The following is a 230,686-nucleotide window of genomic DNA, read 5'->3' on the forward strand; positions in this document are numbered from 1 at the left end:
CTCTTTAAAGGAAAACATATTTTTAATTGATAATCAATCAGTTCTAAATTCTTGCTATTTAAATTTCTTATTGATATTCTATTTGAAAGTAGGATACCGAATTTTATCTCTTTTTTGTTTTTAATTTCCTTTTCAACTGTACTTATTTTACAGCTCTAATTAATTATAGGAAGTAAATAGTAAAAATCATTAATTCCCACAGACAAATTTGCTGCTATAATTGTATTTGAAGAATATAGATTATAGTATTATCCTAAATTACTTTTTTATTTATAGGTTTTTTCTTATTATTTTTTCTTAATTTTATTAGATTATCAATAATGAATCCTTACTTGCCTTCATTTATTATTGAGAAATATTTTGTATTCATATTACTACAAACTTGTTAGATTCCGCCAAAATGAAACCATTCAGTTTAATTGCTTACGTTCTTATTAGTATTACTTTATTAGTAAGTTCGTGTGCTAATGATGACAGTTCACCTCCTATAGATAATTTTGATCGTGCCAAAATGGATCTTTTATTTTCCACTCTGGAAGAAAGAGATTTAACCATGGGAGCTGCATCCATTTTTAAAAATGGCAAAGAAATCTATCAAAAATCTTTTGGTATGGCAGACCTTGCTAATACTATTGCCATAAATTCGCAAACCAAGTTTAAAATTGGATCCATCACAAAAACCTTTACAGCTGCAATGATTATGCAGTTGGTGGAGGAAGGCAAATTAACCTTAAACACCCTTCTTAGTGATTACTATCCAGAGATGCCCAATTCATCAGTTATAACTACTGAAAATCTATTGAGGCATAGAAGCGGTCTTTTCAATTATACAGATGATCCAGATTTATTAAACTGGGGAACACAACCAATTACAGAAACAGAATTTATAGAGCGCTTTACACAATATGGAACTATACATGAGCCAAATGTTTTTTCTACCTATTCCAATACTAATTATGTGATTTTAGGATTTCTTATAGAAAAAATTGATGGAAAAACTTATTCAGAAGCTTTGAAGGATCGAATTACAGATCCTATTAACCTTACTAATACTTATTACTTCGGAGAAACTATCAATACTTCTAACAACGAGTGTTTATCTTATGGTTATTGGAATGACACTTGGAATCTTGCACCTCAGATTCATGCAAGTGTTTCAGCGGGATCTGGTTCTATTATGAGTACTCCTACAGATTTAAATATCTTTTATAATGCCCTTTTTCATGGTGGTATTGTATCTCTGTCTTCTCTTGATGAGATGACTAAATCAATTAGTAATATAGTGTGCATTGGTTTATTTCCAAACGTTATACGTATTGTAAAACCTGATTTTGGTCATTATGGAGCTATTGATGGTTTCAATTCCGTAACTGCCTATTTTCCTGAAGAAGATCTCTGTATGTCTTATATATCTAGTGGAATAAATTTTCAAAACTCTACTGATCTTGAGAAATTTAACTTACCGTATGCCCCATTTGATATCTATTTTGGCTATAACTATACTATTCCATTAGAATGATCTTAAACCAAGACTAATTATTAGTTGCCATTTGTAAACTTCCCTCCCTCATTTAAACATTAATTACTAAAAACTCTAACAAAATGAAACAATTCAATTTAATTACTTCCTTCCTTATTAGTATTACTTTATTACTAAGTTCATGCGCTAATGATGACAACTCAACCCCTAAAGATGATTTTGACCGTGCAAAAATGGATCTTTTATTCTCAACTCTTGAGGATAAAGGTTTTTTGATGGGAGCTAGTATATCTATTTCTAAAAATAACAGAGAGGTATATCAAAGATCTATTGGTCTGGCAGAATTTGATAATACGATTCCCATAAGTTCACAAACCAAGTTTAAAATTGGATCTATGACAGAAACCTTTACAGCTTGCATGATCTTGCAGTTGGTGGAGGAAGGTAAATTAGCCCTAAATACACCACTTAGCAATTACTACCCAGAAATGCCTAATTCATCAACCATAACTATTGAATACCTCCTGAGACATAGGAGTGGTCTCGTTAATTATGTCTATGATCCTGATTTTTCAAACTGGGGAACACAAGCAATCACTGAAGCTGAATTTATAGAGCGTTTTATAGAATATGGAACTAGTACTGAGCCATATACCGTATTTGAGTATTCCAATACTAACTATGTGCTTTTAGGGTTTATAATAGAAAAAATTGATGGAAAATCGTATGCAGACGCTTTAGAAGATAGAATAACCAATCGTATTAACCTGTCTAATACCTATTATTATGGAGAGACCATTAATACTACTAACAATGAGGCTTTATCTTATGATTATTGGAATGACACTTGGAATCCATCACCTCAATTTCATGCCAGTGTTTGGGGTGGAGCCGGAGCTATTATGAGCACTCCAACAGATTTAAATACTTTTTATGAGGCGCTGTTTGAAGATAAGATTATAACGGAAGCTTCCCTAAGTGAAATGACTAAAAATATTGATTGGAGCGCTGGTATGGGAATATTTTCGGGAATGACGATATCAGGAAAGCCCTTTATTGTGAATTTTGGGGACATAGACAATTTTTCATCTATAACATTCTATTTTCCGGAAGAAGATGTATGTATGTCTTATATAACCAACGGGTTAAATTTTCAGAGGTTTGATGAATTTTTAGAATTTAATATACCAATTGCTTTTATAGATATTTATTTTGGAGAAGATTATACGATTCCAATTGGGGAATAGATAATGATACCTTATTGATCTTTTTAGAAATCCTCATCTTATTATTCATTTTTATTCTTCTTACTGGGAGATGTATTTAAATGATAGGACGCGGATTTTTAAATTATAAAGAAACTGTATAAAGTTCAAAAACAAACCAAAAGGAATCTTTTAAAAAATCTATAAATTTGATTTTAAAGTATGTGGATAACAATAGCAAAATACAGTATTATCTTATTTGGAATGTTCTTAATTTATGCAGGTTTACTAATGCTTTTTGCTCCTAAAAAGGCAAGGCAAGTTCTTAGAAAAGCTGGGAGTACCAACTTGATTAATTATGCTGAAATAACCATTAGAATGCTTCCGGCAATAGGTCTTATTTTATACGCTTCCCTTTCTAAATTTCCAGAGGTGTTTAAAATAGTGGGATGGTTTATGTTAGGAACTTCTTTGGTATTGTATTTTGTTCCCAGAAAGCTTCATCATGGGTACGCATTAAAATGCGCCGAAATACTTAAACCGAAATACTTTCAATATATTTCACCCTTATCATTTCTGTTTGGGAGCTTTTTCATTTACAGTGTCCTTTAGTCAATAAAAAGATCCTTTTCCATGTTTTATAACATATGTACTAATTGATGAGTAAAAAATAATCCGATGATTTACAGAGAAAGATCATAGGGTTAGCGCATAGTTGTTTGGGTTTAATTATATTAGAAAATCACTGTTTTAAGGTTTATAGTTTCTACTTTGACCTATCAGAAGACTTCAGCTTTTCTCGCATATAATTAAAACTGTCTTCTACATTATTAAATAAATCTGCTTCTGGCACAAGATCTGGTATAATATCAACCGCTTTTAACATATCGCAGGGTTGTTCTTGTAAACCAACAAGAATCACCTCTATATTTTGCTGCTTAAGATCCAGAATAATATCTTCAAGGGCATACAATCCAGATTGGTCTATATAGGGAACCCTATCCATTCTAAAGATAATAGCTTTTACGTCTTCTGAATGAGATTTCACTTTATCTTTAAAATAGGATGTAAAACCAAAAAATAAAGAACCATATAAATGTTTAATAATTACTTTATCCTTGTATTTTTCATAGAATTCCAGTTCATCCTGCCAAGGTTTAGAGCCATCTATATCAGATATAGCACCTACTTCCAATCCTTTTTCACTCAAATCACCAGATTTTTTCATGAATAATAAGCAGGCAAGCGCTACACCAATGCCTACCGCCATTATAAGACTTCCAAAGGTGGTTATTAACAATACAATTATAAGGACAACAGCATCTGCTCTTGGTACTTTTATTAAGTGTTTTAATCCTTTAAAATCCACAATTTTAAAACCAATGGGGATTAACAAACCTGCGAGCACACAAAGAGGTATATGCGCCGCCAATTGCCCCAATCCTAATAACACACCCAATAAGAACAGTCCATGTAAAGCTCCTGAAAGACGCGTTCTCCCTCCTGCATTAATGTTTACTACGGTTCCCTTGGTAGCACCTGCGCCTGGAATTCCTCCAATAACTGCCGCTATCATATTTCCAATACCTTGACCTATAAGTTCTCTATTACTATTGTGTTTGGTTTTAGTCATATTATCTGCTATAACAGAAGTCAATAAAGAATCTATACTTCCTAATACTGCTAGTACTAATCCATACTCCAGAACAAGTCTGTAGGCACTCGCATCAACAGTCATAATATTAGAAATTTTAATGCTGGGCAGGCCAGAAGGAATCTCTCCAATAACCGGAACATTCATTTTTGCAAAAAAAGCAATTAGAGAAGCAATAATAAGTGCCATTAATGCACTGGGAATTACTTTGGTAATTTTAGGGAATAGATAATACACTATTACGGTTATTCCGCCAAGTATTAAGGCTTCTGTGTTAAAATCACTAAAAAGGCGTAGAATATCTTGTAAAACGGCTACGGTAGATTTAGGAGCACTAAGTCCAGCAAAAGGAAACAATTGCAAAATAACAATAATCAATCCCACACCACTCATAAAACCTGATACTACAGGATAGGGAAAGTACTTTACATAGCTTGCGATATTTAAGAAACCAAAAACAACCTGAAACAGACCTCCAGCAAGAAAAGTAAGTAAAATAATTCCCATGGCATTCTCTAGGCTTCCTGAAATTTCTATTGCAGCTGCAATTAAAGCCGCTGAAACAACAGTCATAGGCCCTGTAGGACCACTAGCCTGTGTGGCTGTACCACCAAATAAAGCAGCAAAAATACCAATGGCAATAGCACCATATAAACCAGCGGTAGCTCCCATACCAGATTGTACACCAAATGCTAGTGCCAAGGGTAAAGCAACTACACCAGCCACCAACCCTCCCATGATATCACCTTTCAGGTATTTAAAATTGTAAATATTTGTCATACTTTTTATTTAGCAATAATTAAAACACTTTAAAAATATTACTTTTTTAGACTTGTTTGGGTTTTTTGTTTATTGGATTTTCTTAAGCCAGTATCGCATATCTGTTTCCTTGTGAATCAAATCACGCAGGTCTGAAATAGCCACTCGTTGCTGTTCCATAGTATCACGATGTCTTATAGTAACCGTTTGGTCTTCTAAAGTCTGATGGTCTACTGTAATACAAAAAGGTGTGCCTGCAGCATCTTGTCTTCTATATCTTCTACCCACTGCATCTTTTTCATCGTATTGTACTTTGAAATCCCACTTTAGGTCTTCAATAATTTCTTTGGCTACCTCAGGTAACCCATCTCTTTTGATTAATGGTAACACCGCAGCTTTAGTAGGAGCTAATACTGCGGGAATTTTTAATACCGTGCGTTGTGAGCCATCTTTTAAAGTTTCATCGGTCAAGGAGTTTGAAAAGATTGCTAAAAACATTCTATCCAGTCCTATAGAAGTTTCTAAAACATAAGGTGTGTAACTTTCATTAATTTCATGGTCAAAGTATTGTAATTTTTTACCAGAGAATTCTTCGTGACGTTTCAAATCAAAGTCTGTTCTAGAGTGAATTCCTTCAAGTTCTTTAAAGCCAAATGGAAAACGAAATTCAATATCTGTTGCTGCATCTGCATAATGAGCGAGTTTTTCATGATCGTGAAAGCGGTAATTTTCTGTACCCATTCCCAATGATAAATGCCATTTCAAACGATTCTCTTTCCAGTAGTCAAACCATTCCATTTGGGTGCCTGGTTTGATGAAGAATTGCATTTCCATCTGCTCAAATTCGCGCATTCTAAAAATGAATTGTCTTGCGACAATTTCATTTCTAAAGGCTTTCCCAGTTTGTGCAATTCCAAATGGGATTTTCATACGTCCGGTTTTTTGGACATTCAGAAAGTTTACAAAGATTCCTTGTGCCGTTTCAGGTCTTAAATACAAATCCATTGCACTATCTGCGGAGGCTCCCAGCTTAGTTCCAAACATCAAGTTAAACTGCTTCACATCTGTCCAGTTACGACTTCCTGTTTCGGGATCTGCTATTTCTAGTTCTTCTATAAGTGCTTTAACGTCGGCCAGATTTTCTTTCTCAAGAGATTGTCCTAGCCTTTTCAAAATGGAATCTATTTTTTCAGTATAACCCACAACTCTAGGGTTGGTAGTAATGAATTGCTCTTTGTCAAAACTATCTCCAAATCGCTTTGCTGCTTTCGCTACTTCTTTTTCAATTTTAGTTTCAATTTTGGCGGTATAATCTTCTACCAAAACGTCTGCTCTATATCTTTTTTTAGAATCTTTATTATCTATTAATGGATCATTAAAAGCATCTACATGTCCAGAAGCTTTCCAAGTAGTTGGATGCATAAAAATAGCAGCGTCAATGCCTACAATATTATCATGCATCTGCACCATTGCTTTCCACCAATACTCTCGGATATTTTTTTTTAATTCTGCTCCGTTCTGTGCATAGTCATATACAGCACTAAGTCCATCATAAATTTCACTGGAAGGAAAAATATAGCCATACTCTTTTGCGTGTGATATAACTTTCTTGAAGTGTTCGTCTTGCTTTGCCATGGCGCAAAAATATACTTTTTGCCTGAACTGTTTAACTATTTTAATTCAAAAGTAGAATTCGCTAGCAATTTTTCTTCGAAGAAGAGATTTACATTATATAAGCCTGGAACTGTTTTTTCTTTTGGAGCAATAATAAAATCACAAAAATCAATTGGTTTATCTGCTACATCCAAGGTTAATATTTTACTATAGCTCAGCACTTCATCATTAAAACGCACCATCTTTCTTTCTCCAAGAACATTATTTTTAGGGTCAATTATCTGTAAGTAAATTTCTTGCTTTATATCTTTTAATAATTTATTGGGAAGCACTGTAAAGCAAACTCTTAATCTATCTGCTTTAGAGGCTCTGCTAGTTTCTAGCATCCTATCTTTAGACCTAAACTTGAAGGCTTTTCCTGTGAGCTTATATATGGTAACAATAGATCCAGATGAGATTTTATTTGCGAGCTTCGTGCTAATCGTTAATAACGAATCCCGGTCACTGCTCAATATGGAGTTTGTATCTTTTAAAGACTCTGAATAGTTACTAAGTTCCCTTATTTTCAGTCTAGTGCTATCTATTTCCAATTCTAAAAGTCTATTTTGATAAGATATGGAATCTATCATTTCACGATAGCGTTTATTTTCTTTTCTGAGGATAGCCAATTGTCTGTGATAGTGCTGTAATAATTTATAATCTACTTCCATCAAATTAATGGAATCTAACAATCCAGCTATTCTTCTCCTATTGGTTTTAATTTCATCTAAAACAACTCCTTTAGTTTCATACATCTCATCAAAGCTTTCCTGCATCTGACGAAGATCCTGAATAATCATATCCTTTTCGTTGGAGAGGAAAGAGGCCTTTTTTCCGCTTTCTTGATAATTTAAGTAAGTCACGAAGACTAGCGTACCAATCGCAACAAATAATACTATAAGAATTATTTTTTGAGCCTGCTCTTTGCTGTTACGCATTTTTTTTTAATTAGATTTGAGAAACACTTATATTGAATATGTCATTCAACGCTGTAAATATACTAAATGATATTGAAAATCTATTTTTTCCAGAGGTGTGTTTAGCATGCATGGAAAAGCTGGTAGCGAATGAAAAAACAATATGTATAGCTTGTAGGCACAATTTGCCGCTAACTCATTTTCATAATTACAAAGGGAATCCTGTAGAACAAATACTTTATGGACGATTTAAACTAGAAAATGCCACAGCATTTTTATATTATAGAGAAGCAGGTTCTGTTAGGAATCTTATACATAATCTTAAATATAAACATCAGGAACAAATAGGTGATATGTTAGGAGTTTGGATGGGATATGAGCTTTCAAAAATAGAAAATTATAAAAAAATTGACGCTGTAATACCGGTCCCTTTACATCATAAACGTTTAAAGAAACGAGGGTATAATCAGGTAGCGCAATTTGGTAAACAATTAGCAGTAGCATTAGATGCCAATTACATAGATAATGTACTTTATAGAACCGTAAATTCACGAACTCAAACTTTAAAAAACCGATTAAAGCGATGGGAGCATATAGAGACTATTTTTGCCATTAAAAATCAGCATATTCTCAAAAATAAACATTTGCTAATTGTAGATGATATAATTACTACTGGGGCCACTATAGAAGCTTGTGCTAATTCTCTTAAAGTGATACAAGGCATAAAGCTTAGCATTGCTACGATGGCAATTACGGAGTAATTTTCCAGTTCGCCAAAATAGTCGTTATTTTGTTTTATAATTGATACTAGTAAATGAAAAGAATAGTAAACGCTGGAATTTGTATCATTCTGATAATTTTACTTATGAACTGCGCAAGAAGAGGGAATCCTACAGGTGGACCAAAAGACGAGACGCCCCCTGTTCTTCTTAAAGCATCTCCAGATTTGAATAGTACTAATTTTAAGAGTAAAAAAATAAGACTTTCTTTTGACGAATATGTAAAATTGAAAGATCTTCAAAAGCAGTTGATAGTTTCTCCTCCTTCTAAACTAATGCCAGAAATTAGACCACAAGGAAGTGCTTCAAAAAGTATAGATATTATAATTAAAGACACACTCAAAGAAAATACTACGTACGTATTTAATTTCGGACAAAGTATAGTGGATAATAATGAGGAGAATTCATATCCATTTTTTAAGTACGTCTTTTCTACCGGAAATGAGATTGATTCACTTTCTATTTCAGGAATTATTACAGATGCAGTTAAAAAGGATGCTGAAAAATTTGTGTCTGTAATGCTTTATGAAGTAGATTCTACATTTACAGATAGCATTATTTATAAAAATCCTCCAAATTATATCACAAACACCTTAGACAGCACAGCCAATTTTGAACTTACCAATTTAAAAGAAGGGTCTTATATGCTAATTGCTATGAAGGATGTTAGTAGCAATAATTTATTTGACCAATTTTCAGACAAGATTGCTTTTGTTAAAAATATCGTTACTATACCAAGCGATTCATTCTATACGCTGAATCTTTTTAAAGAAATTCCAAACTTTAGAGCAACCAAACCCAAATTAGTATCTAAAAACCGAATATTATTTGGTTACAATGGAATTGCAGATTCTATGAAAATTGAAATGCTTTCTGAAGTTCCAGAAGATTTTAGGTCTCTTATTCTAAAAGAACCTGAAAAAGATACTTTAAACTTTTGGTTTACTCCTTTTGAAACAGACTCTCTTAATTTTCTGGTAACTAATAAAAAAGTACTGGACACTTTTACTGTAAAAATTAAAGATCTCTATCGCGATTCTTTAAAAATTAATCCGGTTGAAAGACAATTACAATTTGATAAACCGTTTGAAATTACCAGTAATATTCCTATTACAAATTCTGATAAACAGAAAATTAAATTAATTGATGGAGATTCTACCGAAATAGCATTTACAACAGAATTAGATAAGCTCAAAAACAAACTTAAGCTGTTTTGGAATATTGGGCCTGGTAAACGATACTTACTCACCTTATACCCGGAAGCAATTACAGATTTTTATGGAAATAAAAATGATACGCTGAGCTATGGTTTGTCTTCGAAGAATTATTCGGAATTGGGAAACATAAGCCTTCAATTGAGAAATGTAAAAAGCTATCCTTTAATTATTCAACTCACCAATGATAAAGGGGTTGTAATCAAAGAGCAATTTACAGAACAACCCAAAGAAAGTTATGATTTTAAAAATCTTAACCCTGGAGAGTACTTCATCAGAGTAATTTTTGATGCTAATGGAAATAGAATGTATGATACTGGAAATTATTTACTCAAGATACAACCAGAACGAATTGTTTATTATCCAGAATCAGTAGAACTCAGGGAAAACTGGGAATTGAAACAAGAATTTATTTTAGAATAAATTCATCACGGTCTTCCAAAAATCTTAGTTTTTGTCTTTTTGAATAGATGTCTTTTTTAGATAAGGTAATCGTTGCTATTGCATCTGTTTCCATAAAAAGTTTTCTGTCACCTAATACATCATATACAGATGAATGACCCACATAGTTATGTCCATTTTCATCTTCTCCAATTCTATTAACACCAACACAAACTGCCATGTTTTCAATAGCTCTTGCTTTTAATAAAGCATCCCATGCATTTATGCGAGGTTCCGGCCAGTTGGCAACATATATTAACAGATCATAATTAGAGGTATTTCTTGACCAAACTGGAAATCTCAAATCATAGCATATGAGAGGGCAAATCTTCCAATTTTTATACTCAATTATTTCAAGGGTAGTTCCAGCCTCATATATTTTATCTTCACCTGCTAAAGTAAAAGTATGTTTTTTGTCATAATGCAAAATAGTTCCTTTGGGCGAAACAAAAAGCAACCTATTGTAGAAATTCTTTCCCTCACGAATAACAATACTTCCAATCATGGCCGCATTTTTATGAGAAGCCATTTCCCGCATCCATTTTATAGTTTCACCATCCATAGAATCAGCCACTTGAGAAGGCTCCATAGTAAAGCCACTTGTGAACATTTCTGGTAGAATAATCAAATCGCTTTCAACTTCCATCTCATTTATTTTTTTAGAAAGTTGTGCCAAATTAGCCTTCCGGTCATGCCAGAATAGTGAAGTTTGCACGAGAGAAATAGTAAGTTTTTCAGAATCCATAAAGAGTTAATTTACACTTCTAATAATTCTGAAATCTCAGAAAGCCCTTGCATTTGAGCATGCATAAGGGCTGTATTTCCCTTAGAATCAGTGATACTTTTATCAGCACCATGCGTCAATAAAAGATGTATTAACTCTCTTTGTGCAAAGGTAACTGCAAAAATAAGTGCAGTAGTTCCATTAGAATTTTGTTCATTGACATTCGCTCCTTTTTCTATGAGTTTATGGGCCATTTCTTTATAACCTTTAAAGCAAACCCCCATTAAAGCGGTATTTCCAGAGGCATCTTTTCCGTTTATAGGGGTGCCATTATCTAAGAGCACATCTACAACTTCATGATGATTGTAATAAGTAGCTAAAATAAGCGGTGTTGAACCGCGACTATCTTTGGCTTCTTTAAGATCTGGTTGTTCTTTCAGTAGTGCTTTTAAGGTAGCAGTATCTCCCTCTCTAATTGCGGTAAACAATGGTTCCATTAGAATTTTTTAAATGGTTAAAAAGCCATTTCAGACTTCACCCGAATTTACTAAATAAATCTTATTTCCAGATATAAATCCGATTTGTTTTTTTAGTTAAACAAGACTCTAAATAAAAAGCACATGGGGGACACCATGTGCTTTTCTATGTATTTAAGATTATGTAAAAACTATTACTGAATGTTGGTTCCACCGCATACTCTATAATCTTCTCCTGCAATAATGGAATTACAAAATAAGCTAGCAATAGAATCTGTGGTAAGTCCTCCTTTCAAGGATTCGGAAGATTGTTTATTTAACTCGGCAATAGCTATTTTTTTTAACTGTAATGTTTTTAAAGACTTTGTTTTCATAAAATTTATTTTTGGATTTTTTTTCTTAAAACATATGGCAACCTATACCTCCTGCTGCACGAGGTACCGAATTACAAGATACATTAGTAGCGCTTGATCCTCCTTTTAAAATAGAAGCCATGTTATTTTCCAGGTTAATAATTTTTGATTTGTTTAATGATAATTTTTTAAAGCTTTTTTGTTTCATAATAATTCAGAATTTCTGTTTTTCAAATATTAAAATAAATACTTACAACTAATATAACATCTAATTCTGTAAATGCTTGTGTTTTTAGCTTTCAATTTTTATCGAACACCCGGGGAAAAATCTTCGGGTGCATTTTGCGGTTGATTCACAGTACCATTTGCTCCAGTATCATTATAGATATCCCACTCTTGAAATGAATAGCTCACATTTCCTTTGACAACTGTTAGTTTGCGATAGGCTCTGCCATCTTCAAATTCATGATTAGTGCCAGAACCATCTTCCCCGATGATACCAAAAATATCAATAATCTCGTTTTGACTATTTAGGAGTACTAAATTATCATCACCATTGGAATCTGCAGGACTATTACTAGAAGCCGCCACGTCTGGAATGAAGCCATATACTGCTTCAAATACAGTTGCATTAGGGGAGATAATAAATGTTTCTCCTCCCTTGATACGATATCCAGACAAATCAATCTGTGAGCTTACCTCTATATTTTCATTGGTATATCTGAGAAGCTTCCATCCATCTAATAATACGTCTACCTCTCCAGCATTAAATAATTCTACAAACCGTGCATCTGCATTGTTATTTGGATCTGCTAATTCTGATATGAAGACTTCATTGGAATCATTTATATAACAAAGTTGATAGGGGTCTAGAGATTCAAAATCTGAAGTACTACGAATGCGTAAAACAGGATTGCCATTTGTACTCAAAATACCTTTAATGGTTCCATTAGTTTCCGGTACTGAATTGTTATAGAAAGAGGCATCAGTATCTATTAAAACTGGAAGAATGTTTTCGCAATCTGTAATAGAGATAGTTTCTGTGAATATGTCTGGGGCTATGGTAAATTGTACATTGTTAAAAGCGACAAGTCTGCTTTGATAGGCTAGATTGGCTACATCAGTCATATCAAGAAGAATAGGCAGAGGGGGTGTGCCTCCATTCACTGTAATTATATGTGAAGTTCTAAGATTGTCTATTAGTAAAAGACCGCTATCAGATTTTAATAGACCATTCCAAACAACAATCTCAACTTCTGCATAAAGCGGGATTTGATGTTCTGCATTAAATAAAATGGTTATACCCGCTTCATTATCTTGTATAACGAGTTCTGTATTTTTAAAATTACGATTACTGGAATCTGAAATTACCGTTCCTTTAATTTTAAGGTTTTCGATGATTTGAACAGTATCATTTTGAAATTGAGACTTTAAAGTATTAATACTGGTCAAAGAAGAATTTTCAAACACATTACAACGCGCTGCATTCAAATCAATAAGATCATCCATATCTCTTATTCTCAACAAATAGTTATTATTCTGAAAACTTAGAATACCTTGAACGATTCCATTTCCAGAAGGAATTAAGACATCTTTAAAAGAGGCTGTTTTCAGCGTACTTATCTCAAGTAGGTTTCCATTACAATCATTCAGAGGTTGTTTAGTGGTAGTATTATTTTCTACAAATGAAGAAGAAGGGTATAAAAATTGTAAATCGCTTAACCCTATTAATTTACCTATATCTTCGGGTTTTAAATTAGAGAGTTCAATTAAAGATGGTGCTACATTAACTCTGGTTTCCTGCAAAAATAAGAATTGATAAAGCTCCTCCTCCTCCAATCCTGTAAACTCACCTTCTTTTAAAACGCCAAGTTGCAGTTCACCTTCTAGATTATCAATCCAAAGTCCTTCACAGTTCACTATAACCACTCTGTTAATTTCAAATCCATTTTCTAAAAGTTTGGAGCTGTTAATTTTAATTTTAATCCCCGCAGTACTGTCTTGTAGGTAGATTTCTTTAAAAAAATTCCCAGTATCATCGGATGCTGTAATTACTCCTTCAATTACTACAGGTTCTTTTATCTGAAGAGGTTGATCTACATAGCTTTTTTTTAAATCTTCAAAGCTCGTATTGGGTGCAGGAGGGATACACTCAAAAGAACTACCATCACATCTGGAATCATTAAAACTAATATCTGTTGTGTCTCTTATTACAATACTATAGCTTCCTGAACCAAATCCTAAAATACCAGTAATAGTGCCTTTTCCAGTGGGTAATTGCTCAGCTTGAAAATCTGCGAAACCACTATTTATTAAATCAATCTTATTTTGGGAACAATCTTGTATAATTCTTTTACTGGTCTCTCCCTGATTCGCATAACTTTTGCAAAGATCTGTAGGAGCTATTTCTGTATTTTCAATGCTTACCAGCATATTAATCATGTCTTCTTGAATTTGATCTAAACTTATTTCAAGCGGACTCATCTCAGCAAGAGAGTCGCAACTAACTAAAATATGTTTTTCTACTAAGTTTGCTGGAAGTCTTCCAACAGATAGTACCCCACCAGCAGTTGTAAACAATCCTCCAAGTTTATAGGTTTCTTGACTTTTACCCAAGTGAAGCCCCTTTAACCTTATAAAAACTCGGGCACCAATCTCATACCTAAGATGGTAATCTCTTAAATCAATATCTATCTGAAAAGCTTCTGTTGGATTTTCTTTTTTGTCTTGAAAATGAAGTGTTCCAAAAAAATTCCCAGCTTTGTCTGAAGAGGTAATATATCCTTCGATTATTAGATCCTCTTGAATTTGTATAATTTCACCTTCAAAAAGCTGTTTGATCTTTTGATAGGTTGTGTTAGCAGTAATTTCAGTATTCAAACAGCTATTTGGTGCATTAAAATCATCATTTTTAACGCATTTAGACAAAAGACAAATGCATAAAATAACTATTATCCTAAAAAATTTAAGCAATAGATGTTTCATTTTAAAAATTAATAGCAAGGTTTAAAAAATAGGTTCTTCCAGGACCGTACCAATGTTTTGATCCAAATGAGGGATTTCCTCTAGCCAAATCTGCTTTTAATCTGCCAAAATTCCCATTGCGACTTTGTTCAAAGCCACCGGTTCTGTAGGTAAGGTCAAAAAGGTTATTGATACTTAGAAAAGCACTTATATATAGCTCTTTTACAAGCCATGATTTACCCGCTACCAGATTTAGTAAATAAATATCCTCTAAAATTTCTTGTTTCAGGATGCTTGCTACTGCTTCTTGATTAGCTTCTGGAAAAGGTATATTTGTTTCTGGATTAATGAGAAAACTTTGGGTTCTGGTAATTTTGGAAATATCCGTGAAATTACGGGTTAAGTAATTTGCTGTAACACCCAACCACCAATATTTAGGACTTCTATATTCAATACCAAAAGCAACTGCCGTTTGCGGTCCGGTTGCTAGCCGGTAATCTTTTAAAGCAGCAGTACCTAAGTTTAAGCTTCCTTGGCTACTAATAATCTCTTCCTCATCTCCAGATGGATCAAAATTGATAGTAAGATTTGCATCGTTTGCATATCTGTGATCACCTATGCCAAAAGCAGCGGTTAATTTTACATCTGAAGATAACTGCTGTTCCAACCCCAGTTCAATCCCTAGATATTTATGCCCTGATCCAGTAATTACTTCCTGCACAAAATCATTACCAACACCAGACTCAACATAGAAAAAATTAATATCTGTTATATTATTAATGAGTGTGTAATACGAGGTAAATCTTCCTTTTAAATCTTTCCATCTTAAAAAATAATTGAACTCCAGAGTCTTCAATTCTTCTTCACTAATATTTGGAACGATTTCATTATTCTCCCTTGGATTGATAAAAACATTCTGTAATACTGGTGGTCTTATTTGAAAACTTCCATTTACAGAGAAAACATGACGTCCTGTGTATCTAAAAGTGATGCCGCCTTTAATACCAAAATTAGAAAAATTTACCTTTTCACTATTTCCCAAAGAATTTTCTGGAAAACGCTCGTTTAAGAATAATCCTTCTCTCTCATATTGTACAGTTTCCCATCTTCCGGAAATAAAACCATCCCATTTATTTGAAGTGAAACGAAGCTGAGAAAATAAGGATGCTTTCATTGCATTCATTTCATAATTATAGCCAAAAGCAGCGCCTTCTGTTTTTCTGAATTCTCCATTTACATCATTGCGTGTGTTTGAAAATGTATCTATATCTTCATGAAAATCAGAACCTAACAAGTCATTTATCTCTGCATAATTAGCAGAGTTCAGTTGTTGATATGTCGCGCCTGCATCTATTTTAAATTGATTATTTAGGCGATAGTTTATAAGAGTATTTAGGGTTAATTGTTTATCATCTGTATGATCCTGCTGAATGAGATAAGCACTTTTTCCTTCTAAGGAAATAGCCGTATTAGCCAAATAAATAGATGGCCAACTTATTTGTGGATTTTCTAGAAAGCCTCCACGTGCTAATGCAGCATTCTCAAAATTTGGAGTCCTTTGATTGATATAATAGCTGGGGAGATATCTATAGTAAACAGGATCTGGATTTGGTGCATTAAAATAACTTAACCGATTTCGTCCAAACTGCCCAAATTGATAAGCGGCTCCCACATTCAATTTTAAATTATTATGGTTCAGGTAATAATTAAACATTACAATGGGTTCACTAATTATACGTGTTCTTGCATTTCTGATGTCTTTATTTTGAGTTCCCCAATTGGGGTTATAGGTTCTACCCACTAAATTGAAAACTTCCCGTGTTAATGGAGCAGACTGACCTCTCCGGTTAGAGGAAAGGATACCAGTAAGTGCAATAGCTTGTTTGCTATTTATTTGGTATTCTAGCCCCATAAAAGCAGCATAACTATCGTATAAAGTACCGTCTATAAAACCTTCTTTAGCCCATCTTCTGGAAGCAGATATGGTATAAGACACACCATTCTTTTTTTGACCTGAGTTGTAAGTGGCCATTACTCTTCCCGTGTAGGTACGGTTTGAATAGGAAGAAGAGATTCGAAATCCAGCTCTAAAAGTTGATGGTCTCATATTGATATTTGTGAGCCCTAAAATTCTACCAAAACCAATTTCAGAAGGTGCAAGACCATAGGTGTAATCTTGATTACGAGTGATATCGTTTAACCCTCCCCAATTATTCCATTGCGCTCTGCCATTAAACATTTTATTCATTGCTATACCATTTATAGCCACCATACCTTCTTTCCAGTCATATCCACGAAGCCTATAAAATGCTTGACTAAAATCAAAAGCAGCCCTATTTAAAAATACGTCTCTTGAAGCCTGTAAAAGTGCATAATTTCCATCAGAGCCACCCTCTTCTAAAAGATCATCAGAAGTAAGGTTAATAACTTGATTTGTCTGTTGCAATAGCAAGTCTTTTTCAAGGGTAATTTCTTTTAGCACTAGAGTTTTTCCCGGAACTTTAATTACTGTAAGGGTTTTTAGTTTATAGGACTCTGAAGCTACTTGCAAATTATGATTTCCTGAAGGAACGTTTTTCAGATAAAATTCCCCATTCAGGTTTGTAATAGCTTCTATAAATAGACCTTCTAAAGTTACAACCACTCCTTCAAGAGGTTGCTTGTTTTTAAAATCAATTACCTTTCCCTTAATACCAGAATCCATTTGTGCAGTAACTTTAAAAACGAACAGTAAGTATAATACAAATATGTAGTAATAGTCTTTCAATTTTAATACTAAAAGTCGTAAAAATAAAAATTTTACTTTATTATTGTAATATTTTAGTAAGAAAAAACTTCCTTTTTATGCGATCTATTGTTTGCGTGCTATTATTAATTGGTAGCTACAACACTACAAATTCTCAAACAAATACTTATGCCGTAAGAACTGTTGCATTTTATAATGTGGAAAACCTTTTTGATACGTTAAATGATCCAAAAACTTTTGATGATTCTAGAACACCTAATGGGAAAGACAAATGGAACAAAGCTCGATACGAAAAAAAAATAGCTAATATTGCTCAAGTTATTTCAGAAATTGGAAAAGAAAAAACGCAGCAGGCTCCCGATATTATAGGACTTGCTGAGGTAGAGAACTTGAAGGTTTTGAAAGACTTAACTAACCATCCTAGTTTAGAGTTGTATCAATATAATATAATACATGCTAACTCACCAGACAGAAGAGGGATTGATGTTGCATTACTTTTTAAACAAGGAGTATTTACTCCTATAGACTATAAAAGCTATACTTTATTACTTAAAGATGAATTCAATAAAAGAATTTATACAAGAGATCAATTATTAGTTTCTGGAATGTTGGATGGAGAAATTTTTTATTTTATTGTAAATCATTGGCCTTCAAGGAGGGGTGGGGAGAATAGAAGTAAGCATAAGCGCTTAAAGGCCGCTATACTTAATAAACAAATTATTGATTCTATTCAAAAGATAGACTCTCTTGCACGTATTATAAGTATGGGTGATTTTAATGATGACCCAACAAATGCAAGCTTTAAACAAATTTTAAAAACCAAAAGTAGAAATAATAATATCCACACCTTTGATTTAATTAACCCTATGGACGCCCTATTTAAGAAAGGATACGGTTCATTGGCTTATGGAGACTCATGGAATTTATTTGATCAGTTTTATTTTTCCGCTACTTTAATCAACCCTAATCAGAAATCTTATCAATTCTGGAAAGCTAATATCTATAATCCACCATACTTAACGGTTTCAAAAGGTAAATATAAAGGATATCCATTTCGTACCTATGCTGGTGGTGCGTATACCGGAGGTTATAGTGATCATTTTCCTATTTATTTATATCTAATTAAAGCGCAATAAAAAAGGCATCCCACAGAGATGCCTTTTTTAAGAATCCACTTTATTTTTAAGCAAACCACAAGTGATAGGGTATTCTGCTGAGTATAAGGATTAATCCAATTAAATAGAACACAGCAATTTTACCAAATTTACCTTTATCGGTAGTTTGTTTTTTATGTTTAGACCAACCAATAGTAATCAATGCTATGGCTATAATATTGGTAACGGGATGTTCTACAAGTAACATTCTGGCATCTGCATTCTTCATAATCCCACCCATACCTATTTCACTCCAAAGAGCGAAACGTTCAGATACAAAATAGAGTATGAAACCAATTAACAACTGAATATGAGAAAATATAAGTCCAAATAAACTTATCCTAAGGTCTTTATTGCTAAATTTTTTATTTCCACTAAAGCCAATTAAAGCGTTTATTCCTGCTAAAACTAATACTAGTAAAGCAAGGTAAGCCCAATAAGAGTGAAGTATTCTGATTGTTTCATACATAGGTAACAAGGTTAATTAGTTCTGGCAAAAATAGTAAAATAGAATCAATTTGAACTACAGTTAAGTTTTGTAAATTAAGATAAAATAATCAACGAATCATAGGAAGTTTTCCTATTTAAAATTAGAGATACTAAGAAATATAGGTATTTTGAAGATCAGTAAAACAATATGAACTTCCAATATTTTATGGTGATAGATTGATACGGCCAAAATAAAATGGGATAGATAGTCCAACGTCTTAAAAAAACGAATAATCCTTAAAGTTACCTTGCTTAAGAAGTTTTTATTGAATTGGGAGTACTACCAAAAGCACAAGCCCATCTATACAAATTCAAAGAATAAATAAAACAAAAAAGAGGCTGTCTACAAAAACTTAGACAGCCCTTTTTGCTTATTTTCAAGTTAAGAATTGAAAATCAATCTTTATATTATGGATAGTAAGATTTAGTCCCATTATGAACTGAGTTACTGCCAATTCCACTGGCCTCCACTTTAAATTGAGAAGAATTGAAGCTTACTGAGGCAAGGGGAGTTGCTAAACCCAATGCATACTGCCCCTTACCATAGCTTCCAGTTTCTCTTAGAACTTTGCTTTCACTTTTGGCAGAACCAATATTGATATAAGCTCCATCAGCCATGTCTGTATTGCTTACATACGTTCCGGAATAATAGATGGTTATTTTAAAATACATACTACCTCTTTTAGAGCCCCATAACCAGTTAACATTCCAGGTAGTTGTTGATGATTTCCACGAAACCCGATTAGCTTCACCGCTGTCGTTATTATTTTCAGAGGTTACAATTGGTGCTGTGTCCTGCATAGTTAAACCTATCAACAGATTATCCCAAACAATTCCGTTTTCATTATAAAAAGCCATAGTTTTTAGGGTTTCTCCATTATAATTCCAAGCAAGTTCTAGTGCATTTTGCCCCACTTTAATCACTTTGGATGCATAATTGTTAAGGATTTGAATACCTTCCTGTTTCTGTGAAGCAATAATATCTCCTACGGTACTTATCTGCAATGAAGTAGGATCCATTATATTTCCATAACCAACGGTACTGTTATCTGAACTTAGAGCTTTGAAAGTTTGTTCAAGACCTTTGTTGCTTGAGAGGTTTCCTTTTACCTCAAAGCTTACAAGAGATAATGCACCATTTGTGTATTTATCAAGATTTTCTTGAGTTAAGGTTAATTGTTTGAGCACTTCAGGAGGGATATTTTTATCTTCAGTAGTTTCTAATCCATAATCGGTTACTTCAATGGAACTTTCGTTATTGAGTATTACATCCTCATCTTTAGAACAAGAGAAGAAAACACTAGCTATCAACGCTATGTATAACGTAGAAAAGAGCATTTTTTTGAACATTTTCATAATTTAAAGGTTTTAGTTTAATTATTAAATTGGTATTGTTTGATTTGCAAATCGATACGTAAAATATGGTATTTCCAATACCATACTAAGGTAGGAAAGCTATTTCCAGAAATAATAGGAGATGATTGATTGGAGGTAAATACTTACTAAATGGAAAGAAAATTAGTGCTATCTGTATTATTGAATAAATTTTCTTTCAGAGCATATTTTACGAGTTAAGTAACTGGTAAAAAAACATATTGGAGAGAACAGGAGGTGTTTCAAATCATTTTTTTAAGAAACTCTTCTTTTCTACCTCGGCTGATACTGGAACATTCACCATTACTCAATATAACCATTCCACCATCACCTTTCTTATATTCAATTACATGTTTTAAGTTGATGCAATACGAATGATGTATTCTGTAAAAATAAGATTCGGGAAGATCTTTAATCACTTCTTTAAGTGTTTTAGAAAGTAAAAATTTACGATTGTTAGTTAAGAATATCTGAGTATAATTTCCTTCTGCTTTTAAAAGAATAATTTCATCACTATGAAAAAAGAAAAGGCTTCCATTTATGGCAATTCTTATTTTCTTTGGACTTTCTTTTTGATCGTTACAAAGTTTGCGAAGATGTTTGTAAATACGTTTAAGATCCTTATTATCAAATGATTTGAGCAAAAAGTTAAAAGCTGGAATTTTTAAAACGCAAGCAGATAAATCGTCCTTTTTCATCAGAACAATAATATAAGTATCATTTTGGTATAGTTTACTCATAAATTCATTACCTAATTTGAGTGCTATTTTACTATCAATAAAAATACATTTTGGAGTAAGTATATCTATAGTTTTTTCTAGTGTATAAATGTCAATTATCAAGGTTTCTAGTTTAATGCAAGGACAGCTCTGCTTTATTTTACGCTCTAGGAGTTTAATTTCATGGCTATCTACATCAACAAGTATCGCTTTCATAAAGGATTGGTTTCTTTTTAAATCAAGAATAAAAGTAGTAAAAATACTACAAATAAATAATATATCTTTTGGCACTCTCAATTAATCTTTTTGATAAGCATTCTTATTAAATATGGATAATTGATTAAGATTATACTATTGCAATTCCTATTTTTGCTAATGATGAAATCACTTCCAAAGAAATTGATTGAAAAGATGACTACGCGTGAGCAGCAAAATAGCTTGCGAGCTTTACCAGAAGCAGTATCAGGGATTGACTTTTCATCAAATGATTACTTAGGATTCTCAATTTCTGAACAATTAAAGGAAAGAATCAATAGAAAACTAGCGGCATCAAAATTTACAAACGGTGCAACAGGATCTCGTTTACTTACTGGGAATCATACGCTTTATAATGAAGCAGAAGTAGTGATCTCTAACTTCCATAAGTCAGAAACTGCCCTTATATTTAATTCAGGTTATGATGCAAACATTGGTTTTTTCTCCTGTGTTCCTCAAAAAGGCGATATTATTTTATACGATGCCTATATTCATGCTTCCATAAGAGATGGTATTAGTATGAGCCTTGCTAAAAGCTGGAAATTTAAGCATAACAATATACAAGACCTTGAGCGTAAAATAAAACGCTCCTATAATAGTAATACTTCTATTTATGTGGTGACCGAATCTGTTTTTTCAATGGATGGAGATAGCCCGCCCTTAAAAGAAATAATTGATTGTTGCGAACAATACAATTGCTTGCTTGTAGTGGACGAGGCACATGCTTTAGGCGTAATAGGGAATGAAGGTAAAGGATTGCTAGGAGCATGGAGTCTTCAGGACAAAGTATTTGCCAGTATAGTAACATTTGGTAAAGCACTGGGAGGGCACGGTGCTGCTATCTTAGGTGCTGAAGAGTTAAAACAATATCTTGTTAATTTTGCGAGAAGCCTAATATATACAACCGGGCTACCTCCGCATTCTGTGGCTGGGATAATTGCCGGATATCAACTATTAGAACAGCATACATTACCCCTTAAAATACTTCAAGAACATATTGTATATTTTAAAGAGCAAGTAAAAAAGTATCATCTTGAAGCCTATTTTATTGCAAGTGATTCTGCCATTCACTGTGCCTTAATACCTGGAGTTAATAATGTAAAAGAAATTGCTAATCAACTGGTCATGCATGGTTATAATGTAAAACCCATTTTACCACCTACCATTCCTGCCGGTGGTGAGAGGCTTCGTTTTTGTCTACATAGTTATAATTCTAAAGAAGAAATTGCGAGTGTCTTGCAGCTGATGGCTACCTTTGTAACTCATAAGTTTAAAAATGGGTAAAACAATTTTTATTACGGGTATTTCTACTGATGTAGGTAAGACACTGGTTTCTGCCATAGTCACAGAAGCACTTCGTGCAGATTACTGGAAACCAGTTCAGGCGGGTGATCTTGACAATGCAGATGCCCATAAAGTAAAAGGTCTTATTTCAAATACATCTACTGTTATTCACCCCAATAGCTATGCTCTTTCGCATCCTATGAGTCCGCATGCAGCAGCGGAACTAGATGGAGTTACTATAGATTTAAAACATATTAAGACACCTAAAGTAAAAAAGACCTTGGTTATTGAAGGAGCAGGAGGATTGTTAGTACCTTTAAATGATCACCTTACAATTCTAGATTTAATACAACCTTCTTATAAAGTTATTGTAGTTTCAAGACATTATCTTGGTAGTATTAACCATACGCTGCTCACACTTGAGTGTTTAAAACAAAAGGGAATCACACCTTACATTATCTTTAATGGTGATGAAAATCAAGGAACAGAAAGCATCATTCAAAAAATGAGCGATGTAAAAGTGTTGGGGCGTATTGAAAATGAACCTTATTTTGATAGCAATGTGGTTTTAGAATACGCTGACCATTTTCGTAATGCCTTACAAAATTTATAAAGCGAGTTAACTACTATGAATCTTCAACAAAGAGATCAAAAACACCTCTGGCATCCATTAACGCAGCATAAATTACACCCTAACACCATTCCTGTGTTACGAGCAAAGGGTGCTGTATTGTACGGAGAAGATAATAGAGAATGGATTGATGGTATTGCTTCTTGGTACACTAGTATGTATGGTCACTGTAATGATTATATTCTTAATGAGGTAACTAAGCAAATGCATACGCTAGACCAGGTTGTTTTTAGTGGTTTTACGCATGAGCCAGCTATTAAACTATCAGAAGCGCTCATAGATATCCTTCCCCTTAACCAAGAAAAGATTTTCTTTTCCGATAATGGTTCTACTGCTACCGAGATTGGTATAAAAATGGCACTCCAATATCATTTTAATAAAGGTAATAAACGAAATACGATTATTGCTTTTGAGGAAGGTTTTCATGGAGATACTTTTGGGGCTATGTCTGTTTCCGGATTATCTGTTTATAATGGCCCTTTTGCAGAGTTTTTTATTTCTGTAGCGCGAATCCCAGTACCAAATGGCACAAATAATGCTGAGGTAATTGCGTTGTTTCAAAAACTTGTTTCCAAGGGTACGGTTGCTGGATTTATCTATGAGCCTTTGGTACAAGGTGCGGCAGCTATGAAAATGCATGATGCTAAGGGGCTTTGTGAGTTGCTGCGAATTTGTAAAGAGAATGAAATTATCTCCATAGCAGACGAGGTAATGACCGGCTTTGGTAAAACAGGAACTAATTTTGCGTCTGATCAGCTTTTAAACAAACCAGACATTATTTGTCTCTCTAAGGCTCTTACAGCAGGTCTTGTGCCTATGGCTGCTACCAGTTGTAGTCAAAAGATTTATGATGCTTTTTATAGCAATGATATGGCTAAGGGTTTTTTTCATGGTCATACGTATACTGCAAACCCATTGGCATGCACCGCAGCGCTGGCAGGAATAGAGCTCTTAAATTCACCAGAAATAATAAAGCAGCGTAAAATTATTGAGGATGCTCATAAAGAATTTGATAAACAAATCAGAAATCATCCAAAAGTAGCTGCTACTCGTCAATGCGGAATAATTTACGCCATAGATCTCAATGTGAAGATGGATCGTTATGGAGATTTAAGAGATCAACTTTTTAAATTTTTCATGGATAATGGCGTCTTTTTACGTCCGTTAGGAAATACTATTTACATTTTACCTCCTTTTGTGATAAGCAAAAATCAGTTGCAAAAAATATATGATACCATTGAATCTGCCATAGAAATGGTTATTAAATAATTTATTTTTAATAAATCAAAAGTATGGCTTAAACAAAATTAACCTTGTCTAAGCCATTTACATTTAAAGCGGTTTTATCCAAAGTAAATGCATCCATTTTTTTCTTTCACGAAGTACCAATAGAATATTCATACCGAACAGTCCTCCCGTTTGAAATAGCTCTCCTAATTCATCCGCCTCCAAGAAAAGATGAAACAGAAATATATGGAGCGTAATAGGCAGAAGAAATAAAGCTCCCACAAAACTAGTACCCTGTAATATCAATAATAAGCCGAACAATAATTCACAGATTCCAAGTAATTCCCAGAAATATCCTGTTTGCTTAGCTCCATTAATATACAGCACTTTTTGTAGGGTGTTTTTAGCCTCCGGACTTGTAAATTTCTGTGCTTTTTCTATTACCTCTATGGGTGTTGGAGAGGGTTTTTGAAATTTTTGGATTCCGCCATAAATCATCATTCCACCCAAAACTAACCGAATAATTATAAATAATACTGAAATTATTTTCATAACTAAAACTAAAAAGAGTTCACATCTAAGTTTGGTTGATATACGTAATTAAAGGTATAATACCTTCCTTTATCTACCATCACATCTGGGTTAGCAGGAGCATTTTTATAATAACTTAAAATCTCAACTTTTGCATAACGGTTATCACGTGTTCTAAAGACAAGAACTTTTCCAGCTATTGGAACAATAAGAAAGGCTTGTGCATTATATAAGTACCAGCCATTACCACTACCAGAGGGAATAGCGTATCCATTATTGCTATCTTGTATAAATAGAGAGTTGTTAACTTCTGTAATTGAAGAAAGCGTGCCATTTGCGATATACGCTGCGGCATTTCCATTTCGCATTGGTTCATCATTGGTGCCAACAGAGATTCCTCCATTTACAATTATAGTAGTACCACGAAACGCTATATCCCAGTCAGTATCACTAGTAGTAACTTGGCCTGACGAAAAATCAAATTTTGTAAAGTTCCCTGAAACGGGTTCACCTTGTCCACCCTGCTGCGGTGCATGTAGATTTTGAACTTGTCTTGACGCCACCCCCTCAAGAGATATTTCATCATCGTTATTGCTACATGCGTTGGCAAGTAAAGCCACTAGTATTAATAAAAAAAGATGTTTAATTGTTTTCATGTAAGATAAATTAAAAATTAATATTGAGTTTTCCGTAAATAATTCTTCCAGGGATATTGCTTATATTTTGAGTATCTGTAAAACCCATTACATTATCAACTCCCACTCCTATTTTGTAATGTTTAAATAAGGTTTTATTAAATGCCAGATCAAGAATGGCATACCCATCAACAAAATCATCAAAATTGTCTAGATAGCCATTGGCATTGGTGTCTAACAAGCCAAACTTACTTCTGTAAGTGGTTCTCATATTTAGATCTGCTTTCCAGCTTGGAACAGTGTAAAACAGTTTTAGGTTAGCCATGTGGCGAGATCGGTTGAAGAGTCCAAAATAGTCATCTGATGAAAGTAGAAATGAGGGAGATCCAGGATTGAGGCGGGCAAATACTTCTCCATTTTTAAAAGCTTTCTCCGCTTCCTTATCTCTTGCATATAAAAGTTGATAGCCTCCTTGTATTTTTAAATGCTTATGGGGCTTCCAGACCACATCTAATTCTAATCCTTTTGTGTATACTTCATTTATATTGAAATAGCTAAAAACGTTTTGTCCATTAGTTTTGTTAGCTACAATTCTGGTATCAATTAAATCATTAATGGTATTGCCAAAAAAATTTGTTTTAAGTGTAAGATTTTCGGTTAGATTGAAATCTACACCCATATTTATGGCAATTGAATTTTCTGGAGATAATTGATTATCAAAACTAGATAGCGGTACTAGAAGATTGGCAAGGAGACCCTGAGAGTCTAACCTTGATAATGCCTCAACAGCAGCTTCATTACCTAATACAGTATATCCAACAGTGGTATTGGTAAAGTCAAAATAAAGTTGTCTAAAGTCTGGTGCTTTAAAACCATAACCAACAGAACCTCTAATAGCAAGTTTCTCATTGATACGATATCTTAAAGCAGCTTTTGGGCTAAATTGAGAACTATATTCATTATGGCTATCAAACCGAGCACCCAGAATCAAGTTAAATTTTTCTAGGAAACGATGATCTAATTGCGCATAAATGTAAGGAGCATTGAAAACAGGCATTTCAGAAAAATCTGTTCTGTCTAGTGTTTCATGCGTAATGCCAACTCCTGTTATAATTTCTGTTTTTAATGTAGGCTTAAAGCTAATTCGATATTCGGGTCGGAGGAGTAGCTGGTTATAAAAACGATCTTCAAATCTAGTTCCATTAAGTGCATCGGTAAATTCATTAGCACGATATCCAGTGCCATAAAGTTCTAAGTACCCTTTCCATTTTTTTGAGAGCGAATGATCAAATAAAAGATGGGTATTCCATTCATTAATCTCACTTTCTCCAGATAGATTCTCAGAAACCACTAAGTCTTGAACTTGTTCAAAATAGCGTCCGGAGGCGGTAAGTTTTATTTGAGGTGAGAATTCATAGATAATCTTAGAACTAATGGTATAGTTGTTAAATGGTTCTACTGTATTTACGTTGTCATCTTTATTTAAATTGAAACCGTCACTGCTAAATCTATTTAGAAATAGATTTATTCCAAGTGCTTCTTTTTTATGATTTAATGATATGCCTAAATCATTTGTGTTGAATGTGCTGTTTCTATAATTTATAGTACCATTTAGTGGTTCTAAGGGGGTTTCTGTAATTATATTGATGACTCCACCTAGGGCTTCACTTCCATATAAGCTAGAGGATGCACCTTTTACGATTTCTATTTGTTTGATATTTCCCAAACTTATTCTGTTAAGGTCTAAAGTACCTGCAGACCTTCCAATAAGCGGAACACCGTCTATTAGAATTAAAGTGTATTGCGAGTCTAATCCCTGTAACTGTAAACCATCACCTCCTCCAAAATCAGGGATGGTAATAAGCCCTGTTTGTTCATTTAGAATATCGCTCAGCCTAAGGTTATTGGTTGCTTTAAGTTCTTGTTTTGTTAGAATTATTGCGGGTAATGGTAAAGAAGATAGTTGCCTTACCGTTCGAGTAGCAGTAACCATTACTTCGTCAAGATCTTGCCTTTGTAATGAGTCTAGCGTTTCCTGACCAAAAAGCAAATGAATAAAAAAAATGGAAAAATAAATTGATAAATTATTTTTATTTAGACTCATTCTAATTTATATTTGTGCAAATATATAATCTATTTTAATTAAATCTAAATAAGAATAATAAAAAAATCTATTCAATTAAATGTTCGTATTATGAAAACAAAAGCTATAGGTTCTGTAGTACTATTATTGTGTTCCATGACACTTATTGGACAATCAAAAAAGGAGCAAGATCAACAAGCCATAAAAAGTATGTGTGGTTGTTTTGAGGTAGGATTCAATTTTGCAGAGACTTTTAATTATTCTAAAGATTCTACCTATGTACCTTCAAAAGTGAAACATGATAAAGGGCTGGAATGGGTGCAAATAGTAGAAGATAAAGACAACAAAATTGTGATGCAGCATCTTCTTATTGTGGGAAATCCTTCAGAACCTACTGTAATCAAGCATTGGCGTCAAGATTGGCTTTATGAGAATACAAATTTCTATATGTTTTACAAGGATAATACATGGAGATTTAATGTGTTAAAAAGTGAAGATGTTCAAGGACAATGGACTCAAAAAGTATATCAGGTAGACGATAGTCCCAGATATGAGGGTACTGCTACTTGGACGCATGTAGACGGTATTAGCAGATGGAAAAACACTACTGATGCACCTCTTCCTAGAAGGGAATATACCAAAAGAAAAGACTATAATGTCACTATTAGGGGTAATGAGCATATTATTAAAAATTCTGGATGGGTACATAATCAAGATAATTTAAAGGTAATTCGTAAAAATGCAGTTGATGATATTATTCTTGCCGAAGAAAAAGGAGTCAACAACTATGTGAAAGTTGCAGATATCCGTTGTAAAGCCGCACAAGAGTGGTGGGTAGCTAATAAAGAAGCATGGGAATTAGTAAGGCAGAATTGGAATAGTGTGTTTAGTAAAAACAAGAACCTTGTTTTACAGGCAAAGGTTTCAGGTAGACCTCTATATTCCTACTTATTCGCTGACGACTTTTCAAATAGTGAAGAAGAAATTAATGAAACAATTGATAATTTCATTATTAGCAAATAAAAGCATGAATGACATTGATCTATTATATCATAATGAATTTGGGATGGCCTTCCATTGGAAAAACACGAATTCTATAAATATCCAAAAAGTACAGTTAGTATTTAGAGATACCGGACTATTGTTGAATTTTTCTCAGCTCTTATTATTTCAAGATAAGGTGAAATCTGCACTCACAAATTGTACACTTTGCGAGACCTGTAAATCTAAGTTAGATAGTAAACCTTTACTAATGGAGACTCCTTTTTCGGAATTGAGCTTTGCTGTAAGTTACCATGAACTCCATCTTGCATCGGAATTATTGGCAGGAGTTCTATTTCAAATAGAAATGAACCATGTTTTAAAAACACAAAAGATAAATTAACATAAAAGAGGTCGCTGAAGTATTTAATAGAGTTGGTGAAATTCTGTAAGTAGTTAGTCAGTTAATATATATTCCAAATACGAATCGACCTCTTCTTTTTTATTTCTATAAGATTAGACTTTAGGTTAATAAATGTTGAAAGTCCCAATGCAATATCCTAGATTTGCGTTCACCAAAAATCAAGTATTATTTTTCTTGTGAAAACTCCTGTCTCCATAACTGCTATTGGTTCACTTTCTCCTTTAGGTACATCAGAAGAAGTTATCTATACTGAATACCTTAACAATAGTCATTGTATTAAGAAACATTCATTTGGTTTTTTGGCGGCTTCACTTTCAGAGGAGTGTGAAAAGAGGGTTGCGCAGTTACAAAAAGAGGGCAATAAGTATCAAAACCTTGACAGAAGTGTTTTGTATGCCATACTGGCTGCTAGAAAAGCGGTAAAAATTGCAGGTTGGGAATCACATCACAACTTTGGAATCAATATTGGGTCTTCTAGAGGTGCAACTGCACTATTTGAATATTACCATCAAGAATTTTTAGAGAACGGCAAAGTAGCCACTTTAAGTTCACCAACTACCACCTTGGGTAATATTTCTTCTTGGGTAGCACACGATTTGCAAACGGAAGGTCCAGAAATTTCTCATTCCATTACTTGTTCTACAGCTTTGCATGCGCTTTTGAATGGGATTGTTTGGTTATCATCAGGCATGAAAGACAAGTTTCTTGTGGGAGGCAGCGAAGCAGCCCTTACTCCATTTACAATTGCTCAAATGAAGGCTCTTAAGATATATGCAAATCAAGAGACAGCATATCCCTGTCAGGCCCTAAACCTTGAGAAGGATGCTAATACCATGGTTTTGGGAGAAGGTGCTGCTATGGCGTGTCTTGAAAGTGGAAAAAAAGACCATGCGCTGGCAATTATAGAGGGCATAGGCTATGCAACGGAGCCTTTAAAGCATAATATTTCTATTTCAACAGATGCTATTTGTTTTCAAAAATCCATGAAGATGGCTTTAGGGGAGCAAAATCCAGACACAGTAGATGTGGTAGTGATGCATGCTCCAGGCACCATAAAAGGAGATATTTCAGAATTTAATGCAATTAAGAAGATTTTTTGTAACAAAGTTCCGTATTTAACTACTAATAAATGGAAGATAGGTCACACCTTTGGAGCTTCTGGAATGTTGAGTATTGAAATGGCCACGTTAATGCTACAATATCAACAATTTATAGCGGTTCCTTTTATACCCTATGAATTTCTTCCAAAAAAAATTGATAAAGTTCTTATAAACGCAGTAGGCTTTGGCGGCAATGCTGTAAGCGTTTTGCTGTCTCGTTCGTGATAACTTTAATTGCTTTGAATAAATAAAGTCGCTATATTTCTAACTTAATTATTTGCTTATGGATGCTTGGTTTTCAGGATTGGAGATTTTTGAAAAAATTTACTGGACAATTGCCGTTGCAGGTTCAGCGGTATTTATACTTATGATGCTACTCACCTTTTTAGGTGGTGGAGATGTAGGAGATAGCGGAGACGTAGATGCTGAGATTGATGGAGATAGTGGAATTGGTTTTCAATTTATAACAGTTAAAAACCTTATAGGCTTTTTTACTATTTTTGGATGGAGTGGGATAGCTTGTATAGATGCAGGACTTTCAAAAACCAGTACCGTATTAATATCTTCAATTTGTGGACTTATTATGATGGCTCTTATGGGAGCCATGTTTTACTATATGAGCAAACTTACCGCGAGTGGTACTCTTAATTATAAAAATGCTATCAATGCAGTAGGAGAAGTATACCTAACAATTGGAGCTGATCGCTCTAAAATAGGGAAAGCCCACGTACGTATACAAGGCTCGTTAAGAGAACTTGAAGCTTTAACAGATGCAAATAAAGATCTTATATCCGGTTCCGTTATTAAAGTAAAAGATGTTACAGAAAACGGAATCCTTATTGTAGAACCCTTAAATAAATAATTAAATATGCTCAAATTTTTCTCTTTTCAGGTAGGTGCATTTGGCTCTTCTTTAGCTATTATCTTTGCCATTCTATTTGTTTTTGTCTTTATAGTGATACTGCTGAGGCGCTATAAACGTTGTCCCTCAGATCGTATTCTTGTTGTGTACGGAAAAGTATCAGGCGGGGAGTCCGCCAAATGTATTCATGGTGGCGCTGCATTTATACTACCTGTTTTTCAAGATTATGAATACCTAGACTTAACACCCATTTCCATTGAAGTAAATCTACAAAATGCACTTAGTAAGCAAAATATTCGTGTGAATGTACCTTCCAGATTTACCATAGGAATCTCTACAGAGCCAGGGGTGATGCAGAATGCTGCAGAACGTCTCTTAGGCATGGGACTTCCTGATGTACAAGATTTGGCGAAAGAAATTATTTTTGGGCAATTGCGTCTGGTAGTTGCTTCTATGGATATTGAAGAAATTAACTCAGATCGGGATAAATTTTTAAACAATATTTCTCATAGTGTTGAAACTGAATTAAAGAAAGTGGGTCTTAAACTCATCAATGTTAATATTACAGATATTCATGATGAATCAGGATATATAGAAGCCTTAGGTAAGGAAGCGGCAGCACATGCAATTAATGAAGCTAGAAAATCAGTAGCTGAAAAAAATAGAGATGGTTCTATTGGTGAGGCTAATGCTGTACAGGATCAAAGAACCAAGGTAGCTGCGGCAGAAGCACAGGCTGTGGAAGGAGAAAATATTGCTAAAATTGATGAGGCAAACTCTAATTCATTAAGAAGACAGCGTGAAGCGGAAGCAGAACGAACTGCTATTGCTTCGGAGAAAGTGCAATCTGCCAAAGCATTAGAGGAAGCTTATGCAGCAGAGCAGGAAGCAGAAAAAGCAAGAGCAGAACGTGTGCGTGCTTTCCAGATAGCAGATATTGTAGTACCTGCCGAAATTGATAAACGCAAAGTAGAAATTGATGCTGAAGCGGAGGCTGAAAAAATAAGAAGACAAGCGAAGGGTGAAGCAGATGCAATTTTATTTAAGGCTCAGGCAGAAGCCCAAGGTCTTTATGAAGTATTAACCAAGCAAGCCCAAGGTTTAGATCAGATTGTGAAAGCCGCTGGGAACAATTCAAAAGATGCAGTTTTATTATTAATCGCAGACAAATTGCCAGAACTAGTAAAAACGCAGGCAGAGGCAATTAAAAATATTAAAATTGATAAAGTGACTGTTTGGGATGGAGGAGAAGGCAAAGATGGAAAAACATCTACTGCTAACTTTGTATCCGGATTGTACAAATCGGTACCACCATTGCAAGAAATGTTCAATATGGCAGGGATGAATCTACCAGAGTATTTAAAAGGTAAAGATTTGGATGCCGAAGTTTCCGAGGATGCATCAGACCAACAAGAAACTGATTCAGATAACAAATAATAAAAAATTCCGCTGTTAAAGCGGAATTTTTTTAAGTAGGTTTATAAGGTGAACCAAAATGCTTTTCCTATTTTTGAAAGATCAATAAAGCAAATAATGAGTGAAATACGACACAACTGGAGCAAAGAAGAAATTCTCGATATTTATAATAAACCGATGATGGAACTGCTTTACGAAGCGGCTACGGTTCATAGAAAATATCATGACCCTAACACAGTACAAGTCTCCACATTACTCAGTATTAAAACTGGAGGCTGTCCAGAAGATTGTGGATATTGTCCGCAAGCAGCAAGATATCATACTGATATTGAGGGCAATGATTTAATGTCTGTAAAACATGTAAAAGCGCAGGCATTACGTGCAAAAGCTTCGGGTTCTTCCAGAGTTTGTATGGGAGCTGCTTGGCGAAATGTAAAAGATGGAGAAGAATTTGATCAGGTATTGGAAATGGTTAGAACCATTAATAAACTTGAGATGGAAGTTTGTTGTACCCTCGGTATGATCACAGAGAATCAGGCACAACGTCTTGCAGAAGCCGGTTTATATGCGTACAATCACAATTTAGACACTTCAGAAGAATATTATAAAGAAGTAATCTCCACCCGTGGTTATGAAGATAGGTTGGAAACCATTAATAATGTACGCAAAACTAATGTAACAGTTTGTAGCGGTGGTATTATTGGTATGGGAGAAAAGATAGAAGACAGGGCGGGGATGTTAGTTGCTTTATCTACTTTAGATCCGCAACCAGAATCAGTTCCTATTAATGCATTAGTGGCAGTAGATGGAACTCCAATGGAAAATGAAACTCCTGTAGAAATTTGGGAAATGATTCGCATGGTAGCTACCACAAGAATTGTGATTCCTCAAACACAAGTGCGCCTTTCGGCTGGTCGTACTCAAATGAGTCGTGAAGGTCAGGCAATGTGCTTTTTTGCAGGCGCAAATTCAATTTTTGCCGGGGATAAATTGTTAACTACTCCAAATCCAGATGTGAATGAAGACATGGAAATGTTTAAAATGTTGGGCTTAAATCCACAAAAACCATTTGTTAAAAAAGCACAACCTGAAACTGTAGAAGCCAGTGATTCTAACTTGAAATCACTAGGTGAAAAACCTAAATGGACGCGTCCTGGTCATGCAATTGAGCGTAATGAAGATGCTAAGCAAAAATCAAAAGTTTTAAATACCTCAGAATAATTTTTTAGCATACTAAAACGCACCAAATAATTATTGAAAATCCTTTTTTTAACTTTAATAACTTTTAAGGTTTAAAGTAGCCTATGAATTTAAAGGAAATACCAAGGGTAAAAAACATATCTAAAAAAGAATTTAAAGAACGCTATGTAAAGTTGCAGAAGCCTCTGGTTATTGAGGGGCTTACTTCAGATTGGGAAGCTTACAGCAAATGGGATTTAGATTATATAGCTAAAATTGCTGGAGATAAAACAGTACCCCTTTATGATGATCGTCCTGTTGATTATAAAGATGGATTCAATGAACCGCATGCCCGTATGAAAATGCGTGATTATATTGAATTGCTTAAAACGCAACCTACTCAATATCGTATATTCTTATATAATCTTATGCAAGAAGTGCCGGCATTAGCAAATGATTTTAGGTGGCCAGATATAGGAATAAGACTGGTAAAACAATTACCAATGCTTTTTTTTGGAGGTGAAGACAGCAAAGTATTCATGCATTTTGATATAGATTACTCAAACATCCTTCACTTTCATTTTCATGGAAAGAAACAATGTATCATTTTAGACCCAGCTCAATCTAAATATCTTTACAAGGTGCCACATTCATTAATTTCTCGTGAAGATATAGATTTTGATAACCCAGATTATACGAAATGGCCAGCTTTAAAGAAAGCCAATGGTTATATAGCTAATTTAAATCATGGAGAAGCTCTTTATATGCCAGAGGGATATTGGCACTATATGAAATATATTACTCCGGGATTTTCAATGAGTTTGCGTTCTTTTCCTAAAAAACCAGGTAACCTAATGAAGGCAGCCTACAATGTTTTTGTGATGCGTAATTATGACAACTTGATGCGCAAATGGAAAGGACAACAGTGGATAGATTACAAAAATCAACAAGCTATTGTAAATACGCATAAAGAGTTAGGTATTAGTGGGAAGTAAATTGGTTTACTTTATCATAAACTAAATTTAATTCCCATCCCCGGTATATAAGGTAGTTTGCTAACTTTTTCTTTTTAATAAGGAGGTTAGAATCTGATAATTGATTCCATTTCTTCATACTTATAGAGTCTAAGGTATTTACATATTCTTCTGCATCAATTTCCGTAAGTGCTGCTGAAATATTAAATCTGGAAATCTCACGTTGTTTCAATTCTCTAACAATGCGATGTTTCCCCCATTTTTTGATTCTGAATTTACCTCTCGCATAGCTTCTGGCAAATCGCTCTTCATTGAGAAAATTATGTTGAATAAGATGATTGATAATATGATCTACTGCTTGAGGAATCATTTTCATCTCCTTAAGTTTAGTAGTAACTTCCTTATGACATCGATCTTGATAGGCACAAAAAGCTTCCATTTTAGCCGTAGCCTCCAAAATCGTATATGAAATAGATTTTTTCATTCAGGCAAAAATAAAAAAGGCGCTCGTAAATACGAACGCCTTTTTCTAGTTTATTCGGGTACCACTTTTGTTTTTAAAGTGATATTCAAGGTACGTGTAAGCATCTCTTGGTAATATTTTTACCCATTTTTTATGTTCTAAGAACCACTTAGAACGGATGGATGGAAATCCTTTGGTTAGGTATGCGGCGACAAATGGATGTGCGTTAAGGACAATTCCATCCTTTGCACCTTCTTTGTCTTTTAAAATCTTTTCAAGATCGGCAGTTATTCTATCGATAACGAGAATAGGAGCATCAATTTCTCCTTCTCTGCTTGCGCTGGGATCTTCCTCACGCGTTTTGATATTTCTTTCTGGCCGAACTCTTTGTCTTGTTATTTGAATAAGACCGAATTTACTAGGAGGCAGAATTTTGTGTTTTGCTCTGTCTTCTTTCATCTCAGCTCTGAGATGGTCATAAAGTTTTCTTCGGTTCTCACTGGTATTCATATCAATGAAATCTATGACAATGATTCCACCCATATCTCTTAATCTGAGTTGTCTTGCAATTTCTGATGCTGCAATCAGATTAACTTCCAGCGCTGTTCCTTCTTGCGTTTTCGCTTTGTTAGAACGGTTGCCACTATTAACGTCAATTACATGAAGTGCTTCTGTGTGTTCTATAATTAAATAGGCACCTTTACTCATGCTGACCGTTTTTCCAAACGATGTTTTAATTTGTCTTTCAATACCAAACTTCTCAAAAATTGGCACCGATGATGAATACTGTTTCACAATAGATTCTTTTTGTGGTGCAATTTCCTGCACATAATCTTTAATTTGATAATAAAGCGTTTCATCATCCACATTTATTCCTGTAAAGGAATCATTAAAAACATCTCTCAAAATTGAAGCGGCTCTGTTGAGTTCGCTTAATACTTTTGATGGATACGCTGCTTTGTGGATTTTTTTACACATTGCTGTCCAGCGGCTAAGTAAGTTTTCTAAATCTTTGTCTAGCTCTGCGACTTTTTTACCTTCTGCTACGGTTCGTATAATAACACCAAATCCTTTAGGCCTAATACTTTTAACAAGTCTTTTAAGGCGTTCTTTTTCTTCTTTAGACTCAATTTTTTGCGAAACTGAGATACGGTCTGAAAAAGGTACCAATACCAGATAACGTCCAGCTATGGAAAGCTCAGAACTAATTCTGGGACCTTTGGTGGAAATAGGTTCTTTAACGATTTGTACTAATATAGACTGATTGGATTTTAACGCATTGGTAATTACACCATCCTTGTCTATATCGTCTTCAAATGGGAAGTCTTTTAAAGAATAATCTTTTAATTTACCTGTGCTTACACGTTTAACGAATTTTAATAAAGTGGGAAGTTTGGGTCCAAGATCATGATAATGCAAAAAAGCATCTTTTTCATAACCTACATTAACAAATGCAGCATTTAAGCCTGGAACCGGTTTTCTGATTTTCGCCAGCATTATATCGCCAACGGAAAAATCATTATCATCCTGTTCTTTATGTAATTCAACTAGTTTTCCATCCCTCAGTAAGGCAAAATCGACGTCAGAGGAACCAGATCGTACAATCAGTTCTTTATTCACTCTGAATCAAATTTGTATCGATACCGTAATAACGGTAAAGATGGATTAAACAATTATTTTTCACAGGTTTTTATACCCGGCGAAACCCCTCATTAATTGGGAGGTTTCTATTTCAAGGAACGATTTTTTTAAAATAGAAAAAGTAGTTAAGCTAACTACTTTTTCTTATGACGGTTAGCTCTTCGTCTCTTTTTACGCTTGTGCGTAGCTACCTTATGTCTTTTTCTCTTTTTACCACTTGGCATATTAAAATCTTTAGATTAATTAATTATTTTACCTCAACGCTGCTCTTCACACCTTCAACAAAAACTTTGGCAGGCTTAAATGCTGGAATATTGTGCGCAGGAATTTTAATGGTTGTGTTCTTAGATATATTACGTCCTGTTTTTTCTGCTCTAGTCTTAATTATAAAGCTGCCAAAACCACGCAAGTAAACGTTATCTCCACTCTCTAATGAATTTTTCACTTCATCCATAAAGGATTCTACAGTTGCCTGTACATCTCCTTTTTCCATACCTAGTTTCTCGGAAATTTTAGCTACGATATCTGCTTTCGTCATTTTTAATTTTAGTTTGTTATATTATGTTATCTTTTAAGGGGTTGCAAATATATAAATTTATTGTCCAAAATATATATCCTAAATGATTAAAATTTAACTACATAAACATTTACTTTTGAAATTTACTTACAAATATGATTTTCAGCAAAGTAATCATCTCTTGGTACGCTATTCATAAACGAGATCTTCCCTGGAGAAAAACTAAAGATCCTTATTATATATGGCTTTCAGAAATCATGTTGCAACAGACAAGAGTTGCACAGGGGCTTCCCTACTATCTTAAGTTTGTAGAAAGGTATCCAACGGTATTTGATTTAGCAAATGCACCTGAAGATGAAGTACTTAAGCTTTGGCAGGGACTTGGGTATTATTCCAGAGCCCGAAATTTACATTATACCGCTAAAGATATAGTTACAAGATATAAAGGTGTTTTTCCAGATAATTATCATGAACTTTTACAATTAAAAGGAGTAGGTGACTACACAGCTAGTGCTATTGCATCTATTTGTTTTAATGAAGCAACTCCTGTAGTTGATGGCAATGTTTATAGGGTATTAGCCCGTTATTTTGGAATAGAATTACCTATTAATTCCACAGAAGGAGTTAAGTATTTTAAAGAGCTGGCTCAAAAATATATAGAATTTAAAGAACCGGGTACTTATAACCAGGCAATTATGGAATTTGGTGCTAACCAATGCAAGCCTCAAAGCCCTAATTGTGTCATTTGTCCATTAAATGAAAATTGCGTAGCATTAGCTTCTGGAATGATTAAAAAACTTCCGGTAAAAATTAAGAAGCTAAAAGTAAAAAAACGGTATTTTAATTATTTATTGATACACGATGGTGATTCTACATTAATTCAACAAAGGTTGTCCAAAGATATTTGGCAGCACCTATATGAGTTACCATTAATAGAATCGGATAATGAACTTGAAAAAGAAGTAATTAGAGAGCACCCAAGTTTACGTACCTTTACTAAAGGAAAAGCATTTCAACTTGATTTGTACAATCAAAAATCTCTGGTTCATAAACTATCACACCAACATATTTATACTCGTTTTTGGATCGTGGCACTGGAAGAATCTTTAGACGACGGGATTGCACTTGATAGTTTAAAAGACTATGCAGTACCCGTTTTAATTGCTAATTTTGTTGAAGAATACAGTTTCTAAAGTGTACAAATTTTAGTACATTTGATATAAACCTCTTTATAATCTATTCATGAGCGGAACATTAAATAAGGTAATGCTTATAGGGCATTTGGGAGATGATGTAAAAATGCATTATTTTGAAGGTGGAAATTCAATTGGCAGATTTCCCTTGGCAACCAATGAAAGTTATGTGAACAAACAGACAGGTGAACGTGTTACTAACACAGAATGGCATAACATTGTAGTAAGAAATAAAGCTGCTGAGATTTGTGAAAAATATTTAAATAAAGGAGATAAAATATATGTAGAAGGTAGACTAAAAACTAGACAGTGGCAAGGTGAAGATGGGAATACCAGATATAGTACCGAAATTCAGGTAACCGACTTTACATTTTTAACTACCAAAAGTGAAACCCAAAGTGGAGGGAATGCTTCTACTCCAAGTGCTGTTAAAAGTGCTAAACCTTTGGAATCCATTTCTTCCAAACCAACGCCGGAAGAGGATGATGATCTTCCTTTTTAATAAAAGTATAACTAATTAGTTGAATCTTTGGATCCTGACCCTCCCAGTTTATTGATTTTATATTTTGTAAGCTTCAACACATCCTTACTTCTTAAAGTAATATGTCTTTTTATTTTATTAATCTGCTCTGCGCTTATCTCTGGTGCGGAGGTAGCATTATTTTCATTAAACTCTTCGGATATTAATGATGATAATGGATATGCAAAATCAAAAAATGAAGCTATCTTAAGACTTTTAGAACGACCAAAAAAATTACTAGCAACTATTTTAGTCGCAAATAATTTTATTAATATTGGCATTGTTCTTTTATTTGCATCCTTTAGTGACGCTGTTTTTGGCGGGTTTTCATATTATATTTTTGACACCATAGAGCTCCGCTTTTTTCTTGAAGTAGGGGTGATCACTTTTTTAATATTACTTTTTGGAGAAATTTTACCAAAAGTATATGCCAGTCGTAATAGTGTGAAATTTGCTCATTTTATGGCAGTTCCTTTGATAATTTTGGACAAGGTTTTTAGTCCGTTAAGTTTGCCAATGAGAGCCGTAACAATTTTTTTACAGGAAAAACTGGGCAGAAAAAAATCTAATATCTCAGTAGATCAGCTTTCACAAGCCCTAGAGCTAACTTCAGCAGATGACACTACTCGTGAGGAGAAGAAAATACTTCAAGGAATTGTTTCTTTTGGAAATACAGATACCAGACAAGTAATGCGACCGCGCATAGATATTTTTGCATTGAATGAAGAAGCTGTTTTTAGTGAAGTGCTTCCCGAAATTATCAAAAACGGTTATTCCCGGATTCCTGTTTTTAAGGATAATATGGATCAGGTAACCGGTGTACTCTATGTTAAAGACTTACTCCCATATTTAGATAAGCAGAATTTTAACTGGGCAAAATTAATGAGGGCTCCATATTTTGTTCCAGAAAACAAAAAACTGGACGATTTATTAAAAGAATTTCAGGAAATGAAAAATCATCTTGCTATTGTGGTAGATGAATATGGAGGTACTTCTGGGTTGGTTACTTTAGAAGATATTATAGAAGAAATTGTAGGCGATATTAGTGATGAATTTGATGATGAGGGACTTATTTATTCAAAATTAGATGATTCTAATTATGTTTTTGAAGGAAAAACGTCTCTTAGAGATTTTTACAGAGTAATCCGTTTAGAAGATGAAAGTGGTTTTGAAGAGCATAAGGGTGAATCTGAAACTATTGCAGGTTTTGTTTTGGAAATAGCGGGAAACTTTCCAAAACCGGGAACTAAAATTATTTTTAATGAGTATGTTTTTAAAGTGGAGGTTCTAGATAAAAAGCGTATCAAACAAATTAAAGTAACTTTGCCTAAATGAGAAATAACCTAATTTTAATGATAAGCATTTTTAGCTTTATTTTAATTTTTAGTTCCTGTGAAAGTCCGGTTCCAAAACCTAATGCAATGCTGAGGTTACAATACCCCAAAGCAACTTATGAAAGTTTGCAAACCAATTGTCCATATAGTTTTAAGAAAAATAAGGAGGCTGTAATAAATGTTGATAAAAGCTGCCAGCTGAAGATAGAATATCCTTTTATGAAAGCTACTTTACATCTTACGTATCGTAAAGTTTCAAATAATATGGATAGTCTCTTGATAGATGCTCAAAAGCTTACCTATGAACATGTGATTAAAGCAGATGATATTACAGAACAACCTTTTTTAAACTCAAGTAATAAGGTTTATGGGATGCTTTATGAAATAGGAGGTAATGCGGCGTCTCAATCTCAATTTTATGCTACAGATAGCACAAAGCATTTCCTTACAGGTGCGTTGTATTTTTATGCGAAACCTAATTATGATTCTATATTACCGGCTGTAGATTACGTTAAAAACGATATGCGCGTTTTAATGGAATCTTTAAAATGGAAGAATTAATTTATACAGTGGAAAATAAAATTACTTCTTGATATAATTTATCCATTGCTATTATTTTATAAAAATTATGGACTATTTTCTGATGCTTATATAGGGTAAAAAAATGGCTATATAATAAGATCTTTAGTTTTTGAGTAAATTTTCAGCATTCTGGATGCTAGTATTTACTTTTTCTTTCATTGCTTCAACTTTTACTTCTTCTTCATTAAGCCATTCTTTCTTTTCATCATTTAAAGGCTTTCCTTTTAAAATTTCCTCATGGTCAAAACGTTCTCCAAAACCTTTCATCCAATCCATCATTGCCTTATGCGCATTTTGCAGATCTTTCATTGCCTTTTCATAGTCGGCTCCTTTAATGCTATCACCAGTTTTTGATTTAAGTTCTTCTACTAGCTTACTAATTGTACCCATTTTAGGCATTACTTCATCGTGAACCGCCATTACTTGTTGCATTTGGGTAGGTGAATCATTTTTTTTGTCATTTTCCTTTTTACAAGACACTAATGTAGTTAGCGCCACCAATAGAAGTATAAAAAATCGTTTCATGTAATTAATTTTTAATAATACAAAGATAACCTTCAATTCTGAAAAAGCCATTGCCAGATCTTTCAATAAAAAAGTTGGTTTAAAATTTGGGGTTTATTCAATTTGCCTGAGTTTGATACAAAAGAATTAGTTCTTATGTTGGATGTGTCCTTTTTCTGCAGAGTATTAGGCATTTTTTGTCATTTTTTTTGAAGCGTAAGTGAAAATTTAGGAAAACGAAGGCGGTTTTATGCTTTTCGACTAAAAATACCACATGAAATTGAAGATTCATTAATTCTTTAAAAGAAAATAGAAGTGACCTGAACTAAAAACGCTCCCGACTTCCTTCGGGATTCTTTTGTTTTCTTTGAACGAGCAAAAAATCTAAAAATGAGACTTTTAACTTAAAATAGTTTAAAGAATTTAAAATTCTTTTATATTGATTGTCTATCAAACTGATGTTCATTACTTTTTTATGTCATTTTTTCATTTACGAATATTCCTTTAAAACAACCACATATATCAATTCATGAAGAAAAACATCAAGTATAGGTTATCTTAAAACAAACTTTTTAACTAAGAGAGATTATTAATTTTGACTCATTCATATCCAACAAAACTCAATAAATAAAATGTAAATGACTAACCAAGACCTTAAAAGAGAAGTAGATGAGAGAATGGCGGAAGCTAATAAGGAAGGTTACAAAGCACTTGATTTTAGCAATCTTGGGATAACCACGGAACAGATGAATAATTTAATTTTAGGTGATTCTAAAGTAACATCAGAGGGCCTTATGGCTTTTAAGCCTGAATCATTGGATTTATCAGGAAATGATATGCAAGAATTACCTATCACTATAGGTATGCTAGATAGTTTAGAAGATTTATCGGTTTCAGATAATTCATTGAAAGAATTACCCCAGAGTATAGCCCTATTTACAAATCTTAAAGAGTTGATCTCTGAAAACAACCCTATTACATCTATTCCAGAAGCTGTAAGCGAAATGACTAGTCTTGAGGTATTGTACATGCCAAACAGCCAATTAGAAAAGCTTCCTGATCAAATTGCGCAATTACCAAATTTAAAAGAGATAAATGTAGCAGGGAGCAACATAACCGAGCTTCCAGAAGCTCTGGGTGAAATGCCTTCTTTAAGTGAGCTATCAGTACAAAATAATTTATTGGAAACGCTTCCTGAGAGTTTGGGGAATTCAGAAAGTATTCAAACTATCAATGTTTCTCAAAATGAATTAGTAAGTATACCCGATAGCTTTAGAAATCTAACTAATTTAGAATCCTTTAACTTATTGCAGAACGATTCACTTGTGCTTGAAGCAGGGAATCCTTTATTAACCTTCGACGAAGGCGTAGTGCTTTTTGAACATCCTGCATTTGAGCCTGGATATGATGAAACCGTTGTTTTACAAGAGATGTATGGAGAAAATGCAGAAGCGGTGGAATCACAGATTCAAAATTTGGATCCAAGTATTACATATCCACTAGGTAATAGCGATTTGCCTCCTGCACCAGCTAGTGAGGTGATTGAAACTTTTTTGAAGCAAATCCCATCGTTTGATGAATTTGATCGTGAATTTTATGTTCCTGCCGGAAAAGAACTAATAGATAACGCATTAGATCAAAATTCAACACTAGAAGAAAGAAATACAGCTATTTCTAACATAGCTTCTTCCTTGGGTAATTGCCCAACACCCGTAAAAAGTCTTTTGTTGCAAACAGCAATTGGTATGAATGCAAATGCAGAAGGAGAGTTGCCAGAACAGCTTAAAACAGCTATTGAAAGAGAAGCTTTCGAGGAGAAAATAGTAGCTAAACTAGGGGATGAGTTAAGAGATAATGAAAAAATTGAACAAGTTCAAGCTTTAGTAAACAGTGTATTTTTGGAGAATGCAGAGCAAAGATCTAGTAATATTGTTAAAATAGCAGGTGATCGAGCACGCATACCGTCTAAAACATCAAATATAGAATTTGGATTCAAACAAATAACGCCAGAAGCAGCCCAAAGCTTTGCTGCTTTGTGTTGTATAACGGATACTAATGACAAACCTTTACAAACCAACGATAAATATACACTAGACCCCGTTAAATATAAGGAAATAACCGAGCCTTACTTGGCTAAAATAGGAGTAGTAAGCGAAGTTGAAAATTTGGTGGGTAAATTTGAAAGTGAAATGCAAAACCTTTTACTAGATAATATGGATTTGTTAACGGATCACATGAATAATAATGATGTAAATGCATTGTTAAATACTACTCAGCAAAAAAATGATTTAAGAAAGGAGTTATATAAAGCCCCTAAAGAAGGACTTCCAAAAGTATATGATACTTTTTTGGCTCAGAAAAAATCAGAAATGAAAACGGTGTCAGAAAAATATACTCTAGCAGAAGCTAAGCCAGAACAAATTTTGCTACAATCCATAGAAAATACTCTTAATCTTAATATGTTCAAGGTAGCACAACCTACAAAAATGGCCGATACCAAAGGAAATACCGGTATTCTTAAAAAAAACAGCGTAGGCAAGGGGAGCACTCAAAAAAGAGAATCCACCAAGAAATCTGGAAAAACTTTATAGTCTAATTGACTTCTTTGGACATAAGATTTGATGTAAACCTAATACAACGTGAGTTCGACGTAAATAGGAATTAAAATTGAGTCCGAAATTGTCTTTTCTTTTGGTTTCCCACGCCGCCTGGCTGCTTCACTAAAAACAGCTACTAGTTGTTTTCTTTACGTTGGCCCCTAGACAAGCAAAGAAAATGAACATAAGTAACTTATATATAACAACTTTAATAATTCAAAGCCCCTATTTAGGATTAAAATATAAAACTGAAATTAGATAGAACTCACGCTAATACAGTTAAATTAGTGTAATTTAAAGATTTATATTGTTTATAATGGTATTAGAAAATGGTATGATATAATTGTCTCAGCGATATTAAATGGCAGATTTTTGTATTACATTTTAGGTTTTATGAACAATCAAGGCAATAAATGGTTTTACCTTTTGGCACTCTCTTTTATTTGGGGAAGTTCATTTATACTTATTAAAAAGGCATTGGTAGGTCTTTCTCCATTTCAAATGGGTGCCCTTAGAATTATTTTCACAGCTTTTTTTCTATTCGCTGTAGGTTTTAAAAGCGTTAAACAAGTTCAAAAGTCGGATTGGAAATGGATTGCCTTGACAGCTCTGGCTGGATCATTTTTACCGCCTTTCTTTTTTGCTTTTGCCCAAACGGAGATTGATAGTGCTATTGCCGCAATTCTTAATTCTTTAACTCCCCTTAATACAATTGTCACAGGGGTGTTATTATTTGGAGTGGTAAGTTTTAGAAGACAATGGTTGGGTATTATTATTGGACTTATAGGGACTTCCATTCTCATATTAAAAGGCGCAACATTTAATCCAGATCAAAATTATTGGTATAGTTTACTGGTTTTGGCTTCTTCTCTTTGTTATGCTCTCAATATAAATATGCTAAAAAAGTATCTGCAACATTTAAGTCCTTTAAGTATAGCAACCGCTAATTTCACTATAATCCTTATCCCTGCGATTGCAATACTTTACAGTACTGGTTTTTTTGAAGTCATCTTTGCTTCCAGTACCATGCAAAAATCACTTGTTTATGTAGTTTTATTATCTCTTTTTGGAACTGCTTTAGCCAAAGTGTTATTTAATAAATTAATTAGTATATCAAATCCTGTTTTTGCAGCTTCGGTAACTTATACTATGCCCATTATGGCTATTTTTTGGGGGATATTAGATGGAGAATCTCTGAGTTTTCTTCAATTGTTAGGAGGGGTGATTATTCTTGCAGGGGTTTATTTGGCAAACAGAAGCGCATAAAAAAAGCACCTTTTTAGGGTGCTTTAATTATTTTTTATGTGATACTGTTGTTATTTAAAATCTGCTTCTGAAACTCCTTCATTAACTTTTAGTTCTTTTACTTCAAAATCAATACTTTGTGGCCCAAAAGACTGGCTAAGTGTAAAAGGAAAAAGAATACCAGATACTTCCTTATAGTTTTTAATACCCAAAGCTTGTTTCATGCTTTGTCCTTGTCCTTCAACGGTAGTTACAGACTTTACCTTTAATCCAGATTCTAAATCGTAATAATTTACTTTTTTGTCTGATACTTTAATGGCATACGCTTTTTTACCATCTATATCTTCAATGCCTTCTAATTTTACATTTTCATTCGTAAGATAGATCAATTCAGGAAAGGGTACAGATTCTGCTTTCAAACCTGCTATTTGATCTGCCGGAAGTTCTCTTTTCTGCCCTTGAGCAACCATAAAACCGCCATCGCCATCAAATACCTGTTTCATCATAGACCCTCCATTCATCTTCATATCCATAGAAAACTGATTTTCCTTAGTTGTTTTCATTTCTAAATTCAATACCATCCCCTGCATAGAACCTTCTGCATTAATATATACTGAGTTCACAGCTTGTAACTTTTCTGCCCCTCCAATAGCATCTATATACTTTTGTAAAATAGTGGTTGTTGTAGTTCCCTCTGGAATACCAGCACTATAATCTGGTTTTTCGGTAGCTTTTGCATATTTATCATAATATGAAAGAGGAATCTTTTTACCATTAAAGCTAAAGTTTTCAAGTTTTTCTATGACATCGCTTCCTTTCCCAGTAACAACAATTCTAGCATTATTAGCTTTGAAATACTTCTGAGCTGCTTTTTGTACCTGCTCTGCGGTTACAGCATTTATATTTTGTAGATAAGACGTATAAAAATCCTTTGGAAGATTGTCAGTTTCAATAGCAAGAGCATATCTTGCAATAGTTTCTGGTTTTTCTAAAGCCATAATAAAGTTCCCGGTATAGTCTGCCTTAGCTAACACCAAATCTTGGGTAGAAACTTTTTGATCTCTAATTTTATTAATCTCTTCTAAAAATGCCATAACTGCACTATCAGTTACTTCATTTCTTACGCTCGCAAATGCTCTAAATCTTGCCGCATACTTATCTGAACTAAGGCGTGAATAAGCTCCATAAGTAAAACCTTTATCTTCTCTTAGATTGGAGAAAAGCATTCCTTTAGAACCACCCCCTAAGATATTGTTAGCAATTAATGCAGGAAAATAATCCTCATCTGTCTTTTTTAAATCTACCACATTCTGCACCGTTATTTCAGATTGTACAGCATTTGGCATATCAACAAAATTGAGTTGAGTATATTGAACGGGTGCTGGCTTTGAATACGATACGGTTAGGGGGCTGGCAGCTTTCCATTCGCTAAAATATTTGGTGACATTTTTTCTAAGCTCTTTATAGTCAATATCTCCAACCACCACTAAGTATGCGTTTTTAGGTACAAAGAAGTTGCTATAATGATTTTTAACATCGTTCAATTTTACATTTCCAACCGTCTCACGAGTTGTAAACTCCCCATAAGGATGTCCTTGGCCATATGCAAGAGCAGATTCTACTCTGCGAGCTGCGCTGGTAACACTTTTCTCATTAGATTTAATACTTTCTAAGAGTTTATCTTTTTCTTTTTGGAATTCTTCATCGGTGAAATTAGGATTAATAGCAGCATCTGCCATTAACTGAAGAATTCTTTCAGAATACTTGGATAAACCTCTGGCAAAACCTCCTGAAGAGTTAAAACTCATACGAGCTCCCATATAATCAACCTCTTCTTCAAAAGTGTCTTTATCTATTGTTAAAGAACCTTTCCCAAGAAGGCTCCCCATAAGACCAGAAACACCTGCTTTGGAACCTTCAGCATAAGGTGGATTATCAATAGTTAGTGTATAAGCTACACGGGGTAGTTTATGATTTTCAACCAGTAGAACTTTTAAACCATTTGGAAGCTCAAAAGTTTGTGGGTTTCCTAATTTAATTTTAGGGGCAGGACCTGCTTTTGGTTGTTTTGATCTGTCAACCTGTGCGTTAATCGTAAATGCGCACAGTATTAGTAGGGTAAATAAAATTCTTTTCATTATTTCTTACTGATTTTCTTGTTCTTTTGGAAGATACTCAAGCAACATTCTTTGATTCTTCTTCAGGTATTTATTAGCTACTTCTTTAATTTCTTCACGAGTAACTGATCTATAAATGTCAATTTCACTGTTGATTAAATTTGTATTACCATATAATAAGTAATAATTAGCAAGTGAACCGGCAATACCTTCTAATCCAGAATTTGCATTTACAAATTGATTCTCGAATTGATTTTGTAGTTTTTCAAAATCTCGTTCTGAAATAAGCGCTGTCTGTAATTTTTCAATTTCTTTGTCAATTCCTTTTACTAGATCATCCAATGAAGTCTCTCCAAGAGGAAGCGCAAATATCGCAGAAAGTCCATAATCTTCCTGACTAAAATTAAAAGCCTGTACTGCGAGTGCTTTCTTTTCTTCATCTACTAATCTCTTGTAGAGTTTAGAGCTATTACCTCCGCTTAAATAAGATGAAATCATATCTAGTATTCTAGCGTCTCTTGATTTGAATGATGGTGTTCTATACGTTACAAGTATCGCTGGAATTTGAATGTTAGCATCATAAGCTTTTACAGTAAATTCTTCTGTAATAGGTTCTTCTTTAGGGTAGTTTCTAACAATAGGCTCGCCTTTTGGAATTTCTCCAAAATAAGTTTCAATTAGTTTTTTCGCTTCCTTAGTTTTAAAATCACCGGCTATAACAAGTACTGCATTGTTAGGGATATAGAATTTTTTATTGAAAGCTAAAAATTCATCAAGTGTGGCAGCATCTAAATGCTCCATAGAACCAATAGGGCTCCATCTGTATGGATGTTTTTTGAAAAGTCCTTTTTTAAGTTCTTCAAAAATTTTACCATAGGGCCTGTTATCTACACGAAGTCTTTTCTCTTCTTTTACAACTTCGTTTTGTGTGTCTACACCCACCTGAGTAATTTCTGGATGTAACAGCCTTTCAGATTCTAACCAAAGACCAGTTTCAAGGGAGTTTGATGGAAAAACTTCGTAATAGTACGTGCGGTCATCGTTAGTTGTTGCATTATTTTTTCCACCATTAGATTTTACTATTTTATCCCATTCGCCACGTTCAATGTTTTTTGTTCCTTCAAACAAAAGATGCTCAAAGAAATGAGCAAAGCCTGTTCTTTCAGGATTTTCATCTTTAGCGCCTACATGATAAGCGATGGAGGTAACAACAAGGGGAGCAGAATTATCTTGATGAAGAATTACGTGTAATCCATTTTCAAGATCATATTCTTCAAATGATACCTGTTGAGAATTGGCATTAAATATTGCCAAAAACAGCAGAGTAAGGATTAAAAATTGTTTTTTCATTACAATGTTTTAAATTATAGTTATTGTTAATTGTGATTAATTAGACAATCAAAGGATGATTTTGTTACAAACTTCTTTGAAATCATGATTTCAAAAGTAAGTAATTAGCATTTCAAAACTTTGATCTGTCTAAAAATTAACTGTTTATTAAGGATTCGGATGGTGTTTTTTTGCTATATTATGAGGAGTGATCTGTTAACAAAAAATCAACTTTTATTATGAATGCTAAAAAAATACATATTCGTTACGGTATTATAGTAGCGATTGTTTTAATATTTTACTTTTTGTTTGTTAGATTATTTAATCTGCACGAAAATCCTTGGTTACGTTTGCTTAACGGGGGTATAGTTGCTTACGGAATTTATGCTGCTATTAGATTGAGACGTTTACTAGAAGGAAAGGAATTTAAATATTTCAACGGTTTTAAAACCGGATTGTACACAGGTTTTCTTGCTACCTTGATTTTTGTAGGTTTTATGTCTATATATATGTTTCATTTAGATCCTGAATTTCCTATACGGATTATGGATACATGGATGAAAGATTATAATCAAGGGCCAGGTATACTAATTTTTGTATTAACTATTGAAGGACTTGCTTCTTCATTAGTTCTTACACTAGCTTTTATGCAAAAATTTAAACCTAGCTGGAATACCACAAAAAAACCAATCATAGAAACCTAAGATTAAATAAAAATTACAAATTTGAGAAGCCTATTTTCACTAAAGAGATGACACCAATATTTTCTTAATTTTGAAATGTAAAACGTTTGTATTTTAAGCAAGAAGCACTATATTTGCACCCGCCTTTTTAATGGAAAGGTATAATATTTAATTAATTAGAAAGCTATGTACGCAATTGTAGAGATAGCAGGGCAGCAATTTAAAGTGCAAAAAGACCAAAAGGTTTATGTGCATCGTTTAGCTGAAGATGAAGGAAAAAAAGTCACTTTTGACAATGTTCTTTTATTGGATGATAGCGGTAACATTACCATAGGCGCCCCAGCTATAGACGGAGCTTCTGTTGAAGCTAAAGTCATTAAGCACCTGAAAGGTGACAAGGTTATTGTTTTTAAGAAGAAAAGAAGAAAAGGTTACAAAGTCAAGAATGGCCACAGACAATCTTTTAGTGAAATTACTATTGAAAACATTATCACTTCTGGAACTAAGAAGACAGCTAAAAAAGCAACTCCTAAAAAAGAAGTGAATCCAGTTCCTCAGCCAAAACCGGAAAAAGTAGCGGCTCAGAAAAAAGAGGCAAAAAAACCAGCAGCTAAGAAAGTTGCAGGAGATGATTTGAAGAAGATAGAGGGTATAGGACCAAAGATTGCTGAAATTTTCAACAATGCAGGCATCGTATCTTTTGTGGATCTAGCAGGAACTTCTATAGACAAGTTAAAAAGTATTTTAGAAGAAGCAGGTCCAAGATATGCATCTAAAGTTCCAGATACATGGCCTCAACAAGCGCAGTTGGCAGCAGATGGAAAATGGGATGAATTGGCTAAATTGCAAGATGACCTTAAAGGCGGTATAGCCAAATAAATTGTTTAACCCGTAGTTACTAGTAAGTACGTAAATTAAAATAAAATGGCACACAAGAAAGGTGTTGGTAGTTCCAAAAACGGTAGAGAATCAGAATCGAAACGCTTAGGTGTTAAGATTTTTGGTGGTCAAGCTGCCATTGCAGGAAATATCATCGTAAGACAACGTGGTACCTCTCATAACCCAGGTGAAAATGTTTATATGGGCAAAGACCATACGCTTCATGCTCAGGTTGACGGTATCGTGAAATTTCAAAAGAAAAGAAACAATAAATCATATGTATCAATAGAGCCTTTTCAGGCTTAGTGAAAATTGATTTATAAATTTATTAAAAATCCTTTGTAATTGAGTACAAAGGATTTTTCTTTTTAAGAAATTCTACTCTAGATTAGGAACTCTTTATTCATTTGATGCTTTAAGTATATCCCTGCAAATTTTTAAATGATGCTGGGTGTGTATTTTTAAAAATCGTTTAGCATCCTCTCGGTGCAATTGACCAAAATATGGATGAGTGAAATTAGAGTTCTTGGGAAGTGAATCTAAAAGTGCTAAGTTGCTTAAAGCTGTTTCCATATGTTTATCTAATATCTCTGAAGTAACCGCACCCTGAGGACGAATTTTATCTGATGATTTTGCTTGACCTCTTGGAATATGTTTTGTTGTAAATAAAATGAGCTTAGGCAGATTGAAAGCAGACTTATAATTATTGGGGTCTGAAGTTTTGACAGTTTCGTAAACAGAATTTATAGTTAAAAATATATGATCTAAATGCCAAGCAATATTAACGGAGGATACATTTGCGTTTTGTAAATGTTCTTTTGATCTTAAAGTGGTAATCTGGGATATTTCTGCCTTCATATAAGATGGGAATTTTAAGGTAGTTGGTGTAAAATAGGAAATGCAAAGATAAACTAACCCACATGTTATGATTAGAAGGAGTATCAGAAATGATTTTTTTAAAAATTTCATTAGTATTAAAATTGAAAGCGATATCCAAAGTCAGTAAAAAACCTATTTGATCAACGCGATCGATATTGCTAGTTAAACGATTGTATTTTTCTACAAAAATGTTTTATCGGTAAAGAATATTTTGCAGATTCATATAAATATGATTGTTTTTATTTTTACACTGATTACTAAATTAAATAGGTTCTCTAAAATAACGATCATTTTCTTTACTTAAGTCAAATTCTTTATTTAAGATTGAAAATTTCTAGCTATAGTGCAATTTTAATGGTTTACAGGTGTGCTAAAATTCCCTATTTTGCTTGTTAGATGGATGCTGAAAGGAGTTTATTCTGCAAAAAAGAGTGCTCTATCCAAACAATGTATGGATTTACGCTATTTGAAAAGATATTTCTTTTTAAATCATCATTTTCCTCGTATCAAGTTTCGTACGATTTCACAAAAAAACCTTGCCATAAAGACAAGGTTTTTAAAATATAGTATCAAAAATTATATTAGTATCTGTAATATTCAGGTTTGTAAGGACCTTCCACTTTAACACCAATATAACTAGCTTGTTCTTCGTTAAGTTCTTCAAGTTCTACTCCAATACGGGCAAGGTGAAGTTTAGCAACTTTCTCATCAAGGTGTTTTGGTAACATATAAACATCATTCTCATATTTATCACTGTGCTTCCAAAGTTCAATTTGAGCAAGGGTCTGATTTGTAAATGAATTACTCATTACAAAACTAGGATGTCCTGTAGCGCAGCCCAAGTTTACCAAACGCCCTTCCGCTAAGAGAATAATATCATTTCCATCAACTGTATATTTGTCAACCTGAGGCTTGATATTAACATGTGTTTTACCGTAGTTTTCTTTTAACCAAGATACGTCAATTTCATTATCAAAATGACCAATATTACAAACAATAGCTTTGTCTTTCATTTTTTGAAAATGGCGTCCTGTGACAATATCTTTATTTCCTGTGGTTGTAATAACAATATCAGCATTACCAACAACCGTATCCAGTTTTTTAACTTCAAAACCATCCATTGCTGCCTGAAGTGCACATATAGGATCTATTTCGGTAACAGTGATAATGGATCCAGCTCCTCTAAAAGATGCTGCAGTACCTTTACCTACATCTCCATATCCGCAAACAACTACACGTTTTCCGGCCAACATCGTATCTGTAGCTCGTCTAATAGCATCTACAGCACTTTCACGACAACCGTATTTATTATCAAATTTTGATTTAGTTACAGAATCGTTTACATTAATGGCAGGCATTGTTAAACTGCCATTTTTTACTCTTTCATAAAGCCTGTGTACGCCAGTAGTGGTTTCTTCAGAAAGTCCTTTGATGCCTGGAGATAATTCAGGATATCGATCTAAAACCATATTAGTAAGGTCGCCTCCATCATCAAGAATCATATTTAAAGGTTTGCGCTCTTCCCCAAAAAATAGGGTTTGTTCAATACACCAATCAAATTCTTCTTCATTCATACCTTTCCATGCATACACCGGTATACCTGCTGCAGCAATAGCAGCCGCCGCATGGTCTTGAGTTGAAAAGATATTACAAGAACTCCAGGTAACTTCTGCACCAAGAGCCACTAATGTTTCAATTAATACCGCAGTTTGAATGGTCATATGAAGGCATCCTGCAATACGGGCTCCCTTCAAAGGCTGCTCGTTCTTATATTCTTCTCGCAATGACATAAGTCCGGGCATCTCTGCCTCAGCCAATTCTATTTCTTTTCGTCCAAATTCGGCTAACGAAATATCTTTTACTTTATATGCCACGTAAGGGACTGTTTTTGTGCTCATATTTTTATATTTGTTAATCTTTAATAATTAGCAATTTACCTTTTTGCAAAGGTACACATTAACTTTAAAAATCAATGCCTCTTCACAAAACTATAAGAGTTAATAACAAAATTACAGTTTATATTTGGAATATAGAAGAAAACCTACATGAATTAAATAAAAATCTTACGATAACAAAAAATTGTGAAGACCGTATTGCTAACATGAAATCTGAAATCCATCAACGTGGATTTTTGAGTGTTAGACAATTATTGAAAGTTGCTGGATATGAACCTTATGAGCTTTTTTATGATAAGAAAGGAAAACCGCATTTGTCTGATGGAAAACATATTTCTATTACACATTCTTTTATATTTTCTGCGATTATAATCAGTGAGACAGATGAAGTAGGAATTGATATTGAATTAATAAGAGATAAGATTCAGCGTATAGGTCACAAGTTTGTTAATTATGAATACAATTATCTTAATGAAAAAGCGCTTACCCAAAAATTAAGTATTATTTGGTGTATTAAAGAAAGCTTGTATAAAGCATTCGCTACCAAAGGTGTAAGTTTCAAAGACCACATAAAAGTGCTTCCTTTTGATGTTTCCGAGGATGAAGCTATTGCGTGGGTATTATATGAAGGGAAATATGCGAAGTATAAAGCTAACTATTTTTCCATAAATGGCTATATGTGTTCTTATGCTATAAAAGTAATACCTTAGTCAACTATTACGCGGCTTATGAAAAATCAAGTTGGATTTACTTACCAGCATTTATTAGCTTCACTCAAACAGAGAGAAAAATTACTTGCTGTTTTGCTTGACCCAGAAGATTTTGTACTTGCAACGGCACAGAAATCAATAAACCAAATAAATCAATCTCCTGCAACGCATATTTTTGTAGGTGGAAGTACTGTAAAAATAGGCGCTACTTATAAATTAGTTCAACAAATAAGACCCTTAACGTCACTTCCTATTTTAATTTTTCCTAGTGATGAGCAACAGATTGCGTCTAATGCAGATGCGTTACTTTTTCTGATGCTTTTATCTGGCCGTAATCCGGAATATTTAATTGAAAAGCAGGTACGCTCTGCAGCTATTTTAAGAAAACAACCTATGGACACAATTTCTACGGGGTATATTCTCATAGATGGAGGCACTACAACTACTGTACAAAAGGTGAGTCATACAACACCCATTTCAATGAATGATTTGTCTCTTATAACAGACACAGCTTTTGCAGGTGAATTATTAGGAAATAAACTTATTTATTTAGAGGCTGGAAGTGGGGCAATGATACCAATAAACGCAAAGGTTATTGCCAGTGTTAAGAAAAGTATTTCTATACCGTTGATTGTAGGTGGAGGCATAAGATCTTTAGAAGATATTAACAGAGCTTATGATGCTGGCGCAGATATGGTGGTAATAGGTACCGCCTTCGAGAAAGACATTACATTTTTTCAAGCAATAAATCATTCAATACTACCATGAAATTATCAGTTGAGCTTACGCTGACCCCACTTCAAAATGATTTTGAAGAGCCTATAATTCACTTTATTAAACAACTTCGTAAATCTGGCTTTAAAGTGCTTGAAAACCCTATGAGTACGCAGATTTACGGAAATTACGATGAACTCATGCACTATCTTACGGCTGAAATTAAAATAATTTTTGAGAAAAGTGAAAATGTTCTCTTATATATAAAAATGGTAAAAACAGACCGAAGTAGTTATGAACGAAATTATTGATTTTTTTATCAATAGCTATAAAGAAACTACTTGGAGTTTGATTGTTTTGGAGGCTATTGCATTTATTTTTGGTATTGCCAGTGTTTTTTATGCCCAAAAAGAGAATATATGGGTCTATCCAACCGGTTTGATTGCTACTGTGATTACGGTCTATTTGTTGTATAAGGCTGAATATTTTGGTGATATGTCTATGAATTTTTATTACTCTGTAATGAGTGTTTATGGCTGGTATAATTGGGCTAGAAGAAATGGGAATACTAAGTTTGTGACAATTTCCAGCACTAACTTAAGAGAGAAAATTATAGGGTTGTTATTGTGTGTTGCCACCTTTTTGGTTACGTATGGTGTTTATAAATATTTTGGGGCAGAAATCAAAACAGAGAATTATATAGATATTTTCACTTCTGGCTTATTTTTTACTGCAATGTGGTATATGGCGACAAAGAAAATTGAAAATTGGATTTTATGGATCATAGCAGATTTGATAACGGTACCACTCTATGCTTATAGAGGTTTAGGAATGTTATCTTTGCAATATCTTATTTTTACGATTCTCGCAATTCAAGGTTATTTGGAATGGAAGAAAAGCTTAGGCAAGAGCCCAGTAATATCTTAAAAGTAGTTTTATACGGTCCTGAATCTACCGGAAAAACGACACTTTCAAGACAACTTGCAAATTATTATAATACATTATGGGTACCAGAGTATGCCCGTGAATACCTGCAAGATAAATGGGATAAAGAACAAAAAATTTGTGAACCCAATGATTTAATTCCAATAGCAATAGGCCAAATTGCAACAGAAAATAAGTTAACTAGGAAGGTGTCAGATATTTTATTTTGTGATACAGATTTACTGGAAACCAAGGTGTATTCTGAAGCGTATTATGTAGGAAATTGTAATCCTTTACTCGAAAAATATGCTTTGCAAAATAAATATGACCTTTATTTGCTTACCAATATTGATGTTCCTTGGGAGAAAGACGATTTACGGGATAAACCAGACAATAGGGAAGAGATGTTTATCTATTTTAAACAGGCACTAGATCTGTATCAGCGGCCCTACATACTTATAAAAGGAAGTAGAAAAGAACGGTTTCAAATAGCAGTTTCAATAATAGACAAATTATTAAATCAAAAGAAATGTTAACAGCAAAGGATCATGCTATATTAGTAACTAAAAATATATCTGAATCTCAAGTAAAGAGACAACTAGAGATTTTTAAAAGAGGAATACCCTTTATCTCGCTAGAAGATTCGGCTACACTTGGAAACGGTATTATTAAATGTTCAGAAGTAGAGAAGGAAAATTATATACTTCTATTTGAATCAAAAATAGCTGAACTAAGTCTTTTGAAGTTTGTACCTGCTTCAGGAGCTGCCTCTAGAATGTTTAAGGTGCTTTTTGAATTTTTAGAAGAATTTGACGCAGAAAAGCAAAGCTTAAGTGAATATATTAAGATAAATAATCTTGAATCAATCGCTATTTTCTTTCATGAGATTGAAAACCTCCCTTTTTATGATAAAGTTAAGCAAGCGTTGCAAAAAGAAGGTTTAGAATTATCAAATATAGAAGACGGGAGACAAGCGTACTCTTTTGTGGAAAAAATGCTGCTTTCTAAGGGTTTTGATTATGGAGATTTTCCAAAAGGATTGCTCCCCTTTCATAATTATAAGGAACATACTGCGAGCGCGTTTATGGAACATTTGTACGAGGCAGCGATCTATTGCACAAGCAGTCAAAAAGCAAAATTACACTTTACCATTTCTGAAGCTCATGTGGATAAATTTAGACAAGAATATGAGTACATAAAGAAAAGAGTAGAATCAGATACCGGAGTTTCCTTTGATGTTTCTTTTTCTTTTCAAAAGGGAACAACAGATACGATTGCGGTAACTCCAGAAAATAATTTTTTTAGAACTGATGAGGGAGCGCTAGTTTTTAGACCAGCAGGACATGGAGCGCTTATTGAAAATCTAAATGATCAGGATGCCGATATTATTTTTATTAAGAATATTGATAATGTGGTGGTAAATCATTTACAACCAGAAATGGCAGTTTATAAAAAAGTACTTGCAGGTAAACTTTTAGAGATTCAGCAGAAAGTATTTGAATTTTCAAAAAAATTGGATGCTACTTCGCTAAATTCAGACGAAATAGAAGAGATTATTAATTTCTTATATAAAGATTTGAATATAAGATTTACTAAAAATCTATCTGGGGTATCAATCTCAGAAAAAAAAGCATTAATTTATAAAGCTTTGAATAGACCTATTCGCGTTTGCGGGATGGTTAAAAATGTGGGAGAACCTGGTGGAGGTCCTTTTTGGGTAAGAAATAGTGAAGGAGAAGTTTCGCTTCAAATTGTAGAATCTGCCCAAATTAACAAACAAGATAAGAAACAGCACCAATTACTTCAATCTTCAACTCATTTCAATCCGGTGGATCTTGTTTGTTCAATTAAAAATTATAAAGGTGAAAAATACAATTTACCAGATTTTGTTGATACTGATCAAGGGTTTATTACAGAAAAAACATATCTAGGAAGATCACTTAAAGGATTGGAATTACCTGGTTTATGGAATGGAGCAATGGCCGGATGGAATACTATTTTTATAGAAGTACCACTAAGTACATTCAATCCCGTAAAAACCGTGATAGATCTTTTGAAGGACGCACATCAACCTAAAATATAATTCTTACACACTTGTTACACAGCTTGTTTCTTAATTATACAGTTTTTTAATAAAAATGGATAGATAGTAATTATTGTAAATTTTTTAATCTTTTGAAAATCAGATAATTAAATTCTAATTGTGTGTTTTTTAAATGCTGGAACGGTTCTTTCATAATAGTTATCAAATAAATTTAAATAACGTAAAATTTAAAATAACAATTATGAAAAAATTAGTTTTAGCAGCAGTAATAGCCTTAGGAAGTCTTTCAGTATTCGCAACTTCCAATTCAATTTCAGACGAATTTTTAAAAATTCAGTTAGTAAATGAAGAGTTTGTAGAAATTTCGATTGAAGAATTACCCCAAGCTATTAAAGATGCGTTTGCAGCAGACTTTGAAGGAGCTGAAATTGCAAAAGCATATGTTAATGAAGAGAAAAAATATAAGTTAGAAGTTACTATTGGCGAGGAAGCAACTACGTTATATGCTACCGAAGCAGGCGAATGGATAAATGAATAAATGAATAATACCTCTTTTATTAGAATTAGCATATGAAAACCACCATCTATAGGTGGTTTTTTTGTTACCCGATAATTCATAAATAAGAAGAACCTCTGTCAGTAATGTAATCTTTTCAAAATTATTTTACTTCAGTCAATACATACCGCATTCATTTATGATTTTTGATATCAATAAAGGGCTAAAGTAAATACAATGAATAAAGCTTTCAAAAGCAGATCATAAAAATATAGGTTTATCTCTGGAGAATTGAAGGAGACCGTTACTGGTTCGCTAAGTTTTCCGTATTTAAGTTCTGGATTTAAGATCAATTAAACCTATTTAGCAAGAATTAATTAGTTTGTAAACTTGTAGAGATATTAATTAGAATAGCATATTTGCCTCTGTTTAATTATTCAATATTTGCAAACTGTATATTAATTATACGATTTGATTTAATTTTATACACATACAGTATGGTTTCATTTAGTTGCAATCTAATCTTGTCTTATAAAATACTGTTTATTAGCTAGTTAAAATTATATTTTTGAACTCATTTTTTGGCATGACTATTTCATTATAGTAGAAAGTAGCAATAAAAAAACATGGTATATGAAAAAATTAGCTATAATATCAACCATTGCTTTAGGAGGTTTTGCGTCTTTTGCAACTACTCCAGTTATTTTTCACGATGGTATTGTTGAAGAAGTTTTTAATCGGGATTTTCACCATATAGAGATCAGAGATTTACCCAATTTGGTTTTAAATTATCTTTCGGAAAAGTATCCTGAAGGTGTGATTAATAAAATACATGCTAACAGTTTAAAAGAGTATAAAATAGAGTTAGTTTTAGGTGTAAAGAGCACTACGGTATTCCTGAATCAATTTGGGATTCTTCTGCATAGATAAGTGCTCTTAAAGTTAAACTTAGAAAAGGATGGTAAGAAACCATCCTTTTTTTATGGAATTTTTGATCAACGAAGATAAATTACTTACTATTTTTGTGTAAATGGAGGAAAGAAATGCCCAAAATACTGTTAATTGAGGATGATATAACGTTTTCTACAATGCTGGAGCGTTTTTTAATAAAAAACGACTTTAAAGTACAAACAGTACATACTGCAAAGGAAGGACTGAATAGAATTTCTAAAGAAAAATATGATCTCATCTTTAGTGATGTTAGATTACCAGATGATGACGGAATTAACTTATTGACTAAAATTAAAGCATTAGCTGATGATATTCCTGTGATTCTAATGACGAGCTACGCGGAGGTTTCAATGGCTGTAAGCGCCATGAAAAAAGGTGCTTTTGATTATATATCAAAACCGTTTAATCAAGATGAAGTATTAGTAGTGATTAAAAATGCATTGCATAAAAAGTCAAAGAATTTTATAACTAAAACTTCTTCTTCTAAAAATAGATCAAAAGAAACAAAAGCTTATGGAACTTCTATTAAGGGTGTTAGCAGTGCTTCTAATAAACTCAATGAATATATTAAATTAGTAGCTCCCACTGGTATGTCAGTTCTTATTACTGGAGAAAGTGGTACTGGTAAGGAAGTGGTAGCAAGAACCATTCATGAAAATAGTGGTAGAAAAAACAACCCTTTTGTGGCCGTAGATTGCGGTGCAATTCCAAAGGAAATTGCGGCAAGTGAATTTTTCGGGCATATTAAAGGTTCTTTTACAGGCGCTGTAAATGATAAAAAGGGACATTTTGAAGCAGCAAATAATGGAACTATCTTTTTAGATGAAGTTGGAAATTTATCTTACGAAAATCAAATTCAGTTGCTAAGAGCTTTGCAAGAAAGAAAGATAAAACCTATTGGGAGCAACAAAGAAATTGCTGTTGATATAAGGCTAATTACAGCTACAAATGAGAATTTATTAAAAGTGGTAAGGCAAGGAAAATTCCGGGAGGATTTATACCACAGGTTAAATGAGTTTTCAATACAAGTGCCCAGACTGTATGAACGCAAAGAAGATCTAATGATTTTTGCCGATTATTTTCTTGGAGAAGCAAATCAATTATTAGATAAAAATATTTTAGGCTTTTCAGATGAGGTAATCTTACTTTTCCAAGAATATCCATGGCCTGGTAATTTAAGAGAGCTTTCAAATGTTATTAAAAGATCTGTTTTGTTAACTCAAACAAATATTATTCAAAAATCGGTATTACCTTCAGAAATTGTAACTGGCAATATACACGAACTCACTTCTGAGGTTCGTTCTTTTTCAAAAAAGGAAAATGAGAGATTACTTATAATTAATGCGCTTGCCGAAACTGATAATAATAAATCTCAGGCAGCTAAATTGCTAAAAATAACACGCAAAACACTGTATAATAAAATCAAGGAATATCAAATTGATGCCTAATAGTATTGTTTAGTTTGTATTTGCTCAAATATAAAGTGAATAGCAGATTTTAATTCTTGATAGTGAAATTCAATCTCTTTGGCATCAAAAACCTTTATAAATTCAAAATATGCTAAATGAGGTAATACTTCTGATGCCTCGATTTGACGAAACATGGTTAACATTTTATGACTTATTTTTTGTAGGCCAATTAGATTTTTATCTTCAATATAAAGTGAGATCTCTTCTAAATTTTTTTGTGTACTTTGAATAAACGTTTCCAAGAGTTCGTCTAGTACATTTTGATCATTGTCTAAAAAAGATTTTAAAGAGTTTAGATTAAATGCTTGGTTAAGATCTGTACAATCTTTGGAAGTATAAAGTTTTACTCCTTTATGAATTCTTAAACAAGAATGAATCTCGGTCATTAGGTGTTCTGGCAAAAAGGGTTTTATAATAAAAGCTGCAAAACCAGCTTCTTGATAGTCTTTCTTTTTTAAATTTTTTCTTCCACTAACCGCAATTATAGGTTGTTGCTGATAGTTAAATATAGGATTTGACTGTAGCTTTTCGGTAAAGTGAAATCCATTCATGGAGGGAAGTTGAATATCTGTTATAATGAAATCATATTTGAGATTTGGAATTTTATTAAGAGCAGCCTTGGCAGAATCAAACGTAAATGCTTGTATACCATTTTGGTTAAGAATTTCTTTAGTTAATTCTATTAATATTTCATCATCATCAATAACAATTGCTGTTAATTCTTTTTGATTTGGGGAAAATTCTTTGTGGGTATTCAACTGTTGTTTTTCACAAAAGGTCACCGGAAAAATAAATGAAAACAAACTGCCTTTACCCTCTTTACTTTCAAGAGAAAGGCGTCCGTTTAGCAAATGAGCTAGCTTTTTTGAAATAGTAAGTCCTAGCCCAAATCCGCCATGCTTTTTTTCTATGGAAGTATCTGCCTGTGTAAATTCTTCAAAAATAAGTTGTTGTTTTTCTTTGGGAATACCAACACCCGTATCTTTTATTTCAATATGAACAAACGATTTTCCAGCTTGATTTGTTTTAAGTTTAATATTTACTTTTATAAAACCTTCTTCTGTAAATTTAAAAGCGTTTCCAATTAAGTTAGAAACTATTTGTCTAATACGAAAAGGGTCTCCAATAAGCAATGTTGGAAGCGTATTATGAACAGATATTTGCAGTATTATTGGCTTTTCTTTATAAATAGATTTTATATTTTCGGCAGTTTCATTAACAAGTTTTTCAAGATTAAAAGGAATGGATTCAATATGTATTTTTCCGGCTTCTAATTTGTTATAATCTAAGAGATCGTCAACCAATTGAGTAACAAAAGTAGCAGCACTTTTAATTCGTTCTATATAATAAGAGCCCTTAGAGTTTTGAGGAATCTTTTGCATAAGCTCTGTATAGCCCACAATAGTGCTAAGAGGAGATCTAAGGTCATGGCTAACCATGGAGATTAATTGTTCTCTACTATTTAATAGAGACTTTGTATACGTATTGGCTTTTTCAATTTGTTCTCTGTAACGCTGGTTCTTCCAAAAATCATTTAAAATTACCAGTGAAAAAATAATCACAAATACAAGACCAATTATAGCAGCAATGGTAACAATATTAATACTTCTTTTTAAAACCATTTTACGTTGCAAAGTCTTCTGGGATGAATTGTTAAGAAATTCAGTTTCAATATTAGAAAGAATCGTGCGTAATTGCTGAGTAGCAATTAAGTCGTTTTTAAGTAATTGTCTTTCTTTCACTCGCAAAGAGAAGCGCTGTCTGGATGCTTCCTCTTCAATCTTTTGAAGAATAGTACGTGAGGCAACTACAATAGAGTCCAATGTAGTTTGGTTTACGGTATTAGTTGAATCTCTGGGAATATAGCCATTTAGAATCGTAATAGTTTCTTCTAAGTTTTTACGATTCTTGTAATTTAGATTTGCGGGGTTTTCAATAAAATCATTTACCGTAAGACGCCCTAAGGTAGATTCCATATTTGCCAATCTATTAATCGCTTTTTTTATTAATTCCTGTGAAGTATCATTTATTCTAACTTCCCTTAAATCTGAAATGTTTTTTATCTTTTGATCTAGTAATATTTGTACACTATCTAATAAAGAGGTTTGAGAAGAACTTTCAACTAAAGATTTAATAGCTTCAATTTCAAGGGAGATGGAGTCATTCTTTTTTAAATAGTTAGCATAAGGTTTTGGATCTGTAGATTGTATAGCGACTCTAGCAAAACTTTCGCTTTCATACATTAATGTAAGTAACTTGCCAATTCTGAGTATTTTGTTCTTCTCTTTAGTATCGTCTATTTGGGCTTTTGTGAACGAATTAAGTTCGCCATAAATAATCCAGCCCACCACTACAACTAGCAGCGCTAGTGCTAAATAGCTAAAGAATACTTTTAGAGTTATTTTTCTTTTTGCTTCGTTCATGCGTCTATTTTACTAACCTAAAAAGTTTATTTAAAAACTGTTTTTAAAATGAATCTGTATTCGTAGTTTTGCGCCATCTCAAAGGGGTGCTGAAGCCTAAAAAATAGGTGAAAGCTGAGATCATACCCAAAGAACCTGGGCAGGTAATGCTGCCAAGGGAAGGGCCCGAAATTCGGCTTAAGACGAATTTTATCGGAGCGTTATAGTAAATACGATTAAAACGACTTGGCCGACGTTTTAATCGTAAAAAAACAAATATTAATCTTAGAATAATAACCCCTTTTATTCGTAAACTAACTTTTTACGAATGAAACGTTTATTTATTTTTTTAGTCTCTTTTTTAGCGATACAAGCTTTAGAGGCTCAGCAATTCAAACTTTACGGAGTTTTTAATGACACCTATGGATCGCCCTTACCCGGCGTGACCGTGCTACAACAAGGCACCACTAATGGAACCCAAACAGATATTGATGGGTATTACGAATTGGTATTACCAGAGGGAAATCACAGTATTGTATTTAGCTTTCTGTCTCCAAGACCACTGGTAAAACAGGTAAACATTTCAAAAGATACGCGTCTTGATATTCAATTAGGTGAAAAAGATGTATTATTAGATGAGGTATTAGTATCTGCGGTTAGAGCCAATGCACAATCACCTGTTACATTTTCAAATCTTGACAAAGAAGAATTTGCACCTAGAAATTTAGGTCAGGATATTCCTTTTATGGTTAATTTTTTGCCCTCAGTAGTAACTACCAGTGATGCAGGAGCGGGTATAGGTTATACTGGAATTAGGGTGAGAGGAAGTGATGCTACAAGAGTAAATGTCACCATAAATGGGATTCCTTACAATGATGCAGAATCTCAAGGTACTTTTTGGGTAAATCTACCAGATTTTGCTTCATCAGTAGAAAATTTGCAGTTGCAAAGAGGTGTGGGAACTTCTACAAATGGCGCTGGTGCTTTTGGAGCAAGTCTTAATCTGTTAACCGATGCTGTAACCGAAGGATCTTCTGGGGAGATATCAAACTCTTTTGGAAGTTTTAACAGCCAAAAGCATACGCTTAAATTTAATACCGGTAGAATGAATGATCATTTTGAACTGGCAGGGCGGTTATCAGTAATTAAGTCAGATGGGTATATTGACCGTGCTGCTTCAGATTTAAAATCATATTTTTTGCAAGGTTCCTATATTGATGAAAATACACTTATTAAAGCACTCATTTTTGGTGGGCAGGAAGTAACCTATCAATCATGGTTTGGAGTAGATGCCGAGACACTTAGAACCAATAGAACATTTAACCCCGCAGGACAGCAATTTGATGAAGAGGGAAATGCGATTGGTTTCTATGAAGACCAAGTGGATAATTATAAGCAAGATCATGTTCAATTGTTATGGAATGAAAAATGGAACGAGCAATGGAGTACCAATATAGCGCTACATTATACGTATGGAAGAGGTTTTTTTGAAGAGTACGTAGACGAGTGGTTTACTCAAAATATTGCTTTTGGTCCGGATGCAAATCTTGACTTTTTAGGTTTAGACCCTATAACGGTTAATGGCGAAAGCATAACGGCTACTGATAATGTGCGAAGAAGATGGTTAGATAATGATTTTTATGGAACTACTTTTTCTGTTAATTATAAAAACGACAAAACAGAGCTCATTTTTGGCGGTGCTTGGAATCGTTATATAGGAGACCATTTTGGAGAATTAATATGGGCTAGAGTTGCTGTTGACTCAGAACCCTTTGATAGACTTTATGAAAGTGTATCTTATAAAACAGACTTTAATGTATATGGTAAATTAAATTATCAGCTCACCAATAAGCTCTCATTATTTGGAGATCTTCAATTAAGATTAGTAAATTATGAAGCTAATGGAGAATTACTTGGAGGAGATCCCTTTTTAGTGGATGATAATTTTAGCTTTTTCAATCCAAAAGCAGGAATTACCTATGCTTTAAATCAAAAGAATAATTTCTATTTTTCTTACGCACGAGCCAATCGAGAACCAAATCGTTCAGACTATGAAAATGGAAGTCCAAAACCGGAACAACTGAATGATTTTGAACTGGGATGGCGTTATCTAACACCTAATGTAAAGGTTAATACCAATGTGTATTATATGCGCTATAAAGATCAACTGGTGTTAACAGGAGGTCTAGATAATTCAGGATTCCCTCTTAGAGCTAATGTTGGTGATAGCTATCGTTTAGGACTTGAAATTGATGCAGCGATTAAGATCTCTGAGAAATTATCAGTACGCCCTAACCTCGCTATAAGTAGCAACAAAAATAAAGACTTCTTTTTTCAGCGAGATGGGGTGCTTCAAAATTTAGGAGATACCAATATCTCCTTTTCGCCTAATATAATAGCGGGTAATCAGTTTACTTATATGCCAGTAGAAGATTTACAGTTCTCTTTCCTTTCTAAGTATGTTGGAGAGCAGTATATGGGTAATATTGATGCAGAAGGTTCTAAATTAGATAGTTATTTCGTTAATGACTTTAACGTGAGTTACGAGCTAAAAACTAATAATTTCTTTAAATCTATAGTTTTTAGTGTACTTGTGAATAATATTTTTGATAAGCAGTTTGTGTCAAATGGATACTTTTTCACCTTTGATGACGATTTTAGTAATCCGGGAACCATAACCACTGTAGAAGGTGCTGGTTATTATCCTCAGGCTGGAATTAACTTTCTTGCTGGAGCCACTATAAAATTCTAAAATTAATAATAGAAGAAGAGTTAATAAAACCCGTTCTTATCTATAGGAGCGGGTTTTGTTAGTTAAAAATAGTAATGATGTTACCATTAACCCGCGTTTGATAATTTAGGAGTCCATATACACGAGATTCACTATTTGGTTCACTTAACAACTGCCCCGTAAAGAGTGTGTATTCATATTCCTCACAAGAACAAATACAATTAGTGCCTCCTTTTATTGTCATAGTAGAACAACTATTAGGTGCATGATTTGGGCAACTGGCTTCCCAGGCAAGATATCCATTGTTGCCAATACCTGCTCCAGCGTTGATAACAAAAATACCTCTGGTTCCAACATTTGGGTTGCTGATGTAAACTGCATTTCCAATGGTAGTTAACCCGTTATATAAAGGTAAGTTAAGATTAATCTCAAAAGTGAAAGAAGCTTCTCTTAAAAATGGGTTTCTGTCACCAGATCTACCATTATCACAGGATAGAAATGCCAAGATTCCTAAAACCAACAAAATTTTTCTCATCACCATTCAATTTTAATGCAATTTACGACAAAAACAAACTTGAATAAAATTTTGTATATTTGAAATGAATCTTCTCGGTAGAGAGGATTTTTTGTATTTAATAAATGATGAAGTTATGAGCAACGTATCTTATTACACCGCAGAGGGTTTAAAAAAACTACGTAACGAATTAGACCAATTAAAAAGTATAGAAAGACCAAAAGCTTCACAGGCAATAGCAGAAGCAAGAGATAAAGGAGATCTTTCAGAAAATGCAGAATATGATGCTGCCAAGGAAGCACAGGGCTTACTCGAGATGAAAATCTCTAAGATGGAAGAAACGCTTTCAAATGCACGTCTTATTGATGAATCTCAATTAGATACATCTAAGGTTTTGGTTTTATCTACAGTAAAGATAAAGAACCAAACTAATGGCATGGAAATGACCTATACATTGGTTGCAGAAAGTGAAGCAGATTTAAAAGCAGGTAAAATTTCTGTTAATTCCCCTATAGGGAGAGGTCTTTTAGGAAAATCAGTAGGTGATCTGGCAGAAATTAAAGTACCCAATGGAACCCTGAATTTCGAAATATTAGAGATTACTCGGTCTTAATTTTTCTACAAAAGAATTGATCCTTTACTGTTTTTCGGTGGAGGATTTTTTATTTTTACAAAGCACTAACGCTAAATAGTAAGAAATAATGCCAAGTATATTTACAAAAATAATTGAAGGTGAAATACCCTGTTATAAAATAGCTGAAGATGAACATTTTTTGGCATTTCTTGATATAAATCCTAATGCCAAAGGTCATACATTATGTATTCCTAAAAAGGAAGTAGATAAAATATGGAACCTTGATGATGAAACCTACACCGGACTTTTAAAATTTTCCAAAAAAGTAGCACATGCTTTAGAAGAAGTAGTTCCTTGTATGCGGGTTGCAGTTGCGGTAATTGGTATAGAAGTGCCACATACACATGTCCATTTAATACCATTGAATGACATGAAAGAAATGAGCTTTCAACACAAGGTGAAAATGAGTCCGGAAGAATTCTCACTACTGGCGAAAAAAGTAAGTGAAGCGGTTAAATAATTCCTTTATAAAATAACAAAGTGATTACGGTTGCTATTAGTATTATAAATAATACTATAATAATATAGGCTGCTGATGTAAATTTTAAAGAAGCCTTTTTAGGTTTTACCATTTTATCAAAATAATCAAATACCCGTTCTATATCATCTGTCCAATTCACAGGATAGATAGTAGATTTACATTTATTACATACAATAGTTTTGGTAACATTATCTGTAACCTTCATATAAAATCTATTGCTTTTAATGAGTTGATGGAAGTAGAGTATTAAATCTTCATTAGAAAAACATTCCGGGCAATTGTTAGTTAATTTTGCTTCTTTAATTAAAATATTCTTTTCTTTAAAAGTGGCCATAGGTTATCAATTTGGGGCATTATTCAATTGTTTTTAATGTAATTTGCATAGTAGTTCCCTTGTTGATAGCAGACGAATAAACTTTTACCTTACCGTTGTGATAGTCTTCAATTATTCTACGAACCAAAGAAAGACCTAATCCCCATCCTCTCTTTTTAGAAGTAAATCCAGGGTCAAATATTTTTTGGAAATTACCTTTGGGTATTCCCTTTCCGGTATCTGAAATACGTATATGAACATAAGGTTCTTTATGTATAACCTTTAACTTCAGAGACCCTTTTCCTTTCATAGCATCAATTGCATTCACAACGAGGTTTTCTATTGTCCAACTAAATAACTGTGAATTCATCTTAACAAACACCTGTTCATCTGGCGATTCAAAATGAAATTCAATCAATTTAGAACTTCTGTCTCTTATATACGTATAGGCCTCCCTAGTTTGGTTTACAACATCTAATTTTTCTAGTATGGTCTTAGAGCCAATCTTTGAAAATCGTTCTGTAATAATGTGCAATCTTGAGATATCTTTTTCTATTTCTGTAGTGATAGATTGGTCTATGTTTTCAGTTTTTAGAATTTCTGCCCAACCCAATAACGAAGATAGAGGTGTGCCTATTTGATGCGCAGTTTCTTTTGCCATACCAGCCCAAAGTTTATTTTGTTCAGAGGCTTTAGAGGTGCGATAGAAAAAATATACTACTGCTCCAAAAAGAATAATAATTAAAAGAAGAGCTAAAGGATAATATTTTAATTTATTCAACACTTCAGAATTACCATAGTATAGCGTAGCTAGTTTATTCCCTTCGTGAGTAATTTCAATAGGACTATTTTCATAAGAGAACTGAGTAATTTTTTTTTTGATAAACAAAGAATCAGCAATTTGCCCCTCTTTAAAATTACTGATAAAGGTAAGTCCCTCAATGTTTACCAGAATCATTGGGTTAGAATTATTTGACGCTAAAATAGTGCGTTCCAATTCAATATCTGCATCTTTGGGGGCAGTAACCAATGCCTTTTGTGCAGAAGCCCAAACCTGCATTTTGGTGCGTTCTTCCTCTTTGAATTTTTGAAAAAATGCATAGGTGTTCCATAAAATCAACGATACGATAAGGAAAGATGATAAAATAAGGATACTACGAATATTCCCACTTTGGTTGTTAAAAGTCATAGATGCTAAAAGCTTATTGATCTAAATATAAGGTAAAAGCTTTAAAATTATTGTCTATGGCTTTAAATGATTTTTACACCTGTATTAGTTTGACTATTTTTGTAGCAAACAAATTTGTTTCATGCTTTCTATAGAACCTAAAGAAATTTCAACAGGCAAATTGCACGGATATTTATTGGGAGCAGTAGCACCCAGACCTATTGCTTTTGCAAGTACCATAGATGAGAATGGAATCCCTAATTTATCACCGTACAGTTTTTTTAATGTATTTAGTTCTAATCCACCCGTAATGATTTTTTCGCCTAATCGCAGGGTTCGGGATAATAGCACAAAACATACTTATGAGAATGCAAAAAAAACAGGTGAAGTAGTAATAAATGTAGTGAATTATGCCATTGTACAACAAATGTCTCTATCAAGTACAGAGTATCCTGAAGGGGTAAATGAATTTGAGAAAGCTGGTCTCACTATGTTAGCTTCAGATTTGGTTAAGCCTTTTCGTGTTGCAGAATCTCCTGTACAATTTGAGTGTAAGGTGCGTGATATTATTGAATTAGGAAATGAAGGTGGTGCAGGAAATCTTATTCTTTGTGAGATTGTAAAAATGCATATCAATGATGCTGTTTTGGATGAAAATGAGAGAATTGATCAACATAAAATTGATTTGGTAAGTAGAATGGGAGGAAATTGGTATGGTAGAGCTAATAAAGGATTATTTGAAGTTCCCAAACCATTAGCAACCTTAGGTGTTGGAGTAGATGCAATTCCAGAAAATATTAGGTTAAGCAAAGTACTTTCAGGAAACGACTTGGGAATACTTGGGAATATTGAAAAAATACCTACAGAAGAAGAAATAGAAGCATTTGTATCTGGTTCATTGGAAACTAAAGCAGTTTTAAGTTCAGGAGATCAAAACAAATTGCATCTTTGGGCAAAAGAATTAATAAATAAAAATGAAGTGCTTTCTGCTTGGAAAGTACTTTTGGCAAAACAATTATTTTAACAATGGAAGTACAGGGAAAAATTAAACTTGTTGATGAGACTAAAACATATGGTAATAATGGTTTTAGAAAACGCGAAATGGTAGTTACCACAGAAGAACAATATCCACAACACATTATGATAGAATTTGTGCAGGATAAATGTGACCTACTCAATAATTTTCAGGTAGGCCAGAATGTAAAAGTTAGTATAAATCTTAGAGGAAGAGAATGGGTGAATCCACAAGGTGAAACTAAATATTTTAACTCTATACAGGGATGGAGAATAGAAAATCTTCAGGAACAGGCTCAAGGAATACCGGAAGTGCCACCTGCGGATGCTTTTGAACCTGCTACCGATTTTAAAGAAGAGGATTACGACGATCTTCCTTTCTAGGAATTCCTTTGAAATATTCAATTTAAAGTGGCTTGCTGAAAAGAGTATACCTCAATTTCAGTAGGCCTTTTTTATTTGTAAAAATGCTTGTGAATGAATATCACTACATTAATAGAAACCTTATTTAGGAAATATCTTCCCTCTCCTTTTACAATTGCTGTACTGTTATCGCTTTTTACATTGGTAATGGCATTTTTTTTCACGGGTAATTTTGGAGACCATAATCATTTGATTACCATTTTAAAGTATTGGGAACAGGGTATTTGGAATTCAGGATTATTGGTTTTTGCTTATCAAATGATGCTTATATTGGTTCTGGGGCATATTCTTGTTTTAAGTAGGCCTATGAGTATGTTTATAAATAAATTGGTAAGTAGCATAAGCAATGCGGGTAATGCGGTTGTATTAGTAAGTTTTTCAACACTCTTGGTCTCTTTTTTTAATTGGGGGCTCGGTCTTATTTTTGGAGCAATTATGGCGCGTAAAGTGGGTGAGCATGCGCAGAAAAATGAGATTCCAATAAACTATCCCTTGATTGGAGCTTGTGGATATGTTGGATTAATGGTTTGGCACGGCGGTATTAGTGGTTCTGCTCCTTTAAAAGTAGCCGAAAAAGGTCATCTCTCGCAATTAATGCAAGGTTTAAAATCTCCTGTAGATAATCAAATACCTAAATTTATTAGTACAGGAGAGACTATTTTTAGTGTATCAAATCTTATTATATTTGTCGTTTTACTATGGCTAGTTCCCATGGTGTTTTATAGAATTAATAAGACTGTTAAACCCACTGAGATTTATCTGGAAGCGTATCAAACTAAGCATAAGAAAGAAGCAAAGGCTAGTGGGTCTGAAAAATTAGATCGTTCTCGAATTCTTTCTCTTATATTTGGAGTGCTTATATTACTCGCCTCTTTTTTTCAATACAAAGGTCAGTTAACTAATTTGACGATCACTCCTAATTTTCTTAATATTTTTATGTTAGGCCTTGGAGTCATCATGCATAGAAATTTTAATGAATTCTTAAATGCTCTAGAAGAAGCCATTAAGGGAACCTCTGGGATTCTCATTCAGTTTCCACTCTATTTTGGAATTATGGGTGTAATGAGTAGCAGTGGTATGGTAGGAGATTTATCTGCTTTTTTTGTTTCGGTAAGTAATGAGGTTACCTTGCCCATATTTACGTTCTTCAGTGCGGGTATTGTTAATATTTTTGTACCTAGTGGAGGAGGACAATGGGCTGTACAGGGCCCTATTATAATTGAGTCTGCAATGAAACTAGGCGTGCCATTGCCTAAAGCAGTAATGGCACTTGCATATGGAGATCAATTAACAAATATGTTACAACCCTTTTGGGCATTGCCATTATTAGGAATCACGAAATTAAAGGCAAAAGAAATATTACCATATACATTGCTAATTATGATGGTAGGAATGTGCGTTTATATTATAGGATTGCTAATCTTCTAAATAAAAAAGTCCCGATAGGTTATATCGGGACTTAATGTTGTGGTTTTAGGTTTGTCTTTACACAAACTCAAAAAGCAATGATGAAAATATAAAGAAGTGCAAAGACATTAACAAATTTGATCAAAAAAATTAGAAAAACAAAGAAAAAGTATTTTTTTTTAGGAATAAAGAATTGAATACCATTAATTTAAAAGAATAGTATGTTTTATCTTACGGATAAATTAGAGTTTCCTCCGGCTCAGAGTGCTTCTGAGGATGGAATTGTAGCGGTAGGAGGTGATCTTTCTCCAGAAAGATTAATACTTGCTTATAATAGTGGTATTTTTCCTTGGTTTGAAGAGGAGGATATTATTTTATGGTGGAGTCCAGATCCTAGAATGGTACTGTATCCAGAAAAATTAAAAATTTCTTCTAGCATGCGAAAAATCTTGAAGAATAATTATTTTTCAATTACGTACAATCAAAATTTCAAGGAGGTAATTCAAAATTGCGCCGCAGTAAAGAGATCTGGTCAAGCGGGCACTTGGATTACTGAAAGCATGATTAAGGGGTACACTGCCTTACATGAAATGGGATTAGCAGTATCTGTAGAAGTCTGGAAAGACAAAGAACTGGTAGGTGGGTTGTATGGTATAGATTTAGGTCACGTTTTTTGTGGAGAGAGTATGTTTAGTAAAGTTAGTAATGCCTCAAAAGCTGCCTTTATTTCATTAGTAAAAAGATTAAATGGCAAAGGCTATAAGCTTGTAGATTGTCAAGTATATACAGAGCATTTAGAGAGTTTAGGAGCCGAAGAAATTGCACGTAGTGAGTTTCTTGAAATTTTAAATGGAAAAGATCAGAGACGATAAAAATAGGAGTACAGGCTCCGTACCCTTTACAAAGTTTTCAGATCTATATTCGGTGCCGGTTTGAAACCTTAATTTGTCCGTAAGAAGCCATCCTATCTGAATGGTAAGACGGTGATCATACGCTGGTAAAGATGCTTTCGCAACACTAAGCAACGCTTCGGTGGAAATGGCAAGATATGCCTCTCCAATATCTGTTTTTTCTCCATTAAGCGCAAAATCTACTGCAAATCTATACCGAAATCGATGAATTGTTTTAAGAGTAGTAATTCTTTGTTCTGCTCTTATTCTATGTCCAAAACGTATTGCTACGGGTCTTATAGCATAATTGTATTGCTGTGTGATTCTCAATTCATTAGAGCCGCCTTCAAAACCATCTCTAAACCTATATAAAATACCACCACCAAGACTTTCATTAGCATTCACTTTCCAGTTTGAGAAATGAGAAATATCTATCTGGCGGAGTCTTAATTCTGTTTGGTCATCAGTATATATAAAACTGCGTTTGCGAATCCCAAAGTTGTGCCGATAGTTAGAGGTCACAGCATAATTGAAAGAAACTTCAGGTTCCCAATAACCTATCAGATCAGATTGTGCATATCCCAGTTGGGAAAACAATATAAAAATTAAGATCAAAAAAGAACTTTTAATACAGAATGTGGTCATAAGATGCTTGGGCAAAAGGTCTTTCCGTTAAGAATTCACCGTTTTTATTAAAAGTTAGTTCTGCCATGCCTGACTCTTTTTCCTGAAATCTCCAGATTACAATCTCATAATTAATGAAATCTGAATTCCCGTTGTTAAAAGCAATTTCAGTAAGATATATCAAATCTGTATCTTTTTTATAATAGTATTGCTTTTGCAATTTTTTAATCGTGTATTTTTTGGTGTTTTGTTTGAGATAGCTTGAAATTGTTTCTTGTACTTTATCGGGTAACTCATTGAAATTCATTTCAACTTCAATATCCTCTAAAATTCCATTTATATCAAATTCTACGCTATACTTTTTACCATGTTTTTTAAACTTGGCTTCATAACTGGTTTTGCTGCTATCCGTTTCTTTGTAAAAACGAATCCTTTTGGCATCATGAAGATATTTTTGAAGTAAGTTTTCAGCATCGGTTGGAAACTCCTTTTTAGAAATTCTTGACTCCTTTTCATACTTTTTTTGTGCCATACTTTGGCAAGTGATAAAACAGCAAATAAAAACCCATAAATACTTCATGATAATTGCTTTACTTCATTGTAACGAAAACAAGATACTTCATGATCATTTACCATGCCTGTTGCCTGCATGTGTGCATAAATTACCGTTGTTCCAACAAATTTGAATCCTCTTTTTTTAAGGTCTTTACTTAGGGTATCAGAAAGAGGGGTGTTTGCTGGGGCGTTTTTATAATCTTCAAAACTATTTTGAATGGGTTTACCATCTGTAAAATTCCAGATATATTTGCTAAAACTACCAAACTCTTCTTGTACTTTCATAAATGCTTGTGCATTGGTAATGGTGGCTTTTATCTTTAATTTATTACGAATGATTCCCGAATTTTGCATTAACTCTTCAAACTTATCTTCTGAATAGGCTGCAATTTTCTTATAATCAAAACCATCAAATGCCGCTCTAAAGTTTTCACGTTTTCTCAAAATGGTAATCCAGCTCAGTCCAGCTTGAAACGTTTCAAGAATTAAGAATTCAAATAGCGTATCATCATCATAAACGGGCACCCCCCATTCCATATCATGATAAGCTTCATAAAGTGCATCTCCTTCACACCATCCACATCTTGATTTTCCCATAATATCAAAATTAATATAATACTCTGTAAGGATTTTTATTATTTACTACTAAAATACAACTTCCGCTTAATGCAGAAATTAATTAATCTTATTTTTGAATAAATTATGAATAGTCTTATGAATCAAGCACTGGTAAAGGCATTAGAAAGTGCAAAATCATATATGGAATATAGGAATTTGGTATCACATCATGTGGTATTGGGAACATCTACTGGATTTGATCAAAGTGAAGCTTTAAGCAACTATACCATGCTTAATGATCGTAGAATGAAAAGACTTGATAAAACGGTTAAATTAGCTCCCGAAATACAGGAAAGAGTAAAAGAACATTCAAAAAATGTTACTTGGTTAGTCTTAACTGAAAGTTGGTGCGGCGATGCAGCACACACCATCCCAATTATGGAAAAAATGGCCGCTTTAAATGATCAAATAGAGCTAAAAGTGAGCTTACGGGATGAAAACGAAGATTTAATGAATCAATATCTTACCAACGGCAACAAATCAATCCCTAAGTTATTAGTAATAGATAATGCTTCAGGTGAGGTTTTGAATACTTGGGGCCCCAGGCCATCTAAAGCTACCGCCGCAGTTGAAGCGTTTAAAAATCAATTTGGTACACTTACCCCAGAATTTAAGCAAGACCTGCAACTCTGGTATAATAAAGATAAAGGCCAAAATACAGCTGAGGATCTTTCCAAATTAATGATTCTGGAATGAGTATGTTATAGAGCCTAATTGATTATCCTTTACGCCCGACTCAAATTTAGAACGCAAAGCATAAGCAATAGCGTTATCTACTAAACAACCATTAGAAGAGTTTGAACTGGATTTATTGTGTGAGGCTTCCAACACGTTTCCGTACCTATCTACTTTAATATTTATAACAATCTTACCATTCTGTTCACAGGTATAAATAGGATTTGGTAATTTGGTATGCATTCTATCTTTTAAGGAATAACTAATGGTGGTGTTTCTTCTAAAAACATTTGTAGCTTTTTTTACTTCATCAGTAGTATTATCACCTTTGGAGTCTATAGTACGTTTCTTGATTTCAGATTTAGTAGCTACAGAACCACGCCCATCAGCAGAGGTGAGCAATTCATTTTCTGATTCATTTTGGGTCTCTTCTGAGCTGTCGTTAGATTCCTTATCGCTATTTTCAGCGTCTTCAGACTCCGTATTTTTTGCCTCCTCCATCAACTCTTCCAAAGTCTTGAATTCTTTGAGTTCTTCTTCAAACTTACTTTTAGCATCTTGATTGTATGCCATATGGGTTTTGGCAATATCATCCATAGGCTTTTCTTCTTCCATTGGAATTTCTTCAAGTAATAGCTCCTCCTCATCTAGTGCCATTTCAAAAAGATATTCCGGCTCTTTAATACCACTCAACGAGATATTAAAAAGGGTAAGTGCTATTAAGCACATTATAAAAAACGTAATTATAAATGATAATTGACGATTGTTAAGACTCATTTTCCTGTAACTTTTAGGGCGTAAAAAGCCTTTAAATATAGTAAATATTTTTTTTTAGTTTAAAAGTTGCTTTTCCAAGGCTTCAGGTGTTGTAGCTTCTATAACGTTGTAAGTACCTATTTTAGTTCGTCTTAGAGAAGAAAGATGTGCGCCAGAATGTAAACTAACACCAAAATCATATGCTAAACTTCTAATATAAGTACCCTTACTACACACTACCCTAAAGTCAATTTCAGGAAGTTCAATACGCGTAATTTCAAATTCATCAATAGTAACATCACGGGTATTAATTTGTACTTCTTGCCCTTCCCGCGCATATTCATAAAGGCGTTTGCCGTCTTTCTTTAAGGCCGAAAAAACGGGAGGTTTTTGTTGTACTACTCCTATGAAATTTTTGGTTGCCTTATGAATAGCTTCTGGAGTGATATGATCAATAGGGAAAATTGCATTTATGTCTGTTTCTAAGTCATAACTAGGGGTAGTGGCCCCTAGGGTAATAGTACCTGTATATTCTTTAACCATTCCTTGCAATTCATGAATGCGTTTGGTGAATTTGCCTGTACACAAAACAAGAAGTCCGGTGGCTAAAGGATCAAGCGTGCCTGCATGTCCTACCTTAAGTTTTTTAAGCTGAAATTTTTTACGAAGTATCCATCGTACCTTATTTACCACTTGAAAAGAGCTCCATGTAAGTGGCTTGTCTATTAACAAGACCTGTCCTGTTTTAATATTTTCTTCTGTAAATTCGATATCTACTGGTTTTTTAAGAATTCAAACATAATAGCTAATACTCCCACTACCAGACAATAAATGGCAAACCAGCTTAACTTACTCTTTTTAACTAGTTGAATCATCCAGGTGCAAGCTACGAGGCCTGAAACAAATGCGGCTAAAAATCCCACCGCAATTGGCGTGATTTGCGAAGTTTCAAAAGCAAGTTCCCCCGCCATCAAAGTTTTTGCGATACTACCAAAAATAAGAGGTACCACCATGAGAAAGGAAAATCGAGCCGCTTTGGTTTTATCTATTCCCAGTAAAACGGAAGTGGAAATAGTAGCACCACTTCTCGAGATGCCTGGAAGAATAGCAATTGCCTGTGACAAACCTATAATAAAAGAGTTGTTAAAAGTGACATTTTTAGAGGTGTCTTTAGCTTTATCTGCCAGAAATAATAACAAAGCAGTGATTAAAAGCATGACACCTACCAACTGTATGTTTTCACCAAACATACTTTCTAGTTCTTTTTCAAAAAAGATTCCTACAAAAGCTGCTGGAAGCATCGAGATTAAAATTTTAACAGAGAATTGCGATTCTTCATTCCAGGTAAATTGAAACAACCCTTTAATAATTTGGAAAACTTCTTTTCTAAAAATAACCAGTGTACTTAACGCAGTAGCAAAATGTAGAATAACAGTAAAAAGAAGACTTTCTTTAGGAACGGCATTTTCACCAAGAATTGCTTTACCTAATTCCAGATGACCACTGGAAGAAACAGGTAAAAATTCAGTAAGTCCTTGAATGATTCCTAATAAAATAGCATCAATAATATCCATAATTGGTATTTAATAGCTTGGAATGCTAATTTAGGCGCCTTTGTTTTTATCAGGATTGAGTAAAATAGCATAGATCTCTATACCAAAACCAATCAGTACCAAAGTAGGAGCCAGACGGATACGTCTGAAATTAAAGATTTCTGGATTAAATACATTAGGATCTTCATGTCCGCCACCACTCATCAATAAGAAGCCAATGGCGATAAATGCAATACCAATAAACATAAAAAGATAATTCTTTCGCTTAAAAATAAACTCTCTTTGTGCTTGTACAAGTTTCTTCTGCCCCTTCTCTTTTTTTTGAGATTCCTTCTTCTTATTTGCCATCTGTCTGAGGTCTTAATAGTAATTAGTTAATAATATAAATCATCTGTGCGCAAATTTAGAAAACGTTGCGTTGCAAAAAACGTACTTATCCAAGTAATTACAATACCTAGTATAAAAATACCTGTAAAAACAAATACCAATAAAATAGGTTCTTGTAATAAATTTAAATTGTTAAAGCGTTTGTCAAAGTAATACAATACCAGTGCCATAGCTCCTAGTGCAATAATTGCACCCAACATTCCTAATTGTACACTCTTTAAAATAAAGGGTTTACGAATAAAACTTTTGGTAGCACCCACCATTTGCATGGTTTTAATGATGAAACGTTTAGAATAAATGGAAAGACGAATAGAACTGTTAATTAATAAAACAGCAATAAAGGTAAAAATACCACTAGCCAATAAAATCCAGAAGCTTACCCGTTTTACATTTTCGGTAAGCAAAGAAACAAGTGGTTTATCATAAGAAACCTCAGAAACATAATCACGCGTGGTAATCTCAGTTGCAATTTCTTCAATTTGATCTAAGTTTAAAAAATCAGCATTTAAGTGAATATCAATTGAGTTTTGAAGCGGATTGTACCCTAAATAATCCATAAAATTTTCTCCAATAGCTTCACTATGTAATTCAGCGGCCGCTTCTTTCGAAATAAATTCAGCCGTTTTAGTATATTCTGCTAGCTTAAGACTCTTGAGTAATTGATCTATTTCTACTTCTTTGGCATTGTCTTTAATAAAAATGGTGATAGCAATTTGCTCTTTAAAATGATCGGCAAGCTTTTTAGTATTTAACACTAAAATAGCCAACATTCCTAATAAAAATAGTACGAGTGCGATACTCAGTATAACTGAAAAGTAAGAGGAAATCAGTTTTCTTTTTTGATACCTTTCAAAAGATTTGCTCATAAATTGCTCAACATATTGTTTGTGTAAAAATACTAAAGTAAATTTACTTAGAAATAATAACTCTTTCATATGAAAATTGTTGTGTATGGTACAGGAGGGGTAGGAGGCTATTTTGGAGGTAAATTAGCAAAAGCAGGCTTTAATACCACTCTTATAGCAAGAGGAGAACACCTAAAGGCGATAAAAAAAAATGGGTTGTTCGTGCGAAGTATTTATGGTGATTTTCATGTGAATCCCACCTTTGCGACTTCAGATGTAAGGGAAGTAAAAAATCCGGATTTAATTTTATTAGCAACAAAAAACTGGCAAATTCCAGAAGTTTCTTTACACTTAAGAGAAATAATTCATAAAGAAACTATGGTGTTGCCACTACAAAACGGAGTGAATGCAACAGATAAATTAGTAGAAGTGTTGTCTGAAAAAAATGTGTTGGCAGGGTTATGCAGAATCATCAGTTTTATTGAAGGGCCTGGTAAAATTTGGCACAAAGCATTTCATCCACAAATATTGTTTGGAGAACTAGATAATAGTAAAACACAAAGAATTAAGAAGGTCAAAGCTATTTTTGATGCTGCCGACTTTGATAATCAAATCCCAGGAGATATTCAATTAGAACAGTGGCGAAAGTTTTTATTCATAGCAACCATTAGTGGTATTGGGAGTATTACCAGAATGGAAATAGGTGTCAATCGTGCAGACAAAGGGATACGGCAAATCATGGAAGAGACTGCACAGGAAATAAAAGCACTAGCAAACGCCAAAGGAGTTGCGCTAAGTGATACAGATATAGCTCAGACTTTTGCAGCAATTGATAAACAAGCACCTAATACTACCGCTTCAATGCAACGAGATATAATGAATGGTAAACCTTCAGAATTAGATGATTTTAACGGTTACGTAGTAAAGGAATCCAAAAAATATGGTTTAAAATCACCCGTAAATTCTTTTATTTATACTTGTTTAAAACCGATGGAAAAAATGGCAAGAAAATCGTAAAACAAGTACGTCCCGTAAAGACATAATTTGTTAGAAGACCTTCTCTATCTTAGAAGTTACTTTTGTTTAAAAGAAAAAATCTGGAACCTTCAAAACAGCTTTCAAGCTTCAGTTTGATTTCTCCGTATAGTTCACGTTCATTTGCAACAATAACACTATTTTTGCGGCTGATAGATTTAAATGCGTCGGAAATTCTTTTTTCGGGGTACAAAGTATGTAAAGATCATGAAATACAATTGCAACGAAATTGAAGCCAAATGGCAAAAATATTGGGCAGATCATCAAGTTTTTAAAGCTGAGAATAACTCTGCTAAACCCAAATATTATGTGCTAGATATGTTTCCCTATCCTTCTGGTGCAGGCCTGCATGTAGGCCATCCGCTAGGGTACATTGCAAGTGATATTTACGCTCGTTTTAAAAGACATCAAGGCTATAATGTTTTACACCCTCAAGGGTATGATTCGTTTGGGTTGCCCGCTGAACAATACGCTATTCAAACGGGGCAACATCCAGCAATTACTACAGAAACAAACATCAAAAGATACCGAGAACAGTTAGACAAAATTGGTTTTTCATTTGACTGGAGTCGTGAAGTGCGCACTTCCAACCCTGAGTATTATAAATGGACACAATGGATTTTCACAGAACTCTTTAACTCTTGGTACAATAAGACAAGCAATAAAGCAGCACCTATAGATACCTTAGTAGAATTTTTTGAAAAAGGAGGGACTTCAAAAGTAAATGCAGTTTGTGATGATGATATCAAAGATTTTTCCGCAGATGAATGGAATGCCTTTACAGCAGATGAGAAGGAGCAGGTATTGTTAAAATACAGACTCACTTATTTGGCAGAAGCCGAGGTGAACTGGTGTCCTGCATTAGGAACGGTTTTGGCAAATGATGAAATTGTAAATGGAGTTTCAGAACGCGGCGGGCATCCGGTAATCCGGAAGAAAATGACCCAATGGAGTATGCGTATTTCTGCCTATGCAGAACGATTGCTTAATGGCTTGGAGACTGTTGATTGGCCAGAGCCATTGAAGGAAAGTCAAAGAAACTGGATTGGTAGATCCCAAGGAGCATCTGTACGTTTTAAACTTGACGGATTTGAAGCGCAAATTGAAGTTTTTACTACCCGCCCAGATACCATTTTTGGAGTTACCTTTATGACATTGGCTCCAGAACATGAATTGGTTAGTAAAATTACTACCTCAGAACAAAAAGAAGCAGTAGAAACCTATGTAGAAGCTACTGCAAGGCGTAGTGAGCGAGAGCGAATGGCAGATGTGAAAACCATCTCTGGGGTATTTACAGGCGCTTATGCTATACATCCATTTACTGGAGACAAAGTACCCGTATGGATTGGAGATTATGTGTTAGCAAGCTACGGTACAGGAGCAGTGATGGCAGTGCCTTGTGGAGATCAAAGAGATTATGATTTTACGCATCATTTTGAAGGACAGCCAGGAATGCCACCTATTAAGAATATTTTTAAGGATGCAGATATTTCAGAGGAAGCTTTTGCAGACAAAGAAAATACCATTATTGCTAACTCTGATTTTCTCAACGGACTTCCCTACAAAGAGGCAGTTGCGAAGGCTATTGAAAAATTAGAAGAGATAAAGCAGGGTGAAGGTCGTATAAACTATCGGCTACGCGATGCGGTTTTTAGCCGTCAGCGGTACTGGGGAGAGCCTTTTCCTGTATATTATATAAATGGATTGCCTAAGATGATAGCATCAAAGCATTTACCCATTCGTCTACCAGAAGTAGAAAAATATTTACCTACAGAAACTGGAGAGCCTCCTTTGGGAAATGCCACCGTTTGGGCTTGGGACACCCATAAATATGAAGTAGTAAGCAATACGTTGATAGATGAAACCAAGGGTATTTACCCCTTAGAATTAAATACTATGCCCGGATGGGCGGGAAGCAGCTGGTATTTTAACCGTTATATGGACCCTCATAATACCGAAGAGTTTGCTTCACAAGAAGCTTTGAATTACTGGAAAGACGTAGACTTGTATATTGGTGGGAGCGAGCATGCAACGGGTCACTTACTATACAGCCGTTTCTGGCAGAAATTCTTGTTTGACCTAGGGTATGTGCCCAAAGCAGAATACGCTAAAAAACTCATCAATCAAGGAATGATTTTAGGGACGAGCGCATTTGTTTATAGGATTAGCGGAACCCATAGGTTTGTCTCAAAGGGATTAATAAATGAATATGAAACTGAAAGTATTCATGCAGATGTTTCTCTAATTAACGCTTCGGATGAATTAGATGTTGTAGCCTTCAAAAAGTGGCGTCCGGAATATGCAGATGCAGAATTTATTCTAGAAGATGGAAAGTATGTTGTTGGTCGTGAGGTAGAGAAAATGTCCAAATCCAAATACAATGTGGTCAATCCAGATGATATTTGTAATGAATATGGAGCAGACACCTTACGCTTGTATGAAATGTTCCTTGGCCCTTTAGAACAAGCCAAGCCGTGGAATACCGCAGGGATCACAGGCGTGTTTGGATTCCTTAAAAAATTGTGGAAGCTTTATCATGGAGGAAACGAAGGAAGTTTTTATGTTTCTGATGCCGAACCTTCCAAAGATGCATTAAAGACCTTACATAAAACCATTAAAAAAGCCATTGAAGATATTGAAGCGTTTTCATTTAATACCTCAGTAAGCTCCTTTATGATTGCGGTGAATGAATTAACTGCGCAAAAATGCAATCACAGAGCTATTCTTGAACCTTTAGCTATTGTAATTTCTCCTTATGCGCCGCATATTGCAGAAGAACTTTGGAGTAAATTGGGGCATGAAGGCAGTATTTCATTTGCTCCTTATCCAAAGTTTAATGAGCAATATCTAAAAGAAAGTACCAAAGAATATCCAATTTCTTTCAATGGGAAAATGCGATTTAAAATGGAATTATCTCTGGATTTAGATGCAAAAGCAATTGAAGAGCTAGTTATGGCAGATACGCGTACGCAAGCACAACTAAATGGTAGAGCCCCTAAGAAGGTAATTGTAGTTCATGGGAAAATTGTGAATATTGTCGGATAAGTAGTAGGTGGTTTTAAGTATTTCCTATGTTTGTAGCATTATAATTGCTGCACATTATGAAACAAATTACACTACTAACCCTAATTTTGGGAATGCTTCTTACTTTATCATGTTCCAATGATAATGGTTTTAATACGCTATCGGATGAAACACTCAACGGAAATGTCTTTGGAGAAGACTTTATAGCCTCCAATGGTAATGCAATACTTACAAGGGGAGAATTTATTGCGATCACTTTAAGTGTAAGCACCCTAAGTTGTAATGGAGCCTCTGAAGCTACTCCTTTATATGTTACTATTGCGGTGCCAGATAGAGTAGGATTTCATAAAAATGTATTGGCAATTTTCGGTAAATCTGGACATGAACCTGTAACTGAACTGGATGCTTTGGTTGAAATTATAGAAGTGAATGAAACACAGGTTGTTGGGAAAATCAGAAGCAAGAATAATAAGGATAACCGTGTTGAGGGAAGTTTTGCTGTGACAATTTGTGGCGGATAGCCATAAAAAAAGCAGGTATTATAAAACACCTGCTTTCCAATTAATATTCTTAACAATATTCTTCTTAACACTTTTTATTTTGGCATTACAACGGTGTCAATTGCATGAATTACTCCATTTGAAGCAGCAACATCAGTCATAATAATAGTAGATACATTTCCATTAGCATCTGTTAAGATAACATTCTCTCCTTTTACAGAGGCAATTAAAATTCCACCTTGTACGGTCTTAATTTCAAATTCTCCATCATTATCTTTAATTGCTTTCAATACATCTTTTGCCATTACTTTACCTGCTACTACATGATAGGTAAGAACAGCGGTTAAAGTTCCTTTAGCTTCGGGCTTTAAAAGTCCAGCTACCGTTCCTTTTGGTAATTTGTCAAATGCGGCATTTACAGGAGCAAAAACCGTAAATGGACCTTCACTGTTTAAAGTTTCTACTAAATCTGCAGCTTTTACAGCAGCAACCAATGTGCTAAAGTTTTCATTTCCAGCAGCAACCCCAACAATGGTTGGATCTGCGTTTACAACTTTATTGTTATTTTCTGTAACTGGGTTTGTGAGTCCGTTATTTGCGAAAGAAGCGGTAGCAATTAAACTAAATATTGCAATTCCGGTGAATAATCTTTTTGTAATCATTTTGTTATAGTGTTTTTAAGTTGGAGTAAAAGTACACCTCCTTTAATAGGTTCACTAATAATTTTGTTTAAACTTAAGTTAAAAAGTCTAAACAAAATCATAAATCATGATTTTGATGGAATAAGTCATAAAAAAACAACGTAAAGTAAATTACCTACGGTTTTACCGTTAAGTTTTTAGCCCTTAGGAACTAAAAACAGGTATAAATACGCATACTTTTTATATAAGAAACAACCTAAATTTGTATTGATAAATTAAATAGTGAAAGTTAAACAAAACCCCCAATACATCCTTACTTAACTTTAAACTTTTAATATACATGCAAAATTCAAGTTCAAACTTACTAAGTTACATTAGTTTATTAATGCACAATGACGAAGCCTTGCAGCGGTTCATAGTGGATCCAATTACAGATGCAGAAACCAAGTATGGTCTTACCAAGGCAGAACGCGCTGTTTTAAGACGTACAGTATCTAATCTGTCACACCATGCAATAAATGGGTTTTCTATGGAGCGTACCTTATCTTCCTATAGAAGATCTTTACGATTGTTACAGAACGTATTGCATAATACTGGAACAAAAATGGGTGTAGATGTATTATCTAATGGAGCAGTAACAGCTACCAGCCAAGTGTACCATTTGGTGATTAACTATCCCAATCTTCCTTCTGGTTCTACAACAGATTTTACTTGTGCAGATAATGCAAAAGTAGATTCATATGGCGGACCTTATTATCAGAGCCAATTTTTCCAAATTGTCTTTAACGATTCAAATCCAACTACAGTTCAGCGTTTGTTGTTAGGCGCAGCACAAGCATTTCCTAATATTATTGCTTATAATTCTGTTGTAATGGGAACACCAGCAAAACCATTTATTTCTGAAATTAGTATCAATGGCAGAACTATTAAAGCAGATATTAGCAATCCTTGTTATGATTTATCTACCAATCCAAATGCCGATAGTGTTTTTTGGTTTTACTCTATCAATGGCATGCCACAGAAAGGTTTTGCTGGAACTACTGGAAACTTAGGAGAAAGCTTTCAAGATTATGTGCTTACTAGCGGGCAAACTGTCTACTGGCAAGTGCTTGCACCAGACACTACGTATGGCTTTAAGTCTTGTAAGCCGCATACGCTTAATGAGTATGCAGCAAGTGAAAGCTACAAGAAAAAGTAAATATCAATTAATTATACAGAAAGTCCTGCTCTTATAAAGCAGGATTTTTTTATGTGATGTTTTAATTAAACTGCTTGCTCTAAATGAAAAACAGTAATCTCTGGTCGCATATTAAAGCGCACTTGCCATAAGCAACCCAGGGCTCTATTGATATAGAGGGTGCGACCATCTTCTAGAGGAATTTTCCCTGAAGAATATTTTTTATTTTTTACTGGTAACATGGGTGAAGGCAAAAAAGGGGGTTTTACCTGCCCACCATGGGTATGCCCACTGAGAATCCAACTTTTATAGCCATTCCAGACACTTAGATCACATACATCAGGGTTATGGCATAATGCAATATTAGCATGGTTTGCATTGTGTTTTTGAAGCAATGCTTCTGGCTGAAAATTAGTACCCCAATAATCGTCTATACCTATAATATGTAGGCCTTCCTTTTCTTCTTGTTCATTGCGCAATATGCGAATACCGCTTTCCTCTAAGATTTCACTAACGGTATCTGCAACTTCTGGTTGTTCCCAATCGTGTCCGTAATCATGATTTCCCAAAACACCATAAGTACCTATATTTCCAGTAACCACATGTTTCATGACGGTTTTAAGATCTTTGTATTGAGTTGCATCTTCATAATGCACAAAATCTCCTGTATAAACCACAAAGTCTGGTTTTAAAGCTTGGGCTTTTTTAAAAGAATCAATAATATAACCCCAGTCAAACCTATTGCCTACATGAATATCACTAATCTGCATTACCATTTTACCCTCTAAATGTTTTGGAAGATTTTTTACAGGCATTTTTTGATGGACAAATTCTAACCAAAAAGGTTCAACTTGCCATGCATACATTCCGGTAGCAGCTCCTAAAGCGGTAATCGCTGCCATACCTTTTACAAATTTGCGTCTTTTCATAGATGTTGTTTATGTGCAGTCTAATGCAAAACTATCATTTTCACACTAGAGTATAGACTTTAGAATAAAGTTTTAAAGGTGCATTATGTTATTTATATTTCAAAATATTGCTTTGATAGCTAGCATAGTCAATCTTAAAGAATAGGTATATAGACATCCTCAATGGAATCAGGATGATCTGGCCCAAGATATCGTTCATCTAATACTTCAAAATGAGGACGATCATCTAGAACATAGCCAGAAGTTGGAAGCCATTCTTCATAGATATATTTAGATGTTTTATGAAAATCCCTAGTAGCACCTTGATGCTCAAAAATTGCGTACAAACCTTGTGGTATTATAAAAGAATCCATGCCTTCTGGGATGAGTGAAAGATTGGTCACCTCTATTCCAGCTCGTGTAATAAATTCAGTCTGAGGAGTAAAATCTGCCATATCTAATCCTTTCGGATATACCTGTATGGAAAGGAAAGAAGTATTCTTTTTATGTTTAATTGAATTCCGCCTAGGCATAAATTGGCTCCAGATTTTTTTGGCATTGTTTTGAAGGAGACTTGTTTTTGTAGCCATGCAGACAGTTTTTTTTTCAGCGCATTTGTGGATTTTAAGAAAACACATGTTAATAGTTAAGAATTAATAAGGGAAAAGATACGTAAAGACTTTAACTAGTGAACAGCACTCTAATGATATGTTAAATTAACTACACCCCTTTATTTTTTACATATTGCATGCAAATAATTCATTTAATACTTCATTAACCCCCTTAAAAAATAATTTATTTACAAAATAAAGATGATTTTATCGCAATCACCCCTATTTTTATCGATTTTATTTGTTTGATTAAAATAGAACATAGAACTTTCTAAAATAAAACAAGAAAACTATGGTCATAGGTGTTCCAAAAGAGATCAAAAATAATGAAAGTCGTGTTGGTATAACGCCGGCAGGTGTATTTGAACTTACAAAAAGAAACCATAAAGTTCTTATTCAACAAGGAGCTGGAGAAGGAAGCGGATTCTCTGATGCCGAGTACCAACAAACAGGAGCAGAAATTGTATATAGTTTAGAAGATGTATATGCAAAGGCAGCTATGATAGTCAAGGTAAAGGAGCCGGTGGAAGAAGAATATAACCTTATTAGAGAAGGTCAGATAGTGTTTACTTATTTTCATTTTGCATCTAGCAAACTGCTAACGGAAGCAATGCTAAAAAGCAAATCTGTTTGTATTGCGTACGAGACTGTTCAGGAAAAAGATGGGAGTTTACCGCTATTAACTCCTATGTCTGAGGTGGCCTGAAGGATGGCAATTCAACAAGGGGCTAAGTATTTGGAAAAACCAATTAAGGGAAGAGGGGTGCTATTGGGCGGTGTTCCAGGAGTTGCACCAGGGAAGGTCTTAATATTAGGTGCTGGAACGGTTGGAATTCAAGCTGCAAAAATGGCGGCTGGTCTTGGGGCGCATGTCACTATTTTAGATATTAATATGAAAAGACTTCGGCACGTAAATGATATAATGCCAAGCCATGTAGTTACCGAATTTTCAAATGAATACAATATTCGTAAACATATAAAAAATCATGATCTTATTGTTGGCGGTGTACTAGTAACAGGTGGAAAAGCACCTATGCTTATCACTAAAGACATGTTAAAAGAAATGCGACCCGGAACTGTATTGGTTGATGTTGCGGTAGATCAAGGAGGATGTATGGAAACTTCAAAGCCTACTACGCATGAAGACCCTACTTTTATTATTGATGATGTAGTGCACTATTGCGTTGCCAATATGCCAGGTGCAGTACCTTATACCTCTACCATAGCACTCACCAATGTGACTTTGCCCTATGTTCTAAAGTTAGCCGATTTAGGATGGAAAGCAGCATGCCAGAAAGATCCTGTCTTGCATAAAGGACTCAATATTATAAGAGGGGAAATAGTTTATAAAGAAATAGAGGACTCTTTTCATTGGGAGGTGAATTATAATTGAAGAAATAATTAATAGCTAACTAAATCAATTACTTTTCCAGAGAAATTAAATACGGTAAATGAAGGTTTTGTATTTCCTTTGATAGTAATGGTATTTTCGAACGAACCTTTTTTTTTGGCGACAAAATCCACAGGAATTTTGAACTGATTACCCGGGGGTATCTCTCTAGCAATACTATAATCAAAATTAAGACAGCCGCAACTTCCCAATATGTTTTGGATCTGGTAGGCTTCCGTTCCTTTATTTTCTAACTGTATATCAAAAGAGACCGTATCTCCCAGGTGCAAATTTTGAAGAATAAGTGAATCATTCTTTACTATAATAATAGGTTCCTTCTGACTCATGGTTTCTTGTTTTTTACAGGATATGAACAACACAAGAAAGCAACTACACGTAACTAAAAATTTATTCAAGATGTTTGGCAATTAAATGATCTATATTATTATAAAAGTGATACCATTTATCATGTAGCCTTCCTCTATATACAATCTTTGCATCTTTATTTACAATTAGATATTGAGGAACCTTTTTAATTCCTAGAGTCTTCCATGCAGATTTATCAGCCGCAAATAAGGTCTCAAACTCATATTTTGCAACAATTTTAGATGCTGTTAACACAGAATCTCTTGGGATAGGAAGATTGAGTGTATAAAATTTGACATCTTTATTATTTGCATATTTTTTATTTAGTTTCTCATAATCGGGAAATTTCTCTATGCAACTACCACAGGAAGTAGACCAAAGATCAAGAATTAGGACTTTATCTTTTTCAAGGTTGTAAGGACTTTTATCGGATTTCAAAAGTGCCAGTTCTGGGAATTGTTGAACTTTAAAATCTTCTTCAAAAGCGAACGCAAACCAATTTTGAATAAATAGAAAATTGATAAATGTTATTAAAACTCCAATAACGATCATACCTTTATAAGGAACTCCTTTTCGATAAATAAAGTAACCTAAAATTGCATATAAAATAGCACCTAACCAGATGGGCATAGTTGCAAAGAACCCCTTTTCAAAGATATTTTTCATGGATAAAAACCCATAGATAAGAATAAAAGGTAACATTACAATGACATAAAGCCATGTTCTTGACCTGTTAAGTTTGGGTCGATTGGCTAGTAGCAAGCCTACTATGAAATAAAGTAGGCATACTAATAAGAATTGGAAAACCCAATTGACAGCACCTGAGAAAAAACAAAAAAAGAATAGAAGTATTCCTGTAGCTAAGAGGAGAAAGTTACTATTATAATTTAGTTGCATTTTTTAAGATATTTAATTGCAACGACCATCGCATGGAGAACCCCATGCAATACCGCAGCCTGTGTATGTTGATTCGCAATCGGAACTTTCGCAATCGCTAAACCAACAATAATCTTCTTTCTGACTACATTTACATTTATTGGAGGCAGGATTTCCATCCAGGTCAAGCTCTACCTCTCTTGATTCCACCATGGACTGATAGGATAATGAGGTAAATATTTCCATAAATTCTTCCCGAGTGAACGATTTTTTGGCATCTTTAAGCCATGGTTTTATATGATTTTCTTGTATTTCTTTACTTGCCAGACTTTCAAAGGCAAAAAAATCTTCAGAGAGTATATTCTTTAACGATTCTATTAAATCTAATTGTTGATTGTTTAAGGTTACTTTACGTCCGTATAGGGTAGACTCTTCAAGAATCAAATTAAACTTATCATGCCAGATAGAACGTTTTTGTGCTGGGCTAAGCATAGAAAAAGCTTGTTTTTGCGCATCTCCAGTTAGACTTAAAACCTGAGACACGTCATCTTGTAGGGTATTAACATTGTCTTTCGAACAAGAAACAAATACAATACAGAGAAGTAATAAAATTAATCGTTTCATTATCATATTTATTGGTTGGCAGGTAATGTAATAAAAACGAATGGAATAAATAAAATATTCTTTCATATTTATAAGAATATAGCTACATTCTATTTATTACGAAATAATGTGGATAGTTCAAGGTGACAAAACTGACAAAAAATCATACCGTTAAAACCTCGCTAAAGTTGGCGGGGTTTTTGCTTATATTATTGTAATTTTATACAAAACTGTAAACTATGTACGGAATAAGTCCTATGTATTGGGTAATTATAGGGGGGTTTATGCTCCTAAGTATGTTGGTGAGCCAGCGACTTAAAAGTAAATTTAAAAAATATTCAAAATTACAGCTTCGCAATGGAATGAGTGGTGCAGAGATTGCTGAGAAAATGTTGGCAGATAATGGCATCTATGACGTGAAGGTAACTTCCACGCCTGGAATGTTAACAGATCACTATAATCCTGCAAATAAAACAGTTAATTTAAGTGAAGGAGTGTATTCACAAAGGCATGCAGCAGCAGCAGCAGTAGCTGCACACGAGTGTGGTCATGCGGTGCAACATGCAAAAGGATATGAATGGCTACAAATGCGGTCTAAATTAGTACCTGTAGTTAATGTAGCTTCAGGCTTGTCTACTTGGTTAATATTTGGAGGTTTTATTTTGGGAGTAAGTTCAACTTTTGGTTATGGAGTTGCCTTAGCAGGAGTTGTACTCTTTGGTTTTGGAACCTTATTTAGCTTTATTACTTTGCCGGTTGAATACGATGCCAGTAATAGAGCGCTGGCTTGGTTGAAAGCTAAGAATATGGTAAGTCAGCAAGAATATGCAGGTGCAGAAGATTCCTTAAAGTGGGCTGCCAGAACTTATGTAGTAGCAGCCTTGGGTTCTCTAGCCACCTTATTGTACTTTGCATTAAGAGTGTTGGGTAGCCGTGACTAAAAAAGCATAAGAAATTATAATAGAAGCCCTGCACCACGTTTGCAGGGTTTTTTTATAAAGAGATTTGCCTGTCAATCTGTTGGTGCAGTGAGATAAACGTTTCTGTGCGCGAAACGCCTTCTATGGTTTGAATTTTGTGGTTAAGTAAGTTCATTAGGTGTTCATTATCCCTGCAAAGTATTTTAACTAAAACACTCCAATTACCAGTCGTATAATGACATTCTAAAACTTCTGGAATATCCTTAAGCTGTTTTACAGCTTCTGGATTACGCATTGCTTTATCCAAAAAAATGCCAATAAATGCCATTGTAGAGTACCCAAGTACTTTTGGATTAATAATAAGCTTAGACGCTGCAATTAGATTAGAGGCTTCTAGTTTGCGTAATCTTTGATGTATGGCGGCTCCTGAGATACCAATCTTACGGGCAATCTCCAAAATAGGCTTACGTGCATCTTCCATGAGGTATCTAAGAATTTCTTTATCAATACCATCAATCTCTACAATTTCGTTAGCAATTTTCATATAACTGTTTCAAATTCTAAGTAAATATACAAAAACAGCTTATATTCAATAACTTAATCTGCCACATTGTCGGGATTGTATCCTACATAAGGAACTTCTTTTTCAATAAATTCTATATCAAACTTTTTGAGTTCTTCTAAGATAGGTTTATAGATTTCCTTTGAAATAGGAATCTGTACTCCGGTATTTTTAATCTGTTTATTAAGTATTTGTAGGGTGGCAATGGCTACAGGCAAACCTACAGTTTTGGCCATTGCCGTATAAGTGCGATCCTTGCCTAAGCAAACCATACTGGCGTCTATTTGTCTTTTTTTACCTTCTAATTCAAAGCCAAATTTATGATACATAACAATCATATCTTTATCCTCATCCTGTAAGGTCCATGATGCTTCTAAAATCTTTTGAAGTACTTTAGCGGGCGTTGCATTTTTAAGCCCTACTTTTTTATCGGAATTTAAAAGGTCAAGTTCCATGAGTTTATTCCACATAATATCATCCTGATCAATTTTAAGGTAATGTCTCAGTTTGAGTTCTACAGAATCTGTAAGCGAATAGGGAAGAAATGAATTAACATAATCTCGATAAGACATGTTTTCAGACCCTTCCAATTCGTAGCTGTCATCTGTAAGCCCTAATTGCACAAACATGTTCCAGGCTTTTGAGAACCCAACCCGCCTCATGGTTCCGCGATATAATGTAAGCGCATCTTCAAGGCCGTACGCTTCCCTATATTTTAATGAGTCTCGATTGGCATACACTTCAAATTTGCCATACTTCTCAATATCAAGGAATTCTGTACGTCTAAAAAGTTTATGATAAGGAATGTATTTATAGCTACCTTCTTGAATAAATTTAGCTGCTCCGCCTTGTCCAGCAAGCACTACATTTTTTGGATTCCAAGTGAATTTGTAATTCCAAAGATTGTGATCGCTCTCTGGAGCTACCAAACCTCCTGTAAAAGATTCAAATAATAATATTTCACCGCCCTTTTCCCTTATTCTGTCTATAATCTCCATAGCACTCATATGGTCTATGCCGGGATCAACACCTATTTCATTCATAAAAATAAGTCCGCTTTTTTTTACCTCAGCATCCAATGCTTTCATTGGGTCACTTACATAAGATGCGGTAACCATGTTTTTCTTAAAAGTAAGACAGTCTTTAGCAACTTCCATATGCAGAGATGCAGGGAGCATGGAAACTACGATGTCTGCTTCTTTAATAGCATTTTGCCTTTGCTGCATATTAAAGATATCTAATTGAATTACCCGCGAATTTGGATGATTCTGCAATAAATTAATTGCATTTTCAGGATAAAGATCTCCAATGGTAATAAAGAGTTCTTCGCTTTTGCTTTTATCTAAAAAATATTGAATAAGATATGAAGTAGATTTTCCTCCTCCAATGATCAAAATATTTCGCATACTGATATTCTTCTGTAACTTTGTAATCGTTTAATTTATTCACGAATGTAGCAAATTGTTATATCTATAAAAAATATTGAATATTAAGTTATGAAAAAAACAATTTTAATCTTTGGTTCTCTGTTTGGAATGTTGGCGGTTGTTTTTGGAGCATTTGGGGCGCATGCACTAGAGAAAGTGTTAAATGAGAATGCCATTGCTACTTTTGAAACGGCTGTTAAATATCAAATGTACCATGCTTTGTTATTACTTTTTCTGGGTTCCTCAAATGTTTTTTCTCATAACACTTTAAAGCTCTTAAAGAGCTTTCTTATTTTAGGAATAGTACTTTTTTCAGGTTCTATATATTTATTGGCTACAAATACACTCACATCATTTGATTTTAAAATTATTGGTTTTATAACTCCCATAGGCGGGGGATTATTAATAGTAAGTTGGGCGCTTATGTTTTATAAGTTAATCACTACAAAGAGAGAATAAATCGATAGCGAAAACGTTTGAGTAGGTAATATTTTGTATTTTTGCGATGCAAAACTAACCTTTCAAACCATTAAAAAATGGAAAATAATATCTTAATAACGAAAACGATTTCGTTAACAAGTTATGGTATAAAAAATACGAATGTACGCTACCAATTATCAGCAGATAAGCTTCATGAAATAAGTATTGCTCATGGTATGGGCTTAGAAGCTTCTTCAGGAGCACTGGCCATTAATACAGGAGAATTTACAGGGAGATCTCCCAAAGATCGGTTTATTGTAAAAGATGCTATCACTACAGATAAGGTATGGTGGGGTACTATTAATATTCCTTTTGAACCAAGTGATTTTGACAAACTATATGATAAAGTGGTTTCTTATCTCTCTGGAAAAGAACTGTATGTAAGGGATTGTTATGCTTGCGCAGATGATAATTACAAAACCAACATAAGAGTAATAAATGAGTATCCATGGAGTAACTTATTTGTTTTCAATATGTTTTTAAGGCCTGAAAGTAAAGATTTGGAGAATTTTGATCCTGAATGGACTGTCATTAATGCGCCAGGCTTTATGGCTAATCCGGAAGAAGATGGAACGCGCCAACATAATTTTGCTATTTTGAACTTTTCAAAAAAAATAGCTTTAATAGGAGGCACGGGTTATACGGGTGAAATTAAGAAAGGAATTTTTTCGGCATTAAATTTTTTGCTTCCTGTTTATAAAAATACATTACCCATGCATTGTAGTGCAAATGTTGGGGAAGAAGGAGATACTGCCATATTTTTTGGGCTTTCGGGAACAGGTAAAACTACTTTATCAGCAGATCCTAACCGAAGATTAATTGGTGATGATGAGCATGGATGGACTGCAGAAAATACTGTTTTTAATTTTGAGGGTGGATGCTATGCTAAAGTGATTAATTTGTCTGAAGAAAGCGAACCAGAAATATATGGAGCTATTAAACGAGGCGCGTTGCTAGAGAATGTAGTTATGAATGCAAAGGGAGAAGTAGATTTTGGAAATACTTCAATCACTCAAAATACAAGAGTAAGTTATCCTATTTATCATATTGATAATATTCAAGAGCCAAGTATCGGTAAAAATCCCAAAAATATATTTTTTCTAACAGCCGATGCATTTGGAGTATTACCTCCTATTTCCAAATTAACACCAGGCCAAGCTGCATATCATTTTATATCAGGATATACTGCAAAAGTAGCGGGAACAGAAGCAGGAATAAATGAGCCAGTACCTAGTTTTTCTGCTTGTTTTGGCGCACCTTTCATGCCATTACATCCTACCCATTATGCGGAGATGTTAAGTAAAAAAATGCAAGAAGCGGGTGTTAATGTCTGGCTTATTAATACGGGATGGACTGGTGGACCTTATGGTATAGGAAAAAGAATGCAATTAAAATATACGCGTGCTATGATTACGTCAGCTATGAAAGGACAACTAGACCAGGTCAATTATGAAAATTATCATATTCACTCTGTATTTGGTGTTGCTCAACCAAGAACTTGCCCAGGTGTTCCTACTGAAGTGTTGAGTCCTAGAAAAACATGGAATAATGATAAGGGCTACTATAAGAAGGCTCAAGAGCTTGCAGATGCTTTTAAAGCGAACTTTAAAAAGTTTGAAGCGTATGCAAATAAGGAAACTTTGGAAGGAGGGCCTTTGGTGTAATTTAAAAAGTAGCGAAAATCACTTTCCATAAAAAAATGCCTGCTTCAAGCAGGCATTTTTTTATATAAACAACAATTATTTCTTATTTGCTTCCGATATGTATTTTTCTAAAGCCATAGTCATAGAAGGGGTTTCCGGAGTTGGAGCCTCTATATCTATGCGAAGTCCTGCATCGTTAGCCGCCCGAACAGTGCTGTTACCAAAAACAGCAATGCGGGTATTATTTTGTTCAAAATCTGGAAAATTTTTAAACAATGATTCAATACCTGAGGGACTAAAGAAAACTAAAATATCATAATAAACATTTCTCAGGTCAGACAGATCGCTAATCACCGTTTTGTACAAAATACCTCTCGTCCATCCTATTTTTAAATCGTCTAGTATTTTGGGCACTTCTGGTTTTAAAACATCAGAAGAAGGGAGTAGAAATTTTTCGTCTTTGTACTTCTTAATCAGTGGAGCAAGATCTTTAAAAGCCATCTTACCTACGTATATTTTACGCTTTCTATAAACTACATATTTCTGTAAATAATAAGCAACCGCTTCTGATTGGCAGAAATATTTCATAGAGTCTGGAACCTTGAATCGCATTTCTTCAGCAATTCTAAAGAAATGGTTAATTGAGTTTCGGCTAGTAAGAATAATAGCTGTATACTGTGAAAGGTCTATTTTTTGTTGCCTTACTTCTCTAGCATCAACACCTTCTACGTGAATAAAAGGTCTAAAATCAATTTTTACTTTTTGTTTTTCTATAAGCCGGATGTAAGGAGAATTTTCTACTTTAGGCTCTGGTTGGGAAACCAAAATTGTCTTCACTTTCATATAAACCTTTAGTTTAGTCCTTCGTTATTAGTAAACCCACTTATAAATAAGTAAATAGGGTGCAATTTCAAGTGCGCAAAGATACAAAATAAAATAAAACAGACGTGATTGTATTAGTTTTTGATGATTTCGTAGTGTAAGAATAAAAGAAATTAAATTTAAGACTAAGAAAAGCCCTATGGTTAAGATAGTTATAACCTCTTTATTCAAAGTGCTATAGATTATCAAAGCCAAAAATGGCAATAGAATAATAGCGATATAATTCCGGTAGCTAACTTTATGGAAATTATAATATTCAGAAAATTTTTCCAATTCAAAGATTTCGGCTAACAATTTTTCTAAATAAAATTTAAAAAGAATAAATAGGGTAAGTATTAAAATGATTACAAGTAGCGGAACGTCTAATTCTTCACCAAACAGCGCGAATGTTAACTTTATAAGAATACTAAAGATAATTACCTGATTGGAGAATAGTAAAATGTTGAACCAATTTAAATTTAATTGTTTGTCTTTACCGTAAATTTTAAGGTATTTATTTGAAAACAATAAAATCAAGAAACTTGAAAATCTAGTTTCATCTGTAATTTTAACAACGGTTATCAACAGAAAACAAATAGCTAGTAGAATTGTTTCTGTAGTATGATAATCTATATTTCGTAGTACAACTTCCAAATTTTTAGCGTATTGGAATAATGTTTCCTTGAAAACCAAAAGGAAGTAAATTTCTTTCTGAAATGCAAACTCTAAAATAAGAAGCTCTTTTCAACTTGGCTTTCTCACCCAAGAAAGCCTTAAATTTTAAAGAATCTCCTGGTAAGATATGTTGTTTTTGAAATTTTTTGGACAAGGAGATTGGTAAAGTGTCCATTCTCCCTTTTTTTTGACTAAGTGATAATCCATAAAAATAGAGGTCACTCACTGGAATAGTTTCTTTATAGGGATTAAAAACGTAAAAGTCTATGGAATCCTGTTTCGTTAGTTTTTCATCTTCTGATAATGAAAGTTTAAGTTTTCTCCAAGAGATAAAATTAGTATGAGTAACTCCTCTCCAAATTCTATTTCTATAGGTACGTGTAATTCCAAATGCAGAGTCTGCTTTCTTTCTCGTTGATAAATATACCACTTTTTGATGCCTGTAAAGATCTTCTTCGTTCCTAAGGTCATATTGATTGGGTCTAAAAGGATATCCATTTAAAGAGAATGCCTTTTTACCGGAATAGAACATATACATACTCGCTTCTGTATACGAATTTCTAAAGACAACAGGTTTAGAGTCTGCGAGATCACTTAATTCTTTTACCCACCGTTTATTGCCATGTGTTTCATATGCAATTGGGGAAAAGTGCTCATTTGAAATAGCGATGCGAATAAGGATGGTTAATACTAGTGATGCCACACTTAAAAGCTTTAGCCATTTCCGGAATTGTAAATGATCTAAAGCATAAGTAAACGTTATGATTATAAAAGGAAATAATACTAATAAGGGCCATTGCGCCTGAGTTCTGCGATTGAATGAAGAAAAAAGAAAAAAAGTAAATATTCCAATAACTGTTATAATCATCCCTCTGTCAAACAGGTTTTTGTAAGGATAACGAAATAATGCTTTAAAAATTAATGGAAACGCGATTCCAGAAATCAAAATAAAGCCAAGAAGATATTCTAGCGTAAAGACAATTTTGTATTGGCTATCTGCTCTGCCAACTAAATGGTATTTTAAAGAAACAAAGTCATTTTCATATAACCAGTAGAGATGCGGAAAATATAAAATCAAAGATAAAATGGCCGCAGCGAGAAACCTTTTATTCAAAAGTAATTTAAGATTAGAAATAAGAATAAACCCTATAAGCAAAATGGCCATGTATTTACTATACATCATTGCTGCCATGCTTATTGCAAGCAGTAATACTGATACGATACTTTTATTGGCTAAGAATTTTTTATAGGCATACCAGAAGAGTGCTGCAAAAAAGACCATAGGTGTATCTGGAACCATAAAAAAGCCATAAGCATTAAAAAGGGCGACAGATAAAATAAATAAAATGAATAGGGTATAATGTTTGTATTTTCTAGGATCTTCTATAGTTTTCCATAACAGTAAAATAGATCCCGAAAATAAAAAAGGAGCAAAAAGGCGTACTCCCAATTCACTAGAAAAAAGCGTGTTTCCAATTGCTACCAGAAGTGCTACCATTGGTGGATGGTCAAAATATCCTAGTGCCAGTTCCTGAGAAAAGTACCAATAATAAGCCTCATCCAGAATAAGTTCTGAAGACGAAGCTTGAATCAGGTTAATAATTGTAATCAAGACCAGAGAAGCGTAAAACACCTTTGGTGAATATCCTTTAATTTTATTCATTAAATGATTATAATTTGGACAAAAATACTTAAAAAGTATATCCTTACGCAGGTTAAATTGTTCTTAAACATTAGAGAATGGTTTTAAAAGTGATGGAATATATTATTTTTGCCATTCAATTATTATTGCATGCAATCAGACGGTCTTGTTATTATTCCTACTTATAACGAAATTGAAAACGTAGAAGCCATTATTAGAGCTGTGTTCTCTTTAAAAAAGGCATTTGATGTTTTGATTGTAGATGATAACTCGCCTGACGGAACAGCTGATTGTGTTTTATCTCTACAAAAAGAATTTGAAGGGCGTCTTTTCTTAGAAAAAAGAGAAGGTAAAAGCGGTTTAGGAACTGCTTATATTCACGGATTTAAATGGGCATTGTCACAAGGGTATGCATATATTTTTGAGATGGATGCTGATTTTTCACATGACCCTCAAGACTTACCAAGATTATATAATGCCTGTGCGGTAGATGGTAATGACATAGCCATTGGTTCTCGTTATGTAAAAGGAGTTAATGTAGTAAATTGGAGTCTAGACCGGATTTTACTTTCATATGGAGCTTCGTTTTATGTTAAACTAATTACGGGCATGCGAGTGCATGATCCTACCGCAGGTTTTATATGTTACAAGAAAGAAGTGATTGAAAATATTAATCTTGATAATATTCAATTTATTGGATATGCCTTTCAGATCGAGATGAAATTTAGAGCACACCTTAAAAAATATAAAATTAAAGAAGTCCCAATTATATTTAAAGATCGAACGCGAGGTACTTCAAAAATGAGCGGTTCTATTATTACAGAGGCTATTTTTGGAGTGATAAGCATGAAGTTTAAGAGTATTTTTGATAAGAAGAACTTTTAAGTTATGAGAAGAACAATAATTAAAAATGCTCGCATAGTTAACCAAAATAGTATTATTGAGGGTGATTTGCGCATTAAAGGCGTTTATATTGATAAAATTGCAACGTCAATCACTCCAGAAGAAAATGATAGCGTAATTGATGCTAAAGGTAATTATGTACTCCCCGGACTTATAGATGATCAAGTGCATTTTAGGGAACCAGGGCTAACGCATAAAGGAACAATTGCTACAGAAAGTAGGGCAGCGTTGGCCGGAGGAATTACAACCTTTATGGAACAGCCAAATACCAACCCCCAAACAACTACAATAGCCAAGCTTGAAGAGAAATATGAAATAGCAAGAAAAACATCTTTTGCCAATTATGCATTTTTGTTTGGAGGTACGAATGATAATCTGGAAGAGCTAAAAAAACTGGATAAGAATGCATGTCCAGGAGTGAAATTGTTTTTGGGTTCTTCCACAGGAAATATGTTGGTTGATAATGAAGAAGTGCTAGAAAAGATATTTAGCAATACAGATATGGTAATTTCAACGCATTGCGAAGATGAAGGCACCATAAGAGCCAATTTAGAAAAATACAAGAAACAATACGGAGACCAGATTCCAATTGAATTACATCCGGTGATTAGAAGTGCAGAGGCTTGTTACCTTTCTTCTAGTAAAGCCATTGCCCTAGCTAAGAAAACGGGGGCACGTTTACATGTATTTCATCTATCTACGGGAAAGGAGACATTTCAATTTCAAAATGATATTCCTTTAGCAGACAAAAAAATTACAGCAGAAGTATGTGTACACCATTTATGGTTTAGTGATGAAGATTACAAATCAAAAGGAACCTTTATAAAATGGAACCCTGCAGTAAAATCAGCCAAAGACCGCCAACAATTATGGGAGGCTCTTAATGATGATAGAATAGATATTCTTGCTACAGATCACGCACCGCATACGTTAGCTGAAAAAATGAACCCGTATACTTCTGCTCCATCTGGTGGGCCATTGGTACAGCATGCGCTTTTAGCATTGCTGGAGGCCTCATTACAAGAAAAAATAAAGATTACCAAACTTGTGGAAAAAGCATGCCATAACCCTGCAATTCTTTTTAATATCAAAAAAAGAGGGTATCTTAAAGAAGGTTTTTTTGCAGATTTGGTAATTGTAAATACCAACAAACCACAATTAGTCACCAAAGAATCTTTACTGTATAAGTGCGGGTGGTCTCCTTTTGAAGGTACTAGTTTTAATTCAAGCATAACTCATACCTTTATAAACGGACACCTTGCTTTTGAAAATGGAAAGATTTCTAAAGAACAACATGCAATGCGTCTTGAATTTGATAGATCATGAAAAGAGCCATTCCAATACTCGCTATATTTTTACTTGTAATTGCTTGTAAAACAGAACTTGTTGAAAAGCCTGAAGATCTTATTGCCAAAGATAAAATGACAGAAATACTTTATGATCTTTCCATAATGTATGCTTCAAAAGGGGTAAGTGTTGGTCAGTTAGATTTTGACCGATTGAGTATTGATAATTTTATCTATGAACAATATGGGGTAGACAGCACTCAAGTTGCCAATAGTACCATTTATTATTCTTCAAAACCAAATGTTTATTTAGGAATGTATGAAGAAATTGAACAACGACTAAAGGCCGGTAAAGACACCATTATTGAAAGACGTAAATCAATTAAGAATAATGATTCTACTAGTATAAAAGACAAAATAAAAGTGGATAGTTTAGAGAGGGAACGAAAACTGCGCGAATTCATTGATACTAAAAATTAAACCTGTTCACTACATTCTTTATAGTTTCATCCAAAGGTTTAAATTGATAAGAAAGTGCCTTCGTAATTTTATCGTTAGCATAAACAGAGTTTTTCAAAGCTGCTTTTACAGATGTTTTGGTAATTACGCGCTTTCTTCCAACTATTTTATTTAGTATCCAATCAAGTCTCCACATAAGTTCAAGAATCCATTTTTCCGCTTTTTTTTGTGGAGGTTTTTTACCCATGCTTTTAGCGATGGTAGTCATCATTTCTTTAAAGGAGACATTTTTAGCAATCAGGATATAGATTTCGTTTTTAAGATCACTTTCCATAAGCATCTGCATGATGTTGGCTACATCTTCTACATCTACAAATCCCGTTTTTCCTTCTGTGTAGAATAGCATGCCTTTGTGAGCCATACTAAATAATTTACCACTTCCTTGATGAGGGAATCCAGCTCCAAGAATGACTCCAGGATTTATAATAACTGCTGGTACACCTTCACGAGTACCTCGCCATACTTCCATTTCGGCACCATATTTTGAAATGGCATAATCATTATTATCACCTTCTGCATTCCAATTAGATTCTTCCGTAATAAATCCGTTGCTTTGCGCATTACCTAAGGAAGCAATAGAACTTACAAAACATAATTTCTCAACATGTTTTAAAATACAAAGATTCACCACATTTGCTGTGCCTTCAATATTGATCTTACGCATAGCCTCACTATCTGCACTGTCAAAAGAAATCAGCGCAGCGGAATGGTAAACTCTGGTAATTCCCTCAAATGCTTTTTCTAATTGGGGAATGTTTGTAATATCTGCCTCTACCCATTCAATCTGGTCAAAAAGGGCAGATGGCTCATCGGTAAAAAAACCAAAAACCTCCTGTACTTTTTCAAGCATACTACCCTTACGGTGTATAGCGCGAACTTTATCACCAGATGCGATAAGCTTGTAAAGAAGATGACTGCCAACGAGTCCGGTGCCTCCAGTAACTAAAATCATACTACGAATTTACTATTTCATTAGATGCGGACATAAAATAATAGGCAAAAGTTTGATAGGCTGTGCGTTTGTACTTTTGTCTTTATAGGATTACAACTATCTTTGCGCGGTATTTATTAAAATGTAACACCATATGCATAAGAATTTTGTAGCAGAACTTACCTGGAGAGGAATGATTCATGATGTAATGCCAGGAACAGAAGAACATTTAATGGAGGGAATGAGAGCAGCCTATGTTGGAATAGATCCTACAGCAGATTCTTTACATATTGGTCATTTGGTTGGGGTTATGATGTTAAAACATTTTCAATTGTGCGGGCATAAACCATTCTCCTTAGTAGGGGGTGCTACCGGAATGATTGGAGATCCTTCTGGGAAATCAAATGAGCGTAACTTATTAGATGAAGAAACGCTGCGTCATAATCAGGAGGCACTCAAAAATCAGTTGCGAAAATTTTTAGATTTTGATACTAAAAATGAGAATGCTGCGGTAATGGTAAATAATTATGATTGGATGAAAGAGTTCTCATTTCTTTCTTTCATAAGAGATGTAGGAAAACATATTACGGTAAATTATATGATGGCAAAAGATTCTGTAAAGAAACGTTTGTCATCAGAAGCTGCTGAGGGTATGTCTTTTACAGAATTTACCTATCAGCTAGTGCAAGGATATGATTTTCTTCATCTTTATAGAGAAAACAATTGTACACTTCAGATGGGAGGAAGTGATCAATGGGGTAATATTACTACAGGAACTGAATTGATTAGGCGTATAGGTGGTGGGAAGGCATACGCAATGACTTGTCCGCTTATAACCAAGGCAGATGGAACCAAGTTTGGTAAAACCGAAGGAGGAAATATATGGTTAGACCCTAAGCGAACTTCCCCTTACAAATTTTACCAATACTGGTTAAATACCTCTGATGCAGATGCAGAAAAATATATAAAAATCTTCACGCTACTTTCTAAAGAAGAAATTGAGGCTCTTGTAGCGCAGCATCAAGAGGCACCGCATTTAAGAACATTACAAAAAAGACTAGCGGTAGAGATTACGGTGATGGTTCATTCTGAGGAGGACTTAGAAAATGCGATACAGGCGTCTGAAATATTATTTGGCAAAGCTACCTCAGAAGCACTTCGTAAGTTGGACGAAGCTACGTTTCTGGACGTTTTTGAGGGAGTGCCACAGGCATCTATTTCTAAAGATAGTATTGCTAATGGTCTTGATATTGTGAGTGCTTTGGCAGAACAATCAGGCTTTCTAAAAAGTAATGGAGAAGCAAGAAGAGCTTTAAAAGAAAACTCCATTTCAGTGAATAAGGAAAAAGTAGGAGGAGACAAAATGATTACCATAGACGATCTTATTAATAATAAATATGTTTTATTACAACGAGGCAAGAAAAATTACTTTGTATTGTCTTTTGAATAAAAGAAGGGTTTCTTTTAAGTTTGGATTGCGTTTACAAGCAACCTGTTGTCAACATGAACAGAATTGAACAACTGCGGTTTTGTGGGTGACCCAATTCAGAAATCTCATCATAGAAAACCATATCTTCTTTGTTCTTGCAAAGCATCCAGCTTATTTTTCAACTTTTTCATAGTAAGTACTGGTATTATCTGATTTGTTTTTTTCTCTTCAAGAAGTTTTTTTGAGTAGTTATATGTTTTTTAATTGTACTCATGAATATGGATAGACCACTCCTAATTAATAGCTACTCATAAAAACATAAAAAGGGGAAGCTGGTTTTAAACAACTTTCCCTTTTAACCAATTAAACTTAACTTATGAAAACTATTCGTATTTAGGTATTATTTTTTTCCAATCTTCTGCCAATTTGTATCAGCTTTCTTTTTGAGTTCTTTTGGATTTTCATTTTTCCAAAGAGTAAGGGTATTTGTGCTCCATTTATTATAAAAAAGAAAAAGTTTTCCATCTCTAACTTCAAAAGTTTCTGGGTCTACGTCTACTTTTTTACTTTTTACCGCGACGGCGTAGGCACAATAGCCACCGTATTGAGGTAAGAAATCTTTAGGTGCCGCTTCAAACTTGTCTAGGTTTTCTTCTGAAGAGAAAAGAAAAGTGGTATCCTCATAGTCAACAGCAAATATCTTATCACCTTTTTTTGGTTTCCCATCAAAATAGCTCACTACATCATAACCATTTATGGCTATTCCTTTTTTAGTATTAAAATCTGATTGTGCATAAATTCCCGAGATAGAAAATAAAACTGCGATAACAAAATAGTGTATTGATTTCATGTTTGATTTGTTTATTTGATGAGTGAGTCGGAGTGTTTTGAAAGAACTTTCAGGAAAATAGAACGAAATAGTGTTAAAGTTTACTTAAGGAGTTGTAGTTACTCAATTTAGAGAGCCATAAGATTACAACCTCTAATATCTGAATGGTCAAACCTGCCTAAAATTTCAAAACTTCCGTCTGCATAAACTTTACCTAGGTCTTGGGTAGCTATAAAAGCACAGGAGTTTATGTTTGCCAGATCAATAATATTAATACCTCCAGTTTTTCCGATGGCTTGTTTTGATAAGGCATCTTCTGGGTCTCTTGTATTTATTTGCATCCAGGGAGGACAGGTAAAAATTCCGTCTCCTTTTGAATAGGCTTGAGAAAGTAATTCGGTCATTCCATATTCAGAGTGAACTTTGGTTACATTTAGGTTGTCTTGGAGTATATCATGAACCTCTTCACGAATCATTTCTTTGCGGCGTCCTTTCATTCCACCGGTCTCCATTACAATAGTATGATGTAATTGTTGAGGATATTTTTCTGCGAGATCTAATAAGGCAAAAGTAACTCCTATAAGTAGTGTTTTTTGATTTGCAGCTTCTAGTTTTTTTAAGTTGGCTGATAATTTCTTTAAGTCGTGTAAATAGAATCCGCTTTCTTCTTTGCCTGATTTTTTAATTAGATCTTCTGCCATAAAAATGAGAGAAGATCCTTTTCTTTCAAGGTAGGATGGCAATAATGCCAGTATTACATAATCTTTTGGGGAACCGTAGAATTTTTGAAAACTCTTAAGATAACTCTGTTGATATATAGAAAGGTCTGTTACATAGTGTTTGCTGTAAGTACTGCCAGTAGTTCCACTACTAGTGAATATTTCTTCTATAGGTAGGTTTCCAGTTATAACTTGGTGAGATTTAAAAAATTGAATGGGTAAAAAGGGAATATCATCTACCTCTTTAACTAAGGCTGGGTTTTTTTTTAGAAGTCCACAGAAATTTTGATAAACAACATTGTTTTTATATTGATATTGAAAAATGTTTAGTGCTGTTTTTTCAAAATCTTCTCGGGTTTTTATATTAAAAACATTCTTGCTGTTCATAAAGTAATTTTCACTTACAAAAGTAGCCAAAATAAAAAGCTTCCTGTTGAGGAAGCTTTTCTAGTTTAAAATATTACTTTGAATTAGCGGATGACCAGTTTTCGAGTGCTTGAAGCATCTTTTTCTGAAACTTTCATAAGATAAATACCAGCAGTAAGTCTGGTTACATCTAAAGAATTTCCGGCAATTACAGTTTTCAAAACTTCTTTACCAAGAACGTCATAAATTGAAATGGTTTTGCTTAAATTCCTTTTCGTTGATATGGTTACATAACCATTGGTCACTGGATTAGGAAATAATTTAAAACCTTCAATTTCACCGTCTTGGTCGCTTGCTGATTGGGAATCAGCGTAGTAGGTCATTTCAATTTCATCGGGGCCTGATGATAGTTGGGTATCCCCATGAAATTCCGGCTGTCCTGCGGACAGATGCATCACTGATAGGGCAATAAAAGTGAGCAGAGAATTTTTATTCATGGTACAAACAATAAGTTAAGTTACAAACAAATATAATAATTTTAAAAAAGCATCGTTGCCTATTTTTCCTTTTTTTTGTGAAAGTGGTGTTTTTTGTTGTAAACTACCTGAAAACCAAAACATCCTGCAATTTTACAGGATGTTTTTTCTCGAAAAAATTATATAAGGTGTGAAATATGCTTATAATCGTACCCAACCATTTGTCCACGTATCAGTACTTGAAAGTGCGCCCGCATAAGGAGCAGATGTAAAGAAAGCACCAAGGGTTGAAGGGTCAAAGTTGTCTACACCATCTACAGCCGCAGTATATTGATAAGTACCTCTGAATCCTGTTAGTCCGAATCCAGATGGGATACCAGTTCCAGCGGTATTAAAAGGATCTCCAGAACCATCAAGTGTAAAGTTAGAATAGGTTGAGAAATCATTAAGATCAACTGTTGCAGAACCTCCGTGATCTAGATCAAATGAATTTTCGTTATTGATAATGGTATTGAAAACTTGTACTTCACCGTTGTTAAGGTTAACAAGTGTTTGATCATCATCTACCTCAATACCTTTTTCTGAGAACCCTTGTATGATCATATTGTAAGCAGCTACTTTTGTACCCGCTCTAAACTCTATCCCTTTGTTCTCTCCGTCGCCGTCATCAGCACCGATAAGTGTAACATTAGATATAGTTGGGAATGAGAAAGGAACTGCATCGTTCGTTCCATCAAGGTTATCTGCTTCAATTCCTTTATCGCCTTCTATTGTGCCTTGCTGAACGATCCAAAACTGGCCGTTTCCAACCCATCCGTCTGTCCAGTCAAAAGAATCGTCTTGAGATCCGGTAGCTACCGCATATTTAAGATTTACAGTACCCCCATAAAATTCAAAGCCATCATCAGCACCTTGAAAAGTCTGAATGTATTCTAGAGTAGTACCATTTCCAACTCCATAAAGCGATAAACCATTGTATTCCGAACTTTCATTGATCTGACCTCCGGTATACTCTAATCGTACATATCTTACGATTCCTGAGTTGTCTGTAGGGTCATCTCCTCCGTACGTAAGGTTTGCTACTTCTGCAGTGGCAGTTCCTCCCGCAGTAGTAACTCTATTGATAGGTGCTCTACCCGCGAGAATAAGACCACCCCAGTCACCAGGATTGGGCGTAGTTTGATTGGAAGTAAATACGATAGGATTGTTTGCAGTACCTTGCGCATCAATGATTCCTCCCTGTCTAATAGCAAGAAAAGCGAATACTCCATTAACGTTACCTGCTTCAATTCGAGTTCCCGCAGGAATGGTGATGGTAACTCCATCATTTACAAAAACACCACCTTCAAGTTCATAGGTGATGTCGTCGTCCAACGTCAAATCTGAAGTGATCTCTCCAGACAGTACTACTCTGTCTGAAGTTCCTGGATCTCCTCCGCCATTATTATTGATAGTATCTCCCTCAATAATGATCTCGCCTATGCTGTCGTCATTCTGAGTACAAGATTGGAACATAAGTGCTATAGCAACAAAGATTCCTAAGATTGATTTACTAGTTTTCATCATGTTAATTAATTTAATATAATTTTTGTTAATCTTTTTTATTGTTTTAATTAAAATTTATAAGTGAGACCTAGGCTGAAATCTATCCCCAGTTTTTGTCTAAAAACGGTATATTCAACTCCTTGATCTTCTTGATCTTGGTATCTTTCGATAGTTGGATTCAACAGGTTTTTCCCTCTAATACTAAATTCCCAGTGTTCGCCAATCGCATCACTAAAGTTGAAATTTAATGTGCCAAATCCTTTTTCGAAAATGTCTCCTACTCCATTACCACCCGCACTGTAAATGCGGTCTCCGAAGATGCTAAAATCGAGGGTGGAAGAAATTTTGTGGTTTCCTTTCTCTGCCTTATAAGTAAGATCTGAATTAATAATAAATGGAGATGCTCCCTGTAATTGTCTGGAGGTATTGGTAGGCGCAATATTTGAGCCGTTAAAGGTGACAATTTGGTCGTCTATATTAACTTCTGTATACATAGCAGTACCGTTAAATCCGAAAGTAAAATTGTTCCAGGTTTCACCCAGCAGTTTGCTTAAGTTTTGTCGGTACTCGAATTCGATCCCCGCTACATAAGCTTCATCTGTATTTACAAACGTGTTGATATTATTTGCAGAAGCCAATCGTGTTTTTTCAATGGGATTCTCAATATATTTTCCAAAGGCAGTAAAAGAGATGATTTCTCCAGCTTCCGGGAAAATTTCATATTTCAAATCCAGATTGTAATTATCAGAATTCACAACAATCGGGTTACCTTGCGTGGTCTCAAAAATATCTTCATCCAAAAATGGTGCTGTTTCTGTGAATTTGGGAAGGGTAACTGTTTTACTGGCTGCCAATCTCCAGTTGGTAGTTTCGCTTGCCGCATATTTAAAAGAAAGGCTTGGCAGAAAGAAGGTTTCCTGAATTTGCTCGTTAAAGAATTGAAGACTTACATCCCCTTCATTTCGGTAGAAAATGTTCTGAGTATAATCTTCTACACGTACCCCAGTAGCTAAAGTAAGTTTGTCAGACAAATCTAATTGAAGATCTACAAACCCTGCATTGCTACTTAAATCTGCTTTGTATATATTTTGAGGTCTCTGAAACTCTTCCAAATGATATAGCTCATTTTCAAAGTTTTCTTGGTTCAAAAATTCATCAGGGTTATTAAAATCAACGCTTACATTGGTCAACTCATCAAAAAAGTAATTCAACTGAAATGCTTCAAAATTTCTTCTTTTATCACGGTTGTTTACTCCAAAGGTTACACGGTTTTTAAATCGACCATCTTCATCTTTGGTGAAATTGATATCGAGGCTTATGTTTCCGGAAAGGTCATTTTCATTCAGTTCTTGCCAGAAACGTTGTGTATTACCGCTGAATGAATTTCTTCTGTTCCCAAATAAAACAGTACCGTCTTCCAATTCGGAGAAGAATACCTGTCTTCTATCTGGTACAGAATTTAAAGAGTAATTATAGGCACCCGCCCAATTTAGTACATATGCGCCATTATTGAATTTGTGTTCACCCAACAATTGCTGCGTAGCTAAAGCATTTTGACGAAAAGTACCTCGTCTGATCAAACTATTTAATTCGTCATTTTCACCAGAAGGACCTACAAACTCTCTTAGTTCATCTTCTGTATCATTTATTAATAAAGTAGTGGTTTGAACTTTATTATTTTCATCAAAACGGTAGGTAAGTGTTCCCAGTAAAGTTGAATTGGTAGTATATGCCCATCGATCAATACCAGCAGAGAAAGCAGATAAAAGAATACCTCCCTGTGAACTTAAGGCCGTTTCGAATCCGTCTTCTACCGCGGTTCGACCCGAACTAAAACTAGCACTAAACAATACGTCTAATCGATCGTCATTTTCAAAAACAAATCTTTTTCCTCCCGAGATAGAAAGGCTTCCGTTGGGAATATTGCTATAGCGTTCTTCTGGATTTAAACTGGTTTCAAATTGATAAATTGGGACAAGTCGACTGTCATACGAAAGATCTGGAATTTTCTGAAAAGCTCTTACAATAGAAGGAATTCTTCTGGTTCCGTCATCAATTCCGAAATAATCATATTCGCCTCCGTCTAATAAAAAGAAATCACTAAATAGAGCATTGGAATTTCCTCCCATACTTAATCCAATTTCAAGAAAACCATCACCAGGATTGTCTTTAGTATTGATATCTACACTGGCACCAGCGAAATCTCCATATAGTAAGGAGGAATATGCTTTGAAAATCCCTAAATTTTCAACAATGTTAGTGGGGAAAATAGCTAGATCAATTAATTTTTTTCTAGGATCTAATGAGGGTAGCGGCAATCCATTGAGATATGCATTGTTGTAGCGGTCTCCTAAACCTCGAACATAAAGTCTGCTTCCCTGAGTGGCTACCCCGGTTGCCTTCGCCAAACCAGATTGTACATTACTGATAGCTAATTCAGCTAATTGTGTAGCTCCTATCTTAGTTTGAATGGTAGCTACATTTTTTTGTTCAAGCAAAAGTGCAATCTGAGATTCTCTTTTTACCGTAGTAGTTACTACCACCTCTTCAAGTGCCTGAGCATCTTGGCTCAATCCTGCAGTAATTTCAGTTATTTTCCCAGCTTCTACTATAACCTCTTTTACTTCAATTGTTTGGTATCCTATAAAACTTATAGAAAGTATATAAGTACCAGGATTTACATCGTTAAATTGAAATAAACCATCAAAATCAGTAGTTGTACCTTTTGTAGTTCCTTTAATTAGAACATTGGCAAAAGGAAGTGGATCATTGTTTAATTCTTTATCTGTAATTTTACCTACTATAGATCCTGTTTGTTGCCCAGTTACTAAGGTAGAGATAAAAATAAAAAGTATAAGAAGTAGTAAATTATGTCTCATTTGTATTCTATATAAATTCTCGGTGCAAATAAAGGTTCAATTTGTAAAAATCAAGTTACTTGCTCATTAAACCTCTGTAAGCTAAAAGTTACCTTTGTGTTACCATATTAAATGAATGTTAACTCCCTTGGGTTTTTAATTTTATCTTTACTTTTGAGGTCAAACAGAACTATTTTCAAATGAAAAAAAAGGATATAAAAATTCTACTAGTTGATGATGAACCTGATATTCTAGAAATTGTAGGTTATAATTTAACTGCAGAAGGATATCATGTAAGTACCGCTAAGAATGGAGCAGAAGGAGTTGCCAAAGCCAGAAGAGAGCAACCACACTTAATTATATTGGATGTAATGATGCCGGAAATGGATGGGATAGAAGCATGCGAGCAGATAAGAAAAATTCCTGAACTTGAAAATACAATTGTCGCATTTCTTACCGCAAGAGGTGAAGACTATTCGCAAGTTGCGGGTTTTGATGCAGGAGCAGATGATTATATTACCAAACCCATTAAACCAAAAGTTCTGGTAAGTAAGGTGAAAGCACTGTTAAGAAGGATAAAAGAAGGAGAAGACTATCAAGCCAATATAAATAATGTAGGCGATATAGTTATTAATCGCGATGAATATAAAATTGTACAGCGCGGTGAAGAGATTATATTACCCAGAAAAGAATTTGAATTACTTTCTCTGCTAGCTTCTAGACCGGGAAAAGTTTTTAAACGAGAAGAAATTCTTGATAAAGTATGGGGTAATGAAGTAATTGTCGGTGGAAGAACTATAGATGTTCATATAAGAAAACTTCGTGAGAAAATTGGTGATGACCACTTTAAAACTGTTAAAGGGGTAGGCTATAAGTTTGTTCTTTAATGTCAAGAAAGCTCAAAAAGTCATATAAATTCGCTTTACGATCTTCACTTTTTATTACGCTGATTGCAACCCTTCTGGCAGGTATCCTTTTAGTGTTTGATTCTTATCCTGCTTACATAATTTTGCCTTTTTTCACATTATTTGTATTTGTATTATCGTTTTTTCTTTTACAATACCGGGTAGAACGGTTTATTTACAAAAGAGTCAAGCGTATTTATGATGACGTTTCTTTATTGGAGTCAACCAATTTTCAGAATCAGCCCATTACCACAGACATGGCTACCCTTACCAGAGAAATAGAAAAGTTTGCAAAAGACAAAAAACTGGAAATAGAAACCCTAAAAGTTAGAGAAGTATATCGTAAAGAATTTATGGGAAATGTATCTCATGAACTCAAAACCCCTTTATTTACTGTACAGGGCTACTTGCTTACACTTTTAGACGGTGCAATGGATGATAAACAGATTCGTAAAAAGTACCTGCAAAGAGCTGCAAAAGGCTTAGAGAGGCTTATTTATATTGTAAAAGATTTAGATATGATTACAAAACTAGAGGTAGGAGATCTACATTTAGAGTATCAGGTCTTTGATATTGTTGATCTTATTAAAAATGTCTTTGACCTTTTAGAAATGAAGGCAGCGAAAAAGTCTATTGTACTCACCTTTGATATGAATTATGATAAACCAATACTGGTGTATGCAGACAAAGAGAGAATTCAACAAGTAATAACAAATTTAGTAGTAAACTCCATTAAATATGGTAAAAGTGACGGCACTACTGAGGTGAGTATTGAAAACCTCATAAAGAATAAGGTAATTGTTCGGGTAACAGATAATGGTGAAGGAATAGAGAAGCAGCATATTCCACGTCTTTTTGAAAGATTCTATAGAGTAGATAAAAGCGGAAGTAGAAAAGAAGGTGGTTCTGGTCTTGGACTTTCTATAGTAAAACATATCATTGAAGCACACAATGAGAAAATCTATGTAGAGAGTGTGTACGGGATTGGTTCAGAATTTTCATTTACGCTGGAAAAGGCAAAATAAATCACTCAAATCTATTTTTGAATCAAAACTTGAAAGACCACTGTACAAAGAAATTTTTCCTAACTTGGAGATGGTAAATTTTTCCTGAGCACAGCTAGGTACAATTCCATTTTTTTTTAGCCTCTTAGCTAGATATACTTGTTCAAATTGACCTGGAGTAGGAATAAAAAATGCTTTTTTTTCTAGCTTTGCCAAATCCATAATAGTTGTATATCCAGAACGAGATAATACCACAGCACTTTCATTAATAGCAGTTTCTATTTCAAAAGAACTCATATAATTATAGATAGTTATATTATTTGTTTGTTCAATGTGCTGTTTGTTTTCAATCTTACCTCTTATAAAAAGGATCTTACCTTTATGTTTTTGAAGTTCGGTCAAAAGTTTTTGTTCTAAGAAAGTGCGCTGGGGTTCTGGCCCTGATAGTATTGCCATCACATCGTATTTTAGGGGTATCTCCTTTTTGGCTAGCCTGCTTATAGGACCCATGTATTTAATGCGAAGTCTACTTTTTTTTATATGCCCCAAACGCCCGCTTAGATTGGGTTTTCCATCCACATCAGGAATCCAGCATTCATCAAACTTTTTCATAATAGCTAGATGTATCTTTGTACTTAACCAAGTAGTACTTCCTGTAAGTACATTTAGTTGGTGCGTAATAAAAACAGAGGGTACTTTTTTGCTGTGAACTCCAAATCTATTATCAGAAATAATGCCATCTATAGCGTAGGTGCCTATAAGTTCTGCTACTATCTTTTTTTCGGCCCTTATAACTTTAATTAATTTAGGGCTGTCCCAAATTATTTTACGCTTAAAATTTTTACCATTTATAGGATAGGTAATGTTATAAGATGGAAGTTCTATAGATTCCAGTTGAGGAAATTCCTTTTGCAATAATAAAAGTGAAATACCATCTGAGGCTATTACAGGAGTAAAGTTTGCTTTAAGTAAAGCATTTATAATTGGGATACAACGGGTAGCGTGACCCAACCCCCAGTTTAAAGGTGCAACAAGTATTCTTTTTCTCATGATAACATTTACAAAGATAATCACATTTTCAGGTGATAAAGATTTCCTTAATTTTGCTAAAATTTTAAATAATTGTTTAGTGGGAAGCAAAAACAAGCTTAAACGCTTTAAGGAGAATGAGAGTTTTGCAAATGTTGTACAGCCTACAAGAGAAGAATTAATCTCTGGTAACTTCAGTTGGAAGGGAAATTGGTCGTCTTTTTTTGGTAATTCAAACCCAATAGTGTTAGAGTTGGGTTGCGGTAAAGGGGAGTATAGTGTAAATCTTGCCAAAAGATTTGTTCATAAGAATTTTATTGGGATAGATATAAAAGGGGCTCGCTTTTGGAGAGGTGCTAAAACAGCTATAGAAGATAACATCAATAATGTAGCCTTTTTAAGAACACAAATAGAATTAATAAACCATGTATTTAAAGAAGGAGAGATAAGTGAAATTTGGATTACTTTTCCAGACCCGCAAATAAAATACAAACGCACTAAGCACAGATTAACGAATGCTACCTTCCTTGACAAATTCAAACAAGTATTGAAACCTAGCGGGTTAATGCATTTAAAAACAGATAGCGAGTTTATGCATGGGTATACACTAGGGTTACTGCATGGTTTGGGTAAAGAGGTTTTATATGCAAATCATGATGTATACAATAATCACGGCAGCCCAGAGGAGGTAACACAAATTCAAACTTTTTACGAAACACAATACCTGGAAAAGGGAAAACCCATTACTTACATTAGGTTTAAACTTCATTAATGATTCATTTAATAATTCTATTTTTTGCCACCTATTCTGCTGCTTTTATGGCTGCAGTTCCGCCTGGTTTACTCAATTTAAATGCGGCAAAAATCAGTGTTGAAAAAGGAAAGCTAAACGGACTTTTGTTTTCTGCGGGTGTAGCAATAGTTACGGTTATACAGGCGTATGCTGGGACACTTATTTCCCGATATCTATATAACAACCCTTTTGTAATTGATATATTACTTAAAATTGGTTTAATAGTTTTCGCATTTTTTGCCATTTATTTTTTTGTTGTAGCAAGAAAGAACAAGAAAAAAAGAATTAAAACAGTATCCGTAAGTAAAAAGAACAGCTTTTTTAAGGGGATGCTTTTGGCTTCTTTAAATATGCTAACTATTCCTTATTATTCAGGGCTTAATGCGGCGTGGAATATCTCTGGATGGATTCAATTTGAAATAGCAGATATTCTTGTATTTATTTTTGCTGCCGGTTTAGGTACATTTTCTATGCTTTATATGTACGTCATTTATTTTAATAAGATGGAATCTACCAGTACTCGGTTTTCAAAATATTCAGATTACATTTTAAGTGTATTAATGGTAGTTTTGGTAGTAATAACTTTTATTAGAATAGTGTATGCCAACAAATCCTAAAAATGAAAACTTTTTTGAGCGGGTTTATCAAGTAGCCAAAAAAATCCCATATGGTAAAGTTACTTCGTATGGTGCAATTGCAAAATATTTGGGTACTGCAAAAAGTGCTAGAATGGTTGGTTGGGCTATGAATGCCTCTGGGCTTAAAGAAGATGTGCCAGCTCATAGGGTGGTGAACCGTAATGGTGTTCTTACTGGAAAGCATCATTTTCAAGGCACTAATTTAATGCAACAACTGTTGGAAAGTGAAGGTATTCAAGTAGTGAATAACCAAATTATTGATTTTGAAAAGTATTTCTGGAATCCAGCCGATGAGTTAGCAGACTAGACTTTTACTACTATTAGAACTTCCTATAACCAAATAGGCATAATCCATTTTTATATTGCGCGATATCCAATTGAAGCATTATCTTTGCAATTTAGAATCATTTTAAGTAATTGCTCAAAGGAAAAATATGAAATTAGATCGCAAACAGATACTGAGTGCACTTGAAACCATTTCAGTACCTGGTGAAGGTAAGAACATGGTGGAGAGTGGAGCTGTTGCCAATGTGATAACTTTTGGAGATGAGGTAGTTGTAGATATAACCATAAATAATCCAAGTTTACAGGCACGTAAGAAAACAGAAGTTGAGATATTAAAAACAATCCATGAAAAGGTTTATGCGAAAGCTAAAATAAAAGTAAATGTAAAGGTGGAAACACCTGAAAAACCTGAAATTAAAGGAAAAGCTATCCCCGGTATTAAAAATATTATTGCAGTGGCTTCTGGTAAAGGAGGGGTTGGTAAATCAACCATTACTGCAAACCTTGCTGTGACATTGGCAAAAATGGGATTTAGTGTAGGTTTGCTGGATGCAGATATTTATGGACCATCTGCACCTATTATGTTTGATGTTGAAGGTGAGAAGCCATTAGCGGTAAATGTAGGTGGAAAGTCTAAAATGAAACCAATTGAAAGTTATGGTGTCAAGATATTGTCAATAGGATTTTTCACGCAGCCTAATCAGGCGGTTATTTGGAGAGGCCCAATGGCAGCAAAGGCTCTAAATCAGATGATTTTTGATGCGGCCTGGGGTGAAATAGATTTCTTACTTTTAGATTTACCTCCAGGAACTGGTGATATACATTTAAGTATCATGCAGTCCCTCCCAATTACAGGTGCAGTGGTAGTTAGTACGCCTCAGCACGTAGCGCTAGCTGATGCCAGAAAAGGAGTGGCCATGTTTCAGCAGGAAAACATCAACGTTCCCGTGTTGGGAATAGTAGAAAATATGGCATATTTCACACCTGAAGAACTTCCTAATAATAAATATTATATTTTTGGTAAAGAAGGTGCTAAAAACTTATCGGAAGACTTAGATGTGCCACTTCTAGGGCAAATTCCATTGGTACAAAGTATTCGGGAAGCAGGAGATTCAGGTCGCCCAGCTGCAATGCAAACGGGAACTCCATTAGAAGCAGCTTTTGAAGAACTCACCAGAAATACGGTTCAGGAAGTAGTAAATAGAAATAAAAGTCTTCCTCCTACGGAGGCTATAAAAATAACAACGATGGCAGGTTGCGCCGCCGTTAAAAAGAAGTAATTATGACATCTGAGGAAGTAAAAATAAATGTAGAAAAGGCATTAGCAGAGATTAGACCATTTTTGGAAAGCGATGGAGGAAATATTTCTTTGGTTTCTATAGATGATGATAAGTTTGTAAAAGTTCGCTTAGAAGGTGCTTGTGTGGAATGTTCGGTAAATCAAATGACGCTAAAAAGCGGCGTAGAGATGACCATTAAAAAGTACGTTCCACAGATTGAACAAGTGGTTAATGTAGATTAATAACTAATGATTACAACAGATATAGTAATAATAGGAGCGGGTCCTACCGGGCTCTTCGCAGTTTTTGAAGCGGGTCTGTTAAAACTTAAATGTCATTTAATTGATGCTTTACCACAACCTGGCGGGCAATGTGCAGAGATTTATCCCAAAAAACCTATTTATGATATCCCAGGATTTCCAGAAGTAATGGCTGGAGCTCTTGTAGATAATTTAATGCAACAAATAAAACCTTTTTCACCAGGTTTTACATTGGGCGAGAGAGCAGAAACCATTGAGAAATTAGATGATGATTCTTTTATAGTGACTACCAATAAAGGCACACAACACAAGGCACCTGTAGTAGCAATCGCAGGAGGCCTTGGCAGTTTTGAGCCTAGAAAACCACCTTTAAAGAATTTAGAGAAATATGAAGATAAGGGTGTCGCATATATAATTAAAGATCCAGAAGTATATCGGGATAAAAAAGTGGTTATTGCCGGTGGGGGAGATTCTGCATTAGACTGGAGCATCTTTCTAGCAAATATAGCCTCTAAAGTAACTTTGGTGCATCGCAGAAACGAATTTCGAGGCGCGCTAGATTCAGTAGAAAAAGTTCGGGAACTTAAAAAACAAGGTAAAATTGAATTAATTACACCTGCCGAAATTGTGGAGTTACACGGTGACGAACATCTGGATTCACTCACTATTGAAAAGGAAGGAGTAAAACATACTGTATCTACAGATTGCTTTATCCCTTTGTTTGGGTTATCACCAAAATTAGGGCCTATATCAAATTGGGGTTTAGAGATCGAAAAAAACGCAATTAAAGTAGATAATTCATTAGATTATCAAACTAATATTCCAGGAATTTATGCTATTGGAGACATAAATACGTATCCCGGAAAGTTGAAGCTTATTTTATGCGGGTTTCATGAAGCCACTCTCATGTGTCAAAGTGCATATCAGCGTATTTTTCCAGATAAAAAGTATGTAATGAAGTATACCACAGTAAGTGGAATAAGCGGTTTTGATGGTTCTAGAAAAGAAGCGGAAAAAGCGGTAGTGAAGGCTATTGATTAAATACTTCATAATTAAAAAAACAAAATAATCTACTAAATGAGTAGATTATTTTGTTTTACAATAGGTTTTTTTACTATTTTTATCCCAAATAATAGTAATGTCAGATATCAAAATTAATATAACCGACCGCGAAGGTACTATACATGAGGTAGATGCACCAACAGATATGGCAATGAATCTCATGGAGCTATGCAAGGCTTACGAACTCCCTGTTGAAGGTACTTGCGGAGGCATGGCAATGTGTGCTTCTTGCCAGTGCTATGTTCTGTCTGAGGATAAGGAGTTACCCGAAATGGGAGATGAAGAAGAAGCTATGCTAGCAGAAGCATTTTATGTAAAACCTAACAGCCGTTTGGGTTGTCAAATTCCTATAACAGAAGAATTAGATGGTTTGGCTATAGAAATTGCCCCAGAGTCTTAAATTCTGGCCAATGACTATTTAGATTTGGTTATTCTGAAATATAGTTGGAGAGCGAAACTGGGCCTTCCAATACGGTTCTTACAATTTGAAGAAAGCCCTTATCAGTCGTATCAATATTCCACTTAATTAAACGAATTGCTCCATTTTCAATTTCAATTCCTGTAATAGATCTTGGATGAACACAGCTACCATCATTAAAAAAAGCAAGATCACCAGGTTCGGGAAAACGGGGTCTATGTGTATGTCCAGTAATGGTTAAAAGATTTCCATTTTCATAAATCCATTTTTTTATACGCCTTTCCACCTTAATTAATTCTTTATGATTTTTAGCAGGACTGGTAGGATCTGCAATACCAACTACCTGTAAAGGTTTCCATAAGATGCGCACTAGAAACCTACCCCATCTCCAAAAAGTATAGTTCCACCAATCTGCTTGATGCCCATGAATTAAGAAAAGTTGTTGTTTTGTGTCTTCATGCGTTAAAACTATAGACTCATTTACTTGGATACCATCAAATAACGGCTCTTCTTTTCCAGTCTTAGGGTTTAAGTAGGTATATAAATTTTTTGCAACATACTGCGGATTTTTGTACACCATATCATGATTACCATAAATGAGATGCAATCTGTTTTGATCATGAAATTGTTTCATGATTAGAAAGACATTTTTATGGGCTCTAAAAATAGAGTCAAAAGAGTGGTTTTCCCACAATTCATCACCATCTCCCAGCTCAAAATAGCTAAATCCTTCATCAAAATAGTATTTTAAGGCGTGAAAATAAATATTACGATTGTTGGCAAAATCATCAGCAAAACTATTATCTCCCCGGTGGCAATCACTAAATAAAACAAGCTTAGAACTATTATTAAACGCAACTCTTTTCGCCTTTTTGAATGCATTGGAAAGCAATCGCTTAGAAGACATCATACTTTTTTCGCTAAATATCGATAAAATTAGTGAGTAATGAAATACAACTTTTCACGACTCATTTAATGTCTCCAAATTTTTTTAACAGAGTAAACTTAACAAGTAAGAATTTAAACGTTTCGTATATTTGATATAGGAAGGCTATTATTATGAAAGATTCACCATTACAAATACAAATTAGTTTTAATAAATTATTAGAAGTATATGATAATCAGCAGCATAGTGATGTTGATTTTCTTGCAGACAAAGCTAGAAATATTCTAAAAGTTGCCGCAACGGTACCCCAACTAAGGGAAGGTTTTGAGGACTTTTCTTTGGTAAAGAAATATGAAAAGGAAATAGAAATTGTTCTTCAGGATGCTTTTTCTAATGTTCTTACAAAAAATGAAATTAAAGCAGCAACTGCTCCATTTGAAAATTTGTTTTTCAATACTTCCAAAAGGTTTGACACCATCATTAAAAATGCAGGGGATAATTATGAATTGCAGATTCGTAATATGCCTGAAGGGCATCTCTATATTCTTGGGTGTAGTGTGATTTTAAAAATTCATTACGGAGTAGATATGGATTTTAGAAGGCCTTTGTTTTTTGATATTCCAGATCAGAAAGGATTGTTTCGCCATTATAGAATTATGTATAATGCAGATTATATTGATATAGCTCCAACTGATAAAGCGGTAGAAGTCACCGATGAAGATATCAAACTTCTTATGGATAGTTTTGATAATTTGGAACTCTGGAAAGAGAAGTTTCCTCCTGAGAGTTGGATCTGTAAAGGGTTTATAATCTCTAATATGTTTGATGTTACTGTAGATAATTCTATTTCAGAACTCAAGTCTAATTTGTTGGCTTTAAATACAGACAAGGATAGTAAGACCAATTTTTCAGATTCTTTTGAAGCCATCTTTCAATCTATTTATGACAGTAAAAATGTTAAAGTAGGTTTCTCTGCATACGATGAATTTTCACATAAATTTGAACATGTTCCAAAAAAAGAAATAAACAGTTATTTGCTATACCAGAATGAGGAAATTTATTGTAAGGAAGCCTTGTGTCCTTCTTCTTTTAAAACGCTGTTTGATAACAAAACCTATTTTTCGGTTGCTGATATTGAGAAGTATTACAAATTATCGGGTGGTGTAGCGCCCTATAAGAATTTATACGAACAAGGGTATAGAAGTGCCATTCTTGCTCCAATTTTAAATAAAGATAAACTTCTTGGGATACTTGAATTGGTCTCTACAAAACCCTTCGAGTTACACAGTGTGAATGCAAATAAGCTAGAAGACGTAATGCCCTATCTGGTTACCTCTATTTTACGTTCAATTTCTGAAGAAATGAATCAAATAGCAGCCATCATTCAACACGAATGTACCTCTATACATGAAAGTGTTTATTGGAAATTTGAAAAGGAGGCAAAAAACTTTTTGAGAGCACAACAACGAGGTGATCAACCTGTGTTTGATGAGATTGTTTTTAAAGACGTATTTCCGTTATACGGGCAAATAGATATTCGTAATTCTTCGGTAGCCAGAAATGAATCTATCCAGAAGGATTTATTAATACAATTAAATCTGGTAAGTGATATTTTTGTAATGGCAGGCAAACAAGAATCATTACCTATTTACGACGAAATTAATTTTAGGATTAAAAATTATTTAACAGACCTAAGAGAATCTATAGAAACCAGTAGTGAACAAAAAATTATTGATTTTTTGGTAGAAGAGATTCACCCTGTTTTAGACCATCTAAACGAACAAGGTACTGAATTGACAGCACTTATTTCATCTTATTATAGTCATTTAAATAATGATAAAGCTGTATACAAGTATCGGAAGGATTATGATGATACCGTAAATAATATCAACAAAAAATTAGCTAGTATAATTGATAAAAAACAGCAGGAAGCACAGGCCATGTTCCCGCATTACTTTGAAAGGTACAAAACGGATGGTATTGAACACAATATGTATATAGGAGCATCTATAGCACAAAATAAAAAATACAGTCCCATTTATTTGCAGAATCTTAGGCTCTGGCAGCTAAGAACAATGTGTGAAATGGAGAACACTTTCTATAATATGCAATCAGAATTACCGGTTAAATTAGGAGTCGCTTCTCTCATTTTTGTGCATAGTGATACACTTTCTGTGCGTTTTAGAATGGATGAACGTCAATTTGATGTAGATGGAACTTACAATGCCAGATATGAGGTGGTGAAAAAACGAATAGATAAGGCTTTCATTGCAGGTTCTAGAGAACGTATTACCAAAGAAGGAATGATTGCGATTGTATATTCATCTAAAAAACATGAAAAAGAATATCTTAGATACGTAGAATTGCTTCATGCCCAAAATATAGTTAGCAAAGAAGTAGAGATTCACGAGGTAGAACCGCTACAAGGAGTGAGCGGACTCAAAGTGATGTTGGTAAAAGTTCTTTATACACACAAGAACGAAGGAGAACAAAAATATTATACTTATAAAGATTTGCTAGAAGTAATTAATACTTATTAGCTATATTGCCTAAACTATTAGTTTACTATGGCTTCCACTATTCTTCCAGTGCCATAAAATTGATATGCAATTCCAAAGGCAATTACAGATGTAATAATGCCTATCATAAATATGGTGTAGGTAAGTCTTAAAATTCTGTATTTCCTGTCAAGAACTTTGCCAAGGAAATACAAATCTTTTGTGAGTGAATTGTATAGATAGTCTTTGTCTTTAATAACTTCACTTATAGCCCATTCAAAATCACTTAGTTCCATTCGGTGAAAATTTCCAAAAAATAATAGATTTACGTTTTTGTTTTCAACATCTTCTTTCGTGAATTCTCCTCTGGTTACATTGGGTCTGGTAGCTAGAACAGAAAGAACCATAGAAGCAACGCTAAAGAGAATAAAAATTAAAGTAGGAACTACTAAGTAGGTATTAGAGGGGTTATCTAGTTTAGGTATTAAATTAGATAAAGCTAAAGAGATAATAATAGCATTTACAGAAAGTAAAATATTGGCTTTGGTATCTGCAATATCACTAAGCTTTAAATGGTTTCTAAGTGTTACCCGGTATAAGGTTTGGATACCTCTTTCTGGGCTATTACTCTTCAAAGAAGCCTTAATGGACTCTTTTTTTTCAACCTGCTTAAACTTTTTCTTAGCTTTTATAAGCTTTTTAAGATTTTTGTCTTTATCCTTTTGCCAATTTTTCTTTGCGTAATCAGTATAAAATTGATGTCCGGTAGTATACATCTTTATATTCTCATTACGCCATTCAGAAATTGTATAGTCATATACACCTAGCAACCTCAACTCTTCCCTGAGAATTTCGGCCGTCTCAGGATAGCTATCTTTGGCAAAATGAGAACTGTCTGCATCTCTCATTACCTCCTCCAGAAAGTCCTGAGGTACATATCCCATTTTTGTTGCTCTAATACATTTGGTTACTTTTTGGATTTTCTTTTCTCCATAGCCCTCTTTTTCAAGGAACTCTGAAGCGATAGTACATCCTATTTCCTCATGATTTTCAAACTGTTGTGTAAAACCAGTATCATGAAACCAAGCTGCAATTAGAATGATTTCTGAATCGTCTTTATCAATATCACTACTTTTAAGTATTTCTTTAGTATTTTTAACTACACGTTCGGTATGGCGGAGATTATGATACCGATATTTGCTACTTAGTTTTTTTATCAATAAATCGGTAACAAAAGCTTCTGTTTTCTTAAGGATGTCAGACATACATGCATTTTTAAGTCCATGCAAAGTACAAAAAATTAAAATCTAGTGTATTTCATCTATGAATAAAAATTATATCTTTTTCACTGTATTGATCTTTTTAATTGGATCCTGTGCTACTTACAAACCGCAATTCCAAAATGAAAAAGTAGCTACTAATTATCCCATCAATAAAAAGATAGAGAAAACCTTTTACCTTATAGGGGATGCAGGGGGTGCAAAAAAGGAATCTTCAACTCCAGCGCTTCTTGGTTTTACAAAGGTGCTTGATACTGCTTCTGGAAATAGTTATGCAATTTTTTTGGGTGATAATATTTATCCAAAAGGTATGCCTAATGAAAAATCAACTCAGCGAAGCTTGGCAGCGCATAAATTAGATGTTCAAATAGCTACCTTAAAAAACTATCAAGGAGAAGTAGTCTTTATTCCGGGTAATCATGATTGGTATGATGACGGTTTAAAAGGTCTCAAACGCCAATCAAAATATCTTGAAGAAAAATTAGACAGAAAAGATGTTTTACTACCAGAAAAAGGTTGTGGACTGACCGATATTGATGTTAGTGATCATATTCAACTGATTATTTTAGATTCTCAATGGTATTTGGAAAACTGGAATAATCACCCAGGGATTAATGACAACTGTTCAGAAATTAAATCTAGAAAAAAATTATTTGAAGAAATTAAGGGCCTTATTAAAAAAAATCAGAATAAAACAATAGTTTTTGCTCTGCATCATCCTTTAATGACACATGGCCCGCATGGTGGCGCATTTGCAGCGGAAAAACATCTGTTTCCATTTCAATCTAAAATTCCTCTTCCTGGTTTAGCTAGTGTTATTACACATATTAGAAAATCTGGAGGTATTTCTATTCAGGATCGTATTAATGAGCGTTACAATGAATTGGCTAAGAATTTACTCACTTTGGCAAGAGATTCAGATCGTATTATTTTTACATCTGGGCATGAACATTCGCTTCAATACAACAAGCAAGGAAATACGCCACAAATTGTATCTGGCTCTGGATCTAAAAACTCGGCAACCAAACTTACAGGAGATGCTGTTTTTACTTATGGAGGACAGGGTTTTGCGGTATTAGATGTGTTTACGGACGGTTCATCCTGGGTTAGGTATTATGCTTCGGATGCAACGGGTAATAATACGTTACTTTTTGAAACGGAAATACATAAAGCCTTAGAAAAGAAGACTCCAAATAACCTCCCAACTGCTTTTCCTACCACAGTAAAAGCTTCCATTTATGAGAACGAACGAACATATAAAAGCAATTCGTATAAGCGTTTTTGGGGAGACCATTATCGGGATTTATATGGATTAGAAGTAACTGCGCCTGTGGCATTGTTAGACACACTCTATGGAGGGCTTACACCCATAAGAAAAGGTGGAGGCAATCAAACAAAAAGCCTGCGCTTGGTGGATAAAGAAGGTAGAGAATTTAATATGCGAGCCTTGAAAAAGAGCGCGTTACAATTTTTACAATCTAAAGGGCTAGGCGTTGCTAGTGAAAATGATTTTGACAATACCTTACCAGAAGATTTGTTACTCGATTTTTATACGGCAGCACATCCGTATGCCCCATTTGCTATTGCTGATATGGCAGATGCTATAGGTGTTTATCACACCAATCCAAAACTTTACTATGTTCCAAAGCAACAAGCACTGGGAGCATATAATTCAAATTATGGGGATGAGCTGTATATGATAGAGGAGCGGCCTATGGAAGCGTTTGAAAATCTAGACAGTTTTGGTGCTCCAAAAGATTTAGAGAGTATGGACGATTTGTATAAGAAGCTTCGTAAAGATGAAAAGTATACAGTAGATGAACGCTCTTATATAAGAGCACGCCTTTTTGATATGTTACTTGGTGACTGGGATAGGCATGCAGATCAATGGCGCTGGTCTGAATTTGAAGATAAAAATGGAAATAGAATTTTTAAACCTATTCCTCGTGATCGTGATCAGGTATTTTCAAAATTTGACGGTTTCTTTTTAAATACGATAAGAAGCTTTATGTCATCAGCCAACTTAATTCAGGTTTATGATGGACAACTAAATAAATTACAGTGGTTTAATTTTGAACCCCTCCCACTAGATCGCACCTTACTTGAAAATATGGGAAAAGAAGATTGGATTGCAGAAGCAAAACATATCCAATCTCAATTAACGGATGCCATCATAGAAGAAGCTTTTATGAAAATGCCCAAAGAGGTGCAGGATGAAACTATGCAAGATATTATTGTTAAGTTGAAGCAGAGACGCGGTAATCTTGAAGATATCGCCACAAGGTATCATAAAGTATTACATGGTTTGTCTGTGCTTACAGGGACAGATAAGGATGATTATATTCTAGTAGAACGCATTGGGAAAGGACTTACCCGTGTTAGAATGTACAGAATAAAAGATGGAAAGAAGGCAGACCTTATGATTGATAAAACCTTTGATAAGAAAGAGTCCGGTGAAATTTGGATTTACGGACTTGATGATGATGATATTTTTGAAGTCACCGGAAAAGCACAAGATCCAATTTTAATACGATTAATAGGAGGTCAAAATAATGATATCTATAAAATTAAAAGTGGACGTAAAATACATGTGTACGATTATAAGACAAAGAAAAATACGGTAGAAGAAAAAGGAGGGGCTGATTTTCACTTTACAGATCTCTATGCAGTAAATGTATTTGATTACAAGAAAGACAAATACAAAGCATCTACTATTTTACCTGGAATTGGTTTTAATCCAGATGATGGTATAAAAATCGGTATGCAGTATACAGCCACAAAATATGGCTTTGAAAGAAATCCGTTCTCCAACAAACACTCATTTGCCGCTAATTATTACTTTGCTACTAGTGGTTTTGAGTTTTTGTATAATGGAGAATCAGCTAATATTTTCAATGCTATAAATCTAACCTTTGGTGCCAAATTCACTAGTGAGAATTTTGCCCGAAACTTCTTCGGTTTCGGGAGTGATTCGCCAAATTTTGATGATGATTTAGAATTTGATTTTAATCGGGTAAAACTTAGTGAATGGATGGGCTATGTAGGGTTTATTCGCAGGTCTAATTACGGGAGTGATTTTACAGGCACTTTTAAATTTCAAGGGATTCAAGTAGATAATACATCAGATAGATTTATCAATGCGTTTTCTGGGATTGATGGATTTTTTGATAGGAAGTTCTTTGGAACAGCAGCTTTAGGCTATACCTTTGAAAGTTATGATGTAAAAATAAACCCCAGTAGAGGGTTGAAATTTGATCTTGAAACAGGGTATACATTGAATATAGAAGATACAGATCGTGGCTTTGCTTTCTTAAAATCAGGAATAACTTTCTTCAACAGGATTACCTCAGATGAAAAGCTGGTACTTAAAACATCAGCAAGCACTCAAATTAACTTTAATGATGATATTGAATTTTATCAGGCGGCTAATTTGGGCGGGAACACAGGATTAAGAGGTTTTAGAAATGAGCGTTTCTCTGGTTCAAGTAGTTTGGTGTTTAATGGAGATTTAAGATATCGCTTTGAAAAGTTTAAAACGACTATTCTACCCTTGCAATTTAGTGTGTATGGAGGATATGATTATGGCAGGGTATGGGCAGAAAATGATCCTAATAATGCTTGGCAACAATCTTTTGGAGGGGGTGTGATCATTAATTCATCAAATGTAATTAACGGAGATTTTGCACTTTTCTCTTCAGATGATGGCTTGCGTTTTACACTAGGTTTTGGTCTTGCATTTTAATAATTACTAAGATCCAGACCGTATAAATTATTACCCTTGTATCCTGATTTTTCATCAGTAATGTATAAGAATTGGTTATTTTTAAAACAAATAGATTCTTTTTGCGAATAATGATCCAAAGGAATCTCCATTACGGTCCCACTAAAAAAATCATCTGCTTTAAAATTTTGTAAAAGCCATATGCGGTCATGTGCAAGTAAAACCACCTTTTTTTTATCAGGTGAAATATCAGCAGAGGTAACCATACAACTGTGTCTTTCTGAACAAAGAGAGGTCTCGCCTAATAGAGTCGCTTTATAAGTTCCTTTAACTGCCGGAATTCGATATAATAGAGTATTCCCATTAAAAGGCTTACTTCTATTTTTTGTAAAAATGTACAAATAATCATTTAAATAAAGGAAAGCTTCTGCATCATATAGCTTTCTACTATCCTTAGGCGGAAAGTCTTTTTGTTCTGGATATGTAAACCTAATCTCTTCAGATGGAAGCTCTTCTTTTTTGATACCTGAGGGGTTTGGAATGCGATAAATAACGAGATCTTTTCTCTCATTATCATTGTTGCCAAAATCACCAATAAAAAGATTTCCAGCATCATCAGAAGCTAAATCTTCCCAATCTTGGTTTTTTGCGCCTTTAATATTAATGTCTCTAACAATTTCTCCCTTCTTATTTATTCCATAAACATGATCTTTGTTACCGCTATCTTCCACTAGCCAGAAAAGATTATTATCTGGAATAATTTCTAATCCGGAATTTTCCTTAAGTTTCTTTGGCAATTCAGTAACAAATTCCAATTGTCCGTAATTATAACAACTGGTAAAAAGAATCATTACAAATGGAAGAGAAAGCTTTTTCATCTTTACTTATTTAGGGGCATAAAAATTTCACTCTTCCAATTTTTATCATCCCCGCCTGCATTTGGGTTATTGAAAAAAACTTCTCTAGGTTGTAATTTAATGCCTATTTCATTTCTTGTCGCATAGTCATAAAGAGCATACCAAGCTCTGTCTGAAGACTTATAGTTACCATAAAAAACAGCTTTGATTGCCTTCTGAGCTGGAATTGTTTTAAAAAATACTAAAGGGTTTTTAGGTAAGGAATCTCTTTTTTCTGTTGGAAAACAAAAATCAAATTCAATTCCTTTTTTGTCTACTATCCATTTATTGATTTTTAAAAACGGATTTCCCGTAACTTTCATTCCGTTTTCACTTAGTAGATTATCAACTACAAAGTTATTAGACATCATGCTATAGGCTTTTCCTTTTTGTGAGCTTTTTAAGGAAGTACATGCGCAAAAAACCTCTTCTATGGTTGCTTCTCCTACTATTTCTACACGAAAATCAGTAAGTTTTTGATCAAACGATAATTTGAATGGGATAAGCATACCCCGTGCAATTTTTTCAATCGCACTCTTTGAAAATGGAACAGAAATTCGGTTTGACAGCGAATGAACCGGATCTGTTAAGTCTACAGTAATTTTAGAGACAGAATCATTTAAGGCCTTTATATGCCAGTTTAATTGAATCGTAGAATCTTTTAATTTGAGAGTTTGTGAGACAGATTCAAACCCTACAGAATTGTTAGTTTTTAGGTTAATATTCAACATAGCAAAATCTAATATTTCTTCATGGGCTGTGCCAGGAGATGTTTTGATATTAAAAGCTACGCGATAATCATACGGTTTTACAAATAAGTACCAAGCTACTGCCGCAATAGCAGCGATAATAAAAAGAATAATTATTTTTTTCATAAATGATTAATTTGAAGCTAATTTTTTAGAAGTTCTAGTTGTTAATTTCTGATTAATAAAATTACCAAGATCACGACCTTGCTTTACACCAACCTCTACAGCAGCACGATAATGGATACCACCATACATTCTACTAATAGCGGCTTCATCTGCTGCTTGCCTAAAGGAAGTGAAATTACGAATTCCTAAACCATATCTTTCTTCGGTATCATCATCAAATGCAAAATTATCTCCAAAAATTTGAGTTAATGTTTCAGAGGCTGCTCCAGAAACTACAGAATGGCCGCTGGTATATTCTGGGAATGGAGGTGTTTGTAAAATTGGTTTCCATTCTTCGTCAATATGCTCATTTATCAATGTTTCAGGACGTATAAGATTACTTCTATACTTTTCATCCCAACAACTTATAAAAGCATCTGCAATAGCAATAGATGTCTTAGTATATGCATGAATGGTTTGGGCAACTTCTGTATTTGTTTTTTTACAGGCAATTTTACAAATTCCAATCCAATGAGCCCCAGGAGTAATCTTCTTAGTAGCAAACATTAAGTGTCCGCGAGTTACAGAAACATAAGGATTACAGTCCCAAAACTGTGCGATGGCAATTTCTTCTGAGTCGTCACCGCTAGACGTAATTTGATTACTAATATCATAGACCTCTTTTAATTCTCTGTAAAAATCACTGTCAGGCTCCATGGAAAAAGGTGGTGGAGGTACTGGTTTGAATTGTGAGGCGGAATCAATAACAAAGGTTCTTATCTTATTCCAATGTGGCTCAATACCGTCCATATAAGAAGGTGGGGTAGGTTGCCACCTTGATGGTTCATCTATATCTACAGTAAACTTAGGCATTGTTCGTGTTTGTTTGTAATTATCACCATCATACCAATCCTTAATTGCTGTAGCAACCTTTAAACCATAGGTTTTGGACGCTTCAAATTCCTTTGCATTTTGTTCTTGCCATATAGAATAAAGACTATCACTATAGTTTTGCATCTCATCTTCAGAAAAAATAAGACTTTTGCTTACATCCATGTGAGCAATAAGTGCTGCAAGCTTATAATTTACATTGGGAGCTGCACTATCTGCTACTAATTTTAAGCCATGAATCTGTCCTGCAAGAGATTGATACTGATCATTTTCTGCCGCCATGATCTCATAAGCCGCGATATTTGGATATGCATAGATACGACTAGCTACCGGAGGAGAAAAAATATCATGTACCATGATATCTGTTACCTTGTCTATAGCATTATGAAAATCTTGAGACGTAATTATAATAGGCTCTTTTTTCGTGCATGAGATGAGTAGTAGTAATACAATGCTACTTTGTAATCCTATTTTGATTATCTTCTTCATGATTAATTAATTCTTAAGTTTATTTAATTGGTATACCTCGCTGGCATCATTATTCACTGTTACCAGTAAATAGAGCTGTTTTTTATAGTGTAGAAGGTGTAACTTTCTAACCGCCTTATTTTGAAGATCAAGTCCTAGAAGATCACTGGAAATAATATGGTCTTCATTTTTAATGATAGCTCCTGGAAAACTATCAAACTTACCATGAAATGGTTTTACGCCAAAATAGTTGCCAGCGGCTAATATTTCTTCTTTACCGTCTTTATCAAAATCAAATTTCAGAAAAGTGGTAATAGGTGCAATTTGCATAGTATTATCAAATGGAACAAAGGTATATCTTCCGTTCTCGTTTTTAAGATATCCACTTTTAAGTGTATGAACCTCTAACAAGGTTCCTTTTTCAAGCGTATTTTGATCAAGAATTTCCCGCATAGGTTTTCCTGCAAATTCTTTATAACTATTAAACTTCTTGCGCATAAGACTAGACATCTGTTCTGAGAGTTCATCAAGTCCTGCCAAGGGATAATAATTGTTGTTTTTATAAATGGAGACAATAGTTTCTGTTTTTTCATTATCATCAAAATCTCCATAATACATTTGCATAGGATGCTTTTCTGAAGCTTTAAATTTGGTATTTGTACCCCAGTTACCTAATACATAATCTGTATCCCCATCACCGTCTATATCAAATGGGATAATTGCTTGCCAAAGTCCATTTAAGTTATCAAAACCAACCGACGTCTTTTTGAGCTCACCATTTTCATTTTTAAAGAACGTGGGTTGCATCCATTCTCCTATGAGTATGAGATCTTTAATACCATCACCGGTAAAGTCATTCCAAATAGCATCTGTTACCATGCCTGTATTTTGTAATTCTACATTTTCTATTAAAGTAAAGTCACCATTTTGATTGTTTAGCAAATAGGAAGAAGGGATATTACCAAAATCATTAGAAACCGCTTGATTTCCAACAAAGATATCCAGATCTCCATCATGGTCATAATCATATGGTTTTACAACAGCGGCATTTTCAAAATAATCAGGCAACGCAGATTTTACAAAACCAGAGTCTTTTTGAAAGTAAACGGCATCTAGTAAGGGTTTCATTTTTGCATAGAAATCACCACCACCAGTGCCTACAAATAGATCATTTTTTCCATCTTTATTGAGATCCGCAATAAGTGCGGCGGTTTCTTCCACTATAGAGTCATTTATAATTTGAGGATAGCGTTTTTTTACAAATCCAGAATCGGTTTGTATGAATGTGACCGATGTTTTGTATTTGGAGCCACCAAAGAAAAGATCTTCCTTGCCATCATTATTGAGGTCTCCAACGGCGGATGCTGGACCGCGATCTGAAATTTGATAAGGGATTAGTTTTTGTCTGTTAAAATCTAAATAATTATCCTCTTGATGTACATAATTAATTCCTAGACTATCATTAACTTTAGTAAACCAAGGTGTCTTTATTGGTTTTAAATATTTAAAATCAAAAGAACTTGTGTTTTGTGGTGTTATGGTTAAGAATTGATTTGTGTTAACTTCTTTTAAAAGTTGAGAAGAATTATCGGGCCATACTACTCTCAGAGAGTCAATTTTATTTGTATTGCCATATCCAAAATGGATAATTGGTTCTGATGAGGCTTGAAATCCCCTTACAGGATATAACTCTTTGTATTGTAATTGTCCTTGATGCCAAGAAAATACTTTGGCACCAATTCCTAATGTGTTGGGAGTTTTATACTTAAAACGAATTTTAAGATAATTATTCTTTTCATTTGTGGTATTAATATAGAGGGTAGCCTTACGATTAATGTTATTGGTTATAAGATCCAGATCACCATCATTGTCTAAATCTGCATATGCGGTAGCACCAGATATCAATGTGTCTTTTGAAATCCATTCTTTTGATTTGTTTTGGAATGCAAGTTGAGCGCTTCCCTTAAAAATATAATTATGAACAGCACCAGAAGGCATCATCTCAAGTGCTTTTTGATCTACTAATTTGGTATTATTAATTTTTTTCTGAATTTGTTGATTGGAAACAAATTTAATGTAGTCCAAATCATTAGGTCTTTTAGGAATACCATTGGAGACAAATAAATCTTGGTATCCATCTTGATTATAATCACCAAAAAGAGCACTCCAACTCCAGTCTGTAGCTTCAATACCGCTTAACAAAGCAGTTTCCTGAAATTTATCTCCTCTTCGATTTATATGAAGCATATTTCTGGAATACTGATTATGATAACCATAATTTTTGGTACGCAGCTTGAAAATTTGTGGATTATCATCCCCTTCCGATGATTTTAAGACTGTTTCATCTTCTGCCAACATATCTAATGAAATCAAATCTGGCCATCCGTCTGCGTTAATATCTGCTACATCACTACCCATAGAGAAACGACTTATATGTCCAAAAGCCTCTTTAACGCTTTCAGTGAAAGTACCATTGCCATTATTGAGGTAATAGTAATCGTCTTCATGAAAATCATTGCCAACATAGATATCTGGAAATCCATCCTGATTAAAGTCAGAAATAGCTATTCCAAGACCATAACCGTTGACCCCCCCATAAATACCTGCCTCTTCACTCACATCTGTAAACGTGTCGCCATCATTACGCAAGAGTTTATCTCCGGTTTCATAAATACGTTTTTCACGTAGGCTTGCTCTACCAAAAGATTCCTGAGTATGTACAGCGTGATTTAGTAAATAGATATCTAGGTCTCCGTCTTTATCATAATCTAAAAATGCAGCGGAAGAACTATAGGAGTCAAAATCAAGTCCATATTTGGCAGCGTTTTCTAGAAAAGTACCGTCTCCGTTATTGATGTATAGTTCATTAAAGCCGTTAAAGCCGTTAATGCCAACTACTGCACATACATAAATATCCAGTAAACCATCACCGTTTACATCACCCATTACTGCCCCTGTATTCCAGGTACTATTGCCTGCAACACCGGCTTTTTCTGTGATATCCTGAAAAATGAGGTTGCCTTTGTTTAGATAAAGTTTATTTTTAACTTGATTACCTGAAAAGAAAATATCGGGTAGCCCATCTGCATTAATGTCTCCAACAGCTACACCACCACCGTTATAAAAGTACAGATAATCTAAAATATTGAGATCATCAGTTTCTGTGATCGTGTTAGTAAATTCAATACCGGTTTTTTCAGACGCAGGATTTTTGAAGAGCTCTCCTTCTTTATCAGTACATGAAATTACCAGTAATGTTATGATTAGATAAAAGACCTTATTCTTCATTGAGTTTAAAAATCTTTGGTTTATTATTGTTGATCGCTGCAATTATATACTTACGACCATTTTTATCTTGAAATATTTTTAAGTGCTTTATTTCCTCCCGCACAAAGAAACCGCTTTTAGTATAATCTTGCCATTCAAACCCCATTTTTCCATCTCCAAGTAACACACTTCCATAATGAGCATCTAATCTTGAAAATTGAGGTTTAAACTCGTAATTATTTCCTCCTAGAATAATATCTAAGTTACCATCTTTGTTTACGTCTGTACAAGTAATTCCGCAGATGCATGATAATTGAGTTCTTATCGGTAATTTTTTTATGGTGTATTTACCGCCTCCTTCATTAATGGCAATAACGCTTTCAGAGATACGTGCAGTTTTCACAATAGAATTTTCAATAATATTCGCTGGAAAAAGTTCTTCAACGGTTCTGCTGGCATAGTCTGATGCCTTCAAGTTCTCTTTTTTAAGAGAAACAAGTTGCCCTGTTAATTCCTTTTTCATGTGAATAGGATAATCACCCCCATCTCTATGCCTTGTGATAATTTGTTCAATTGTACCATTGTTATCAAAGTCATTAATCCACATTTTAGCCGGATGGTCAAAGTCTGTTTTGTAAGGAAGATTACTCCCTTGATTTCCAATTACAAAGTCGTTATCTCCATCGTTATCAAGATCTGCTGTAGTAATGGTATTCCACCAGCCAGAAAGACTGTCTAGGGAAGTAGCGAGTTTACTTAACCTTCTCCCAGAATTTTTATAAATATTAGGATTACCCCATTCAGAAATAGTCACCAAATCTTTTTTATTGTCGCCATCCACATCTACCCATAGCGCATCAGTAATCATACCTGCATCCTTAAGGTCGTATGCATATCTGTCTGTACCATTTGTGAAGGTACCATCTCCATTATTTTCTAGGAATAAATGATTTGGATTCACTCCATAGGTTCCTACTACACTTCTTGAACCTACAAAAACATCTATATCCCCATCATTATTAAAATCGTGAGGTGCAATAACAGCAATGTTCTTAAATGCAGAAGGGAAGTTTTGTTTGGAGGCACTAAAATTTCCTTTGCCATCATTAACATATAGACGCACTTTATACTTCTTGTCTTCTCCAACTTCATTTCCACCATTTCCAACCATTAAATCTAAATCGCCATCACCGTCTGCATCAAAGAATGCAGAAGCAGTGTCTTCAAGACCCGCATCAACATCAAATACTCGTTGATTAGAAACTCTTAAATTTCCATTTCCACGATTCAGGTACAATACAGGAGCCTGTTTTTTTGCACCTCCTATAAATATATCTTCATTCCCATCTCCATTTACATCTCCAACCGAAAGTGTAGGTCCTTCTTGTGATAGCATCTTATAAATAAGCCCCTCGTAATTAAAATCAATATAGGTATTTTCTTTATGGGTCTTGAATGTAGCATTATTAATTTCTTCCAGTATGGTAGCTTCTTTTATTACTTTTGGAACTCGATATACATCCAGTGCTTCCTCCTGTTTAAATACGATCTTTTGATTAGCATTTAGGTTAGTAAACAATTGAGTACGATCATTAGGCCAGATTACTCTAATTGAATCAATGGTTTTGGCTTTACCAAGCCCAATTGTCATACCGTATTCCATAGAAGATTGAAAGCCTCTGGAAGGCATTAATTCTTGAAAAACTTTCTGATTATCAAAATATAACTGTACGGTGCTGCCTATGCCAAATAGATTGGGAGCTTTACCGTTAAATTGTAGTTTAATATAATTATTGTCGGTTTGTTTTTCTGTATTGTTACGGTAAACAAATGCAGGCATATTTACATTGTTTACAATTACGTCAAGATCACCATCATTATCCAGATCACCATAAGCAACTCCATTAGACATACTTGGTAAATCTAAACCCCATTTCTCTGTAGCATTTTCAAAAGTGAGGTCTTTGTTATTACGGAATGCATAATTAGGAATGGGGACTCTAGGCATTTTGGCGATAATAGTATCAATAGTTTCTTTTTTTCCGGTAAGCGCCATTTTTTGAATGATCTCATCTGCAAAGAAATTCACAAAATCAATATCTGTTAAATCATGATTTACACCATTGGTAACAAAAATATCTTTAAAACCATCGTTGTCCATGTCAAAAATAAGTCCAGCCCAACTCCAATCAGTTTTTGAAACACCACTAAAATGCGCTATTTCAGAAAAAGAATTATTTCCATTATTCAATTGTAATGTATTCTGAATGTACTGTTGGTAGAAATCTTTACTCTGTTTTAGTTTATAAATATCATAGCCTTCAAATTCCATGACCGATTTAACTCTTTCATCACCTTCGGGAAGCATATCGGTAATAAAGATCTCGTTTAAACCATCATTATTAATATCGGCAACGTCTACACCCATTGCGGAAAGGGATAAATGTGAAGTCCAGTTTTTAATGTCTTCTTTAAAGGTGCCATCTTGATTGTTGATGTAGAGGTAATCACGCTCATAAAAATCATTAGAAACATAGATATCTGGATAAAGGTCCCCATTAAAGTCGGTAACCATAACTCCCAACCCAAAACCAATAAGGCTACCAAAGATACCGGCATCTTCACTTACATCTACAAACTTGCCATTATCATTACGCAATAGCATATCGCCCACACCTCTAAAAATTTCAGGTACACCTTCCCAGTCTTGCGCCCTTACTTCTCTTTGTTCTGCATAACCTAAACTACTAACAGGAATGTTACTATTGTTTAGGATATAGGCGTCCAGATCACCATCTTTATCATAATCAAAAAAGGTAGCATGGGTAGTGAAACCACTTTCTGCAAGGTTATATGCTGCTGCTTTTTCACTAAACGTAAGATCTCCGTTATTGATAAATAGTTGATTATTGTGATTGTCACCTTCCATATTTCCGGCATTAGAAACATAGATGTCTAAAAGGCCATCTTGATTGATATCTACCATAGTGACCCCTGTAGACCAAGGCTTGTTACCTGCCACCCCTGCTTTTTCAGTAATATCTTCAAAGGTAAAATCTCCTTTATTTAAATAGAGTTTGTTATCGCCCATATTTGCTGTAAGGTAAAGATCTGCAAGCCCATCGTTGTTAATATCTCCAATGGCTACACCACCACCATTATAAAAATTACGATATTTGAAAATATTGAATTCTTTACTATTTACTATATCATTTCTAAAGTCAATTCCTGTCTTTTCTCCTGATAGTAAGGAGAATAATTTCTCTTTTTTAACTTCTGCAACGTCTTTTACATTCTTTTCTTCGGAGTTACACGAGATAAATGTAATGGATAGGCATAAAAAAGCGGTTAGTCTATGTATTGTTTTGTAAACCATGGGTTTAATCATTTATTATTTCTAGTATTATGGGCATTCCATTATTAATTCCTGCAATAATGCAAGGTTTGTTTTTAATGATAATTTTTTTGAGGGTTCTTACGGGTCCAGACAATTTAAAGTTTTGAGATAATACAGCTTCAAAACCACCTTTGGTATTATTGAGTAATAAAAGGCCATGTGAGGCATCTAATCTGCTTAACTGGGTACTTACTTCATATTCATTTCCCGCTAAAAAGACATCAGGATATCCATCTTTATTAAAATCTTCAACTACCATATCATGCACGCTAGACAATTGCGCCTGCAAAGGTAATAGATGTTTTTTAAAAGTTCCATTGCCTAGGTTTTCAAAATAGCAAGAGGCAAGTTCCGTCACCTGTTTTTTATAGGCATCTTCAATTTTCTTCGCAGAAAAGAAATCAGACAAAGAGGCTTCTGCAAAACTTTTGTAAGAAAGAAACTTTTTATTTAACGGAGGTAGTTGCTTAACCAGATCGTCTTTGGTAGCAAAAAGCGTTTCTTCACCTCTATAAAAATAGGTAATCAAGGGCTCAATTCTTCCATTGTCATCAAAGTCGTTTCTATAAAGTTTGATAGGGGCTTCTGGACTTGCGGTAAACCTAGTATTGAAACCCCAGTTTCCGGCTATAATGTCTTGATCACCATCCTTATCAAAATCGGCTACTTTTACTGTGTTCCACCAGCCATTTGTATGTGCTAAGTGCGTTTCTTTTGCCAACTCAAATTTCCCTTGCTCACTCTTAAGCACAGAAATTGGCATCCAATGCCCCACAGCAATAGCCTCTGGAATCTGATCATTATTTAAATCTGCCCATATAATATCTTGAATATTACCAAGAGATTGAAATGTTGTAGATAGGGTAGTAGTAACGTCTGAAAATTTGCCATTTCCATTGTTTAGAAGGAAATATTGATGGGGAGTTTTTCCGTATTGCGCAGGTAATTGATTGGAAGTGATGCAAATATCAAGAAAACCATCATTATTTAAATCTGGAGTGGTTACACCGGAAGCATTTACGAACAGCTCTTTGAATTGAATAGAATCTTTGGTAAATACGCTATTTTGGTTAAGATACAAACGCGGATTAAGAGGTTTTCCAGATTTAAATTCATTACCTCCGCTTACCACTATCAAATCCAAATCTCCATCATTATCAGCATCAAAAAATGCAGCTCCTGTATCTTCATTGATGCTATCTTCATTAAATACTTCATTGGCTATAGAAGTGAAATTTCCTTCTTCATTTTGTATGTAAAGTGCGGAAACTTGTTTTTTCCCTCCACATATAAAGAGGTCTTGTATAGTATCTTGATTAATGTCTGCCACGGCAATATCAGGTCCTTGATTGGTATAAACAAATGGAATCAAAGGATCTCTATTGAATTCTAAAGTGGCATATTCACGATGTTTGAATTTTAAAGAATCTTGAGAATTTTTGAGATACCTATTTTCTTTTTTTGTATTTAACCTGAGTGGTGTATTAGAATTTGCGTTTTTATGCTCTAACAGGAGTGTTTGGTTAGAGGCAATTTGAGATCTTTTTTCCAACCGTTGATCTGGCCATGTAATGATGAGTGAATCAATAGTTTTGTTATTTCCGATCCCAAAATGTAATTCCGGCGGAGCAGCGGAAAGGTATCCTTTTGTGGGGTAGTTTTGAGCAGTCATTACCTGTTCACCAACATATAGCGTAACTTCTGCACCTATTGCAAAGAAATTTTCTTTACTTCCTTTAAACTTCACTTTTAGGTATTGATTTGAATTCTCAAGATGGGTTGCTTTGTTCTCAAGAACAAATGCCTTTTCGTTTACGTTGTTCACAACTAAGTCAAGGTCTCCATCATTGTCTAAGTCTGCAGAAGCAGTTCCATTACTAAAGGAAGGGAGTTTTTGAAACCAGGTTTCTGTGGTGTTTTCAAAGGTGGTATTACCAAGATTTCTAAAGAAGTAATTAGCCGATTTTTTTTCAGGAAGTTCGCCAATCATTTCCATATCCTCAGCGGTAAGTCCTTTACTAATTCTTTTCTGGATATTGTCATTAGCAATAAAATTCACATAATCCATATCATTACTTGCCCCTTTTATCCCATTAGAGATGTACAAATCATTCCAGCCATCATTATCAAAGTCTCCTGCTACGGGGCTCCAAGACCATTCGGTTGCTGCAATACCGCTTGCAAATGCTGTTTCAACAAAATTTTCATTACCCATATTTACATGCAATGTATTTTGCATGAATTGGGGCGCGTATCCATTTTTAAGATAATTAGTATAGGTTTGAAAAGGATATTCTAAACCTGAGGTATTATAGGTTTTTAAATCTTCAGGAAGCATGTCAAGCGATATAATATCTTGACGACTGTCATTGTTTAAATCTACCATAATATTTCCCATAGAATAATGAGAGGTATGACCCAGTGCAGTTGGATTAGAAGTGATAAGTTCACGAAAAGTACCGTCTTGATTGTTGAGATATAAATAATCGTTCTCAAAAAAATCATTTCCCACATAAATGTCTGGGTAGCCATCAGCGTTTAAATCGCCTACAGCGATTCCAAGCCCGTAGCCTATTTTTCCCTGGAATATTCCTGCTTCTAAGGTGACATCGTCATAATAACCGTTATTATTTTTAAATAATTTATCTCCAGATCTCCAATCTATTTCCTGTCGTTTAGAGCCTTTGCCATAGGTGCGATTTGGATGAACAGAATGATTTAATAAATACATATCAAGATCGCCATCTAGGTCATAATCAAAAAAGGCAGCTTGAGTGCTGAAACCAGCAAAATCCAACCCGTAGGCTGCGGAAGATTCTTTAAATATAGGAACTCCTTTGTCATTATTCCCTTGATTTACGTACAAAAGATTATGCCCTCTGAGTTCTTTGTAGTTTGAAACTTTACATACATAAATATCTAATAATCCATCATTGTTAATATCTACATGCGTTACTCCTGTTGTCCAGCCTTCCTTGTTGCTAATTCCTGCTTGCACAGAAACATTTGAAAATTTTAAACTTCCATTATTTAAATAAAGTGCATCATTGTCTTGATTGGAAGTAAAATAGATATCAGATAACCCATCATTATTAAAATCTGCCAGCGCAACTCCTGCGCCATTGTAGTAGTATAGATACGATAGGATGTTTAATTCTGGTGTATCAACAAGCGTATTTGTAAATTTAATACCGGTATCTTTATTAAGCACAAAGAGTTTGTCTTCTTTTTGACAACTGTGTAAAAGAAGAAAGCAAAGGATAGTTAATATACTTGTTGATAATCGGGTCATATTTTTTGTTATACCAGTACCTTGTATAAATAAAATTGCAAAATGTAACTCAATACATTTTGCAATTAAATTCGACGTAATTTTACTGTATGTAGAATAAAATATAAATTCATTAATTTATGCTTACGAATGTAAGTGTTTACAATGGATTATAGGGCTAATGGTAAAGTAAAAAGATTAATGAAAAGTTAATAAGATTAATAGAAATGTAAGGGTATTTGTAATGAAGCTATTTTAGGTTTATTTGTAGATGAAATGAATAAAAGAAAACTATATATACTAATTTTTGTTGTTTCTGTAATAGGTCTTGCTATGGTGCAATACCAATACCTTAAAATAGGATTAAACTTGGCTAAAGTACAGTTTAGCCAGAAGGTAGGGGATGCAGGGAAACTCATTAAAGAGGACTTGAAGAATAAGAATCAATTAACCATTCTACTAGAAAAGGCTATTACAAGAGATTCTTCCTATTTTAATTTAAGTATAGATAGTCTTTACGATGCGTCACAATATTTTCTTCAAGATTATATTTCCTTACAGCTGGTGCAACAAGGAATAAAGTCTGATTTTACATTTAGACTTTATACGAAAGATTCACTTTATAATTTAATCTCAAAAGCTTCTGATTTTGAAACAGATACAGATTTAATTAGATATCCTCTAGAATTGAAAGGGTATCTTCCCGGGGAGTTAGGAAGAAAAACATTTTTGGAGCTTAGATTCAAGAACCTTAACCAATATTTTTTATTCCAACTTAACGGATTAACGATTCCGGGACTTATTTTTATGATTGCCATTGTTGGGGTAGTTATATGGGTTTTACGTTCTTTTTACTGGCAGCGCAGTGTAATTACTACTACAAATGAATTTATAAATAATCTAACTCACGAACTAAAAACACCTGTTTTTGCGATAGGAGTAGCGGCTAAAATATTGGAAGAAGAGGTCTCAAAAGAAAAACAACCGGTACTTTCTATTATTAAGGATCAAATAAAGAAGTTAAATGATCATACCAATAAGGTACTGGACCTTTCAAACTTAGAAAGGAGGCAAAGTGTGTTTGCATTAGAAAGACTAGATCTTAAGCCGGTAATTACAGAAGTTTGTGAAAGTTTTAAATTATTATCGGCACTTGGGGAGATTGATTTTAAGTATTCAATAGAAGGTGATCATTTTTGGATACGTGGAGATGCTTTTCATTTGTCAAATTCCATATCAAATTTGCTAGACAACGCAAAAAAATATAGCCTTAACGAACCTATTGTTAACTTAAGGGCCTATAAGAAGGGAAATAAACTTGTGATTAGTGTAATGGATAAGGGAATAGGGGTTGATAAGGATCATTTGGATTTGATTTTTAAAAAGTATTACAGAGTCTCAAATGGAGATACACATAATGTAAAAGGTTATGGACTGGGTTTAAGTTATGTAAAACGTGTAATAACAGGGCATTCAGGAAAAATATATGTTAGTAGTGAGAAAAAGAAAGGTACAGAAGTAACAATTGAGCTAAATCTATGTGGTTGATATGCAGAACTATAAAATTTTATTGGTAGAAGACGATGCGGCATTAGGATATGTTTTGAAGGAGTATTTAGGAATGAAGGATTTTGAGATTACCTGGGCGCAAAGAGGTGCCGAGGCTTTGATACATTTGGATAAAAAAAGTTTTGATATGGCTATTTTAGATGTGATGATGCCCGATATGGATGGGTTTGAATTGGCTTTAAAAATTCAAAGTTTATATCCAAAATTGCCGTTTATTTTTTTGACAGCTAGGTCTATGAAGATAGATGTTTTGAAGGGGTTTGCGGCTGGTGCTGTAGACTATTTGAAGAAACCTATTGATGAGGAAGAGCTGGTAGTAAGAATAAGTGCCTTACTCTCAAGGTTAGTGAATAATAAGAAAGGGAGTGTAGAAACTATTTTGTATAAAATTGGAAGATACGAATTGAACTATCTAAATATGGAACTGCGATTTGGAAAAGAAAAATGGCAGCTCACGAGTCGTGAAAACGAATTATTGAAATTTTTAATTCGTCATAAGAACCAGTTGTGTACACATAAAGAAATACTCACTCATATTTGGGGTGAAAATGACTACTTTAATCGCAAAAGCCTGAACGTTTTTATTTCTCATTTAAGACGATATCTGGAAAAAGATCCGGCTATTATAATTGAAAATGTACATAATAAAGGGTTTATTTTAAGAGAATAGTCGTAGAAGACATCTTTTTTAATAGTCTAAATACAACATAAAAAAGAGACTGCCTCTTCAGACAGTCTCTTTACAATTATTATTTTATTGTTATTTTACCTTAGTAACCCGGATTTTGAACCAAGTTTGGATTAGATAGAATAGCAACTGTTGGGATTGGAAATAGATTTCTATTTGTATCACCTACAGCAGAAGGATCTTTAAATTCCCAGTCTCTAGTAAATTGATCAAATCGAACTAAATCATTTCTTCTCCAGAATTCAATATACAATTCTCTACCTCTCTCATCTAATAAATCTTGAGCGGTAAGACTTCCTAACGGATCTGCATCACGAATTCCTCTCAATTGATTTACCAATGCTAATGGATCTCCAGAGCCAAGGTTAAATTGAGCTTCTGCTTTCATTAGTAAAGCATCTGCATATCTAAACATAATTTCATGACTCGTAAATGATCCGTTTACTGGGTGGTATTTAATTACCCTAATCCCCGTATTTTCAGTATTACCAATTAGACCAGGTAGTTCTTTGGTAAAGTTTAATGGATTACCAATACGATCTGTTAGAAGATTACCATTTGTATCATATTGAAGTCCTAAAAGGAAACCATATCCAATACCTAGATTTGTAGCATCTGCATTGGTAGCATCAGGTACAAAACCTCTTCTTTCTTCTTGTCCGGAACCAACGCCATTTTCATTAGCATCTCCTTCAAAAAGATCATAGAATTCGGCTAAAGTGCTAAAGCCGTTCCATCCACCACCGGTGTTATCTGGGGCTATGATGTTATAGTGCATACCATTCCAGATTCTGTTACCAACAGAGGTTCTTAACCACCAAATAGTTTCTGTATCCACATCTTCTTTAAAGATATCAAAATAACCATCTGCTAAAGCGTAACCATCTGCTTCTATAGCATCTACCGCGTTAATTACTGCGGTCATATCAGCAGGATCAGGGGTTCCTGTTCCTTTATAAATATGTGCGTTAAGATACAATTTTGCCAATAAGAAATTTGCAGTAGCTTTAGATGCAAAATTGGTTTCAGCACTTGGACCTCTGCTTGCCAGATTAGGCATTGCAGTTGTTAAGTCATTCAAAATGAAATCATAAGCCTCTGTTCTTGAAAGCACTCTAGGATCAATTTCTGGTCCTTCATCTACTTCTCTAAAAGGTACTTGCCCATAAAGATCCATCACATTAAACATAGCGAAAGCTCTTAAAAAGCGTGCTTCTGCTTCTTGTTGAGGTGTTGGAGTACTTCTTGAGTCAATAATTTCAGAAGCTCTAAAAACATTTTGATTTTGGTTATTCCAAGCGTTCAATACATGAGGATGTGCTGCTGTCCAAGTATGTGCATGAAGTGTTCTCCAAAGCCCATTATCACCCCAGTCTGTACCACGGGTAGGAACTAATAGTTCATCCGTAGAAACCTCCATAAGAGCAAATTCATTTTCTTGATTACCGAGTTGTGCATATACATCATTATACAACTGTTGCAAAGATGATTCTGCAGGAACTCCATTAAATACCCCAGTTTCGGTAAATAAAGAATCAGTTTCATCAATCTCCAAATTTGTACAGGAGAACATGAATAGGGCGGACAGTATTGTCAGTACCCCTAATTTGTTAAAATACGTTTTATTCATAGTGTTATTTTTAATTAAAAGGTAGCATTCAATCCTATTGTAACCGTTCTTGGTCTAGGGAACGATGTGTAATCTATACCTGTTGTTGGTAGACCATTCAACAAATCAGCATCACCTGGTTGCGTACTTACTTCAGGGTCAAGACCGCTGTAGTCTGTAATTACAAACAAGTTCTGACCATTTACAAAAAGGCGTAAGGTTTTAAAAGTACCCTCACCACTTAAAGGTACTGTGTAGCCTAATGTTGCATTCTGTAAACGAATAAAATCACCAGATTCTAAGAATCTTGTAGAGACCGCAGCTTCCGCAGTTCCTGCCTCACCACTGGTAAGAACATCCGGAGTTACGTTACGTGCATTGTTTATACCACCTGCCGTAAAGAATGCATTTTTAGTATTGTTATATATATAATGTCCAAACTGTCCTGCTAAGAATGCTGAGAAATCCCAATTCTTATAGCTTATGGAAGTAGAAAGACCTGTGTTGAAGTCTGGCAAAGCACCTTTATCTACAAATCCTTGAACATCACCAATAGGCTGTCCGTTTGCATCAAAACCTTCAAATTCTCTCAGGAAGTAAGCAAATAAGGGTTGTCCGTCTGCCAAAATTTGAGCAAAAGCTCCAGTAAGCCCTTGACCTCTAATAGTACCAGCAGGAATCTCCCCTGCAAAATCTTGAATCTCATTTTCATTATAAGCAATATTGAAACCAACATTCCAGTTAAAGTCTTCTGTTTGGAAGATATCATAATTCAATGCAAATTCAACACCTTGGTTAACTACCGTTGCATCTAAGTTCTGGAATACAAAGGTGTTTGGAGAGGGTTGCGCCGCATTTATTCTTAAGAGGAAATCTGTAGTTTCTTTGCGATATACATCAACAGTACCCGTAAAACGGTCATTTCCAAAACCAAAATCAATACCTAAATTATATTGAGTGGTTTCTTCCCATTTTAAATTAGGATTCGCAAAACCTACTGAGGTAGTTCCAGGAGGATCAATATTTCCATTGTCCTGAATGTTGGGTTGTGCATATCTATCTCTTCTTACAAACTGTCCATATCCTAAACCATCTTGGCTACCTGTGATACCAAAACCAAGACGTAGTTTCAACGTAGAGAAAGATTCTCCAATAAAGTCTTCTTCATCTAGTTTCCATGCAAAAGCTCCAGAAGGGAAGATACCGTATTGGTTATCTGAACCAAATCTTGAAGAACCATCTGCACGTACTGTGGCGGTGAAGATATATTTGTCTGCTATAGTATAATTTACTCTTCCGAAAAACGATTGCAATTCATCCGTTGCATCAAAGGTGTCTCCCCATAATGAGTTTACATTAACTCCAGAGCCTAAAGCAACTTGATCTGTTGTTGGACCTGTTGGGCTGAATAGACGGTTTACAAAAGCATTTGAAGATCTGGCGTCATAACCGTATTGCTGGTATCTTCCATCAATTAGGTTTTCAACTGATTCTGCTGAACGGGTTAGATCGGTAACCATTGTATTTAAATCTGTTGTACCAAATCCAAATCCTTGTATATTTCTCCCAAAACGTTGGAAATCTTGATAAGAATATCCTACCAACGCTTCTAATTTAGAATTTTCAAATTCTTTAGTATAATTTAAAGTTGCTTCTAAAAGACGGTTTTCTACATTTACGTCACTAACGGCACCACGGCCATTTCCAAATACACTATTATCTAAATTTCTGGCTAGCGAACTTGCAACACTTGAACTGGTAGCTTTAGATCTATCATAACCTAAACTTAACTTACCAGTAAGCTGATCAGTAATTTTATATTCACCAGAGAAATTTAAAAGAACTCTATCTGTAAAAGATAAAGTCTGAACTTCATTTAATAAAATATTTGGGTTAATTTGACCACCAGTATCAAAAGTTGGGTCATTAGGCCAAGTTGGGTTTGCGGTATAAGCTGCACCTAAGATATCTCCTCTAAATCCAGCACTACCACTTACAGGTGCTCTTTCGTCATTAACACGAGAAATACTTGCTTGTAAATTCAATTTTAATTTGTCTTCAAATAATCGTTGAACCCAATTTAATCTCCCTGTAATTCTTTCCAAAGAAGAATTCTCAATGATACCAAATTGCTTACCATATCCAAAAGTAGCTCTAACAGATCCAGTATCATAACCATGTGAATAAGCTAGATTTTGATTTTGAGAAACCGCAGCTCTTGTAACCACACTTTGCCAATCTGTATCTGCACCAAAATCTTGATCTGAACGATTTCCTCCAAATTGCTCAACCGCATCTAAAAATTGTTCTCTCCCTAAAAGATCGAATTCATTTGCAGGTGAAGAGAAACTAACGGAAGAATCAAATTCAAAACGTCCACCTGTGCCTTTACCACCTTTGGTAGTAATAAGAACCACACCATTGGCACCTCTTGAACCATAAATAGCAGTAGCTGAAGCATCCTTCAAAATACTGATGCTTTCAATGTCATTTGGGTTTAAGAAATTAAGCGGGTTTTTAGGAGCACTAGAACCAAATCCAACATTTGCTCCTGCTCCAGAAGTATCTTCGGGTGCTAATGGCACACCATCAACAACAAACAGAGGGTTGTTGTTAGAACGTATAGAACTCGTACCTCTAATACGAATGTTAATACCAGCTCCTGGTTCACCACTACTAGAGGTAATCTGTACCCCTGCAGTTTTACCTTGAATTAGCTCTTCCGGTGAAGCAATAACCCCAGTGTTAAAGTCCTTAGAAGAAACCACAGATACAGAACCTGTTGCATCTTTAATTTTTTGAGTACCGTAACCAATTACTACGATCTCATCTAATGCCTGTGCATCTTCTTGTAATGTAATATTGATAGTAGATCTTCCATTAACGGTAACTTCTTGGGTTGCGTACCCCACGTAGCTAAAAACTAAAACAGCGCTACCGCCTACATTGTCAAGCTTGTAATTACCATCAAAATCTGATTGTGTTCCATTGGTTGTTCCTTTTACCACAACGCTGGCGCCTGGAAGTGGTCCATTAGCGTCGGATACTGTTCCGCTAACAGTTTGCGCTTGTGTCATTCCAAAGCACAAAAATGTGCCTAAAATGATCAAACTCTTGAGTAAGTTGTCCTTCATACAGTGAAAATTTAAAGTTAAATAGTTAGTCGAACTATGTTTAAAGATTAAAACTAGGTAAATATTTTGTTAATTTAACACTACACCTATATAAAACAGTTACGAAAACGGTTTAGTGTTAATAACTTTTAAATAAAAATCAATATAGCAAATATTATTAAAAAATATTGAAAATTCTGCATCTTTAAGGCTTTTAAATATTATTTTGACATTTGAGCGATGCAGTGTAAAGGTACAAAACTATAATTTTCGTACAACAAAACAAAACCTACAGGCAATTCCATAGGTTTTTGTTAAACAATTGTTAACCCCATATAAGGTTACTTAATTGGTTCTAAACTCAAAAACTTCAGAAGCGGAGGTGTTGTTTTTTGCATCTCTAGTAAGTACAGACCAATAATAAATAGTATTACTTTCAGTACTGGCAATTATGGAGGTGGCAGTGCTTTCTGTGAAAATTTTGGTTTGAGGGGGATTACTAGTATCCAGAAAAATATCATAGTTGATTATATCATTATCAATGTCTTCTCCAGTCCATGATAACAATACGTCTCCTGCATTAACAGTGGCTCCCATTTTGGGGTTTACTATTTCAGCAGGAAAAGGAGCGTAGCTATCTATTGGTGCACCTGCGTTATAAAATTTCCATGTATCACTGTTCGCTGTTTCATTTGTTGCATTACTTCTAGAGATTACGAACCAAGAATAGGGAGTGGCTCTTTTAAGGGTGAGTGCTTGTTGGTTCGTACTTGCATTGATACTTTGTGTAGTGCCTTCAAGAAGATTGCGGATAGTTACAGTATAGGAATCTGTGTTTTCTGAAGCAAACCACCTAAAAATCACTGTACTCTCTGTAGCAGAAAGTACAGTTCCTTCATTACATTCTGTATTGTTTTCAGGAAAAATTAAGGTTGCTTTAGAGGGGGTTAAGATGGGTTCTTCTGGTTCCGGGTCATCACCTCCACCTCCGCAAGATGTTAGGGTTATGACAAGCAAACTGAATACGACATATTTTATAGTGCTTTTCATTGCTTAACAAATTTAAAATTAGAATAGGTATTTTGAGATTCTATTTGTATGAAATAAATTCCCGTAGAAAGTTTATCGGAGTTAAATAGGATTCGTCCATTTTTAGAAGTGTGAGAAAGTCTCATCACTTCTTGTCCTGCCAAGTTAAGTATCTTTATGAATAGGGGTTGATCTTCAACTAGATTAGTTTCTATGGTTACTGTACCATTATTTGAAGGATTTGGATACACGATTATTTGATCTGTAAGTCTTATCACTTTTTCATAGGTTCCCTGACAATCTTTTGCGGTACTCACTTTTAAACGATTAACAGGTAACGCAAGGTCTATAGTGATTTCATTTTGTCGAGTTTCAAAAACCTTGTTATTTAAGGCTATGTAATATAGGTCACTACCACTTAAAGAAAGACTTATTTGTTTCGCTTCTTTATTAATTCTGGAGAAAACGGCTAAGTTTTCTGGTTCATCAATACTGAGATCAAAACAGATTTCATAATCATTTTCACCTTCAACAGTAATGCAAACCGCATAATCTCCTGCTTGTAAGTCGGTAAAACTAACTATCTCTGTAAAGTCTTTTACTTGATTAGTTGATGCGCCATTAAGTGTTGCCGTATAATTAAAGTTCTGCTGAGCAGTAATTTCAATACTTCCATTATTACTGTTTCTACAGGTTTCTGAAGAAGATTTAACGGTAAAATTATTGCCCGGAAGTGTAAATGCCTCGCAACCATCTACCCCTACCGTGGTTCCAAAAGGAGTATCTGGGCAAAGGTCGTTTACATCTAAAACGCCATCATTATCTTGGTCTGGAGGATTATCATTAGGGAAAAGAGCGGATGGATTGTTTCCATAAATTCTAAACTCGCCTGGAAGTAATCTAATAGCTTCATTTGCATTGGCAACAATACGTTTGCGATTGGTATTTAAAAACTCATACCAAACACCGGTTTCTTGAAACGCTGGATTAATGTTTTGAGGTAAAACTCCAAAGTTCCCTATAATGGTGACGTATTTTATTTCATCATCTGCGGCACTTTCTAAAGTGAGATGGATTTTTTTGAGGCCACTCTCACTTCCTAAATTCAGTTCAAAATCTTCTGTTTGAAAGATAGGTTCCTTAAGTTTTAGCTTGATAAGGTTTGCCCAAGTATCATAAATAGCCTTTCGGTTGGGGTCCTCAAAATATTCCCATCTAATAGGTTTGTTGCCAGTACGACCATTAAAATCTATAGAAACTTCATAACCTAATTCACCAAACTGCCATATCATTTTTGGTCCAGGTACAGTAAAGAAAAAAGCACCTGCGGTTTTAATTCTTGATAAAGCAGTGGGTAGGTTCCTAACGGAGTAGCTTCCATCTTGATTACCAAACTCAAGGTTTTTAAACATGAGCCTTTCTTCATCATGACTTTCCATATAAGATACGTTAGCAGGCGTAGTCCATCCTTTTATTTTATAAGAAATTGCAGAAAAGTTAGATTTCCCATCTTCATGATACCCCATAGTAGCTTCGTTATATGGAGGAGTTAATTTATTCCAGAACATAATTCCTTTTCCTTCATCTAAACGGTATTCTACCCATGCTGTCTCTTCCAGCGCAGATCCACCAATGCCCAAATGTTCAAAAATGACATAAAAATCATCATCAGTTTCCCATTGATAATCGGCGTATAATTTAAGCACCTCTACTCGGTCTTCATTATAATCATTAGTACAGGTTTCTTGGGTTGCTCCTGTACAATTCTGTGTGAAGCCTTTGGTAAGATCCCACCGAAATCCGTCCAGATTGTATTCAGTAATCCAATATTTCACGGTTCTTTCTACATATGCTCGGGTAGCTGTTGAAGAATGATCAAAATCATTAAAAACACTGTAAGAGTGTGTGGCGGTAGGATTAAAAAAAGGATTTTCTGCGGATGCCTGACCGTCAAAGCCACCGTTAGAGGTGTTCCACATTCTGTAGTAGGGATGTTGGCCTGAAGCGTGATTATAGACTACATCTACAAAAACGGCGATTCCCCGTTTGTGACATTCGTCTACTAGTGCTTTAAAGGCGTCTTTTGTCCCGTAATATTTATCTAATGCCATATGAAAAGATGGATTGTATCCCCAACTTTCATTTCCGTCAAATTCATTAAGTGGCATAAATTCAATAGCATTTACGCCAAGTGTTTCCAGATAGTCTAATCTGTTTTGTACGGCATCAAAACTGTGCAATTCATCAAAATCTCTTATCAATAGTTCATAAACAACTAAATCTTCTCTATCTGGAGCAGTGAAATCTGTTACCTGCCAATTATAAGGGTTGTCACCCAAACGCATCACGGTTACAGCGCCATTAGTTTTCCCTTCTGGATATGCAGGTAAGTCAGGATAAGTGGTGCTATTGATGAAAGGGTCATTAAATTCATCTAAAATTAGGGTTGAATAAGGATCTGCCACGTTAAGCGCACCATCAACTGTGTATTGGTATAGATGATTAAATCTTGGCGTAAAGCCTGAAACTTCCAGCCAAAAACGATTGGTGATTGGATCTTTTTTCATAAGATACGCACTATTCTTTTCCCAATTATTAAAATCGCCAATAAGATAAATAAATTCTTTGCCTGGAGCATACAAAACAAAGGTTGCTGTATCTTCTGAGAGTGTACTTGGGTTAAGTCCGTCCAATAAGCCAGCGGGTAAAGCTTCTTCGGTTACCATAGGAATTATGGTAACATCAAAAGTTAGCTTGATCGTTTCACCATCATTGCTTACCTCAAGTTCAAAAGCTGTGTCTTCCGTTACAGCATAGTCAAAAGTATAATTAGTTGTTGCGGAGCCTGACATATTTATTTGGACACCATTTCCTTTAAGTACAAAATCTGAATCTAAAGAGGCTGTGGCAGAAATTGTAAAAGTTTCACCTGAAGCAATTACTAAAGGAGAACGGGTTGGACTCGTAAGATTGGTTTGAAAACGACCTACATCAACTAAAAAGTCTTGAGATTTTCTATCACCATCACCGTTTTTTGCTTTTACGAGCATTCCTAATCTTGAAATACCTGTGGTGCCGTAAAATGAGGTAGGAGTTAATGTGTAACTATAGGTCCCATCGCCGTTATTGATAAGTTTTTGCGTTTCATCAGAATTTGTCCATTCTCCATTGGTAGGGGAATTGGCTCCAAAGTCTCCGTTATTATCAAAATACCATGCCCATAAATAGATATTATCTGGTTCCTCGTTATTCCATAATGTTGGATCTACATTTGAAACAGTAATAGTGATCTCTTCATTTTCATTAAAAGCGGCAGGCTCTATGGTGAAAGTAACATTTTGTACCTGTGCAAAACTCAAGCTAAAGGAACACAGAGAGAGTAGTAAAAAATTTCGCATAACGTTATATTTTGACCAAAAAAAGGTAATCATGTAGACGACCTTATTAAGCATATAGATTTAATTTTGGTGAGCGAATAGACATGCGCTCTTGGATTATTGTTTAACTCAATTACTATGGTATAATCTTCATCTTTTGCAATTGAAATGTTTGTATTTTTATCTCCAAGATCAGGATTCCATACTTTTCTTGCACGACATCTAAGATCGTTATTAGGAGTTTATTTTGTTATTAATTTCGCTGTTTTAATTTTCAAGGATATAAAGGTAACATGGATTTATCTAGTTTTAAATTCGATATAGGAAAAAACTAAAAACATCGTCAGCCTTTGTCTTAATCGTATAATTTTCTTCAAAAATTAGAGATAGCTTCTTATAGAAGTTTCTTTTACCGCAGTATTCACATCAGTATTTACACCAAGAAAAAGCTACCTTCTCTTGTTAGTGTAATTGCATCTATAATCTTTGTGTTAAGATTCCTATTTGAATAAAAAAAGTAAAAAGAACAGGTGCTTTTGTAGTTTCTTCATACAATATATTAAATTTGTTTATTTGAGTATTGTTATATTTTTACTTCTTGAGTTAAAAATATGTAAAAAAATAGTACTAAAATGGAATCGTAATTGCCAACTTGATAATGAAAACGTTTTCGTGTTAAAAAAAAGTCAAAAAAAATAATATGATAATTTAAAAAGGGTCATTATTTAGTTTCAATAAACAAAATCCTTTTTTTAAGAACCTCCTGAAAATTATGAAAAAGAAAATTACACTTAAGCAAATTGCCCGGGAATTAGATGTATCCGTTTCAACGGTTTCAAAAGCATTACGAGACAGTAAAGAAATAAGTCAGGATACCCGACAAAAAATTAAGGCATTTGCTAAACTTTATAATTATAAACCTAACAATATTGCAATAAGTCTTAAAAACAAAAAAACCAAGAATATAGGAGTGATTATTCCCGAAATTGTGCATCATTTTTTCACGATGGTAATTACAGGAATAGAAAGGGTAGCCAATGGTTTAGGTTACAATGTAATTGTGTGTTTATCTAATGAATCCTTTGATAAAGAAGTTATCAATATGGAAATGCTAGCCAATGGAAGTATTGATGGCTTTATTATGGCACTTTCTAAGGAGACTCAAAAGAACAAAGACTTTCATCATTTACGTGAAGTAGTTAACCAAGGAATGCCGTTAGTAATGTTTGATCGTATTGCAGATGAAATTTATTGTGATAAAGTGGTTATTGATGATGCAGAAGGAGCGTATAAAGCAGTAAACCATTTAATTAAAACAGGGTGTAAACGAATAGCCTTATTTACTACTGTTGATTACGTTAGTGTAGGTAAATTAAGGACATTGGGATATAAAAATGCACTGGAAGACGCAAATTTTCCCTTTAATGAAGAACTCATTCTCAAAATTGAGGATATTGATAATTGTGATCAAAGCATAAAAGAATTCTTTGATAACCAAGATTTTGATGCCATTTTTGCGGTGAATGAATTGTTTGCCGTAACAGGAATGAAAGAAGCATACAAAAGAGGTTTTAAAATTCCAGATGATATTTCTTTTATTGGTTTTACTGATGGGATTCTTTCAAAACATGCTATTCCAAGCCTTACAACTGTTGTGCAACACGGTGTTGAAATGGGTGAGGCCGCAGCTAAGATGCTCATTGAAAAGCTTGAAGAAACTGAAGAGGAAGAGTCTTTTAGAACAGAGGTGATTAAAACTTCTTTACTGGAAAGAAATTCAACTAAAAAGATTTTATCTCAAGCTTAAAAAATAATAATAGTATTTTTACTTCTCAACAAAACGGTTTTGGTAAGTGGTATATTACTTATCGTATAATAATTAAAACATTACGATAATGAAGAAGCGTAAATTAAGCTTCTGGGAAATTTGGAATATGAGCTTTGGCTTTCTTGGAATACAAATGGGGTTTGCACTGCAAAACGCAAATGTCAGTAGAATTTTTCAAACTTTAGGTGCGAGCATAGATGATATACCAATACTATGGGTAGCAGCTCCCCTCACAGGACTTATTGTACAGCCTATTATAGGTTATTTTAGTGATAGAACATGGACTAGGTTAGGTAGAAGGAGACCTTATTTTTTGGTAGGAGCATTGCTAGCTTCGGCTGCACTCTTTGTAATGCCAAATTCTCCTATTTTATGGTTTGCAGCAGGAATGCTTTGGATTATGGATGCCTCTATTAATATTTCTATGGAACCTTTTAGAGCTTTTGTGGGTGATAACCTCTCTAATGAACAACGCACATTAGGCTTTGCTATGCAAAGTTTTTTTATTGGCATAGGTGCCTATGTTGCTTCTAAATTGCCTAGCATTTTTGCAAATTTTGGAGTGAGTAATACCGCACCTGAAGGAATAATTCCAGATACTGTGAAATACTCATTTTATATTGGAGGCTTGGCTTTTCTTATAACTGTTTTATGGACGGTTTTTACCTCAAAAGAATATTCACCCAAAGAAATGGAACAAATAGAAGCTGTAGAGCTGGGAAATTTTGAGAATGAGGAAAAAACTCCTGAATGGTTCAAGTCTAATGGAGCAGAACATCTTAAAAATGGAATTTTAACATTGCTATTTGCAGGAATTTTCACTTTTATCATTTTCTACTTTCAACTTAAGAAGGATTTATACGTTCTTTCTGGAGGATTGATTGGTTTAGGAGGAATTGCGCTAATTGTTTCTGGAATTTTTCAAAAAACAGGGATTTATAAAAATGGTTTTGTTACAATAGTAAATGATTTTCAATTTATGCCTAAAGTAATGAAACAACTTGCCTGGGTACAGTTCTTTTCCTGGTTTGCTCTTTTTTCTATGTGGATATATACCACGGGTGCTGTGACAGAACATATTTATGGCACTACAGATACTACTTCAGAAGCCTATAATATTGGCGCCAATCAGGTAGGTGAAATGTTTGCAAATTATAATATTATTGCTGCAATGGTAGCTTTCTTACTTCCTATTTTAGCGAAAAAAACTAGTCGTAAATTCACACACTTTCTGGCACTTTTAGCAGGAGGAATAGGGCTTATATCCATTATTTTTGTAACAACTCCAACTAGATTAAATTTAGAATGGTTGCCAATGCTTGGTGTTGGCGTTGCATGGGCAAGTATATTATCTGTTCCTTATGCGATGCTTTCTGGTGTTTTACCTTCCTCTAAAATGGGATATTATATGGGGGTATTTAACTTCTTTATTGTGATTCCCCAATTGGTGGCTGCATCTATTTTAGGATTTTTAGTATCTTCTTTTTTTAATAATCAACCTGTATACGCACTAGCTATTGGTGGATGCGCAATGATACTCGCAGGTCTTTTATCACTTCGTGTGGATGACAAAGACACTTTAATAATAAACGAAACATAAGTATTTATAAATGAATAAAAAAGGATTTATCTTCGACCTCGATGGGGTAATAGTAGATACAGCACACTTTCATTTTCTGGCTTGGAAAAAGACTGCTGCTGAATTAGGATTTGAGCTTACAGAAGAATTAAACGAAAAACTTAAAGGAGTGAGCCGCATTGATTCGCTTCAAAAGATATTAGACTGGGCAAATACAAGTATAGATGAAGAGAGATTTGATAAACTCACTTCTGATAAGAATGAAGATTATCTTACTTTTGTAGATCAAATGACGGCAAAAGATATATTGCCTGGTGTAGAGGAATTTATTCTTCTATTGAAAGAAAAAGGGTATCCAATCGCTTTGGGTTCAGCAAGTAAAAATGCCCCACGAATTCTTAGCAAGGTTGGTTTACTAGAATTGTTTGACACCATTGTAGATGGTAATAGTGTAAGCAAAGCTAAACCAGATCCTGAGGTATTTTTAATTGCGGCTAAGAATTTGAATGTTTCTCCACAAGAATGCATCGTTTTTGAGGATTCTCAGGCAGGAATAGCCGCTGCGAATATTGCAGGAATGACATCTGTTGGATTGGGAGAACCCGCAGTGCTGGCCGATGCTCATGAGGTTTTTAGTAGCTTTACCGAAATTGAACTAGATTTTATAGAAAAACTTATAACAACATAACAACCATGAATCAAGATTATATAATACCCAATCCTTGGTCTATCATAGAAGAAGGCTTTGAACCTGAAAGAGTATGTTCTTCTGAAAGTTTATTTAGTATTGGCAATGGCGCAATGGGGCAGAGAGCTAATTTTGAAGAATATTACTCTGGAGATACTTTTCAGGGTAGTTATATTGCGGGCATTTATTATCCTGATAAAACAAAAGTAGGTTGGTGGAAGAATGGATATCCAGAGTATTTCGCAAAAGTTTTAAATGCACCCAATTGGATAGGAATTAATGTATTTGTTAATGAGGAACCTTTAGATCTTTTTACTTGTAAAAAAGTAGAAAATTATCGCCGAGAACTCAATATGAAAGAGGGTTGGTATTTGCGTTCATTTAACGCAACACTTCCTAACGATATAGAAATAGAAGTGAAAGCTTTGAGGTTTTTGAGTCTTGAATTAGATGAGGTAGGAGCTATACAATATAGTGTAACTCCAATAAATTCTAATGCTACTATTACCTATGAACCTTATGTTGATGCAGGTATTGAGAATGAAGATACCAACTGGGAAGAGAAATTCTGGGAACCCATTCAGGTAGAAGAAGGTGACCAACAAGCATTTGTAGTTGCACGAACTTTAAAAACACATTTCTATGCATGCACTTTTATGCAATTGTCTTTTGAGGTAAATGGTAAATCTGCGGCGCCAAAAGAAGAATCGGTAGTTAAAAATGATTATATCGCTTACAAGTATAGTAGGGAAGTAAATCAGGGAAATACATTTGTAATTACAAAATTAGCAGGTTATGTTACTTCTTTGAATCATGAAAAAGAAAACCTTATACACGCCGCCAAATTGTCCTTGCAAAAGGCATGTGCCATGGGTTTTGAGGGCTTGTTAGAAGAACAAAAAGAATCTTGGGCGCGCATCTGGGAAATGGCAGACATTACCATTGATGGAGATATCAAGGCACAACAAGGTATTAGATTTAATATATTTCAGCTAAATCAGACCTATTTAGGTAAAGATGCTCGCCTTAACATTGGACCTAAAGGTTTTACTGGAGAAAAATATGGTGGAAGCACCTATTGGGATACAGAAGCTTACTGTATTCCTTTTTACATGGCAACAAAAGATGATAAGGTGGCAAGAAGTCTTTTAAAATATAGATATAACCATTTGCAAAAGGCTATAGAAAATGCTGAAAAGTTAGGATTTACTAATGGAGCAGCACTGTACCCAATGGTTACTATGAATGGTGAAGAATGTCATAATGAATGGGAAATAACCTTTGAAGAGATTCATAGAAATGGTGCCATTGCTTACGCAATCCATAATTATGTGAGGTATACAGATGACTATAGTTATATTCCTGAAATGGGATTAGAAGTGTTAATAGGTATTGCGAGATTCTGGCACCAGCGGGCAACTTTTTCAAACCATAAAAAGAAGTATGTGATTTTAGGCGTTACGGGTCCAAATGAGTATGAGAACAACGTAAATAACAATTGGTATACCAATTACATTGCTAAATGGTGTATTGATTTTACAGCAGCACAAATAAGTCATGTTAAAGAAGTATATGGAGAAGATTTTACTAGGATAATGAATAAAACCAGACTCTCAGAGATGGAAGTTGAGAAATGGTTAAAGGTGGCTGATGAAATGTACTTTCCGTATTCAGAAGAATATCAAATATTCTTGCAGCAAGATGGTTTCCTTGATAAAGAATTAATTACCGTTGAAGATCTTGCAAAAGAAAATAGGCCTATCAATCAAAAATGGTCTTGGGATAGAATTTTAAGATCACCCTACATCAAACAGGCAGATACGCTTCAGGGATTTTATTTCTTTGAAGAACGTTTTACCAAAGAAGAACTCAAAAAACATTTTGATTTTTATGAGCCTTTCACAGTTCATGAATCTTCCCTTTCACCTTGCGTGCATAGCATCTTGGCAGCTTCACTTAATCAAATGGATCAAGCGTATGAATTTTACCTAAGAACCTCAAGGCTTGATTTAGACGATTACAACAAAGAAGTGCACGAAGGATTACATATTACCTCTATGGCGGGTACATGGATGAGTATTGTTGAAGGATTTGGAGGGATGAAAGTAAAAGATAATTCGTTGTCTTTTGAACCGCGAATTCCAAATGAATGGGAAGGGTATTCCTTTAAAGTGAATTATAGAAATCATATTATTAAGGTAGATGTTACCAAAAATCAATCTAAGTTCACGTTAGAAAAAGGAGCCCCTCTTACGGTACTTGTAAACGGTAAAAAGGTAGAACTTGCACCAGACGAACTGGTTGCATAATAATTTTATAAACCTGCCGGATCTTCCGGCAGTTGTTTTTTTGTAGTATAAATTTCTTTTATATAAATAGATTTTTAAACAATAAATCTACTTTTCTTAATTAGAGCTATTTAGAATGATAGGCATAGATGGTTAAAGGATAATATTAAGAAAACTACAGCAATGATTCTAGATAACTTTAATGAAAAACAAATACCACTATCAGAGGTGTTTTTCCGAACGCTTACTTATAGTGTCAGAGATAAAAATATAAAGACAAGAAAAACTTTATCACTTACTAATAATGTTGAAATTGAAAATAAATCTGCTCTTATTTTAGAAATAAAACAGAACTATGAAGTACCATTTTAAAATTTGTGTTTTAATAGTTAGTATTTTAAGTATTGCTTCTTGTAAAAAGGAAATACCAGCAAAAGAAAAGCCGTCTTCGTTAATTAAAAGTATAGCAACCCCATTTTATTTACCTGTAGATGGAGGTAAATTAGTATTGTCTGATTATTTTATTGATGCCTATGTGGTAGATTCTATATCTCAAAACAAAGACTATGTGTTAAGAATGTCTGTAGATAAAAAAGAGGTGAAATTAGTGCCTACTACTCAGATGGGTTGGGTAAGCAATATTCGGGTATGGACAAAGGGAATTTATAATGATATTCCAATTTTTAAAAGCACTACAGAAACCGTTCACTTTTCTTTAGATGACCCCAATCGTGAGTACAAATCGGTTAAAGTTAAAGGGCAGTTTAATGGCTGGACACCAGAACGCTCAATAATGATATTTAAACAAGGTAAATGGGAATATACAACAAACTTAAGTGCTGGCACTCAACCTTATCTTTATGTTATTGATGGAAAGGAAACGCAAGACCCCAGTAATCCAGAGTCGCTAAATAATAGTGCAGGAGGTAAAAATTCAGTTTTATATATTGGGAGTAAAGAGCCTGCACCTTATATATCTACTTCAAAAAATTTAGGATCTCAATTCACCATAAAATGTAATCAGGCACTTCAAGAGGTGTTGGTTTATCTTGATAACCAGTTGCTACCCAAAGAAAATATCAATAAATCTGATTCACTTATTACGATTACAGTTCCTGATATAGATAAGAAAGGAAGATCTTTCATAAAAGTATATGCTTTTAACAAAGCAGGGAGATCTAATGATCTATTGATTCCTTTGGAAGCAGGACAAGTTGTTTCAGACCCCAAATTATTAAAGCGAACAGATTTTCATACACAGGTGATGTATTTTTTAATGGTAGATAGATTCAAAGATGGAGATATTTCAAATACAAGACGTGTGCCTAATGATAGTATTTTACCCATTGCTAATTACTTTGGAGGAGATTTAAAAGGAGTGGTTGATAAAATTGATGATGGTTATTTTGAAAATCTTGGTATTAATACGATCTGGTTATCACCTATCACTCAAAATCCAGAAGGCGCTTATGGCTTATGGAAAGAACCCTATACAAGGTTTTCTGGGTACCATGGTTATTGGCCTATAAGTAATACTAAAATTGACAATCGTTTTGGAGATGCTAAAATTTTAAAAGAACTTATAGCTAAAGCACACGCTAAAGAAATGAATGTTCTTTTAGACTACGTTGCCAATCATGTGCATCAAGAGCACCCTCTTTTTAAGGAGCACCCAGATTGGGCTACTTCTCTATATCTACCTGATGGAACTTTAAATACTGAGCGTTGGGATGACCACCGTCTCACCACTTGGTTTGATACCTTTCTTCCTACTTTAGATCTTGAAAAACCAGAAGTATATGAGAAAATGACAGATTCGGCAGTCTTTTGGGTAACAGATTATGACCTAGATGGTTTTCGTCACGATGCGACAAAACATATTCCGGAAGTGTTCTGGAGAAGACTCACCCAAAAAGTACGTCAAAGGGTAGACAGGCCCATTTATCAAATAGGAGAGACTTATGGTAGTTATGAACTTATTAGGAGTTACATAAACACAGGGATGTTAGATGCTCAGTTTGATTTTAATTTGTACGATGCATCTGTAAATGCTTTTGCAAAAGATCACAGCAGTTTTAAACCCTTAGCAAATGCATTAAAACAAGGAATTGAATATTATGGTTCTAATCATTTAATGGGCAATATTACGGGCAATCAAGACAGAGCAAGATTTATCAGTTATGCTTCTGGCGATGTTAGATTTAATGAGGATGCCAAAGCAGCCGGATGGAACAGAGATATTATCATTTCAGATTCTACTGCGTATAAAAAATTAGAAATGTTGCACGCATTTAACCTTATCATACCAGGTATTCCTTGTATTTATTACGGAGATGAGTTTGGTTCTCCTGGAGGTAATGATCCGGATAATAGGAGAATGATGAAATTTGAGGGGCTTGCGGCTAAAGAAGAAGCCTTAAAAACCAATGTCGCTGTTTTGGTGAAAATGCGAAGAAACAATATGGCGATGCTTTATGGCAGCACCCAAGTGGTACTGGCGAAAGATGAAATATTGGTTGTTAAAAGAAAATATTTTGATTCGGAAGTTGTAATGGTCTTTAATACTTCCAAAGAAACCATAGATTTTGAGTTTAATAATAAAAAATATCAAACGTTGCCTAATGATTATAGTGTTTTAACCAATTGAAAATGAATAAATTATTAACAAGTTTTTTTTTGATATCGGTTTTAGTAGTTAGCTGTAATATCAATAAAAAAGAAAAAGAAATAAAACCCATGACCAATGAAACCCGCCCTATCGGGAAAGCGCATAAAGAAGTAGTTTATCAAGTGTTTACAAGACTATTTGGCAATACTAACACCACCAATAAGGCTTGGGGTACCCTTAAAGAAAATGGTGTAGGTAAGTTTAGTGACTTTACAGACAAAGCACTAAAAGAGATTAAAGACTTGGGAGTTACACATATTTGGTATACCGGAATTCCTCATCACGCAGTTATTAATGATTATACAAGTATAGGGATTACTAATGATGATCCAGATGTGGTAAAGGGGCGCGCAGGCTCCCCTTATGCAGTGAAAGATTACTACAATGTGAATCCTGATCTTGCAGATAATCCTACGAAACGCTTAGAAGAGTTTAAAGCGTTGTTAAAAAGATCTCATAAAAACGGATTAAAAGTAATTATTGATATTGTACCTAATCATGTTGCCAGAAATTATGAAGGAAAAACTAATCCGGAGGGTATTGTTGATTTTGGTGCAAATGATGATACAACTGTGGTATATGCAAGAGATAATAATTTCTATTACAACCCTGGAGAATCCTTCAAAGTGCCGGAATGGAAGAATGGATATTTACCATTGGGAGGAGAAAATCAGATCTTGGCAGATGATACGTTTGTAGAAAAACCTGCAAAATGGACTGGAAATGGATCCAGAGCTTCTCAACCAGATATTAATGACTGGTATGAAACGGTTAAAATAAATTATGGAATTAAGCCAGATGGATCAAAAGACTTTGATTCTTTACCAGAAGATTTTGGTACTAAGGATTACAAATCACATTATGAATTCTGGGAAGAGAAGAATGTACCAGATTCTTGGACTAAATTCCGAGATATAGCACTCTATTGGACCGCTATGGGAGTAGATGGTTTCCGGTTTGATATGGCCGAGATGGTTCCTGTAGAATTTTGGAGCTACATGAATTCTTCTATCAAGATGAAAAATCCAGATGCTTTTTTGTTAGCAGAAGTATATAACCCATCACTTTACAGAGATTATATTCATTTTGGGAAAATGGATTATCTCTATGATAAAGTAGAATTATATGATACCATTAAACATATTATGCAAGGAAAAAGTATGACCGATTATATTTCGGGTATTCAACATGGACTTTCAGATATAGAACATCATATGCTTCATTTTTTAGAAAACCATGATGAACAACGCATTGCAAGTCCGGATTTTGCAGGAGAAGCAAATAAAGCACGTCCCGCAATGGTAGTTTCTGCTACTCTAAGTACCTCTCCAACTATGATTTATTTTGGGCAGGAAGTAGGAGAGCCTGGTGCAGAGAATGCTGGTTTTGGTGCTCCAACCCGTACTTCCATCTTTGATTATATAGGAGTTCCGCATTTACAGCGATGGGTAAACAATAAAAAGTTTGACGGGGGTCAACTTTCAAAGGAAGAAAAAGATTTAAGAGATTTTTATAAGCGGCTGCTTAACTTTACTATTCATAGCAAAGCCTTAATGGGAGCCTATGAAGAAATTCATTCCTATAACAGGCAACATACAGAATGGTATAATCACCATGTGTATTCTTTTACTAGATGGTCTGAAGATGAGAAGTTGGTCATTGTATCTAATTTTCATCCTTCAGATACTTTTGGGTTTGAATTACAAATACCAGAATCAGTTATCTCAAAATGGGAATTGAAAGATGGAACCTACCAACTAAAAGACCAATTATTTGAGAGCTACGAGACAACGCTGCATATTTTAAAGGGTAAGGGAGTAGCTAGAATAGATATAGCACCTTTAGCATCCTTTATATTGAAATTAGAGTAGGCTGAAGCTTATATGAATTGTATTTTTTAAAAAGTTACTTATAAATTTGTAGGCTATGAAAATTTATAACTATTGGTTAAGTTTTATATTTATTATTACGTGTTTATCCAGTTGTACAAAAATGAAAAATGAAATGATAGTCATTGGACACAGAGGTGCCATGGGTTATGAAACCGAAAATACATTGGCATCCATACAGAAAGCTTTAGATTTTGAAGTTGATGCAATTGAAATTGATGTTTTTAGGATCAAAAGCGGTGAAATTGTTGTTTTTCATGATGATACGGTAGACCGGTTAACCAATGGAACGGGTAGTATTGAAGAGATGAATATAATTGAAGTGAAAAATCTTCAGCTCATTGGAGGACATCAAATTCCGTTACTACAAGAGGTGTTAAAATTGATAGATGGCAAGTGTAAACTTAATATAGAACTCAAAGGAAAAAAAACTGCAGGCAAAGTTCAACATATAGTAAGCTATTATATGGATAAAAAAGGTTGGAATAAAGAAGATTTTATTATTTCCAGTTTTGAATGGGATGAATTAAGAGATTTTAGAAGCCTAGATCAGCAAATGGCTATAGCAGTATTGACTGAAGATGATCCTTTGAAGGCTCTTGCGGTGGCAGAAGAACTAAAAGCGGTTGCTATTAACCCTTATTATAAAAATATTGATGCAGAAACGGTAAATCAAATTCATAATAAAGGATATAAGGTATATCCCTGGACTGTAAATGAAGAAGTTGATATTAAAAAAATGAAAGAAATAGCAGTAGATGGGATTTTTACAAACTTCCCAGACAGGGCATTAAACAACTAAGAATGTCAGACACCCATTTTTTCGATTTCATTGAGGGCATGCCAAAAGCAGAGCTACATCTTCATATTGAAGGTAGTTTTGAGCCTGAGTTAATGTTTAAAATAGCACAAAGAAATCAGGCATCCATACCTTATAAAAATGTAGAAGAAGTAAAAAAAGCTTATAAGTTTACCTGCCTTCAAGATTTTCTGGACATCTATTACGCTGGAGCTGGTGTACTCCAAAATGAAATAGATTTCTATGAGCTTACCATGGCGTATCTTCAAAAATGCCATGAAGAACATATTACACATGCAGAGATAATGTTTGACCCTCAAACCCACACGCATAGAGACATTCCTTTTGATACAGTTATAAAAGGTATTCAGAAGGCAAGGGAAGAAGCTAAAAGCAGATGGGGCATTAGTACAGAACTCATCATGAGCTACTTAAGGCATCTAACAGAAGAAGATGCTTTTGTGACACTTAAAGAGTCTTTGCCATATAAATCGCTTATCAAAGCGATAGGGCTAGATTCTTCAGAAAAAGACAATCCACCCGCTAAATTCACAAAAGTTTTTGAGGCGTCTTGTAAAGAAGGTTATGTGCCTTTGGCACACGCTGGAGAAGAAGGTTCAGCTGCCTATATTTGGGAAGCTTTAGACGTACTTAAAATAAAGAGGGTTGACCATGGTAATAACTGCCTTGAAGATCAACTATTAATGAAAAGGCTTGCTGATGAAAAGATAGCCCTTACTATTTGTCCTTTGTCTAATACGGCTCTTAAAGTAGTAGATGAGATGGGAAATCACCCCCTAAAAAGACTTATGGACGCAGGTATAGTTGTGACTGTGAATTCAGATGATCCGGCTTATTTTGGAGGGTATCTAAATGCTAATTATAAAGCAGTTCAGAAAGCGCTAAAATTATCTAGAAACGACTTAATTACGCTTGCTGAAAATTCTTTTCAATATTCTTTATTAAGTGATGATTTGAAAGCCACAAAAATTACTGAACTACACAACTGGGTTAAAAATCACACTTTCTAATGGTGAAGCATAATACCAACTTTGATGTAGTAATTATTGGTGGTGGTGCAGCCGGGTTTTTTACGGCAATTAATCTGGCAACGCAAAGGCCAGATTATAAGATTGTTATTTTAGAAAGAGGAAAAGAGGTATTGAGTAAAGTGCGTATTTCAGGTGGGGGTCGTTGCAATGTAACCCATGCCGAATTTGTGCCAGATGAGCTCGTTAAAAATTATCCAAGAGGAGAAAAAGAACTTAAAGGTCCGTTTCATACTTTTTGTACAGGTGATACTATAGACTTTTTTGAAAAAAGAGGGGTTAATCTTAAAATTGAAGAGGATGGGAGGATGTTTCCGGTAACAGATTCATCAGAAACCATTATTAATTGTTTTTTGGAAGAAGCAAGTAAACTAGGAATCAAAATATTTAAGGGATGTGCTGTGAAAGATTTTAAATTTAAAGAAGGCCAATGGCAAATAGATAGTACCCACACAAAACTAAGCTGCGATAAACTGATTTTGTGTACCGGAAGCAATCCTAAAATATGGAACCTACTGAGTAATCTTGGTCATAAGATCATTCCGCCAGTTCCTTCTTTGTTTACATTTAATTGCCAAGATCACAGGATTAAAGGTTTGGCAGGGGTAAGCACAAACGCAACTATTAAAGTTGAAATAAAGGATAAAGCAAAACAAAATTCCCCGCAAATACTAGAAACTGAAGGCCCCTTGTTAATTACTCATTGGGGAATGAGCGGACCTGCAGTCTTAAAGCTTTCTGCATGGGGTGCCCGAGCATTAGCAGCTTCTAATTATGAGTTTTCAGTTAAGGTAAACTGGCTGTATGATATCGGTTATGAAGAATGCATTTCATTATTAGAAAAATTGCGTAGAAATGATTCTAAAAAAATGATTCAGACTTCTAAACCTTTTCAGCTCCCTAAAAGATTATGGGTGTCACTTGTTCAATTTTGTCATATTAACTCGGAAAAGAGATGGGCAGATCTGTCTAATAAAAATCTTCAAAATTTAGCTGTTGAGCTTACACAGGGAGTTTTTGAGATTCGAGGGAAAAGTACCTTCAAAGAAGAATTTGTTACGGCAGGTGGTGTTGCTTTAAATGAGATTGATTTTAGAACGTATAGCAGTAAAAAAGTATCAAATCTTTATTTTGCCGGAGAGGTATTAAATATTGATGCGGTAACAGGAGGGTTTAATTTTCAAAATGCCTGGACAGGAGCATTTATTGTAGCAAAATCAATTGCGGAAGCGGGTTAAATGCATGCTATTTAATTCAACTGCCAAATCTTGAAATTTAGTAATGTAGCAAAACAAACCCAAAGTAAATAAGGTATCATTAGATAGGCAGCAGTTTTACTTACCACCTTAAACCATTTTATAGTAAGTAGAATAAGAACTAATAAAACTAGAATCACCCCCAAAGCCCATAAAGGTTCTTTAAATCCGAAAAAAACGATACTCCAAAGTGCATTGAATAAAAGTTGAAATCCAAAATGGTACAAAGCAGTCTTTACCCAGATGTGATAAAAACCTCTAATCCATACAATTCCTGCTGCTACTCCCATCATAATATAGAGAACAGTCCATACAGGAGCAAATAACCAGTTTGGTGGATTAAATGATGGTTTGTTAAGAGTTACATACCAGTCGCCAACAGAACTTTGAGTAGCAAATCCTGATAAAAAACCAATTAGCAGGCAAACTACTACAGATAGGATTATTTTAGTAATTTTTTTGGACATACTTCGTTGATTATTCCAATGAGTTTATCGGGCTCATCAACGTAAAAATATAACTTTTTAAACAATTTCCTAGTACCGTATGGCTTTAACAAAGTTTCTTTGTTTTTTAAAGTGACTAAAAGATTATGGGATTCCGTATCTCCTAATAAACCTATTTTTTCAATCCCATCTATTTTTAAAAAAGAAGCGGTGTTTTTTTGGATAGATTCAATACTTTCAAGAGGGATAGAAGTTTCCATAAAAATCCCATAACGTATGATAAGAGTACCATCTTCAATACTAATAGGCCGTTGTAAAATTGCTTTGATATGAGCAAATAATTGTAAAATTAAATAGATACTTGAGCCAGTAAATATCCACGCAATTATTGCATTCCATTTTATTAAGAAAAAATGAAACCCTAAAGTTTCTGCTATGGCAACTAAAATTAACGCACAAAAAAGAGAGATACTCCCATTATTATAGCTAGTAAATAGATAGTTTGTAGGTTTAACTTTCTTCCAACTTAGAAAGCCATAGTAGAAAACACTTAATTCTGTGGTCAAAGCTCCTGCTACATATTTGTTTGAAAATGTGTTAGCTACACTTTCTCTAAGTACCTGCATTGCATCTGGATAGCGTTGAGGTTGGCTAGAAAGTAACTTTCTGAATTGATATATTTTAAAAAGTAGTAGTGAAAATACGGTGAGTTCAACAATAGGAATCACTATATGTTTTAATTGTTTAATAAAGGGATGAAAGTTTTGGGGCAAAATCCATCCCGCTAAAAATAAACCTATAATAGCAAACGTAATTGTGCTTAGGTTTGGGATGTTTCGTTTTCTAATGAATAAAAAATAAATAAATGGAATGGTGATTGTAAGATCTGTGAGAATTGCATAGCCTAAATATGATGATTCTTGTATGAGTGCAATTCTAGACAGGACCACCAAAAATATAACTAATAAAATAGGGGTAGCTACTACTTTAACACTTTCCAAGAACATAGTTTTTTGAGTCATAAAACAAGCTTTTCATATAGGTCTCAAAGAATGTTTTTTTGTTACAAAAATGGCGTTGAGAATCTTGTATATTTGTCAAAATTTTTTTCTCAGAGATTTAATTATGGATTTCACCTCAAAATACAATCCTTCCTCAACCAACATTAGTGGTAGTTTTACATGGAAATCACCTAGCAACATCGCCTTAGTAAAATACTGGGGTAAAAAACCTGTTCAGATTCCTGCTAATCCTTCAATTAGCTTCACTTTAGATGCCTGTGCCACTAAGACCAAACTTTCATTTTCAAAAAGAAAGAAAACTACAGAACCGTTTGATTTTGAATTGCTATTTGAAGGAAAAAACAGAGAAGACTTTAAACCAAAAATCACTAAATTTTTAGAACGAATTGAAAAATTTATGCCTTTTGTAAGAGATTTTCATTTCGTGATTGAAACATCTAATTCTTTTCCACATAGTAGCGGTATTGCTTCTTCAGCAAGTGGAATGAGTGCGCTGGCTTTATGCTTGATGAGTATAGAAAAGAAAATGCTACCTGAGATGTCTGATTCTTATTTTAAACAAAAAGCATCTTTTCTAGCACGTTTGGGTTCGGGGAGTGCAAGTAGAAGTATAGAAGGCGGATTAGTAACTTGGGGCTTGCATGAAATGCTTCCAGATTCTTCTAATGATTTTGCGAGTACCTATCCTTTTGAAATACATCCGGTGTTTAAGAATTACCACGACACCATACTTTTAGTAGATAAAGGGGAGAAAAAAGTAAGCAGCACAGTAGGGCATGATTTAATGCACAATCATCCATTCGCAGCCTCCAGATTTAAACAAGCCAATGATAACTTATTTAAATTAAAATCGGTACTAAAATCAGGAGACTTAGCATCTTTTATGGCAATAGTAGAAAGTGAGGCTTTAAGTTTACATGCTATGATGATGACCAGCATGCCTTATTTCATTCTCATGAAACCTGCTACTATGCAAATAATTGAAAAAATATGGGAATTTCGTAAAAAAACAGGACTTCCGGTTTGCTTTACTTTAGATGCGGGTGCCAATGTACATGTACTGTATCCAGAAACAGATTATGTGAAAATTTACGAATTTATTAAGAATGAGTTAGTTGCTTATTGTCAAAACGGACACTATATTTGTGATCGCGTTGGTCAAGGAGCAACTTTACTAACAAAAGAATAAGATTGCACAAGGATTAGTAATTATGTATATTTAATTGTTTATAGAATAGATCGTTGAATACAAATGGTATTTAATCTAGTCTCTATAACAACCCAAAACTTATGAAAGGACCATTATTTTATTCCAAGATACTTCTCTTCGGGGAATATGGTATCATAAAAGATTCCAAAGGTTTATCTATCCCTTATAATTTTTACAACGGTGCTCTAAAGCTAGATGGAAATGAAAGTGAGCAGGCAATAGATTCTAATAGGAGCCTTTCTAAGTTTGTTGATTATCTTCATAATCTTGAATTAGATCAACCAGGTTTGGTTTCTTTTGATTTGGAGACACTTCGCAAGGATGTAGATGCAGGCATGTACTTTGATAGTAGTATTCCACAAGGATATGGTGTAGGCAGTAGCGGAGCATTGGTTGCAGCTATTTATGATAAATACGCACAAGATAAAATTACTGTACTTGAAAACCTGACCCGTGAAAAACTACTTAAATTGAAATCAATTTTTGGGGCTATGGAATCATTTTTTCATGGTACATCTTCAGGATTAGATCCTTTAAATAGTTATTTAAGTATTCCAATTCTCATAAATTCTAAAAACAATATAGAAGCAACGGGCATACCTTCTCAAAATAATGAAGGTAAAGGAGCAGTCTTTTTGTTAGATAGCGGTACTACCGGAGAAACAGCACCTATGGTTCAGATTTTCATGGAGAATATGAAACAGGATGGTTTTCGTAAAATGATTAAAAATCAGTTTGTAAAACACACGGATGCCTGCGTAGACGATTTTCTAACAGGTGATTTTAAAAATTTATTTGGAAATCTTAAAAAACTCTCTAACGTTGTTTTTGATAATTTCAAACCCATGATTCCCTCTCAATTTCACAAGCTTTGGGAAAAGGGAATTGAGACCAATGATTATTACCTGAAACTTTGTGGTTCTGGTGGAGGAGGTTATATTCTTGGGTTTACGCAAGATATTGATAAAGCAAAAGAAGCCCTAGAAGGCCATAAGCTAGAGGTAGTCTATAACTTCTAATAGCCACTAATGCTCAGTCGCAGAAACAAGCTTATCGTTTTAAAGTTTCTGAGCCTATTCTCGGTAATTCGCGGTTATAATGTATTGGTAATAGTCATTGCACAGTACTTAGCATCTATTTATATTTTATCTTCAGATTTACCTGTAAATGAGGTGGTTTTTGACTTAGATTTATTTGCAATAGTAGCAGCCTCCGCTCTTGCTATTGCCTCTGGTTATATTATAAATAGCTTTTATGATGCCGAAAAAGATTTAATCAATAAACCTGCAAAATCTATGTTGGACAGGTTAGTGAGTCAGAATACAAAATTGTCTGGATATTTTGTCTTGAACTTCCTTTCGGTGATTTTTGCAAGTTATGTTTCTTTCAGAGCCGTACTTTTTTTCTCTGCTTATATCTTCTTGATCTGGCTGTATTCGCATAAGCTAAAAAAGCTCCCTTTTTTAGGAAATCTTACCTCAGCGTTGTTAGCAATTGCTCCGTTTTTTGCAGTTTTTATTTATTATAAAAACTTTGAAACGGTTATTTTTGTGCACGCTACGTTTCTGTTTTTACTTATATCTACAAGGGAATTAATTAAAGATCTTGAAAACCTAAAGGGAGATTTAGTTCACGGATATCAAACAATACCAGTAATATACGGAGAAGGAATTTCCAAATTATTAATTACCGCGCTAGTAGCTCTTACTTTTATTCCTACCTATCTTTTAATACGTTTTTTTGAAATAGGATATATGGGCTATTATTTTTATGCTTCTGGAATCTTACTAGGTATTTTTTTACTATTGCTAGTGAAATCTAAACAACGCATTGATTATATTATTCTTCACAATATTTTAAAAATAATCATCGTATCTGGAGTCTTTAGTATTTTATTAATAGACATTCAGTTAGTACTTAATAGAATTTTATAATATGACAACTTCATTAACAATTGGGATGGCACAAATTGCTCCGGTTTGGTTACAGAAAACGGAGACACTTCTAAAAATAAAAGATGCGATAACTGAGGCTGCTAATAACAAGGCAGAATTAGTTGTTTTTGGAGAAGCACTATTACCAGGGTATCCTTTTTGGATTTCTATTACAGAGGGCGCTAAGTTTAACTCTAAGATACAGAAAGAACTTCATGCCCATTATGCTAGAAATGCGGTGGTGATTGAAGAGGGTGATTTAGATGAGGTATGTAACTTAGCAAGACAGTTAAAAGTAGCCGTATATCTGGGAGTTATAGAAAGAGCTCACAATAGAGGTGGGCATAGCTTGTATTGTTCTTTGGTTTATATTGATCAACATGGAGTAATGCAATCTGTACATAGAAAATTACAACCCACTTACGAAGAAAGACTTACCTGGGCGCCAGGTGACGGTAACGGATTAAGAGTACACAAATTAAAGAAATTTACTGTCGGGGGTCTAAACTGTTGGGAAAACTGGATGCCTTTGCCAAGAACAGCAATGTATGCACAAGGTGAAAATTTGCATGTAGCGGTATGGCCAGGAAGTGATTTTAATACAAGAGATATCACCCGTTTTATTGCTAGAGAGTCTAGAAGTTATGTGATTTCAGTTTCCAGTTTGATGCGCATCACTGATTTTCCCGAAGCAACACCTCATCTTGATTTGTTGAAAAAGAGATCACCTGAAATCTTGGCTAATGGAGGCTCTTGTATTGCCGGTCCAGACGGAGAATGGATTATATCTCCCGTTTTAAATAGGGAAGGTGTTATCCTTAAAACAATTGATTTTAAAAGAATTTATGAAGAACGCCAGAATTTTGATCCTTCAGGTCATTACTCAAGACCAGATGTAACACATCTCTCAGTAAACAGAGAAAGACAAAGCGTTGTTTCTTTTAATGACCATTAAGCCAACCATGATTTTAGGTTTTATGTTAGAAGATAAGTTATCTTTGTACAAATTATTTTAATGAGTAGATCAGATAAGTCAGGAGATAGAAAGCCATCAGGAAGACAGGGAGGTAATGCACGAAAGAAAAGTTATGCAAGAGGAAATGCACCATTTTCCAAAAAGCATACTGGCGTTCCTTCCTCTAAAGTTTCTGACGAAATTAGACTTAATAAGTACATCTCTAATTCTGGAATTTGTTCAAGAAGAGAGGCCGATATTTATATAGCATCAGGTAATGTGACTGTGAATGGAAAAGTTGTGGACGAATTAGGCTACAAAGTAAAGCGAACAGACAAAGTACGTTTTGATGGTAGATTGATTAATCCAGATAGAAAAGAGTATATCCTTCTCAACAAGCCCAAAGGTTTTTTTACAGCTATGAAAAATGAGAAAGGAAGTCGTACCGTAGCAGATCTAATAGCGAACGCTACAGAAGTAAAAATAGCTCCTGTAGACCGTTTAGAACGTGCTACTTCTGGATTATTACTTTTTACAAATGACGCTGAACTTACTCGTAAACTTACCAATCCAGCAAAAAAGGTAAGGATGATCTTTCATGCAGAACTCAATAAAAATTTTGCAAATGATGACCTTAAAAAGATGCTAGAAGGAGTGGTGTTGGAAGAAGGTCCTGTTGCTATTGAAGACATTAGTTTTATTGATGGCGCACCTAGAAAAGAAATTGGAATTAGAATTGAAGGTGGATATAGCGGATTAATAAGAGGGGTGCTTGAAAAACTTGGTTACGAAATAGTAAGGTTAGATCGCGTTGTTTATGGAGGTCTCACCAAAAAAGATCTCCCAAGAGGAAATTGGCGTAAATTGAGTAAACAAGAGATAATTAATCTTGGAATGATCTAGTTGTGGAAATTTCTTGATTATACATTTTAATTCTTATTTAACCTGAGTTCAATGTAAAAAGAACTACTTTTTCTATAGTTTTCTTCTTTTCCGCTAAAAATACCTCTGGTAATCAAAGGTTCATGAATTCCTTAACGGAAAATAGAAATAATATGAACTAAAAGCGCTCCCTACTTGCTTCGGGATTCTTTTGTTTTCCCCGCGCCGCCTAACTGCTTCACTAAAAACAACTGCTAGCTGTTTTCTTTACATTCGCCCCTGTGCGAGCAAAGAAAATGAAAGTAATAATCTAAAAATAAGATTGTTAGATTAAAATGGTGTAAAATTTTCGAGATTATATTTTATGGAGGTTATATCGAACTCCTTTAGATTTGATTTATAATAAATATGTGAATCACATTAGTATATATAGTGTTTGATTGCTTCTTGATAAAATGTGGTGGCTTCTTCTGATGTAATACCAGAAATTGCCATTGCAATTCCTTTCCAATCTTCATGATAATACTTTCCTTTCTTAATTTTAATTGATATGGGTAAGTCAATAGGATTGTGTCCTTTATAGCCACTTACATACAAATAAAAATCATCAATTATAGAATCAGGAAGTGCCATTCCTAAACCAATACCAATCTCATTACTATACTGGAAATACACGGCAGAATCAAAGTGATGCGGCCAAATGCGAATGGGAATATTCTGATTGTTACTTTGCAATACCTTTTCAAGTGCTTCCTGAACCAGATCTCGTTGTGTAATTAATTGCTCAGTTTCTTTACGAGGAGGCTTTAGGAAAATGGTATCCTCAGTAATATTTTCATAAGGAAGCTCATAATGTAGCTTGTATTTATAAGGCTTAGTAAGACCAGCTTCTTTTGTTGATTTTTGAATCCAATAAATCACTTCTTCATGAGATTTTCCATCAAGGAGTACTGAGTTTTTATAGCCAAGATCGTCTTTTAAAATCAGAGAAAATGATTCATAGTCTAAAGAAAGTATCGCATTATTATGATTCAGTGGATGGGTATGTAGTGCCTTATTCTTCCAACCAAAGTTGGTGTGGCTATCATCATCTTTAGAGGTCAAGAAACTAATGGCAGTGGTTGCTAAATATTGAGATGTTATATGAAATACTTTTACCATTATATAGAGATTCCGGCATAACGAATACCTGTTAATTTATGAATGTTCTGATCAAAAGTGGAAAGATCCTGAAGATTGAATTTTGAAATATCGTCATAGCCACAAGCCCTTGAAACCACTTTGATGAGGTTATTGGTTGCATCAAAGAAGTTGTAAAGCTGCTTGGCTGAGGCATCAACAATAAGCCTATTCCGTAAAGATTCTTTTTGAGTAGCAATACCTACCGGACAGTTATTAGAGCCACAGGCACGCATGCCTAGGCATCCTATTGCTTGTAAAGCTGAGTTGGATACTGCAATAGCATCTGCACCTAGCATTAATGCTTTTGAGAAGTCTTCTGCAACCCGTAAGCCACCTGTAATGACTAGTGTAACATCTGTTGCGCCTGTTTTATCTAAATATTTTCTAGCTCTTGCCAAAGCTGGGATAGTAGGTACGTTAATATGATCTCGCAATATGGTGGGCGCCGAACCAGTTCCGCCACCACGGCCATCCAGAATAATGTAGTCTACTCCTACATCTAGTGCAAACTGAATGTCGTTTTCAATATGACTTGCTGCAATTTTGAATCCTATTGGAATTCCACCTGTTCGTTCTCTTACCTTATCTGCAAAGTCTTTAAAATCTTGTACACTATTAAAATTAGGGTTTGCTGCAGGTGAAATAGCGGTCTCACCTTCTTTCAAACCTCTCACCTCTGCAATTTCTGCACTTACCTTGTTACCCGGTAAATGACCCCCAGTTCCTGTTTTGGCACCTTGACCAGCTTTAAAATGAAAAGCCTGAACATTATCTAATTTATCCCATGAAAAGCCAAACTGTGCCGATGCCAGCTCGTAAAAGTACTTTGAGTTGTTTTGTTGTTCTTCCGGAAGCATACCACCTTCGCCAGAACAGATTCCTGTTCCTGCCATTTCTGCTCCTTTAGATAAAGCAATTTTTGCTTCCCTAGATAAAGCTCCAAAACTCATGTCTGAAACAAATAAAGGAATGTCTAATTCTAATGGTTTTTTAGCTTTTGGACCAATAATGACTTTGGTAGTAACTTCTTCATGATCCAGTAGAGGTCTGCTTGCTAATTGAGCAGGTAAAAATTGAATATCATTCCATTTGGGTAATGTATTCCTATCTACCCCCATGGAGGCAGAAAACCCATGATGCCCTACGTTTTTGAGTCCGTTTTTGGCTAATTCTTTAATATAACCAGTAAAGGGTTCAGTTTCTTCTGGATGCGTATCTGCGTAGGTACCCAAATAATCTTCTCTGTTAAAAGGCTGTGGGTGTACCTTTTCAAAATCTGCTATCTCATTTTCATCTACCAATAAGGAATCACCTTCTATAAATTCTTTAAACTTATAAAGTTGTTCGTCATTATTGTATTCGCTAATTCCAGTATCATATCTATAATCCCACCCATGAACCCCACAGATTAGATTTTGTCCATCAATATGGCCATCTGCAAGTAAAGCTCCCCTGTGGTGACATCTGCCATAAAGAACAGAAATTCCTGCTTCGTGTTTTATAATTACGAGATCGGTGTTGTTGACTAAGGCATAAGAAGGTTGTTTAAGAGTAAGATTTGAAATTTTAGCAATTTCAACTTTGTTAGAAGTCATTTGGTTGGTTTTGGTTAACTTATTGGGTTTAAAAATTTTGACGTAATAGCATCGTAAAAATTACAAATTCTTTATGAAAATATCACACTACTCTGAATAAAAGATAAGTTATGAACCCAAACAACATCTGGTTTTTTAGACTCTTTTTGAATTCGTTTAAAGTTTACACTAAGGAATTACAATTGCGTTCTAACAAATTTTTTAACATTATTCATTCAATTGTAGGAATTCAGTATTTTCTTTCAATTCTCGTCTTTGTCATAGATATTTAGGAAAGTTATTAATAACGGTTGAGACTTTAATTATTGTTACAATGGTTATATCACCTTTGTATAAATCCAAATAATTTAAATGGGCCAATTTGATCTTTTGTTTGCCACTGTTTTAGGAGTTGGAAGCCTGCAAGGTGTTATTCTAACGTTTAGTTTAGTTTTTTTTAAAAAGTTACATCACATAGCAAATCGGTATTTGTTAGCGCTTAGTGTTGTGCTTTCTTTACTGTTATCCAACAATTTCATAATCGCAAGTGGGTATTATGTTAAGTTTCCACATTTAATATTTGTTGTCTATCCTGCTGCTTTATTGATAGGACCTTTTTTTTATTTGTATGTCTTGTCTCTTCTCAATCCTAAAAGAAAATTTAGACTTTACGATGTACTTCATTTTGTTTGGTATTTATATTTCTTGTTTGAGCATCGTAAATTCTTAATTCTTGCTCCTGAATATAAGATTAAGGCAGCAGAATATTTCTTTTATAGTGATCAGCTATTGAATATGGCTGTTCATCCTAAGGTAGTTTTAAGTAGGATTGTGATGGTATTGTACGCTATTGCTTCTTTGTATATTTTAAAAAATAAGATAAAACAACAAAAGAACTGGTCTTCAAGTGGCAATTTATTATACCTTAATAAGTTTAAATGGATTGGTTATTTATATTTGGGATATACTATCTTATTTATGTTAGGGCATTTATACTCCTTCTTTTTTAAGATGACCATTGCACGTTATGAGGTCTATAATCATTTACTAAATTCAGTGATCATATTATTTCTTAGTATAATTGCTCTCAATCAACCAGAGCGACTTATTTTTAGTATAACACCAAATAATGGGTCAAAAAAAACAAATGAGTCAAATGGTTTGGTTATCTATAATTTAAAGAAGTTCATGCAAGATTCAAAGCCTTACTTAAATCCAGATTTAAAGTTGCATGACCTTGCAGGTTTAATGAATACATCATCACATGTCTTGTCTACGCTAATTAATACAGAACTAAAGGTGAATTTTTTTGAATTTGTAAATCAATACAGAGTAGAAGAATTTAAGAATAGAGTTGCTTCAGGCGATAATAAACGCCTTACTTTATTAGCAATTGCTTTTGATGTTGGTTTTAATAGCAAAGCTACGTTTAATCGCATTTTTAAAAAGAATACAGGAATGTCGCCAAGTGAGTATTTAAAACAGTTAAAATAGGTCTCAACTTCTTATATTGAGACTACGGTTAGTTTAAAAGATTTTAGTATTGCTGTAAACTAAAATCTAAAAATTATGTATTTAAAAACTTACAAAAAGTATTTTTTATTATGGGGCCTTTTAATCTTTATTTTAGGTTGTTCTAGTATGGATGATGGAGATAAAGAACCGTCAGATTCAATCAGTTTTGTTTCCTTTGAGGCTTTAGATAGAGAGAATCTAGGTAATGGAGCTGATGTTTATATAAATTACTCAATTGCCAGTGATGTTTCTTTAATAAAAGAACTCAGACTGCTAGTCAGTAAGACTACAATTTCTATTGAGGAGGCAATTCAAGTTACAAATCCAAATTATGGTGTTCTTACAATTTCAGAATCAAATCAGGAAATGCTATCAAAAAATCTTTCTGATATTGAAGGAAACTTGGTTAATGAAGATATAAACTATTATGTTTACATACTTGGGATTTTGAAGGATAGTGAAGCTTCACCCGAATTATCACCTGTAGCAGAACTTATGTTGGTTAATGAAATAGCTGTAACAACTCCTAAGTTGAGCGGATCTTTTTTTGCCATGGAAGATATTGTGATTGATAGTGAAGGTACATTATATGTTAATGGGGGAGGAATTAATCAAGATTTATTATATAAAGTAACCAAAGATGGTGAAAGCTCTGTTTTAAATAATAAAATGAATTTTGGTGTAGGGATCACTTTAGATGATGAGGGAAACATCTATACATCTAGTTTTACAAGTACGGTAATAAAAAAAATTACACCAGAAGGTGAAGCCACTGATTTTGTTGTAGATACTAGGCTCGTAGGAGGCGGTGGACTTACTTTTGATGCAAACGGTAATTTGTTTAATTGTTTCTATTCTAGTACTAAACTTTTTAAAATAACAGCAGGATTAGTAGAAGAATATACTACAAGTACACTTTTTAATGGACCTGTTGGTATCACTTATGTTCAAGAGCAAGATAAATTATATGTCTCTAGCTTTAATGACGGAAAGATTTTTGAAATAGGTTCAGATAGTTCTATAAAAGAGATTGCAGATACACCAGCATCCATAGGGCATTTATCTTATGCAGATGGTTATTTTTATGTTACGGGATATATTGAGAACAAAGTATACAAGGTTTCGTTAGAGGGTGTTGTAGCAGCAACAATAGGTACTGGTGCATTCAGTGAACTAGATGGTACTGCAGATAAAGCAACTTTTTCACAACCAAATGGTATTGAAGTGACTCCTGATGGGAAATATGTATATGTAACACAAGGAAGTGGTACACTAAGAAAAATCATTTTGGAAAGGGAAAATTAGTTTTATTTAGGACCTTTTTTTTAGATTAAAGCTATAAAAAATGTATTTAGCTGAATTTTTGAACTAGATCTAGGTTGATTAAAGTATATGATGTTTGTTTAAATTTTAGAGTTAAAAATTGCATAAAATGTAAGATTAAAACTACAATTTATTGTATTTTCGGATGAGTCAGTTAAAGCTAATCGTACCATGAAAAAAAGAAACCTTAAAAATTTGAGTTTAAAGAAGAAGGTAATATCTAGTTTAGATGTTAATGTTCATAATATTAAAGGAGGAAGTTTAAGACAAGACACCTGTCCGGGCTATGGTATAACATCTGTTAGGCCGTACGTTTGCAAGATTCAATGCGAATCTTAAAAGCTAGTGGATTTATTCAAATTGTGGATAGATAATTAATCAGAATCTATCCACTCCTTATTTATGTAAGTCAAAGTGCCTTAGACATTTTTGTCTTAATACCTTGTAGTCCTAAATTCCCCAAACTGCCCAAATGAGTGTGTTTAATATCTCTTTTAGGCTTAAAGATGCCTGATTGTATTTCAGCTCCCATCTTTTTATATGCCTCTCTAAAAGGCATCCCTTGAAGTACCAACTCATTTAAGGTATCTACACTAAAAAGATAGTCGTACTTAGGATCTTCCAGAATTTCTTGGTTGACTTTTATTTCTTTTAAACTAAAAGCAAGTATTTCAAGACAAGATTTAAGTTCTTGAATTGCAGGTACAATAATTTCTTTTACCAATTGTAAATCTCGATGGTAACCACTTGGTAAATTATTGGTAACAGCAATAAGTTGTGCCGGAATGGCTTGTATTTTATTGCATTTGGCTCGAATGAGCTCAAAGACATCAGGATTCTTTTTGTGGGGCATAATGCTAGAACCTGTAGTTAATGCATCAGGAAAAGAAATAAAATTAAAATTCTGACTCATATACAAACAAATGTCCATTGCAAGCTTAGATAGGGTAGCGGCAACACTACTCATTCCAAAAGCAGTAGTTTTTTCTACTTTACCCCTGCTCATTTGTGCAGCCACTACATTGTACTTCAGCGTGTCAAAATTCATTTCAGCAGTAGTGAATTCACGATCTATTGGGAAAGAACTTCCATATCCTGCAGCACTTCCTAAAGGATTCTGGTCTGCTATTTTATAAGCCGCATTAAGCAGGTATACGTCATCAACTAAACTTTCTGCATAAGCAGAAAACCATAAGCCAAAGGAAGAGGGCATTGCAATCTGTAAATGGGTATAACCAGGTAATAAAACGGTTTTGTGCTTATCTGCCAATTCAATTAATAGGTCAAAGAGTGATTTCACCAAATCTTTTATTTCCTGAATCTCATTTTTCAGGTATAAATGCATGGCAACCAGCACCTGATCATTTCTGGAGCGGGCAGAATGTATTTTTTTCCCAGTATCTCCTAGTTTTTGAATGAGCAGAAACTCAATTTTGGAATGCATATCTTCAAAATCGGTTTCAATGGTAAATGAACCCTTTTTAATACTTTTTCCTATTTCTTTTAACTCATGCACCAATGCTTTTCCTTCATCTATAGAAATAAGCCCTACTTTAGCCAACATGTTGGCATGTGCAATAGATGCAATCACATCATATTTGGCAAGAAGCAAATCAAGTTCCCTATCGTTACCTACCGTAAATTGATCTATTTTTTCATTGGTTGGTATGCCTTTATCCCAGAGTTTCATAATGGTATCGTTTAATTATTTTTAACTAGCTGTTTTGTAATATTACAATTAAGAGTTCTCCTTTAGGTTATTCTTATGTAATTAAAACTTGTTCCAGTAGTTTAATATAGATGTCAATTCCTTCTTCAATCTCTTTTACATAAATATATTCATCTGCTGTATGTGAACGTGTTGAATCGCCCGGCCCTAGTTTTAAAGAGGGACAGCTTAAGACTGCCTGATCTGATAAGGTAGGAGAACCATAGGTGCTTCTTCCTAATTTTTTCCCCGCTAAGACTAGTGGATGATTTTCTGGAATTGACGATGAATTTAGACGTAAAGACCGTGCTTTTATCTCACTGCATGGTGATTCTTTACTCAAAATTTCTGCTATTTCAGTATTGCTATATTGATCGTTTACCCGAACATCAACAACTAAACTCGTTTGAGCTGGTACTACATTATGCTGACTTCCAGCACTTATCTGAGTAACCGTCATTTTCACCTCACCAAGTACAGGCGAGATTTTTTGAAAGGTATAATCTTTAAACCATTGCAATACCTCAATTGTATTATAAATACTATTGTTGTTATTAGGATGAGCCGCATGACTTGGAGTACCTGAAACAATGGCATCAAAAACTACAAGGCCTTTTTCTGCGATGGCAAGATTCATTAAAGTAGGTTCACCAACAATAGCTACATCAATTTCAGGAAGCAAAGGTAGTACACTATTGAGTCCGTTAGGTCCAGAACTTTCTTCTTCTGCCGAAGCTACAATTACAAGATTATAATTGAGCCCTTCTTTTTCATAATAATAAGTAAATAGCGCAATTAATGATACCAGACATCCACCAGCATCATTACTTCCTAACCCATAGAGTTTTCCATTTTCAATATGTGCCTGAAACGGATCTTTGGTATAAGCTTTATTCGGTTTTACGGTATCGTGATGGGAATTGAGTAGTAGAATAGGTTTAGAATCATTATAGTGTTTGTTAAACGCATAAATATTATGCCCAGCTCTTTTAAAGGGAATATTATAATGCTGAAACCATTTTTCTATGATCGCCGCTGTTTGATCTTCTTCTGATGAAAATGATTGTGTATTAATCAATTGATGCAGGAGGTCTAATGCGTGCTTAGTGAGTGTTTCCTGATTCATAATTGTAAACTTAGTTTAGTAGCAATTGGATTTTTTTTAGTGATCATTTTTTCATTTCCAAGAAAAACAGTTTGTACTTTGTTCTCTAATGCATGGAAACAATTTTGAAGCTTTGGTAACATACCATCCGCTATTATTCCATCTTCCAGAAGACAGGTATATATTTCTTTATCAATCATTTCAATTACAGAATTTTCATCATTGAGATCTCTTAATACTCCATTTTTCTCAAAACAATAAAATAATTGTGTTTCGTAATGTTTGCTAAGAGCAATAGCTATTTCTGCAGCCATTGTATCTGCATTGGTGTTTAATAATTGTCCTTTTTGGTTATGAGTAATTGGGCATATTACCGGCGTGATATTTGCCTGTAGAAGTGTTTTCAAGGCCAAATCATTTACGCTGTCAATATCGCCTGCAAAACCATAATCTATATCTTTAACAATACGCTTATGCGCTTGAATTATATTGGCATCAGCTCCAGAAAGTCCTAGTGCATTGCAACCATATTTTTGAAGATTAGCCACCATATTTTTATTGACAAACCCACCATAAACCATGGTAATTATTTCAAGGTTTTTTTCATCTGTAATACGTCTTCCATTTATCATTTTAGCTTCAACACCCAATCTTTTTGCTAATTCAGTAGCGATTTTACCACCACCGTGTACCAGTATTTTTAATCCTTCAATGGATGCAAAATCTTGAAGAAAAGCTTGCAGCTTTTTTTCATCTGAAATAATATTCCCTCCAATTTTTACAATCTTAATTGTTTGCTTATCCATTTTCCAGTATTTTTTTAAGAACAGTCATGGCGGCATACGTTCTGTTATTTGCTTGTTGCAATACCAATGATGTATTGCTGTCTAGAACAGCGTCTGATACGATTATATTTCTTCTTACTGGCAGACAGTGCATAAAATGAGCCTTATTGGTGAGTTCCATCTTTTTAGCAGTTACCATCCATTTTGAGTCTTGCTCCAGTACTTTTCCATATTGATGATAAGAACTCCAGTTTTTGGCATATATAAAGTCTGCTCCTTTAAAGGCTTTATCTTGATCGTATTCAATTAGACTATTTTGAGTCAATGCGGGATTGAGTTCATATCCTTTAGGATGTGTGACAACAAAATCAACATTCATTTTTTGCATCATCTGTACAAAAGAATTAGCTACTGCATGTGGTAATGCCTTTGGGTGTGGCGCCCATGTAAGTACAACTTTGGGTTTTTCAATTTTTTGATGCTCTTGAATAGTAATTGCATCTGCTAAGGCTTGCAGTGGATGGGCTATGGCACTTTCCATATTTACTATGGGCACAGAGGCATACTTTTGAAAGCTTTTGAGCATGAGTTCAGATTCATCTTTATGCTTATCTGTAAGGCTTGCAAATGCGCGAATAGCTATAATGTCACAGTATTGAGATAGCACCCCCGCAGCTTCTTTAACATGTTCTGCCTTACCACCATTCATCACGGTGCCATCTTCAAATTCTAATGCCCATGTTTCACTAGAAACATTCATGGAAAGTATTTCCATTCCTAACATTTTAGCTGCTTTCTGAGTGCTTAAGCGGGTACGTAAACTAGGATTAAAGAAAAGCATACCTAAGGTTTTATGCTTTCCCAAATTTTCAAAAGCATATGGGGCTGCTTTTAGCTCCTGTACTTCTTTCAACCATTTGGGTAAATGGTCTATGGACTGAATATTCAAATAGTCTTTCATCCTAATGCAGTTTTTAAGGCTTCAAAAAATGTATCTAAATGTTTGGTTGTAATACAAAGAGGAGGAAGAATACGCAATACGTACTTGTTCTTGGCGCTTCCGGTAAAGATATGATGTTCATAAATGAGTTTCTTTCGAAGTTCTGCAACCTCAAAATCAAATTCTAACCCCAGCATTAAACCTCTTCCTTTAATATTTTTTACAGCACCAATTTCTTTGGCTTTCTCTCTAAAGTAGGTTTCTATTTGTAGGGCATTCTCCATTAGTTTGTCTTTCTCTAGTACTTCCAAAACCGCTAAAGAAGCAACACATGCCAGATGATTACCGCCAAAGGTGGTACCTAACATTCCGTATGTTGCTTTGATGTTTGGATGAATCAAAATACCTCCCACCGGAAAACCATTACCCATGCCTTTCGCCATTGAAATAATATCTGGGATCACTGCATATTTTTGGAAGGCAAAAAAATTACCTGTCCTTCCAAACCCTGCTTGAACTTCATCGGCTATTAAAAGTGTACCATACTTATGACAAAGACAGTTCATTTCTTCATAAAAATCTTTGTGGGCTTCATCTAATCCGCCAACTCCTTGTATATACTCAATAATAACAGCACATACATCTTGTTTTGCCAATTCGGTTTCCAGAGCTTCTATGTCCCCGAGAGGGAGAAAGGTTACTTCCTGTTGTAGATTGATGGGAGCATTGATTGCAAGATTATCAGTAGTAGCTACCGCTGCAGATGTTCTGCCATGAAAACCATTTCTAAATGCAATTACTTTGGAACGATTGGTTACAAACGAAGCTACTTTTAAAGCATTTTCATTGGCCTCTGCTCCAGAATTACATAAAAAAAGCTGGTAATCGTCACATTCAGATAACTTTCCAAGTTTTTCTGCTAATTTAATCTGTAATGGATTTTTTATAGCATTACTATAAAATCCCAATTTCTTTAATTGATCACTCACACTATTTACGTAGAATGGATGGGAGTGACCAATAGAGATTACCGCATGGCCTCCATAAAGATCTAAATATTGGGTGCCTTTATCATCATAAACATACATGCCCTCTCCTTTAACCGGAGTAATATCGTATAATGGATATACATCAAATAATTCCATACCTAACTTTTAGCGATTTGACTTATTTTATCATATGAAGCTACAATGCCTTTTATTAAGGAGGAACTAAGCCCTTGGTGCTCCATTTCGTTTAAGCCTTCAATAGTGCAACCTCCGGGGGTGGTAACTCTGTCAATTTCTTCTTCCGGATGCCTTCCAGATTCAACCAGTAGACTAGAGGCTCCCAAACAAGTATTTATTGCCAAGGTGTGTGCTTCATCTGCATCAAACCCCAATTGGATAGCAGCTTGTGTAGTAGCACGTACCAATCGCATCCAAAAAGCAATACCACTGGCACAAATAACCGTAGCTGCACGCATCTGTTCTTCTGGAATTTCCATGGTGGTGCCTAATCTGTTAAAAATTGCTTTGGCAATATCGGTTCGTTTTTTGCCCATTTGATTACTGCAGATACAAGTCATTGATTTCCCCACCGCAATAGCCGTGTTTGGCATACTTCTAATAATGTATTGTTCTGTTCCTATTACAGATTCGATTCTTGAAATAGGAAAACCTGTAATAGTTGATATGATTACATGTTTTTCTGTAAGCAGGTCTTTTATCTCACCCAAAATGTTATCAAAATGACGTGGTTGAACGCCAAAAATTAAAATATCCGAATTTTCAACTGCTACCTTGTTATCTGAAGTAACACGTACTCCATTGTATTTTTCCCATTCGGCAATGCTATTGGTATTTCTTCTGGTTAGATAGAGTGTTGTAATGGCGTTATTGAATATGAGTCCTTTGGCTATGGCTAAACCCAAATTTCCTGCGCCTATAATTGCTATTTTCATGTAGTGTTTTTTTAATTTAAAACTGACTTGCTTTTAATTGTAATCCTTCTTGCTCATTGTATCCAAAAAGCAGGTTCATATTTTGAACTGCCTGTCCGGAAGCTCCTTTGAGGAGGTTATCAATTGCACTGGTAACTAATATAATGTTATCGTGTTTGTGCAGGTGAATATGGCATTGATTTGTATTAACTACCTGTTTTAAAGATATAGGCTGATTGGAAACATGAGTAAAGGGGGCATCTTTGTAGAAATCTTTATACAATAAAGTTACTTCTTCTAAAGTCCCTTCAAATTTTGTATATGCTGTCGCAAAAATACCTCTGGTGAAATTTCCTCTAACCGGAAGAAAATGGATGGTAGCGGTTTCATTTTGAAGATTACTGATAGTTTGCTGAATTTCTCCTAAATGTTGATGTGTAAAAGGTTTGTACCATGATACGTTATCATTTCTCCAACTAAAATGAGTGGTTGCACTCATGCCAGCACCTGCACCTGTACTCCCGGTAACTGCGTTTATATGCACAGATTCATTTAGTTTTTTAGAAGCTGCCAATGGTAATAATCCTAATTGAATTGCTGTTGCAAAACATCCGGGATTTGCAATGCTATTGGCATTTTCAATAGCTGCCTTTTGAAGTTCCGGAAGGCCATAAACGAATGACCTGTTTTGAAAACTAGCATCGTTTGACAACCTGAAATCATTGCTTAGGTCTATGATTTTCGTATCCTTAGAAAATGAGTGTTTTTCAAGAAAGTTTTTAGAATTTCCGTGACCCAAACATAGAAAAAGTATATCTACAGATGTATTTGCCTCTCCTGTGAATTTCAGGTTAGTCACTCCCAATAAATCTGTATGAACATCGCTAATAGCTACTCCGGCTTTACTGGTGCTATACACAAAATCTATGTGTACTTTTTTATGGTTGGTAAGCAAACGAATGAGTTCTCCTGCGGTATAACCGGTACCTCCTACAATTCCTGCATTAATCATGACTAATCTTGTTTACGTGATTATATATTTTATTCTGATTTGAAAGAATCTTAATAAATCCTTTAGCATCATCTGCACTCCAGGCTTTATTCATTTCACCATAGCTACCAAAAGAAGCATTCATTAAATCATGTGGTGAGTTAATTCCATCCACCACAAATCGGTAAGGATACAACGAGACAAAAACATCTCCGGTGACTTTCTTTTGAGTATCGGCAAGAAAGACTTCTATGTTTCGCATTACTTCGTCTAAATACTGCCCTTCGTGTAATAGCATCCCATACCAATTACCTAATTGTTCTTTGTGATGTAACTGCCATTTAGTAAGCACATGTTTTTCTAGCGAATGATGTGCCTTGATAATTATTAAAGGAGCCGCTGCTTCAAAGCCAACTCTTCCTTTAATTCCTATAATGGTATCTCCTGTATGGATATCTCTTCCAATGGCAAAAGAGGATGCTAACTCATTAAGTTTCTCAATATTAGAGGTAGCTGTATCTTTTTGGTCATTGATAGCGGTAAGTTCACCTTTAACAAAAGTTAGTTTTACCTGTGCTGAACTTTCTGTTGTGGTAAGTTGACTGGGGAAAGCATCTTCTGGAAGTCCTAGGTGTGAAGTAAGTGTTTCTGCTCCACCTACGCTCGTTCCCCAGAGCCCTTGGTTGACAGAATATTTGGCTTTTTCCCAGTTCATTTTAATACCGTGTTCTTTAAGGAAATCTATTTCTTGATCTCTTGAAAGTTGTTGGTCTCTAATAGGAGTAATTATTTCAATATTAGGTGCAATGGTTTGAAAGATCATATCAAATCTAACTTGATCATTTCCAGCTCCGGTACTGCCATGAGCAATAGCCGTAGCACCTATTTCAACGGCATACTTAACAATTTCAATGGCTTGTACAATACGTTCTGCACTTACTGATAATGGATAGGTGTTGTTTTTAAGTACGTTTCCATATATTAGATAGCGTACAACCTTATCATAAAATTTCTCAATCGCATCAATATTTTTATAGGAAGCAGCGCCTAATTGGAGTGCCTTTTCATGAAGCTCATCAATCTCGGTTGCTTTAAATCCGCCGGTATTTACACTTGCCGCATGTACTTCATAACCTTTTCCTGTTAGATACTTTACACAATAAGAAGTGTCAAGTCCACCACTATAGGCTAATACTAATTTTTGCATGATTATTTCTTTTTATCTTCTCTTTTAAGAAAAAGAGCTTGTTTTATATTTTTTAATCTTTTTAATACTGCTTTATCTTTTTCATACTTGGTATGCTGTTTCTTTTTTTCGGGATCGTATAGCATTCCGGTACATAAGCACATCTTTCTTTCAGTTCGGGTAAGAATATCAAAATTCTTACAGGTACCACAACCACTCCAAAATGTAGGGTCGTCTGTAAGCTCTGAAAAGGTTACGGGTTCATACCCTAATTCATAATTAATTTTCATAACGGGAAGCCCGGTTGTAATACCAAAAACTTTTGCGTTAGGATACTTAATTAGGGAATGCTCAAATATTTTCTTTTTGATAGTTCTAGCAAGACCCTGCCCCCTATAATCTGGATGAACAATAAGACCTGAATTGGCAACATACTTTTCATGACCCCATGCTTCAATGTAACAAAAGCCAGCAAAATTATCTCCGTCTAAAGCAATAACAGCATTTCCATTTTCTATTTTGGCAATGATGTATTCTGGAGTTCTTTTTGCTATTCCAGTACCCCGAATTTTAGCAGATTCTTCTATGGTGTCACAAATGCTATGAGCATATTTAATATGAGAACTGTCAGCAACGGTTACTAACATAATTAGGATGATTTAAAAAAAATTATTTGAAAAATGACTTGTGAAGGCTGAACCGGACTCACCTAGGTTCAAAAAAATAATAAATACACCCTAGGGGCGACGGCGGGGGAAAGACATAACAAATGAAGGAGCAAAAAACTCCGAAGAAAATTTACATATGTAGTAGTTGTCTTTCATCTTAAAGAATCAAATATACAATTTATTCAATTAACAACCCAAAAATCTAAAATAAATGGAGGCTACGGATTTATTATTATACTTTTTCAAGTATTTGTACCCTTATTTTAAAAGTATTATAAATTAAACGCTATTTTTTTACGAGAAATAAATATTTCATAAATGCATAAGGCATAGACTGGAAGGTATTGTAATACTAAAAGCAGATAACTTTCAGTAAAATTAGGTTGCGAATAGGTGAAGTAGCTCAGCATAATTAAAAGTGACCATAAAAATGGGTAGCGATATTTTGTAAAAATACTTAGCAGTAACAAAGTAGAAAGATACCATGGGTGCACTACTGAAGCTGTAAATAAGTAAAAAGAAAGGGCAAATAGCATTCCTGTAATAAGTTTAGGTAACGATTTATTATCCCTTAAAAAGGTGAGTAAAATGACAAGAAATAGAACAATTAGAGGCGTGATCTTGCCTACTGTTCTAATAATGTTGTATCCGCTTACTTTAAAGCCTATTGCTTTGATAATATTGTAAATACTACCATTAAATTCAAAGTTGGTAAACCAAAGACCGATAGTTTCTGTATAAGACTCTATGAACTTAATTGAAAAGAAAGGAGTGAATAGTAAAATAGTAATGAATATTGATAAGGAATAAAAAATTATCGCTTTTTTAAATGATAGCCTTTGAAATAACAAGGGAAGTAATAATAAAGGTAGAAGCTTTACAGAAATAGAACATGCCATTGCTAAAGCAGCTAATTTGGTTTTGTCAAGAACAATTAGATAGAGACTTAGTAGCAGAAAGAATAGCATCAAACTCTCAAAATGTAAGTTTCCAGTTAATTCAATAATGATAAATGGATTTAGAAGGTATAAATAAATATAATGATCTGGCAGTTCAAGCTTTCTTAATAACTTTTGACCTACATATAAAATACCCAGATCTGAAATAATAATAATAATTCTTAAAGTTAGTACGGAGCCTAGAATTGAATTTCCAGAAAATAAAGCTGCTATAAAAAAGCATAATTGGTTTAAAGGCGGGTAGTTTGTATAATGATTTGCACTAAGTTCTCCCATGCCTTTATAGAGCTCTTGTGCTTGTGCAACGGGAGCAATACCTTCTTCCATAAGTGTTTTTGGTAGGTATAGAAAAGGATTCCAGCCTTCAACTAACATTCGGCCATCCCATATAAACCGATAAAAATCCTGCGATAAATTTGGAATGGCAAAAAGGAATACCATCCGGGAAAGAATTACAAGAGCATTCAAAAAAACGGGCTGGGTCTTTTCTACCTTGATCAAGGTATAGTAAAAATAAAATAACGCTCCGTAAAGCGTTATTAATTTTATAAAATCGGTTCTTTGAAGATCGTAAGCAAATGAAAAGTATAAAACTATACTTGTTAATGCCATAAATATGGAAAATTTATGGTATTTCCAAAAGGTTACAATCAAGCTTTAGAGGTTAGCGATTTAAAGAAAACAAAACCAAACCCAAGAAAAAGCATAAAATGAAATGGAAATAATCCAAAATCATTTAAAGGTACCGCGCTATACATTCCAAAGAGGAAATACAACATAAGAATTGCTTCTAGCATTGTATTAGCAGAAATATTCTTTCGGAGGTATTTATTACCTTTCCACGTGTCTGTAAGGTTCTTAATATTAAATTTAGGGGTTCTAACAAACTCACTTTTCTTACCCATATGTCCTTCCAGAACGGCAACTGAGTTATGCAAAGAAAAGCCCATTGCTACAGAGAAGAAGGTAAAAAACATTCTGATGTAGTCAATAAATTTATCAATACCACCTCCTTGTATATTTTTATAAGTAAACCAATAACAAACAAAAAGTATAATGGTACTAACAATAAAAAAGCTAGTTACATCAAAAAACCAAGCCAAATGCCCATAGGTGTTTTTGATATAAAGCATAGGAATACTTAGTAAGGCCACTGTTAGTACGCATAAAAACATTGTACTATTCAATAAGTGAAGTACTCCATGTAAACGCGTTTTAAAAGGAATATTCTTAGTGGTCATTACTTTCCAAACCATCTTTCGGAAGTTTTCTGCACCACCTTTATTCCATCTAAATTGCTGTGATCTGGCAGCGCTTATTACCACAGGTAATTCTGCCGGAGTTTCAACATCTTCCAAATACTTAAACTTCCAATTTCTCAATTGTGCTCTGTAGCTGAGGTCTAAATCTTCGGTAAGGGTATCACCTTCCCAATTACCTGCATCAATAATGCATTCTTTTCTCCAGATACCAGCGGTACCATTAAAATTTATAAAATGGCCTTTAGCACTTCTTCCTACTTGTTCTAAGGTAAAATGTGCGTCTAAGGCAAATGCTTGTATTTTGGTAAGTAAAGAATAATCTCTGTTTAAATGGCCCCACCTGGTTTGAACTACGCCTATCTCAGGATCTTTAAAATAAATAATTGTTTTTTTAAGCCAATCAGAATCTGGTAAAAAGTCTGCATCAAATATGGCAATATATTCTCCTTTTGCATCGCAAAGACCATCTTTAAGAGCTCCTGCTTTAAAACCAACTCTATTTTCTCTTCTAATATGTTTAATATCCAGTCCTGTTTTGCGCAATGCTTCTACCTGAGTTGCAGTTTCTTTTACCGATTCATCTGTAGAATCATCTAAAACCTGTATTTCCAATCGGTTAGAAGGATACTCAAGTTTTGCAATATTTTCAAGAAGTCTTTCAACTACATACTCTTCATTATAAATAGGAAGTTGTATAGTAACATATGGAACTTCTTTAGGGTCTAGAAGATTAAATTTTGCGGCTTCATCATTTTTCTTCTTATAGCTAAGATAATTTATGAGCAAATTTAATTGGGCCAAACTATAAAAAAAGATAAGTACAAGGGCAGTACTGTAAATGGCGATGATGATGTAAGATATGAGTAGGTTCATTTATCGTATACTATATTTAAAAATCCAACCAAGTATTTTTATGGCAGCAAAGATAGTACCTTTTATGGTTCCTGAAACTTTTGAGACTCCAATTCTTTTTTTGTAGTGTACGGGTATCTCTGTATAACTTAGTTTTTTACGTAAAATTTTGAGTTGCATTTCTACTGTCCATCCATAGGTTTTATCAACCATATCAAGGGATAACAGTGTATTGTATTTGATCGCTCTAAACGGTCCAAGATCTGTATACTTAGCATTAAAAAAAAGTTTCATTAGACTGGTTGCCAGCCAGTTTCCGAATACTTGTTGAGGGGTCATTGAGTGTTTTTCGCGTAAATTTTTCACACGTGCGCCAATAACCATGTCAATATTATCTTCAATAATAGGTTTTACAAGCTTTGTGAGTTCTTCTGGATAATCTGAATAATCTCCATCTAAGAAAACAACAATATCTGGTTTTTTTTCTTGAGATGCTATGTGATCTAGACCTTTCAGACAGGCATAGCCATATCCCATTTTTTCTTCGGTCAATACGGTAGCTCCGTTTTTTTGAGCAACTTCGGCTGTCTTATCAGTAGAGTTATTATTAACCACAATAACTTCGTCAACCAGCTCAGGGATTTCCCGAAGTACAAGCGCAATAGAATCTTGTTCGTTATAAGCGGGTATAACGACTTTAATATGTGTCATTTAAGATCTGATAGTCTGTTTTCTTTCCTAAAGCTGAGATAGTCCGTCCATTCATTAACCTTAGTACCTTGATGGTATTTTTCTGCTTTTTGAAGTTTTCCTTTTTCATATACTAAGGCATATCCATGAATTATTCCGTCTTTAAATTGGTACTTTACGGCAACTTTACCATTTTTGTAAAATACCCACCAGCCTTGTTCAAGTCCGTTATTATAACTTCCTTCGCTTTGCAACGTTCCATTCAAGTGGTAAAAGTACCAATATTTTTCTTTTTGATGATTTTTGTAATGTCCTTCTTGTTTTAACTTTCCATTTGGAAAATAATATTTCCAATATTTTTCTTTCTTTTGGTTTTTCCACCAACCTTCTGCACTAACAATACCATTTTGATGATAAGAAACCTTATACTTTTCTTTCATTGATCCAGAAATAATCAACGAAAAAAAAAGAATAAAAGAATAATATTTAAAAGTCATAACAGAATATAATCAAGGATACTATAATTTAAGTTGTTAGTTTTTTCTAAAGCTAACAACTCGTTATTTTTTATTAATGAGTTCCATTAGGTTTACATCATTTCCTAAAAGAATTTCGTTCGCATTAATGCGGTTATCTTGTGAGCCATTTTCAAGTTTTAAAACACCTCTTGGGCATACAGCGGAACAAATTCCGCAGCCTACACAAGAAGAACGCACTATATTTTCTCCTTTTTGTGCATAGGCTCTCACATCAATTCCCATTTCACAATAGGTGGAGCAATTTCCACAGGAAATACATTGCCCCCCATTGGTGGTAATTCTAAACTTAGAGAATAGCCGTTGTTGAAGGCCCAGAATGGCAGCCATAGGGCAGCCAAAGCGGCACCAAACTCTACTCCCTAATAACGGATAGAAACCTACCCCAATAACGCCTGAGAAGGCGGCGCCAACACCAAATCCATACCATTCTCTAATTTTATAACTGCTTACAAAAAGAATATTTTTGTCGTTTGCCGTATAATTGATTACAATAGCGCCAATAATCACAGCTCCAATAGCTCCCATAGTGAATAATGCATCATTATCCATTGCTTTTCTTTTAAATATATAAATAGCAAGAATGAGTACCGATAGAAAAATAACGGTTCCCCAAACAAATTGCCCTTTACTAATAATACTAAGCGCTGCTCCTGATTTACTTCCTAGAAAAGAATAAATAACCGCAACCGTCATTACAAAAGCGAATACCAATACAAGATGAATAGACCAACGTTCAAGTTTCCACGCATTCATTTTTTTGCTAGATAATTGCCGGAATGAGTCTCCTGCTGTTTCGGCAAGTCCTCCGCATCCACAAACCCATGAACAGTACCATCGCTTACCATAAAAATAAGTTAAGATAGGGGAGATGATAAAAATTAAGGCAACTCCAAAAATGAGCATGAACATGCCCAAATTTCCCCCGTTGATTAAGTTTTTGAGGTGCCAATCAAAGAAAAAATCATAATCTAAAGGCCACATATTCTTGAGGTCTTTACCAAAATAGGCTTTGTCTGGATTCAATTTTTCTAGGATTTCAGGAATAAGAAACGCAAAACCTAATTGAAAGAACATAACAGAGGAGGTCCTAAATATTTGGTAACGATTGTGTCTGTATTTTAAAATAAACTTATAGCCTAATGATAAAATAGCTACCGTGTATAAAGTACCGTAAACAAACCATTGACTTGCCTCATGACCATTCAGGAGATAGCTTAAGGGATCAAAAAAACTAACAATACCGGTATTTTCACCATCGCTGTTTAGGCCTAAATACTCAGGAAACCAATACAAAAAAACATAAAATGCGGTAAGTAAAACACCCACAATCCAACCCCAAAAACCGGCACTAGAGATAGATTTAAACCATACGCCATTATTTTTAATGCCTTCTGGGTGGATTAGATACAAGCGGTTTGCATAAACGATGGTTCCTCCAATAATTAGTATGATAGAAAGACCAAGCCACATTGCTTTGTTTGTAAAATCAATATTAAACAATGCTAATGCCATAATAAGAAGCCCTAAAAGACCTGCTGTAAGAGCTATTTTTTGAATAAGATCCATTCCATTAGCAGTAGGATCTGCAAGAGAGATACTTTTATTATCTGAATTCATTTTAATAGGTGTATTTTGTGATTAGTCTAAAACTAGCGTTTCTTTTTTATGCATATGATAAGAGACCTGAATCTCATTTTCATGATGACGATAGAATTCTGGATCAAAATTGGCTTCTTTTAAATTAGCAATTACATGATCAATGGTGCGTTCTTCATCAAGCCATTTGTTAAAGGTTTCATGACGCATTCTTATTCCAAAGGTGTTAATGCCAAGAAATAATCTTGAATCTTTATGGTAAGAAATACGAATACACTTCTTCCCGTCTGCGTGTTCCCAGTAAAATTGTTGCTCGTATTCTTTGGGTTTTGAAAATACCCATCCATAGGTCTGATATTCAATATCCAAGAATTTGGCAGAATTAAACCAATGACCGGGATTATAGGCGGTTCTATTACTACAAATGGTTTGTGCTAATGCCTCTCCCATCATCCTTCCGGTGTACCAAACAGCTTCAACGGGTCTTCTAAGACCTATAGCCTCTCTTTGTTCTGCACAATCTCCTATTGCATAAATATCTGGAACGTTAGTTTCTAGATATCTATTGACTAATACACCTCTATTTGTTTCTACTAATGAATCTTTTAAAAATGCTATGTTTGGTGAAACACCCGCCGTAAGACCTACAATTTGACATTCTATAATATCTCCTTTGTCGGTTTTTACGGCTTTAGCCCTTCCATTTTCATCAGCAATAATCTCCGTAAGATTGGTTTGAAGACGTAAATCTATATGATGTTCTTTTATGTGACGATTGATCATTTCCGATTCTCCTTTGGGTAAAACACCATTCCAGAAGCTTGACTCTCTTACTAAAAATGTCACTTCAATATTTCTGGACCTGAGCATTTCCGCTAATTCAATTCCAATCAAACCACCACCAACAATAACAGCTCTTTTGCAATTGGGTGAATGACTTTCAAGATTCTCAAGATCTTGACGATGATACATTCCCATCACTCCTTTTAAGTCTTGACCGGGCCATCCAAATTTATTAGGCTTTGATCCTGCAGCAATTATTAGTTTATCATACGGCAACTCTGTTCCATCTTTAAATTTTAAAACCTTATTATCCGCAGAAACATGAGTTACTAAACCTTTTTTCAGCTCAATTTTATTCTTCTTCCAGAAATTATTTTCATAAGGTTGTGTGTGCTCAAACTTCATGTGTCCCATGTAGACATACATTAAAGCAGTGCGGGAGAAAAAGAATTCCGTTTCATTTGAAATGATTGTAATTTTCTTTTTGGATAATTTTCTAATATGTCTTGCAAGTGTAACACCAGAAATTCCATTACCAATAATAACGATGTGTTCCATATAAGTGGTCAATTATTTTTAATTAAGTCGCTTCTAAAGTTAATAACTTATTTGACAATTTGAATTTATAATGAATTTAAATAAAACTTCATTTGTAAGTTTTTTGATAGGTTTTCGAACGGGATGTCTTTAAATTTCTGATGACTACGGACCTCTTAAAGTTTTGTTGTTGTTTGGAAGTAATTAGAACTACTAGTTAGTCAGCTTGCCGTAATCCAGATTAAAAAATATGGTTAAACGCTTAGACTTAGGAGATAATTTTGAACAAGATTTAATTTCAATTGGCAGAATCTCTTTAGTTTAAGCATTGTGTGTCAACTTTATATGTGTTGTAAATATTGTTTTGAGATAAACTTTTAACATTGGAATAAGACTCATTTTACAGGTTTCCTGTTATCTTAGAGCCTTATATAGTTTCCTTATGAATAAAATAAAGTACCTATTAATTTTAACTGGATTGCTTTTCTTTCAATCCTCTTGTACTCAGAATACTAAAATTAACGGATTAAGTTACGTGGCTTCTCGAGATGAAATTTCAGTTTCAGACATAAAACCTCTAAAGGATGCCCATGCAAATTGGGCAGCGGTGATGCCTTTTGGATTTATGCGAACTACGTCTTCTCCTGAAATTATGTATAACTCAGATAGGCAATGGTGGGGAGAACGGAAAGAAGGTGTTGAAATGACTACTAACTATTTGCACGAAAAGGGGATTAAAGTAATGATTAAACCACAGATTTGGGTTTGGAGAGGTGAGTTTACAGGAACTATCAAAATGCGTTCTGAAGAAGACTGGAAACACTTGGAAGATTATTATTCAAAATTTATTATAGACTATGCAAAATCAGCTCAAAAAGTAAAAGCAGAAGTCTTTTGTATTGGAACAGAGCTTCATACTTTTATTGCAAATCGTCCAGCATATTGGAAGGGATTAGTTACAGAGATAAGAAAAGTGTATAAAGGTAAGCTTACCTATGCTGAAAATTGGGATACCTTTGCAAAGGTTCCTTTCTGGAGTCAATTGGATTTTATTGGTATTGACGCCTATTTTCCTTTAAGCCAAGTTAAGACACCTACAGTAGACGAGTTGAGAAAGGGTTGGAAAAAACATAAGAAGACTATTCTTGAAGTACAAGAAATAAATCAAAAACCTGTAATCTTTACAGAATACGGTTATAGAAGTGTGGATTACACAGCAAAAGAACCTTGGAATTTTAATAATAAGGCAGAAGTAAACCTGAAAGGACAGAATAATGCCTTAAGAGCACTTTACGATGAATTTTGGAATGAGCCTTGGTTTGCCGGTGGATTTTTATGGAAATGGTTTGATAATCATAAAGAGGCGGGCGGAGTTAAAGATTCTCAGTTTACCCCCCAAAATAAACCGGCGGAAGCATTAGTAAAAGATTTTTATAAAAATAATAGTTAATACTTAAGTGTTTTTTCTTTTGGTTTCTGCTGTTAAAGAACATGATAATATCAGTTATTACTTCTATCTACAATGTCTAATTACATAAAAAGGAGTGTTCCAAGGGGTAGCTTGGAGAACCTATTCTGTTTTGATGTTTTCTCTATTGACAAAAATATTTTCAATTTTTTAACTGAGATATACATGAAGTTTAAGGGTAGTTTTATTAGTAAGTTAAGAGCCAAAATTCCTAGTTTTAAAAATAGAATTAGTAGTATACTAATCTGATAATCAATAGAATAGTATTAACCAATATGCTTTTTATAATATTTATAGAGTGCATCAGGAGAAGCGCCAGTTAGTTTCTTAAAATGAATTACCGCAAAATGGTATTGTAATTTGTAGACACCTAACTTTCTATATTTACGAGCAGAAGTTTTTACATAATCGGGTAGTACCGTGAAATTTCTTTCTTTGTACAATCGGTTGGTAAATTCATTGTCTTCATAAATAGTATAGTTTTCATTGAAGCCATTCATTTTAAAAAAAAGTGCTTTGGTAATAAATAAAGATTGATCTCCTCCGCGGCAAATGGCAAAATTCCATCGGGTACACCATTGTGAAATTAGCAAGAAAGGGTGTTTGTAATCAAACTTTAATCTAAAACAACCTGCTTCTCTTCCCTCTTGAATCTTTTGAAGTATTTTTATATCAAATTGTTTTGGTGGAAAAGAATCTGCATGCAGAAAATACAATACCTCTGCGGAAGCTTCTCTTGCTCCATGATTCATTTGAATAGCCCTTCCTTGTTTACTGGAAAGAAATACCACGCCGGGAACATTTTGGAATAAATTGCTACTGCCATCACTACTATCCCCATCTGAAATAATGATTTCTGCAATATTTCCGGTATTACTGTTTTTAATTAAGTACGGAATTAACACCGACAGATTATCGGCTTCATTAAGAGCAGGTATAATAATACTTATTTTCAATTCCTTTTATTTGCCATTCAAGCCCCAGTCATATTTTTGATACGAAATACGTGTTGTTTCAGTTATTTCTGTATTCACATAGGGTTTGATAAATGAAATGAGGCTACCTTTTGTTTTAAAATCTTTAGAAAACCATCTAAAGATAAGTGAAAGTTCTAGCCGTTTCTCTCCAATGGTATTTTTTGTAGGATCGTTTATAAATATGTTGGTTGCCTCTTCTAATTGTTTTTCTAGAGTAGCTGCCGTAAAAGCGGTGTTTTGTAGTTTTGGACAAGAAATAGAAGCGCAAACAATGGCAAAATGAATTCTGGGTTCATCCATTTTTCGTAATATTTTATGCTCTACATCATTCAAATTGTACCATTTTTTGCCTAACTTAAAAAAACGAGTACCCCAAGGATCTTTGATGTCTTTGATACTATTTACAGGATAATTATTAAGTATTAATTGCACTGTATAGGCGTTGTAAACATTAATCCAAAATGCTAATTTTTTCTCTTTACTCGCATTTTCATCTATTAAATGCTCTTGTAAAATTCTTAGATATTTAGTTAGTATGGGTTGATCTTTTTTTAAACCAGCATAATTTACAAAGCCATTTTCTGCAACATGTTTTTGTAATAATAGATTCCATAACTCATGAATATTTGAAGTAATCGCTTTTTCAGTTTTTTCTTCAGAAGGAATCTGTATGCTGTCTTTGGATAAAGGCTGCTCTTCAATTACCTTGTTTTTTGAATCGTTTATCAAAGAATCTTTCTTGCTGAAATTATCTTTTTCTATAATAGGAGCCATCACCCCATTTTTTGAGACGTCCTTGTTAACACTTGCTTTTATGACTCTTTTTGAAGAATTACAGCTACTAAAGACGTTGAAACTTATAAGTAACAAAAAGATCTGTATAAGGTTGATTTTCATGATTTTTGATTTGGGATTAAGGCGTCTATAAAAAGAATAATGCTACTGAAATATCCATTGCTTCCGTAGATTGGTCTAATTTTTAATGAATACCTTACCTCAAATTGAAAAATTAACAGCAGCCACCGCCGTCGTAATGAAAAGTAGCTTCTGAAATAAAAATATCATCCCTCTTAAGACTTGCAATTGCAGCGGCTGTTTTGTCGCAAATAGCCAAGGGTTGATTTTTTAATAGAATATGTCCTTTAGTATCATCAAAATAATCTTCCTCACCATAGTAGATAGCTGCTTTACCCGTAAATATACAGGGTCCATCTTCTGGCATAGGGTCTTTAATAGCGGCTACCTCTATAGACTCAATATAGATGATTTCTTTTGTGGGATAATGAACAGGATCAAGAATGCGGTAAGGCTTTCTGGCTCTTATTTCAATAGTTCCAAATCCGGCATCGGTGAGCATTTTAACATATTCAGCAATAGGAAGGCTTCCGCTGAGGCACAAAGCACGTAATCTTTCGTCATTTCTCAATGTGTCATTCATAGGCTGTTCACAGGTAGGATCACTCATAACCAATCTCCCATGAGGTTTAAGAACGCGATACATTTCAGCAATGGCCTTTTTTAATTCTTCCATTTTAAAGATATTAAAAAGACAGTTTTGGGCAGCGACATCAATACTATTATCTGCTACCGGAAGATTCAAGGCATCTCCTTTTAATAATTCTACATATTCTGATTTGAACCAGTCGTTTTCCGCCTCTGCAATTTTAAAGTTTTTATGTGATGCTGCTAACATTTCGTCTACTACATCTACACCAATAACTCCTCCTTTTTGTCTTGAAAAATAGGAAAATTGTAATAACTCCATTCCACCACCAACACCTACATACAATACTTTAGGATTGCGAACCAGATCTCTAGCGTGTACAGTGCTTCCACAGCCATAGTTCATTTCCTGCATAATTTTAGGAATGCTAAGCCCAGGAAGTTCCCAAATAGGGTTTGTGGTGCAACAAAGTCCTACGTCTGGTGTTAAGGCTGCTTCTCTATATACGTCTTTGGTAGTTTCAAGGTATGACATCATTAAATGGTTTTAATAAGTTCTTTAAAAAGGGTAATCATTTTAGGTTCTGCTTTCCCAGCCACTTCTATTATTTCTTGCACATTAACAGGTTTAAGGTTGTCTGGATTACATTCATCTGTTAATACAGATACCGCTACACAGGGTAAGTTTAGATGATTTGCTACAATAACTTCAGGTACTGTACTCATACCCACAGCATCCGCTCCAATAATTTTCAGATAGCGATATTCTGCCTTGGTTTCTAGTTGTGGCCCTACAACAGATGCATACACTCCTCTATGCAATACTATATCTTTACGAGTTGCAATCTCTAATAGCTTTTCACCCATTTCTGGGTTGTAAGGCTCACTCATATCTGCAAAGCGCTCTCCATATTCAGAAACGTTTTTAAAAGCTAAAGGCGATCCTCCCTGCAAATTGATATGATCTTCAATAAGCATCAAATCTCCTTTCTTATAATCTAAATTGATGGCTCCCGCTGCATTGGAAATTAAAAGTTTAGAAATACCAAGTCCATGCATGATTCTAATTGGATAGGTGATGTCAATAAAATCATAACCCTCATAGAGATGAAATCTGCCTTGCATCACTACCACTTTTTTCTCTTCTATGGTTCCATAAATCAATTTTCCTGTATGGAATTCAACGGTTGCCAATGGAAAAAATGGAATATGATTGTAATGTGCTACAATTTGATTTTCAATTTCGTCAACAAGTTGCCCTAATCCTGTACCTAGTACAATCCCTATATCTGGATTATGAAACCCTTTTTCTTGTAAATAGCTGGTAGTTTCTTGAAGTTGTTTTGTTGTCATTAGTCTGTAGGTTTTAGAAATGGCTTAAAAGCATGATGGTTCTCAATGTCTTCATATATATCAATATCATTTAATCTTTCAAGTAAATGAATTTTTTTAGTAGTCAGTTGTGCCAGTGTATCTTTCAAAACGGTTGAGGTACCCCATTTTTTGTTTTCAAAAATTTCAGGAATTAAAGAGGTAAGCCCTAACAAATAGTAACCTCCATCTTCTGCAGGACCAATTACCACATCATTAGCTTCAAGTTGCCTAAAAGCATCATTAATATGAGCTGGTGTTATATCATACATATCGCTTCCTATAATTAGCATACTTTGATAATCATCCTCAAAAGCTTCTTTAAATGCATTCAGCATTCTAATCCCTAAATGTGCTCCTTTTTGTAATTTTTTAGTATAACCGGAAGCATTCCAGATATCTTCTTTTTTAATTTCTTCAGAGTAATAAACAAATTTGGATGCCACAATAGGTGTTGTTACCTGAACAGTTCTCTCTAACAAAAACGTATAAATATCTAATGCTGTTTGATCTCCAACCGTTTTTGCAAGTCTTGTTTTTACTTTGCCAATAACTGGATTGCGAGTAAATATTAAAAGTGCTCTCTTAGTCATATATTTTTTCTCCTTTTCTCAGGTAAACACCCCATAACCTAGAATATGCATGTACCTTTTCAGTTTCTTTATTAGCAGTATCTACCACAGCATATCCTTTATTTTTCCATTCAAAAATACCTCCGTAAACATTAAAAATATGCTTGTACCCCATCTTTTTTAGCTTTTTTGCAATTTTATGGCTACGAATCCCAATAGAGCAATAAATTGCTATAGGCTTTTCTCTATTGCTTACTAACTTTTTTATTTCTTCTTTGCTAAAGTATTCAAACCCAACAAAAATAGCATCTTTCAAATGGCTTACTTGATATTCATTTGGCTCTCTGGCATCAAGTATTGCAAATGAATCTAGATTCTGTTGTAAACTATCCACCGTAATATACGGGATTTCTTTGCTATTAAATTTTTGAAGTAAAAAATACAAAGATTCTTGAGCGCTTGAAGTTTTAACCAGAAAAAGGCTAAAGCAGCAAATAAATATGAAAACTTTCTTATGCATAAATTAAGCTACGGTGCCTTGACAACTACTCCCAGCGCCCGCAGTGCAACCGTAGCAATGTTGCGAAATGATTATTTTGCGATTTTGAAGTACGTCTTCGTTATAATTAGAGATATGTTTTACTTTGGAGGCAACCTTCAAGTCTAGCATCTGATTAAAATCACAATCATACAACCAGCCATCCCAACTTATGGAAATGGTGTTGGTACACATTACGTTTTTTACAGCCGAAGGATTAAACGCTTCTACTAAGGCATACATATAATCTTCATAGTTTTCTGAAGCAATTAAATATTCGAGAAAACGACTTATGGGCAAATTAGTAATTGTAAATAACTGATTAAAATAGATGCCAAAATCTTCTTTAAGCGCTTTTTTAAAGTCACGTTCCATTGCATCTTGATCTGACGGCAGAAACGCACCAGAAGGATTGTAAACCAAGTCTAATTTTAGATTAGTTTCCTCCATACCATAGCCTACCTCATTTAACATTTGTAAGGCTTTGATGGATGCGTCAAAAACCCCGTTTCCTCTCTGTTTATCTGTTTTGTTTCTTTTATAGAAAGGTAGTGAAGACACTACATGAACATTGTGTTTTTTAAAAAATTCTGGTAAATCATGGTATTTCTTGTTCGCTACAATAATAGTGAGATTAGAACGTACAATGAAGTCTTTAATTCCCGCTTTGCTTGCTTCTTCAACAAACCATCTGAAATCAGGATTCATTTCTGGAGCGCCCCCAGTTAGATCCAAAGTATGAGCTCCTGTGTTTTTAATAACTTCCAGACATTGTTTCATGGTTTCACGGGTCATGATTTCTTTTCTGTCTGGACCTGCATCTACATGGCAATGTGAACATACTTGATTGCACATATATCCTATATTTATTTGCAGGATCTCTAGCTTTTTAGGCTTTAGGGGAAAATTACCATTTTGTGTAATTTTTTCTTTAAAAGTAGGGAGTTCGCCAGAAGCGAAAATACCATTTGAGAGAAACTCTATTTGCTTATGTGTGTTAGCAAGTTCATTCTTTCTGGCTAGCAGCGATTTTTGTGCCATTTATTTTTATTCTTTTCTTAAAAACAGGAAGCCAAATGCTACATGCTTAATTTATCATATTTATTCATCATTTGAACTCCGTGTACCAATGTAGCACCACCTTTTATAGCTGCACCTACATGTACTGCCTCCATCATTTCTTCTTTCTCAATGCCTCTTTCAAGTCCATCTTTTGTGTAAGCATCAATACAATATGGGCATTGAACTACATGAGAAACTGCTAAAGCAATTAATGATTTTTCCCGAGCGGATAAGGCGCCCTCTTCAAATACTTTTCCATAGTACTCAAAAAACTTGGTTCCTAATTCTTCATTCCATTCTGTAATGTTGCCAAATTTTTTAAGATCTGCCGGATCGTAATATGTTTTTTGCATGTATTTTCTTTTTTAAGATGCTAAAGATAATTATCTTCTATGACATTTCTTAGCATTGTAATTAGACGGAATAAATCATTAAAGATTACGTTTCATCTTAATTTTTTATATTGCTTCATTCAATTTTTATAACTTAACGTCCTTAATTATCTTTCAAAAACTCATTTTAAGTGGTGTGTTAACTTGATTTTATGATAGTTAAGTTCATAGTTACATATTTTAATTCTGATTTAATCAACATGGAAATCAAACGATTTTTTCTCTCCCTTGCCAGTTGTTTATTTTTAGTAACGGGTTGTAAAGAACCTATTAAGAATGCAGAAAAAGAGCGAAAAGAGGTCAAAAGGACAATAGCTACTTTTAAAGAAAAGTATCGTCCTCAGTTTCATTTTTCTCCTTCTGAAAAATGGATGAATGATCCCAATGGACTTGTATATCATAAAGGAGTGTATCATTTGTTTTATCAGTATTATCCAGACGATATTGTTTGGGGACCTATGCACTGGGGACATGCAATTAGTAAGGATATGATTTTATGGGAACACAAACCTATAGCTCTTTATCCTGATGAAAACGGACTCATATTTTCTGGTAGTGCTGTTGTTGATAAAAATAATTCAAGCGGTTTTGGAAGTAAAGAAAACCCGCCCTTGATAGCTATTTTTACGTACCATAATATGGAAGGTGAAAAAGCAGGGACACTTGATTTTCAAACGCAGGGTATTGCATATAGTCTTGATAATGGAGAAACATGGAAGAAGTATGAAGGAAATCCTGTGATTCCAAATAATACTGGGATAAAAGATTTTAGAGATCCAAAAGTATTTTGGCATGAAGCTTCTGGAAAATGGATTCTGGTCTTGGTGGCAAAAGATCACGCCAGAATATATAGCTCAAACAATTTAAAAAAATGGACATACCTAAGCGAATTTGGCAAGAATAATGGGGCACATGGCGGTGTTTGGGAATGCCCAGATCTTTTTCCGTTAAAGGTTGCAGATTCTGACGAAGAAAAATGGGTATTAATTATTAGTATAAATCCTGGGGCACCAAATGGGGGTTCTGGCACGCAATATTTTATTGGAGATTTTGATGGAAACGAATTTACATCCAATCAAAAAGAGCCTAAATGGATAGATTATGGTACAGATAATTATGCTGGGATTACTTATAACAATACACCTAATAAAGAAAGAATCTTTATAGGTTGGATGAGTAATTGGAATTATGCAAGAGATACCCCTACCCAAGTCTGGAGAAGTGCCATGACGTTGCCTAGGGAATTATCATTGCACAAAATAAACACAGATTATTTTCTGTATAATTATCCGCTGAAAACCTTAGAAAGAGTAATTGAAAAAGGTACTCCAAGCAAAATTAAAACTGCTAATAAGATAATGTTAGAAGCTGCTAATTTTAATGAGTCTGAAGTAATGTTCAAAACCGCTAATCGTAATTTTGAGCTTGCTTTTTCTAACGCAGAAGGCGATGTTTTTTCTTTGTATATGAATGGAGCAAAAAATAAATTTATAGTAGATAGAACAAAATCAGGTAGTGTTGATTTCCAAGAGAGTTTTGGAAGTAGTTCTCATGAGATGTCTATAGAAGGACTACCGGAAGGTAAAATAGAACTGAGGATTGTAATGGATTGGTCCTCTGCTGAAGTATTTATAAACAAGGGGCAATATGTAATGACTCAGCAATTATTCCCTACCTCCAATTTCACTAAATTGAAAATTGAAAATAAAGAATTGAATAAACATCTTGTATTTTCTGAATTCGAAAATAACATTATAAATTCTATTTGGAATGAATAAAATTATAGGTTGGTCTATAACGGCCGCACTTGCTGGATTTTTGTTTGGATTTGATACGGTAGTAATTTCTGGTGCAGAACAAAAATTACAACTTCTTTGGGATTCTTCAGATCGTTTTCATGGTTTGGTTGTTATCTCATCTGCCTTATGGGGTACAGTGCTTGGAGCAATTTTTGGAGGATTTCCTACTAATAAAATCGGGAGAAAACAAACCCTTATTTGGATAGGGGTGCTTTACTTTATATCCGCATTAGGATCTTCTTTGGTAGATGGCCCCTGGGCATTTGCTGTATTTCGTTTTTTGGGAGGTTTAGGTGTAGGAGCTTCTACTATAGCAGCCCCTGCCTACGTATCTGAAATTGCACCAAAAAAATACCGAGGTTCACTGGTATCTTTGTATCAATTTAATATTGTATTAGGCATATTGGTTGCGTTTTTCTCTAATTATTTGTTGAATGATGTGGGTGAGAATGCGTGGAGATGGATGATAGGAATTGAAGCGATACCCGCTTTTATCTATTGTGTTTTCGTATTTACTGTACCCAAAAGCCCACGGTGGTTATTGGCCAAAGGAAAAAAAGAAGAAGCCAAAAAAGTATTACGACTTATAGATTCTTCCAGAGATATTGACAAGCAAATAGCAGAGTTGGAGGGAGCATTTGGAAAACATGAAACACAGGAAAATATTTTTATGAAAAAGTATCGTTTTCCATTAATATTGGCTTTTCTTATTGCATTTTTTAATCAATTTTCAGGCATCAATGCCTTCTTGTATTATGCACCAAGAATCTTTGCAGAAGCAGGCTTAGAAGAAAGTACGGCATTGCTTAGTAGCATTGGAATTGGGGTTACCAATTTGGTGTTCACTTTAGTGGGTGTTTTTCTCATAGATAGATTAGGAAGAAAACAGCTTATGTATATAGGCTCTGTGGGTTATATAATTTCTTTGTCTTTGGTAGCAATGGCATTTTTATTGGGTTGGCAAGGTATGGCAGTTCCTGTTTTTTTGTTTCTTTTTATTGCTTCCCACGCCATTGGGCAAGGTGCAGTAATTTGGGTATTTATCTCTGAAATTTTCCCAAATCATATAAGGGCATCTGGCCAATCTTTTGGTTGTTCTACCCATTGGGTTTTGGCAGCTATAATACCCGCTTTAGTTCCTTGGGCAATTAATTCTATTGGCGCAGGAATGGTGTTTGCTTTTTTTGCTTTTATGATGGTGTTGCAGTTAGTCTTTGTACATTTTATGATGCCTGAAACCAAAGGAGTTTCTCTAGAAGAATTGGCCAAAAAATTAGTAAAGAATTGAGGTGTTTTTTTACTGAAATATCCATTGTATTTTTAATAAGCATTAGAATAACATACTTCAATGAAAATTATTGAAAGTTATTGGTCAAAGCCTGCACTAATTAAAGATGGGCATGCAGATTCTAAATTTTCTGGTGGATGGCCTGATGTGAAATATCACTACATGAGTTGGGCACTTAGTTGTCTTAAAATTAAAATAAGCTCATAATGTTTAAGAGCTTATCTAAAAAGACTACTAGAGGTATGGTAGTTAGATCAGTAATATAAGCATCGTGCTTGTTGATATCACTGGACTATCTTCATGACATATTTTTTAATGGTATGTTATTGTTAAAGTTATTGGCTTTTCGATTATCAAAGAGCGGGCTCTTTAAGATCGGTCTGGGCTAGGTAATAAAAGAAATGCTCCTTTATCAAGAATAAACCAAGTAATTAAAAAGGAAAGACATTCTAGGGTAAAGCTGCCAAACTTAAAAAAAAGCTCACCCAAAATAAGTGAAGCGGCAAGCGTATTTAATGAAATGAGTAATTCTAATGGACCTTTTTTGAAGGAGATACTATTTTTTAGTTGCATGGGTATGAATTTTAGATAGGTGATAAAAGTACCTAGCAAACATGATGCATTCAAGGAGTAATATCCTCATTTGTATAGGGGAGTTTTCCCCTAGGCTTTAAAAAAAATGGAAGAGTTAAAATTTAATTAGAAACTCATTCTTCTTTTAGAAGTTTCCGTTTTAGAAGTTGTTCTTAAAGTTCCTGAATTGGAATGCCTTCTTTGTTGGTTAAGTGGTGTTGCCATTTGATTTGATCTTGGAATGGAATATTTCTCACTTAAGGCAGAAACTTCTTCCATCTTATTCATTAAAAAGTTGTTAGCGACGTCTTTAATTATACTATCATCTGTACTTATGAGCACTTCTCTAAGTTGTTCTTTCTGCTTATCTATTTCTAATAAAGGGATTACATCTTCTTTATCATGTAGTAATGTAAGATTATTCTTTTCAAGGATAATCGGTATTTGTTTGTCATAATTTGCTATTAATTTTTCTCTTTCAGTAAGGATACCCAAATTTGTAAAATAGGGTTCTGTAATAGCTCTCATTTTCTTATCATCCAGTTCGTATCTGCCATTTTTTAGGATAGGTTGGCCTTCGGTATCTGTTTTACTCACTATTTTGGCAAACTCTTGTGCAAGTTTTGGTTCTACTGCTTGAAATCCATATCTATCATTTATGGTTTTAGGAGCTATACGCCTTCTTTCTCCTATAATTTTCACTTTATTTTCCCTTCTATTTTCTGCTCCTGCCAAAAAAACACTATTAGCTAAAGCTGCAACTACCTCTATTTTTTCATTTGTTGGGAGGAATTCTTTTAATTTGACACTAATTGTTTCCTCAAGAGCTTCTCTTTTTATTAACCCGTCCAGCAATTCAGGAATTTTATCAGACCTGTTAATGTTCTGACCTATGGTAGATCTTATTAATAAGCTTTGTACAGGAGTGGGGCAATCTCCCAAGGCAGTAGCTAGTATATTTAAATTTGTATCTCTTTCTTGTTCATTAGCTGCATCAAAAATTGCATCTAGAAGTAGTTTGGTAGCAGGAATATAAAGTTCTGAGGCAATAGCATCGTTTGTGGGTACCGCCTGAAGAAATTTAATAATAACCTCCTTGCCTGTTAGATTGGAACCTACTGCGGGTTTAAAATCTCCAGTATTCATGGCTTCAATTTCAGCTAATTTTTCAGGACTTTCCTGACCATAAAGCTTTTGAATGACCTCTTGATAATTCTGCGCTTTAAACCTAGAAGCCATATTTGTAGATACCACGTCTCCCCCTAGATTAGACATTAATGAGATGATGGATTCGTTGGTAAGGGGGTTATTAATTAAGTAAAGCGTACTAAGATTTGATAAGGATTCTATTTCCTGTGGTAATGTGGTGAGTTGGTTTTCAGGTAGAAAAAGCTTTTGTAGTAGCGTTAAATTACCAATTTCAGGCGGAATAGAGGTTAGTTGATTGCTCGAAGCATGAAAGGTTTTAAGGCTGGTTAAATTACCAATTTCTGGAGGTAATGTGGTGAGTTGATTCTCTGATAAATGTAAAAAAGTAAGCTTTGATAATTCGGTAACTTCTACAGGAAGTGTTGTTAGTTGATTGTCTCGTAAATCTAACTCTCTCAATGAACGAATTGCCTTAATCTTTGGCATTAAATTAGTTAACTCTTCAGAAGTTATACCGAGGTGAGACAGGCTCAGTTTGTCAGAAAATAGACCTCTTGCCTTATTAATTCGCTTTTCTGCTTCTGCAATGTTTCCCATAATTCATGAATTGTTTATTAATAAGTAACATAAACCAAGACTTTCCCCCAAAAAGAGCATTTTTAAAATGTAACAGAAATAGTCTAAATCTTAAAAGAAATAGGAATCACAAACTATTTCACAAAGTAGGTACAAAAGAAGCCTATTTCACAACAGTAATCGGAAGATTTTAAAATGATGAATTGGGGGTAATCTATTAGTAGTGATACTTATATGTGAAAACAAATTTTGAAATACACTTAATAATTCACACATGAAAAATAGTTACTTCTATAATTACTTTAATGTAATCTATCAAACAAAAAGTGGTCGTTCAGTCGTAGCGCAGCGAGTGCTCGGGGTTACGGCACATGAGGCTAAAAAACGAATAGAAAAAGAAATGGCATTGTCTCCCACATTTGATAGAATTTTAATTGCCGTGAAATTGCAGAGATCAAACTAAAATTAATATAACCCAATCTATTATGACATCTTATTTTTTACAAAATCAACAAGGACAGATATTAACTGCATTTATGTGTTTAATTATCTGCGGTCTTCTTATTAGCTACATAATTTGGAAAAACACGGCTAAGGAAAGCAAAGGAGAAGCGCTAGTTTTAATAAGTATTGCAGCCTTAACTATTTTTGGAAATATTATTTATTTTGTTTCCTAGTTGATATAACTAAAAAGTTCTAGATTAAGTCATTGGAATTTAGTAAAAACCCCTTCTTTAGAAAATAATAGCTCATTAGAATCTGTAAAAGCTAGTGTAATTTAGTAATCACTATATTATTTTAAAATAACAACTAATATGTAATAAGGTTTTAAAGGAATAATAATTTATGAAAAAGCCATGGGATAGTTTAATAGCTAATGGCGATGTGCCCCCCACTTTAGAAGAGCAAGAATTTACCAAGGAAAAATTTTTTAAAGGTTTTGGAAAAACCTTACTATTTAGTGAGATGTCTTTAAGAGAACGTTGGGGTTTTGCATTGTATCAAGATAGACTCGTTAAAAGTATCGATAATACCAAAAGAGTAGAAAAAAGTCAACAGATTTTTAATACAAATACTATTTCAGAAAATCTTTCTAATGATTTAGAGGTCAAAAAAACTAAAAATGATCACAAAGAAACTGCAAGCCTTAAACCATGGGATGGTTTAAAAGCTAATAACAATGAGCAGCCTCCCACATTAGAAGAACAACGAGCTGCAAACACCAAGGTCAAAAAGAATTACAGAGAAGAAAGACCCGGAAATGAAGGAATGGTTTCAAGAGAGCTATGGGCATATTCGTTATATAAAAGAAATGAATCAGTAAAAAATCACAAAAAAATTTCAAACTTTAAGCCATGGCTTAAATTGAATGGTGAAATACCTCCCTCAATAGAAGAACAAAAAGCGGCAAGTGCTAGAGTAAAAGATAATTATCTTAAAAAAAAACTACCAAAGACTGGATTGTCTCCAAGGGAGTTATGGGCTTATAATTTATATTACAACAAAGAATCGCGAAAATTGCGAAAAAAAAACAAACCTCCCAAGCCTAGTGTTGAACCTTGGTATGATCTAATTACTAAAGGCGAACAGCCCCCCTCAATTGAAGAGCAAAGGATAGCAAGCACTAAAAGTTCAAGTAATTATAGAAACAAGAATCCAAGAAAATACGGTTTTACACCAAGAGAAGAGTGGGCACTCCATTTGTATGATAAAAGACAGAGGGAAGCCAAGAAAGCTTCTAATTTTAAGGTAGTTTCTAGAAATTCGTCAGATTGCGCAGTAAATGATAATGTAACAGTAGCATCTAAGGATGTAGAAGAGTTGGTTAATGCTAATTCGTCAGATGATTTGGAAGGGTTAGAGGAAATGATAGTTGGATTTGAGGCTAAAGAATCTCTTAAGGATACAGTAGACGATAATGAATCTGTAGCCTCTAAGGATTTAGAGGACTTAATTAATGCTAATCCTTCAGATGATTTGGAAGGATTAAAACAAGTGATGGATGAATTGGATACTAATAATGATAAAGTTATTAATGATGCCTTTAAGGCTGATTTAGGCATCACACTAACCCCTGAGGCTTTACAAACTTTAACAGACCTTAAATTTGTAGATGAAACAGAAGATCTGCAGCAAGATATAGATAAAACGGCTACAGCGGTAACAGAAGTTGCGCGTATTCCTGCACCAGATAATTCACCAGGTTTAGGAGGATTTATAAATACCCAACCCACTGCAACAGCAAAAGCTAGAGGTCTTAAACGTACTAGGAGTGATGAAAGTAGAGCTAGTACTAATAACAATTTAGAGAAAAAACCAGCACCTAGAAAATTCTCTAACCGCGGCTCTAAGTAGCGTACACAGTTGAGATACGCTACTTTTCTAAAATTATTGTTTATCTTAGGTTACATTTAATAGGATAAGAAAGTATATGAAAAAACCTTGGGATCATTTGATTGCCAATGGCGATGCTCCTCCCACCTTGGATGAGCAAAATGTTGCTAAGGCAAAAGGCAGAAAAAATAATTCAGAAGGAAAAAAACGTAGTGAAGGCTTGACTACACGCGAAAAATGGGCACTTTCTTTGCATGGAAGTGAAAAATCACAAAAACTTCGCAGAGCTCTAAAGGCTGATAAGGCAACTACTAAAACAGCCATGACTGATGGATTACATACGGCTTTAAGTGAGGCAAGTAGCGCTTCAAAAAAGAATGGTACTAACCTTAAAAGTAAAAAATCTACCTCCAACCAGAAAGAGCAACCAGAGCGTAAAGAATCTCTTCCTACCATAGAAGAGCAGAAGAATGCAAATGATAAAGTGAACAAAAATTATCGTGAAAAACGACCACTTTATTCAGACATGTCCGCAAGAGAACAATTTGCATTTAAAACGTATAGAGAAGCATTAGAAACACGCTGGAAAATGGCGGGTTCTCATACTGCTTCTGAAAATGCATCAGTTCAAAAATCTAAAGATGATTTTTCTATAACCCTTGAAGATTTAGAAGAATTAATTCAATCTGATTTACCTGAGGAACTGGAAGGATTAGAACAAATGATGGTTGAATTTGATGCTAATACGGCAACTACTAAAACAGCCATGACTGATGGATTACATACGGCTTTAAGTGAGGCAAGTAGCGCTTCAAAAAAGAATGGTACTAACCTTAAAAGTAAAAAATCTACCTCCAACCAGAAAGAGAAACCAGAGCGTAAAGAATCTCTTCCTACAATAGAAGAGCAAAAGAATGCAAATGATAAAGTGAGCAAAAATTATCGTGAAAAACGACCACCTTTTTCAGATATGTCCGTAAGAGAACAACTCGCATTTAAAACATATAGTGAAGCATTAGAAACACGCTGGAAAATGGCGGGTTCTCATACTGCTTCTGAAAATGCGTCAGGTCAAAAATCTAAAGATGATCTTTCTATAGTTGTGAATAATCTTGATGCCAATAAGGGAACTACTAAAACAGCCGAGACTGATGGATTACATGCGGCTTTAAGTAATGCAAGTAAAGCTTTAAGAAAGAAAGGCACTAACCTTAAAAATAAAAAAGGTAAAAAATCTACCTCCAAAGGGAAGGAGCAACCAGGGAGTAAAGAATTTTCCCCTACACTAAAAGAGCAAAACAAGGCAAAGGATAAAGTGAACAAAAATTATCGTGAAAAACGACCACCTTTTTCAGATATGACCGCAAGAGAACAATTTGCATTTAAAACGTATAGTGAAGCATTAGAAACACGCTGGAAAATGGCTGGTTCTCATACTGCTTCTGAAAATGCGTCAGTTCAAGAATCTAAAGATGATTTTTCTGTAACCCCTGAAGACTTAGAAGAATTAATTCAATCTGATTCAACTGAGGAGATGGAAGGATTAGCGCAAGTTATGAATCAGCTTGATGCCAATGAATTAGCTGTTAATACCTCCATAACTGCAGCGTATAATACTAATTTAGAGATAGCGCCGGATACTTTGGGAATTTTAACAGACCCTAAATTTGTAGACGAAACAGAAGAGCTGCAGCAAGATATAGATAAAACGGCTAGAGCAGTAGCAGGAGTTGCTCGTATTCCTGCACCAGACGATTCTTTTGGTTTAGGGGGGTTTATGAATGCGCAACCCACCGAAACAGCAACAGCAAAAGGTCTTAAACGAACTAGGAGTGATGAAAGTGCGGGGAGTACTAATAGTTTAGATAAAAAACCAGCCGCTAGAAAACGCCCTAACCGTGGGTCTAAGTAGCGAATGTTGAGAGTGTCATTTTTATCTTTTTAAGATAATACGTATCTTAAGAGTTAGTTTGAGAGAATAAAAAGCATATGAAAAAACCTTGGGATGATTTGATTGCCAAAGGCAAAACTCCTCCTGCTATAAATGAGCAAAAGGCTGCTAATGCAAAAGCTAAAAAAAATAGTAAGGAAGGAAAACCAATTAAAACAGGTTTAAATATCAGGGAACAGTGGGCAAACTCATTATATAATAGTAAAGAATCAAAAGAACTTCGTAAAGCGAATCGAAAGGCAAAACCTTGGGATACCTTGATTTCAAATAAAGCGATTCCCCCCACCTTGGAAGAGCAAAGTGCTGCAAGAGCAAAGGCTTTTAAAAATAGTATAGAAGGAAAACCAAGTAGTGCAGGTTTAAGTATTAAGGAACAATGGGCAAACTCATTATATTATAGCAAAGAATCAAAAGCACTTCGTATAGCGAATCTAAATCTAAAACCTTGGGCTGATTTGATAGCCAATGGCGATGCTGCTCCTGTCTTGGATGAGCAAGGAGAAGCAGCAAAAAAATCTAGAAAAAATGCAAAGGAAGGAAAACCAAGAAGTGAAGGTTTAAGTATCAGAGAACAATGGGCACTTTCGTTATATGGTAGTAAAGAATCAATAGAGCTTCGCAAAGCGAATCAGAAGCCAAAACCATGGGCTAGTTTGATTGCCAATAACGACACTGTTCCTAACTTGGATGAGCAAAAGGCTGCTAATGCAAAGTCTTCGAGGAATAAAAATATAGGAAAACAAAGCAATTCAGGTTTAAATATACGTGAACAATGGGCACTTTCATTATATGAGAGTAGAAAATCACAAGCACTTCGCAAAGTTTTGAAGGCTGCAAAGGCATTTGGAAATTCACCAGATTACGCAGTAGATGATAATGTAACCGTAGCATCTAAGGATGTAGAAGAGTTAGTTAATGCTAACTCGTCAGATGATCTGGAAGGGTTAGAAGAAATGATAGTTGCATTTAATGCAAATGAATCTCTTAATGACACATTTGGCGATAATGAATCCGTAGCCTCTAAGGATGTAGAGGACTTAATTAATGCTAATCCGTCAGATAAGTTGGAAGGGTTAGAAAAAATAATAGTTGAATTTGATACACAGGAATCTGTTATTAAAGAATCCATTACTGATGAATTTAATACTGGTTTAGGCATCGCACCTGAGACTTTGGAAATTTTAGCAGACCCTAAATTTGTAGATGAAACAGAAGAGCTGCAACGAGATACAGATAAAACGGCTACAGCAGTAGCAGGAGTTGCCGGTATTCCTGCACCAGACGATTCTTCTGGTTTAGGAGGGTTTATGAATGCGCAACCCACAGCCACAGCAACAGCAAAAGGTCTTAAACGAACTAGGAGTGATGAAAGCGCGGGGAGTACTAATAGCAGTTTAGATAAAAAACCAGCTGCTAGAAAACGCCCCAACCGTGGTTTTGGTAAATAAATAATTAAATACTACACTGCAATCATCAGCTATTTTAGAAAAACTTCTTCCTATTAAATGATGATTATCTTTTTATGCGTTTATTGGAGATTAGTTGTAGTTCGCCACATAGTAAGTTTTTATTGTGTAGGATATATGGTTTGCTAAAATTAGGAAATCTTAACTAAATATTCCTCCCATATTGGACTTATGGGATTCGAAACCTGTGACAACTACATTTCGTTACCAGAAATAAACCCACTGCGAGTACTAATTCTGCTATCCTAAAATAACAGAATGGTTATATTCTGATGGGACCCATATTATTCAGATAGGTTTTTTTTTGTTTAAAAATCCACTACGCCTCCTTGTTGTATCAGAATTTTCCCTAAGTACGTAGCCTACATTATTCTAAATAATTAGATGGATATGTGGCATTAAAAAATAAAAGTAATCACTTGAATTTTATAAGGATGGCTTCATATAATAAAATTTATTTTTACAAAATTTATAAGTTTTTACTTGTTTCATGATGTTGAGTTATGGGTTTCCCGTAGTTTTTGTCATTCTCTATATTTTTCTAACTAATTATTCTTTTGAAGTTATTTTTTTTTCTAATTTCATTGAAATCAACTAAATTTTAACACTTTATTTCCATCAAAATGAAAAGAATTACTACAATTTTTGCGTGTTTATTTTGCGTATTTACTTTTTATGCCCAAAATGAATCAATGAGAGCTACCTCCTATGGAAAAGCAACCTATATGAGGGAAATTCCGGCATTATCTCGTATGGATAATATTATTGCTGCCAAAGGGCTTGAGCATGTAGCACCACCTAAAAGGCGCGGTTCTAATACCTTTGTTCCCGGAAAAGGATTGCCCAAAGGCCCAGACGAATTAGTACAGAAACAAGTAAACTCACTAACAAATCGTGGAAGAGCTCCTATTACCTCTTTTGGAGCTCATGAAGGTACAGTACTTAATGACCCTACCGGGGCTATAGGTCCTAATCATTATGTCTATGCCTTTAATTCAGGATTTGGAATTTTAGATCGCTCTGGGAATGTATTGCTTCCGGAAGCATCCTTAGGAACATTATTTCCTGGAGAAACCCTTGGAGATCCTGTTGTGGTGTATGACCGCTATGCAGATCGTTTTATTATTATGCAGTTTAGTAATACACCTAATGGGTTTTTAATAGCAGTAGGTCAAGGTCCAGACCCCATAAATGATGGCTGGTTTACCTATCGTTTTAATACAGGGTCGTTTCCAGATTATGAAAAATTATCTATTTGGGGAGATGGATACTATATCACAGCAAATAAAGATCAAGGATCTATTACAACAAGTGAAGTGGTATTTGCTGTGGAGCGTGACCAGATGTTAGCAGGAAATCCTAATGCACAATTAGTAGGTTTTCCATTACCAGGAGCTTCTAATAACGGATTTTACAGTCCGGGAGGTTTTAATGCGACAGGTCCAACTCTTCCCCCTGTTGGAGTACCGCACCCTATAGTCTATATGCAAGATGATAGTTGGAGTGGCATATCTCAAGATCATTTAAAAGTATGGGATGTTAGTGTAAACTGGAATAGCCCAGCAAGTTCATCTATATCTGCTCCTCAACAAATAAATACGGCTGCTTTTGATGCTGTGTTCAATGGAGGATCATTCAACAACCTAGACGAACCTGGGAGCGGTCCTAATATAGATGCCATACAAGCAACCATGATGTACATGACAAACTATAGACGTTTTGGAACTCATAATTCTGCAGTCATGAATTTTGTGGTAGATGTAAGCGGAAACGATACTAAGGCAGGAATACGATGGTATGAACTCCGTCAGACAGGCGATAATCAGCCCTGGACGATTTATCAGGAAGGAACCTACTCACAACCTAATTACAGTACATTTTGCGCCAGTATAGGAATGGATTTTCAAGGGAATATTGGTCTTGCGTATACCATCGTAAGTAGTGCTGTATTTACTTCTTTAAGATATACAGGAAGATTAGCATCAGATCCTTTGGGCACGATGACTATAGCCGAACAAAATATTGTAGATGGAAATGCACAGAATAATAGGTCTGATGGGCGATATGGGGATTATGCACAACTCACTGTAGATCCAATAGATGATTTAACCTTTTGGCACATAGGTGAATATATGAATGGAAGTCCATCAAACGTTAGAAAAAGTCATGTTGCAGCATTTCAAATTGGTACTGCGGTACCTGATTTTGATCCACCATCAACTCCTTTAAATTTAGTAGCTTCAAATACAACTGCAACCACTACCGATTTATCTTGGGATGCGTCAACGGATAATATAGGGGTTACAGGATATGATGTATATCAAGAGGGTGTTGTGGTAGGAACCGCTTCAGGAACCACTTTTACAGTTACAGGATTAAGCCCAACAACAGCCTATAGTTTCTTTGTAATTGCTAAGGATGCTGCTGGAAATCAATCAGGGCAGAGCAATACTATAAGTGTAACTACAGGGGTAGTCACAGCTTGTAGCGGTGGAATTACTGTATTCCCATACTCTGAAAGCTTTGAAAGCTCCTTGGGAGATTGGACACAAGATACAGGAGATGATTTAAATTGGACCCGTGATTCAGGTGGAACCCCATCTAGTAACACAGGACCTTCCAGTGGAGCTGATGGAGCATTTTATATTTTTGTAGAAGCATCTGGAAATGGAACAGGTTTCCCAAATAAACAAGCTATTATAAACTCTCCGTGTTATAATTTAGGCAGCGCTTCTCAGGCTACATTTTCATTCCAATACCATATGTTTGGAGCTACCGATATGGGAACTATCGCATTAGAAGCAAGTAATGATGACGGAAACTCATGGACCTCTATTTGGAGTCAGACAGGAAATCAAGGAAATCAATGGAATATTGTAGATGTAAACTTGGCATCTTATGTAGGAAGTGGACTTCAGTTACGATTTAATAGAATAACTGGAGGAACTTGGCAAGCAGATATAGCCATAGATGCTATTTCTCTTACTACTACTGGGGGTCCAGATACAGAAGCTCCAACTGCACCAACAAGCTTAATAGCTTCAAATACAACCACTACCACTACAGATTTAAACTGGACAGCATCTACAGATAATGTAGCAGTAACTAGTTATGATGTATTACAAGATGGAGTAGTGATTGGAAATACGGCAACTACTAGTTTTAGTATTACAGGATTAACACCTGCTACTACCTATGTTTTTACGGTGGTTGCAAATGATGATGCTGGTAATCAATCGTTAGCAAGTAATGTGGCTTCTGTAACTACAAATGGTACAGGAGGTGCTGGATGTACAGGGGGTATTTCATCGTATCCATACTCAGAGAGTTTTGAAAGTTCTTTTGGTGCCTGGACACAAGCCACAGGAGACGATTTGAACTGGACTCGTGATTCTGGAGGAACACCATCTAATAACACAGGACCTTCCAGTGGAGCTGATGGAGCATTCTATATTTTTGTAGAAGCCTCAGGAAATGGAACAGGTTATCCGAACAAACAAGCAATTTTAAATTCTCCTTGTTTTGATTTGAACAGTGCTTCTCAAGCTACATTCTCTTTCCAATACCATATGTTTGGATCTGCTGATGCAGGATCTATAAACCTAGAGGCTAGTAATGATAATGGGGTTACCTGGACATCTATTTGGAGTCAGACAGGAAATCAAGGAAATCAATGGAATATAGTTACATTAGATTTAGCCGCTTATGTAGGGGGAGGTCTTCAATTACGTTTTAATAGAATTACAGGAGGTACTTGGCAAGCAGATGTTGCTATTGATGCGATATCACTTACTACTGACGGAGGAACAACAAATAATTGTGCCGCCGCAGATGTAACACTTACTATTAATTTTGATGAGTATCCGGAAGAAACATCGTGGACATTACAAACAACAGGGGGAACTACAATAGCTAGCAATAGTTACTCTACCGCAAACCCAGATGGATCTACCGTTGTTGAGAATATTAATGGATTAAGCTCAGGAGATTATGTATTTACCATTACAGATGCTTTTGGAGATGGTATTTGCTGCGGATTTGGTAATGGATCGTATACCTTAGAAAGTTCTGAAGGAATCCTAGCATCCGGAGGTGATTTTGGAGCTTCTGATGTGACTAACTTCTGTGTAGATGACACCAAATCTCCTGCGCTAAGGACACAGCTACTTGCTGAGGAAGATAATGATATGTTTAAGGTATATCCTAATCCAGCCGAAAACCTACTTAATATTGATGTAAGAGGCCAACAAGTAGATAATGTCAAGGTATTCTCAATGCTAGGAATGTTAGTACAAGAAATACAGAATTCTGGAATACGCAGTATTGATGTTTCAAATTATCAAACGGGAACCTATTTTATTAGAATTACTTCAGGCGATACTGTGATCACAAGAAAGTTTATTAAAAAGTAACTAAATAAATTAGAATTCAAAGAATTAAAAAAAGATAAACGACGAGAAAGATAGGGACAGCATCCTACTAACTGTGTACGTTAAAAACAACAAGGGTTAGACTTTATTTTAAAGTCTAACCCTTTTTACATATATTGTAATTAAACGGTTGAATATCGTTTGGCAATTAGTAGTTGTATCAAGTAAAGTAAACTTGAGGATAAGAAGAGGCTATCTTTTAATTTTTTCAAAAAATAAAAAGTAATTTTTCACAACAAAGGTAATCAGAAGCAAAAAAATAAAGATATGGAACTTATTAATGCAATCAAGGATAATGATATAAATAGGGTAAGGGAGGCCATACGAAGCGAAGGCACTACAAATGTAGTAGATCCTGAAAATCCTCAAGCTGGAAATACAGCATTGCACGTTGCAGTTAATCAAGATAATGAACATATTAACCTGGAAATAGTCCAAGAGCTTTTACAAAATGGTGCTAATGTAGATGCTACAAACAATGATGGTCTTACGCCACTGCAAGTAGCAGTGGATACGGCTCCCCTTGAAGTGATCCAAGCGCTTCATACTAGCGGAGCTAATATAAATGCTGTGAACGATGAGGATCAAACTGCTTTACATTTTGCAATTGCGGGTCATGACTATGGCGGAACTAATGAATTTCGACCTCCGGTAATCGAATTTCTCATAAACAATGGTGCTAATGTAGATGCTGCAGATGACACTGGAATGACACCATTTCAGTTACTGTTAAATCATCAAGATCATCCTCAATTAATCCAAGATTTCATAGATCGAGGGGTTGATTTAAATCAGCGAAATGATCCGGAAGACGAGAATAATAATATGCTGCAGTTGGCAATTGCTTCATTAGAACAGACGCCTACGGTTACTACTGGAGTGGTTCCATTATTACTAAAAACGGGTGTTTTTGATGTAAATGAAACGAACAATAATGGACAGACTTCGCTGCATATAGCAGCAGAAAGAGCTACAGAGCCAGGAGGCTTAGAATTAGTACAACTATTAATAGACAATGGAGCTAATGTTGCTCTACGGGATGAAAATGATCAAACTCCTTTCGATCTGATGAACGATAACCAAGTAGAGATGATAAGAGGAGGTCATGTCAGTCATTCATTAGAGAGACAAAGACTGCAACAGGTAGCACAAGAGTTGAATGATAACTCTAATAATCAAGCCAATACCCCCCCAAATGTAGAAGAAGCTTTGGGAGTAGTATTAGGACATCATTACCCTTTGCCAGCGAATCAAAACAACCAACAACCAGCACAAGACCAAAATCAAGGAGCATTAGCAGGGATGAATGTTCCATTAAACCAGCAAGATCCCGTTGCAGGCAACAATAATAATCTAGCCAATCAAAACAACGAACAACCGGCTCAAGACCAAAATCAAGGAGCATTAGCGGGGATGAACATTCCTTTAAACCAGCAGGATGCCGTTGCACGCAATAATAACAATCCTGAAAGGCGACGAAATGCTCCAGAACAGAGACAAGGACAGGAAGATGGTCCAAACCAAAGAAACGTTCGCCCTAGACGGAACTAATAAACCAAAACCGATTGGTGGATGGTAAATTGATGCATATTATAATGAAGTGGTTTCCATCATGTTTAGCCCAATCAATGTATCAAGTAAGAGGTAAGTGGTATTGTTTGCCTTTTGAAAGATTAGTTCCCAATCGGTAGCAATTTTAGAAAAAGCACCGGCATATGCATGATCATTGTGTTTTTTGAGTCTTTCTTGAAGATGGGTTGTAACACCTACGTAGATTTTGTTTTTAGACGGGCTATGAATAGAATAGAGATAAGACATAAGATGCAGTAAAACCAAAAAATCCTGACCAAAAGATCAGGATTTTAAAGTGGTACCTCCAGCCCCGATAGTTCGGGGGAACCAGAGACTTTATTTTCTTTTGGTGAGAATATCCTCCAATATTTCTGGTTGCTGGATCACTTTTTCAATAAACTTTCTACTTTTCATTTTTTTGATGAACTTTTCCAGAAAAAGTGCCTCCTGTTTGTCTTCAAACTCTTTTTGAAAGATTAGTTCCCAATCGGTAGCAATTTTAGAAAAAGCACCGGCATATGCATGATCATTGTGTTTTTTGAGTCTTTCTTGAAGATGGGTTGTAACACCTACGTAGATTTTGTTTTTAGACGGGCTATGAATAAAATAGAGATAAGTCATTATATTATAAGACATAAGATGCAGTAAAACCAAAAAATCCTGACCAAAAGATCAGGATTTTAAAGTGGTACCTCCAGGAATCGAACCAGGGACACACGGATTTTCAGTCCGTTGCTCTACCAACTGAGCTAAGGTACCAGTTGCTTCATTAGCGGCTGCAAATATAAATGGTAATTTATTATTACCAAAAGAAATTTACAAAAAAACGGTTTTGTAAATTTACAATTATAATTACAATTATGAATCTTATTGTAGATGTGGGCAATACGCTCATCAAAGTAGCTGTTTTTGATCGGAATTTTTTAATCTATGAAACTTCTTTTAAATCATTAGACTCAAATCAGAATTTCAAAAATATTTTGGAAAAACAGCATTGTACCCATGCAATCATCTCTTCTGTAGTAGATAAAGAGATAATGGAAATATTAAAGAACTATTCTAATTTGCAAGTGCTAAACTTAACTTCAGACACACCCATTCCTTTTTTCAATGCCTATGCAAGTCCAAAGACCTTAGGGGTAGATAGAATTGCCCTCGCTGCTGCTGCATTTTGTGAGTATCCTAGAAAAAATGTGTTGGTAATAGATGCTGGAACCTGTATTACCTATGATTTTGTTCATGTAGATGGGACTTATATGGGAGGGTCTATTGCTCCCGGACTTAAAATGCGATATGCGAGTTTACATCATTTTACGGCTAGACTACCTTTACTAGATGAATATAAAGAACCAGAAATGTTAATTGGGAATACAACTGAAAATAGTATTCGCTCAGGAGTTTATTATGGATTGATTTATGAAATACAGGGAGTTATTGCTCAATATGTGTCACTATTTGAAGATTTAACAGTTATTTTAACAGGCGGTGATATGCAAATTTTGTCTAAAACATTAAAAAATACCATATTTGCCAATCCAAAATTTTTAATACAGGGCCTTAACCATATTTTAGAATACAATAAACACGGATGATAAGAAAGATTTTTGCTGGTTTAATGCTGATTTTATGCGCACAGAGTAATGCACAGGAGGGATCAGCTTCTCCATATTCATTTTTTGGAATTGGAGAATTACGCTTCAGAGGCGTAGTAGAAAATCAAATGATGGGAGGCATAAGCGTTTTTGCAGATAGTACTGCATTAAGTCTCAAAAATCCTGCGAATTATTCATCCATGCAACTTACAACCTACACTGTAGGGGCTTCGTACACTTCTTTAGGTCTTAAAACGGAAGAAACCGAAGAGAATGCAGAAATATATTCTTTTGATTATTTAGCACTCGGTTTTCCCATAGGTAAAAAAGGAGGAGTGGGTTTTGGTATTGTACCTTTCACATCTGTAGGTTATCAATTATCTTCATTAGATGAAAGTCAAGAACTTTCAACATTAGATCGGTTTTCAGGAGAAGGAGGTGTAAATAGAGTTTTTGTTTCCGCAGGCTATAAAATTACTAAAAACATCAGCTTTGGAGCTACGATGAATTATGATTTTGGTAAAATAGAAAATAGAGTTGTTAGGTTTACAGATGAAGTTCAGCTAGGCACAAGAGAGACTAATAGATCAACGCTAAGAGGATTAGATTTTAACTTAGCACTAAATTATAAAGGAAAAGTTAGTGAAAAGTTAACGGGCTATGCCTCTTTATTATTTTCGCCAGAAGCAGATCTGTCTTCTGAAAATGAAAGACAATTTTCTACTTTAACCATCATAAGAGGAGTTGAAGTACCAGTTGAAACTGTAGATATCAACCTTTCTGACTTAGGTTTGAATAAAACAGATTTGACCTTACCAGCCACTACAAGTGTTGGCTTGGGAATAGGAGCAAACAAAAAATGGTTCTTAGGAGCGGAATATGAATTGAAAAAAACTAGTAACTTTGATAATCCATTTTTGAGTATTACCAATGTAGCATATGAAGATGCCACCAGATTTTCAATTGGCGGTTTTTATATTCCACAATATAATTCATTTTCAAATTATTGGAAAAGAGTTGTTTATAGGGCGGGTTTGCGATATGAAGAGACGGGTATTAGAATAAATAATTTGCCAGTAAACGACTTTGGCATGTCTTTTGGTCTAGGATTACCAGTCGGCCTTTCTAAAATCAATCTGGGCTTTGAAGTAGGGCGAAGAGGAACTACATCGGCACAGCGGATTGAAGAAAATTATTTTAATGTAAATTTGAGCTTATCTTTATTAGATAAATGGTTTCAAAAAAATAAATATCAATAACAACATAAATTTTAAAGAGATGAAAAAGAAGAGCATTATGTTTTTATTCGGATTAGTAGCAGCTGCAAGTACCCTTATGGGACAGGCACAAAGCCCCGAATGTATGACAAACCTCTCCATTTTTAGCGAGCATGTAAAGGTAAAAAACTATGATGCGGCTTATGAGCCTTGGAAAATGGTGAGAGAAAATTGTCCAGAACTTCACGTAGCTATCTACGTTTACGGTGAGCGAATTTTGAAGGATAAAATTGGAAAATCACAAGGAGCAGATAAATCTACTCATGTCAATATGCTTACAAGCATGTATGATGATAGTAATAAGTATTTTCCAAAGAAGTTTTCTTATGCAGGAGTGGCGGCAGACAAAGCACTACTTTTTTATGATGAGAAATTGGGCACAGATGAGGAGCTTTTTAATGTGCTAAATGAAGCCTACAATAAAGATCGAGATAATTTTAGTAACCCGAAGGCATTGTATTTATACTTTTCTGTCTTGGTAGATCTTCATAATGCAGGTAAGAAAGACTTACAAGAGGTTTTTGATGCTTATGATAATGTTACTGAAAAGATTGATGAGGAGAAAGCTAAATTAGTAAAGGTTATTGAGAGCTATTTAGAAAAGGAAGAAGCAGGAACGCTTACTAAAAAGGAAACAAGAAAGCTAAAAAACGCTCGAATTAATTCGGATTCCTATAACAAAATTGGCGGTAGTATTGATGCAAAACTAGGAAACCTTGCAGATTGTGAGAAGTTGATTCCGTTATATCAGAAAAACTTTGACAATAAGAAAAATGATGCTGTTTGGCTAAAAAGAGCGGCGGGAAGAATGGATAGTAAAGACTGTACAGACGACCCAATGTTTGTTAAAATGGTAGAAGCATTGTATAAGTTAGATCCTTCTGCAGATTCTGCTTACTATCTAGGCTTATTAAATGATAAAGCTGGTAAAAGTAGTGAAGCCATCAAATATTATAATGAGGCAGTAGATCTTCAAACAGATACCTATAAAAAGGCTAAAATTCTTTATAAAATTGCTACTAAGTTTAAGAGTAGAGGTCAAAAGAGCAGTGCTAAAAATTATGCGCAAAAAGCGTTAAATTATCAACCATCAATGGGGGCAGCATATTTATTAATTGCAAACCTCTATGCGGATAGTGCAAATGAGTGTGGTTCTACCACTTTTGAGAAGAGAGCCATTTATTGGAAAGCAGCAGAAATGGCAAGAAAGGCAGGAAGAGTAGATTCTTCAGTTTCTGGAAGTGCTGGCCGTGCGGCAAGCAGCTATGAACAAAGAGCTCCTTCTAAGCAAGATATTTTTACTTCAGGAATGTCTGGTAAGACCGTTACTTTTAAGTGTTGGGTTGGAGGCAGTGTAAAAGTGCCAGCATTATAGTGAAACATCTCTTTAAAAATATTTTTTTAAACATTGTCACAGTAATTACTGTGACAATGTTTTTTTCATGCAGTAGTAATATAGAGGATGTTCGTAAATTAAGTGCTACTGAGAAATTTCCAGAAGGGATTGCAGAAGATTTTTTTCTTATTTATACTGATTCTGGAAGGGTAAAGGCAACGTTGACAAGTGCTATGAATAAGAATTTTTCCAACCAATCTTTTCCTTATCAGGAATTTCCTAAAGGGATTCAAGTTGATTTTTTTGATAAGGATGATAATAAGAGTACTATCACTGCAGACTATGGGATTATTTATTCTCAAACAAATTTAATAGATTTACAAGGAAATGTGGTATTGGAAACCCATGATGGAAAACGTTTAGAAGCACCTCAGATTTTTTGGGATCAGACAAATGAATGGATTTTTACAGAACAGAAATTTGTATTCACCAATCCTGAAGAAGGGAATATTATGAATGGTGAAGGTATTGATTTTAATAAGGACTTTAGTTTGGCGAATGCACATAAAACCTTTGGAGTAATAGCCATAGAAGATAAATAAATCTGAAGTATGAGATTTTTTAAAATTTTTGAAATAGTTTATTTTGTAATTGCGGGTATTTCTATATATGAGGTAGTTACCAACTGGAGCGCAGATAGAAACAGAGCCTATATTTTTATAGTTTTTGCGGTGGTTTCTATCTTTATGTTTTTCTTTAGAAGACACTATCGGAAAAAATTTCAGCAACGAAAAAATCAGGAATAAATGGATTTCTCCATTTTAATTATTATTCTTAGTTTACTGCTTTCGGCTTTTTTTTCCGGGATGGAAATTGCATACGTTTCATCTAATAAGATTCATATTGAAATAGAGAAGAAACAAGGAAATTTACTTTCAAAAATACTTATCAGGCTTACCAAAAAGCCGTCAAAATTTATTGCCACCATGTTGGTGGGTAACAATATAGCACTAGTAGTATATGGTCTTTATATGGGAGACGTTATTGTTCACTGGCTCTACCCTGCATATGAAGGTATTAGCCAGAAACCTTTTAGTGTTATTGTAGGTCAGACTGCTATTTCAACACTTGTTATTTTACTTACAGCAGAATTTTTACCCAAAGTGTTCTTTCAAATTTATGCCAATACCTTTCTCAAGCTATTTGCCGTACCCGCCTATTTTTTTTACGTATTTTTTTCACTAGTTTCAGATTTTGTAATCTGGATTTCCGATGTAGTATTACGCGTATTCTTTAAAACCAAAGGCGATCAAGTACAGTTGGCCTTTAGTAAGGTAGAGTTAGGAGATTATATCTCTGAACAAATGGAATCTGTACCAGATGACGAGGATGTAGATTCTGAGATACAGATTTTTCAGAATGCTTTAGAATTTTCTGAGGTAAAAGCACGGGAGGTAATGATTCCCAGAACAGAAATTACTGCGGTAGAAGTGCATGAAACACCAAAGAATTTAGCAAAACTTTTTACTGAAACTGGATATTCAAAGATTTTGGTGTATAAAGATACTATTGATGATATTATTGGATACATTCACTCTTTTGAGCTTTTTAAGAAACCCAAAACAGTTAAAAGCATTTTATTACCCGTAGAATTTGTACCTGAAACTATGCTTATCAATGACATTTTAAATGCTTTGATAAAAAAAAGAAAAAGTATGGCCGTTGTGCTTGATGAATATGGGGGTACTAGCGGAATCATGACGGTGGAGGATATTGTGGAGGAGCTTTTTGGTGAAATTGAAGATGAACATGATTCTGTTGTGCTTGAGGAGACTCAGATTGATGAAAGCGAATATCGTTTTTCTGCTCGCTTGGAAGTGGATTATATAAATGAAGAATACAAGCTCAATCTTCCAGAAAATGAATACTACGAAACACTTGGAGGGCTTGTTGTTAGTCAATTGGGAGAAATCCCAGAAAAAGGAGAAGTAGTAGACATTGAAAACTACAGATTTACCATTGTTGAAGTAAGTAATACTAAAATTGATTTACTTCATTTGGAAGTGCGAAAAGAAGATTGAAAAAACCCGTAATTATTACGGCAACAGGTTTTTATTATTCTAAAAAAGTGGTATTTTCGCCAACTGAATTTTATAAAAATAACGACAGATGGCAATTCTTGAGAAAATCAGACAGCGTTCCTTAGTACTAATACTTGTTATTGGTCTGGCTCTGTTTGCATTTGTAATATCAGACCTTTTTAGAAGTCAAGGTTTTGGATCTTCAAAAGAGATCGTTGGTGAAGTTAACGGCACTGATATCAAAATAGATGAGTTCAGAGCAGAGGTAGATCAACTTTCAAATCAGTATGGCCCAAATGTATCCAATACTCAGGTAGTCAATCAAGTCTGGGATCAACAGCTTCAGAAGGCACTCTACAATGAGCAATTTGAGGAGTTAGGGCTAAATATTGAAAAAGATCAGATTATTGAAGTCGTAAAGTCAATTCCACAATATACATCGAGTCCTCAGTTTCAAAATGAAGCAGGTTTGTTTGATGAAAATAAATTTATTGAGTTTTTAGCGGAATTAAAAGCAACAGACCCCAATGGTTTTGCACAGTGGCAAGTCCAGGAGCAACGTTTGATTCAAGTGGCACAACAACAAATGTATTTTAACCTTATCAAAGCTGGTTTAGGAGCCTCCTTTGGAGAAGGTAAAGAAAGTTACAAAATGGAAAATGATAAGGTAAATGTTAAATATGTCCAAGTACCTTATGCAAGTATTCCTGATAGTACTATCACCGTAAGTAAAAAAGAAATTCAAACGTATATTGAAAATCATAAATCAGATTTTGAAGAAGAAGCTTCACGTAGCATTACCTATGTTTTATTTGAAGAAAAACCTTCATTAGAAGATGAAGATAAAGTTTTAAATAGTATTACTGCTTTATTAGAGGATACAGTAGAAGAGGGGGATACTGTTTCTGGATTTAAATCAACAAAAGATTTGGAATTATTTGTAAACAGATATTCAGATGTACGCTACGATTCTAGTTATGTGTCTAAAAAGAGGTTACCAGCATTATTTGCGGATAGCTTGTTTAGCTTAGAAATAGGAGATGTATTTGGTCCTTACAAGGATGCAGAGACTTACAAAATTTCTAGAATGGTTGCTAAAAAACCGAATGGAAGTGTAAAAGCAAGCCATATTTTAATTGCATATCAAGGAGCTACTCGCGCAAATCCTAAGATCACTAGAACAAAAGAAGAAGCAAAAATAAAGGCCGAAGAATTATTAGCAAAAGCAAAACTAGAGCCAGGCACTTTTACTGCTTTAGCCAGAGATAATTCAGATGGACCCTCTGCGCCTCAAGGCGGAGATTTGGGATATCTGGAAGAAGGTGCTACTGTAGCTCCATTTAATGATTTTATTTTCGGTAATGAAGAGGGAGCAATAGGGTTAGTAGAAACAGACTTTGGTTTTCATGTAATTCATGTAGACGATAAGGAAGATCAAGTTTTAATAGCCACTATTTCTCAAAAGCTTGAAGCATCTGAAGAAACAAATAACGAACTTTTTACCAACGCTACTAAATTTGAAATAGCCGTCGCCGATAAAGATTTTCAGAGCACAGCCAAGGAAAATAACTATGTGGTAAGGCCTGTAAATAAAGTGAAAGCGCTTGATGAAAACCTACCTGGTTTGGGTAATCAAAGAACTATTGTAAAATGGGCTTTTGAAGAAGAATCAAAAGTAGGTAGTGTAAAGCGTTTTAATGTTCCTAATGGATATGTAGTTGCACAGATCACAAAAAAGACCAAAAAGGGATTAACAACACCAGAAGAAGCCTCTTCAAGAGTGCTTCCTATTCTAAGAAAGCAAAAGAAGGCGGCAATTATTAAGGAAAAAAATGAGAATGTAAGTTCACTTGATGCCTTTGCAAAAGCTAACAACACACAAGTAAATTCGGCTACTACACTTACAATGAAGTCTCCAACTATAGCTGGAGCAGGGAGAGAGCCTAAAGTGGTAGGAGCAGCTTTTGGTTTGGAAGAAGGAAAAACCTCTAGTCTTATTGAAGGTGAAAATGGAGTCTTTATGGTGCAGGTAACCAAAAAAGAAAATTCTATTGAATTAGATAATTATGGTACTTATGCAAATACCATAAAAACAGCTACTAGAAATAGCGTGAACTCAAAAGTATTTACAGCGCTTAAAGAAGCTGCCAAAATTGAAGATAATCGTTCGGATTTTTATTAAAAATTCTGTTAAGACAGTACAAAAGCTTTCTTGTTGTAATAAATAAGAAAGCTTTTTTTATGCAATAATTTTCCAAAAATAGAGGAGTGCAATTTTATCATGGAAGCATCATTTTATCGTAACATATAGTGGTGTAAAACCCCTTATCTTGAAAATAATCAAATACAAATTCATTATTTCCATTAGGTAGATTAAAATCACCTTCTACCTATGGGTCTTTAAACGTATGTGAATAGTTGGAAAATCAAATGTCTTTAATAAGTGAATCGTTTTGACTACCAGCAATATTGCAATCACTACCTGTAAACCTTGTCTATAATTTTTAGTGACTACTCCTCATAGAGTCAAATTGTTGCTAATGCAGAAATTTCTATTATAATGGTTTGTGCAGGTTTTTAGCCAAGTTTAAGGTTAAAAAAAATTAATCTTATCCTTTTATTTCTTACGCTCTTTAGTTGTGTGATCGCTCAAGATGCCACTAGATTCTCCGGAGAATACATGTCCATCAATAAAAATCTTCATTAAGTTATTAAAAATATACTTTACAGAATTGTTATTTACTATGGATGAAGGCGAGTAAGCGTAAATTATTTATTCTAGAAAGACTTTGGCGTGTTTTTTGATGTAAGATTATTTATAAGGTATTCTAAGATTAACCCTGTATTTAAAGTAGGTGTGAAGAAGAGGTGTTTTGGCAAGAAGCAATATAAAGAATTATATCATTACAAACTTCAAGCTATGCTATTAGATAGATGGAGGTAATAAACTAAATAATAATAACCATATAAATTATAGAGAGATGAAAAAGAAGCACATTATGTTTTTATCTGCTTTGATAGCAAGCTTTGGTGTCCTAATGGGACAGGAACAGAATCCTGAATGTAGCAAGAATCTCTCCATGTTTTATGAGCAGTCAAAAGTAAAAAACTATAATGTGGCTTATGAGCCTTGGAAAATGGTGAGAGAAAATTGTCCAGAGCTTAACCGTGCAACATATGTCTATGGCGAAAAAATACTTAAAGATAAAATCAGTAAATCAGAAGGATCAGAAAAGACTTCTCATATAAGTGCACTTTTAAGTTTGTATGATGATAGTAATAAGTATTTTCCTGAAAAATTTCCTTATGCAAAGGTAGCAGCAGATAAAGCAATACTTATAGAATCGGAGAAATTGGGTACAGATGAGGAACTATTTGACCTTTTAAATGAAGCCTTTAAAAAGGATTTAGCTAATTTTAAAAACGCCAAAGCATTGTTTTTATATTTTTCTTCGTTGGTAAATCTTCATAATGCAGGTAAAAAAGATATACAGGAGGTTTTTGATACCTATGATAATGTTACTGAAAAGATTGATGAGGAAAAAGCGGTATTGGTAAAAGTTATTGAAAGCTATTTGGAAAAGGAAGAAGCAGGAACGCTTACCAAGAAAGAAGCTAAAAAGCTAAAGAACGCTCGAATTAATTCGGGGTCTTATGACAAAATTAGCGGTAGTAATGATGCGGTACTAGGAAACCTCGCAGATTGTGAGAAGTTGATTCCGTTATACCAGAAAAACTTTGACACTAAGAAAAATGATGCGGTTTGGTTAAATAGAGCCGCAAATAGAATGGAAAGCAAAGATTGTACGGATGATGTTATATTTGTTGAGATGGTAGAGACATTACATCAGTTGGATCCTTCCGCAGATTCGGCTCGCAAAATTGGTATATTGAAAGAAAAAGCAGGTAAAATTAATGAGGCTATCAAATATTATAATGAGGCAGTAGATCTTCAAACAGACACCTATAAAAAGGCGAAGCTTCTCTATAATATTGCTAGAAGATTGAAATATAGAGGTCAAAAGAGCAGTGCAAAAAACTACGCACAGAAAGCATTAAAATATCAACCATCAATGGGGGCAGCATATTTGCTTATTGCAAACCTCTATGCTGAGAGTGCAAATGAATGTGGTACTACAACTTTTGAGAAGAGAGCAATTTATTGGAAAGCTGCAGAAATGGCTAGAAAGGCAGGACGAGTAGATGCTTCAGTCTCTGGGAAGGCCGCTCAAGCAGCAAGCAGCTATGACCAAAGAGCTCCTACAAGGCAAGATATCTTTACTTCAAGTATGTCTGGAAAAACCATCACCTTTAAATGTTGGGTAGGAGATAGTGTAAAAGTACCTTCATTATAGGGAAACATCTCTTTAAAAATATTCTTTTAAACATTGTCACAGTTATAGCTGTGACAATGTTTTTTTCTTATTTATTTCCAAGCAACTATAATAGCTTCACGAAGCTAATCTTGTATTGAAAACATATATTGAATACTATGTAGAAGCTCTTTAGGTTTTAGTGATTAAAGAAATCAATGTACATTTACCCAACAAATAGTTTTATGAATCTGGAAGAAAGAAACATTATAAGTGCCATCATAAAATAATTTCAGAATAGGCCAGTATTGTATGGAATCCTTTATCTTGAAAATAATCAAATACAAATTCTTTATTTCCAGTAGCTAGAATAAAATCGCCACCCCATGCTCCCAGACTTTTAATGGCACCAGAATAGTCTGAGAATAAAAGCTCTTTAACCGCCGTAAGCTTCAAAGTATCTCCTATTATTTGTTCATGCTTTTCAATTAATTTTTCAAAAACAGCAAGGCTTTCTGCTTGACAAATAGCCTGTGTTATAGGATCAATTTTAGTTTTAAGCTCCTTTTTATCTATTTCTAGTTGTTGATAACGTGCAATACCTTCACGGCTATTTTGTTTTTTGTTTAGGTGTATAAAAAAAAGTTGATTTTTGAAATTGGGATTAAATATAACAGGCGTAACTTTTGGAGTTTTATCAGCAACTTCATAAGTGATAGGTGTATCGCTTTGAGCACAAGCTATATCGTAACCACTACCTACAAATCCTTTCCATAATAGCTCATATGCATTGATTCCTGCCCATTGGGCAATATTATTTATGAAAGTAGATGAAGAACCTAGTCCCCAGTCAGAAGGGAACTCTAATCTGGTTATAACACGTTTCCCTCTTAATTTATGAATAAAAGAAGGGTTGAGATGAATGGCAGCGTTTAAAACAGAGAGTAATGTATTTGTAGTACTCGTATTTGATGCCTTAGAAACACTTGCAGAAAGCTTTCCAAATATAGCATCTATCCTAATTTGCGCACGAAACCATACCTCACCAGAATAATCAAGGCTATGCCATTCAAGAAGATCTGGTATAGGTTGTGTTCCAATCTCAAGAGATTGTCCATATTTAGTTGGTAAGGCAAGGGAAAGTGCTCCATCTAAAACAGCATATTCGCCTGTGATGAGTAATTTTCCATGACTGTAATAAGAGGTAGGCATTAGCAATATTAAACGTTTGTTCTTACACGATTAAATTCGTTCACAACATCACTATGTGTAACCGTTTTATCTTTGAAATAATTAGTGAAATATGCCTTTTCCTCATTAGTTGCTCCTAATTGGTTTAAAATATTTAAAAGATGCATTTTCATATGTCCTTTTTGTATACCTGTCGTTATTAAAGAACGAATAGCCCCAAAATTTTGGGCGAGTCCGGCAACTGCAATTATTTCCATTAATTCTTTAGCAGATGGATTTCCAAGCATCTCCATAGAAAGTTTTACCAATGGGTGTAATTTGGTAAGACCTCCTACCGTTCCAAGTGCCATGGGTACTTCAATAGAGAAGGTAAAAATTCCCTCTTCAATTTTAGCATCTGTTAAACTAGAATAACTCCCATTTCTAGCCGCATAAGCATGAATTCCAGCTTCTATTGCTCGAAAATCATTTCCTGTTGCAAGTACTACAGCATCAATACCATTCATAATCCCTTTATTATGAGTAACCGCTCTAAAAGGTTCTATTTTAGCAATCGCCACAGCTTGAACAAATTTTTCTGCAAATGTTTCAGGAGACAGGCTGGTGTCTTCGTTAAGTTGTGATACTGGACAACTTACTTCTGCTCTTACCAAACAATTTGGAACGTAATTAGAAAGAATGCTCATTACTACCTCTAGATCAGATTCTTTGCTTGAGAAGCCACGAAATTCTGTTGCTTTTTCTAACAATGTTTTAGCCATCATCTCTAGGCATGAATTTATAAAGTTAGCACCCATGGCATCCAACGTTTCAAATGTACAATGAAGTTGATAGTAATTATCTAAGGCTGCTGTTTTATTTCTCAATTCAATATGGGTGAGCCCTCCACCACGCTTTTCCATATTTTGAGTGATTCCTTTAATGGAATTAATAAGGTCTGTCTTTATGAGGTTAAAAAAGTTTTGTAATTCTTGAGAGTGTCCCTTAAACATAAAGTGTATCTGTCCGATTTTCTCCGTAGAAATTACAGAGGCCTTAAATCCGCCTCTTAATCTCCAGAATTTAGCCGCTTTACTGGCGGCTGCAATTACAGAGCTTTCTTCTATAGCCATAGGAATTGCATGAACTTTATCATTAATTAAAAAGTTAGGTGCAATACCCAAAGGTAAATAGTAGTTGGTAATCGTATTTTCTATGAATTCGTCGTGAAGCTTCTGGAGCTTTTGGTTTGAATTCCAATATTGTTTTAGGATATTTTGAGCTTCTGGATTCTTTGG

At 34.5% G+C, this 230,686-nt stretch carries 199 protein-coding genes, 1 tRNA gene and 1 pseudogene (1 of these 201 running past the window's edge); 102 read left to right on the plus strand and 99 right to left on the minus strand.

The genetic code is table 11. The annotated features are described in order from the left end of the window. Positions 1 to 400: 400 nt before the first annotated feature. The 3 genes from WBG07_RS06065 (at position 401) to WBG07_RS06075 (ending at position 3,297) form a co-directional block, all read left to right on the plus strand. Positions 401 to 1,519, plus strand: coding sequence for a serine hydrolase domain-containing protein (locus WBG07_RS06065; RefSeq protein ID WP_340199628.1), 1,119 nt, complete (start codon positions 401 to 403; stop codon positions 1,517 to 1,519). An 83-nt stretch (positions 1,520 to 1,602) separates the two neighbouring features. Next, entirely contained in the window at positions 1,603 to 2,727 is a 1,125-nt protein-coding gene (locus WBG07_RS06070) for a serine hydrolase domain-containing protein (protein WP_340199629.1), read from the plus strand. A gap of 180 nt (positions 2,728 to 2,907) precedes the next feature. Then, positions 2,908 to 3,297 carry a hypothetical protein gene (locus WBG07_RS06075; protein ID WP_340199630.1) on the plus strand — a complete coding sequence of 130 codons (390 nt, stop codon included), beginning with the start codon at positions 2,908 to 2,910 and terminating at the stop codon, positions 3,295 to 3,297. A gap of 154 nt (positions 3,298 to 3,451) precedes the next feature. On the opposite strand, the gene WBG07_RS06080 is transcribed toward WBG07_RS06075, so the two are convergent. From WBG07_RS06080 to WBG07_RS06090, 3 genes are all read right to left on the minus strand, one after another. Then, positions 3,452 to 5,119 carry a SulP family inorganic anion transporter gene (locus tag WBG07_RS06080; RefSeq protein ID WP_340199631.1) on the minus strand — a complete coding sequence of 556 codons (1,668 nt, stop codon included), beginning with the start codon at positions 5,117 to 5,119 and terminating at the stop codon, positions 3,452 to 3,454. A 69-nt stretch (positions 5,120 to 5,188) separates the two neighbouring features. Beyond that, the gene (locus WBG07_RS06085) at positions 5,189 to 6,733 is read right to left on the minus strand and encodes a glycine--tRNA ligase (protein ID WP_340199632.1); all 1,545 of its coding nucleotides are present in this window, start codon (positions 6,731 to 6,733) and stop codon (positions 5,189 to 5,191) included. A 35-nt stretch (positions 6,734 to 6,768) separates the two neighbouring features. Then, a complete protein-coding gene (locus WBG07_RS06090) occupies positions 6,769 to 7,689 on the minus strand; it encodes a hypothetical protein (protein WP_340199633.1) in 921 nt (306 codons plus the stop codon). 38 nt (positions 7,690 to 7,727) lie between these two features. On the opposite strand from WBG07_RS06090, the gene WBG07_RS06095 reads away from it, so the two are divergent. Together WBG07_RS06095 and WBG07_RS06100 are read left to right on the plus strand one after the other, a co-directional pair. After that, positions 7,728 to 8,429 (plus strand): ComF family protein, encoded by a 702-nt coding sequence (locus tag WBG07_RS06095; protein ID WP_340199634.1) that lies wholly within the window; start codon positions 7,728 to 7,730, stop codon positions 8,427 to 8,429. Between the two features lie 53 nt (positions 8,430 to 8,482). Beyond that, positions 8,483 to 10,084: an Ig-like domain-containing domain gene (locus WBG07_RS06100; RefSeq protein ID WP_340199635.1), complete on the plus strand. Its 1,602-nt coding sequence runs from the start codon at positions 8,483 to 8,485 to the stop codon at positions 10,082 to 10,084. Here the strand turns inward: WBG07_RS06100 and WBG07_RS06105 are convergent. The 6 genes from WBG07_RS06105 to WBG07_RS06130 form a co-directional block, all read right to left on the minus strand. Further along, on the minus strand, positions 10,071 to 10,847 hold the full coding sequence (locus WBG07_RS06105; RefSeq protein WP_340199636.1) for an amidohydrolase: 777 nt from the start codon (positions 10,845 to 10,847) through the stop codon (positions 10,071 to 10,073). The two genes, WBG07_RS06100 and WBG07_RS06105, sit on opposite strands and share 14 nt — an antisense overlap. Positions 10,848 to 10,858: 11 nt before the next feature. Further along, positions 10,859 to 11,323, minus strand: coding sequence for an ankyrin repeat domain-containing protein (locus WBG07_RS06110; RefSeq protein ID WP_340199637.1), 465 nt, complete (start codon positions 11,321 to 11,323; stop codon positions 10,859 to 10,861). A gap of 173 nt (positions 11,324 to 11,496) precedes the next feature. Next, positions 11,497 to 11,676 (minus strand): class I lanthipeptide, encoded by a 180-nt coding sequence (locus WBG07_RS06115; RefSeq protein WP_340199638.1) that lies wholly within the window; start codon positions 11,674 to 11,676, stop codon positions 11,497 to 11,499. Positions 11,677 to 11,701: 25 nt separating this feature from the next. Further along, complete coding sequence (locus WBG07_RS06120) at positions 11,702 to 11,863, minus strand: hypothetical protein (RefSeq protein WP_340199639.1); 162 nt, start codon at positions 11,861 to 11,863, stop codon at positions 11,702 to 11,704. Positions 11,864 to 11,961: 98 nt separating this feature from the next. Continuing rightward, complete coding sequence (locus WBG07_RS06125; RefSeq protein WP_340199640.1) at positions 11,962 to 14,535, minus strand: DUF5689 domain-containing protein; 2,574 nt, start codon at positions 14,533 to 14,535, stop codon at positions 11,962 to 11,964. 106 nt (positions 14,536 to 14,641) lie between these two features. Further along, the gene (locus tag WBG07_RS06130) at positions 14,642 to 17,386 is read right to left on the minus strand and encodes a carboxypeptidase-like regulatory domain-containing protein (RefSeq protein ID WP_340199641.1); all 2,745 of its coding nucleotides are present in this window, start codon (positions 17,384 to 17,386) and stop codon (positions 14,642 to 14,644) included. A gap of 77 nt (positions 17,387 to 17,463) precedes the next feature. Between WBG07_RS06130 and WBG07_RS06135 the strand changes: the two genes are divergently transcribed. After that, positions 17,464 to 18,501, plus strand: a complete 1,038-nt coding sequence (locus tag WBG07_RS06135) for an endonuclease/exonuclease/phosphatase family protein (protein WP_340199642.1) — start codon at positions 17,464 to 17,466, stop codon at positions 18,499 to 18,501. Between the two features lie 46 nt (positions 18,502 to 18,547). On the opposite strand, the gene WBG07_RS06140 is transcribed toward WBG07_RS06135, so the two are convergent. From WBG07_RS06140 to WBG07_RS06150, 3 genes are all read right to left on the minus strand, one after another. After that, complete coding sequence (locus tag WBG07_RS06140) at positions 18,548 to 18,988, minus strand: hypothetical protein (RefSeq protein WP_340199643.1); 441 nt, start codon at positions 18,986 to 18,988, stop codon at positions 18,548 to 18,550. Positions 18,989 to 19,416: 428 nt separating this feature from the next. Beyond that, positions 19,417 to 20,364, minus strand: coding sequence for a hypothetical protein (locus WBG07_RS06145; RefSeq protein ID WP_340199644.1), 948 nt, complete (start codon positions 20,362 to 20,364; stop codon positions 19,417 to 19,419). Between the two features lie 260 nt (positions 20,365 to 20,624). Beyond that, positions 20,625 to 21,317 (minus strand): LytR/AlgR family response regulator transcription factor, encoded by a 693-nt coding sequence (locus WBG07_RS06150; RefSeq protein ID WP_340199645.1) that lies wholly within the window; start codon positions 21,315 to 21,317, stop codon positions 20,625 to 20,627. Positions 21,318 to 21,476: 159 nt separating this feature from the next. On the opposite strand from WBG07_RS06150, the gene WBG07_RS06155 reads away from it, so the two are divergent. Genes WBG07_RS06155 through bioA form a run of 3 tightly spaced genes read left to right on the plus strand, consistent with a single transcriptional unit; the run spans position 21,477 to position 24,540 of the window. Beyond that, on the plus strand, positions 21,477 to 22,640 hold the full coding sequence (locus WBG07_RS06155) for an aminotransferase class I/II-fold pyridoxal phosphate-dependent enzyme (protein ID WP_340199646.1): 1,164 nt from the start codon (positions 21,477 to 21,479) through the stop codon (positions 22,638 to 22,640). Then, entirely contained in the window at positions 22,633 to 23,253 is a 621-nt protein-coding gene (gene bioD, locus WBG07_RS06160) for a dethiobiotin synthase (RefSeq protein WP_340199647.1), read from the plus strand. Before WBG07_RS06155 ends, bioD begins: the two co-directional genes overlap by 8 nt. 15 nt (positions 23,254 to 23,268) lie before the next feature. Next, positions 23,269 to 24,540 (plus strand): adenosylmethionine--8-amino-7-oxononanoate transaminase, encoded by a 1,272-nt coding sequence (bioA, locus tag WBG07_RS06165; protein ID WP_340199648.1) that lies wholly within the window; start codon positions 23,269 to 23,271, stop codon positions 24,538 to 24,540. 63 nt (positions 24,541 to 24,603) lie between these two features. On the opposite strand, the gene WBG07_RS06170 is transcribed toward bioA, so the two are convergent. The 3 genes from WBG07_RS06170 to WBG07_RS06180 are packed head-to-tail and all read right to left on the minus strand — an operon-like array spanning position 24,604 to position 27,768. Continuing rightward, positions 24,604 to 25,050, minus strand: coding sequence for a DoxX family membrane protein (locus WBG07_RS06170; RefSeq protein WP_340199649.1), 447 nt, complete (start codon positions 25,048 to 25,050; stop codon positions 24,604 to 24,606). Positions 25,051 to 25,058: 8 nt separating this feature from the next. Continuing rightward, positions 25,059 to 25,685 carry an HmuY family protein gene (locus WBG07_RS06175; protein WP_340199650.1) on the minus strand — a complete coding sequence of 209 codons (627 nt, stop codon included), beginning with the start codon at positions 25,683 to 25,685 and terminating at the stop codon, positions 25,059 to 25,061. Positions 25,686 to 25,695: 10 nt separating this feature from the next. Next, the gene (locus WBG07_RS06180; RefSeq protein ID WP_340199651.1) at positions 25,696 to 27,768 is read right to left on the minus strand and encodes a TonB-dependent receptor plug domain-containing protein; all 2,073 of its coding nucleotides are present in this window, start codon (positions 27,766 to 27,768) and stop codon (positions 25,696 to 25,698) included. Positions 27,769 to 27,858: 90 nt separating this feature from the next. Here WBG07_RS06180 and WBG07_RS06185 point away from each other — a divergent pair, with 90 nt between their 5' ends. The 7 genes from WBG07_RS06185 to WBG07_RS06215 all read left to right on the plus strand — a co-directional run bounded on the left by WBG07_RS06185 (position 27,859) and on the right by WBG07_RS06215 (position 34,704). Continuing rightward, positions 27,859 to 28,770: a DUF6607 family protein gene (locus WBG07_RS06185; protein WP_340199652.1), complete on the plus strand. Its 912-nt coding sequence runs from the start codon at positions 27,859 to 27,861 to the stop codon at positions 28,768 to 28,770. Positions 28,771 to 28,774: 4 nt separating this feature from the next. Further along, positions 28,775 to 29,131, plus strand: a complete 357-nt coding sequence (locus tag WBG07_RS06190) for a hypothetical protein (protein WP_340199653.1) — start codon at positions 28,775 to 28,777, stop codon at positions 29,129 to 29,131. A 197-nt stretch (positions 29,132 to 29,328) separates the two neighbouring features. Next, entirely contained in the window at positions 29,329 to 30,477 is a 1,149-nt protein-coding gene (locus WBG07_RS06195; protein ID WP_340199654.1) for a beta-ketoacyl synthase N-terminal-like domain-containing protein, read from the plus strand. Positions 30,478 to 30,535: 58 nt separating this feature from the next. Next, on the plus strand, positions 30,536 to 31,114 hold the full coding sequence (locus WBG07_RS06200) for a hypothetical protein (protein ID WP_340199655.1): 579 nt from the start codon (positions 30,536 to 30,538) through the stop codon (positions 31,112 to 31,114). Positions 31,115 to 31,120: 6 nt separating this feature from the next. Continuing rightward, positions 31,121 to 32,551 (plus strand): flotillin family protein, encoded by a 1,431-nt coding sequence (locus WBG07_RS06205; protein WP_340199656.1) that lies wholly within the window; start codon positions 31,121 to 31,123, stop codon positions 32,549 to 32,551. Between the two features lie 96 nt (positions 32,552 to 32,647). Further along, on the plus strand, positions 32,648 to 33,751 hold the full coding sequence (gene bioB / locus WBG07_RS06210) for a biotin synthase BioB (RefSeq protein ID WP_340199657.1): 1,104 nt from the start codon (positions 32,648 to 32,650) through the stop codon (positions 33,749 to 33,751). Between the two features lie 83 nt (positions 33,752 to 33,834). Beyond that, entirely contained in the window at positions 33,835 to 34,704 is an 870-nt protein-coding gene (locus WBG07_RS06215; protein WP_340199658.1) for a cupin-like domain-containing protein, read from the plus strand. On the opposite strand, the gene WBG07_RS06220 is transcribed toward WBG07_RS06215, so the two are convergent. From WBG07_RS06220 to WBG07_RS06230, 3 genes are all read right to left on the minus strand, one after another. Further along, the gene (locus WBG07_RS06220; RefSeq protein WP_340199659.1) at positions 34,691 to 35,167 is read right to left on the minus strand and encodes a regulatory protein RecX; all 477 of its coding nucleotides are present in this window, start codon (positions 35,165 to 35,167) and stop codon (positions 34,691 to 34,693) included. The two genes, WBG07_RS06215 and WBG07_RS06220, sit on opposite strands and share 14 nt — an antisense overlap. Before the next feature lie 45 nt (positions 35,168 to 35,212). Further along, positions 35,213 to 36,766 carry an Rne/Rng family ribonuclease gene (locus tag WBG07_RS06225; RefSeq protein WP_340199660.1) on the minus strand — a complete coding sequence of 518 codons (1,554 nt, stop codon included), beginning with the start codon at positions 36,764 to 36,766 and terminating at the stop codon, positions 35,213 to 35,215. 268 nt (positions 36,767 to 37,034) lie between these two features. Then, entirely contained in the window at positions 37,035 to 37,325 is a 291-nt protein-coding gene (locus WBG07_RS06230) for an HU family DNA-binding protein (protein WP_340066201.1), read from the minus strand. Between the two features lie 134 nt (positions 37,326 to 37,459). Between WBG07_RS06230 and mutY the strand changes: the two genes are divergently transcribed. Genes mutY through gldD form a run of 4 tightly spaced genes read left to right on the plus strand, consistent with a single transcriptional unit; the run spans position 37,460 to position 40,912 of the window. After that, positions 37,460 to 38,497 (plus strand): A/G-specific adenine glycosylase, encoded by a 1,038-nt coding sequence (mutY, locus tag WBG07_RS06235; RefSeq protein ID WP_340199661.1) that lies wholly within the window; start codon positions 37,460 to 37,462, stop codon positions 38,495 to 38,497. 49 nt (positions 38,498 to 38,546) lie between these two features. Next, complete coding sequence (locus WBG07_RS06240) at positions 38,547 to 38,999, plus strand: single-stranded DNA-binding protein (RefSeq protein ID WP_340199662.1); 453 nt, start codon at positions 38,547 to 38,549, stop codon at positions 38,997 to 38,999. 27 nt (positions 39,000 to 39,026) lie between these two features. After that, a complete protein-coding gene (locus WBG07_RS06245) occupies positions 39,027 to 40,352 on the plus strand; it encodes a gliding motility-associated protein GldE (RefSeq protein ID WP_340199663.1) in 1,326 nt (441 codons plus the stop codon). Beyond that, positions 40,349 to 40,912, plus strand: coding sequence for a gliding motility lipoprotein GldD (gene gldD / locus WBG07_RS06250; protein ID WP_340199664.1), 564 nt, complete (start codon positions 40,349 to 40,351; stop codon positions 40,910 to 40,912). Before WBG07_RS06245 ends, gldD begins: the two co-directional genes overlap by 4 nt. Before the next feature lie 123 nt (positions 40,913 to 41,035). On the opposite strand, the gene WBG07_RS06255 is transcribed toward gldD, so the two are convergent. Then, positions 41,036 to 41,458 carry a hypothetical protein gene (locus WBG07_RS06255; RefSeq protein WP_340199665.1) on the minus strand — a complete coding sequence of 141 codons (423 nt, stop codon included), beginning with the start codon at positions 41,456 to 41,458 and terminating at the stop codon, positions 41,036 to 41,038. Between the two features lie 617 nt (positions 41,459 to 42,075). On the opposite strand from WBG07_RS06255, the gene WBG07_RS06260 reads away from it, so the two are divergent. Together WBG07_RS06260 and WBG07_RS06265 are read left to right on the plus strand one after the other, a co-directional pair. Next, positions 42,076 to 44,028 (plus strand): leucine-rich repeat domain-containing protein, encoded by a 1,953-nt coding sequence (locus WBG07_RS06260; protein ID WP_340199666.1) that lies wholly within the window; start codon positions 42,076 to 42,078, stop codon positions 44,026 to 44,028. A 378-nt stretch (positions 44,029 to 44,406) separates the two neighbouring features. Next, positions 44,407 to 45,300 (plus strand): DMT family transporter, encoded by an 894-nt coding sequence (locus WBG07_RS06265; RefSeq protein WP_340199667.1) that lies wholly within the window; start codon positions 44,407 to 44,409, stop codon positions 45,298 to 45,300. 50 nt (positions 45,301 to 45,350) lie between these two features. Here WBG07_RS06265 and WBG07_RS06270 read toward each other — a convergent pair whose 3' ends face one another. After that, positions 45,351 to 47,417, minus strand: a complete 2,067-nt coding sequence (locus WBG07_RS06270; RefSeq protein ID WP_340199668.1) for a M16 family metallopeptidase — start codon at positions 47,415 to 47,417, stop codon at positions 45,351 to 45,353. 6 nt (positions 47,418 to 47,423) lie between these two features. Further along, positions 47,424 to 48,746: a M16 family metallopeptidase gene (locus WBG07_RS06275; protein WP_340199669.1), complete on the minus strand. Its 1,323-nt coding sequence runs from the start codon at positions 48,744 to 48,746 to the stop codon at positions 47,424 to 47,426. Positions 48,747 to 48,964: 218 nt separating this feature from the next. On the opposite strand from WBG07_RS06275, the gene WBG07_RS06280 reads away from it, so the two are divergent. The 3 genes from WBG07_RS06280 to rpmA all read left to right on the plus strand — a co-directional run bounded on the left by WBG07_RS06280 (position 48,965) and on the right by rpmA (position 50,593). Next, the gene (locus tag WBG07_RS06280; RefSeq protein WP_340199670.1) at positions 48,965 to 49,429 is read left to right on the plus strand and encodes a DUF4199 domain-containing protein; all 465 of its coding nucleotides are present in this window, start codon (positions 48,965 to 48,967) and stop codon (positions 49,427 to 49,429) included. A gap of 165 nt (positions 49,430 to 49,594) precedes the next feature. After that, positions 49,595 to 50,287, plus strand: a complete 693-nt coding sequence (gene rplU / locus WBG07_RS06285; protein WP_340199671.1) for a 50S ribosomal protein L21 — start codon at positions 49,595 to 49,597, stop codon at positions 50,285 to 50,287. A 45-nt stretch (positions 50,288 to 50,332) separates the two neighbouring features. Then, positions 50,333 to 50,593 (plus strand): 50S ribosomal protein L27, encoded by a 261-nt coding sequence (gene rpmA, locus WBG07_RS06290; protein ID WP_340199672.1) that lies wholly within the window; start codon positions 50,333 to 50,335, stop codon positions 50,591 to 50,593. 93 nt (positions 50,594 to 50,686) lie between these two features. On the opposite strand, the gene WBG07_RS06295 is transcribed toward rpmA, so the two are convergent. Both WBG07_RS06295 and ahcY read right to left on the minus strand, forming a co-directional pair. Further along, positions 50,687 to 51,145: a DinB family protein gene (locus WBG07_RS06295; RefSeq protein WP_340199673.1), complete on the minus strand. Its 459-nt coding sequence runs from the start codon at positions 51,143 to 51,145 to the stop codon at positions 50,687 to 50,689. 602 nt (positions 51,146 to 51,747) lie between these two features. After that, positions 51,748 to 53,064 carry an adenosylhomocysteinase gene (ahcY, locus tag WBG07_RS06300; protein WP_340199674.1) on the minus strand — a complete coding sequence of 439 codons (1,317 nt, stop codon included), beginning with the start codon at positions 53,062 to 53,064 and terminating at the stop codon, positions 51,748 to 51,750. 74 nt (positions 53,065 to 53,138) lie between these two features. Here ahcY and WBG07_RS06305 point away from each other — a divergent pair, with 74 nt between their 5' ends. The 9 genes from WBG07_RS06305 (at position 53,139) to WBG07_RS06345 (ending at position 60,348) form a co-directional block, all read left to right on the plus strand. Next, on the plus strand, positions 53,139 to 53,771 hold the full coding sequence (locus WBG07_RS06305) for a 4'-phosphopantetheinyl transferase family protein (protein ID WP_340199675.1): 633 nt from the start codon (positions 53,139 to 53,141) through the stop codon (positions 53,769 to 53,771). 18 nt (positions 53,772 to 53,789) lie between these two features. Further along, positions 53,790 to 54,539: a geranylgeranylglyceryl/heptaprenylglyceryl phosphate synthase gene (locus WBG07_RS06310; RefSeq protein ID WP_340199676.1), complete on the plus strand. Its 750-nt coding sequence runs from the start codon at positions 53,790 to 53,792 to the stop codon at positions 54,537 to 54,539. Continuing rightward, a complete protein-coding gene (locus WBG07_RS06315) occupies positions 54,536 to 54,796 on the plus strand; it encodes a thiamine-binding protein (protein ID WP_340199677.1) in 261 nt (86 codons plus the stop codon). The genes WBG07_RS06310 and WBG07_RS06315 overlap by 4 nt, the downstream gene beginning before the upstream one ends. Then, the gene (gene pnuC, locus WBG07_RS06320; RefSeq protein WP_340199678.1) at positions 54,780 to 55,412 is read left to right on the plus strand and encodes a nicotinamide riboside transporter PnuC; all 633 of its coding nucleotides are present in this window, start codon (positions 54,780 to 54,782) and stop codon (positions 55,410 to 55,412) included. Before WBG07_RS06315 ends, pnuC begins: the two co-directional genes overlap by 17 nt. Beyond that, positions 55,373 to 55,945: an AAA family ATPase gene (locus WBG07_RS06325; RefSeq protein ID WP_340199679.1), complete on the plus strand. Its 573-nt coding sequence runs from the start codon at positions 55,373 to 55,375 to the stop codon at positions 55,943 to 55,945. The genes pnuC and WBG07_RS06325 overlap by 40 nt, the downstream gene beginning before the upstream one ends. Beyond that, a complete protein-coding gene (locus WBG07_RS06330) occupies positions 55,939 to 57,492 on the plus strand; it encodes a DUF4301 family protein (RefSeq protein WP_340199680.1) in 1,554 nt (517 codons plus the stop codon). Before WBG07_RS06325 ends, WBG07_RS06330 begins: the two co-directional genes overlap by 7 nt. A 202-nt stretch (positions 57,493 to 57,694) precedes the next feature. Next, on the plus strand, positions 57,695 to 57,991 hold the full coding sequence (locus tag WBG07_RS06335) for a hypothetical protein (RefSeq protein ID WP_340199681.1): 297 nt from the start codon (positions 57,695 to 57,697) through the stop codon (positions 57,989 to 57,991). A gap of 591 nt (positions 57,992 to 58,582) precedes the next feature. Continuing rightward, a complete protein-coding gene (locus tag WBG07_RS06340) occupies positions 58,583 to 58,879 on the plus strand; it encodes a hypothetical protein (RefSeq protein ID WP_340199682.1) in 297 nt (98 codons plus the stop codon). Positions 58,880 to 58,992: 113 nt separating this feature from the next. After that, positions 58,993 to 60,348 (plus strand): sigma-54-dependent transcriptional regulator, encoded by a 1,356-nt coding sequence (locus WBG07_RS06345; RefSeq protein ID WP_340199683.1) that lies wholly within the window; start codon positions 58,993 to 58,995, stop codon positions 60,346 to 60,348. On the opposite strand, the gene WBG07_RS06350 is transcribed toward WBG07_RS06345, so the two are convergent. Then, positions 60,345 to 62,792: an ATP-binding response regulator gene (locus WBG07_RS06350; protein WP_340199684.1), complete on the minus strand. Its 2,448-nt coding sequence runs from the start codon at positions 62,790 to 62,792 to the stop codon at positions 60,345 to 60,347. The two genes, WBG07_RS06345 and WBG07_RS06350, sit on opposite strands and share 4 nt — an antisense overlap. Positions 62,793 to 63,099: 307 nt before the next feature. Here WBG07_RS06350 and WBG07_RS06355 point away from each other — a divergent pair, with 307 nt between their 5' ends. Continuing rightward, the gene (locus WBG07_RS06355) at positions 63,100 to 65,523 is read left to right on the plus strand and encodes a TonB-dependent receptor (RefSeq protein ID WP_340199685.1); all 2,424 of its coding nucleotides are present in this window, start codon (positions 63,100 to 63,102) and stop codon (positions 65,521 to 65,523) included. Between the two features lie 58 nt (positions 65,524 to 65,581). On the opposite strand, the gene WBG07_RS06360 is transcribed toward WBG07_RS06355, so the two are convergent. After that, on the minus strand, positions 65,582 to 66,037 hold the full coding sequence (locus WBG07_RS06360; protein ID WP_340199686.1) for a hypothetical protein: 456 nt from the start codon (positions 66,035 to 66,037) through the stop codon (positions 65,582 to 65,584). A gap of 115 nt (positions 66,038 to 66,152) precedes the next feature. On the opposite strand from WBG07_RS06360, the gene greA reads away from it, so the two are divergent. Further along, entirely contained in the window at positions 66,153 to 66,629 is a 477-nt protein-coding gene (greA, locus tag WBG07_RS06365) for a transcription elongation factor GreA (RefSeq protein WP_340199687.1), read from the plus strand. 88 nt (positions 66,630 to 66,717) lie between these two features. After that, on the plus strand, positions 66,718 to 67,110 hold the full coding sequence (locus WBG07_RS06370) for an HIT family protein (RefSeq protein ID WP_340199688.1): 393 nt from the start codon (positions 66,718 to 66,720) through the stop codon (positions 67,108 to 67,110). On the opposite strand, the gene WBG07_RS06375 is transcribed toward WBG07_RS06370, so the two are convergent. Both WBG07_RS06375 and WBG07_RS06380 read right to left on the minus strand, forming a co-directional pair. Then, entirely contained in the window at positions 67,103 to 67,465 is a 363-nt protein-coding gene (locus tag WBG07_RS06375) for a hypothetical protein (protein ID WP_340199689.1), read from the minus strand. The two genes, WBG07_RS06370 and WBG07_RS06375, sit on opposite strands and share 8 nt — an antisense overlap. Positions 67,466 to 67,484: 19 nt before the next feature. Next, positions 67,485 to 68,633: a sensor histidine kinase gene (locus tag WBG07_RS06380; RefSeq protein WP_340199690.1), complete on the minus strand. Its 1,149-nt coding sequence runs from the start codon at positions 68,631 to 68,633 to the stop codon at positions 67,485 to 67,487. 121 nt (positions 68,634 to 68,754) lie between these two features. Between WBG07_RS06380 and WBG07_RS06385 the strand changes: the two genes are divergently transcribed. From WBG07_RS06385 to aat, 4 genes are all read left to right on the plus strand, one after another. Continuing rightward, complete coding sequence (locus WBG07_RS06385; RefSeq protein WP_340199691.1) at positions 68,755 to 69,636, plus strand: flavin reductase family protein; 882 nt, start codon at positions 68,755 to 68,757, stop codon at positions 69,634 to 69,636. 2 nt (positions 69,637 to 69,638) lie between these two features. After that, positions 69,639 to 70,010, plus strand: coding sequence for a DUF3127 domain-containing protein (locus tag WBG07_RS06390; RefSeq protein WP_340199692.1), 372 nt, complete (start codon positions 69,639 to 69,641; stop codon positions 70,008 to 70,010). Positions 70,011 to 70,103: 93 nt separating this feature from the next. Then, positions 70,104 to 71,477, plus strand: a complete 1,374-nt coding sequence (locus tag WBG07_RS06395; protein ID WP_340199693.1) for a short-chain fatty acid transporter — start codon at positions 70,104 to 70,106, stop codon at positions 71,475 to 71,477. A gap of 200 nt (positions 71,478 to 71,677) precedes the next feature. Beyond that, positions 71,678 to 72,328 (plus strand): leucyl/phenylalanyl-tRNA--protein transferase, encoded by a 651-nt coding sequence (gene aat, locus WBG07_RS06400; RefSeq protein WP_340199694.1) that lies wholly within the window; start codon positions 71,678 to 71,680, stop codon positions 72,326 to 72,328. On the opposite strand, the gene WBG07_RS06405 is transcribed toward aat, so the two are convergent. The 3 genes from WBG07_RS06405 to WBG07_RS06415 are packed head-to-tail and all read right to left on the minus strand — an operon-like array spanning position 72,302 to position 74,122. Beyond that, positions 72,302 to 72,961 carry a DUF2490 domain-containing protein gene (locus WBG07_RS06405; protein WP_340199695.1) on the minus strand — a complete coding sequence of 220 codons (660 nt, stop codon included), beginning with the start codon at positions 72,959 to 72,961 and terminating at the stop codon, positions 72,302 to 72,304. The two genes, aat and WBG07_RS06405, sit on opposite strands and share 27 nt — an antisense overlap. A gap of 10 nt (positions 72,962 to 72,971) precedes the next feature. After that, complete coding sequence (locus WBG07_RS06410) at positions 72,972 to 73,502, minus strand: hypothetical protein (protein ID WP_340199696.1); 531 nt, start codon at positions 73,500 to 73,502, stop codon at positions 72,972 to 72,974. 44 nt (positions 73,503 to 73,546) lie between these two features. Next, a complete protein-coding gene (locus tag WBG07_RS06415) occupies positions 73,547 to 74,122 on the minus strand; it encodes a DNA-3-methyladenine glycosylase I (RefSeq protein ID WP_340199697.1) in 576 nt (191 codons plus the stop codon). Between the two features lie 117 nt (positions 74,123 to 74,239). Here WBG07_RS06415 and WBG07_RS06420 point away from each other — a divergent pair, with 117 nt between their 5' ends. Continuing rightward, positions 74,240 to 74,839: a thioredoxin family protein gene (locus WBG07_RS06420; protein WP_340199698.1), complete on the plus strand. Its 600-nt coding sequence runs from the start codon at positions 74,240 to 74,242 to the stop codon at positions 74,837 to 74,839. Here the strand turns inward: WBG07_RS06420 and WBG07_RS06425 are convergent. From WBG07_RS06425 to WBG07_RS06445, 5 genes are read right to left on the minus strand one after another with little or no spacing between them, the layout of a single operon-like run. After that, entirely contained in the window at positions 74,822 to 75,595 is a 774-nt protein-coding gene (locus WBG07_RS06425) for a hypothetical protein (RefSeq protein ID WP_340199699.1), read from the minus strand. The two genes, WBG07_RS06420 and WBG07_RS06425, sit on opposite strands and share 18 nt — an antisense overlap. A 54-nt stretch (positions 75,596 to 75,649) precedes the next feature. Beyond that, on the minus strand, positions 75,650 to 76,345 hold the full coding sequence (truB, locus tag WBG07_RS06430; RefSeq protein ID WP_340200074.1) for a tRNA pseudouridine(55) synthase TruB: 696 nt from the start codon (positions 76,343 to 76,345) through the stop codon (positions 75,650 to 75,652). Positions 76,346 to 76,347: 2 nt separating this feature from the next. Next, positions 76,348 to 77,148: an undecaprenyl-diphosphate phosphatase gene (locus WBG07_RS06435; RefSeq protein WP_340199700.1), complete on the minus strand. Its 801-nt coding sequence runs from the start codon at positions 77,146 to 77,148 to the stop codon at positions 76,348 to 76,350. Positions 77,149 to 77,178: 30 nt separating this feature from the next. After that, entirely contained in the window at positions 77,179 to 77,475 is a 297-nt protein-coding gene (locus tag WBG07_RS06440; RefSeq protein WP_340199701.1) for a DUF3098 domain-containing protein, read from the minus strand. 26 nt (positions 77,476 to 77,501) lie between these two features. Beyond that, positions 77,502 to 78,380 (minus strand): cell division protein FtsX, encoded by an 879-nt coding sequence (locus WBG07_RS06445; protein WP_340200076.1) that lies wholly within the window; start codon positions 78,378 to 78,380, stop codon positions 77,502 to 77,504. Positions 78,381 to 78,449: 69 nt separating this feature from the next. Here WBG07_RS06445 and WBG07_RS06450 point away from each other — a divergent pair, with 69 nt between their 5' ends. The 3 genes from WBG07_RS06450 to WBG07_RS06460 all read left to right on the plus strand — a co-directional run bounded on the left by WBG07_RS06450 (position 78,450) and on the right by WBG07_RS06460 (position 82,939). Further along, complete coding sequence (locus WBG07_RS06450) at positions 78,450 to 79,376, plus strand: ketopantoate reductase family protein (protein ID WP_340199702.1); 927 nt, start codon at positions 78,450 to 78,452, stop codon at positions 79,374 to 79,376. 225 nt (positions 79,377 to 79,601) lie between these two features. Beyond that, positions 79,602 to 82,439, plus strand: a complete 2,838-nt coding sequence (gene leuS, locus WBG07_RS06455; RefSeq protein WP_340199703.1) for a leucine--tRNA ligase — start codon at positions 79,602 to 79,604, stop codon at positions 82,437 to 82,439. Positions 82,440 to 82,495: 56 nt separating this feature from the next. After that, positions 82,496 to 82,939, plus strand: coding sequence for a hypothetical protein (locus tag WBG07_RS06460; RefSeq protein ID WP_340199704.1), 444 nt, complete (start codon positions 82,496 to 82,498; stop codon positions 82,937 to 82,939). Between the two features lie 74 nt (positions 82,940 to 83,013). Here the strand turns inward: WBG07_RS06460 and WBG07_RS06465 are convergent, their stop codons facing one another. Then, complete coding sequence (locus WBG07_RS06465) at positions 83,014 to 83,580, minus strand: fasciclin domain-containing protein (RefSeq protein WP_340199705.1); 567 nt, start codon at positions 83,578 to 83,580, stop codon at positions 83,014 to 83,016. Between the two features lie 319 nt (positions 83,581 to 83,899). On the opposite strand from WBG07_RS06465, the gene WBG07_RS06470 reads away from it, so the two are divergent. Next, positions 83,900 to 84,757 carry a hypothetical protein gene (locus tag WBG07_RS06470; RefSeq protein WP_340199706.1) on the plus strand — a complete coding sequence of 286 codons (858 nt, stop codon included), beginning with the start codon at positions 83,900 to 83,902 and terminating at the stop codon, positions 84,755 to 84,757. A 65-nt stretch (positions 84,758 to 84,822) separates the two neighbouring features. On the opposite strand, the gene WBG07_RS06475 is transcribed toward WBG07_RS06470, so the two are convergent. Together WBG07_RS06475 and WBG07_RS06480 are read right to left on the minus strand one after the other, a co-directional pair. Continuing rightward, positions 84,823 to 85,665: a metallophosphoesterase gene (locus WBG07_RS06475; RefSeq protein WP_340199707.1), complete on the minus strand. Its 843-nt coding sequence runs from the start codon at positions 85,663 to 85,665 to the stop codon at positions 84,823 to 84,825. A 134-nt stretch (positions 85,666 to 85,799) separates the two neighbouring features. After that, a complete protein-coding gene (locus tag WBG07_RS06480; protein ID WP_340199708.1) occupies positions 85,800 to 86,282 on the minus strand; it encodes a GyrI-like domain-containing protein in 483 nt (160 codons plus the stop codon). Positions 86,283 to 86,547: 265 nt separating this feature from the next. Between WBG07_RS06480 and ald the strand changes: the two are divergent. Continuing rightward, positions 86,548 to 87,648: pseudogene (gene ald / locus WBG07_RS06485) on the plus strand (alanine dehydrogenase). An 8-nt stretch (positions 87,649 to 87,656) separates the two neighbouring features. Here the strand turns inward: ald and WBG07_RS06490 are convergent. From WBG07_RS06490 to WBG07_RS06500, 3 genes are all read right to left on the minus strand, one after another. Continuing rightward, positions 87,657 to 87,992 (minus strand): DUF1573 domain-containing protein, encoded by a 336-nt coding sequence (locus WBG07_RS06490; protein WP_340199709.1) that lies wholly within the window; start codon positions 87,990 to 87,992, stop codon positions 87,657 to 87,659. A gap of 61 nt (positions 87,993 to 88,053) precedes the next feature. Next, positions 88,054 to 88,677, minus strand: a complete 624-nt coding sequence (locus WBG07_RS06495) for a TlpA family protein disulfide reductase (RefSeq protein ID WP_340199710.1) — start codon at positions 88,675 to 88,677, stop codon at positions 88,054 to 88,056. Positions 88,678 to 88,920: 243 nt separating this feature from the next. Then, a complete protein-coding gene (locus WBG07_RS06500; protein ID WP_340199711.1) occupies positions 88,921 to 89,511 on the minus strand; it encodes a bacteriocin fulvocin C-related protein in 591 nt (196 codons plus the stop codon). A gap of 218 nt (positions 89,512 to 89,729) precedes the next feature. On the opposite strand from WBG07_RS06500, the gene WBG07_RS06505 reads away from it, so the two are divergent. Then, positions 89,730 to 90,431 carry a zinc metallopeptidase gene (locus WBG07_RS06505; protein ID WP_340199712.1) on the plus strand — a complete coding sequence of 234 codons (702 nt, stop codon included), beginning with the start codon at positions 89,730 to 89,732 and terminating at the stop codon, positions 90,429 to 90,431. Positions 90,432 to 90,483: 52 nt separating this feature from the next. Here the strand turns inward: WBG07_RS06505 and WBG07_RS06510 are convergent, their stop codons facing one another. Then, on the minus strand, positions 90,484 to 90,954 hold the full coding sequence (locus WBG07_RS06510; RefSeq protein WP_340199713.1) for an Lrp/AsnC ligand binding domain-containing protein: 471 nt from the start codon (positions 90,952 to 90,954) through the stop codon (positions 90,484 to 90,486). Positions 90,955 to 91,007: 53 nt separating this feature from the next. Beyond that, positions 91,008 to 92,378, minus strand: coding sequence for a saccharopine dehydrogenase family protein (locus WBG07_RS06515; RefSeq protein WP_340199714.1), 1,371 nt, complete (start codon positions 92,376 to 92,378; stop codon positions 91,008 to 91,010). 90 nt (positions 92,379 to 92,468) lie between these two features. Here WBG07_RS06515 and WBG07_RS06520 point away from each other — a divergent pair, with 90 nt between their 5' ends. Both WBG07_RS06520 and pckA read left to right on the plus strand, forming a co-directional pair. Further along, positions 92,469 to 92,858: a DUF423 domain-containing protein gene (locus WBG07_RS06520; protein ID WP_340199715.1), complete on the plus strand. Its 390-nt coding sequence runs from the start codon at positions 92,469 to 92,471 to the stop codon at positions 92,856 to 92,858. A 77-nt stretch (positions 92,859 to 92,935) separates the two neighbouring features. Continuing rightward, entirely contained in the window at positions 92,936 to 94,543 is a 1,608-nt protein-coding gene (gene pckA / locus WBG07_RS06525; RefSeq protein ID WP_340199716.1) for a phosphoenolpyruvate carboxykinase (ATP), read from the plus strand. A gap of 75 nt (positions 94,544 to 94,618) precedes the next feature. Here pckA and WBG07_RS06530 read toward each other — a convergent pair whose 3' ends face one another. From WBG07_RS06530 to WBG07_RS06540, 3 genes are read right to left on the minus strand one after another with little or no spacing between them, the layout of a single operon-like run. After that, on the minus strand, positions 94,619 to 95,365 hold the full coding sequence (locus WBG07_RS06530) for a uroporphyrinogen-III synthase (RefSeq protein WP_340199717.1): 747 nt from the start codon (positions 95,363 to 95,365) through the stop codon (positions 94,619 to 94,621). Between the two features lie 27 nt (positions 95,366 to 95,392). Further along, positions 95,393 to 96,076, minus strand: coding sequence for a DUF4271 domain-containing protein (locus WBG07_RS06535; RefSeq protein ID WP_340199718.1), 684 nt, complete (start codon positions 96,074 to 96,076; stop codon positions 95,393 to 95,395). Then, entirely contained in the window at positions 96,042 to 97,721 is a 1,680-nt protein-coding gene (locus WBG07_RS06540; RefSeq protein ID WP_340199719.1) for an ArnT family glycosyltransferase, read from the minus strand. Before WBG07_RS06540 ends, WBG07_RS06535 begins: the two co-directional genes overlap by 35 nt. Before the next feature lie 129 nt (positions 97,722 to 97,850). On the opposite strand from WBG07_RS06540, the gene WBG07_RS06545 reads away from it, so the two are divergent. Genes WBG07_RS06545 through WBG07_RS06555 form a run of 3 tightly spaced genes read left to right on the plus strand, consistent with a single transcriptional unit; the run spans position 97,851 to position 100,369 of the window. Further along, entirely contained in the window at positions 97,851 to 98,585 is a 735-nt protein-coding gene (locus tag WBG07_RS06545) for a polyprenol monophosphomannose synthase (RefSeq protein ID WP_340199720.1), read from the plus strand. A 3-nt stretch (positions 98,586 to 98,588) separates the two neighbouring features. Continuing rightward, positions 98,589 to 99,929, plus strand: coding sequence for a dihydroorotase (locus tag WBG07_RS06550; protein WP_340199721.1), 1,341 nt, complete (start codon positions 98,589 to 98,591; stop codon positions 99,927 to 99,929). After that, positions 99,926 to 100,369, plus strand: a complete 444-nt coding sequence (locus WBG07_RS06555; RefSeq protein ID WP_340199722.1) for a DUF4296 domain-containing protein — start codon at positions 99,926 to 99,928, stop codon at positions 100,367 to 100,369. The genes WBG07_RS06550 and WBG07_RS06555 overlap by 4 nt, the downstream gene beginning before the upstream one ends. Here WBG07_RS06555 and WBG07_RS06560 read toward each other — a convergent pair. Further along, positions 100,359 to 101,360, minus strand: coding sequence for an NAD-dependent epimerase/dehydratase family protein (locus WBG07_RS06560; RefSeq protein ID WP_340199723.1), 1,002 nt, complete (start codon positions 101,358 to 101,360; stop codon positions 100,359 to 100,361). The two genes, WBG07_RS06555 and WBG07_RS06560, sit on opposite strands and share 11 nt — an antisense overlap. A 133-nt stretch (positions 101,361 to 101,493) precedes the next feature. On the opposite strand from WBG07_RS06560, the gene tyrS reads away from it, so the two are divergent. Continuing rightward, complete coding sequence (tyrS, locus tag WBG07_RS06565; protein WP_340199724.1) at positions 101,494 to 102,789, plus strand: tyrosine--tRNA ligase; 1,296 nt, start codon at positions 101,494 to 101,496, stop codon at positions 102,787 to 102,789. A 379-nt stretch (positions 102,790 to 103,168) separates the two neighbouring features. Here the strand turns inward: tyrS and WBG07_RS06570 are convergent, their stop codons facing one another. The 5 genes from WBG07_RS06570 to WBG07_RS06590 all read right to left on the minus strand — a co-directional run bounded on the left by WBG07_RS06570 (position 103,169) and on the right by WBG07_RS06590 (position 109,582). Next, on the minus strand, positions 103,169 to 103,618 hold the full coding sequence (locus WBG07_RS06570) for a YHS domain-containing (seleno)protein (protein ID WP_340199725.1): 450 nt from the start codon (positions 103,616 to 103,618) through the stop codon (positions 103,169 to 103,171). 107 nt (positions 103,619 to 103,725) lie between these two features. Next, positions 103,726 to 104,703 (minus strand): LuxE/PaaK family acyltransferase, encoded by a 978-nt coding sequence (locus tag WBG07_RS06575; RefSeq protein WP_340199726.1) that lies wholly within the window; start codon positions 104,701 to 104,703, stop codon positions 103,726 to 103,728. Positions 104,704 to 104,786: 83 nt separating this feature from the next. Next, positions 104,787 to 105,137 (minus strand): T9SS type A sorting domain-containing protein, encoded by a 351-nt coding sequence (locus WBG07_RS06580; RefSeq protein WP_340200078.1) that lies wholly within the window; start codon positions 105,135 to 105,137, stop codon positions 104,787 to 104,789. Positions 105,138 to 105,359: 222 nt separating this feature from the next. Next, a complete protein-coding gene (locus WBG07_RS06585; protein ID WP_340199728.1) occupies positions 105,360 to 106,724 on the minus strand; it encodes a multidrug transporter in 1,365 nt (454 codons plus the stop codon). 47 nt (positions 106,725 to 106,771) lie between these two features. After that, on the minus strand, positions 106,772 to 109,582 hold the full coding sequence (locus WBG07_RS06590; protein WP_340199730.1) for a TonB-dependent receptor: 2,811 nt from the start codon (positions 109,580 to 109,582) through the stop codon (positions 106,772 to 106,774). A 179-nt stretch (positions 109,583 to 109,761) separates the two neighbouring features. Between WBG07_RS06590 and WBG07_RS06595 the strand changes: the two genes are divergently transcribed. Both WBG07_RS06595 and WBG07_RS06600 read left to right on the plus strand, forming a co-directional pair. Further along, on the plus strand, positions 109,762 to 110,448 hold the full coding sequence (locus WBG07_RS06595; protein WP_340199732.1) for a response regulator transcription factor: 687 nt from the start codon (positions 109,762 to 109,764) through the stop codon (positions 110,446 to 110,448). After that, positions 110,448 to 111,491 carry a sensor histidine kinase gene (locus tag WBG07_RS06600; protein WP_340199734.1) on the plus strand — a complete coding sequence of 348 codons (1,044 nt, stop codon included), beginning with the start codon at positions 110,448 to 110,450 and terminating at the stop codon, positions 111,489 to 111,491. The genes WBG07_RS06595 and WBG07_RS06600 overlap by 1 nt, the downstream gene beginning before the upstream one ends. On the opposite strand, the gene WBG07_RS06605 is transcribed toward WBG07_RS06600, so the two are convergent. Next, on the minus strand, positions 111,465 to 112,520 hold the full coding sequence (locus WBG07_RS06605) for a glycosyltransferase (protein ID WP_340199735.1): 1,056 nt from the start codon (positions 112,518 to 112,520) through the stop codon (positions 111,465 to 111,467). The genes WBG07_RS06600 and WBG07_RS06605 overlap by 27 nt on opposite strands. 79 nt (positions 112,521 to 112,599) lie before the next feature. Here WBG07_RS06605 and trmB point away from each other — a divergent pair, with 79 nt between their 5' ends. The 7 genes from trmB (at position 112,600) to WBG07_RS06640 (ending at position 117,217) form a co-directional block, all read left to right on the plus strand. After that, positions 112,600 to 113,271, plus strand: a complete 672-nt coding sequence (gene trmB / locus WBG07_RS06610) for a tRNA (guanosine(46)-N7)-methyltransferase TrmB (RefSeq protein ID WP_340199736.1) — start codon at positions 112,600 to 112,602, stop codon at positions 113,269 to 113,271. Beyond that, positions 113,271 to 113,909 carry a LysE family transporter gene (locus WBG07_RS06615; protein WP_340199738.1) on the plus strand — a complete coding sequence of 213 codons (639 nt, stop codon included), beginning with the start codon at positions 113,271 to 113,273 and terminating at the stop codon, positions 113,907 to 113,909. The genes trmB and WBG07_RS06615 overlap by 1 nt, the downstream gene beginning before the upstream one ends. Further along, positions 113,893 to 114,237 (plus strand): MGMT family protein, encoded by a 345-nt coding sequence (locus WBG07_RS06620; protein ID WP_340199739.1) that lies wholly within the window; start codon positions 113,893 to 113,895, stop codon positions 114,235 to 114,237. Before WBG07_RS06615 ends, WBG07_RS06620 begins: the two co-directional genes overlap by 17 nt. Positions 114,238 to 114,364: 127 nt before the next feature. Next, a complete protein-coding gene (locus WBG07_RS06625; RefSeq protein ID WP_340199740.1) occupies positions 114,365 to 115,495 on the plus strand; it encodes an Mrp/NBP35 family ATP-binding protein in 1,131 nt (376 codons plus the stop codon). A gap of 2 nt (positions 115,496 to 115,497) precedes the next feature. Next, positions 115,498 to 115,737, plus strand: coding sequence for a NifU family protein (locus tag WBG07_RS06630; RefSeq protein WP_340199741.1), 240 nt, complete (start codon positions 115,498 to 115,500; stop codon positions 115,735 to 115,737). Positions 115,738 to 115,743: 6 nt separating this feature from the next. Further along, a complete protein-coding gene (locus tag WBG07_RS06635) occupies positions 115,744 to 116,796 on the plus strand; it encodes an NAD(P)/FAD-dependent oxidoreductase (protein ID WP_340199743.1) in 1,053 nt (350 codons plus the stop codon). Positions 116,797 to 116,893: 97 nt separating this feature from the next. Beyond that, the gene (locus tag WBG07_RS06640) at positions 116,894 to 117,217 is read left to right on the plus strand and encodes a 2Fe-2S iron-sulfur cluster-binding protein (protein ID WP_340199745.1); all 324 of its coding nucleotides are present in this window, start codon (positions 116,894 to 116,896) and stop codon (positions 117,215 to 117,217) included. 28 nt (positions 117,218 to 117,245) lie between these two features. On the opposite strand, the gene WBG07_RS06645 is transcribed toward WBG07_RS06640, so the two are convergent. Beyond that, positions 117,246 to 118,142, minus strand: a complete 897-nt coding sequence (locus WBG07_RS06645) for a metallophosphoesterase (RefSeq protein ID WP_340200079.1) — start codon at positions 118,140 to 118,142, stop codon at positions 117,246 to 117,248. 152 nt (positions 118,143 to 118,294) lie between these two features. Here WBG07_RS06645 and WBG07_RS06650 point away from each other — a divergent pair, with 152 nt between their 5' ends. Beyond that, complete coding sequence (locus WBG07_RS06650) at positions 118,295 to 120,661, plus strand: GAF domain-containing protein (RefSeq protein ID WP_340199746.1); 2,367 nt, start codon at positions 118,295 to 118,297, stop codon at positions 120,659 to 120,661. A 17-nt stretch (positions 120,662 to 120,678) separates the two neighbouring features. On the opposite strand, the gene WBG07_RS06655 is transcribed toward WBG07_RS06650, so the two are convergent. After that, a complete protein-coding gene (locus WBG07_RS06655) occupies positions 120,679 to 121,884 on the minus strand; it encodes a Pycsar system effector family protein (RefSeq protein ID WP_340199747.1) in 1,206 nt (401 codons plus the stop codon). 58 nt (positions 121,885 to 121,942) lie between these two features. On the opposite strand from WBG07_RS06655, the gene WBG07_RS06660 reads away from it, so the two are divergent. Beyond that, the gene (locus WBG07_RS06660) at positions 121,943 to 125,641 is read left to right on the plus strand and encodes a metallophosphoesterase (protein ID WP_340199749.1); all 3,699 of its coding nucleotides are present in this window, start codon (positions 121,943 to 121,945) and stop codon (positions 125,639 to 125,641) included. Here WBG07_RS06660 and WBG07_RS06665 read toward each other — a convergent pair. From WBG07_RS06665 to WBG07_RS06690, 6 genes are read right to left on the minus strand one after another with little or no spacing between them, the layout of a single operon-like run. Then, positions 125,638 to 126,498, minus strand: coding sequence for a hypothetical protein (locus WBG07_RS06665; protein WP_340199751.1), 861 nt, complete (start codon positions 126,496 to 126,498; stop codon positions 125,638 to 125,640). The genes WBG07_RS06660 and WBG07_RS06665 overlap by 4 nt on opposite strands. Before the next feature lie 2 nt (positions 126,499 to 126,500). Then, positions 126,501 to 127,391 (minus strand): GyrI-like domain-containing protein, encoded by an 891-nt coding sequence (locus WBG07_RS06670; protein ID WP_340199753.1) that lies wholly within the window; start codon positions 127,389 to 127,391, stop codon positions 126,501 to 126,503. A gap of 6 nt (positions 127,392 to 127,397) precedes the next feature. After that, entirely contained in the window at positions 127,398 to 128,750 is a 1,353-nt protein-coding gene (locus tag WBG07_RS06675; RefSeq protein ID WP_340199755.1) for a vanadium-dependent haloperoxidase, read from the minus strand. 6 nt (positions 128,751 to 128,756) lie between these two features. Beyond that, positions 128,757 to 132,017 carry a VCBS repeat-containing protein gene (locus tag WBG07_RS06680; protein ID WP_340199756.1) on the minus strand — a complete coding sequence of 1,087 codons (3,261 nt, stop codon included), beginning with the start codon at positions 132,015 to 132,017 and terminating at the stop codon, positions 128,757 to 128,759. Further along, positions 132,007 to 135,384, minus strand: a complete 3,378-nt coding sequence (locus WBG07_RS06685; RefSeq protein ID WP_340199757.1) for a VCBS repeat-containing protein — start codon at positions 135,382 to 135,384, stop codon at positions 132,007 to 132,009. Before WBG07_RS06685 ends, WBG07_RS06680 begins: the two co-directional genes overlap by 11 nt. After that, complete coding sequence (locus tag WBG07_RS06690; RefSeq protein WP_340199758.1) at positions 135,377 to 138,685, minus strand: VCBS repeat-containing protein; 3,309 nt, start codon at positions 138,683 to 138,685, stop codon at positions 135,377 to 135,379. Before WBG07_RS06690 ends, WBG07_RS06685 begins: the two co-directional genes overlap by 8 nt. A 255-nt stretch (positions 138,686 to 138,940) precedes the next feature. Here WBG07_RS06690 and WBG07_RS06695 point away from each other — a divergent pair, with 255 nt between their 5' ends. Then, positions 138,941 to 140,212 (plus strand): sensor histidine kinase, encoded by a 1,272-nt coding sequence (locus tag WBG07_RS06695; RefSeq protein WP_340199759.1) that lies wholly within the window; start codon positions 138,941 to 138,943, stop codon positions 140,210 to 140,212. A 1-nt stretch (position 140,213) separates the two neighbouring features. After that, positions 140,214 to 140,903 carry a response regulator transcription factor gene (locus tag WBG07_RS06700; RefSeq protein ID WP_340199761.1) on the plus strand — a complete coding sequence of 230 codons (690 nt, stop codon included), beginning with the start codon at positions 140,214 to 140,216 and terminating at the stop codon, positions 140,901 to 140,903. Positions 140,904 to 141,003: 100 nt separating this feature from the next. On the opposite strand, the gene WBG07_RS06705 is transcribed toward WBG07_RS06700, so the two are convergent. From WBG07_RS06705 to WBG07_RS06720, 4 genes are all read right to left on the minus strand, one after another. Next, positions 141,004 to 142,551: a RagB/SusD family nutrient uptake outer membrane protein gene (locus tag WBG07_RS06705; protein WP_340199763.1), complete on the minus strand. Its 1,548-nt coding sequence runs from the start codon at positions 142,549 to 142,551 to the stop codon at positions 141,004 to 141,006. 14 nt (positions 142,552 to 142,565) lie between these two features. Then, positions 142,566 to 145,664 (minus strand): SusC/RagA family TonB-linked outer membrane protein, encoded by a 3,099-nt coding sequence (locus WBG07_RS06710; RefSeq protein ID WP_340199764.1) that lies wholly within the window; start codon positions 145,662 to 145,664, stop codon positions 142,566 to 142,568. A 324-nt stretch (positions 145,665 to 145,988) separates the two neighbouring features. Beyond that, the gene (locus WBG07_RS06715) at positions 145,989 to 146,693 is read right to left on the minus strand and encodes a hypothetical protein (RefSeq protein ID WP_340199766.1); all 705 of its coding nucleotides are present in this window, start codon (positions 146,691 to 146,693) and stop codon (positions 145,989 to 145,991) included. After that, positions 146,690 to 150,070, minus strand: coding sequence for an alpha-amylase family glycosyl hydrolase (locus tag WBG07_RS06720; protein ID WP_340199768.1), 3,381 nt, complete (start codon positions 150,068 to 150,070; stop codon positions 146,690 to 146,692). Before WBG07_RS06720 ends, WBG07_RS06715 begins: the two co-directional genes overlap by 4 nt. 751 nt (positions 150,071 to 150,821) lie before the next feature. On the opposite strand from WBG07_RS06720, the gene WBG07_RS06725 reads away from it, so the two are divergent. The 9 genes from WBG07_RS06725 (at position 150,822) to WBG07_RS06765 (ending at position 164,075) form a co-directional block, all read left to right on the plus strand. Continuing rightward, positions 150,822 to 151,856, plus strand: coding sequence for a LacI family DNA-binding transcriptional regulator (locus WBG07_RS06725; protein ID WP_340199770.1), 1,035 nt, complete (start codon positions 150,822 to 150,824; stop codon positions 151,854 to 151,856). A gap of 88 nt (positions 151,857 to 151,944) precedes the next feature. Further along, positions 151,945 to 153,477, plus strand: a complete 1,533-nt coding sequence (locus WBG07_RS06730) for an MFS transporter (RefSeq protein WP_340199772.1) — start codon at positions 151,945 to 151,947, stop codon at positions 153,475 to 153,477. Positions 153,478 to 153,487: 10 nt separating this feature from the next. Next, positions 153,488 to 154,144: a beta-phosphoglucomutase gene (gene pgmB / locus WBG07_RS06735; RefSeq protein WP_340199774.1), complete on the plus strand. Its 657-nt coding sequence runs from the start codon at positions 153,488 to 153,490 to the stop codon at positions 154,142 to 154,144. A gap of 5 nt (positions 154,145 to 154,149) precedes the next feature. After that, positions 154,150 to 156,453, plus strand: coding sequence for a glycoside hydrolase family 65 protein (locus WBG07_RS06740; protein ID WP_340199776.1), 2,304 nt, complete (start codon positions 154,150 to 154,152; stop codon positions 156,451 to 156,453). A gap of 334 nt (positions 156,454 to 156,787) precedes the next feature. Continuing rightward, entirely contained in the window at positions 156,788 to 159,079 is a 2,292-nt protein-coding gene (locus WBG07_RS06745; RefSeq protein ID WP_340199778.1) for an alpha-amylase family glycosyl hydrolase, read from the plus strand. Between the two features lie 2 nt (positions 159,080 to 159,081). Then, on the plus strand, positions 159,082 to 160,971 hold the full coding sequence (locus tag WBG07_RS06750) for an alpha-amylase family glycosyl hydrolase (protein ID WP_340199779.1): 1,890 nt from the start codon (positions 159,082 to 159,084) through the stop codon (positions 160,969 to 160,971). 133 nt (positions 160,972 to 161,104) lie between these two features. After that, on the plus strand, positions 161,105 to 161,791 hold the full coding sequence (locus WBG07_RS06755; protein WP_340199781.1) for a glycerophosphodiester phosphodiesterase: 687 nt from the start codon (positions 161,105 to 161,107) through the stop codon (positions 161,789 to 161,791). Between the two features lie 2 nt (positions 161,792 to 161,793). Then, positions 161,794 to 162,819, plus strand: coding sequence for an adenosine deaminase (locus WBG07_RS06760; protein ID WP_340199783.1), 1,026 nt, complete (start codon positions 161,794 to 161,796; stop codon positions 162,817 to 162,819). Continuing rightward, complete coding sequence (locus WBG07_RS06765; protein WP_340199785.1) at positions 162,819 to 164,075, plus strand: BaiN/RdsA family NAD(P)/FAD-dependent oxidoreductase; 1,257 nt, start codon at positions 162,819 to 162,821, stop codon at positions 164,073 to 164,075. The genes WBG07_RS06760 and WBG07_RS06765 overlap by 1 nt, the downstream gene beginning before the upstream one ends. An 11-nt stretch (positions 164,076 to 164,086) precedes the next feature. Here WBG07_RS06765 and WBG07_RS06770 read toward each other — a convergent pair whose 3' ends face one another. Further along, a complete protein-coding gene (locus WBG07_RS06770; protein WP_340199787.1) occupies positions 164,087 to 164,560 on the minus strand; it encodes a TspO/MBR family protein in 474 nt (157 codons plus the stop codon). After that, positions 164,536 to 165,561, minus strand: a complete 1,026-nt coding sequence (locus WBG07_RS06775; protein WP_340199788.1) for a hypothetical protein — start codon at positions 165,559 to 165,561, stop codon at positions 164,536 to 164,538. The genes WBG07_RS06770 and WBG07_RS06775 overlap by 25 nt, the downstream gene beginning before the upstream one ends. A gap of 103 nt (positions 165,562 to 165,664) precedes the next feature. On the opposite strand from WBG07_RS06775, the gene WBG07_RS06780 reads away from it, so the two are divergent. From WBG07_RS06780 to WBG07_RS06800, 5 genes are all read left to right on the plus strand, one after another. Then, positions 165,665 to 166,750 carry a diphosphomevalonate decarboxylase gene (locus WBG07_RS06780; protein ID WP_340199790.1) on the plus strand — a complete coding sequence of 362 codons (1,086 nt, stop codon included), beginning with the start codon at positions 165,665 to 165,667 and terminating at the stop codon, positions 166,748 to 166,750. A 101-nt stretch (positions 166,751 to 166,851) separates the two neighbouring features. Continuing rightward, a complete protein-coding gene (locus WBG07_RS06785) occupies positions 166,852 to 167,790 on the plus strand; it encodes a mevalonate kinase family protein (protein WP_340199792.1) in 939 nt (312 codons plus the stop codon). 9 nt (positions 167,791 to 167,799) lie between these two features. Further along, entirely contained in the window at positions 167,800 to 168,705 is a 906-nt protein-coding gene (locus tag WBG07_RS06790; protein ID WP_340199794.1) for a geranylgeranylglycerol-phosphate geranylgeranyltransferase, read from the plus strand. A 1-nt stretch (position 168,706) separates the two neighbouring features. After that, positions 168,707 to 169,660, plus strand: coding sequence for a carbon-nitrogen hydrolase family protein (locus WBG07_RS06795; RefSeq protein WP_340199795.1), 954 nt, complete (start codon positions 168,707 to 168,709; stop codon positions 169,658 to 169,660). Positions 169,661 to 169,720: 60 nt separating this feature from the next. After that, on the plus strand, positions 169,721 to 170,563 hold the full coding sequence (locus tag WBG07_RS06800; RefSeq protein ID WP_340199796.1) for a pseudouridine synthase: 843 nt from the start codon (positions 169,721 to 169,723) through the stop codon (positions 170,561 to 170,563). 399 nt (positions 170,564 to 170,962) lie between these two features. Here WBG07_RS06800 and WBG07_RS06805 read toward each other — a convergent pair whose 3' ends face one another. Together WBG07_RS06805 and WBG07_RS06810 are read right to left on the minus strand one after the other, a co-directional pair. Beyond that, positions 170,963 to 171,703: a hypothetical protein gene (locus WBG07_RS06805; protein ID WP_340199797.1), complete on the minus strand. Its 741-nt coding sequence runs from the start codon at positions 171,701 to 171,703 to the stop codon at positions 170,963 to 170,965. Next, positions 171,703 to 173,319 (minus strand): glutamate synthase-related protein, encoded by a 1,617-nt coding sequence (locus tag WBG07_RS06810; protein ID WP_340199799.1) that lies wholly within the window; start codon positions 173,317 to 173,319, stop codon positions 171,703 to 171,705. Before WBG07_RS06810 ends, WBG07_RS06805 begins: the two co-directional genes overlap by 1 nt. 351 nt (positions 173,320 to 173,670) lie before the next feature. On the opposite strand from WBG07_RS06810, the gene WBG07_RS06815 reads away from it, so the two are divergent. After that, positions 173,671 to 174,792 carry a helix-turn-helix domain-containing protein gene (locus WBG07_RS06815; protein WP_340199800.1) on the plus strand — a complete coding sequence of 374 codons (1,122 nt, stop codon included), beginning with the start codon at positions 173,671 to 173,673 and terminating at the stop codon, positions 174,790 to 174,792. A 75-nt stretch (positions 174,793 to 174,867) separates the two neighbouring features. Then, complete coding sequence (locus tag WBG07_RS06820) at positions 174,868 to 176,118, plus strand: NHL repeat-containing protein (RefSeq protein ID WP_340199801.1); 1,251 nt, start codon at positions 174,868 to 174,870, stop codon at positions 176,116 to 176,118. A 427-nt stretch (positions 176,119 to 176,545) separates the two neighbouring features. On the opposite strand, the gene argH is transcribed toward WBG07_RS06820, so the two are convergent. The 15 genes from argH to WBG07_RS06895 all read right to left on the minus strand — a co-directional run bounded on the left by argH (position 176,546) and on the right by WBG07_RS06895 (position 192,679). Beyond that, a complete protein-coding gene (gene argH, locus WBG07_RS06825; protein WP_340199803.1) occupies positions 176,546 to 177,826 on the minus strand; it encodes an argininosuccinate lyase in 1,281 nt (426 codons plus the stop codon). Between the two features lie 73 nt (positions 177,827 to 177,899). Next, positions 177,900 to 178,970: a M20 family metallo-hydrolase gene (locus WBG07_RS06830; RefSeq protein WP_340199805.1), complete on the minus strand. Its 1,071-nt coding sequence runs from the start codon at positions 178,968 to 178,970 to the stop codon at positions 177,900 to 177,902. Continuing rightward, on the minus strand, positions 178,967 to 179,755 hold the full coding sequence (gene argB, locus WBG07_RS06835; protein WP_340199806.1) for an acetylglutamate kinase: 789 nt from the start codon (positions 179,753 to 179,755) through the stop codon (positions 178,967 to 178,969). Before argB ends, WBG07_RS06830 begins: the two co-directional genes overlap by 4 nt. After that, positions 179,748 to 180,695 (minus strand): N-acetylornithine carbamoyltransferase, encoded by a 948-nt coding sequence (locus tag WBG07_RS06840; protein WP_340199808.1) that lies wholly within the window; start codon positions 180,693 to 180,695, stop codon positions 179,748 to 179,750. The genes argB and WBG07_RS06840 overlap by 8 nt, the downstream gene beginning before the upstream one ends. Beyond that, positions 180,692 to 181,819 carry an aspartate aminotransferase family protein gene (locus WBG07_RS06845; protein WP_340199810.1) on the minus strand — a complete coding sequence of 376 codons (1,128 nt, stop codon included), beginning with the start codon at positions 181,817 to 181,819 and terminating at the stop codon, positions 180,692 to 180,694. Before WBG07_RS06845 ends, WBG07_RS06840 begins: the two co-directional genes overlap by 4 nt. 2 nt (positions 181,820 to 181,821) lie before the next feature. Beyond that, positions 181,822 to 182,616 carry a pyrroline-5-carboxylate reductase gene (gene proC, locus WBG07_RS06850; protein WP_340199812.1) on the minus strand — a complete coding sequence of 265 codons (795 nt, stop codon included), beginning with the start codon at positions 182,614 to 182,616 and terminating at the stop codon, positions 181,822 to 181,824. Between the two features lie 16 nt (positions 182,617 to 182,632). Continuing rightward, the gene (gene argC / locus WBG07_RS06855) at positions 182,633 to 183,607 is read right to left on the minus strand and encodes an N-acetyl-gamma-glutamyl-phosphate reductase (protein WP_340199814.1); all 975 of its coding nucleotides are present in this window, start codon (positions 183,605 to 183,607) and stop codon (positions 182,633 to 182,635) included. Continuing rightward, complete coding sequence (argG, locus tag WBG07_RS06860; RefSeq protein ID WP_340199815.1) at positions 183,600 to 184,793, minus strand: argininosuccinate synthase; 1,194 nt, start codon at positions 184,791 to 184,793, stop codon at positions 183,600 to 183,602. The genes argC and argG overlap by 8 nt, the downstream gene beginning before the upstream one ends. A 2-nt stretch (positions 184,794 to 184,795) precedes the next feature. Continuing rightward, positions 184,796 to 185,419 (minus strand): GNAT family N-acetyltransferase, encoded by a 624-nt coding sequence (locus WBG07_RS06865; protein WP_340199816.1) that lies wholly within the window; start codon positions 185,417 to 185,419, stop codon positions 184,796 to 184,798. Between the two features lie 293 nt (positions 185,420 to 185,712). Next, positions 185,713 to 187,011: a mannosyltransferase gene (locus WBG07_RS06870; protein ID WP_340199817.1), complete on the minus strand. Its 1,299-nt coding sequence runs from the start codon at positions 187,009 to 187,011 to the stop codon at positions 185,713 to 185,715. Positions 187,012 to 187,049: 38 nt separating this feature from the next. Beyond that, entirely contained in the window at positions 187,050 to 188,534 is a 1,485-nt protein-coding gene (locus WBG07_RS06875; protein ID WP_340199818.1) for a cellulose synthase family protein, read from the minus strand. Further along, positions 188,535 to 189,224, minus strand: coding sequence for a glycosyltransferase family 2 protein (locus WBG07_RS06880; RefSeq protein WP_340199819.1), 690 nt, complete (start codon positions 189,222 to 189,224; stop codon positions 188,535 to 188,537). Beyond that, positions 189,221 to 189,643 (minus strand): toxin-antitoxin system YwqK family antitoxin, encoded by a 423-nt coding sequence (locus WBG07_RS06885; RefSeq protein WP_340199821.1) that lies wholly within the window; start codon positions 189,641 to 189,643, stop codon positions 189,221 to 189,223. The genes WBG07_RS06880 and WBG07_RS06885 overlap by 4 nt, the downstream gene beginning before the upstream one ends. 120 nt (positions 189,644 to 189,763) lie before the next feature. After that, positions 189,764 to 191,359, minus strand: coding sequence for a 4Fe-4S binding protein (locus WBG07_RS06890; protein WP_340199823.1), 1,596 nt, complete (start codon positions 191,357 to 191,359; stop codon positions 189,764 to 189,766). Positions 191,360 to 191,380: 21 nt separating this feature from the next. Then, positions 191,381 to 192,679 carry an NAD(P)/FAD-dependent oxidoreductase gene (locus WBG07_RS06895; RefSeq protein ID WP_340199825.1) on the minus strand — a complete coding sequence of 433 codons (1,299 nt, stop codon included), beginning with the start codon at positions 192,677 to 192,679 and terminating at the stop codon, positions 191,381 to 191,383. Positions 192,680 to 193,100: 421 nt separating this feature from the next. Here WBG07_RS06895 and WBG07_RS06900 point away from each other — a divergent pair, with 421 nt between their 5' ends. Further along, the gene (locus tag WBG07_RS06900; RefSeq protein WP_340199827.1) at positions 193,101 to 194,108 is read left to right on the plus strand and encodes a glycoside hydrolase family 113; all 1,008 of its coding nucleotides are present in this window, start codon (positions 193,101 to 193,103) and stop codon (positions 194,106 to 194,108) included. Between the two features lie 284 nt (positions 194,109 to 194,392). Here the strand turns inward: WBG07_RS06900 and WBG07_RS06905 are convergent, their stop codons facing one another. The 8 genes from WBG07_RS06905 to WBG07_RS06940 form a co-directional block, all read right to left on the minus strand. Next, complete coding sequence (locus WBG07_RS06905; protein WP_340199829.1) at positions 194,393 to 195,082, minus strand: TIGR04283 family arsenosugar biosynthesis glycosyltransferase; 690 nt, start codon at positions 195,080 to 195,082, stop codon at positions 194,393 to 194,395. A 6-nt stretch (positions 195,083 to 195,088) separates the two neighbouring features. Then, complete coding sequence (locus tag WBG07_RS06910) at positions 195,089 to 196,000, minus strand: DUF547 domain-containing protein (RefSeq protein WP_340199831.1); 912 nt, start codon at positions 195,998 to 196,000, stop codon at positions 195,089 to 195,091. 112 nt (positions 196,001 to 196,112) lie between these two features. Further along, the gene (gene arsM, locus WBG07_RS06915) at positions 196,113 to 197,081 is read right to left on the minus strand and encodes an arsenosugar biosynthesis arsenite methyltransferase ArsM (RefSeq protein ID WP_340200081.1); all 969 of its coding nucleotides are present in this window, start codon (positions 197,079 to 197,081) and stop codon (positions 196,113 to 196,115) included. A 2-nt stretch (positions 197,082 to 197,083) separates the two neighbouring features. Next, positions 197,084 to 197,899 carry a purine-nucleoside phosphorylase gene (locus WBG07_RS06920; protein ID WP_340199833.1) on the minus strand — a complete coding sequence of 272 codons (816 nt, stop codon included), beginning with the start codon at positions 197,897 to 197,899 and terminating at the stop codon, positions 197,084 to 197,086. After that, the gene (locus WBG07_RS06925) at positions 197,899 to 198,510 is read right to left on the minus strand and encodes a TIGR04282 family arsenosugar biosynthesis glycosyltransferase (protein WP_340199835.1); all 612 of its coding nucleotides are present in this window, start codon (positions 198,508 to 198,510) and stop codon (positions 197,899 to 197,901) included. The genes WBG07_RS06920 and WBG07_RS06925 overlap by 1 nt, the downstream gene beginning before the upstream one ends. Next, positions 198,503 to 199,009, minus strand: a complete 507-nt coding sequence (locus WBG07_RS06930) for a rhodanese-like domain-containing protein (protein WP_340199837.1) — start codon at positions 199,007 to 199,009, stop codon at positions 198,503 to 198,505. Before WBG07_RS06930 ends, WBG07_RS06925 begins: the two co-directional genes overlap by 8 nt. 3 nt (positions 199,010 to 199,012) lie before the next feature. Continuing rightward, the gene (arsS, locus tag WBG07_RS06935; protein WP_340199839.1) at positions 199,013 to 200,068 is read right to left on the minus strand and encodes an arsenosugar biosynthesis radical SAM (seleno)protein ArsS; all 1,056 of its coding nucleotides are present in this window, start codon (positions 200,066 to 200,068) and stop codon (positions 199,013 to 199,015) included. 38 nt (positions 200,069 to 200,106) lie between these two features. Beyond that, entirely contained in the window at positions 200,107 to 200,442 is a 336-nt protein-coding gene (locus tag WBG07_RS06940) for an arsenosugar biosynthesis-associated peroxidase-like protein (RefSeq protein ID WP_340199841.1), read from the minus strand. 191 nt (positions 200,443 to 200,633) lie between these two features. Here WBG07_RS06940 and WBG07_RS06945 point away from each other — a divergent pair, with 191 nt between their 5' ends. From WBG07_RS06945 to WBG07_RS19450, 3 genes are read left to right on the plus strand one after another with little or no spacing between them, the layout of a single operon-like run. Further along, complete coding sequence (locus WBG07_RS06945; protein ID WP_340199843.1) at positions 200,634 to 202,259, plus strand: glycoside hydrolase family 32 protein; 1,626 nt, start codon at positions 200,634 to 200,636, stop codon at positions 202,257 to 202,259. Then, entirely contained in the window at positions 202,252 to 203,568 is a 1,317-nt protein-coding gene (locus tag WBG07_RS06950) for a sugar porter family MFS transporter (RefSeq protein WP_340199845.1), read from the plus strand. The genes WBG07_RS06945 and WBG07_RS06950 overlap by 8 nt, the downstream gene beginning before the upstream one ends. 60 nt (positions 203,569 to 203,628) lie before the next feature. Further along, the gene (locus WBG07_RS19450; RefSeq protein ID WP_413788813.1) at positions 203,629 to 203,775 is read left to right on the plus strand and encodes a DUF6734 family protein; all 147 of its coding nucleotides are present in this window, start codon (positions 203,629 to 203,631) and stop codon (positions 203,773 to 203,775) included. Between the two features lie 162 nt (positions 203,776 to 203,937). On the opposite strand, the gene WBG07_RS06955 is transcribed toward WBG07_RS19450, so the two are convergent. Both WBG07_RS06955 and WBG07_RS06960 read right to left on the minus strand, forming a co-directional pair. Next, complete coding sequence (locus WBG07_RS06955; protein ID WP_340199847.1) at positions 203,938 to 204,141, minus strand: hypothetical protein; 204 nt, start codon at positions 204,139 to 204,141, stop codon at positions 203,938 to 203,940. Positions 204,142 to 204,267: 126 nt separating this feature from the next. After that, a complete protein-coding gene (locus WBG07_RS06960; protein WP_340199849.1) occupies positions 204,268 to 205,887 on the minus strand; it encodes a leucine-rich repeat domain-containing protein in 1,620 nt (539 codons plus the stop codon). Positions 205,888 to 206,140: 253 nt separating this feature from the next. Here WBG07_RS06960 and WBG07_RS06965 point away from each other — a divergent pair, with 253 nt between their 5' ends. From WBG07_RS06965 to WBG07_RS06995, 7 genes are all read left to right on the plus strand, one after another. Further along, a complete protein-coding gene (locus WBG07_RS06965) occupies positions 206,141 to 206,329 on the plus strand; it encodes a hypothetical protein (RefSeq protein ID WP_340199851.1) in 189 nt (62 codons plus the stop codon). A 22-nt stretch (positions 206,330 to 206,351) separates the two neighbouring features. Then, positions 206,352 to 206,543, plus strand: a complete 192-nt coding sequence (locus WBG07_RS06970; RefSeq protein ID WP_340199853.1) for a hypothetical protein — start codon at positions 206,352 to 206,354, stop codon at positions 206,541 to 206,543. Between the two features lie 169 nt (positions 206,544 to 206,712). Continuing rightward, positions 206,713 to 208,221 carry a hypothetical protein gene (locus WBG07_RS06975; RefSeq protein ID WP_340199855.1) on the plus strand — a complete coding sequence of 503 codons (1,509 nt, stop codon included), beginning with the start codon at positions 206,713 to 206,715 and terminating at the stop codon, positions 208,219 to 208,221. 76 nt (positions 208,222 to 208,297) lie between these two features. Beyond that, positions 208,298 to 210,112 (plus strand): hypothetical protein, encoded by a 1,815-nt coding sequence (locus tag WBG07_RS06980; RefSeq protein WP_340199856.1) that lies wholly within the window; start codon positions 208,298 to 208,300, stop codon positions 210,110 to 210,112. 77 nt (positions 210,113 to 210,189) lie between these two features. Further along, positions 210,190 to 211,599, plus strand: coding sequence for a hypothetical protein (locus WBG07_RS06985; protein WP_340199857.1), 1,410 nt, complete (start codon positions 210,190 to 210,192; stop codon positions 211,597 to 211,599). Between the two features lie 710 nt (positions 211,600 to 212,309). Next, positions 212,310 to 216,029 carry a fibronectin type III domain-containing protein gene (locus tag WBG07_RS06990; RefSeq protein WP_340199858.1) on the plus strand — a complete coding sequence of 1,240 codons (3,720 nt, stop codon included), beginning with the start codon at positions 212,310 to 212,312 and terminating at the stop codon, positions 216,027 to 216,029. Positions 216,030 to 216,314: 285 nt separating this feature from the next. Further along, positions 216,315 to 217,598 carry an ankyrin repeat domain-containing protein gene (locus WBG07_RS06995; protein ID WP_340199860.1) on the plus strand — a complete coding sequence of 428 codons (1,284 nt, stop codon included), beginning with the start codon at positions 216,315 to 216,317 and terminating at the stop codon, positions 217,596 to 217,598. Between the two features lie 39 nt (positions 217,599 to 217,637). Here WBG07_RS06995 and WBG07_RS07000 read toward each other — a convergent pair whose 3' ends face one another. The 3 genes from WBG07_RS07000 to WBG07_RS07010 form a co-directional block, all read right to left on the minus strand. Next, positions 217,638 to 217,865, minus strand: coding sequence for a GIY-YIG nuclease family protein (locus WBG07_RS07000; protein ID WP_340199862.1), 228 nt, complete (start codon positions 217,863 to 217,865; stop codon positions 217,638 to 217,640). A gap of 90 nt (positions 217,866 to 217,955) precedes the next feature. Continuing rightward, the gene (locus tag WBG07_RS07005) at positions 217,956 to 218,255 is read right to left on the minus strand and encodes a GIY-YIG nuclease family protein (protein ID WP_340199864.1); all 300 of its coding nucleotides are present in this window, start codon (positions 218,253 to 218,255) and stop codon (positions 217,956 to 217,958) included. Between the two features lie 50 nt (positions 218,256 to 218,305). Continuing rightward, positions 218,306 to 218,378: transfer RNA gene (locus WBG07_RS07010), tRNA-Phe, on the minus strand. A gap of 101 nt (positions 218,379 to 218,479) precedes the next feature. Between WBG07_RS07010 and WBG07_RS07015 the strand changes: the two genes are divergently transcribed. The 8 genes from WBG07_RS07015 (at position 218,480) to WBG07_RS07050 (ending at position 228,260) form a co-directional block, all read left to right on the plus strand. Continuing rightward, positions 218,480 to 219,211: a type III pantothenate kinase gene (locus WBG07_RS07015; RefSeq protein WP_340199865.1), complete on the plus strand. Its 732-nt coding sequence runs from the start codon at positions 218,480 to 218,482 to the stop codon at positions 219,209 to 219,211. Next, positions 219,208 to 220,470 carry a hypothetical protein gene (locus WBG07_RS07020; RefSeq protein WP_340199867.1) on the plus strand — a complete coding sequence of 421 codons (1,263 nt, stop codon included), beginning with the start codon at positions 219,208 to 219,210 and terminating at the stop codon, positions 220,468 to 220,470. The genes WBG07_RS07015 and WBG07_RS07020 overlap by 4 nt, the downstream gene beginning before the upstream one ends. Before the next feature lie 19 nt (positions 220,471 to 220,489). Then, entirely contained in the window at positions 220,490 to 221,863 is a 1,374-nt protein-coding gene (locus WBG07_RS07025; protein ID WP_340199869.1) for a hypothetical protein, read from the plus strand. Beyond that, entirely contained in the window at positions 221,863 to 222,426 is a 564-nt protein-coding gene (gene lptC / locus WBG07_RS07030; RefSeq protein ID WP_340199871.1) for an LPS export ABC transporter periplasmic protein LptC, read from the plus strand. Before WBG07_RS07025 ends, lptC begins: the two co-directional genes overlap by 1 nt. A 9-nt stretch (positions 222,427 to 222,435) precedes the next feature. Then, entirely contained in the window at positions 222,436 to 222,630 is a 195-nt protein-coding gene (locus WBG07_RS07035; RefSeq protein WP_340199873.1) for a DUF6526 family protein, read from the plus strand. After that, positions 222,631 to 223,905: a hemolysin family protein gene (locus WBG07_RS07040; protein WP_340199875.1), complete on the plus strand. Its 1,275-nt coding sequence runs from the start codon at positions 222,631 to 222,633 to the stop codon at positions 223,903 to 223,905. A gap of 88 nt (positions 223,906 to 223,993) precedes the next feature. Continuing rightward, positions 223,994 to 226,087, plus strand: coding sequence for a peptidylprolyl isomerase (locus WBG07_RS07045; protein WP_340199877.1), 2,094 nt, complete (start codon positions 223,994 to 223,996; stop codon positions 226,085 to 226,087). A gap of 799 nt (positions 226,088 to 226,886) precedes the next feature. Then, the gene (locus WBG07_RS07050; RefSeq protein WP_340199879.1) at positions 226,887 to 228,260 is read left to right on the plus strand and encodes a tetratricopeptide repeat protein; all 1,374 of its coding nucleotides are present in this window, start codon (positions 226,887 to 226,889) and stop codon (positions 228,258 to 228,260) included. Between the two features lie 237 nt (positions 228,261 to 228,497). Here WBG07_RS07050 and WBG07_RS07055 read toward each other — a convergent pair whose 3' ends face one another. Together WBG07_RS07055 and WBG07_RS07060 are read right to left on the minus strand one after the other, a co-directional pair. Next, the gene (locus WBG07_RS07055; protein ID WP_340199880.1) at positions 228,498 to 229,430 is read right to left on the minus strand and encodes a GYDIA family GHMP kinase; all 933 of its coding nucleotides are present in this window, start codon (positions 229,428 to 229,430) and stop codon (positions 228,498 to 228,500) included. Between the two features lie 8 nt (positions 229,431 to 229,438). Beyond that, on the minus strand, positions 229,439 to 230,686 hold the 3' portion of the coding sequence (locus tag WBG07_RS07060) for a hydroxymethylglutaryl-CoA reductase, degradative (RefSeq protein WP_340199881.1). The gene runs 75 nt beyond the window's last position; only the last 1,248 of its 1,323 coding nucleotides appear in the window; the start codon falls outside the window, past its right edge; the stop codon is at positions 229,439 to 229,441.

The sequence above is a fragment of the Ascidiimonas meishanensis genome (genome assembly GCF_037782385.1).
Taxonomy (GTDB): Bacteria; Bacteroidota; Bacteroidia; order Flavobacteriales; family Flavobacteriaceae; genus Ascidiimonas; species Ascidiimonas meishanensis.

What these genes read in the sequence shown, in the direction of transcription:
- WBG07_RS06065 (WP_340199628.1), top strand. Translation starts at nt 401, where the DNA reads ATGAAACCATTCAGTTTAATTGCTTACGTTCTTATTAGTATTACTTTA.
- WBG07_RS06070 (WP_340199629.1), top strand. Translation starts at nt 1,603, where the DNA reads ATGAAACAATTCAATTTAATTACTTCCTTCCTTATTAGTATTACTTTA.
- WBG07_RS06075 (WP_340199630.1), top strand. Translation starts at nt 2,908, where the DNA reads ATGTGGATAACAATAGCAAAATACAGTATTATCTTATTTGGAATGTTC.
- WBG07_RS06080 (WP_340199631.1), bottom strand. Translation starts at nt 5,119, where the DNA reads ATGACAAATATTTACAATTTTAAATACCTGAAAGGTGATATCATGGGA.
- WBG07_RS06085 (WP_340199632.1), bottom strand. Translation starts at nt 6,733, where the DNA reads ATGGCAAAGCAAGACGAACACTTCAAGAAAGTTATATCACACGCAAAA.
- WBG07_RS06090 (WP_340199633.1), bottom strand. Translation starts at nt 7,689, where the DNA reads ATGCGTAACAGCAAAGAGCAGGCTCAAAAAATAATTCTTATAGTATTA.
- WBG07_RS06095 (WP_340199634.1), top strand. Translation starts at nt 7,728, where the DNA reads ATGTCATTCAACGCTGTAAATATACTAAATGATATTGAAAATCTATTT.
- WBG07_RS06100 (WP_340199635.1), top strand. Translation starts at nt 8,483, where the DNA reads ATGAAAAGAATAGTAAACGCTGGAATTTGTATCATTCTGATAATTTTA.
- WBG07_RS06105 (WP_340199636.1), bottom strand. Translation starts at nt 10,847, where the DNA reads ATGGATTCTGAAAAACTTACTATTTCTCTCGTGCAAACTTCACTATTC.
- WBG07_RS06110 (WP_340199637.1), bottom strand. Translation starts at nt 11,323, where the DNA reads ATGGAACCATTGTTTACCGCAATTAGAGAGGGAGATACTGCTACCTTA.
- WBG07_RS06115 (WP_340199638.1), bottom strand. Translation starts at nt 11,676, where the DNA reads ATGAAAACAAAGTCTTTAAAAACATTACAGTTAAAAAAAATAGCTATT.
- WBG07_RS06120 (WP_340199639.1), bottom strand. Translation starts at nt 11,863, where the DNA reads ATGAAACAAAAAAGCTTTAAAAAATTATCATTAAACAAATCAAAAATT.
- WBG07_RS06135 (WP_340199642.1), top strand. Translation starts at nt 17,464, where the DNA reads ATGCGATCTATTGTTTGCGTGCTATTATTAATTGGTAGCTACAACACT.
- WBG07_RS06140 (WP_340199643.1), bottom strand. Translation starts at nt 18,988, where the DNA reads ATGTATGAAACAATCAGAATACTTCACTCTTATTGGGCTTACCTTGCT.
- WBG07_RS06145 (WP_340199644.1), bottom strand. Translation starts at nt 20,364, where the DNA reads ATGAAAATGTTCAAAAAAATGCTCTTTTCTACGTTATACATAGCGTTG.
- WBG07_RS06150 (WP_340199645.1), bottom strand. Translation starts at nt 21,317, where the DNA reads ATGAAAGCGATACTTGTTGATGTAGATAGCCATGAAATTAAACTCCTA.
- WBG07_RS06155 (WP_340199646.1), top strand. Translation starts at nt 21,477, where the DNA reads ATGATGAAATCACTTCCAAAGAAATTGATTGAAAAGATGACTACGCGT.
- bioD (WP_340199647.1), top strand. Translation starts at nt 22,633, where the DNA reads ATGGGTAAAACAATTTTTATTACGGGTATTTCTACTGATGTAGGTAAG.
- bioA (WP_340199648.1), top strand. Translation starts at nt 23,269, where the DNA reads ATGAATCTTCAACAAAGAGATCAAAAACACCTCTGGCATCCATTAACG.
- WBG07_RS06170 (WP_340199649.1), bottom strand. Translation starts at nt 25,050, where the DNA reads ATGAAAATAATTTCAGTATTATTTATAATTATTCGGTTAGTTTTGGGT.
- WBG07_RS06175 (WP_340199650.1), bottom strand. Translation starts at nt 25,685, where the DNA reads ATGAAAACAATTAAACATCTTTTTTTATTAATACTAGTGGCTTTACTT.
- WBG07_RS06180 (WP_340199651.1), bottom strand. Translation starts at nt 27,768, where the DNA reads ATGAGTCTAAATAAAAATAATTTATCAATTTATTTTTCCATTTTTTTT.
- WBG07_RS06185 (WP_340199652.1), top strand. Translation starts at nt 27,859, where the DNA reads ATGAAAACAAAAGCTATAGGTTCTGTAGTACTATTATTGTGTTCCATG.
- WBG07_RS06190 (WP_340199653.1), top strand. Translation starts at nt 28,775, where the DNA reads ATGAATGACATTGATCTATTATATCATAATGAATTTGGGATGGCCTTC.
- WBG07_RS06200 (WP_340199655.1), top strand. Translation starts at nt 30,536, where the DNA reads ATGGATGCTTGGTTTTCAGGATTGGAGATTTTTGAAAAAATTTACTGG.
- WBG07_RS06205 (WP_340199656.1), top strand. Translation starts at nt 31,121, where the DNA reads ATGCTCAAATTTTTCTCTTTTCAGGTAGGTGCATTTGGCTCTTCTTTA.
- bioB (WP_340199657.1), top strand. Translation starts at nt 32,648, where the DNA reads ATGAGTGAAATACGACACAACTGGAGCAAAGAAGAAATTCTCGATATT.
- WBG07_RS06215 (WP_340199658.1), top strand. Translation starts at nt 33,835, where the DNA reads ATGAATTTAAAGGAAATACCAAGGGTAAAAAACATATCTAAAAAAGAA.
- WBG07_RS06220 (WP_340199659.1), bottom strand. Translation starts at nt 35,167, where the DNA reads ATGAAAAAATCTATTTCATATACGATTTTGGAGGCTACGGCTAAAATG.
- WBG07_RS06230 (WP_340066201.1), bottom strand. Translation starts at nt 37,325, where the DNA reads ATGACGAAAGCAGATATCGTAGCTAAAATTTCCGAGAAACTAGGTATG.
- mutY (WP_340199661.1), top strand. Translation starts at nt 37,460, where the DNA reads ATGATTTTCAGCAAAGTAATCATCTCTTGGTACGCTATTCATAAACGA.
- WBG07_RS06240 (WP_340199662.1), top strand. Translation starts at nt 38,547, where the DNA reads ATGAGCGGAACATTAAATAAGGTAATGCTTATAGGGCATTTGGGAGAT.
- gldD (WP_340199664.1), top strand. Translation starts at nt 40,349, where the DNA reads ATGAGAAATAACCTAATTTTAATGATAAGCATTTTTAGCTTTATTTTA.
- WBG07_RS06255 (WP_340199665.1), bottom strand. Translation starts at nt 41,458, where the DNA reads ATGAAACGATTTTTTATACTTCTATTGGTGGCGCTAACTACATTAGTG.
- WBG07_RS06260 (WP_340199666.1), top strand. Translation starts at nt 42,076, where the DNA reads ATGACTAACCAAGACCTTAAAAGAGAAGTAGATGAGAGAATGGCGGAA.
- WBG07_RS06270 (WP_340199668.1), bottom strand. Translation starts at nt 47,417, where the DNA reads ATGAAAAGAATTTTATTTACCCTACTAATACTGTGCGCATTTACGATT.
- WBG07_RS06275 (WP_340199669.1), bottom strand. Translation starts at nt 48,746, where the DNA reads ATGAAAAAACAATTTTTAATCCTTACTCTGCTGTTTTTGGCAATATTT.
- WBG07_RS06280 (WP_340199670.1), top strand. Translation starts at nt 48,965, where the DNA reads ATGAATGCTAAAAAAATACATATTCGTTACGGTATTATAGTAGCGATT.
- rplU (WP_340199671.1), top strand. Translation starts at nt 49,595, where the DNA reads ATGTACGCAATTGTAGAGATAGCAGGGCAGCAATTTAAAGTGCAAAAA.
- rpmA (WP_340199672.1), top strand. Translation starts at nt 50,333, where the DNA reads ATGGCACACAAGAAAGGTGTTGGTAGTTCCAAAAACGGTAGAGAATCA.
- WBG07_RS06295 (WP_340199673.1), bottom strand. Translation starts at nt 51,145, where the DNA reads ATGAAGGCAGAAATATCCCAGATTACCACTTTAAGATCAAAAGAACAT.
- ahcY (WP_340199674.1), bottom strand. Translation starts at nt 53,064, where the DNA reads ATGAGCACAAAAACAGTCCCTTACGTGGCATATAAAGTAAAAGATATT.
- WBG07_RS06305 (WP_340199675.1), top strand. Translation starts at nt 53,139, where the DNA reads ATGCCTCTTCACAAAACTATAAGAGTTAATAACAAAATTACAGTTTAT.
- WBG07_RS06310 (WP_340199676.1), top strand. Translation starts at nt 53,790, where the DNA reads ATGAAAAATCAAGTTGGATTTACTTACCAGCATTTATTAGCTTCACTC.
- WBG07_RS06315 (WP_340199677.1), top strand. Translation starts at nt 54,536, where the DNA reads ATGAAATTATCAGTTGAGCTTACGCTGACCCCACTTCAAAATGATTTT.
- pnuC (WP_340199678.1), top strand. Translation starts at nt 54,780, where the DNA reads ATGAACGAAATTATTGATTTTTTTATCAATAGCTATAAAGAAACTACT.
- WBG07_RS06325 (WP_340199679.1), top strand. Translation starts at nt 55,373, where the DNA reads ATGGAAGAAAAGCTTAGGCAAGAGCCCAGTAATATCTTAAAAGTAGTT.
- WBG07_RS06330 (WP_340199680.1), top strand. Translation starts at nt 55,939, where the DNA reads ATGTTAACAGCAAAGGATCATGCTATATTAGTAACTAAAAATATATCT.
- WBG07_RS06335 (WP_340199681.1), top strand. Translation starts at nt 57,695, where the DNA reads ATGAAAAAATTAGTTTTAGCAGCAGTAATAGCCTTAGGAAGTCTTTCA.
- WBG07_RS06340 (WP_340199682.1), top strand. Translation starts at nt 58,583, where the DNA reads ATGAAAAAATTAGCTATAATATCAACCATTGCTTTAGGAGGTTTTGCG.
- WBG07_RS06345 (WP_340199683.1), top strand. Translation starts at nt 58,993, where the DNA reads ATGCCCAAAATACTGTTAATTGAGGATGATATAACGTTTTCTACAATG.
- WBG07_RS06350 (WP_340199684.1), bottom strand. Translation starts at nt 62,792, where the DNA reads ATGAACGAAGCAAAAAGAAAAATAACTCTAAAAGTATTCTTTAGCTAT.
- WBG07_RS06355 (WP_340199685.1), top strand. Translation starts at nt 63,100, where the DNA reads ATGAAACGTTTATTTATTTTTTTAGTCTCTTTTTTAGCGATACAAGCT.
- WBG07_RS06360 (WP_340199686.1), bottom strand. Translation starts at nt 66,037, where the DNA reads ATGAGAAAAATTTTGTTGGTTTTAGGAATCTTGGCATTTCTATCCTGT.
- greA (WP_340199687.1), top strand. Translation starts at nt 66,153, where the DNA reads ATGAGCAACGTATCTTATTACACCGCAGAGGGTTTAAAAAAACTACGT.
- WBG07_RS06370 (WP_340199688.1), top strand. Translation starts at nt 66,718, where the DNA reads ATGCCAAGTATATTTACAAAAATAATTGAAGGTGAAATACCCTGTTAT.
- WBG07_RS06375 (WP_340199689.1), bottom strand. Translation starts at nt 67,465, where the DNA reads ATGGCCACTTTTAAAGAAAAGAATATTTTAATTAAAGAAGCAAAATTA.
- WBG07_RS06380 (WP_340199690.1), bottom strand. Translation starts at nt 68,633, where the DNA reads ATGACTTTTAACAACCAAAGTGGGAATATTCGTAGTATCCTTATTTTA.
- WBG07_RS06385 (WP_340199691.1), top strand. Translation starts at nt 68,755, where the DNA reads ATGCTTTCTATAGAACCTAAAGAAATTTCAACAGGCAAATTGCACGGA.
- WBG07_RS06390 (WP_340199692.1), top strand. Translation starts at nt 69,639, where the DNA reads ATGGAAGTACAGGGAAAAATTAAACTTGTTGATGAGACTAAAACATAT.
- WBG07_RS06395 (WP_340199693.1), top strand. Translation starts at nt 70,104, where the DNA reads ATGAATATCACTACATTAATAGAAACCTTATTTAGGAAATATCTTCCC.
- aat (WP_340199694.1), top strand. Translation starts at nt 71,678, where the DNA reads ATGTTTTATCTTACGGATAAATTAGAGTTTCCTCCGGCTCAGAGTGCT.
- WBG07_RS06410 (WP_340199696.1), bottom strand. Translation starts at nt 73,502, where the DNA reads ATGGCACAAAAAAAGTATGAAAAGGAGTCAAGAATTTCTAAAAAGGAG.
- WBG07_RS06415 (WP_340199697.1), bottom strand. Translation starts at nt 74,122, where the DNA reads ATGGGAAAATCAAGATGTGGATGGTGTGAAGGAGATGCACTTTATGAA.
- WBG07_RS06420 (WP_340199698.1), top strand. Translation starts at nt 74,240, where the DNA reads ATGAATCAAGCACTGGTAAAGGCATTAGAAAGTGCAAAATCATATATG.
- WBG07_RS06425 (WP_340199699.1), bottom strand. Translation starts at nt 75,595, where the DNA reads ATGAGTCTTAACAATCGTCAATTATCATTTATAATTACGTTTTTTATA.
- WBG07_RS06435 (WP_340199700.1), bottom strand. Translation starts at nt 77,148, where the DNA reads ATGGATATTATTGATGCTATTTTATTAGGAATCATTCAAGGACTTACT.
- WBG07_RS06440 (WP_340199701.1), bottom strand. Translation starts at nt 77,475, where the DNA reads ATGGCAAATAAGAAGAAGGAATCTCAAAAAAAAGAGAAGGGGCAGAAG.
- WBG07_RS06445 (WP_340200076.1), bottom strand. Translation starts at nt 78,380, where the DNA reads ATGAGCAAATCTTTTGAAAGGTATCAAAAAAGAAAACTGATTTCCTCT.
- WBG07_RS06450 (WP_340199702.1), top strand. Translation starts at nt 78,450, where the DNA reads ATGAAAATTGTTGTGTATGGTACAGGAGGGGTAGGAGGCTATTTTGGA.
- leuS (WP_340199703.1), top strand. Translation starts at nt 79,602, where the DNA reads ATGAAATACAATTGCAACGAAATTGAAGCCAAATGGCAAAAATATTGG.
- WBG07_RS06460 (WP_340199704.1), top strand. Translation starts at nt 82,496, where the DNA reads ATGAAACAAATTACACTACTAACCCTAATTTTGGGAATGCTTCTTACT.
- WBG07_RS06465 (WP_340199705.1), bottom strand. Translation starts at nt 83,580, where the DNA reads ATGATTACAAAAAGATTATTCACCGGAATTGCAATATTTAGTTTAATT.
- WBG07_RS06470 (WP_340199706.1), top strand. Translation starts at nt 83,900, where the DNA reads ATGCAAAATTCAAGTTCAAACTTACTAAGTTACATTAGTTTATTAATG.
- WBG07_RS06475 (WP_340199707.1), bottom strand. Translation starts at nt 85,665, where the DNA reads ATGAAAAGACGCAAATTTGTAAAAGGTATGGCAGCGATTACCGCTTTA.
- WBG07_RS06480 (WP_340199708.1), bottom strand. Translation starts at nt 86,282, where the DNA reads ATGTGTTTTCTTAAAATCCACAAATGCGCTGAAAAAAAAACTGTCTGC.
- WBG07_RS06490 (WP_340199709.1), bottom strand. Translation starts at nt 87,992, where the DNA reads ATGAGTCAGAAGGAACCTATTATTATAGTAAAGAATGATTCACTTATT.
- WBG07_RS06495 (WP_340199710.1), bottom strand. Translation starts at nt 88,677, where the DNA reads ATGAAAAATATCTTTGAAAAGGGGTTCTTTGCAACTATGCCCATCTGG.
- WBG07_RS06500 (WP_340199711.1), bottom strand. Translation starts at nt 89,511, where the DNA reads ATGAAACGATTAATTTTATTACTTCTCTGTATTGTATTTGTTTCTTGT.
- WBG07_RS06505 (WP_340199712.1), top strand. Translation starts at nt 89,730, where the DNA reads ATGTACGGAATAAGTCCTATGTATTGGGTAATTATAGGGGGGTTTATG.
- WBG07_RS06510 (WP_340199713.1), bottom strand. Translation starts at nt 90,954, where the DNA reads ATGAAAATTGCTAACGAAATTGTAGAGATTGATGGTATTGATAAAGAA.
- WBG07_RS06515 (WP_340199714.1), bottom strand. Translation starts at nt 92,378, where the DNA reads ATGCGAAATATTTTGATCATTGGAGGAGGAAAATCTACTTCATATCTT.
- WBG07_RS06520 (WP_340199715.1), top strand. Translation starts at nt 92,469, where the DNA reads ATGAAAAAAACAATTTTAATCTTTGGTTCTCTGTTTGGAATGTTGGCG.
- pckA (WP_340199716.1), top strand. Translation starts at nt 92,936, where the DNA reads ATGGAAAATAATATCTTAATAACGAAAACGATTTCGTTAACAAGTTAT.
- WBG07_RS06530 (WP_340199717.1), bottom strand. Translation starts at nt 95,365, where the DNA reads ATGAAAGTGAAGACAATTTTGGTTTCCCAACCAGAGCCTAAAGTAGAA.
- WBG07_RS06540 (WP_340199719.1), bottom strand. Translation starts at nt 97,721, where the DNA reads ATGAATAAAATTAAAGGATATTCACCAAAGGTGTTTTACGCTTCTCTG.
- WBG07_RS06545 (WP_340199720.1), top strand. Translation starts at nt 97,851, where the DNA reads ATGCAATCAGACGGTCTTGTTATTATTCCTACTTATAACGAAATTGAA.
- WBG07_RS06550 (WP_340199721.1), top strand. Translation starts at nt 98,589, where the DNA reads ATGAGAAGAACAATAATTAAAAATGCTCGCATAGTTAACCAAAATAGT.
- WBG07_RS06555 (WP_340199722.1), top strand. Translation starts at nt 99,926, where the DNA reads ATGAAAAGAGCCATTCCAATACTCGCTATATTTTTACTTGTAATTGCT.
- WBG07_RS06560 (WP_340199723.1), bottom strand. Translation starts at nt 101,360, where the DNA reads ATGATTTTAGTTACTGGAGGCACCGGACTCGTTGGCAGTCATCTTCTT.
- tyrS (WP_340199724.1), top strand. Translation starts at nt 101,494, where the DNA reads ATGCATAAGAATTTTGTAGCAGAACTTACCTGGAGAGGAATGATTCAT.
- WBG07_RS06570 (WP_340199725.1), bottom strand. Translation starts at nt 103,618, where the DNA reads ATGAAATCAATACACTATTTTGTTATCGCAGTTTTATTTTCTATCTCG.
- WBG07_RS06575 (WP_340199726.1), bottom strand. Translation starts at nt 104,703, where the DNA reads ATGAACAGCAAGAATGTTTTTAATATAAAAACCCGAGAAGATTTTGAA.
- WBG07_RS06580 (WP_340200078.1), bottom strand. Translation starts at nt 105,137, where the DNA reads ATGCATCTGTCCGCAGGACAGCCGGAATTTCATGGGGATACCCAACTA.
- WBG07_RS06585 (WP_340199728.1), bottom strand. Translation starts at nt 106,724, where the DNA reads ATGATGAAAACTAGTAAATCAATCTTAGGAATCTTTGTTGCTATAGCA.
- WBG07_RS06590 (WP_340199730.1), bottom strand. Translation starts at nt 109,582, where the DNA reads ATGAGACATAATTTACTACTTCTTATACTTTTTATTTTTATCTCTACC.
- WBG07_RS06595 (WP_340199732.1), top strand. Translation starts at nt 109,762, where the DNA reads ATGAAAAAAAAGGATATAAAAATTCTACTAGTTGATGATGAACCTGAT.
- WBG07_RS06600 (WP_340199734.1), top strand. Translation starts at nt 110,448, where the DNA reads ATGTCAAGAAAGCTCAAAAAGTCATATAAATTCGCTTTACGATCTTCA.
- WBG07_RS06605 (WP_340199735.1), bottom strand. Translation starts at nt 112,520, where the DNA reads ATGAGAAAAAGAATACTTGTTGCACCTTTAAACTGGGGGTTGGGTCAC.
- WBG07_RS06615 (WP_340199738.1), top strand. Translation starts at nt 113,271, where the DNA reads ATGATTCATTTAATAATTCTATTTTTTGCCACCTATTCTGCTGCTTTT.
- WBG07_RS06620 (WP_340199739.1), top strand. Translation starts at nt 113,893, where the DNA reads ATGCCAACAAATCCTAAAAATGAAAACTTTTTTGAGCGGGTTTATCAA.
- WBG07_RS06625 (WP_340199740.1), top strand. Translation starts at nt 114,365, where the DNA reads ATGAAATTAGATCGCAAACAGATACTGAGTGCACTTGAAACCATTTCA.
- WBG07_RS06630 (WP_340199741.1), top strand. Translation starts at nt 115,498, where the DNA reads ATGACATCTGAGGAAGTAAAAATAAATGTAGAAAAGGCATTAGCAGAG.
- WBG07_RS06635 (WP_340199743.1), top strand. Translation starts at nt 115,744, where the DNA reads ATGATTACAACAGATATAGTAATAATAGGAGCGGGTCCTACCGGGCTC.
- WBG07_RS06640 (WP_340199745.1), top strand. Translation starts at nt 116,894, where the DNA reads ATGTCAGATATCAAAATTAATATAACCGACCGCGAAGGTACTATACAT.
- WBG07_RS06645 (WP_340200079.1), bottom strand. Translation starts at nt 118,142, where the DNA reads ATGTCTTCTAAGCGATTGCTTTCCAATGCATTCAAAAAGGCGAAAAGA.
- WBG07_RS06650 (WP_340199746.1), top strand. Translation starts at nt 118,295, where the DNA reads ATGAAAGATTCACCATTACAAATACAAATTAGTTTTAATAAATTATTA.
- WBG07_RS06655 (WP_340199747.1), bottom strand. Translation starts at nt 121,884, where the DNA reads ATGTCTGACATCCTTAAGAAAACAGAAGCTTTTGTTACCGATTTATTG.
- WBG07_RS06660 (WP_340199749.1), top strand. Translation starts at nt 121,943, where the DNA reads ATGAATAAAAATTATATCTTTTTCACTGTATTGATCTTTTTAATTGGA.
- WBG07_RS06665 (WP_340199751.1), bottom strand. Translation starts at nt 126,498, where the DNA reads ATGAAAAAGCTTTCTCTTCCATTTGTAATGATTCTTTTTACCAGTTGT.
- WBG07_RS06670 (WP_340199753.1), bottom strand. Translation starts at nt 127,391, where the DNA reads ATGAAAAAAATAATTATTCTTTTTATTATCGCTGCTATTGCGGCAGTA.
- WBG07_RS06675 (WP_340199755.1), bottom strand. Translation starts at nt 128,750, where the DNA reads ATGAAGAAGATAATCAAAATAGGATTACAAAGTAGCATTGTATTACTA.
- WBG07_RS06680 (WP_340199756.1), bottom strand. Translation starts at nt 132,017, where the DNA reads ATGAAGAATAAGGTCTTTTATCTAATCATAACATTACTGGTAATTTCA.
- WBG07_RS06685 (WP_340199757.1), bottom strand. Translation starts at nt 135,384, where the DNA reads ATGATTAAACCCATGGTTTACAAAACAATACATAGACTAACCGCTTTT.
- WBG07_RS06690 (WP_340199758.1), bottom strand. Translation starts at nt 138,685, where the DNA reads ATGACCCGATTATCAACAAGTATATTAACTATCCTTTGCTTTCTTCTT.
- WBG07_RS06695 (WP_340199759.1), top strand. Translation starts at nt 138,941, where the DNA reads ATGAATAAAAGAAAACTATATATACTAATTTTTGTTGTTTCTGTAATA.
- WBG07_RS06700 (WP_340199761.1), top strand. Translation starts at nt 140,214, where the DNA reads ATGCAGAACTATAAAATTTTATTGGTAGAAGACGATGCGGCATTAGGA.
- WBG07_RS06705 (WP_340199763.1), bottom strand. Translation starts at nt 142,551, where the DNA reads ATGAATAAAACGTATTTTAACAAATTAGGGGTACTGACAATACTGTCC.
- WBG07_RS06710 (WP_340199764.1), bottom strand. Translation starts at nt 145,664, where the DNA reads ATGAAGGACAACTTACTCAAGAGTTTGATCATTTTAGGCACATTTTTG.
- WBG07_RS06715 (WP_340199766.1), bottom strand. Translation starts at nt 146,693, where the DNA reads ATGAAAAGCACTATAAAATATGTCGTATTCAGTTTGCTTGTCATAACC.
- WBG07_RS06720 (WP_340199768.1), bottom strand. Translation starts at nt 150,070, where the DNA reads ATGCGAAATTTTTTACTACTCTCTCTGTGTTCCTTTAGCTTGAGTTTT.
- WBG07_RS06725 (WP_340199770.1), top strand. Translation starts at nt 150,822, where the DNA reads ATGAAAAAGAAAATTACACTTAAGCAAATTGCCCGGGAATTAGATGTA.
- WBG07_RS06730 (WP_340199772.1), top strand. Translation starts at nt 151,945, where the DNA reads ATGAAGAAGCGTAAATTAAGCTTCTGGGAAATTTGGAATATGAGCTTT.
- pgmB (WP_340199774.1), top strand. Translation starts at nt 153,488, where the DNA reads ATGAATAAAAAAGGATTTATCTTCGACCTCGATGGGGTAATAGTAGAT.
- WBG07_RS06740 (WP_340199776.1), top strand. Translation starts at nt 154,150, where the DNA reads ATGAATCAAGATTATATAATACCCAATCCTTGGTCTATCATAGAAGAA.
- WBG07_RS06745 (WP_340199778.1), top strand. Translation starts at nt 156,788, where the DNA reads ATGAAGTACCATTTTAAAATTTGTGTTTTAATAGTTAGTATTTTAAGT.
- WBG07_RS06750 (WP_340199779.1), top strand. Translation starts at nt 159,082, where the DNA reads ATGAATAAATTATTAACAAGTTTTTTTTTGATATCGGTTTTAGTAGTT.
- WBG07_RS06755 (WP_340199781.1), top strand. Translation starts at nt 161,105, where the DNA reads ATGATAGTCATTGGACACAGAGGTGCCATGGGTTATGAAACCGAAAAT.
- WBG07_RS06760 (WP_340199783.1), top strand. Translation starts at nt 161,794, where the DNA reads ATGTCAGACACCCATTTTTTCGATTTCATTGAGGGCATGCCAAAAGCA.
- WBG07_RS06765 (WP_340199785.1), top strand. Translation starts at nt 162,819, where the DNA reads ATGGTGAAGCATAATACCAACTTTGATGTAGTAATTATTGGTGGTGGT.
- WBG07_RS06770 (WP_340199787.1), bottom strand. Translation starts at nt 164,560, where the DNA reads ATGTCCAAAAAAATTACTAAAATAATCCTATCTGTAGTAGTTTGCCTG.
- WBG07_RS06775 (WP_340199788.1), bottom strand. Translation starts at nt 165,561, where the DNA reads ATGACTCAAAAAACTATGTTCTTGGAAAGTGTTAAAGTAGTAGCTACC.
- WBG07_RS06780 (WP_340199790.1), top strand. Translation starts at nt 165,665, where the DNA reads ATGGATTTCACCTCAAAATACAATCCTTCCTCAACCAACATTAGTGGT.
- WBG07_RS06785 (WP_340199792.1), top strand. Translation starts at nt 166,852, where the DNA reads ATGAAAGGACCATTATTTTATTCCAAGATACTTCTCTTCGGGGAATAT.
- WBG07_RS06790 (WP_340199794.1), top strand. Translation starts at nt 167,800, where the DNA reads ATGCTCAGTCGCAGAAACAAGCTTATCGTTTTAAAGTTTCTGAGCCTA.
- WBG07_RS06795 (WP_340199795.1), top strand. Translation starts at nt 168,707, where the DNA reads ATGACAACTTCATTAACAATTGGGATGGCACAAATTGCTCCGGTTTGG.
- WBG07_RS06800 (WP_340199796.1), top strand. Translation starts at nt 169,721, where the DNA reads ATGAGTAGATCAGATAAGTCAGGAGATAGAAAGCCATCAGGAAGACAG.
- WBG07_RS06805 (WP_340199797.1), bottom strand. Translation starts at nt 171,703, where the DNA reads ATGGTAAAAGTATTTCATATAACATCTCAATATTTAGCAACCACTGCC.
- WBG07_RS06810 (WP_340199799.1), bottom strand. Translation starts at nt 173,319, where the DNA reads ATGACTTCTAACAAAGTTGAAATTGCTAAAATTTCAAATCTTACTCTT.
- WBG07_RS06815 (WP_340199800.1), top strand. Translation starts at nt 173,671, where the DNA reads ATGGGCCAATTTGATCTTTTGTTTGCCACTGTTTTAGGAGTTGGAAGC.
- WBG07_RS06820 (WP_340199801.1), top strand. Translation starts at nt 174,868, where the DNA reads ATGTATTTAAAAACTTACAAAAAGTATTTTTTATTATGGGGCCTTTTA.
- argH (WP_340199803.1), bottom strand. Translation starts at nt 177,826, where the DNA reads ATGAAACTCTGGGATAAAGGCATACCAACCAATGAAAAAATAGATCAA.
- WBG07_RS06830 (WP_340199805.1), bottom strand. Translation starts at nt 178,970, where the DNA reads ATGAATCAGGAAACACTCACTAAGCACGCATTAGACCTCCTGCATCAA.
- argB (WP_340199806.1), bottom strand. Translation starts at nt 179,755, where the DNA reads ATGGATAAGCAAACAATTAAGATTGTAAAAATTGGAGGGAATATTATT.
- WBG07_RS06840 (WP_340199808.1), bottom strand. Translation starts at nt 180,695, where the DNA reads ATGAAAGACTATTTGAATATTCAGTCCATAGACCATTTACCCAAATGG.
- WBG07_RS06845 (WP_340199810.1), bottom strand. Translation starts at nt 181,819, where the DNA reads ATGGAATTATTTGATGTATATCCATTATACGATATTACTCCGGTTAAA.
- proC (WP_340199812.1), bottom strand. Translation starts at nt 182,616, where the DNA reads ATGAAAATAGCAATTATAGGCGCAGGAAATTTGGGTTTAGCCATAGCC.
- argC (WP_340199814.1), bottom strand. Translation starts at nt 183,607, where the DNA reads ATGATTAATGCAGGAATTGTAGGAGGTACCGGTTATACCGCAGGAGAA.
- argG (WP_340199815.1), bottom strand. Translation starts at nt 184,793, where the DNA reads ATGCAAAAATTAGTATTAGCCTATAGTGGTGGACTTGACACTTCTTAT.
- WBG07_RS06865 (WP_340199816.1), bottom strand. Translation starts at nt 185,419, where the DNA reads ATGTTAGTAACCGTTGCTGACAGTTCTCATATTAAATATGCTCATAGC.
- WBG07_RS06870 (WP_340199817.1), bottom strand. Translation starts at nt 187,011, where the DNA reads ATGGCATTAACAAGTATAGTTTTATACTTTTCATTTGCTTACGATCTT.
- WBG07_RS06875 (WP_340199818.1), bottom strand. Translation starts at nt 188,534, where the DNA reads ATGAACCTACTCATATCTTACATCATCATCGCCATTTACAGTACTGCC.
- WBG07_RS06880 (WP_340199819.1), bottom strand. Translation starts at nt 189,224, where the DNA reads ATGACACATATTAAAGTCGTTATACCCGCTTATAACGAACAAGATTCT.
- WBG07_RS06885 (WP_340199821.1), bottom strand. Translation starts at nt 189,643, where the DNA reads ATGAAAGAAAAGTATAAGGTTTCTTATCATCAAAATGGTATTGTTAGT.
- WBG07_RS06890 (WP_340199823.1), bottom strand. Translation starts at nt 191,359, where the DNA reads ATGAATTCAGATAATAAAAGTATCTCTCTTGCAGATCCTACTGCTAAT.
- WBG07_RS06895 (WP_340199825.1), bottom strand. Translation starts at nt 192,679, where the DNA reads ATGGAACACATCGTTATTATTGGTAATGGAATTTCTGGTGTTACACTT.
- WBG07_RS06900 (WP_340199827.1), top strand. Translation starts at nt 193,101, where the DNA reads ATGAATAAAATAAAGTACCTATTAATTTTAACTGGATTGCTTTTCTTT.
- WBG07_RS06910 (WP_340199831.1), bottom strand. Translation starts at nt 196,000, where the DNA reads ATGAAAATCAACCTTATACAGATCTTTTTGTTACTTATAAGTTTCAAC.
- arsM (WP_340200081.1), bottom strand. Translation starts at nt 197,081, where the DNA reads ATGTCATACCTTGAAACTACCAAAGACGTATATAGAGAAGCAGCCTTA.
- WBG07_RS06920 (WP_340199833.1), bottom strand. Translation starts at nt 197,899, where the DNA reads ATGACAACAAAACAACTTCAAGAAACTACCAGCTATTTACAAGAAAAA.
- WBG07_RS06925 (WP_340199835.1), bottom strand. Translation starts at nt 198,510, where the DNA reads ATGACTAAGAGAGCACTTTTAATATTTACTCGCAATCCAGTTATTGGC.
- WBG07_RS06930 (WP_340199837.1), bottom strand. Translation starts at nt 199,009, where the DNA reads ATGCATAAGAAAGTTTTCATATTTATTTGCTGCTTTAGCCTTTTTCTG.
- arsS (WP_340199839.1), bottom strand. Translation starts at nt 200,068, where the DNA reads ATGGCACAAAAATCGCTGCTAGCCAGAAAGAATGAACTTGCTAACACA.
- WBG07_RS06940 (WP_340199841.1), bottom strand. Translation starts at nt 200,442, where the DNA reads ATGCAAAAAACATATTACGATCCGGCAGATCTTAAAAAATTTGGCAAC.
- WBG07_RS06945 (WP_340199843.1), top strand. Translation starts at nt 200,634, where the DNA reads ATGATAGTTAAGTTCATAGTTACATATTTTAATTCTGATTTAATCAAC.
- WBG07_RS06950 (WP_340199845.1), top strand. Translation starts at nt 202,252, where the DNA reads ATGAATAAAATTATAGGTTGGTCTATAACGGCCGCACTTGCTGGATTT.
- WBG07_RS19450 (WP_413788813.1), top strand. Translation starts at nt 203,629, where the DNA reads ATGAAAATTATTGAAAGTTATTGGTCAAAGCCTGCACTAATTAAAGAT.
- WBG07_RS06955 (WP_340199847.1), bottom strand. Translation starts at nt 204,141, where the DNA reads ATGCAACTAAAAAATAGTATCTCCTTCAAAAAAGGTCCATTAGAATTA.
- WBG07_RS06960 (WP_340199849.1), bottom strand. Translation starts at nt 205,887, where the DNA reads ATGGGAAACATTGCAGAAGCAGAAAAGCGAATTAATAAGGCAAGAGGT.
- WBG07_RS06965 (WP_340199851.1), top strand. Translation starts at nt 206,141, where the DNA reads ATGAAAAATAGTTACTTCTATAATTACTTTAATGTAATCTATCAAACA.
- WBG07_RS06970 (WP_340199853.1), top strand. Translation starts at nt 206,352, where the DNA reads ATGACATCTTATTTTTTACAAAATCAACAAGGACAGATATTAACTGCA.
- WBG07_RS06975 (WP_340199855.1), top strand. Translation starts at nt 206,713, where the DNA reads ATGAAAAAGCCATGGGATAGTTTAATAGCTAATGGCGATGTGCCCCCC.
- WBG07_RS06980 (WP_340199856.1), top strand. Translation starts at nt 208,298, where the DNA reads ATGAAAAAACCTTGGGATCATTTGATTGCCAATGGCGATGCTCCTCCC.
- WBG07_RS06985 (WP_340199857.1), top strand. Translation starts at nt 210,190, where the DNA reads ATGAAAAAACCTTGGGATGATTTGATTGCCAAAGGCAAAACTCCTCCT.
- WBG07_RS06990 (WP_340199858.1), top strand. Translation starts at nt 212,310, where the DNA reads ATGAGAGCTACCTCCTATGGAAAAGCAACCTATATGAGGGAAATTCCG.
- WBG07_RS06995 (WP_340199860.1), top strand. Translation starts at nt 216,315, where the DNA reads ATGGAACTTATTAATGCAATCAAGGATAATGATATAAATAGGGTAAGG.
- WBG07_RS07000 (WP_340199862.1), bottom strand. Translation starts at nt 217,865, where the DNA reads ATGTCTTATCTCTATTCTATTCATAGCCCGTCTAAAAACAAAATCTAC.
- WBG07_RS07005 (WP_340199864.1), bottom strand. Translation starts at nt 218,255, where the DNA reads ATGTCTTATAATATAATGACTTATCTCTATTTTATTCATAGCCCGTCT.
- WBG07_RS07015 (WP_340199865.1), top strand. Translation starts at nt 218,480, where the DNA reads ATGAATCTTATTGTAGATGTGGGCAATACGCTCATCAAAGTAGCTGTT.
- WBG07_RS07020 (WP_340199867.1), top strand. Translation starts at nt 219,208, where the DNA reads ATGATAAGAAAGATTTTTGCTGGTTTAATGCTGATTTTATGCGCACAG.
- WBG07_RS07025 (WP_340199869.1), top strand. Translation starts at nt 220,490, where the DNA reads ATGAAAAAGAAGAGCATTATGTTTTTATTCGGATTAGTAGCAGCTGCA.
- WBG07_RS07035 (WP_340199873.1), top strand. Translation starts at nt 222,436, where the DNA reads ATGAGATTTTTTAAAATTTTTGAAATAGTTTATTTTGTAATTGCGGGT.
- WBG07_RS07040 (WP_340199875.1), top strand. Translation starts at nt 222,631, where the DNA reads ATGGATTTCTCCATTTTAATTATTATTCTTAGTTTACTGCTTTCGGCT.
- WBG07_RS07045 (WP_340199877.1), top strand. Translation starts at nt 223,994, where the DNA reads ATGGCAATTCTTGAGAAAATCAGACAGCGTTCCTTAGTACTAATACTT.
- WBG07_RS07050 (WP_340199879.1), top strand. Translation starts at nt 226,887, where the DNA reads ATGAAAAAGAAGCACATTATGTTTTTATCTGCTTTGATAGCAAGCTTT.
- WBG07_RS07055 (WP_340199880.1), bottom strand. Translation starts at nt 229,430, where the DNA reads ATGCCTACCTCTTATTACAGTCATGGAAAATTACTCATCACAGGCGAA.